This window comes from Aliivibrio friggae, from assembly GCF_057368515.1.
Genome location: NZ_CM170648.1, coordinates 1,556,237 through 1,786,922 on the forward strand (window position 1 = coordinate 1,556,237; position 230,686 = coordinate 1,786,922).

202 protein-coding genes and 1 riboswitch (2 of these 203 cut by a window edge) are annotated in these 230,686 nt (G+C 39.1%); of the genes, 84 read left to right on the plus strand and 118 right to left on the minus strand.

What is annotated here, in order from left to right:
* Nucleotides 1–332, plus strand: the final stretch of a protein-coding gene (locus AC2INI_RS07275) for an ATP-binding protein (protein WP_486304462.1). Its footprint begins 1,033 nt before the window's first position; the window shows 332 of its 1,365 coding nt (coding positions 1,034–1,365); its start codon lies beyond the left edge, outside the window; it ends in the stop codon at nt 330–332.
* Between the two features lie 60 nt (nt 333–392).
* Here AC2INI_RS07275 and AC2INI_RS07280 read toward each other — a convergent pair whose 3' ends face one another.
* Complete coding sequence (locus AC2INI_RS07280; RefSeq protein WP_486304463.1) at nt 393–1,670, minus strand: LssY C-terminal domain-containing protein; 1,278 nt, start codon at nt 1,668–1,670, stop codon at nt 393–395.
* Nucleotides 1,671–1,691: 21 nt separating this feature from the next.
* Nucleotides 1,692–2,423, minus strand: a complete 732-nt coding sequence (locus AC2INI_RS07285; RefSeq protein WP_122034579.1) for a glycosyltransferase family 2 protein — start codon at nt 2,421–2,423, stop codon at nt 1,692–1,694.
* Nucleotides 2,424–2,671: 248 nt separating this feature from the next.
* On the opposite strand from AC2INI_RS07285, the gene AC2INI_RS07290 reads away from it, so the two are divergent.
* Nucleotides 2,672–2,854 carry a hypothetical protein gene (locus AC2INI_RS07290; RefSeq protein ID WP_122034577.1) on the plus strand — a complete coding sequence of 61 codons (183 nt, stop codon included), beginning with the start codon at nt 2,672–2,674 and terminating at the stop codon, nt 2,852–2,854.
* A gap of 258 nt (nt 2,855–3,112) precedes the next feature.
* On the opposite strand, the gene AC2INI_RS07295 is transcribed toward AC2INI_RS07290, so the two are convergent.
* Both AC2INI_RS07295 and AC2INI_RS07300 read right to left on the minus strand, forming a co-directional pair.
* Complete coding sequence (locus AC2INI_RS07295) at nt 3,113–5,155, minus strand: cache domain-containing protein (protein WP_486304464.1); 2,043 nt, start codon at nt 5,153–5,155, stop codon at nt 3,113–3,115.
* Nucleotides 5,152–6,570, minus strand: a complete 1,419-nt coding sequence (locus tag AC2INI_RS07300) for a sigma-54-dependent transcriptional regulator (protein ID WP_486304465.1) — start codon at nt 6,568–6,570, stop codon at nt 5,152–5,154. Before AC2INI_RS07300 ends, AC2INI_RS07295 begins: the two co-directional genes overlap by 4 nt.
* A gap of 281 nt (nt 6,571–6,851) precedes the next feature.
* On the opposite strand from AC2INI_RS07300, the gene AC2INI_RS07305 reads away from it, so the two are divergent.
* The 6 genes from AC2INI_RS07305 (at nt 6,852) to AC2INI_RS07330 (ending at nt 11,854) form a co-directional block, all read left to right on the plus strand.
* Nucleotides 6,852–7,673, plus strand: coding sequence for an ABC transporter substrate-binding protein (locus AC2INI_RS07305; protein ID WP_486304466.1), 822 nt, complete (start codon nt 6,852–6,854; stop codon nt 7,671–7,673).
* 3 nt (nt 7,674–7,676) lie between these two features.
* Nucleotides 7,677–8,375 (plus strand): ABC transporter permease, encoded by a 699-nt coding sequence (locus AC2INI_RS07310; RefSeq protein WP_122034569.1) that lies wholly within the window; start codon nt 7,677–7,679, stop codon nt 8,373–8,375.
* Between the two features lie 12 nt (nt 8,376–8,387).
* Complete coding sequence (locus AC2INI_RS07315; protein WP_122034567.1) at nt 8,388–9,095, plus strand: energy-coupling factor ABC transporter ATP-binding protein; 708 nt, start codon at nt 8,388–8,390, stop codon at nt 9,093–9,095.
* Nucleotides 9,073–9,657, plus strand: a complete 585-nt coding sequence (mobA, locus tag AC2INI_RS07320; RefSeq protein WP_486304467.1) for a molybdenum cofactor guanylyltransferase MobA — start codon at nt 9,073–9,075, stop codon at nt 9,655–9,657. Before AC2INI_RS07315 ends, mobA begins: the two co-directional genes overlap by 23 nt.
* Nucleotides 9,654–11,435, plus strand: a complete 1,782-nt coding sequence (locus tag AC2INI_RS07325) for a bifunctional molybdopterin-guanine dinucleotide biosynthesis adaptor protein MobB/molybdopterin molybdotransferase MoeA (RefSeq protein WP_486304468.1) — start codon at nt 9,654–9,656, stop codon at nt 11,433–11,435. Before mobA ends, AC2INI_RS07325 begins: the two co-directional genes overlap by 4 nt.
* Nucleotides 11,436–11,521: 86 nt before the next feature.
* Complete coding sequence (locus tag AC2INI_RS07330; protein WP_486304469.1) at nt 11,522–11,854, plus strand: PBPRA1643 family SWIM/SEC-C metal-binding motif protein; 333 nt, start codon at nt 11,522–11,524, stop codon at nt 11,852–11,854.
* Nucleotides 11,855–11,952: 98 nt separating this feature from the next.
* On the opposite strand, the gene AC2INI_RS07335 is transcribed toward AC2INI_RS07330, so the two are convergent.
* The gene (locus AC2INI_RS07335; RefSeq protein ID WP_216822081.1) at nt 11,953–12,453 is read right to left on the minus strand and encodes an acyloxyacyl hydrolase; all 501 of its coding nucleotides are present in this window, start codon (nt 12,451–12,453) and stop codon (nt 11,953–11,955) included.
* Between the two features lie 157 nt (nt 12,454–12,610).
* Here AC2INI_RS07335 and AC2INI_RS07340 point away from each other — a divergent pair, with 157 nt between their 5' ends.
* Both AC2INI_RS07340 and AC2INI_RS07345 read left to right on the plus strand, forming a co-directional pair.
* Complete coding sequence (locus tag AC2INI_RS07340; protein ID WP_122034556.1) at nt 12,611–13,231, plus strand: TonB-dependent receptor; 621 nt, start codon at nt 12,611–12,613, stop codon at nt 13,229–13,231.
* 285 nt (nt 13,232–13,516) lie between these two features.
* Complete coding sequence (locus AC2INI_RS07345; RefSeq protein ID WP_486304470.1) at nt 13,517–14,227, plus strand: hypothetical protein; 711 nt, start codon at nt 13,517–13,519, stop codon at nt 14,225–14,227.
* 121 nt (nt 14,228–14,348) lie between these two features.
* Here the strand turns inward: AC2INI_RS07345 and nagK are convergent, their stop codons facing one another.
* Together nagK and AC2INI_RS07355 are read right to left on the minus strand one after the other, a co-directional pair.
* Nucleotides 14,349–15,260, minus strand: a complete 912-nt coding sequence (gene nagK, locus AC2INI_RS07350; protein WP_486304471.1) for an N-acetylglucosamine kinase — start codon at nt 15,258–15,260, stop codon at nt 14,349–14,351.
* Between the two features lie 124 nt (nt 15,261–15,384).
* Nucleotides 15,385–16,128 carry a tRNA-uridine aminocarboxypropyltransferase gene (locus AC2INI_RS07355; protein WP_486304472.1) on the minus strand — a complete coding sequence of 248 codons (744 nt, stop codon included), beginning with the start codon at nt 16,126–16,128 and terminating at the stop codon, nt 15,385–15,387.
* Nucleotides 16,129–16,214: 86 nt separating this feature from the next.
* Here AC2INI_RS07355 and AC2INI_RS07360 point away from each other — a divergent pair, with 86 nt between their 5' ends.
* Nucleotides 16,215–17,018 carry a sterol desaturase family protein gene (locus tag AC2INI_RS07360; RefSeq protein WP_122034549.1) on the plus strand — a complete coding sequence of 268 codons (804 nt, stop codon included), beginning with the start codon at nt 16,215–16,217 and terminating at the stop codon, nt 17,016–17,018.
* Nucleotides 17,019–17,095: 77 nt separating this feature from the next.
* Here the strand turns inward: AC2INI_RS07360 and AC2INI_RS07365 are convergent, their stop codons facing one another.
* Together AC2INI_RS07365 and AC2INI_RS07370 are read right to left on the minus strand one after the other, a co-directional pair.
* Nucleotides 17,096–17,785 (minus strand): pseudouridine synthase, encoded by a 690-nt coding sequence (locus AC2INI_RS07365; protein WP_486305708.1) that lies wholly within the window; start codon nt 17,783–17,785, stop codon nt 17,096–17,098.
* A 167-nt stretch (nt 17,786–17,952) separates the two neighbouring features.
* Nucleotides 17,953–19,545 (minus strand): AbgT family transporter, encoded by a 1,593-nt coding sequence (locus AC2INI_RS07370; protein ID WP_045101960.1) that lies wholly within the window; start codon nt 19,543–19,545, stop codon nt 17,953–17,955.
* 336 nt (nt 19,546–19,881) lie between these two features.
* On the opposite strand from AC2INI_RS07370, the gene AC2INI_RS07375 reads away from it, so the two are divergent.
* Nucleotides 19,882–20,358: a C40 family peptidase gene (locus AC2INI_RS07375; protein WP_486304473.1), complete on the plus strand. Its 477-nt coding sequence runs from the start codon at nt 19,882–19,884 to the stop codon at nt 20,356–20,358.
* A 101-nt stretch (nt 20,359–20,459) separates the two neighbouring features.
* Here the strand turns inward: AC2INI_RS07375 and AC2INI_RS07380 are convergent, their stop codons facing one another.
* Nucleotides 20,460–20,795 (minus strand): DUF3802 family protein, encoded by a 336-nt coding sequence (locus AC2INI_RS07380; RefSeq protein WP_486304474.1) that lies wholly within the window; start codon nt 20,793–20,795, stop codon nt 20,460–20,462.
* Nucleotides 20,796–21,069: 274 nt separating this feature from the next.
* On the opposite strand from AC2INI_RS07380, the gene AC2INI_RS07385 reads away from it, so the two are divergent.
* The gene (locus AC2INI_RS07385) at nt 21,070–21,942 is read left to right on the plus strand and encodes a fructosamine kinase family protein (RefSeq protein WP_486304475.1); all 873 of its coding nucleotides are present in this window, start codon (nt 21,070–21,072) and stop codon (nt 21,940–21,942) included.
* A 176-nt stretch (nt 21,943–22,118) separates the two neighbouring features.
* Nucleotides 22,119–22,322 carry a zinc ribbon domain-containing protein gene (locus tag AC2INI_RS07390; protein ID WP_486311213.1) on the plus strand — a complete coding sequence of 68 codons (204 nt, stop codon included), beginning with the start codon at nt 22,119–22,121 and terminating at the stop codon, nt 22,320–22,322.
* 17 nt (nt 22,323–22,339) lie between these two features.
* Here AC2INI_RS07390 and AC2INI_RS07395 read toward each other — a convergent pair whose 3' ends face one another.
* Entirely contained in the window at nt 22,340–22,945 is a 606-nt protein-coding gene (locus AC2INI_RS07395) for a riboflavin synthase subunit alpha (protein ID WP_486305710.1), read from the minus strand.
* Nucleotides 22,946–23,223: 278 nt separating this feature from the next.
* Between AC2INI_RS07395 and AC2INI_RS07400 the strand changes: the two genes are divergently transcribed.
* Entirely contained in the window at nt 23,224–24,606 is a 1,383-nt protein-coding gene (locus AC2INI_RS07400; RefSeq protein WP_486304476.1) for an MATE family efflux transporter, read from the plus strand.
* A 73-nt stretch (nt 24,607–24,679) separates the two neighbouring features.
* Here the strand turns inward: AC2INI_RS07400 and AC2INI_RS07405 are convergent, their stop codons facing one another.
* Together AC2INI_RS07405 and AC2INI_RS07410 are read right to left on the minus strand one after the other, a co-directional pair.
* Complete coding sequence (locus AC2INI_RS07405) at nt 24,680–25,669, minus strand: hypothetical protein (protein WP_486304477.1); 990 nt, start codon at nt 25,667–25,669, stop codon at nt 24,680–24,682.
* Between the two features lie 14 nt (nt 25,670–25,683).
* On the minus strand, nt 25,684–27,000 hold the full coding sequence (locus AC2INI_RS07410; RefSeq protein ID WP_486304478.1) for an anaerobic sulfatase maturase: 1,317 nt from the start codon (nt 26,998–27,000) through the stop codon (nt 25,684–25,686).
* 215 nt (nt 27,001–27,215) lie between these two features.
* Between AC2INI_RS07410 and AC2INI_RS07415 the strand changes: the two genes are divergently transcribed.
* Both AC2INI_RS07415 and AC2INI_RS07420 read left to right on the plus strand, forming a co-directional pair.
* Nucleotides 27,216–28,001, plus strand: a complete 786-nt coding sequence (locus AC2INI_RS07415; protein WP_486305711.1) for a formylglycine-generating enzyme family protein — start codon at nt 27,216–27,218, stop codon at nt 27,999–28,001.
* Nucleotides 28,002–28,095: 94 nt separating this feature from the next.
* Nucleotides 28,096–29,748: an alkaline phosphatase family protein gene (locus AC2INI_RS07420; RefSeq protein WP_486305712.1), complete on the plus strand. Its 1,653-nt coding sequence runs from the start codon at nt 28,096–28,098 to the stop codon at nt 29,746–29,748.
* Nucleotides 29,749–29,836: 88 nt separating this feature from the next.
* Here the strand turns inward: AC2INI_RS07420 and AC2INI_RS07425 are convergent, their stop codons facing one another.
* From AC2INI_RS07425 to AC2INI_RS07465, 9 genes are all read right to left on the minus strand, one after another.
* Entirely contained in the window at nt 29,837–30,745 is a 909-nt protein-coding gene (locus AC2INI_RS07425) for a LysR family transcriptional regulator (protein WP_162922550.1), read from the minus strand.
* Nucleotides 30,746–30,809: 64 nt separating this feature from the next.
* On the minus strand, nt 30,810–32,159 hold the full coding sequence (locus AC2INI_RS07430) for a BatD family protein (protein WP_486304479.1): 1,350 nt from the start codon (nt 32,157–32,159) through the stop codon (nt 30,810–30,812).
* Nucleotides 32,159–33,874, minus strand: a complete 1,716-nt coding sequence (locus AC2INI_RS07435) for a VWA domain-containing protein (protein WP_486304480.1) — start codon at nt 33,872–33,874, stop codon at nt 32,159–32,161. Before AC2INI_RS07435 ends, AC2INI_RS07430 begins: the two co-directional genes overlap by 1 nt.
* Complete coding sequence (locus tag AC2INI_RS07440) at nt 33,867–34,937, minus strand: vWA domain-containing protein (RefSeq protein WP_486304481.1); 1,071 nt, start codon at nt 34,935–34,937, stop codon at nt 33,867–33,869. Before AC2INI_RS07440 ends, AC2INI_RS07435 begins: the two co-directional genes overlap by 8 nt.
* A complete protein-coding gene (locus AC2INI_RS07445; RefSeq protein WP_486304482.1) occupies nt 34,927–35,451 on the minus strand; it encodes a DUF4381 domain-containing protein in 525 nt (174 codons plus the stop codon). The genes AC2INI_RS07440 and AC2INI_RS07445 overlap by 11 nt, the downstream gene beginning before the upstream one ends.
* Nucleotides 35,448–36,386, minus strand: a complete 939-nt coding sequence (locus tag AC2INI_RS07450; protein ID WP_486304483.1) for a DUF58 domain-containing protein — start codon at nt 36,384–36,386, stop codon at nt 35,448–35,450. Before AC2INI_RS07450 ends, AC2INI_RS07445 begins: the two co-directional genes overlap by 4 nt.
* An 8-nt stretch (nt 36,387–36,394) precedes the next feature.
* Nucleotides 36,395–37,390: an AAA family ATPase gene (locus tag AC2INI_RS07455; protein WP_486304484.1), complete on the minus strand. Its 996-nt coding sequence runs from the start codon at nt 37,388–37,390 to the stop codon at nt 36,395–36,397.
* A gap of 97 nt (nt 37,391–37,487) precedes the next feature.
* The gene (locus AC2INI_RS07460) at nt 37,488–39,734 is read right to left on the minus strand and encodes a tetratricopeptide repeat protein (protein WP_486304485.1); all 2,247 of its coding nucleotides are present in this window, start codon (nt 39,732–39,734) and stop codon (nt 37,488–37,490) included.
* Between the two features lie 162 nt (nt 39,735–39,896).
* Entirely contained in the window at nt 39,897–41,444 is a 1,548-nt protein-coding gene (locus AC2INI_RS07465) for an arylsulfatase (protein WP_122034514.1), read from the minus strand.
* A gap of 415 nt (nt 41,445–41,859) precedes the next feature.
* Here AC2INI_RS07465 and AC2INI_RS07470 point away from each other — a divergent pair, with 415 nt between their 5' ends.
* Nucleotides 41,860–43,431 (plus strand): arylsulfatase, encoded by a 1,572-nt coding sequence (locus AC2INI_RS07470; RefSeq protein WP_122034512.1) that lies wholly within the window; start codon nt 41,860–41,862, stop codon nt 43,429–43,431.
* Between the two features lie 79 nt (nt 43,432–43,510).
* Here AC2INI_RS07470 and AC2INI_RS07475 read toward each other — a convergent pair whose 3' ends face one another.
* Both AC2INI_RS07475 and AC2INI_RS07480 read right to left on the minus strand, forming a co-directional pair.
* Complete coding sequence (locus AC2INI_RS07475) at nt 43,511–43,786, minus strand: nitrogen fixation protein NifW (protein ID WP_122034511.1); 276 nt, start codon at nt 43,784–43,786, stop codon at nt 43,511–43,513.
* A gap of 8 nt (nt 43,787–43,794) precedes the next feature.
* On the minus strand, nt 43,795–44,139 hold the full coding sequence (locus AC2INI_RS07480) for a hypothetical protein (protein ID WP_122034509.1): 345 nt from the start codon (nt 44,137–44,139) through the stop codon (nt 43,795–43,797).
* A 222-nt stretch (nt 44,140–44,361) separates the two neighbouring features.
* Between AC2INI_RS07480 and AC2INI_RS07485 the strand changes: the two genes are divergently transcribed.
* Genes AC2INI_RS07485 through nqrM form a run of 3 tightly spaced genes read left to right on the plus strand, consistent with a single transcriptional unit; the run spans nt 44,362 to nt 45,280 of the window.
* Complete coding sequence (locus AC2INI_RS07485; RefSeq protein WP_122034507.1) at nt 44,362–44,646, plus strand: DUF134 domain-containing protein; 285 nt, start codon at nt 44,362–44,364, stop codon at nt 44,644–44,646.
* Entirely contained in the window at nt 44,646–45,086 is a 441-nt protein-coding gene (locus AC2INI_RS07490; RefSeq protein WP_486304486.1) for a NifB/NifX family molybdenum-iron cluster-binding protein, read from the plus strand. The genes AC2INI_RS07485 and AC2INI_RS07490 overlap by 1 nt, the downstream gene beginning before the upstream one ends.
* Complete coding sequence (gene nqrM / locus AC2INI_RS07495) at nt 45,083–45,280, plus strand: (Na+)-NQR maturation NqrM (RefSeq protein WP_486304487.1); 198 nt, start codon at nt 45,083–45,085, stop codon at nt 45,278–45,280. The genes AC2INI_RS07490 and nqrM overlap by 4 nt, the downstream gene beginning before the upstream one ends.
* Before the next feature lie 47 nt (nt 45,281–45,327).
* Here the strand turns inward: nqrM and AC2INI_RS07500 are convergent, their stop codons facing one another.
* The 7 genes from AC2INI_RS07500 to catB form a co-directional block, all read right to left on the minus strand.
* A complete protein-coding gene (locus AC2INI_RS07500) occupies nt 45,328–45,663 on the minus strand; it encodes a DUF4156 domain-containing protein (protein ID WP_486304488.1) in 336 nt (111 codons plus the stop codon).
* A gap of 149 nt (nt 45,664–45,812) precedes the next feature.
* Complete coding sequence (locus AC2INI_RS07505) at nt 45,813–46,055, minus strand: hypothetical protein (protein WP_486304489.1); 243 nt, start codon at nt 46,053–46,055, stop codon at nt 45,813–45,815.
* A 248-nt stretch (nt 46,056–46,303) separates the two neighbouring features.
* Entirely contained in the window at nt 46,304–46,756 is a 453-nt protein-coding gene (locus AC2INI_RS07510; protein WP_122034498.1) for a YccF domain-containing protein, read from the minus strand.
* Between the two features lie 64 nt (nt 46,757–46,820).
* Nucleotides 46,821–46,982 (minus strand): hypothetical protein, encoded by a 162-nt coding sequence (locus AC2INI_RS07515; RefSeq protein ID WP_486304490.1) that lies wholly within the window; start codon nt 46,980–46,982, stop codon nt 46,821–46,823.
* Nucleotides 46,983–47,114: 132 nt separating this feature from the next.
* Entirely contained in the window at nt 47,115–48,380 is a 1,266-nt protein-coding gene (locus AC2INI_RS07520; RefSeq protein WP_486304491.1) for a DEAD/DEAH box helicase, read from the minus strand.
* Nucleotides 48,381–48,553: 173 nt separating this feature from the next.
* On the minus strand, nt 48,554–49,585 hold the full coding sequence (locus AC2INI_RS07525) for a cytosolic protein (RefSeq protein ID WP_486304492.1): 1,032 nt from the start codon (nt 49,583–49,585) through the stop codon (nt 48,554–48,556).
* A gap of 208 nt (nt 49,586–49,793) precedes the next feature.
* Complete coding sequence (catB, locus tag AC2INI_RS07530; RefSeq protein WP_486304493.1) at nt 49,794–50,426, minus strand: type B chloramphenicol O-acetyltransferase; 633 nt, start codon at nt 50,424–50,426, stop codon at nt 49,794–49,796.
* A gap of 299 nt (nt 50,427–50,725) precedes the next feature.
* Here catB and rbsD point away from each other — a divergent pair, with 299 nt between their 5' ends.
* From rbsD to AC2INI_RS07560, 6 genes are all read left to right on the plus strand, one after another.
* Complete coding sequence (gene rbsD / locus AC2INI_RS07535) at nt 50,726–51,145, plus strand: D-ribose pyranase (RefSeq protein ID WP_045101937.1); 420 nt, start codon at nt 50,726–50,728, stop codon at nt 51,143–51,145.
* Nucleotides 51,146–51,157: 12 nt separating this feature from the next.
* Entirely contained in the window at nt 51,158–52,672 is a 1,515-nt protein-coding gene (rbsA, locus tag AC2INI_RS07540) for a ribose ABC transporter ATP-binding protein RbsA (protein ID WP_486304494.1), read from the plus strand.
* Nucleotides 52,669–53,655 carry a ribose ABC transporter permease gene (rbsC, locus tag AC2INI_RS07545; RefSeq protein WP_122034487.1) on the plus strand — a complete coding sequence of 329 codons (987 nt, stop codon included), beginning with the start codon at nt 52,669–52,671 and terminating at the stop codon, nt 53,653–53,655. Before rbsA ends, rbsC begins: the two co-directional genes overlap by 4 nt.
* A 142-nt stretch (nt 53,656–53,797) precedes the next feature.
* Nucleotides 53,798–54,676 carry a ribose ABC transporter substrate-binding protein RbsB gene (gene rbsB, locus AC2INI_RS07550; protein ID WP_045101934.1) on the plus strand — a complete coding sequence of 293 codons (879 nt, stop codon included), beginning with the start codon at nt 53,798–53,800 and terminating at the stop codon, nt 54,674–54,676.
* A 206-nt stretch (nt 54,677–54,882) separates the two neighbouring features.
* Complete coding sequence (gene rbsK, locus AC2INI_RS07555; protein WP_486304495.1) at nt 54,883–55,800, plus strand: ribokinase; 918 nt, start codon at nt 54,883–54,885, stop codon at nt 55,798–55,800.
* Between the two features lie 75 nt (nt 55,801–55,875).
* Nucleotides 55,876–56,889 carry a substrate-binding domain-containing protein gene (locus AC2INI_RS07560; RefSeq protein ID WP_486304496.1) on the plus strand — a complete coding sequence of 338 codons (1,014 nt, stop codon included), beginning with the start codon at nt 55,876–55,878 and terminating at the stop codon, nt 56,887–56,889.
* 78 nt (nt 56,890–56,967) lie between these two features.
* Here the strand turns inward: AC2INI_RS07560 and AC2INI_RS07565 are convergent, their stop codons facing one another.
* Nucleotides 56,968–57,822 (minus strand): DNA ligase, encoded by an 855-nt coding sequence (locus AC2INI_RS07565; protein WP_486304497.1) that lies wholly within the window; start codon nt 57,820–57,822, stop codon nt 56,968–56,970.
* 356 nt (nt 57,823–58,178) lie between these two features.
* Between AC2INI_RS07565 and AC2INI_RS07570 the strand changes: the two genes are divergently transcribed.
* Nucleotides 58,179–60,839, plus strand: coding sequence for an ExeM/NucH family extracellular endonuclease (locus AC2INI_RS07570; protein WP_486304498.1), 2,661 nt, complete (start codon nt 58,179–58,181; stop codon nt 60,837–60,839).
* 86 nt (nt 60,840–60,925) lie between these two features.
* On the opposite strand, the gene AC2INI_RS07575 is transcribed toward AC2INI_RS07570, so the two are convergent.
* The 3 genes from AC2INI_RS07575 to AC2INI_RS07585 all read right to left on the minus strand — a co-directional run bounded on the left by AC2INI_RS07575 (nt 60,926) and on the right by AC2INI_RS07585 (nt 63,524).
* On the minus strand, nt 60,926–62,395 hold the full coding sequence (locus AC2INI_RS07575) for an MATE family efflux transporter (RefSeq protein WP_486304499.1): 1,470 nt from the start codon (nt 62,393–62,395) through the stop codon (nt 60,926–60,928).
* 143 nt (nt 62,396–62,538) lie between these two features.
* A complete protein-coding gene (locus AC2INI_RS07580) occupies nt 62,539–63,285 on the minus strand; it encodes a hypothetical protein (RefSeq protein ID WP_122034475.1) in 747 nt (248 codons plus the stop codon).
* 80 nt (nt 63,286–63,365) lie between these two features.
* Complete coding sequence (locus tag AC2INI_RS07585; protein WP_122034473.1) at nt 63,366–63,524, minus strand: hypothetical protein; 159 nt, start codon at nt 63,522–63,524, stop codon at nt 63,366–63,368.
* A 301-nt stretch (nt 63,525–63,825) separates the two neighbouring features.
* A riboswitch (glycine riboswitch) is annotated at nt 63,826–63,931 on the plus strand.
* A 96-nt stretch (nt 63,932–64,027) separates the two neighbouring features.
* Between AC2INI_RS07585 and AC2INI_RS07590 the strand changes: the two genes are divergently transcribed.
* Entirely contained in the window at nt 64,028–65,404 is a 1,377-nt protein-coding gene (locus AC2INI_RS07590; protein WP_486304500.1) for an alanine/glycine:cation symporter family protein, read from the plus strand.
* 380 nt (nt 65,405–65,784) lie between these two features.
* Nucleotides 65,785–67,470: a mechanosensitive ion channel family protein gene (locus AC2INI_RS07595; protein WP_486304501.1), complete on the plus strand. Its 1,686-nt coding sequence runs from the start codon at nt 65,785–65,787 to the stop codon at nt 67,468–67,470.
* 85 nt (nt 67,471–67,555) lie between these two features.
* Here AC2INI_RS07595 and AC2INI_RS07600 read toward each other — a convergent pair whose 3' ends face one another.
* On the minus strand, nt 67,556–68,185 hold the full coding sequence (locus AC2INI_RS07600) for a LysE family translocator (protein ID WP_486304502.1): 630 nt from the start codon (nt 68,183–68,185) through the stop codon (nt 67,556–67,558).
* 235 nt (nt 68,186–68,420) lie between these two features.
* On the opposite strand from AC2INI_RS07600, the gene AC2INI_RS07605 reads away from it, so the two are divergent.
* Both AC2INI_RS07605 and AC2INI_RS07610 read left to right on the plus strand, forming a co-directional pair.
* A complete protein-coding gene (locus tag AC2INI_RS07605; RefSeq protein WP_122034466.1) occupies nt 68,421–68,552 on the plus strand; it encodes a hypothetical protein in 132 nt (43 codons plus the stop codon).
* Between the two features lie 154 nt (nt 68,553–68,706).
* Complete coding sequence (locus AC2INI_RS07610) at nt 68,707–70,188, plus strand: carboxypeptidase M32 (RefSeq protein WP_486304503.1); 1,482 nt, start codon at nt 68,707–68,709, stop codon at nt 70,186–70,188.
* A gap of 75 nt (nt 70,189–70,263) precedes the next feature.
* Here the strand turns inward: AC2INI_RS07610 and AC2INI_RS07615 are convergent, their stop codons facing one another.
* Nucleotides 70,264–71,310: a DUF1214 domain-containing protein gene (locus AC2INI_RS07615; protein ID WP_486304504.1), complete on the minus strand. Its 1,047-nt coding sequence runs from the start codon at nt 71,308–71,310 to the stop codon at nt 70,264–70,266.
* A gap of 101 nt (nt 71,311–71,411) precedes the next feature.
* Here AC2INI_RS07615 and AC2INI_RS07620 point away from each other — a divergent pair, with 101 nt between their 5' ends.
* From AC2INI_RS07620 to AC2INI_RS07630, 3 genes are all read left to right on the plus strand, one after another.
* A complete protein-coding gene (locus tag AC2INI_RS07620) occupies nt 71,412–72,290 on the plus strand; it encodes a LysR family transcriptional regulator (RefSeq protein WP_486304505.1) in 879 nt (292 codons plus the stop codon).
* Nucleotides 72,291–72,611: 321 nt separating this feature from the next.
* Nucleotides 72,612–73,727, plus strand: coding sequence for a threonine synthase (locus tag AC2INI_RS07625; RefSeq protein ID WP_486304506.1), 1,116 nt, complete (start codon nt 72,612–72,614; stop codon nt 73,725–73,727).
* 2 nt (nt 73,728–73,729) lie between these two features.
* Nucleotides 73,730–74,107 (plus strand): RidA family protein, encoded by a 378-nt coding sequence (locus AC2INI_RS07630; RefSeq protein ID WP_486304507.1) that lies wholly within the window; start codon nt 73,730–73,732, stop codon nt 74,105–74,107.
* Between the two features lie 4 nt (nt 74,108–74,111).
* Here the strand turns inward: AC2INI_RS07630 and AC2INI_RS07635 are convergent, their stop codons facing one another.
* From AC2INI_RS07635 to AC2INI_RS07645, 3 genes are all read right to left on the minus strand, one after another.
* Nucleotides 74,112–74,957, minus strand: coding sequence for a LysR family transcriptional regulator (locus AC2INI_RS07635; RefSeq protein ID WP_486304508.1), 846 nt, complete (start codon nt 74,955–74,957; stop codon nt 74,112–74,114).
* Between the two features lie 420 nt (nt 74,958–75,377).
* Complete coding sequence (locus AC2INI_RS07640; protein WP_486304509.1) at nt 75,378–77,843, minus strand: three component ABC system middle component; 2,466 nt, start codon at nt 77,841–77,843, stop codon at nt 75,378–75,380.
* Complete coding sequence (locus tag AC2INI_RS07645; protein ID WP_486304510.1) at nt 77,840–78,976, minus strand: hypothetical protein; 1,137 nt, start codon at nt 78,974–78,976, stop codon at nt 77,840–77,842. The genes AC2INI_RS07640 and AC2INI_RS07645 overlap by 4 nt, the downstream gene beginning before the upstream one ends.
* 633 nt (nt 78,977–79,609) lie before the next feature.
* Between AC2INI_RS07645 and AC2INI_RS07650 the strand changes: the two genes are divergently transcribed.
* The gene (locus tag AC2INI_RS07650) at nt 79,610–80,671 is read left to right on the plus strand and encodes a BspA family leucine-rich repeat surface protein (RefSeq protein ID WP_486304511.1); all 1,062 of its coding nucleotides are present in this window, start codon (nt 79,610–79,612) and stop codon (nt 80,669–80,671) included.
* 148 nt (nt 80,672–80,819) lie between these two features.
* Here AC2INI_RS07650 and AC2INI_RS07655 read toward each other — a convergent pair whose 3' ends face one another.
* Nucleotides 80,820–81,047: a hypothetical protein gene (locus AC2INI_RS07655; RefSeq protein ID WP_486304512.1), complete on the minus strand. Its 228-nt coding sequence runs from the start codon at nt 81,045–81,047 to the stop codon at nt 80,820–80,822.
* Nucleotides 81,048–81,183: 136 nt separating this feature from the next.
* Here AC2INI_RS07655 and AC2INI_RS07660 point away from each other — a divergent pair, with 136 nt between their 5' ends.
* Together AC2INI_RS07660 and AC2INI_RS07665 are read left to right on the plus strand one after the other, a co-directional pair.
* Nucleotides 81,184–81,459 carry a DUF3081 domain-containing protein gene (locus AC2INI_RS07660; protein ID WP_486304513.1) on the plus strand — a complete coding sequence of 92 codons (276 nt, stop codon included), beginning with the start codon at nt 81,184–81,186 and terminating at the stop codon, nt 81,457–81,459.
* A gap of 1 nt (nt 81,460) precedes the next feature.
* On the plus strand, nt 81,461–82,000 hold the full coding sequence (locus AC2INI_RS07665) for a CIA30 family protein (RefSeq protein ID WP_486304514.1): 540 nt from the start codon (nt 81,461–81,463) through the stop codon (nt 81,998–82,000).
* Here the strand turns inward: AC2INI_RS07665 and AC2INI_RS07670 are convergent.
* The gene (locus tag AC2INI_RS07670) at nt 81,963–82,850 is read right to left on the minus strand and encodes a LysR family transcriptional regulator (RefSeq protein WP_486304515.1); all 888 of its coding nucleotides are present in this window, start codon (nt 82,848–82,850) and stop codon (nt 81,963–81,965) included. The genes AC2INI_RS07665 and AC2INI_RS07670 overlap by 38 nt on opposite strands.
* Before the next feature lie 133 nt (nt 82,851–82,983).
* Between AC2INI_RS07670 and AC2INI_RS07675 the strand changes: the two genes are divergently transcribed.
* Complete coding sequence (locus AC2INI_RS07675; protein WP_486304516.1) at nt 82,984–84,669, plus strand: amidohydrolase; 1,686 nt, start codon at nt 82,984–82,986, stop codon at nt 84,667–84,669.
* Between the two features lie 53 nt (nt 84,670–84,722).
* Here the strand turns inward: AC2INI_RS07675 and AC2INI_RS07680 are convergent, their stop codons facing one another.
* Nucleotides 84,723–86,342: a GTPase family protein gene (locus tag AC2INI_RS07680; RefSeq protein ID WP_486304517.1), complete on the minus strand. Its 1,620-nt coding sequence runs from the start codon at nt 86,340–86,342 to the stop codon at nt 84,723–84,725.
* Nucleotides 86,329–87,426 carry a YcjF family protein gene (locus AC2INI_RS07685; protein ID WP_486304518.1) on the minus strand — a complete coding sequence of 366 codons (1,098 nt, stop codon included), beginning with the start codon at nt 87,424–87,426 and terminating at the stop codon, nt 86,329–86,331. The genes AC2INI_RS07680 and AC2INI_RS07685 overlap by 14 nt, the downstream gene beginning before the upstream one ends.
* 396 nt (nt 87,427–87,822) lie before the next feature.
* Between AC2INI_RS07685 and AC2INI_RS07690 the strand changes: the two genes are divergently transcribed.
* From AC2INI_RS07690 to AC2INI_RS07705, 4 genes are all read left to right on the plus strand, one after another.
* Nucleotides 87,823–88,242 (plus strand): Hsp20 family protein, encoded by a 420-nt coding sequence (locus tag AC2INI_RS07690; RefSeq protein ID WP_105054892.1) that lies wholly within the window; start codon nt 87,823–87,825, stop codon nt 88,240–88,242.
* Between the two features lie 214 nt (nt 88,243–88,456).
* Nucleotides 88,457–90,355: a molecular chaperone DnaK gene (dnaK, locus tag AC2INI_RS07695; protein WP_486304519.1), complete on the plus strand. Its 1,899-nt coding sequence runs from the start codon at nt 88,457–88,459 to the stop codon at nt 90,353–90,355.
* 142 nt (nt 90,356–90,497) lie between these two features.
* Complete coding sequence (locus AC2INI_RS07700) at nt 90,498–91,520, plus strand: J domain-containing protein (RefSeq protein WP_486304520.1); 1,023 nt, start codon at nt 90,498–90,500, stop codon at nt 91,518–91,520.
* 152 nt (nt 91,521–91,672) lie between these two features.
* A complete protein-coding gene (locus AC2INI_RS07705; RefSeq protein WP_486304521.1) occupies nt 91,673–91,843 on the plus strand; it encodes a hypothetical protein in 171 nt (56 codons plus the stop codon).
* A gap of 86 nt (nt 91,844–91,929) precedes the next feature.
* Here the strand turns inward: AC2INI_RS07705 and aqpZ are convergent, their stop codons facing one another.
* The gene (aqpZ, locus tag AC2INI_RS07710; protein WP_486304522.1) at nt 91,930–92,616 is read right to left on the minus strand and encodes an aquaporin Z; all 687 of its coding nucleotides are present in this window, start codon (nt 92,614–92,616) and stop codon (nt 91,930–91,932) included.
* Between the two features lie 802 nt (nt 92,617–93,418).
* Nucleotides 93,419–94,675, minus strand: coding sequence for a PIN-like domain-containing protein (locus tag AC2INI_RS07715; protein ID WP_486304523.1), 1,257 nt, complete (start codon nt 94,673–94,675; stop codon nt 93,419–93,421).
* A 230-nt stretch (nt 94,676–94,905) separates the two neighbouring features.
* Here AC2INI_RS07715 and AC2INI_RS07720 point away from each other — a divergent pair, with 230 nt between their 5' ends.
* Nucleotides 94,906–95,736 (plus strand): HNH endonuclease, encoded by an 831-nt coding sequence (locus AC2INI_RS07720; RefSeq protein ID WP_486304524.1) that lies wholly within the window; start codon nt 94,906–94,908, stop codon nt 95,734–95,736.
* A complete protein-coding gene (locus AC2INI_RS07725; RefSeq protein WP_486304525.1) occupies nt 95,723–96,076 on the plus strand; it encodes a nucleotide pyrophosphohydrolase in 354 nt (117 codons plus the stop codon). The genes AC2INI_RS07720 and AC2INI_RS07725 overlap by 14 nt, the downstream gene beginning before the upstream one ends.
* 40 nt (nt 96,077–96,116) lie before the next feature.
* Here AC2INI_RS07725 and AC2INI_RS07730 read toward each other — a convergent pair whose 3' ends face one another.
* The 39 genes from AC2INI_RS07730 to AC2INI_RS07920 all read right to left on the minus strand — a co-directional run bounded on the left by AC2INI_RS07730 (nt 96,117) and on the right by AC2INI_RS07920 (nt 127,323).
* Nucleotides 96,117–96,407: a MarR family transcriptional regulator gene (locus tag AC2INI_RS07730; protein WP_486304526.1), complete on the minus strand. Its 291-nt coding sequence runs from the start codon at nt 96,405–96,407 to the stop codon at nt 96,117–96,119.
* 75 nt (nt 96,408–96,482) lie between these two features.
* The gene (locus AC2INI_RS07735; protein ID WP_486304527.1) at nt 96,483–97,712 is read right to left on the minus strand and encodes a tyrosine-type recombinase/integrase; all 1,230 of its coding nucleotides are present in this window, start codon (nt 97,710–97,712) and stop codon (nt 96,483–96,485) included.
* 8 nt (nt 97,713–97,720) lie between these two features.
* Entirely contained in the window at nt 97,721–98,698 is a 978-nt protein-coding gene (locus AC2INI_RS07740; protein WP_486304528.1) for a hypothetical protein, read from the minus strand.
* Nucleotides 98,689–98,892 (minus strand): hypothetical protein, encoded by a 204-nt coding sequence (locus AC2INI_RS07745; RefSeq protein WP_122033612.1) that lies wholly within the window; start codon nt 98,890–98,892, stop codon nt 98,689–98,691. Before AC2INI_RS07745 ends, AC2INI_RS07740 begins: the two co-directional genes overlap by 10 nt.
* Nucleotides 98,889–99,254, minus strand: a complete 366-nt coding sequence (locus AC2INI_RS07750) for a phage tail protein (protein ID WP_061036757.1) — start codon at nt 99,252–99,254, stop codon at nt 98,889–98,891. The genes AC2INI_RS07745 and AC2INI_RS07750 overlap by 4 nt, the downstream gene beginning before the upstream one ends.
* Nucleotides 99,255–99,264: 10 nt before the next feature.
* On the minus strand, nt 99,265–101,970 hold the full coding sequence (locus tag AC2INI_RS07755) for a phage tail tape measure protein (RefSeq protein WP_486304529.1): 2,706 nt from the start codon (nt 101,968–101,970) through the stop codon (nt 99,265–99,267).
* Nucleotides 101,971–102,085: 115 nt separating this feature from the next.
* Nucleotides 102,086–102,658, minus strand: a complete 573-nt coding sequence (locus AC2INI_RS07760) for a phage tail assembly protein (RefSeq protein ID WP_486304530.1) — start codon at nt 102,656–102,658, stop codon at nt 102,086–102,088.
* A gap of 59 nt (nt 102,659–102,717) precedes the next feature.
* Nucleotides 102,718–103,209, minus strand: coding sequence for a phage major tail tube protein (locus AC2INI_RS07765; protein ID WP_065640243.1), 492 nt, complete (start codon nt 103,207–103,209; stop codon nt 102,718–102,720).
* The gene (locus tag AC2INI_RS07770; RefSeq protein ID WP_486304531.1) at nt 103,202–104,377 is read right to left on the minus strand and encodes a phage tail sheath protein; all 1,176 of its coding nucleotides are present in this window, start codon (nt 104,375–104,377) and stop codon (nt 103,202–103,204) included. Before AC2INI_RS07770 ends, AC2INI_RS07765 begins: the two co-directional genes overlap by 8 nt.
* Complete coding sequence (locus AC2INI_RS07775) at nt 104,377–104,565, minus strand: hypothetical protein (RefSeq protein ID WP_486304532.1); 189 nt, start codon at nt 104,563–104,565, stop codon at nt 104,377–104,379. Before AC2INI_RS07775 ends, AC2INI_RS07770 begins: the two co-directional genes overlap by 1 nt.
* Before the next feature lie 72 nt (nt 104,566–104,637).
* A complete protein-coding gene (locus AC2INI_RS07780) occupies nt 104,638–105,579 on the minus strand; it encodes a hypothetical protein (RefSeq protein WP_486304533.1) in 942 nt (313 codons plus the stop codon).
* Nucleotides 105,579–106,718, minus strand: a complete 1,140-nt coding sequence (locus AC2INI_RS07785; protein ID WP_486304534.1) for a phage tail-collar fiber domain-containing protein — start codon at nt 106,716–106,718, stop codon at nt 105,579–105,581. Before AC2INI_RS07785 ends, AC2INI_RS07780 begins: the two co-directional genes overlap by 1 nt.
* On the minus strand, nt 106,715–107,245 hold the full coding sequence (locus tag AC2INI_RS07790; RefSeq protein WP_486304535.1) for a phage tail protein: 531 nt from the start codon (nt 107,243–107,245) through the stop codon (nt 106,715–106,717). Before AC2INI_RS07790 ends, AC2INI_RS07785 begins: the two co-directional genes overlap by 4 nt.
* Complete coding sequence (locus AC2INI_RS07795; RefSeq protein WP_486304536.1) at nt 107,229–108,206, minus strand: baseplate J/gp47 family protein; 978 nt, start codon at nt 108,204–108,206, stop codon at nt 107,229–107,231. The genes AC2INI_RS07790 and AC2INI_RS07795 overlap by 17 nt, the downstream gene beginning before the upstream one ends.
* Nucleotides 108,203–108,535: a GPW/gp25 family protein gene (locus AC2INI_RS07800; protein WP_486304537.1), complete on the minus strand. Its 333-nt coding sequence runs from the start codon at nt 108,533–108,535 to the stop codon at nt 108,203–108,205. Before AC2INI_RS07800 ends, AC2INI_RS07795 begins: the two co-directional genes overlap by 4 nt.
* 83 nt (nt 108,536–108,618) lie before the next feature.
* Complete coding sequence (locus AC2INI_RS07805; RefSeq protein ID WP_486304538.1) at nt 108,619–109,203, minus strand: hypothetical protein; 585 nt, start codon at nt 109,201–109,203, stop codon at nt 108,619–108,621.
* On the minus strand, nt 109,203–109,865 hold the full coding sequence (locus AC2INI_RS07810) for a phage baseplate assembly protein V (protein ID WP_486304539.1): 663 nt from the start codon (nt 109,863–109,865) through the stop codon (nt 109,203–109,205). Before AC2INI_RS07810 ends, AC2INI_RS07805 begins: the two co-directional genes overlap by 1 nt.
* A gap of 6 nt (nt 109,866–109,871) precedes the next feature.
* Nucleotides 109,872–110,327, minus strand: coding sequence for a hypothetical protein (locus AC2INI_RS07815; RefSeq protein WP_486304540.1), 456 nt, complete (start codon nt 110,325–110,327; stop codon nt 109,872–109,874).
* Nucleotides 110,290–110,817, minus strand: a complete 528-nt coding sequence (locus AC2INI_RS07820) for a hypothetical protein (RefSeq protein ID WP_060990862.1) — start codon at nt 110,815–110,817, stop codon at nt 110,290–110,292. The genes AC2INI_RS07815 and AC2INI_RS07820 overlap by 38 nt, the downstream gene beginning before the upstream one ends.
* A 1-nt stretch (nt 110,818) precedes the next feature.
* Nucleotides 110,819–111,121 carry a hypothetical protein gene (locus AC2INI_RS07825; protein WP_486304541.1) on the minus strand — a complete coding sequence of 101 codons (303 nt, stop codon included), beginning with the start codon at nt 111,119–111,121 and terminating at the stop codon, nt 110,819–110,821.
* A 12-nt stretch (nt 111,122–111,133) separates the two neighbouring features.
* Nucleotides 111,134–111,469 carry a hypothetical protein gene (locus AC2INI_RS07830; RefSeq protein ID WP_122033635.1) on the minus strand — a complete coding sequence of 112 codons (336 nt, stop codon included), beginning with the start codon at nt 111,467–111,469 and terminating at the stop codon, nt 111,134–111,136.
* A 56-nt stretch (nt 111,470–111,525) separates the two neighbouring features.
* Nucleotides 111,526–113,514: a ClpP-like prohead protease/major capsid protein fusion protein gene (locus AC2INI_RS07835; protein WP_486304542.1), complete on the minus strand. Its 1,989-nt coding sequence runs from the start codon at nt 113,512–113,514 to the stop codon at nt 111,526–111,528.
* Nucleotides 113,492–114,970, minus strand: coding sequence for a phage portal protein (locus AC2INI_RS07840; RefSeq protein WP_486304543.1), 1,479 nt, complete (start codon nt 114,968–114,970; stop codon nt 113,492–113,494). Before AC2INI_RS07840 ends, AC2INI_RS07835 begins: the two co-directional genes overlap by 23 nt.
* Complete coding sequence (locus AC2INI_RS07845; protein WP_486304544.1) at nt 114,963–115,151, minus strand: hypothetical protein; 189 nt, start codon at nt 115,149–115,151, stop codon at nt 114,963–114,965. Before AC2INI_RS07845 ends, AC2INI_RS07840 begins: the two co-directional genes overlap by 8 nt.
* Before the next feature lie 26 nt (nt 115,152–115,177).
* Nucleotides 115,178–117,265: a terminase gpA endonuclease subunit gene (locus AC2INI_RS07850; protein ID WP_486304545.1), complete on the minus strand. Its 2,088-nt coding sequence runs from the start codon at nt 117,263–117,265 to the stop codon at nt 115,178–115,180.
* Complete coding sequence (locus AC2INI_RS07855) at nt 117,240–117,716, minus strand: hypothetical protein (RefSeq protein WP_486304546.1); 477 nt, start codon at nt 117,714–117,716, stop codon at nt 117,240–117,242. The genes AC2INI_RS07850 and AC2INI_RS07855 overlap by 26 nt, the downstream gene beginning before the upstream one ends.
* Nucleotides 117,717–117,722: 6 nt before the next feature.
* Entirely contained in the window at nt 117,723–117,923 is a 201-nt protein-coding gene (gene lysC / locus AC2INI_RS07860; protein ID WP_486304547.1) for an Rz1-like lysis system protein LysC, read from the minus strand.
* Nucleotides 117,916–118,284, minus strand: coding sequence for a hypothetical protein (locus AC2INI_RS07865; RefSeq protein ID WP_486304548.1), 369 nt, complete (start codon nt 118,282–118,284; stop codon nt 117,916–117,918). The genes lysC and AC2INI_RS07865 overlap by 8 nt, the downstream gene beginning before the upstream one ends.
* Nucleotide 118,285: 1 nt before the next feature.
* Nucleotides 118,286–118,813 (minus strand): lysozyme, encoded by a 528-nt coding sequence (locus AC2INI_RS07870; protein ID WP_486304549.1) that lies wholly within the window; start codon nt 118,811–118,813, stop codon nt 118,286–118,288.
* Complete coding sequence (locus AC2INI_RS07875) at nt 118,794–119,006, minus strand: HP1 family phage holin (RefSeq protein ID WP_486304550.1); 213 nt, start codon at nt 119,004–119,006, stop codon at nt 118,794–118,796. The genes AC2INI_RS07870 and AC2INI_RS07875 overlap by 20 nt, the downstream gene beginning before the upstream one ends.
* 132 nt (nt 119,007–119,138) lie before the next feature.
* Nucleotides 119,139–120,311 (minus strand): response regulator, encoded by a 1,173-nt coding sequence (locus tag AC2INI_RS07880; RefSeq protein WP_486304551.1) that lies wholly within the window; start codon nt 120,309–120,311, stop codon nt 119,139–119,141.
* On the minus strand, nt 120,308–120,757 hold the full coding sequence (locus AC2INI_RS07885) for a response regulator transcription factor (protein ID WP_486304552.1): 450 nt from the start codon (nt 120,755–120,757) through the stop codon (nt 120,308–120,310). Before AC2INI_RS07885 ends, AC2INI_RS07880 begins: the two co-directional genes overlap by 4 nt.
* Nucleotides 120,747–124,070 carry a hypothetical protein gene (locus tag AC2INI_RS07890; protein ID WP_486304553.1) on the minus strand — a complete coding sequence of 1,108 codons (3,324 nt, stop codon included), beginning with the start codon at nt 124,068–124,070 and terminating at the stop codon, nt 120,747–120,749. The genes AC2INI_RS07885 and AC2INI_RS07890 overlap by 11 nt, the downstream gene beginning before the upstream one ends.
* Nucleotides 124,071–124,145: 75 nt before the next feature.
* Nucleotides 124,146–124,706: a hypothetical protein gene (locus AC2INI_RS07895; protein WP_486304554.1), complete on the minus strand. Its 561-nt coding sequence runs from the start codon at nt 124,704–124,706 to the stop codon at nt 124,146–124,148.
* Nucleotides 124,703–124,897: a hypothetical protein gene (locus AC2INI_RS07900; RefSeq protein WP_045102187.1), complete on the minus strand. Its 195-nt coding sequence runs from the start codon at nt 124,895–124,897 to the stop codon at nt 124,703–124,705. Before AC2INI_RS07900 ends, AC2INI_RS07895 begins: the two co-directional genes overlap by 4 nt.
* Complete coding sequence (locus AC2INI_RS07905; protein ID WP_045102188.1) at nt 124,894–125,622, minus strand: ATP-binding protein; 729 nt, start codon at nt 125,620–125,622, stop codon at nt 124,894–124,896. The genes AC2INI_RS07900 and AC2INI_RS07905 overlap by 4 nt, the downstream gene beginning before the upstream one ends.
* Before the next feature lie 2 nt (nt 125,623–125,624).
* Complete coding sequence (locus AC2INI_RS07910) at nt 125,625–126,347, minus strand: helix-turn-helix domain-containing protein (protein WP_486304555.1); 723 nt, start codon at nt 126,345–126,347, stop codon at nt 125,625–125,627.
* 140 nt (nt 126,348–126,487) lie between these two features.
* Nucleotides 126,488–127,033 carry a toxin YdaT family protein gene (locus AC2INI_RS07915; RefSeq protein WP_486304556.1) on the minus strand — a complete coding sequence of 182 codons (546 nt, stop codon included), beginning with the start codon at nt 127,031–127,033 and terminating at the stop codon, nt 126,488–126,490.
* Between the two features lie 65 nt (nt 127,034–127,098).
* Entirely contained in the window at nt 127,099–127,323 is a 225-nt protein-coding gene (locus AC2INI_RS07920; RefSeq protein ID WP_060990848.1) for a helix-turn-helix transcriptional regulator, read from the minus strand.
* Between the two features lie 94 nt (nt 127,324–127,417).
* On the opposite strand from AC2INI_RS07920, the gene AC2INI_RS07925 reads away from it, so the two are divergent.
* From AC2INI_RS07925 to AC2INI_RS07950, 6 genes are all read left to right on the plus strand, one after another.
* Nucleotides 127,418–128,074, plus strand: coding sequence for a S24 family peptidase (locus AC2INI_RS07925; protein ID WP_060990847.1), 657 nt, complete (start codon nt 127,418–127,420; stop codon nt 128,072–128,074).
* Between the two features lie 162 nt (nt 128,075–128,236).
* A complete protein-coding gene (locus tag AC2INI_RS07930) occupies nt 128,237–128,494 on the plus strand; it encodes a hypothetical protein (RefSeq protein WP_486304557.1) in 258 nt (85 codons plus the stop codon).
* A 170-nt stretch (nt 128,495–128,664) separates the two neighbouring features.
* Nucleotides 128,665–128,904 carry a hypothetical protein gene (locus tag AC2INI_RS07935; RefSeq protein WP_023603434.1) on the plus strand — a complete coding sequence of 80 codons (240 nt, stop codon included), beginning with the start codon at nt 128,665–128,667 and terminating at the stop codon, nt 128,902–128,904.
* Nucleotides 128,901–129,572, plus strand: a complete 672-nt coding sequence (locus AC2INI_RS07940) for a DUF2786 domain-containing protein (protein ID WP_023603435.1) — start codon at nt 128,901–128,903, stop codon at nt 129,570–129,572. Before AC2INI_RS07935 ends, AC2INI_RS07940 begins: the two co-directional genes overlap by 4 nt.
* Nucleotides 129,560–129,943, plus strand: a complete 384-nt coding sequence (locus tag AC2INI_RS07945; protein ID WP_486304558.1) for a hypothetical protein — start codon at nt 129,560–129,562, stop codon at nt 129,941–129,943. Before AC2INI_RS07940 ends, AC2INI_RS07945 begins: the two co-directional genes overlap by 13 nt.
* Before the next feature lie 76 nt (nt 129,944–130,019).
* Nucleotides 130,020–130,304 (plus strand): helix-turn-helix transcriptional regulator, encoded by a 285-nt coding sequence (locus tag AC2INI_RS07950; RefSeq protein ID WP_486304559.1) that lies wholly within the window; start codon nt 130,020–130,022, stop codon nt 130,302–130,304.
* Between the two features lie 79 nt (nt 130,305–130,383).
* Here AC2INI_RS07950 and AC2INI_RS07955 read toward each other — a convergent pair whose 3' ends face one another.
* From AC2INI_RS07955 to AC2INI_RS07970, 4 genes are all read right to left on the minus strand, one after another.
* Nucleotides 130,384–130,947 carry a class I SAM-dependent methyltransferase gene (locus AC2INI_RS07955; RefSeq protein ID WP_486304560.1) on the minus strand — a complete coding sequence of 188 codons (564 nt, stop codon included), beginning with the start codon at nt 130,945–130,947 and terminating at the stop codon, nt 130,384–130,386.
* On the minus strand, nt 130,944–132,035 hold the full coding sequence (locus AC2INI_RS07960; protein ID WP_486304561.1) for an HNH endonuclease family protein: 1,092 nt from the start codon (nt 132,033–132,035) through the stop codon (nt 130,944–130,946). The genes AC2INI_RS07955 and AC2INI_RS07960 overlap by 4 nt, the downstream gene beginning before the upstream one ends.
* Before the next feature lie 83 nt (nt 132,036–132,118).
* Nucleotides 132,119–133,279 (minus strand): tyrosine-type recombinase/integrase, encoded by a 1,161-nt coding sequence (locus AC2INI_RS07965; RefSeq protein WP_486304562.1) that lies wholly within the window; start codon nt 133,277–133,279, stop codon nt 132,119–132,121.
* Between the two features lie 9 nt (nt 133,280–133,288).
* The gene (locus AC2INI_RS07970; protein ID WP_122032974.1) at nt 133,289–133,447 is read right to left on the minus strand and encodes an Arc family DNA-binding protein; all 159 of its coding nucleotides are present in this window, start codon (nt 133,445–133,447) and stop codon (nt 133,289–133,291) included.
* Between the two features lie 111 nt (nt 133,448–133,558).
* Here AC2INI_RS07970 and AC2INI_RS07975 point away from each other — a divergent pair, with 111 nt between their 5' ends.
* The 5 genes from AC2INI_RS07975 (at nt 133,559) to cdd (ending at nt 137,654) form a co-directional block, all read left to right on the plus strand.
* A complete protein-coding gene (locus AC2INI_RS07975; protein WP_486304563.1) occupies nt 133,559–133,981 on the plus strand; it encodes an Arc family DNA-binding protein in 423 nt (140 codons plus the stop codon).
* Nucleotides 133,982–134,148: 167 nt separating this feature from the next.
* On the plus strand, nt 134,149–135,573 hold the full coding sequence (gene sbcB / locus AC2INI_RS07980; RefSeq protein ID WP_486304564.1) for an exodeoxyribonuclease I: 1,425 nt from the start codon (nt 134,149–134,151) through the stop codon (nt 135,571–135,573).
* The gene (locus AC2INI_RS07985; RefSeq protein WP_122032976.1) at nt 135,570–135,920 is read left to right on the plus strand and encodes a CidA/LrgA family protein; all 351 of its coding nucleotides are present in this window, start codon (nt 135,570–135,572) and stop codon (nt 135,918–135,920) included. The genes sbcB and AC2INI_RS07985 overlap by 4 nt, the downstream gene beginning before the upstream one ends.
* A complete protein-coding gene (locus AC2INI_RS07990; protein ID WP_122032977.1) occupies nt 135,920–136,597 on the plus strand; it encodes a CidB/LrgB family autolysis modulator in 678 nt (225 codons plus the stop codon). The genes AC2INI_RS07985 and AC2INI_RS07990 overlap by 1 nt, the downstream gene beginning before the upstream one ends.
* Before the next feature lie 148 nt (nt 136,598–136,745).
* Nucleotides 136,746–137,654, plus strand: coding sequence for a cytidine deaminase (cdd, locus tag AC2INI_RS07995; RefSeq protein ID WP_486304565.1), 909 nt, complete (start codon nt 136,746–136,748; stop codon nt 137,652–137,654).
* Nucleotides 137,655–137,769: 115 nt separating this feature from the next.
* Here the strand turns inward: cdd and AC2INI_RS08000 are convergent, their stop codons facing one another.
* The gene (locus AC2INI_RS08000) at nt 137,770–138,933 is read right to left on the minus strand and encodes an amidase family protein (RefSeq protein WP_122032979.1); all 1,164 of its coding nucleotides are present in this window, start codon (nt 138,931–138,933) and stop codon (nt 137,770–137,772) included.
* Between the two features lie 223 nt (nt 138,934–139,156).
* Between AC2INI_RS08000 and purT the strand changes: the two genes are divergently transcribed.
* Both purT and AC2INI_RS08010 read left to right on the plus strand, forming a co-directional pair.
* The gene (gene purT, locus AC2INI_RS08005; RefSeq protein WP_486304566.1) at nt 139,157–140,332 is read left to right on the plus strand and encodes a formate-dependent phosphoribosylglycinamide formyltransferase; all 1,176 of its coding nucleotides are present in this window, start codon (nt 139,157–139,159) and stop codon (nt 140,330–140,332) included.
* Between the two features lie 202 nt (nt 140,333–140,534).
* Nucleotides 140,535–141,725 (plus strand): amino acid aminotransferase, encoded by a 1,191-nt coding sequence (locus AC2INI_RS08010; RefSeq protein ID WP_122032981.1) that lies wholly within the window; start codon nt 140,535–140,537, stop codon nt 141,723–141,725.
* Nucleotides 141,726–141,845: 120 nt separating this feature from the next.
* Here the strand turns inward: AC2INI_RS08010 and AC2INI_RS08015 are convergent, their stop codons facing one another.
* Together AC2INI_RS08015 and cysB are read right to left on the minus strand one after the other, a co-directional pair.
* On the minus strand, nt 141,846–143,042 hold the full coding sequence (locus AC2INI_RS08015) for a methyltransferase (RefSeq protein WP_486304567.1): 1,197 nt from the start codon (nt 143,040–143,042) through the stop codon (nt 141,846–141,848).
* A gap of 33 nt (nt 143,043–143,075) precedes the next feature.
* A complete protein-coding gene (gene cysB / locus AC2INI_RS08020; protein ID WP_122032983.1) occupies nt 143,076–144,050 on the minus strand; it encodes an HTH-type transcriptional regulator CysB in 975 nt (324 codons plus the stop codon).
* Between the two features lie 284 nt (nt 144,051–144,334).
* On the opposite strand from cysB, the gene AC2INI_RS08025 reads away from it, so the two are divergent.
* Nucleotides 144,335–145,099 (plus strand): DNA repair protein, encoded by a 765-nt coding sequence (locus AC2INI_RS08025; protein ID WP_122032984.1) that lies wholly within the window; start codon nt 144,335–144,337, stop codon nt 145,097–145,099.
* A gap of 122 nt (nt 145,100–145,221) precedes the next feature.
* Here AC2INI_RS08025 and miaE read toward each other — a convergent pair whose 3' ends face one another.
* A complete protein-coding gene (gene miaE, locus AC2INI_RS08030; protein WP_486304568.1) occupies nt 145,222–145,986 on the minus strand; it encodes a tRNA isopentenyl-2-thiomethyl-A-37 hydroxylase MiaE in 765 nt (254 codons plus the stop codon).
* A 229-nt stretch (nt 145,987–146,215) separates the two neighbouring features.
* Here miaE and AC2INI_RS08035 point away from each other — a divergent pair, with 229 nt between their 5' ends.
* Nucleotides 146,216–146,599, plus strand: coding sequence for a hypothetical protein (locus tag AC2INI_RS08035; RefSeq protein ID WP_122032985.1), 384 nt, complete (start codon nt 146,216–146,218; stop codon nt 146,597–146,599).
* 86 nt (nt 146,600–146,685) lie between these two features.
* Here AC2INI_RS08035 and AC2INI_RS08040 read toward each other — a convergent pair whose 3' ends face one another.
* From AC2INI_RS08040 to AC2INI_RS08055, 4 genes are all read right to left on the minus strand, one after another.
* Complete coding sequence (locus tag AC2INI_RS08040; RefSeq protein WP_486304569.1) at nt 146,686–147,075, minus strand: transporter; 390 nt, start codon at nt 147,073–147,075, stop codon at nt 146,686–146,688.
* Between the two features lie 245 nt (nt 147,076–147,320).
* Complete coding sequence (locus AC2INI_RS08045) at nt 147,321–149,003, minus strand: DUF342 domain-containing protein (RefSeq protein WP_486304570.1); 1,683 nt, start codon at nt 149,001–149,003, stop codon at nt 147,321–147,323.
* Between the two features lie 67 nt (nt 149,004–149,070).
* Nucleotides 149,071–149,358: a glutaredoxin domain-containing protein gene (locus tag AC2INI_RS08050; RefSeq protein WP_446704093.1), complete on the minus strand. Its 288-nt coding sequence runs from the start codon at nt 149,356–149,358 to the stop codon at nt 149,071–149,073.
* A gap of 23 nt (nt 149,359–149,381) precedes the next feature.
* The gene (locus AC2INI_RS08055; protein ID WP_486304571.1) at nt 149,382–150,128 is read right to left on the minus strand and encodes a DUF2884 family protein; all 747 of its coding nucleotides are present in this window, start codon (nt 150,126–150,128) and stop codon (nt 149,382–149,384) included.
* A gap of 175 nt (nt 150,129–150,303) precedes the next feature.
* On the opposite strand from AC2INI_RS08055, the gene AC2INI_RS08060 reads away from it, so the two are divergent.
* Nucleotides 150,304–151,407: a phosphoribosylaminoimidazolesuccinocarboxamide synthase gene (locus AC2INI_RS08060; protein WP_486304572.1), complete on the plus strand. Its 1,104-nt coding sequence runs from the start codon at nt 150,304–150,306 to the stop codon at nt 151,405–151,407.
* Between the two features lie 84 nt (nt 151,408–151,491).
* Here AC2INI_RS08060 and AC2INI_RS08065 read toward each other — a convergent pair whose 3' ends face one another.
* Both AC2INI_RS08065 and hrpA read right to left on the minus strand, forming a co-directional pair.
* Nucleotides 151,492–151,965, minus strand: a complete 474-nt coding sequence (locus tag AC2INI_RS08065; protein ID WP_122032991.1) for an outer membrane beta-barrel protein — start codon at nt 151,963–151,965, stop codon at nt 151,492–151,494.
* Nucleotides 151,966–152,074: 109 nt separating this feature from the next.
* Nucleotides 152,075–155,911 (minus strand): ATP-dependent RNA helicase HrpA, encoded by a 3,837-nt coding sequence (gene hrpA, locus AC2INI_RS08070; protein ID WP_486305713.1) that lies wholly within the window; start codon nt 155,909–155,911, stop codon nt 152,075–152,077.
* Between the two features lie 296 nt (nt 155,912–156,207).
* Between hrpA and AC2INI_RS08075 the strand changes: the two genes are divergently transcribed.
* Nucleotides 156,208–156,534 (plus strand): TusE/DsrC/DsvC family sulfur relay protein, encoded by a 327-nt coding sequence (locus tag AC2INI_RS08075; RefSeq protein WP_122032993.1) that lies wholly within the window; start codon nt 156,208–156,210, stop codon nt 156,532–156,534.
* 17 nt (nt 156,535–156,551) lie between these two features.
* Here the strand turns inward: AC2INI_RS08075 and yccX are convergent, their stop codons facing one another.
* A complete protein-coding gene (gene yccX / locus AC2INI_RS08080; protein WP_122032994.1) occupies nt 156,552–156,824 on the minus strand; it encodes an acylphosphatase in 273 nt (90 codons plus the stop codon).
* Nucleotides 156,825–156,908: 84 nt separating this feature from the next.
* On the opposite strand from yccX, the gene AC2INI_RS08085 reads away from it, so the two are divergent.
* The 3 genes from AC2INI_RS08085 (at nt 156,909) to AC2INI_RS08095 (ending at nt 161,928) form a co-directional block, all read left to right on the plus strand.
* Nucleotides 156,909–158,312, plus strand: coding sequence for a methyl-accepting chemotaxis protein (locus tag AC2INI_RS08085; protein WP_486304573.1), 1,404 nt, complete (start codon nt 156,909–156,911; stop codon nt 158,310–158,312).
* 301 nt (nt 158,313–158,613) lie between these two features.
* Complete coding sequence (locus AC2INI_RS08090) at nt 158,614–160,575, plus strand: methyl-accepting chemotaxis protein (protein ID WP_486304574.1); 1,962 nt, start codon at nt 158,614–158,616, stop codon at nt 160,573–160,575.
* A gap of 162 nt (nt 160,576–160,737) precedes the next feature.
* A complete protein-coding gene (locus AC2INI_RS08095) occupies nt 160,738–161,928 on the plus strand; it encodes a class I SAM-dependent methyltransferase (RefSeq protein ID WP_122032997.1) in 1,191 nt (396 codons plus the stop codon).
* Nucleotides 161,929–162,009: 81 nt separating this feature from the next.
* Here the strand turns inward: AC2INI_RS08095 and AC2INI_RS08100 are convergent, their stop codons facing one another.
* Nucleotides 162,010–173,898: a retention module-containing protein gene (locus AC2INI_RS08100; RefSeq protein WP_486304575.1), complete on the minus strand. Its 11,889-nt coding sequence runs from the start codon at nt 173,896–173,898 to the stop codon at nt 162,010–162,012.
* A 222-nt stretch (nt 173,899–174,120) separates the two neighbouring features.
* Here AC2INI_RS08100 and AC2INI_RS08105 point away from each other — a divergent pair, with 222 nt between their 5' ends.
* Nucleotides 174,121–174,471: a DUF2750 domain-containing protein gene (locus AC2INI_RS08105; protein ID WP_122032999.1), complete on the plus strand. Its 351-nt coding sequence runs from the start codon at nt 174,121–174,123 to the stop codon at nt 174,469–174,471.
* Nucleotides 174,472–174,532: 61 nt separating this feature from the next.
* On the opposite strand, the gene glpT is transcribed toward AC2INI_RS08105, so the two are convergent.
* A complete protein-coding gene (glpT, locus tag AC2INI_RS08110; protein WP_486304576.1) occupies nt 174,533–175,894 on the minus strand; it encodes a glycerol-3-phosphate transporter in 1,362 nt (453 codons plus the stop codon).
* Nucleotides 175,895–176,236: 342 nt separating this feature from the next.
* Between glpT and AC2INI_RS08115 the strand changes: the two genes are divergently transcribed.
* On the plus strand, nt 176,237–177,331 hold the full coding sequence (locus tag AC2INI_RS08115; protein WP_122033001.1) for a YdcF family protein: 1,095 nt from the start codon (nt 176,237–176,239) through the stop codon (nt 177,329–177,331).
* Nucleotides 177,332–177,407: 76 nt separating this feature from the next.
* On the opposite strand, the gene AC2INI_RS08120 is transcribed toward AC2INI_RS08115, so the two are convergent.
* Together AC2INI_RS08120 and AC2INI_RS08125 are read right to left on the minus strand one after the other, a co-directional pair.
* Entirely contained in the window at nt 177,408–179,312 is a 1,905-nt protein-coding gene (locus AC2INI_RS08120; protein ID WP_486304577.1) for a bifunctional metallophosphatase/5'-nucleotidase, read from the minus strand.
* A gap of 200 nt (nt 179,313–179,512) precedes the next feature.
* Nucleotides 179,513–180,154, minus strand: a complete 642-nt coding sequence (locus AC2INI_RS08125; protein WP_486304578.1) for a thiopurine S-methyltransferase — start codon at nt 180,152–180,154, stop codon at nt 179,513–179,515.
* 254 nt (nt 180,155–180,408) lie between these two features.
* Here AC2INI_RS08125 and AC2INI_RS08130 point away from each other — a divergent pair, with 254 nt between their 5' ends.
* Nucleotides 180,409–181,779, plus strand: coding sequence for an L-cystine transporter (locus AC2INI_RS08130; RefSeq protein WP_486304579.1), 1,371 nt, complete (start codon nt 180,409–180,411; stop codon nt 181,777–181,779).
* Nucleotides 181,780–181,935: 156 nt separating this feature from the next.
* Entirely contained in the window at nt 181,936–183,963 is a 2,028-nt protein-coding gene (locus AC2INI_RS08135; RefSeq protein ID WP_122033004.1) for a methyl-accepting chemotaxis protein, read from the plus strand.
* A gap of 278 nt (nt 183,964–184,241) precedes the next feature.
* On the opposite strand, the gene AC2INI_RS08140 is transcribed toward AC2INI_RS08135, so the two are convergent.
* Together AC2INI_RS08140 and AC2INI_RS08145 are read right to left on the minus strand one after the other, a co-directional pair.
* Entirely contained in the window at nt 184,242–184,772 is a 531-nt protein-coding gene (locus tag AC2INI_RS08140) for a 3'-5' exonuclease (RefSeq protein ID WP_486304580.1), read from the minus strand.
* A 90-nt stretch (nt 184,773–184,862) separates the two neighbouring features.
* The gene (locus tag AC2INI_RS08145; protein ID WP_486304581.1) at nt 184,863–186,380 is read right to left on the minus strand and encodes a sensor domain-containing diguanylate cyclase; all 1,518 of its coding nucleotides are present in this window, start codon (nt 186,378–186,380) and stop codon (nt 184,863–184,865) included.
* Nucleotides 186,381–186,627: 247 nt separating this feature from the next.
* Between AC2INI_RS08145 and AC2INI_RS08150 the strand changes: the two genes are divergently transcribed.
* From AC2INI_RS08150 to AC2INI_RS08165, 4 genes are all read left to right on the plus strand, one after another.
* Nucleotides 186,628–187,260, plus strand: a complete 633-nt coding sequence (locus tag AC2INI_RS08150) for a DUF2760 domain-containing protein (protein WP_486304582.1) — start codon at nt 186,628–186,630, stop codon at nt 187,258–187,260.
* Complete coding sequence (locus tag AC2INI_RS08155; RefSeq protein ID WP_122033007.1) at nt 187,260–189,080, plus strand: Hsp70 family protein; 1,821 nt, start codon at nt 187,260–187,262, stop codon at nt 189,078–189,080. Before AC2INI_RS08150 ends, AC2INI_RS08155 begins: the two co-directional genes overlap by 1 nt.
* Before the next feature lie 134 nt (nt 189,081–189,214).
* Entirely contained in the window at nt 189,215–192,031 is a 2,817-nt protein-coding gene (locus AC2INI_RS08160; protein WP_486304583.1) for an Hsp70 family protein, read from the plus strand.
* A 138-nt stretch (nt 192,032–192,169) separates the two neighbouring features.
* A complete protein-coding gene (locus AC2INI_RS08165; RefSeq protein WP_122033009.1) occupies nt 192,170–192,472 on the plus strand; it encodes a hypothetical protein in 303 nt (100 codons plus the stop codon).
* Nucleotides 192,473–192,554: 82 nt separating this feature from the next.
* Here the strand turns inward: AC2INI_RS08165 and AC2INI_RS08170 are convergent, their stop codons facing one another.
* Entirely contained in the window at nt 192,555–193,028 is a 474-nt protein-coding gene (locus AC2INI_RS08170; protein WP_122033010.1) for a DUF2947 domain-containing protein, read from the minus strand.
* A gap of 232 nt (nt 193,029–193,260) precedes the next feature.
* On the opposite strand from AC2INI_RS08170, the gene AC2INI_RS08175 reads away from it, so the two are divergent.
* On the plus strand, nt 193,261–194,412 hold the full coding sequence (locus tag AC2INI_RS08175) for a DUF1887 family protein (RefSeq protein WP_122033011.1): 1,152 nt from the start codon (nt 193,261–193,263) through the stop codon (nt 194,410–194,412).
* A 137-nt stretch (nt 194,413–194,549) separates the two neighbouring features.
* Here AC2INI_RS08175 and udp read toward each other — a convergent pair whose 3' ends face one another.
* Nucleotides 194,550–195,308: a uridine phosphorylase gene (gene udp / locus AC2INI_RS08180; protein ID WP_105054938.1), complete on the minus strand. Its 759-nt coding sequence runs from the start codon at nt 195,306–195,308 to the stop codon at nt 194,550–194,552.
* A gap of 420 nt (nt 195,309–195,728) precedes the next feature.
* On the opposite strand from udp, the gene AC2INI_RS08185 reads away from it, so the two are divergent.
* Nucleotides 195,729–205,055 carry a VCBS domain-containing protein gene (locus AC2INI_RS08185; RefSeq protein ID WP_486304584.1) on the plus strand — a complete coding sequence of 3,109 codons (9,327 nt, stop codon included), beginning with the start codon at nt 195,729–195,731 and terminating at the stop codon, nt 205,053–205,055.
* 173 nt (nt 205,056–205,228) lie between these two features.
* Here AC2INI_RS08185 and AC2INI_RS08190 read toward each other — a convergent pair whose 3' ends face one another.
* Genes AC2INI_RS08190 through AC2INI_RS08200 form a run of 3 tightly spaced genes read right to left on the minus strand, consistent with a single transcriptional unit; the run spans nt 205,229 to nt 210,203 of the window.
* A complete protein-coding gene (locus AC2INI_RS08190; RefSeq protein ID WP_486304585.1) occupies nt 205,229–206,521 on the minus strand; it encodes an HlyD family type I secretion periplasmic adaptor subunit in 1,293 nt (430 codons plus the stop codon).
* The gene (locus tag AC2INI_RS08195; protein ID WP_486304586.1) at nt 206,518–208,581 is read right to left on the minus strand and encodes an ABC transporter transmembrane domain-containing protein; all 2,064 of its coding nucleotides are present in this window, start codon (nt 208,579–208,581) and stop codon (nt 206,518–206,520) included. Before AC2INI_RS08195 ends, AC2INI_RS08190 begins: the two co-directional genes overlap by 4 nt.
* The gene (locus tag AC2INI_RS08200; protein WP_486304587.1) at nt 208,581–210,203 is read right to left on the minus strand and encodes an ABC transporter transmembrane domain-containing protein; all 1,623 of its coding nucleotides are present in this window, start codon (nt 210,201–210,203) and stop codon (nt 208,581–208,583) included. The genes AC2INI_RS08195 and AC2INI_RS08200 overlap by 1 nt, the downstream gene beginning before the upstream one ends.
* 138 nt (nt 210,204–210,341) lie before the next feature.
* On the opposite strand from AC2INI_RS08200, the gene AC2INI_RS08205 reads away from it, so the two are divergent.
* The gene (locus AC2INI_RS08205; RefSeq protein ID WP_486304588.1) at nt 210,342–212,864 is read left to right on the plus strand and encodes an HD-GYP domain-containing protein; all 2,523 of its coding nucleotides are present in this window, start codon (nt 210,342–210,344) and stop codon (nt 212,862–212,864) included.
* Nucleotides 212,865–212,924: 60 nt separating this feature from the next.
* Here the strand turns inward: AC2INI_RS08205 and AC2INI_RS08210 are convergent, their stop codons facing one another.
* The 4 genes from AC2INI_RS08210 to ydiJ form a co-directional block, all read right to left on the minus strand.
* The gene (locus tag AC2INI_RS08210; protein WP_486304589.1) at nt 212,925–215,240 is read right to left on the minus strand and encodes a zinc/cadmium/mercury/lead-transporting ATPase; all 2,316 of its coding nucleotides are present in this window, start codon (nt 215,238–215,240) and stop codon (nt 212,925–212,927) included.
* Between the two features lie 153 nt (nt 215,241–215,393).
* Entirely contained in the window at nt 215,394–215,810 is a 417-nt protein-coding gene (locus AC2INI_RS08215) for a CBS domain-containing protein (RefSeq protein WP_122033018.1), read from the minus strand.
* 128 nt (nt 215,811–215,938) lie between these two features.
* Nucleotides 215,939–217,531, minus strand: a complete 1,593-nt coding sequence (locus tag AC2INI_RS08220) for a hypothetical protein (RefSeq protein WP_122033019.1) — start codon at nt 217,529–217,531, stop codon at nt 215,939–215,941.
* A gap of 162 nt (nt 217,532–217,693) precedes the next feature.
* Nucleotides 217,694–220,726 carry a D-2-hydroxyglutarate dehydrogenase YdiJ gene (gene ydiJ, locus AC2INI_RS08225; RefSeq protein ID WP_486304590.1) on the minus strand — a complete coding sequence of 1,011 codons (3,033 nt, stop codon included), beginning with the start codon at nt 220,724–220,726 and terminating at the stop codon, nt 217,694–217,696.
* Between the two features lie 237 nt (nt 220,727–220,963).
* On the opposite strand from ydiJ, the gene AC2INI_RS08230 reads away from it, so the two are divergent.
* The 3 genes from AC2INI_RS08230 to AC2INI_RS08240 all read left to right on the plus strand — a co-directional run bounded on the left by AC2INI_RS08230 (nt 220,964) and on the right by AC2INI_RS08240 (nt 222,876).
* Complete coding sequence (locus AC2INI_RS08230) at nt 220,964–221,665, plus strand: DUF3334 family protein (RefSeq protein WP_122033021.1); 702 nt, start codon at nt 220,964–220,966, stop codon at nt 221,663–221,665.
* A 218-nt stretch (nt 221,666–221,883) separates the two neighbouring features.
* Nucleotides 221,884–222,573, plus strand: coding sequence for a DUF2786 domain-containing protein (locus AC2INI_RS08235; RefSeq protein WP_122033022.1), 690 nt, complete (start codon nt 221,884–221,886; stop codon nt 222,571–222,573).
* Nucleotides 222,574–222,687: 114 nt separating this feature from the next.
* Complete coding sequence (locus tag AC2INI_RS08240; RefSeq protein ID WP_486304591.1) at nt 222,688–222,876, plus strand: hypothetical protein; 189 nt, start codon at nt 222,688–222,690, stop codon at nt 222,874–222,876.
* 5 nt (nt 222,877–222,881) lie between these two features.
* Here AC2INI_RS08240 and AC2INI_RS08245 read toward each other — a convergent pair whose 3' ends face one another.
* Both AC2INI_RS08245 and AC2INI_RS08250 read right to left on the minus strand, forming a co-directional pair.
* On the minus strand, nt 222,882–223,571 hold the full coding sequence (locus AC2INI_RS08245; RefSeq protein WP_486304592.1) for a GntR family transcriptional regulator: 690 nt from the start codon (nt 223,569–223,571) through the stop codon (nt 222,882–222,884).
* Nucleotides 223,572–223,580: 9 nt separating this feature from the next.
* The gene (locus AC2INI_RS08250) at nt 223,581–224,522 is read right to left on the minus strand and encodes a precorrin-2 dehydrogenase/sirohydrochlorin ferrochelatase family protein (RefSeq protein ID WP_486304593.1); all 942 of its coding nucleotides are present in this window, start codon (nt 224,520–224,522) and stop codon (nt 223,581–223,583) included.
* 384 nt (nt 224,523–224,906) lie between these two features.
* On the opposite strand from AC2INI_RS08250, the gene AC2INI_RS08255 reads away from it, so the two are divergent.
* The 5 genes from AC2INI_RS08255 to AC2INI_RS08275 all read left to right on the plus strand — a co-directional run bounded on the left by AC2INI_RS08255 (nt 224,907) and on the right by AC2INI_RS08275 (nt 229,948).
* Nucleotides 224,907–225,935: an amino acid ABC transporter substrate-binding protein gene (locus AC2INI_RS08255; RefSeq protein ID WP_486304594.1), complete on the plus strand. Its 1,029-nt coding sequence runs from the start codon at nt 224,907–224,909 to the stop codon at nt 225,933–225,935.
* 84 nt (nt 225,936–226,019) lie between these two features.
* On the plus strand, nt 226,020–227,186 hold the full coding sequence (locus AC2INI_RS08260; RefSeq protein WP_045102309.1) for an amino acid ABC transporter permease: 1,167 nt from the start codon (nt 226,020–226,022) through the stop codon (nt 227,184–227,186).
* A gap of 2 nt (nt 227,187–227,188) precedes the next feature.
* The gene (locus AC2INI_RS08265) at nt 227,189–228,286 is read left to right on the plus strand and encodes an amino acid ABC transporter permease (RefSeq protein WP_045102310.1); all 1,098 of its coding nucleotides are present in this window, start codon (nt 227,189–227,191) and stop codon (nt 228,284–228,286) included.
* Between the two features lie 24 nt (nt 228,287–228,310).
* Entirely contained in the window at nt 228,311–229,060 is a 750-nt protein-coding gene (locus AC2INI_RS08270; protein ID WP_486304595.1) for an amino acid ABC transporter ATP-binding protein, read from the plus strand.
* Nucleotides 229,061–229,285: 225 nt separating this feature from the next.
* Nucleotides 229,286–229,948, plus strand: a complete 663-nt coding sequence (locus AC2INI_RS08275; RefSeq protein ID WP_045102312.1) for a Bax inhibitor-1/YccA family protein — start codon at nt 229,286–229,288, stop codon at nt 229,946–229,948.
* Between the two features lie 109 nt (nt 229,949–230,057).
* On the opposite strand, the gene AC2INI_RS08280 is transcribed toward AC2INI_RS08275, so the two are convergent.
* Nucleotides 230,058–230,686 carry the 3' portion of a tetratricopeptide repeat protein gene (locus AC2INI_RS08280; RefSeq protein WP_254052599.1) on the minus strand. The gene runs 424 nt beyond the window's last position, so 629 of the gene's 1,053 nt are visible here — the last part of the coding sequence; the start codon falls outside the window, past its right edge — the gene reads right to left on this strand; it ends in the stop codon at nt 230,058–230,060.

Sequence of the window (230,686 nt, forward strand, 5' to 3'; positions counted from 1 at the left end):
CCGTCGATAAGACCGATCTCGATGAAATGCTAGGGAATCTACTTGAAAATGGGTATAAATGGGCGCATTCAATGATCCGTGTTCATTCTAAGGAAGTTGAAGCAAATCAAATTCAAATCATGATTGAGGATGATGGTGAAGGCATTCCTGAATCAGAGTTTGAACAAGTCATTAAACGTGGTATCCGTTTGGATGAAACGACTCCAGGAACAGGTCTTGGGCTAAATATTGTGAGTGAAATGGCGCACAGTTATCGCGGCTCGCTTGAGTTATCAAAGAGTGCAATGGGAGGACTAAAAGCCACCCTAACCTTCCCACTAGTAAAAGAGTGATCGTTTTTCTGCTTTATTAAAAATCGTATTCTGACAATCTAAATTAGGGTCAAAACGACCCTAATTATTTGCGATGAGTAAACTCTGTGATGAACCAATGACTAGTATCTTTCCATCAGAATAGTAATCATGTTGTTCATCTTCAGTGATCGGTTCTGCATAAGCTATATTTAAGGTCGTTAAATCGAGAAAAAGAGTATCAATACTCGTTTTTAATCGTTCTCTTTCCTCATCTACATTCGGATCAATGCTATGTAACATAGTCACAATACCTCGATAAGCGGTAATCGTTAACCCATCATCGTAACTTAGTGCTCCTAACCATACTTGTTCATTATTTTCGTTCTTACCTGCACTCCACCACCGAATATGACTTCTCTTTAATAAATCGCCCGGTAATTGAAATGCCATATCTTGTATCCGCCCGTTCCAGAATAGATCAGAAACCGGTGGCGTTTTATTCTTAATGAGTGAAAGATAATCAACAAATTCAATATCATTACGAGAAAATGTTTTATTCTCAATCCAACCTAATTGCACCATTATCGATTGAGGGTGATGTCCAATAAGTGCGATATTAACCGCTTGCGCATCAAAAAACGAAGACACTCCAGGGAAAGCTTTGAAAGATGTTTTTGTTTCATCAAAATGCAATGGTGCAGGAATTAGCTTTTCTATTACATCATCAGCGACCCAAAAAAAATGACTATAATTCAAATAAATAATAGCACTCACAACTACTGCTACTGATTTCTTGCCAATATTTTTCCATTGAAACTTCTTTGCAATCACGAAAAAAATAACTATCAGTAACAAGGTAACTATTGATTGTTTATGCTCGGTGACAAATAGTGTCATATCACTCATCCATGGAAAGGCATCAATCCCATAAGAGAGTAAATATCCCCATAAGACAAATTGACCCACGCCAAGTAATAACCCAATAGATGTAAACAATGAAAATCGTCGCCACTCGATATTATTTACACCAGCGATAAAGGGAACAATCCAAGCCACTGGTCCTAATAAGCGAGCAAATAATAAGACCGAATTACCTTTTCTCTGAAGTAACAAGCGACATCGTGCAATGGGTCGGCGAGTTTTTGGTTGCCAGTTCATTAATCGTGTCTGAGCCTTTCGGCCAAAGCGACGTCCAATCCAATAACTGAGTTGATCACCAATAAGACCACCGAACAATACCGCAATAACGCCAGCCCAAACTCCTTGATGAAGCTGAAAACCGGCTGCAATTAAGAACGGCTCACCCGGCACAAATAAATTTGGCCCTATGAGCGCATCCAATAATGCGCCCGTAAATAATGCCATAGAATCATACATAAGCACGCTTACCTATGCTGGTTACTTTTGCTCAGAATAATGACCGAATTTATATTCCATCTCATTATTGCGCATCTCACCAAAGAAAAAGCGACGAATATTAGCTTTTAAATACGTAGCTCCCATCGTAAATAAACCATCTTGATCTAATCGACGTGGATCAAACTCAAACGTCATTGGTAAAAATCGAAAACGCCAGGTTTGACTTGCTCGTTTCACATAATCACAGTCTTCACATAAGGTGATGTTTTCATCAAAACCTTGCAATTCATTGTGCGCACGCTTTGTTGAGAAAATACACGCACCAACGGCGGTTGGAAAAGTGAATTGAGTAGCAAATAAACCTAAGTTAAATAAGCCGTAGCCTACTCGATGAGCAATAGGAAGCCCTTTAGAGCCCATATACACACCAGCGACTTCTAATTTTTTCTCAGCTAATTGTGTTGCTGCTCTCTCAAGAAAATCCGCTTTTAGGCTTACGTCTGCATCTAAAAATAATAAGCGTTCATGCTTAGCGAGTGATGCGCCAGTATTACGACCTAGGCTAACACCACGTTTATCCATTTTGTGGATCGTTAAATCAGGAATACTCGCGGCAAAGGCCTGAGCAACTTCACATGTGGCATCTTCGCTGTTTGAATCAACAATGATCACTTCAAAGTTTTGATTTGTTTGTTTTGTTAAATCTTCCAATAAACGACCGATTCGTTTTTCTTCATTTAATGTGATGATTACAATGCTTAATGGGCTCATAATTATTCTCCAAGTAGATTCATTCGTTAACTTAGGAGTAAGAATACAGGTTGTATCTTAATGATTAGTGAGTACATTATTCATTTTGGGTTCATATATGTAATTAAAGAGCTAAATCACTTCGATAGAAAAATAACGCCTTCTTTATTTTGTAAAACTAATGTTGCATTTTTAGCTGTAGCACATCATCTTCACTCAAACTATTGTTAACGAGCTCAATAGCTGTTCAATCTAAAAGGAGAATTAAAATGAAAGTGATTATTCAATATACTCAAACGGGCTTATATAGAGATTATGCTTGGGAAGCGTCATGTATCCGTATGAAAGGACAATTTCATGCAGTTACTCCCTCTCACGCTGTTCAACTTATCGAACAAAATAAAGCTCAATTACATACAGATCAGACTGATAATATCGTCATTATTGATTAGATTTTTAATTAAAAAAAGAATGGATACATCTAGAAAAGAATAGATAAAACAAGAAGTAAAGGGGAAGAAAAAGGAAAGCCACACGTCTCAGAATGTGGCTTAATTTAGTACTGTTCGGGGTCATAACCGGACGTGCTAACTATCTTATATCGTCGTCTTAATATCAACGAATTTCGTAAACATTATGGCTATAAAAAGTACAAATTTTAAAGTTGTTCCATATTTTGTGAAGCGGATAACATTTTTCCTGTTTCTTTTTTATCCAACCAAATTATCGAATTGATGGTGCTCTGATTTTATTGGTAAATAAATAATAAACGTAGAACCTTCACCAAGCTGTGAGCGCACTTTTATTTCTCCATCGGTTTGGCTTAATAAACTCTGCGAAACAGAAAGACCAAGACCGGTACCGTCTCGTTTGGTGGTATAAAATGGGTCAAAGATCCGATTTAATTGTTCTGATGACATGCCACAACCAAAATCTTCAACTTCAATAATCGCACCTCGTTCTTTACCTTCTTCGCACCAAGTACGACTACGAATAATCAATTTCCCTTTACTGTTCATCGCATGAATACCGTTCATTTGCAGGTTAACTAAGATCTGCAACAAATGATGTCGATTGACCTCAACTCGCGGTGGTTGCTCAAAATCAAACTCTACCTCAATATCTCGCTTGTGTGCTCCTGTTCTCACGAGCGTCACACTCTCTTCGATAATTGGATTAATATACTGCCAAGTGACTTGATCTTGAATTCCACCTTGTCGACTATATTGCAACAGACTGCGCGTGATATTACGAATTCGATCTATCTGCTCCATTATCGCATCAAGCTCTTCTGAAATAACTTCAGCGCCCTCTCCCAACTCATATTTAATCAACTCCGCGTTACCTAAAATTACCGCGGTTGGATTATTTATTTCATGAGCGATCCCTGCAGTTAACTCACCAAGAGAGGCAAGTTTTTCACTCATAATAAGCTTATCTTGCGCTTGTTTTAATAACTTAATGTATTGCTCTAGTTCAATGGTTTTTTCATGCAAACTGGCGGTACGAGATTCAACTTTAGATTCCAAATTTTTTGATGCTCGTTGGATCTCTATATTTCTCTGTTGCAACTGATCGAGCATATTATCAAATTGTTGTGCCAGGCTCGCAAGTTCGTGACTATTATCTAACCCCAACTCACCAATACGAACATCTTTACCCATTTGCACTGACTTCACCACATAGTGAATTTTTTCAATTGGTTGAAAGAGATCTCTTGCTCCACGATGCACGAAAATAGTCGATAACAATAGAGTAATGAGTATGGTTACCCCAGCTTCCACTAAATTCTGTAAGTATTGCTTAAGTAACGGCCACTCTAAATAACCGGTATATAGCATTCCGATCACATTATTGTTCATGTCTTTTATCGGTTGATAAGCAGAGATATACCAATCGTTATATACATAAGCTCGATTAACCCAACGCTCACCCTTTTCAATCACTCTCTTTTTTACGACAGTTGAGACACTTGTGCCTATTGCTCGTCCCTGATTAAGTGATTTATTCGCAAAGTCATTATGCAGTGGGACATTGGTACTAATACGTAAATCGTCTAGAAATAGAGTTACCGTTCCATAATTATCCGACGCTAAATCTCCCTCTGGATAGATAAGATCTCTGATTCGATCGACTAAAAATGTACTGTTATTTAGAAGAATACCGCTATCAACTATCCACGCTAAGTTACCGTCATCACTAAAAATAGGAATTAACGTTCTACTGACTAATCCACGCTTTTCTATGCTGCCATCATTCTTATTAATAACCTGAACTCGAGAACTCAATTGAGGACTAATGTTATATAAATCAGCATTACTCATTACTTGAAAAAAGGTACGCGATATTCCTAATGATAATGCTTTAACTGATGACTCTGGTAAATGTTCAATATAGTTAGCAGGATGAACAACAATAAAGTCAGAGTTATAATTATCTGCTTGGTTCTCTGCCCAATATTGAAGTTGTGGATCATTATTTTTTAATCTTATTTGGAATTGATAAGATTCAGCAAAACTATGGAGTTCCGCGCCTTGTTCTTGCTGTAAAAAATCAATACTGTTGTTTGCTACGGATAATTTGCTTCCTACATCATTGAGTGCGTTTTGCCACGTATAATGCACCGACCAAAACGCAGTAATAATCACTAAAGCAAGCAATGTGAGAAATAAAGGAACAGAGTTTAACCACAATAAACGGTATCTCACCATGGTTTTGATTCTACGTTTCCATAAAAGAGGAGATAACATCATGCGATCTCTTCACTCCACTCTTTAAATTTTCTCTCTAATGTTTTACGAGCAACACCTAGTTGCCTTGCTGCCGCTGACTTGTTCCCGTCATGCAAATCTACAACCGTAATTATGTGCTTCTTTTCAACTTCTTTTAATGTCCACTGATCTGGGTATTCATCCATTTCTGGCATACAAGGACATTCCGTTGGTTCTTGATTTAAAATCGGCTCTTGATTAGGTGATTGGTGCAGTGGCGTGTCACCTTGTAAACTAGACCAGTGCTCTACTGGCGGTTTACCGAGTAAAATACAACGCTCAATCATATTTTTAAGCTCACGAATATTCCCGGGCCAATCATAGTGAGCCATAGCAACGATGTCTTCATGTGCCCAGTGAATTGGTTTTAACCCCATTTCTTTCGCGATCATGTGGGAAAAATGCTCGGTTAAGCAGGCCAAGTCAGCTTTGCGCTCACGCAAGGCTGGCAGTGAAACGGTAAGGACATTCAAGCGATAGAAGAGATCTTTTCTAAAATTACCCTTTTCAACTTCTTCAAGAAGATTTCGGTTGGTTGCCGCTACGATACGAACATCAACTGGGATCTCTTTTTCAGAACCCACAGGTCGAATGGCTTTCTGCTCTAAGGCACGTAAAAGAGACGATTGCATTCCAATGGGCATTTCACCAATTTCATCTAGAAATAGAGTTCCACCGTTAGCGACTCTAAATAATCCTTCACGTCCTTTTTTAGCCCCAGTAAACGCCCCTGATGTATGACCAAACAGTTCACTTTCAAGAAGATCAGGCGCAATAGCACCACAGTTAAGAGGAACAAACGGGCCGTTACGGTGACTTAATTGGTGTAAACCACGAGCCACAAGCTCTTTACCTGTACCTGATTCACCTTCAATTAATACGGCGGCATTTGATGGCGCAAGTTGGGCAACCATTTGCTTTAATTCTATGGTTTTTTCAGCGTTACCGATCATTTCAATTGGGTTGTTTTTTTCCACTTCTCGCTGTAATGCAAAGTTGGTTCTTTCAACTAAACGACGATCCATACAGCGCTTCACCGCTTGCAGCATATTTTCAAGATTAAACGGTTTTAAAATAAAATCAGCAGCACCTAAACGCAACGCCTGAATTGCAGTATCTAACTCTGCGTATCCAGTCATAAATATAACGTCATAATTTCGCGAGTCACAGGCAATACTTTCCTGCCACTCTAATCCCGTTTGACCGGGTAAATTGATATCAAGAATGATCAAATCAAGATGGTGAGATTGACGAATAGCTTCGGCATCTTCAATAGTTCCAACGGTATGAACTTGTCCAAATTGTTTACTTAATGCTTTTTTTAGTATGGTTTGCATACCAACTTCATCATCAACAACAAGTACTGAAAATGCATTCCAATCTGATTTCGAGACCATAGAGCTTCCTAATTTATGCGCTTTAACGAGAGATGTGGGTCAAAATGTCCTACTTATTCTACCTTTAATTCTACAAAATGTATCCTTTCGTATGAGACATTTTGTCCTAGTCACATTTTTTGTAGGGTTTTTATGTCAAAATGCCTATTAATCGGTTAAATATCATTAAGTTAAAGATAATTTTATCAGTATGATTTCTGGCATAATGATTGCTTTAAAGCCGATGAGTCTATTCATTTATTGCATTTGCAGTAATTTTAATAACACTACATGGATATAACATGAACAATAAAATCAGTACGTTTACAGTGATGGCTACACTGGCTCTTGGTTCTTTTTCGGCAACTAACGTATATGCAGATGACGCAAGCATTGTACGCCTAGCGACAACAACAAGTACTTACCACTCTGGTTTACTTGATTACCTATTGCCTGAATTTAAAAAAGATTCTGGCTATGAAGTTCAAGTATTGGCAGCAGGTACAGGTAAAGCGCTAAAAATGGGCGAAAACGGTGATGTTGATTTAGTAATGACACACGCTCCTAAAGCGGAAGCAAGCTTTGTTGAAAAAGGCTATGGCGTTGATCCAAAAGCATTAATGTATAACGACTTTGTTCTTGTTGGCCCTAAAGCTGATCCTGCACACATCCACGGTATGAAAGACGTGACTGCTGCATTTGAGAAGATGGCAGAATCAGACGTTACTTTCGTTTCTCGCGGTGACGACTCAGGTACAAACAAAAAAGAACTGATCTTATGGTCTCAAGCAAAAATTGAACCAAACTTCGGTGGCTACAAAGCCGTTGGCCAGGGTATGGGACCAACATTGAATATGACCTCTGAGCTACAAGCTTACACATTAACAGACCGTGGCACTTGGTTAGCTTACCAGAACAAACTTGACCTTGAGATCATGGTTGAAGGCGACAAGCGCCTATTTAACCCTTACCAGGTGATTCTTATTAACCCTGAGCGTTACAACAACCTAAATACAAAAGGTGCTCAAGCATTCAGTGATTGGTTAATAAGTGACAAAGGCCAAGCAATGATCGATAGCTTTACTCTTAGTGGTAAAAAATTGTTCACTGCGGACGCTAAATAATCCATGACTATCTTAGCCACCTCTCACGAAGCCATTCAATTACTGTTTAGCGGTGATGCTGCATTGTGGAGCATTGTTGGTGTTTCATTCTCTGTCTCATTGTTTGCAATGGCAGTTGTGTTATTACCTGCCCTCTTGCTGGCGTTTGCGCTTGCATATGGTTCATTTCCTGGGCGGTGGCTACTGCTCTCTATTATTAACACGTTACAATCTGTACCTACTGTTGTGATTGGTTTATTGCTGTATATGGTTCTTTCTCGATCTGGACCTCTTGGCGATTGGCAACTGCTTTTTACTCAAGAAGCAATGATCATCGGTCAAATGTTTATCTGTTTCCCTATTATGGTTGCCATGATGCACGGCGCATTTCAACACAGTGATCGACGAGTATGGGAAACTGCATTTACTCTAGGAGCTTCGTTACCACGAGCATTTGGTAGCTTAATTTGGGAAACACGGTTTCCTATTCTTGCCGCTATCATTGCTGGATTTTCTCGAATTATCACCGAAGTCGGCTGCTCTATGATGGTCGGCGGTAACATCTTTAATGCTACACGAAACATTCCAACCGCAATCGCTATGGAAAGCCAAAAAGGTGCGTTTGCTCAAGGGGTTGCTCTTGGTATGGTGCTATTAATTTTAGCTCTGGTGTTAAACTTTTTACTCTCTATCACTCGTGGTAAAGGGTATTTACGTACTTAGTAGGCATAAAAAATGACAATAAGAATTACTGCCGATAATCTATCGATGCGATTTAATGATCGTGTGCTTTTTCACATCCCACATTTATCATTAGGGCCAAAAGAATCTGTCTATTTACGTGGTGCTAATGGCGTAGGTAAAACAACACTACTTAAGATTTTATCTGGGTTACAAAACCCAACAACCGGTAAGCTTAACCTTAATCAACCACACTGGACTGCACGTTTGTTTGGTCGCTCAGGCAATAATCAAATTGTGTACCTGCATCAAAACCCATTTTTATTTGATGGGACTGTTTTCGATAACGTTATTTATGGCATGAAATACACCACCATGAATAAGCTTGAGAAGCGTCACATGGTAATCAATGCGTTACGCATGGTTGGGTTAGAAACCTTAGCCGATGAACATATCTCTGTTTTATCTGGTGGTGAAAAGCAACGTGTTGCTATGGCACGAGCTTGGGTACTAAAACCGTCTATTTTACTGATGGATGAACCAAGTGCGAGCGTTGACCAAGAATCTATCCTGTTACTGGTTATTATGGCCAAAGATCTACTCGAACGTGGCTCTAGTATTGTAGTAACCAGTCACCAAACCAATGCCTTAACTGAAATTTGTCATCGTCAATGGACCATTTCAGACGCAAAGCTGATAGAATCAACCCCATTAAAAGTGATTGTTAGCAAGGATAAGTATGCTCCAGCCAAAGCAAACTAGTTGGGTAATTTTAGCGGGCGGACAAGCTCGTCGTATGGGTGGTCAAGATAAAGGTTTTGTCGCTTTTAAAAATAAACCACTCATCGAACATGCAATAGACATATTAACGCCTCAAACCGATCAGATTGCCATCAATGCTAATCGCAGTATCGAACAATATACTAGTTACGGCGTCACGTTTCCTGACCAGTTTAGCGATTACCCAGGGCCATTGGCCGGAATGCATTCTGGTTTAATCAATATGAATTCTGATTGGGTTGGTTTTATTCCTTGTGATTCCCCTAACCTACCTGACAACCTTGTTGCTTTATTGTGTGATGCGGTAAAAGAAGATACTGACATTGTAGTCGCTCATGATGGCGAATACATGCAACCGGTTGTAACTTTAATGCACAAACGCATTATTCCTAAAATTGATGCTTTCTTAGCGCGCGGTGATAGAAAAATTATTCTATTATACAAAGAGTGTAATACCGTCTTTGCTGATTTCTCTAATTACCCAAATGCTTTTATCAATTTGAATAGCCCTCAAGAACTCGAACAATTTGGACCTTTATTATGAGCTTAACGACTGCGTCTATCCCTTTATTGGGTTTTGCTGCTTATAGCGGCACAGGTAAAACCACATTATTAGAAAAGCTATTACCAAAACTTAATGAAATGGGACTAAAAGTCGCAGTCATCAAACACGCACATCATAATTTTGATATCGACCAAGAAGGCAAAGACAGCTACCGTTTACGTAAAGCTGGTGCGAGCCAAATGTTGATCAGCTCTCGTTTTCGTAATGCATTAATTACTGAAACGCCTGATAAAGAAACTACCTGTCAGCAACTAATCAATAAGTTAGATCAAACTGAACTTGATTTGATTCTTATTGAAGGTTTTAAGCAACTGCCATACACCAAGATTGAATTACACCGTGATGAAGTCGGTAAGCCGTGGATCTTCCCAGAAGATGATAACATCATTGCGATTGCAGCAGACTCAAAAGCTGAATCAGAACTGCCTCAAATGGACATCAACAATACTGATGCTATCACTGCGTTCATTGTTGACTACGTTAAACAGCATCAACATAAACAACAAAGTGATCTATCCGCTAACTGCGATGAATTATCACCTGCGTTTTTATCTGTTAGTCAAGGTAGAGCTAAGATTTTAGAGGCCATCACACCACTAAATTCACAAAGCAATGTCTCTTTAGTTGAATCCATTAATGCATTAGCGGCTCAAGATATTTTATCGCCGATCAATGTTCCTCAACATAATAATTCAGCGATGGATGGTTATGTGATTTGTGGTGATGATTTAGAGCGTGAAAGCTACACCGTAGTTGCCGAGATCATGGCTGGTCACAGTTACGATCGCCCTCTTCAACACGGTGAAGCGGCGAAAATCATGACGGGCGCACCAGTGCCTGAAAATGGTAATACCGTGATCATGCGTGAACAAGCGACTCAAGAAGGCAATCAAGTTCGTTTTGATACAGGAAAATCTGGCATTCGTAAAGGCCAAAACGTTCGTCTAGCAGGTGAAGATCTTGCTATCGACCAAACCTGTGTGGCTAAAGGCTCACGTATTACGGCTCCTGAAGTGGGTATGCTTGCGTCTTTAGGCATTGCTTCTGTCCCTGTTATCACAAAAACAAAAGTTGCTATATTCTCTACTGGTGATGAAGTTCAAGCACCGGGTGAAGCACAAAAAACCAATTCGATTTATGACTCAAATCGCTTCACGTTGACGGCGTTATTGCAGAAGATCGGCTGTGAAGTGATTGATTTTGGCATCATTGAAGACAGTGAAGTCGCTTTAGAGTCAACGCTTTCTCAAGCATCACAACAAGCGGATATGATTTTATCTTCTGGTGGTGTCTCGGTTGGTGATGCCGATTACATCAAAACGATCTTAGATAAATTGGGCAATATTAACTTTTGGCGTATAAATATGCGTCCTGGCCGCCCTCTTGCCTTTGGTCATATTGGTGATACTCCGTTCTTTGGTTTACCGGGTAACCCTGTAGCGGTAATGGTGGCGTTCTTACAGTTTGTTGAACCTGCATTACGTAAACTTCAAGGTGAAGATAACTGGAAACCTGAGACTTTTACGGCAATCGCTAAAGAGTTTATCCGCTCTCGCACTGGCCGAACTGAATACAGCCGTGGCATTTACTCGATTAACCAAAATGGTCAAATGGAAGTGGTAACCACTGGTAAACAAGGATCTGGTATCTTACGCTCAATGAGCGAAGCAAACTGCTTAATTGAGGTGCAACCTGCAGTTGAGTCGGTAGATATTGGTCAGAAGGTAACAATTATTCCGTTGGGTTCGAGAGTTTAAATAAATTAGTATTCTAGTTTATTGCTAGGCTCTTTGATGATATAAAGTGCCTAAAATACTGTGTTCAAAAATTATAAGGCTCCAAGATGTCTAAAATGTTCTTCAAAGGTCGTATCGAAACTCGTCAAAACCACGTTCTTTCTGGTTTTAACACTAAACGTGACGTTAAGTTAGGTACTGAAGAAGCACCACTAACTTTAGTTGTTCAAACAGAAGAGCGTAAAGTTGAAATTGAAGCGCAGCTTACTGAGCACAGCTTATTCGCCAACATCGAAGTGAATGCTGAAAAAGAAGAAAATATTCTTGAGCTTGGCGGTGTTTTAAATAAACCAAAAACAACTCGCTTTGAAAAAACACCTAATCGCAACGAACCTTGTTCTTGTGGTAGCGGTAAAAAATACAAAAAATGCTGTGCTTAATTAGTAGTTAACTTTAACTACTTAATCTTAGTTAAGCAGCACAACAAAAAAGAGCCTCTGTTTACTTGTTAGTAATAACAAACAACATGAGGCTCTTTTTAATAATAGTAACCGACGGCTAAGCCTACAAAATTTTGTCCTGCATTTTTATTCGTCAATGTTCCATTAGAGTAATGACGGAAGTACGCCTCTATATTCACTCTATTTACGTTAACACCAATAAACACTTTTTGTCCGAATGTTACCTTAGAGCTAATCCTTTCTGTCGATTTACTTTTAATGTAACCACCTAACCCTGCACCAGCATAAAGAAAAGGTGAATTTAATAAATACAGATCTTGTGATAAACCAGCAATAAACTGATTATTTTCATCTAGATTTGATTCATGCTCACCAAAAGCAAAAAATCCAGCTTCAATGTTCCTACGCCCTGGGATTCTAAAAAACTCATTTGGCTGGCTATATTGCAATTTAACTGTATACAATTCTTCTAGACCTGAGCTTCTTGAGCTTTGGCCTGTATATATCATTAATTGATTATTAGATGCTCTAATATTATTGGAGTATATAATTATAAATATTAACAATAGCTTCTTCACATGATAATTCCTTAATAAAAAACGGATGGTATTATTCATAATAAGTAATTTCAACAATGAAAAAATATTTAGTAAAATATAATAAAAATATTAATTGGAAAATTAAATTATGGAAGATTAACCTTATAATACAACCAATAAACATTAAGAACTACATATGAAAAATAAATACGCATATCTTTTATCAATATTAATACCTACATCTTTTAACTCAAACGCTGATGTATCAGACACATTAGTTAGGGATATAGGTACTGTCATTTCAATATTATCCGCAGATGCCCCATTTATTAAAGTCGGTGGGAATTATGGAAGCCCTATTGGAATTGACAATACAAATATAAAATTCAAACATGACTCATCACTTGATTTATCTCTTGGGCTATACATAAATAAGAGCAATAGAATATCGATGAATTACAAGCCAAGTACCGACTATGAAATAAAAGAAGAAGATTTAAGTATAACCTTAGAGACCCTTAATCTTAGCTACGACCATATAATATCTATCTCTACCTCAAACATAGTCTTAGGTGCTCAACTAGGCTACTCCTTCTTAAAGATTGATGATTATGACATCTCTAATGGTAGCTTAATGAAATATAGCTCTAATGGTGATTCATTGAGCTATGGATTAAGCCTTGCTAATGAGTTTAATCTCAATGATAACGTTCTAGTTGGGGCTAGCATCCATTATTATATGTACTCCGAATTCACAGATGATATAACTATCGACCCGAATGTATCACTTGGATTATATTTAGGACTGGTATTTTAAAAAATAAATTTAATTTATTTCTGATTGTAATAATTAATTTCACTCAGCGAATAAAATATGAATAGATACATTGAAATAAATAAGCAAAATCAATACCACAGTCTAAATAAAGACACTAATTTAACAAATCATCAGTAATAATAGAAAACCATAAAGTAAATCAACTTAAAGTATGTATTTATAAAATATACGAATATTGAGTGAATTATAATTATAATTTAATCTATCTATGCCTTAATGTTAATTAAGGCATAACTATAAATAACATTATATATAAGGTTTACAATGAAAAATAATCTACTAATTTCAACTGCTGCTTTAAGTTTTATTTCATCTGCGGCTTTTGCTAATGATTTCCATGTTCAAGACCCTCGTTTTACCGGAAATAACGTTAGTATTTCAACAACCAAATCAATGGAAAGTAATGCACGAGATGGACGAATGGCTATTGATGGACAAATATCTCTTGGCGCTGCTGCGATAACTCTGGGGTATGCTGATAATCCGACTGCTGACTCAGATTTATCTATTGGTGGTAAGTTTAGTGGTAAAAACTTTAACGCTTATGGTTCATATAATATTCAGCCATTAGACGAGCAAGGTCTCACACTGGATAGAAGCACTCTTACCCTTGGTGGTAATTTTGTTATGGATACTGGTTTTGGTAGTAGCAACATTGGCTTAGCTTATAAGAGCTTTAATACCTCTTCAAATGAACCTTTACTTGAGACTGATAACTCTGGTTTGTCATTAAATGCTGGTAGCCTATTCTTATTTGGTGATATGTATTACCGTGGAGACATCATTCTAGATATGGTCTTCGAAGATTCAACAGGGTTAAACATTGAAAATAAACTGGGTTGGACTAACCAAGCACTGGATATTCACCTCTCTGCTGACTACGGTGATTATAGTTACCAATATTTAGGTAATGTTGGTACTGATTTTGGCGATAAAGAAATTTTCTTCGGTTTACACCTAGGCTATAACTTCTAGTTCACTTCTCTTTTTAAGTTTAAACCGCACAAAAAAAGAGCCTTTGTTACCTGTTAATAATAACAAACAACATGAGGCTCTTTTTGTATCTGCATTTTCTATTCTAAATATTGAGTCAAGATTAGTCTTTAATATTTAAGAACGCCGCACCACGTACACCGCCTGAATCGCCGTGTTTCGCTTTAATGATACGAGGCACACGACCTACAGATAATAAATGTTTTGGTAGACGCTTTGGTAACTCTTCATAAATCAATTCAAAGTTAGATAAGCCACCGCCAAGTGCAACCACGTGCGGATCAAAGCAAGTAAACAGGTTAGCAAAGCAAATTGCTAATAATTCCATAAAACGTTCAACATGCTCTACCGCTTTTTCATCACCAGCTTCATTCGCTTTGATGATATCAATCGCTTTCTTTTCTTCACCATAATAGTGAGCATAGAGCAGTTCAAAGCCTCGACCAGAAAGGTAATTATCAATACAACCTTTATTACCGCAACCACACTCTAATAATGGTGCTTTATCACCTAAGTGAAACCATGCATCGATTGGTAAGCGAGAATGTCCTAATTCACCGGCTACATGGCTATAACCCGAAAATACTTTACCATCAAAGATCAAACCACCACCAAAACCTGTACCTAAGATTAGGCCCACTACTGATGGTGAATCTTTTAATTCTTCATCCCACGCTTCTGATAACGCAAAACAGTTAGCATCGTTGTCGATTTTTACTGAACGACCGATCTTTGCTTCTAAGTCTTTACGTAGAAATTGACCTTTAGCAGCAGGAACATTACTTGTTAATAAAGCGCCTGTCTCAGCATCTTCCATTCCTGGAATACCTAAACCGACTTTACCTTCAACACCAAATTCAGCGTCGTATTTTGCAATTAAACCTGCAATATCATCAACCAATAATGTGTAATCTTCCGTTTGTGTTGGAATTCGCTCAGTGACAACGCGCTCTAATTTTTCATTAAACGCACCAAATTCAATCTTTGTGCCACCTACATCAAAACCGTAGTACATAAGGTATCCTTGTCCTAATCTATTTAAATTTTTATGGTGTTATTTTACCTAATTTATATAAATACAGACTGTGACCTAGGCGGAATTACCTTTTATTTTGTGTGAAATGAACCTCAAAACCCCATTAGATTTGGTTGCTTTCTTTCAGTTCTGTACGAAATTCAATCAAATTCTTTAAGCCCATTCCTCGTTCAGCCCCTTTTACTGGTCGCTTACTGTAAAGATAATGCTCACGGAATAATTCAAACCAACATTCAAGATGTCTTGCGTTCTCTTTTTCACCAAATAAATCCAACACCAAACTTGCCACTTCAACCGTTGATAGCTGGTGAGCTTTTGAGGCCTTACGCATAATGTAGCTAGATAAATGCTCACGATTAAAAGACAGGACAGGCAATTTATGTAGGTAAGTACTTTTACGATACATACGGCCTGCTTCACGCCAACTTCCATCAAGTAAAATAAATAAAGGCATTTTGCCTTCTGTAATCACAATATCATTAGTGACTAGCGCTTTATTTTCAATTTGCTCTTCAGGGAAAATAACAAACGGTTGATATGATTCATCTTGCAATAACGCTAACATATCTGGATTTGGCTCTGTACGAGACCATAAATACGCATGGGTTTCAGGTACTAAATCTGCAATAAGTTTTCCAGTATTACTAGGTTTTAGAACTTCAGTATCAAACATAATAAGTAAGAAAGCAGCATTAGAGTTAACTGCAGGTTGATACTCACAAATACAGTAGTCTTGATGAACTTGGCAATACTCACAACGGTTCACATTAGCACCACGCGCATTAAAGGGTTTTGTTGAACGTGCTAATCTTTCTTTATGTAATTGATGGACTTTGTGAATACGCATTTGCAATAACCAAGCTATTTATATGGAAAAAAAAGCGCATTTTACTTACAGTATAAGTAATAACAAGTTCTATAAGAGAATTCCTAATGGAAATTAACTGGATTGAATACAGTAACCCCCTTCGGTTGGGGTGTTTTATCGTTGCATTCATCATTTTTGCCTTGGCTGAATACCGATGGCCGCGCAAAGCTTTGACTCAAAAAAAATCTACTCGCTGGTTTAATAACATTGGCTTAGTCTTTTTTAATAGCTTTATTTTACGCCTAGCTCTGCCTTTATTGGCGATTGATGCTGCTTTAATTGCAAATCAAGAACAGTGGGGACTATTTTATTACCTAAACACGCCACAGTTTCTCACAGGGCTTCTATCCATCTTACTGTTAGATTGGTTAATCTATTGGCAACATCGTGCTTTTCACCGTGTCCCTCTATTATGGCGCTTACACCGTATGCATCATTCTGATCAAGACATTGATGTCACGACTGGTACACGTTTCCACCCTATCGAAATCATTATTTCTATGCTGATTAAGATTGCGGCTATTGGTTTATTAGGGATCCCTGTTGAAGCGGTTATTCTGTTTGAGATCCTGTTAAACATCAGCGCTATGTTTAATCACAGTAATCTATTTATTCCAAAAGGGTTAGATCGCTACATACGCTCAATTATTGTTACGCCTGATTTCCATCGAGTTCACCACTCCATTCATGTTACTGAAATGAATAATAATTATGGCTTCTTTTTATCTATTTGGGATCGCTTTGGAAACACCTATTTAGTCAAGCCAAGAGATGGGCATGAAGAGATGAAAATTGGACTCGGGTTATTTAGAAAAACAAGAGAACAACATTTAGATAAAATGCTGACTCAACCATTTAGAAAGAAATAATCATATCGCAATGAGGTACTCTCAGGGTATCTCATTGCTGTTTTCACGCTAACAGTACCATCTCTTCAAAGAGATATTTACTGTTTAAATGACGTCACTTCTGCATCTGTTAAATAGCGCCACTCTCCTACCTCAACATCCAGCATAACCTCACCAATTTTTTCTCGATGTAATGAAATCACTTTATTGCCAATAGCGGAAAACATGCGCTTTACTTGATGGAATTTACCCTCTGTAATCGTCAATAATACCTCTTTCTCGCTTACTATTTCTAATTTAGCAGGTCGAGTCAGCTGCGATTCTCCTTGTAGCTGAACACCAAAAGTAAAAATATCAACAGCATTTTCTGAGATTGGATTTCGTAAACCCACACGATAAACTTTCTCGCACTTCTTCGCTGGAGTAATAATATTGTAAGACCAACGGCCATCATCGGTTATTAGCACCAAGCCTGTTGTATCTGCATCTAAACGCCCAGCAATATGAAGCTCAGTATTATTGCCCTCATTGATGTAATTAAACAAAGAAGGATAAACTTCATCAATATTCGAACAAATGGTATCAGCTGGCTTATTCATTAACAGATAACGGAAAGGTCGAGCGACTAACTCTTTTCCATCAAGAGTAATGTCATTATTCTCATGAACTTGAGTTGATTCAAGTGTGACGGTGTCACTATTTACTTTTACTCTTCCCTCTAAAATCAACTCAACCGCTTGGGTTTTCGTTAATTCTGTACTTTTACAAATAAACTTATCAAGGCGCATAGAACCACACATTACCACTCATCATCCAGCCATTATCCTTGCTCTACTCAAATAAGCAATCGCATTACAAAAACGAACGATCAAAAAAGGCGACCCGAAGATCGCCTTTAATTTATATATCTAGCTCTAATTATATACTCAGAACTAAGCGCTTATTCTATTACCTACTATGGCGTGTAGAATGTTGCTGCGCCTGGACCTACTGGTAGGCCGAATACGAATACCCATAGGTAGAACAAGATACTCCAACCAAACATGAATACCATTGAATAAGGTAACATTGTTGCAATCAGTGTACCGATACCTAAATTCTTCATGTAACGTGTTGCTACAGCAAGAATAAGACCGAAGTAGCTCATCATTGGTGTGATGATGTTCGTTGTTGAATCACCAATACGGTAAGCCGCTTGAATTGTCTCTGGTGCGTAACCTACTAGCATTAACATTGGAACAAAGATTGGTGCTGTTACTGCCCACTGTGCAGATGCTGAACCGATCATTAAGTTAATGAAGCCACACATTAAGATGAATGCGAAGAATAGCATTGGGCCAGTAAGACCGATATCTTGTAGGAAGCTCGCACCACCAACCGCAATTACTTGACCAAAGTTAGTCCACTTAAAGAAAGCAACGAACTGTGCAGCAAAGAATACAAGAACAATGTACATGCCCATTGAAGACATTGATGTTGCCATTGCATTGATTACGTCACGATCATTCTTCATTGAACCAGTAATTTTACCGTAAACAAAGCCAGGAACCGCAAAGAATACAAAGATGAATGCCACAATACTTTTCAAGAATGGAGAGCCTGCAACCGTACCTGTTGCTGAACGTAATACACCATCTTCAGGAACTATCGTCCATGCAAGTAGTGCACTCACAACAAGAACAGCAACACCTGCAAATTTAAGACCTTTCTTCTCAATAGCAGTTAGCTTACCCATCTTATCATTTGATAAATCTTCTGACGCTTCTTCATCGTTATATTTACCAAGTTTTGGCTCAACAATTTTCTCTGTTACAAACGCACCAGTGATTGCGATAAAGAATGTAGAAACAAACATGAAGTACCAGTTTGCTTCAGGACCAACTGTATAAGTTGGGTCAATCATTTGTGCTGCTGTTTCTGTAATACCAGAAAGCAGTGGATCAACCGTACCGATTAGAAGGTTTGCAGAATAACCACCTGATACACCAGCAAACGCCGCAGCAAGACCTGCTAACGGGTGACGACCTAGTGAGTGGAAAAGCATTGCAGCTAGTGGGATAAGTACTACGTAACCAAGCTCAGATGCCGTATTTGAAATAATACCTGCAAATACAACCGTTACTGTAACCATACGCTTAGACGCACCCATTACCATGCCACGCATAGCAGCAGATAACATGCCTGAGTGCTCTGCGATTGCAACACCAAGCATTGCTACAAGAACAGTACCTAATGGAGCAAAACCAACAAAGTTTTTCACTAAGTTAGTAACGATAAGTTGTAAGCCTTCAGCATTGAATAGGCTAACCACGTGGATCATGCCATCAGCTGCTCGGCCTTTTGCCCCTTCAGGGCGAGGATCAATTACTGATAATTCAAAGTAACCTGCAATACCTGATGAAACTAAAATTGCCACACAAAAGATTGCAAAAAGGGTAATTGGGTGTGGTAATAGGTTTCCTAAATATTCTACTGAATCAAGAAAACGTGTGAACAACGGCCTTTTTGGCTGCTGTTGATTCTGTTGTTGCGATGCAGACGAACTCATCTGTAACTCCTTGTTTTTGTCTTTCTTTATAATTAAAAACACTCCATTCTGAAACAAATGGTTAAATTATGTGTCTTTTAGTTAAAAGTAAGTACTTCCAAAATTCACGCAAAGGTTACACGATTGTAAAAATCATTAAAAGCTCAAAATGTCACAAAATATTTCATTTGTAGTGTTTATAACCATACTTTCACCAAAGCATAAAACTTACAGTTAACATTAGGTGATAATCATTTACAATATCAATGATTATATAAGCTTGCTTTTATTAATATTGATTTTTTCTATAGAGATAAGTCAGAATAGTAAGGTTGGTTTTATTATCTAGGATTGAACATGACTCGGCATTTTATCTCTATTTTTGCTTTACTCACTTTATTTGGTTGTGCCTCCCCTCCTGAGCCACAGCTTACAAAACAAGAAATTAGCACTCAACACCCTCAATTATCGACGTCTGATGGGTATCAAGACTATTTTCAAGAATGGCAAGGTGTCCCATACAAATATGGTGGTACAAGCAAGCAAGGCGTGGATTGTTCGGCTTTCACACAAGATGCACTCGGTAGTTTGCATCAACAATGGCTTCCAAGAACGACACAGTATCAGGTTGAAACAGGAAGAAAAATTTCTTTAGAGAATGCAAAAAAAGGCGATCTTATTTTCTTTAAAACCAGCGTTAAAGTAAGGCATGTAGGCGTGTATATTGGAAATCGAGAATTTATGCATGCATCTACATCGAAAGGTGTGATCATTTCAAGCCTAGATAACCCTTATTGGAAAAAAGCATTCTGGCAAGTTAGACGAGTTCTGTAAGGCGTTATTGAAAAGATAGAAGTAAAAAACCAAATAAAATAATGACTATTTTAGTCGTATTTTATTTGGCTTCATAATCAATGCATTTATGCGATTAAACGTTATTTGAAAGCGCTATCAAATAAATTTTTAATCAGACCGATATAATCATCGAGAAACATCACTTGTTCATTTGTCGCTTTTTGAATCCAAGCACCAGCAAGTACTTCACCTAAATCTGCAACTACCGCATCAGCTTCACGTAACAACGTAAATCGAACATCTGCATCCAATTCTGGGTTTTGTGAAAATACCGTCATTAAATTAGAAGCAATTAAATCGGTTACAATATCTTCTACTGTCTCTTCACCAGTATCACCTTGTTGATTTGCAAAAATCGCTAAGTGTTCTGTTAGATACTCAATAAGAGCATGGTAACCTTCTGTATTGACAATCATAGTCTGTCCGTTAGTAATAGTTCGTTATAATTATAAATGCTCATTTTTCACAAGCTCTTACTGGTAATTTATCAAAATAGAGAATAACTCTCAAATACTTTCCTTTTACATTGACAATTCAAACCACGCCCGCAGATTGTTCTCTTCTTGTAAATCTATTGATTTGTCTTATTACTATAATATTGAAAGTAATTTTTTGCCTTACTTCACAGATATTTATTAAGAATACACTATGCTTAGTTAGGTAATTTTCAGATATTCAAGAGAGGCAATTATGTGGCAAGCTATCGCTCAACAAATCTCTGATGTAACGGGTCGCCCTTTTATCATTTCTGAACGTGAAGCTGTAAATGGTGGGGAGATTAATGATTGTTACATGATCAGTGATGGTGCTCAGCGCTACTTTATTAAAGTCAATGAGCGTGCAGAACTCCCTATTTTTGAAACCGAAGCGGAAAGCCTCAATCAGCTTGACCAATCAGACCATATGTTTGTCCCATCGCCTCTTCATGTTGGAACGACTAAAGAGCACTCATTTTTAGTTCTCAATTTTCTACCAACAAAGCCTATGGACCAACTCACCTCATTTGATCTCGGTGTTAGCCTTGCTAACCATCATTTATGGGGAGATCAGCTTGAATACGGCTTTGATTGCGATAATTACCTAGGTAATGTATTACAGATTAATACCTGGCACCGTCGATGGGATTGTTTCTTCGCCGAGCAGCGCATTGGTTGGCAATTGCAACTTTTGCATGAAAAAGGCATGGAATTTGGTGATATAAATACCTTAGTTAAAAATTCAAAACACATATTACGTAATCATCAGCCTAAACCAGCTCTATTACATGGTGACTTTTGGCACGGAAATATTGCACTGAGTGTTAAAGGCCCAATCAGCTATGATCCTGCTTCTTATTGGGGGGATCCTGAATGTGACCTTGCAATGGCAGAGTTATTTGGTGGATTTCAGGACAGCTTTTTCGAAGGATATCAATCGATCACCCCTATAGCAGAAGGCTTTGAAACTCGTCAGCATTTATATAGTCTTTATCATGTATTAAATCACTGCTCTATGTTCGGTGGAGAGTATATGCTCCATGCTCAGCAGCTAATTGATAAACTTGACCTAAATAAAAATAAATAATGTAATACATGAGATGGTACTCACCATCTCATTTTTTATTAATCTAGATTAAAAAACGTCGATATCATCAATCTTTTCACTTAATTCACTTCAAAAACCAACTCTCTTTTCTACTATGAATGAAGATACGCCAAAGTACAAATTCGTAATTGCAGAACAATAATAAGGAGTTTGTTGTGAATAATTACACAAATCAAAATATACAGTGTCCAAACTGTCAACATGCTATTAATATGCTTATTGACCACAAGCAATCAAATAAAACCATTTATGATGACTGTCCATCTTGTCATCGAGCAATTGAATTCACGATGGAGATAAACCCTCAAAACCAATCTATAAATCTGACGACGAATAATGAGGAAGATGGACTATTTTAAGTCATTTCTTTAACTCATTATTGATTCGCTAACACTCGCTCTACCGTATCTACGATTGCTTGTGTTTGCGGATCAATTTCTAAGTTAATTTTATCGCCAATACCACGACCACTTAAATTGGTTCTTTCTAACGTTTCAGGGATCAAATTAACGTTAAAGCCTTTCTCATCAACATCACCAATGGTTAAGCTAATACCATCAACCCCAATGTAGCCTTTATGCAGTATGTACTTAGTCCATTGCTGCGCAACATCAAACCAAATTTGGCAATTTTCAGTCGTTTGATTAATCTCTCTCACCGTCATCACATCAACAATATGGCCAGACATTGAATGACCGCCAATTTCATCACCAAAGCGAGCTGCACGCTCAATGTTAATAAATTGCCCTACTTCTAATAACCCAAGATTGGTTAAACGCAGTGTCTCTTCAATCAAATCAAAAGAAATAAGATGCCCATTAATATTAGTTACGGTTAAACAACACCCATTATGAGCAACAGACGCGCCAATCTCTAAACCTTGATGATACGGTGCAGGAATTTCTACTACATGGGTTTGAAATTTTTCTTTTTTAGTTATTTCAATTACTTTCGCAGTTGTTGCAACAATCCCAGTAAACATCATTATCTCCTATCAATACCATTAAATACATTGAGTTATTTTATTTGGTTTTGGCTATTTTAAAAATATCTACGATACGTTGAATATTTCATTTTGTGAAGTCTCTCTTAATCTATATACTGTCCACTTTCTGCTTACCTTTAACAGTTCTCTCTGTTCAAAGCACTCAATCAGACCCAATTTTCTTTTGCGATAGCTACTAGCGCAAAATGAACTCGCATTTATGCTCTTTAATACATTAATGCCCTTTTTATACTAAAAATTTGTACGGTGAATCAGTGCACAGATACCAAAAAGAAATCGTTCGATTAATTAAATTATCAACACCAGTCCTAATTGCGAGTGTCGCTCAGACAGGCATGGGGTTTGTTGATACCGTTATGGCTGGTGGCGTAAGCGCAACTGACATGGCAGCCGTGGCAATTGCAGCAAGTGTTTGGCTTCCATCAGTATTATTTGGTGTTGGCTTATTAATGGCACTTGTACCTGTAGTTGCTCAATTGAACGGCTCAGGAAAATCTAAAAAAGTCCCATTTGAGATCCATCAAGGCATTTACTTAGCGTTAATCGTTTCTATACCGATTATGCTTATCCTCTATAACGCTGGCTTTATTATTGCGGCTATGGATGTGGAGCCTGAGTTATTTGAAAAGACTCAAGGATATTTACATGCGGTGCTATGGGCTGCTCCTGCGTTTTTATTATTCCAAGCGCTACGTAGTTTCTGTGAAGGTTTGTCTTTAACCACGCCAGCAATGATCATCGGCTTTATCGGTCTTGCAGCTAACGTACCTTTAAACTGGATGTTTGTGTATGGCGAAATGGGCGCGCCGGCATTAGGTGGTGTGGGTTGTGGTGTAGCAACGGCAATCGTGTATTGGCTAATGTTTATCACCATGGTTATCTATACGTTTATTGCACCTAAATTACGTCGTGTAAATTTATATGAAACATGGAACAAGCCACAAGCAAAAGAGATCTACCGTCTATTTAAGCTTGGCCTTCCTGTTGCTCTTTCTATCTTCTTTGAAGTGACGTTATTTGCAGCGGTTGCCCTACTTGTTTCACCATTAGGTTCAATCGTTGTTGCTGCGCACCAAGTCGCGATTAACTTCTCATCGTTGATCTTTATGGTGCCAATGAGTATCGCGATTGCCGTTAGTATTCGCGTTGGTCACAAGCTAGGTGAAAACGATCTTGAAGGCGCAAAAATTGCGAGCTTCTGTGGTCTCGCTTTTGGTCTGATGATGGCATGTTGTACCGCAGTATTAACCTTCATCTTCCGTGAAAATATTGCTTATTTATACTCAGATAATAAAGAAGTGGTTGAGCTGGCTGTAAGTCTGATGCTTTTAGCTGTGATTTACCAATGTACAGATGCTGTACAAGTTGTCGCCGCTGGTGCACTTCGTGGCTATAAAGACATGACGGCAATCTTTAAGTGTACGTTTGTCTCTTATTGGATTGTTGGTTTGCCTTCCGGTTATATCCTAGGTATGACTGATTGGATTATTGAACCTATGGGCGTATATGGCTTCTGGATTGGATTTATTGGTGGTTTAACTACCTCTGCTATTTTACTTAGCCTACGACTACGTTGGCTGCAGAAAAACCCATCTCGTATTGATATGGAAGTTGATGAATTGCAAATCATGCATTAATTCATAAAAGCATAAAAAAAACAAAGCCCGAGGTACTATATACCTCGGGCTTTTTTATTATTAATATCCCTAATTATTTTTGTTTTTCTTTTAGTTGAGCAATTACATAATCAGGAGCAACTTTAGCAAGCTCTTCTAAACACGCCTCCGCCTTATCATTTCCATAGCGCACGTAAATATCACATACCGCATAAAGTTGTTCCGGTGAACCCGAAATCAAATACGCCTGCTCAAACGATTCTGTCGCGGTTTTCAAGTCAATATCTTCATGCAAAACGCCATTTAAATACCAATAATAGCTATTATTTTCGGCTAAATCAGCAGCAGCCTGTATTGATTGTGCTGCTTGTTTTTTCTGATTTAAACGTACCTGTGTTAACGCTTTTGAGTAATATAGACTCGCCTCTTTTGGTAATTGAACAATCGCTTTATCTAATATTAATAGCGCCTGATCATCTTGGTTCTGTGCTCGATAATTATCCGATAAATTTAACCATATTTGCGAGTTATCGGGGGCTAGCTTCACCAACTCTTGATAAATAATATCGGCATCACTCCACTCACCATGCCAACGATACACATCGGCTAATAGTAATTGAGACCCAGAGTCCTGTTGCTTTGTTAAATATGCCGTTACTTCCTGATATGGCGCTTCAATTTGAGCTTGCTGAGATGCCGACATCTGGTTGTATTCGCGAAGTAAATTTGCGGTTGCTGCCATACGAACGCTCAACTCTGGATCAGTTAATAAAGGCGATACTATCTGCCAGCGATGTTTAAATTGGTATAAATCTGAACCTATTACTGCCGCTTTGCGGATCATAGGGTCAGGATCTTTTAATCCTCTTGCTACGGCAACTAAACTGTTTTGATTAGGATAGCGGGCTAATTGACGCAACGCCTCTGCTCGCTTTTCTGTACTCTCATTTTTATTTTGTGCCGTATAAGCCAATTGTTGCTCTGGTGTCATGCTCTGTAATGAATCTGTCGCATATACTGGTGTTGCAATGGCAAATATACTAGCAAGTCCTATTGCGGCGCATTTTTTCAGTAATGGTTTCATTCTCTCCCCCTCCATTAAAACTTAGTTGGAAACGCAGAAGATTGCGCTTGCTGTCGAGCCGCATCACTAAACTTTCCATGTTGAACTGGATTGCCTAGCATTCTTAAAATATACGCAATTGATTTATCCGCATGAGCAAAAAACTTCTTCCAACCAGCACATAGGTAATTTAACCCCGGCTCACCATCACGTGTTTTAATAAATCGATTTTTAGGGCACTCACCATGACAGGCAAATTTATAATCACATTGCTGGCATTGGGTAGTTAATGTTTTCGCTTTAGCAAAGCCGAACTCTTGCTGTTTACGACTGAACGCCAGCTCATCTAATTCTTGAGTATGGATATTGCCAATCTTGTATTCTGGGTAGACGTAATGGTCACATGCAAATACATCGCCGTTATGCTCCATTGCTAGGCCTTTGCCGCAAATTTCGCCCAAGGTGCACAATGGGTTCTTACGCCCCATCCAGGTTTCGACACTGGCTTCAAAATATTGGACGAATACTTTACCTAGATCATTTTGTGCCCATTCATCAAAAACGGCGATTAAAAAGTTACCCCAGGCTTCATCTGAAACACACCAAGGTTCCATTATTGATTCTTTGTTTCCCGGAATAAGGCGTTTATCACCTTGACGCAATTGCGCTGCCAGTTGCTCTGTTTGTGGCGCTACCGTTCTAAAGGTTTTTTGTTCAACAATCGGAATAAACTGCATTTGTGGCGATTTCACCACATCACGTAAGAATCGATACACTTCTAATGGATTTCGGCTCGTTAAGTTATTTACACACGTTAAGGTCGCAAATTTCACCTGATGCTTATGCAGTAAATCCACCGCCTTCATTACTTGGTTAAAAGTCCCTCTGCCTGCTTTGTTAGTGCGATAGGCATTATGTAATAACTCAGGGCCATCAATACTTAAACCAACTAAAAAGTTATTTTCAACAAGAAACTCACACCATTTATCGGTTAGTAAAGTACCGTTAGTTTGTAAATCATTAGAAATTACGATCCCTTCTGGCTGATATTTCTTCTGAAACTCTACAATTTTCTTAAAGTAATCTAAACCTAGTAATGTTGGCTCTCCACCTTGCCAAGAGAAGATAATTTCAGGCGTGTTTTGTCCTTCTATATATTGACGAATATAGGTTTCTAATGTCTCCTCATCCATTTGTGGGGAGCAATCTTTTTTGTATTCAAGTAAGTCCTCTTTACTCAAATAATAACAATATGTGCAATCAATATTACACACAGCACCAATGGGTTTTGCCATGACGTGTAATCGTTTTGAAGCCTTACCCTGAAACTGAGGACCTTGAGTAATGATCATATTGATTCCTATTAATAATGAGTCTTTGATTTGAGAAAAAGAACTTACCTAATAAACCTATTAGCCACCCTTTATAGCCAGTTGTTAAGCAAGTTCTAACTCCATAATAAGCAAAAAGAACATCGGTATTAGTTATACACGTTATTCCATTTTGGAAAGTGCTTTCACTGTATGATAAATACTCAATCATTACTGTTGAGAATGTCATGTTTAGAATCTCTTTTTTAACCAATTTTAAAACATTATTTACCTCCTTATTTCTTAGTTCAGTGCTAGCAGGATGTGCAACTGCACCTCCACACCCTGTAACTCAAAAAATAGAAGAAACCATGGTCCATGTTGAGGGCGGTAAATATCAAATGGGTTCAGACTCTCCATATGCGAAGAAAGCTGAAAAGCCAGCTCATCTTGTTTCAGTTGATGATTTCTATATTTCAAAATTTGAAGTCACTCAGGAATTATTTGAATCGGTAATGGGATCATCTCTCAGTTATTTCCAATCTCCGAACATTCCGGTAAATAACTTAAGCTGGCAGCAAGCCAATTACTTTATTGAAAAACTCAATGAACTGACAGGTGAAACGTACCGTCTTCCAACAGAAGCAGAGTGGGAATATGCCGCTCGTGGAGGAAAACTAAGCCAAAACTACACTTACAGTGGCTCGAATAACATTGATGACGTCGCATGGTTTGCCGATAACGCCAATAATCAAGCTCACCCCGTTGGAATGAAGCAACCTAATGAACTAGGCTTATATGATATGACAGGCAATGTTGGAGAGTTTGTTAGTGATGCTTATGATGATACTTTTTACCGTTTCTCACCAACCGATAATCCAAACAATGCACGAGACGAAGTAAGTGGCTTAGCGCACAAGTCAGTACGAGGCAGCAGTTTTTCTTATAAGGCAAATGAATCAGAAAACTACCGTCGAGATTTCGCAAGCCAATCCATTATCATGGCTGATATGGGTTTGCGCTTAGTAAGAGATGCAAAGTAATCAATAATTAAGATTACTAATAACTATTACTCTTTTGGCAAGGAATAAAAACATGAAGAACAACGCATTACATTGTCTCGCACTCGCTGGGGTAATGATGGCACCAGGAACCGTTCTGGCAAATGATCATAACCCAAAATTAGTGTTACAAATCACTGTTGATGGCCTTCGTGGTGATTTACTAGAGCGTTACCAAGCGAACTTTGGCGAGGATGGCTTTCGCTACTTAATGGAAGATGGTACTTATTATACCAATGCCCATTACCAACACGGAAATACCGAGACCATTGTTGGACATGTCTCCCTTGCTACAGGAGCTCCACCAAGTGTTCATGGCATGGTTGGTAATGTGTGGTATGACAGAAATGAAGAGCGCTTGGTATATAACGTTGAAGATGGCAATTACAGCATGCTTACCTCAGGTGCTGGTGTAAATAAATCAACCGAGATCGACCCAACTCAAAAGGTCGCAACCCAAGATGGCCGCTCACCTGAGCCTATTTTATCCACCACCTTTAGCGACGAACTCGCGATAGCAAGCAATGGTGAATCAAAAATATTCTCGGTATCAGTAAAAGACCGTGGCGCTATTTCGTTAGGTGGTCATTCAGGGAAAGCGTTTTGGTTCTCTAAAGCACAATCAGAATTTGTGACCAGTAATTACTATTATGATGAGTACCCTGCATGGGTAACCGCATGGAACCAACAAAAAGTACCTAACCAATACTCAGGAAAAAAATGGGCATTATCACTGCCTGAAGATAAATATACTTTAAAAGAAGGCAATCCCGATTACAAAGTTGACCTTGCAGGATTTAAACGTACCTTCCCTCACCCTTATGGTCCTGCAAGCTATAAATACTACAGTACAATGCTAACACTTAGCCCTGCTGGAGATGAAATCACTGGGAACTTTGCTGAAACACTCCTTAAAGAAGAAAATTTAGGCAAAGGAAAATTCACCGATTACCTTGCGGTTAGTTTCTCATCAAATGACTATGTGGTTCATATGTATGGTCCATCAAGTTTAGAAACAGAAGACAACTTAATTCGATTAGATAAAACCATTGCCAACTTACTTAAAAAAGTCGATAAGCAAGTTGGGTTGAAGAATACACTGATTGTGCTTTCTGCCGATCACGGTGTACCAGAAGCCCCTGCTACGATTAATGCGTTAAGGGCAAATCAAGCCGCCTACTTCAATCAAAAAAGTTTAATCTCTCCAGAATTACTCACTCGTTTAAAAACAGAATTTGGCTTAGGTGAAGACGCAATTCGTTTATATGCCCAACCTTATGTATATTTAAATCATGAAGTAATCAAGAAGAAAGGCATAGCGTTAGATAAAGTACAAAAAGCAGTCGCCGAAGAGTTACTAAAAATAAAAGGCATTGCTTACGCGGTAACAAGCTCAGATATTGAGAAAAACCAAGTGCCGACTACTCACACAATGCAATTGGTGAAAAATAACTATCATCCAATGCGTTCTGGTGATGTTTATGTGGTTTACAATCCTAGAAACTACATTAATGACATGGATGGATTAACCATAGCATCCACTCATGGTTCACCTTGGCGTTATGATACTCATGTTCCGGTGATCTTTGCTGGTTATAACATTGATGATGAGAAAATCAGCCGTGAAATTACCCCTTATGACATTGCGCCAACCTTATCGAATGTTTTAGGTATTACACAACCGAGTGGGACGACTGGTGAGGTATTAACTGAAGTAACGCAAGATTAACCGAAGATAATACCAACAACAAAAAGCAGTGCTGAGAAATCAACACTGCTTTTTATATTCTATGTACTTATAAAACAAACTAAATAGATTATGGGATGGCTACTTTATTCGCCACTTTTTGAATTTGTTGTCTTAACCAACGGTGTCCACTTTCTGCCGTTCGGCTTGGATGCCAGATAATACACAAATCATGTTGTTGGCGATCAAAAGGTAAATCTAACGACTTCAAATTGTAATACGCACCTAAATCAGAAATTGCCGATTGTGGAAGCATCCCTATCATTTCTGTTGAACTAATAATTGGCATCATTTCGAATGCGCCAGCTGCTCTTATTACAATATTTCGGGCCTCAAGCTCTACTATATCATCCCCATTCAATAAACTGCTTCGACTGTGCCAGCGCGATGCCGCAACATGTTCTTCACTTAAGAATTCTTCTAGTGATATTTCATCACCGATCCGAGGATGGTTTTGACTACAAACTACCTTTAATTTTTCAGTATAGATAACTTCTGATTTTAATAACGTTCGACCTCTTATCGCCATATCAATGACTAAATCATAACGTTGTAATCGTAGATCAGCTTCCAAATCTTCAGTAAATTGAGGGTGTACTTCTAGTGAAACATTAGGCGCACAAGCTCGAATTTGCTTCACTAATTTAGGAATAAGGGAATAACTAACCGTTGATACCACCGCTATAGAAAATATGCGGTTGGAGGTTTTAGGGTCAAACTCTCTGGATGCTGATAATGTCGATGTAAAATTCTTCAATGCTGCTGACATTGCGGGATAAATATCAGAAGAAAATACCGTCGGTTCTACCCCAGAGGTATTTCTATGAAACAAAGGATCGTCATAAATCTCACGTAATCTTTTCAACGCTTTACTTACTGCAGGTTGACTAATATTCATCCTTGCCGCGGCTTTAGAAAGGTTTTTTTCTTCATAAATTGCGACAAAAATAGGTATTAAATTAAGCTCTGTACTTTTCATTATTACTGACACTACTGATTGATCCCTACTTCCACTGTATATAACTAAAAGCTCGATACAACCTTTAATCTTTTCTTTTGTGTTGATTCTCTTGGTTTTTTACATATTTTCTTCGTAACTGATTGAACTGAGGAAATACCGCTTTTGGCTTCCACATTGAAAAGAGAGAAGATAATCTATTTGTTGGAGAAGATATTCTTTTCCATAAACGAGAGGATATCTTTTTAGTGATCTCTCTTGTTTGAAAGGTAGACGAATCTTGTTGCCAATCACTGGTTGAATGGCAGTGTTTTAACTCCAAGGTTTTGTTTTTCATTCTCAGCGTTCGATAAAGAAGCACTCTTACTGTTCCCCACTCTTGTTTATTTACGGCTTTCGAATAGATAAGCCAAGCAGGTAATGGATGAGTTTGATAATAACGAATGGTTTTAATCACACTAAATAAGATAACAACGGCAGTGCTCATCAATATTACTAACCACTGCCAATATTGGTGCAACCAAGAACTCACTGTATGAGAAACAGAAAATGATTGGCCATCAAGCGCAATGGTTTTTAATTCTTGAGCATCGGTATCCCACCAGGTTAAGTTAATGGCTGGGAACGCTACCTCCCCCCCATTTTGAAGAACATAAACAACCGACTCTTTTCGTTCTGACAAATAATCGCCACGAGTCTGTGAATCATCTAATTGGTTAGGTTGTGAGTACGTTTGATAATTCGCTGTCGAAGTTTGCTTAATCAATTCAGGGATCAACATAGCTAATGTATCTGAGCCATTGATGGTGATGGTACGAGTGATCGCATCACCCGCTTTTAAGTCATCATTTGATTTATCCCACTCTTGTTCAACTGAAAAATCACGACCAGATACCCATTCAGAGTCATCATTCAATAAACCTGATGGCGTAATTGCGGTAAACCGTTGTGGTTCTGTATATAAAACACCAGAAACGTTTCCCGAATTTTCTCGTGAAACTTGTACCTTAACAGCCGTTGGTGGGACAACAAAATTGCCTTCAACTTGTGGGTATAATGTCACCTCCCAACGTTGATGGGTCCAAGTTGCTCCATTGCGCCTTTCTGTAAAATTGGTGGCTAATTGGTTACGCTGTTTTGCTACTACATTCGGAATTTCTATAGGCGCTATTCGAGTACCTCCGGTAAACCACCTTGGCGTAACGACTTCTATATATAAAATGATTTGCTGATTTACGGCATAAGTTGGCGCTTTCTTATCCTTGTTTTCTTTAGTTTTATTCGGATCACTTAACCACGTTTTTATTGTTACCTGATCGGATTTATCGAGTGTTTCAACCGTATTGGCTCTAGAACCAAAACTCATCACCATTAATATAACGGCGACAAAAATGCAAAGGTGTATGACTCGACGTTTATCGTTATTTTGAGACATTATTTACCTTCTCCACTATTCTCTGATCCAGAAATCGATGATTGAGAACCAGACGACTGGGCTCGAAGTTGAAGTTGAAATTTCGCGCGTAAGAAATACTTAGGGTCAGCCTCTACACGACGTAACCATTTATCAGCAAGTTCTTGGCTTCCTAAAATTTCATTTGCATTTAGTTTCTCTTCTTTCATTAATGCAGAATCTACTTTCTCATCCGCGCCATCACCCGTTTTAGGTTTATCATCCCCTAATTCAAAAGACTCTTCAGGTCCATCTGTGCTGCCTTTCTGGCTTTCACTCATGCGATTCACTTCATCAACAATACCTTGCATAATCGATAAGTTATTTTCTACTTTTTCTTTTAATTCGCTTTCAAGTTCTCTTTCTAGCAATAATTGGTAAACATCACGGGCAGCGAGGTATTCTCTTTGTCTTGCCAATGAATTAGCTGCATTAAAAATACCTAAGTTGGTTTTTACTTGTAGAAAGGCACTATGAGCCAATTTGTATTCGCCAGCATAATAATAAGCGGTGCCTTTTTTAAGAGGATCTTGATAACGTTTTGCGGCCGTTAAATATTCGAATTTATCAAAATACCATTGTCCTTGTTGATCTGGCGTTAACCATAAATCCATCCACCATTGCGTCGTTTTATCCCATGCCGTCACTTCTTTTACTGATTCATTCGTTTTGGCTTTTAGACTGACCGTTTCAGCATAAGTTGGAGTCGAATAAAAGCTAGGGGAAACAATCAATGCCACCAAGCACCATTTTACTAACCAGCCTTTTCTAAACCATGACAACATCAAAAGAGAGACAGGGAATAAAAGAAAATACCCCATGTCTTTCCACGGCATTGCCGATTCATTATTTAGCTGCATATGACGTTCTATTTTACTGTTTAGCGTCTTAATATCACTGTCGTCAATCGTCACTTCAACGACGCTGCCATTACTTTTACTGGCTAATGACTTAAGCGATGAAAGGTCCATCGGGTTATCACTGGCTCTGTCACCATTTCCTGCCGCCAATACTAATAATTGATGTCGACTTTTCTCAAAGTAACTCTTAAATGCCTCCGTCGTTGTAGGGTTAACACCGTCAGTAATTAACAGTACTGTTCCCACACTTTCAGCCCCCAATTGAGGGTCAATAAGTGGTAAGGCTGTTTCTGCGCTTTTACCTTCTACAGGCATAATATCGGGTTGAATTGCAGCTAAAAATGGCGCGAATACCGAATCATCTTTGGTTAATGGCATGGCTAAATGTGCTGAGCCAGAAAAGACGACTAACCCTGTTTTACCACCTTGTCGTTGCTTGATTAAATCTCGTATTTTTTGCTTTGAACGCTCTAAACGGTTCGGCGCAAGATCCTTTTGCAACATCGATTCACTGTTATCCAGAACAATAAGTAACGCTGCTTTATCTTCACCAAATGGAGACGCTTCACGCTGCCAAGTTGGACCTGCACACACGATAATAGCGACAAACATAGAAACACCTAGCAACTTTAATGGCAGCTGTTTTTTCCATCCCGCATCATTAATGGTTAATGCATTACGTAAATGTTTTGGTAGTTGTTCTTGCCATTCATTTTTTGCATCTTGTTTCCAACGTAAATAAATCACAATACCAAACGGGATTAGGACCAATAACCATAGCGGTCGAATAAAATGAAATTGTTCAGCAATTTGCTGCCACATCAGGGAATCAAACATGCTTTTCTCCCGATTTAACATGACGCTTAATCGTCGCAAAGCCAAAAGCGAATAAATACATCATGACGATCAACATCATTGGGTATTGATGAATTGACTGCTTTGGTCGATAAGTCGTGCTTTCATATAGTTGAGGCTCTAATTCACCAATGGCTTCATAAGCTTGCTCTAATTCATCGCGATTAATGGCTTGAAACGCTTTCCCGCCAGAGGCTTCGGCGACTCGATTAATCACATCCATATCTAATGCTTGTTCCCCAACAGTTCTTGGATCACCCATTGCAATCATATGAATACGCACATTTTTAGCTGCCGCAACCTTGGCTGCATCAATCGGTTCAACATAACTGCCAGTATCATTACCATCCGTTAAAACGATGGCGACTTTCTCTCGTGGTTTTGTTTTACTGTCTTTGGTATCAGTCTTGCTTCTTGTCTCTTCTTTTGAACTTTGCTCAAAGACTTTAATCGCAAGTCCAATAGCATCACCCAAGTGGGTACTTTGCCCTGCCATTGCCACGTCAGTTTGATTCAATAGCTCTAACCACACTTTTTGATCCGCAGTAAATGGAGTTTGCACAAACGCAGCATCACCAAAAAGAATTAATCCTAAACGATCCCCTTTTCGAGTTTTAACAAAATCGGCCAAGACTTCTTTTGTTGCTTCTAAACGAGAAATCTTTTGAATAGAACCTTTGTCTGAAGAACCTTTAGACACAAAGTCTTGCTCTGCCATCGAACCAGATAAGTCCACCACGACCATCACATCCCGTCCCAAGCTTTCACGAGTTTGAGGTTCACCTAAAATAGTCGGTTTGGTCAGTGCGAAAATTAATAAACACCATGAAATAATCAAAAATGCTTTTTGCCAATAACTTGCTTGTAACTGACTTGCTCCCTCTGATGGAGACTCATCTAACGCTTTTACTAACACATCAAAGAAAGGCACTTTAATAGCAGATTGGCGTGTACGGTAAGCTGGGATTAACCAATAAATAATGATCGGTAATGGCAGCATCCATAACCAATATGGGTTCGCTAATTCCAACTGGTTAAACTGCATCTTCACCTCCATTTTGATTTAATGTCGGCATTACATGGTTAGATAACCATTGTTGACATAACACAGTTAAATCAGTGAGTTGTTTTTCTGATAATGCATATTGCTGTTGCACTAATGAACGCATCCACTGTTGCCCAAGTTCATTATTAAAATTACCTGTACCATCGAGTGAATAACTATCCAATGCGATAAGAAAATCGTCTTTAAAGAGTGTCGCATTCTTTGCACTAATATGCGTAAGTACCGCTTTCATCACTTCAAATATTTCATAACTTAACGATGGGTTATTCACAGAACTCGATATCAAATTTAATAAACTGCTTGCTTCACGACGATAGCGATTTGCCCACCACTTTTTAATCCATGCCACAATGCAGTAAACCGAAAAGACAAAAAGGATGATGGCGACAATTTTCCAACCTATCGTTTGCGGAAACCAGCTCACATGATCGGGAACGGTCACCTCACTCATTTTTCTCAGCATATAACTGCTTGGCGGCTCATGAATGCTCATCGTCTGCCTCCTATTGCGCGTTTCAACTGCTCGATATGATGCCCTGACGTATCCGCTTCAATAAGAGGAAGGCCTTTTGCTGCCATCAGCTGAATTAGTTGCTCTTTCTTTAAATCTTGATGAACACTCAACCCTTTATTAGCTAGATCAAATTTCTTTGCGTCATTAAGGTTAATTTGAAATGCGCCATCACCCACCACCCATGAGCTGCTTTGTGATGGAAAATTGGACTCGAAAGGATCAGAGATTAATACCCCTAATACATCATTGTGTTTTTGAAGGTGTTTTAAGTGAGTTATCTCATCAGAAGTAACGCCATGCCAATCACTTAGAATAATAATGGTTGCTTCTTTAAGCTTTAATCGACCTAATAGCGTCACAAACTGTGAAAAATCAACATCATCAACGTCTTTACTTTCGACGTCTAAAGACTGATTAATGCTAGATAACAATTGCAATCGATGGAGTAAATCACCTTGAGATCGTTTTGGCGTTAACCAATGCATTTTCTCGCTTGAACTGATGACAAAACCAACACGATCACTGTCTTGCAAAATACGCCAAGCAGTGAGTGCTGCCAATTCAGCAGCCACAACCGATTTCATTGTCTCTACTGATGAAAAATACATACTGCTGCGTTGATCAACACAGATAATAAAATTGCGGTCTTTCTCTTCCGTGTACGATCTAACATGAGGTTTGCCAGTTCGCATCGTTACCTTCCAATCAAGATTACGAATATCATCACCGAGTTGATAATGTCTTAGCTCCTCAAAATTTAAACCTCGCCCACGAAAAATAGACGAATGGCGACCAGACAACGCGGTGCCTGATTTTAAATTCGGTAATAAACTGAACGCTCTCGCTTGAGATTGCAGTTTTACTAATTGGCTGTATTCACAATGAATACGTGTGTCAGTGCTTTTTTCATTCATAAAAAGCCCTACCCAATAACAACATGATCCAACAATTCATTGATGACCTGCTCTTGCGTCACGCCATCAGCTAAAGCGTCATAACTCAACGTTATACGGTGTCCCAACACTGAATGTGCCATTGCTCGAATATCATCCGGCTCTACGTAATCTCGACCTTGTAACCATGCATGCGCACGAGCGCACTTATCTAATGAAATGGATGCTCGGGGGCTCGAACCAATTTCTATCCAACGAGACAAGTTTGATTCAGAATAACGCTCAGGTTTACGTGTCGCCATAACCAAAGCTACGATATAACTCTCACTGATCTCAGACACTTCAATCTGAGATAATTCAGAACGCGCTTGCATCACTACAGAAGGATCAAGTTGAATCGCCGTTTCTATTTCAAGATTATCTTCTTGTGTCTGTTTTTGTGGTGACTCTTCTCCACGAACAAGACGAATAATATCTAACTCAGCCTCATCATCAGGATAATCAACCGACACCTTCATGATGAATCGGTCCATTTGCGCTTCAGGTAATGGATATGTCCCTTCTTGCTCTACTGGGTTCTGTGTCGCAAGCACCATGAATAATTCAGGTAAGGTATGAGTTTGATCGCCAACAGTTATCGTGCCCTCCGCCATGGCTTCTAATAGCGCCGCTTGTACTTTGGCTGGCGCTCGGTTGATTTCATCGGCTAAAACAATACTGTTAAAGATAGGGCCCGGTTGAAAATGCAATTGCGGTTTACCATTTTGCTCTTGGTATACTTCTGTACCCGTCACATCAGATGGCAATAGATCTGGCGTAAATTGAATACGCCCAAACGAGGTATGTAAATTATCAGCCAACGATTTAACCGAACGCGTTTTTGCGGTGCCTGGCAATCCCTCTAATAAAACATGCCCTTGAGTTAATAACCCAATAACCAGTGAACGCACGACATGGGATTGACCAATCACCGATTTCTCTACTTGAGAGATAAGCGATGTAATAGCCTTCTGAGTTTGATTCATGTTTTCTCCTTACGTTCACGAGTTAGACCAATAGATACTAAAATTTAGCTTTTACTATTCTAGTTAAGTCCATCATAACTATTGGTTATAGTGCTCATTAATAAAGCCGTTTTTTAAGCTCATTGATCACATTTTTAGGGGCATATTGTTCAAGTTGCGTAATACAGGATTGCGCTTGTGGTGATTTAGCTTTTAACAGTTGATCACACTGTGCAAATAAATACTGAGGATTACCGCTTAAACTAAAAGCTTTTGCCAATGCATTCGCACCTTGATTAAGGTTAATACCTTCAAGTGATAAGCCGTACACATACCAATATTGTGAATTTTGTGCTTCAATTTCAGTTGCTTGTTTAAAGTAATTAGCGGCTTCTTTTTTCTTACCTAAACGCAATAGTGCTAATCCTGCGCTGTAACGTAATGCACCAGATTTAGGTTGTGCTTTGATCCCTTGTTGCATCAGCAGAAGGCCTTTCATTTCATTGCCTTGGGCTCGATATAAATCCGCAAGATTTACATAGCTATTAACAAAATACGGCTCTACATCAATGGCACCTAAATAGGCTTCTTCTGCCTTTTCAAGTTGACCTTGTGAGCGATAAACATTACCCAAATTAGTACGTCCAAAACCTCTATCTGCATTAAAAAGTTGAATATTAATGTATTCATTTAATGCAGGAGATAACTGCTCGCGTTGTAATGGATTCCACTCTGGCCAGTACGCCGCTAATGCACCAGCGGCTTCGGCACGAATACCCAACACACTATCTGTTAATAACGGCGATAATATTTGCCAACGATCATGAGATGCATACCCTGCTGACCCTTGAATTGCGCCTAAGCGAATTAATTCGTCATCATGTTTTACCGCCCGTCCCAATGCCACTAAGGTATTCTTACTTGGAAACGCGCTTAAACGTTGCAATGCAGAACCACGAATAATCCCAGATTGCTTCGCATCTTGCGCGGTATATGAAAGGGCATCCCCAGCACCGCGATAATTAATGTCTGAGGCATAAAATGCCACCGCAAAGTGTTGTTGATTTCGATAAGCTGAATCAGGGAACCATTCACCGACTTTTTTATCTGCCCACACATCGTCTTTCTCTTCATGGCATTGAGTACACACGTTAGGTGTGCCGATGTTTTTACTTAAATCTGGCCTTGGGATCTGCCAACTATGATCACGTCTTGCATCTACACCCATGTAAGTCGTTTCTGGCATGTGACATGTCGTACACTGCGATGCTTCGGTATTGGCTTCATGGAAGGTGTGTTTTTCTGGTGTATATTCTGAGGCAATATGACATTGGCTACACACGGCTTGCTCTGGAATATCTAACTTGGTTGAGTGCGGGTTATGGCAATTGCTACAAGTGACACCCTTTTCCGCCATTTTCGACTGCATGAAAGAACCATATACATAATCTTCATCGTAAATCTGACCATCATTATGGTATAAATCAGAAGTAATTAAACTCGGTAAATAACTGTCTAATAAAGAGCCTTCTACATGTGCTTGGTCTTCATTAATTTGAACTCGACGGCTATGGCATTGTGCACATACCGCGACTTGGTCGGTTTGTGCAATCTCTTTTGGTTGAAGCGTTGTATGGCCTTCTTTAAACACCCACTCTTTAACTGACTTACTCAAATCACGATCAAATCCATAGTGGGGATTTTTATTTTCTGTTTGGTTCTTACTCCAAGCAATATGCTCACTTGCTGGGCCATGACAGGCTTCACAACCAACATTAATTTCAAACCAGCTGGTGTTATAGGTATCAGTCTCCGCGTCGTAATTCTTCTTTACATCCGTTGAGTGACAATCAGCACACATGAAGTTCCAGTTCTGCCCAGTATTAGTCCAATAGAACTCATCCGTTTTTTCCATCTCAGGGTAAAGGTGATACCAACGTTGACCACCCTCTTCCTCACTACGCGAATCCCAAGCGAATGGTATTAATTGAATACGCCCGTCTTCAAATTCCACCATGTATTGCTGTAATGGCTCAAAACCAAAGGTATAACTAATTTGATAATCGTTGAACTTCCCATCAGGCCCTTCGATATTGACCCAATATTCATCACCTTTCTTAAAAAAGCGATTTGGTTTTCCTTTAAACTCAAAAGTCGCGTCATTAAAATCACCAAACACGCTGTCTTTATCTGCGTGTTTCATTGCCATTTCATGATCAGACCCTTTCCAAGCCTCAGTTTCTTCTTTATGACAATCAATACATGCATCACTGCCAACAAAATCAGCAGAAAACACATTTGATGAAAAACCAACAATGCTCACCCATAAAACTAAAAAACCATAAACGATTTTTTTACTGCTCATATACATCCTTGTATTTATACATTTTTTATCTCTAATTCTAAAGATAACAATACAGTAGATATAGAGTATATTTACTGGTTTTTCCATTAGTATTCATGAATATGTGAATACTATCAGAAATAAAAAAGGGCTCCGAAGAGCCCTAGTATTATCTTATTTTCACTATTTATTGTGAGGTTGTTGCAGTTTTTCCATTACCTGGTCAAGGCCGAAACTTGCTGCTTTTTGACGAGGAGGAAATTCTTCAAAGGTCGCTAAATATTTTCCTACATACGCTTGTGCTGGAACGAACATATACGCATGATCTAATAACCAATCGTAATACGTATTTGACGTTACATCAGCCACTTCGTATGGGTCCATACGTAAGTTAAACAACTTAGGCACACGTAATGTTACAAACGGTTCAGCCCAAATTTGAAGCGTACCGTTAACACGTTGCTCCATAAATACCGCTTTCCACTTGTTATAACGAAGTGCTGCTAAATCACCATCATCAGTAAAGTAAAAGATCTCTTCACGACGGCCCTTATCCTCTTTACCCGTTAGGTAAGGTAAAAAGTTGTAGCCATCAAGGTGGTTTTTGAAACTCTTGTTACCAAGTTTTGTTCCTTTTTTCAACTCATCTTTAATCTTGTCATCACCCGCAGCGGCGGCAAACGTTGGTAGCCAATCCATGTGGTGCATGATTTCATTTGATACGACACCCGGTTCAATTTTACCCGGCCAACGAACCATCGCAGGAACACGGTATGCCCCTTCCCAGTTAGTATTCTTCTCACTACGGAATGGTGTGGTACCTGCATCAGGCCACGAGTTCATATGTGGACCATTATCGGTAGAATAGAACACGATGGTATTATCTTTAATGCCTAGATTATCAACGGCTTTTAAAATTTCACCTACGTGATTATCATGCTCAACCATTCCATCAGCATAATTACTGATACCAGTTGAACCTTGAAGTTCTGGTTTTACGTGAGTTCTAAAATGCATTCGTGTTGCGTTCCACCATACAAAAAATGGTTTCTCCGCTTTAACTGCTCGTCCCATGAAATCAATCGCAGCAGCCATGGTTTCATCATCAACGGTTTCCATACGCTTACGCGTTAGAGGGCCCGTATCTTCAATCTTGCCATCAGCATACGATTTAATAACTCCACGAGGTCCAAATTTCTTACGGAATTCAGGATCTTTAGGGTAGTCAATATTCTCAGGTTCTTCCTCAGCGTTGAGATGGTAAAGGTTGCCAAAAAATTCGTCAAAACCATGTGCTGTCGGTAAAAATTCATCTTTATCACCAAGGTGGTTTTTACCAAATTGGCCAGTCATATAACCCATTGGTTTTAGCACTTCAGCAATAGTGGCATCTTCTGCTTGCAAACCAATATCTGCACCAGGCAAACCAACTTTACTCAAGCCTGTGCGTAAGACACTTTGCCCAGTAATGAAAGTAGAACGTCCTGCAGTACATGATTGCTCACCATAGTAATCAGTAAACATCATCCCTTCTTTGGCGATACTATCGATATTCGGTGTTTTATACCCCATTAAACCGAAGGTATAAGCACTGATATTTGATTGGCCGATATCATCCCCCCAAATAACCAAAATATTTGGCTTTTCAGCAGCAAGAGTATACCCAGAAGCACCCATTAATACGGCTCCAAGAATACTCAATCGACGTTGTGTTCCCTTTTTCATTTCCATATAAACTCCTGTTTCCCTTAAAAAAGCAGCATCGAGTAAATATATAGTATAGAAATAAGTCTCTTGCGAATTTATCCAATAAAAAAATTATTTTTGATGTCTAGCTTCAACTTATGAACTAATAACCTTTGTAGGAATCATTTTTCAAGAAAAATAGAGTTTTTTCCAAGGTAACTCTCATTAAAACTCACTTTAAAAATTCATAAATAAAATAATAAAAAAAACAACCGTTTAAAATTATTTGAGAAAGATCTCATTCCTTCTTAAATCAAGACGGGACAGACAATCAAAAAACAACATTACAATCAACACCTTAAATAAAAATATAACCATTGGTTATAACCGCTATAAAGCGACGAAATATTATTTCTCACTTAGAGTACAGCCAATTAATCGCAACTAATTGGAGTTCTTCATGGGACATAATTTAAGTAAAATTGCTGTTGGCGTTGGTCTACTTGCCACTTCTGGTACAGTGATGGCCGCATCTCAACCAAACATACTCGCTATTTTTGGTGATGATGTGGGTTACTGGAACATTAGCGCCTATAACCAAGGCATGATGGGCTATCAAACCCCAAACATTGACCGTATCGCTAATGAAGGTGCCCTTTTTACTGATCACTATGGCCAACAATCGTGTACTGCTGGTCGTGCTGCCTTCATTACAGGTCAAGAACCTTTCCGTACAGGCCTCTTAACCATTGGTATGCCGGGTTCTGACCACGGTATTCCTGATTGGGCTCCTACTATTGCTGATCTTTTAAAAGAACAAGGTTACATGACCGCTCAATTTGGTAAAAACCACCTAGGCGATCAAGATAAACACCTGCCAACCGCTCATGGTTTTGATGAGTTTTTCGGAAATCTTTATCATTTAAATGCTGAAGAAGAGCCAGAAACGTATTACTACCCTAAAGATCCTGAATTCCGTAAAAACTACGGCCCTCGTGGTGTGATTAAGTCGTATGCCGATGGTAAGATCGAAGATACAGGCCCAATGACGCGCAAACGTATGGAGCATGCCGATGAGGAGTTCTTAGATTCTTCATTAGCGTTTATGGAAAAAGCAGTTAAAGCGGATAAGCCTTTCTTTATCTGGCATAACACCACCCGTATGCACGTTTGGACTCGTCTGCAAGAGAAATACCAAGGTGCATCAGGCATCAGTATCTATGCTGATGGCATGCTTGAGCACGATGATCACGTCGGTATTTTACTGGATAAACTAGACGACTTAGGTGTAGCTGATAACACCATCGTTATCTACTCAACTGATAACGGTGCAGAAACAGCAACATGGCCTGATGGCGGTGCAACTCCATTCTATGGTGAAAAGGGCACAACATGGGAAGGCGGTATGCGTGTTCCACAACTTGTACGCTGGCCTGGCACAATCAAACCAGGAACTAAGATCAATGAAATGATGGCACACCAAGATTGGCTTCCAACCTTACTTGATGCGGCTGGTGTTCCTAATGTGAAAGAAAAACTGGCTAAAGGCTATAAAGCCAATGGCAAAGAGTTCAAGGTTCATATTGATGGTTATGACTTCAAACCATTATTTGAAGGCAAAACAGATAAAGGGCCTCGTGAATCCCTGCTTTACTTCACTGCAAATGGTGAATTAAACGCAGTTCGCTGGCAGGATTGGAAATTAAACTTTGCAGTAATGGAAGGTAATATTTCTAACGCGGTTCGCCTAGAGCCAAACTGGCCTCAAATCATTCATCTACGTGCAGACCCATTTGAAAAAGCACCACACGAATCGGGTATGTACCTACGCTGGATGGCAGATAACATGTGGCTATTCGTACCGATGCAAGATGTATTAGGTGAGTTCTTTAACACTCTACCTGACTATCCAATGCAGTCTGGCCAATTAATGAATCCAGCTGCTATAAGCTCTCAGTCTCTTCAAATGAAAGCAAAAATGCAGCAATTGGATAAACTACAACAACAAATGAATAGCTTAAACGTGAAGTAATTTATTTTTAAAGCTAATAAACCAAAAGCCCTCAATGTTGATCATTGAGGGCTTTTTCTATTCATACTGTTTGTTAGAGCTAGCGCCTAATACACGTAGTACAACCACTGCACGCTGAACGAGTATGGGGATCTAATCGCCCTCTTTGGATCTTACAATATGCATTTTTAATAGCGCGACGAGCCGAAAACCAATCATCAGGTTTAGAAAGCAGTAAGTAGCCATTACATCGTTTCATTAATGGCTCTCGATATTCATCAATAAACTTACTGTCAAAGCCAATATCAAAATGCTCAAGAAGCTGCTCTACTGAAGTAAAGCTAGCAATGATTTTTTGAATTTCAGCTTGGCTCATCGTAAATCCTAATGCTTAAACGTATTCATTTCAGTCGCACTGGTTGCAGTAAGATCGCCAGTAGGATTTAATAAATGCGGTAAGATCTTAGGTAGGTTTAATGTAATGTCTTTATCTTCAACAGCATAAATTACTTCGTTGTACCAACCTAATAATCCCATTGATGCATAACCAATTGCATCATTGTCTTCACGATGCTCAATGATGATTTGTAGAAAACGTAAAATTGCTTTGTCGTTTGATCCAGCTTGCTCACGAGTTGAGTGAAAAATCTTTGTTGCTTCAACTACCAACCCTGCATATTCAGTTTCAACAGAAACTTGAAAAGAACCACCATCAACAGAAATTTTCATAAGATTTATTGCCAATTCATTATTCTAATAAAGGCGCATAATATCGAATAAATATCACCTTGTCGTTAGTCGCAATAAAAACCACTTGATCTAAATAAAGAAAATACTCTTCATGATTAGTTTTTAATCTTCCTGGCACTAATTATTAGCATATGCCAAAAATAGTTATTGGCATATGCTAACAATAGGCTTATGCTTTGCTTGTATTTAATGGAGAGCATTATGGCTAGACCTAAAAAGTGTCGTCGTATTTGTAGTAGAGCACCATACAGTTGCTTTAAACCTAATGGCGTACCAACAACAGAACTACCGCAAGTACAACTACTTGCTGAAGAATTAGAGGCATTACGATTGGCTGATTTTGAAGGATTAAGTCAACAAGACGCTGCCGATCAGATGATGGTATCTAGACAAACCTTTGGTAACATCGTTAAACAAGCTAGATTTAAAGTAAGCAGTTGCTTGGTTAATGGTCAGGCTTTAATGCTCCAAACGGAGACTGAATAATGAAATTTGCTATTCCTTATCAAAATGGCCGTATTGCAGGACACTTTTCTAAAGCTGAATCGTTTCTTTTTACAGACCAAACACATTCAGAAACAATGCCAAATCCTGCACTTAATAGCGCTGGTTGTGGTGGCAAAAAATCACTACTCTCGCTATTAAAAAACCAACACATAAATGCTCTTATTGTTCGTAATATTGGACAAAAAATGCTTGCTAACTTACTTGAATCAAATATTCGAGTCTTTCACGCTCAAGGTAATATCTCGTTAAATAACGCTACATTTACTGACCTTCCTGAATTTACTCGTTCATCTCAAGGTCGGCCTTGTAAAAATACAAAACAAGGTTGTTGTAATAAAAAGCACAGTATGACGGCTTCAAAGTTAAGTGCACCATCACAATTAAAACACAAATTGACTGTATTAGGATTTAAAGCATGAATACCGTTTTAATTACCTTTGGTGTTTTTGTATTAGTCATTCTTCTAATGGCTTTAGGGGTAATCTTTGGGCGTAAGGAAATTCAAGGAAGTTGCGGCGGATTAAACAATTTTGGTGTAGATAAAGTCTGTAATTGTGAAACAACTTGCGATGAACATAAACTCTATCAAATATCAGAACCTACAGATAAATAAAAAGTGAAACCAGCTACCTAGTTTCACTCTTCAATTTTGGTAACGTTTTATTTTGTATTACACAAATAAGCGTTACCAAACATAGTTACTGAACTTGAGAAGTTTAAAGACTGATATAAATACAACGTATCCGCCCCTAAAGCCGCTGCTTTAATACGCATTTGGTTTAATGTGCCCCAAACCATATCTTTATCAGCGTGCAACCAGTAATCATAAAAGTGGCCTTCTGACCCAAATACAACACCCAGACGTTGACAGTCTTTAACGACTTCTACTTCATCCCAAATCACGGCTACTTTTTCTGATTCTTGAGTGGGGAAAGTTACACAGCCTGTTAATATCATTGACGATGCTAGCATAGTACTAGCTATTAGCGTTTTCATTAATTAATCACTAACCAAATAAATGTTGCGCGATTTTAGTGAAAATTTAGCCACTGGCAAGCAGAAAGTGAGGTCGATCTGAATTTAATAGGAACTAACCGATAATAGTTGACAGTCGTAACCTTAATATTAACTATTTCAATGTTGTATTATTCATCAGGATTAGCACTATACCAAGCATCCAGCAATTCTTTTCCATAAACAATTTCTATATTCATGTGCATAACCAAAAGAAAAGCAGCTAATAGTAAACAGATTATATTAAACCAAAAAGTCGCTTTCTTTCGAACAGGTTCATAATATACAATATTGATAACAACCAAAGCAAAAGGATAGCTAATTAATAATAAAAAGAACCATCCAAGATAACCGGATATCGCCATTTCTGTCATAACGCACCTCATTACACGAATAATACATAATATGATACTGAATCAATATCATCACACATTATTATTACCAATGGTTGCGTTTTATAAATTAATGTCGTCGTTTTGTATTATCTTTCGCAATTTCAACAATATTAACCTGCCTTTCTTCAATTTAATTATAAAAGACTAAAGTAATATTTAATGATTTATATCAAAATAAATAGCATCGATAATTAGAGTTACATTATCGACACTATTTAATATGCGATTTATCGCCACTTATTCGCTTCAGCTTCGGCATTCGCACGACGAGCCGCCGCCGCTACTTCTTTATCTACAATTGTCTGACCAATAGGCGCAATTGAGATTACGGCCAGTTTTAAGTGTTGAATCGCAAATGGAATACCAATGATTGTCACAAAACAAGCCACAGCCGACATCACATGACCGAGAGCCAACCAAAAACCTGCAAAAATAAACCACAGCACATTACCGATAAAACCAAGACTTCCTGTACCAATGTCTTCATTTAACGTCAATTCATCACGAGCAATGGCTTCTTTACCAAATGGGAAAAAAGAAAACCCAGCGATAACAAAACACGCTCTTCCCCATGGAATACCGATGATACTAATGAAGGCTAATAAGCCAAAAAAGCACCAAGCTAGCCCCATAAATACGCCACCAAAAAGAAACCAAATTAAATTACCAATTGCGCTCATTTTATTTCCTTACCTTACATACGATTGTTGATAGTCGATTACATCTTAAATAAGATCACAATAATTAGTCGTCAGCGCCACACTTTACACAACGATCATAGGTTCTCTCACCTTCACTAATGACTGTGTATTTACCTACACAGTTTTCACACAGTGCAAGTACAGGATAGGCCTCTTTTTGTTTTTTGGAAGACGTATTCCCTTCGGTTGTATAAAATTTTCTCATATTAACTCCTAATTCCAATGTAATTAGATAATTACTGAACGTTGTATAAGCTCAATACATAGAAAAAACACTCAACAAGTTTAATTGTCGAGTGTTTTTAATTATATCAATTCAATAAACTTGCTGTGTTTTTTACCAGTTATCTGGGTATTTTCTTTTATTCTTCTTACCAGTACCTTCTGGTTTTGCTACTGGTTTAATCGCTTCTAATAAAGCTTCGGTGATCTCTTCATCTACTTCAAAACCCTCTACTTGTTCACGTTCAAGTCGGATCTTATTTTTCTTTTCAATAATTTTAAAGTGATGGTAATCTTCAAAATCAATTAATGATAACGCTAGACCCACTTCACCAGCACGGCCACTTCGACCAATACGATGCATGTAATCTGCTGGGCTTCTTGGTAAGTCAAAGTTAATTACTACAGGCAGTTTTTCAATATCTAAACCACGAGCCGCAATATCCGTCGCGATGAGTACATCAATCTCACCCGCTTTGAAGCCTTCAAGCACACGACTACGAGCGCCCTGGCCTTTATCACCATGAAATACTTCAGCAGTAATTCCACGTTTAGATAACTTATCCGCTAAGTGATTACAGCTGTTTTTAGCATTAACGAAAATAAGCGCTTGGCGCCACTGCTGTTGATGGATCAAATGTGCTAATACGGCTGTTTTTTCACCTTTATTAACGGTAAATACGCGCTGTACTAACGTACTTACATCTGCACTTTGTAATTGAAGTTCTACAGGGTTATTAAGTAATGCTTGGGTTAACCCCTCCACTTCTTCAGGAAACGTTGCAGAGAATAATAATGTTTGCTTCTTTTTTGGTGCTAACGCAAGTAATTCATTAAGCTCATCAGTAAACCCAAGGCTTAGCATTCTATCTGCTTCATCAAGCACTAAGGTTTTTACTTTATCAAGCTTAATGGCGTTACTTGAGATCAAATCTAATAATCGACCTGGTGTTGCCACTAAAATGTCTGCACCACCACGTAGAGTCAACATTTGTTTATTGACGGATACACCACCAAATACTGAGACCGTTTTAATCGCACCATTGAAATGCGCAGAATATGATTTAATACTATCAGCAACTTGCTGTGCCAATTCACGAGTAGGAACCAACACTAAGCCCGTAACATAGTTACCTTTATTGCTCTGTGGTTTACCTGATTGTTGCTCAAAAATTTGATGCAACATAGGTAATGCAAAAGTGGCTGTTTTACCAGAACCAGTATTCGCCCCAGCAATTAGATCACGGCCAGCTAATACACTTGGGATAGCTTGTGCTTGAATAGGCGTTGGTTGTTGATATTCCAACTCTGTTAATCGTGCTAACAATGGTGAAATAAGACCAAGTTCTGAAAAATTGGCTGGTGCTGTAGTAGTGGTCATGAATATAAATGGCTCAAAGCTAAAATAATAGCCGACTATTTTATCCTATTTTTGCTTTTTAAAGTGAATTAAATCAGCCCTACGGCACTCTCTATTGATAATAAATAGTGCTCTGAATACAACAACGCCCCATTTAAAACGGGGCGCTTCGATAATAAGACAACAAATCAGATCTAAAGTAACTGTCTAAGCTTATGCTCAACTAAAGGATCATTTGGCACTAATTGCTGAGCCATTTCTAACAATTTGATCGCATCTTTAGGATGATCATCTTGATGTCTAAGTGCGATATCAATAAGCGGCTGCACATCAATTTGCGCTTGATGCTCTTGCACATGCGCCTCTTTCTCATCAATCAAGATATTATGTGCTTTGCTCAACAAGCCTAAACGGTGCTCAGAGCTCGCATTCACTTTACTAAGACGTGTGTAATAATCTTCTTTAAAACGCAATGTTCTCGTTTGTTGACGGAACTGTGCAATATCAATCTGTTGATTACGAATGAAATCTACTGCTACTTGCTTATAAAAGCCAAATTTATTCAAGTACGTTGCATGAGTTCCATGTCCCATACCAAAAACTCGTAAATGGGTTAGTTCTGGATAACGTTTAGCATGCAAACGATCGATACGATTGGTTGGGTCATAAATGATATACCCTTTCGCTTTACCTAAATCGAGATCGTGATAATCACCTTCCCAATCAAACTGCTGTGCAATTTCGGTACTAGACCTATCATCCCAAGGGGCTGTTTGTTGGTTTTTAGTACTAACCGGATGAAACAGTAATACTTGATCAAGTTGCAATAAATTTGCAAAGGCACCGACAGCAAAGCCACCACGACTCAGGCCGTAGCCTAAACGATAAGTGAAAGGTTCTAGCAGCGTAGCTAATTGTTCTAAAAAGAAAATTAAATTACGGCTACGGAACCAATTGCTTTTTCCTAAGTGTTGGAAAGAGATAACATTCACTTGCTGTTTTTGCGCTAAGTGGTAACCCCAAGGTGCAAAGTCTTCATGCAGATCTTGCTCTTGTACGTTAGTCCCAGCAGGAGAAAAAGTGAATAATAGCGGCTTGTTCACATCAACAAAGTTATATTTAACATACACATTGTCTAGTAAGTCTCCACCAGACATTGGCAGTTGCGCTTGTTGCTCTGAACGTGAGTTGGTTAACCACTCATCTAACCAATATAATAATTTCATTTAATCTTCCATCAAAAACAGGCGCGAGATTGTATCAAAGATGGCCGTTAAACGAAAATATTAGTTTGAACACTAATAATTACAGTTGGAATGATTTCGGTACAAAAAATGCCAAGTCATAGTTACAACTTGGCATTCAATTTTATTTATTATTTACACCATAGTGAATTTAGATAGTTTCTAACTATTATATTAGGTTCATTAGTGGCTATAAATTTTTACTGTTTTTCCAATATAAATACAAACCAGAAATATCTGATGAACACATTAAATTCATCGCTCCTTTGATTTGCTCATCGCTCCACTGCCACCACTTCATTTCTAGCAATTGTGATATTTCAGTCTCAGTAAAACGATAACGAATATGTTTTGCAGGGTTTGAACCAACAATAGAGTAAGGAGCTACATCTTTTGTAACTACAGCACGACTTGCAATGACTGCCCCATCACCCACAGTGACGCCACTCATGATCATTGCTTCTGTACCAATCCAAACATCATTACCAATAACGGTATCACCAGCACGCTCAAAGCCATCTTCAGCATCAGTAAAGTTATCATTATCTTGATAGAAAAAAGGAAAGGTACTCACCCACTTATTTTGATGCCCTTGGTTTCCTGCCATCATAAAGACAGCTCCCGAACCAACGGAACAATAGCTACCAATAATAAGCTTATCAATGTCTGTTCTATCTGGCAGTAAATAGCGAGCACAATCATCAAAGCTGTGATTATGATAATAACCAGAATAGTAGCTGTGCTCACCAACGATAATATTCGGGTTAGTTACTTGTTCTTTTAATGATTTACCAACAAATGGGCTTTCAAAGTAATTGTTCACTATGCATTCTCTTTTAAGCTTATAACATTACCATCATAACATTTGATTAATTCCATTAGTTAGTTTGATTTTTCCAACTCCTCTATGCCTTTCTTGATGGTCACCATCAAAATTTGACCAAGATCTCTTATTTAGTCTTTCATCAATTAGATTTCTGCGTTTGATCACACTTAGTTACATTCATGGGTGCAAAGTGTCATTTCTTGCTCTAAATTCACCGTCGAAACGTTTACGCAAACGTTTCGATGAGCATTAAACAAGCAGTATGTGTTCATAACTAATTAACTAAAGGTATTCTCATGAAGAAAAATACACTACTAAACGCAGAATTATCGTATGTAATCGCCACTCTTGGCCATACTGATGAAGTCACCATTTGCGATGCTGGTCTGCCGATTTTTGAAGAATCACAACGCATCGATTTAGCCGTAGTTCAGGGAATACCAACCTTTATTGATACCGTAAAAGCGACACTGTCTGAAATGCAAATTGAAGGCGCTATCGTTGCTGAAGAATTCAAAACCGTTAGCCCACAACTACACGATGAGCTAATGACGCTTATTGCTGCTGAAGAAGCACTATGTGGAAAATCAATTACCGTTTCTTATGTGCCTCACGAAGCATTTAAAGTACACACACAACAAAGTAAAGCGGTCGTTCGTACTGGTGAATGCACTCCTTACGCTAACGTGATTTTCCAATCTGGCGTTGTATTTTAAATAGGACACGTTATGACTCAAGCTATCTTAGAATTAAACGGCATTGAGAAAGCCTTCCCCGGTGTAAAAGCACTGGATGGCGCTTGTCTTAATGTCTATCCCGGCAAAGTTATGGCCTTAATGGGCGAAAATGGCGCGGGTAAATCAACATTAATGAAGTCATTAACTGGCATCTACGCAATGGATGCAGGTGAAATTCGTTACGAAGGCAAAGCGGTTAACTTTAATGGCCCTAAGCACTCTCAAGAATCTGGTATCAGCATTATTCACCAAGAGCTGAACCTTATTCCTGAACTGACCATTGCTGAAAACATCTTCTTAGGCCGTGAGAAAACCAATGCGTTTGGTGGTATCAAATGGGCTGAAATGTATAAAGACGCTGATGCCCTACTTAAACGTTTGAATGTAAAGCACCACTCTCGCCAACTATTAGGTGAACTGAGTTTAGGTGAACAGCAAATGGTTGAGATTGCCAAAGCACTGTCGTTCAAATCTAAAGTTATCATCATGGATGAGCCAACAGATGCCTTAACAGATACCGAAACTGAATCTCTATTTAAAGTGATTAATGAACTTCGCGATGAAGGCTGTGGCATTGTTTATATCTCGCACCGTCTAAAAGAGATCTTCGAGATCTGTGATGACATAACTATCCTTCGTGATGGAAAATTCATTGGCGAACGTGTGGTTGCAGAGATTAATGAAGATATCCTAATTGAAATGATGGTTGGCCGTCGTTTAGATGAGCAATACCCTCGCATTGACGTTCAACACAATGAGAAATCATTAGAGCTATTCGATGTTTCAGGGCCTGGTGTTCATAATGTTAGCTTCTCATTAGATCGCGGCGAGATCCTTGGTGTATCAGGTTTGATGGGCGCAGGTCGTACTGAGTTAATGAAAATTATCTACGGTGCAGCACCAATGACATGTGGCGCGATTAAACTAAACGATAAGATGATTAACCCTATCTCTCCTCGTGATGGTTTGGCAAATGGCATCGCTTATATCTCTGAAGACCGTAAAGGTGATGGCCTAGTACTTGGTTTATCAGTGAAAGAGAACATGTCTTTATGCTCGCTAGATCAGTTATCAAAAGGCGTTCAGATTGATCATTATGCAGAAGTCACCGCAGTAGAAGATTTTATTCGCTTATTCAACATTAAGACCCCGACTCGCGACCAAATTATCGGTAATTTGTCTGGCGGTAATCAACAAAAAGTAGCGATAGCTAAAGGCTTAATGACTCGGCCTAAAGTGTTGATCTTAGATGAGCCGACACGTGGTGTTGATGTTGGTGCGAAAAAAGAGATCTACCAACTAATTAACCAATTTAAAGCCGAAGGCATGAGCATTATTTTAGTCTCATCAGAAATGCCAGAAGTATTAGGAATGAGTGACCGCATCTTGGTTATGCATGAAGGCCGTATCAGTGGCGAATTCATGGCAAAAGATGCCGATCAAGAAAAATTATTGGCTTGTGCAGTAGGTAAAACTGTTGAGCAAAACGTCGAGGTAACAGCATGAGCACTAAATCTATGACTTCATCTGAAACGCAACAAAAGAAAGGCGGCATGTTCTCTAAAGAATGGCTGATTGAACAAAAATCGTTAATCGCGCTTTTACTGTTAATTGTCGTGGTTTCCTTTTTAAACGACAACTTTTTTACTGTCGACAATATTTTAAATATCTTACGTCAAACTTCGGTTAATGCCATTATCGCAGTAGGTATGACACTGGTTATCTTAACTGCCGGTATTGATTTGAGCGTTGGTTCAGTACTCGCACTTTGTGGGGCCTTTGCTGCCACCATGATTGGTCTTGAAATTCCGGTAATGATTGCGGTTCCTACTGCGCTACTTGCAGGTGCTGCACTGGGTGCAATAAGCGGTATTATTATCGCTAAAGGTAAGGTTCAAGCCTTTATCGCAACCCTAGTAACAATGACGTTATTACGTGGTGTGACAATGGTTTACACCGAAGGTCGCCCTATCTCAACAGGCTTTACTGATGTTGCTGATAGCTTCTCATGGCTTGGTACAGGTTACGCACTTGGCATCCCTGTTCCAATCTGGTTAATGGTTATTGTATTTGCATCTGTATGGTACTTACTAAATCACACACGCTTTGGTCGTTATGTTTACGCACTAGGTGGCAATGAATCTGCAACTCGCCTATCTGGTATCAACGTCGATCGCGTTAAAATCGGTGTTTACGCAATCTGTGGTCTACTTGCAGCACTGGCAGGCTTAATCGTAACCTCTCGCCTTTCTTCTGCTCAGCCTACTGCAGGTATGGGTTATGAGCTAGATGCTATTGCAGCGGTAGTGCTTGGCGGTACAAGTCTAGCGGGTGGTAAAGGTCGCATCATGGGTACACTCGTTGGTGCTCTGATTATCGGCTTCTTAAACAACGCACTGAACTTATTAGATGTTTCTTCTTACTACCAAATGATCGCCAAAGCGGTGGTTATCCTACTGGCAGTATTAGTGGACAACAAAAACAAGTAATACCCATTATTTACAACACTTAATAACTTATACGAATAAGAGTCACCCCTATAAATTCGTTTGCTATTTAAAACAAGAAATAGGCACAACCAGACGTACCATGTTTGATTTGTGCCGCCCTACACTCTACAAGGAATATAGAATGAAAAAGTTAGCAACCCTAATCTCTGCAGCCCTACTTTCTGCTTCTTTCACATCGACAGCTGCGGCTCAAGACACAATGGCAATGGTCGTTTCTACGTTGAACAACCCATTTTTTGTGACCATGAAAGAAGGTGCTGAAGCAAAAGCAAAAGACCTAGGCTACAAACTGATTGTTCTGGATTCTCAAAACGATCCAAGTAAAGAGCTTTCAAATATTGAAGATCTTACCGTTCGTGGCGTAAAAGCAATTCTAATCAACCCAACCGATTCTGATGCGGTATCAAATGCAATTCGCATGGCTAACCGCTCTGGCATCCCTGTATTAACTCTTGACCGTGGTGCAAGCCGTGGTGATGTTGTAAGTCACATTGCATCAGATAACGTTGCCGGTGGTGAAATGGCGGGTAAATACATCATGGAAAAAGTGGGCGAAAAAGCACGCGTTATCCAACTTGAAGGTATTGCAGGGACATCAGCTGCGCGTGAGCGTGGTGAAGGTTTCATGAAAACAGTAAACAGCGGTGGTCTTGAACTACTAGGTAGCCAACCAGCTGATTTTGACCGTACTAAAGGTCTTAACGTAATGGAAAACATGATTGCAGCAAACCCTGATGTTCAAGCAGTATTTGCTCAAAATGATGAAATGGCGTTAGGTGCTCTACGTGCTGTTCAAGCATCAGGTAAAGACGTTCTAATCGTAGGTTTTGATGGCACAGAAGATGGTATTGCAGCGGTTAACCGTGGCCTACTTGGTGCAACGATTGCACAACAACCTGACCTAATTGGTGCTCTTGGTGTTGAAACTGCCGTTAAAGTACTAAAAGGTGAAACAGTAGAAAAATACATTCCTGTTGACCTAAAAGTTATCGCTAAGTAATTGAATAAATAGCTTAGTAAGTAAAAATAGAGCATTGGTGCGCTCACAACTAAATTGCACTGATGCTCTACTCTTCTCTAAACATAGAAATACGAAAATATATCGTTAAATGAATGAAACTATACATAAGTTAGTCACCCATTTACCCATATGTTTTAAGACCAATAACTTCAAGGTCATTTCCAGATAAGAAACAAAGGCGCATTATGAATAAATTAGTTGTTTTAGGTAGCGTAAACGCAGATCACGTTCTTCAAGTTGCTTCTTTCCCACGTCCAGGCGAGACGTTACACGGTCACAGTTATTCAGTTATCCCTGGCGGAAAAGGCGCAAACCAAGCTGTTGCTGCGGCGCGTTTAGGCGCTGATATTGCTTTTATTGCAAGCGTAGGAGACGACAGCTTTGGTCACCAAATGATTGAAGCATTTAAGTTCGATGGTATTAATACTGACGGTGTGATGATTGAAGAAAACACACCAACCGGCATTGCGATGATCCAAGTTGCAGCAACCGGTGAAAACAGCATCTGTATTTCTGCTGAAGCAAACGCATGCTTAACCGCAGAACGCATTGCGCCTCATCACGGATTAATTGAAGCGGCTGATACCTTGTTAATGCAGCTTGAAACACCGATTGAAACCATCGAAGAAGCAGCTCAAATTGCAAAAGCAGCAGGTACTAAAGTCGTTCTAAACCCAGCTCCTGCTCACCAATTAAGTGATGACTTATTACAACTTGTTGATATGATTACGCCTAATGAAACAGAAGCTGAATTGCTAACGGGCATTGAAGTGACTGACATGGCAAGCGCTCAACAGGCTGCTGACGCACTTCATGCGAAAGGCATTGAAACCGTGATGATCACTCTGGGTAGCAAAGGCGTGTGGATTAGCCAAGGTGGCAAAGGCCGTCAAGTTGAAGGCTTTAGAGTTCAAGCAACCGACACAACAGGCGCTGGTGATACCTTTAACGGTGCGTTCTTAACAGGCTTACAATCTGGCCGTAAATTGGATGATGCGATTAAATTTGCTCATGCTGCAGCGGCAATATCAGTAACTCGAATGGGTGCTCAAACCTCTATCCCTTCTATTACAGAAGTCGAGCGTTTTTTACTAGAGCACTAATACCGACTTTCGTGTCTTTATGAGCTAAACACCTTAGTGATTTACTCATAAAGACATAAACAAAGGATTGAATTTATGGCAACAATCAAAGATGTAGCCAAACACGCGTGTGTCTCTACCTCTACGGTGAGTCATGTTCTAAATAAAACACGCTTTGTCAGTGATGATATTTCTGAACGTGTCATGACCGCGGTATCTGAGCTGAATTATGCGCCCTCTGCGCTCGCTCGCAGTTTAAAAGTCAACCACACAAAAACCTTTGGTATGCTAGTTACTACCTCTACCAATCCATTTTTTGGCGAAGTAGTAAAAGGCGTTGAACGACGTTGTTATGAAATGGGTTACAACCTAATTTTATGCAATACCGAAGGCGATGCAAAACGTGTCCATTCAAGTTTAGATACCCTACTGCAAAAGCGTGTTGATGGCTTATTGCTGATGTGTACCGAAATTGAAAACCAAGTGCTTGAACTATTTTCTCGCTACCAAGCCGTCCCAACGGTTGTAATGGACTGGGGCTTGATTGATTTTCCAAGCGATAAAATCCAAGATAATTCCCACCACGGCGGTTACTTAGCAACAAAACACCTGATTGAACAAGGTCATACTGAAATTGGTTGTTTAACTGGCCCTTTGAACAAACTGCAAGCGCAGCAACGTTTAAGTGGTTTTGTGCAAGCGATGGAAGAGTCTGGATTAGAGATTAATAAACAATGGATCGCCTCTGGTGACTTTGAATGCGAAGGTGGCGAAACTGCATTTAATGAGCTTCATGGCAGAGGTAAATTGCCTACCGCTCTGTTTGTATCAAATGACATGATGGCAATGGGTGTGATCAATTGCGCGAGTAAGAAAGGAATTTCAGTACCAAATGATCTGTCGATTGTTGGTTATGATGATATCAAGATGGCAAAATACATTACGCCATCGTTAACCACTATTCACCAACCAAAACATCGATTAGGACAGCAAGCTGTTGATTCATTGTTGGAGAAAATCCAAACTAAATCACAAACAAATCATGTGATACAGCTAGAACCGACATTAATGGTTCGAGACAGCGTTAAAACGCTAAGCACTTGTGAATAATCAAACTATTTAATCAAACTATATAATATGGAGTTTATGCTAAATATAAGCTCCATTGCTCTCTTCAAATAATCTCTATTAATAACCTTCACGAACCGCAAGATAACGAGCAAACTTTGGAATACCACTATCAGTGTAACCATTGTAACGATACGTCACTTTTTGGCCCAACTTAGGCGGGTCTTCTCTTTCAGCAACACTCAAACCACTGCCCACTTTAAACTCTTTCCCATTTGGCATTTGTAAGATTAACGCCCCAACCATTCCTGTGTATTTTCCCTTTCCATCGGTATAACCCACCACTATCGCTTCGTTATCTTGATGCTTCTTCAATTTAATCAAATCATCACTTCGACCTGGTCGATAAATGCTATCGAGCTTTCTTAGCATGAGTCCTTCACCATTTCTGGTTGAGATATCTTCTAATGTTTCAAACAGCATTTCATCAGTACTGATTGGATATTGCTCGACTAATTTGACATGGCGTTTATCCAACTTTTTAACCAATACTTCCAATTCGTAATAACGCTTAGGAAACATGCCTGTAGAGAAAGGTAAATCAAACGCCATGAACGTAATCTCTCGCCATTGCTCTTCATCTGGCTGGCCATCTAAAACGGTTCTTGCTACTTGTTGAAATCCCCCTCTTCCCGCCCATAACTCACCATCCATTGCGTATTTAGGCAGAGGATCAGTAAACCAATCTGGGGCAGCGATTTTGTGGCCCGTTCGCGTTAATAACTCAGAGCCAGTCCAATATGCTCTAATCCCATCCAGCTTTTCACTTAGCCAGTACCCATCAATATCGAGATCGTTGTGATATTCTTTGGCTAATAATACGTCTATTGATGCCGTATTAGGCTCATCGTGAGAGTGCACATTCGTGGACATCAGGCCTAAGGTTATTAGCGCCGACAAAGATAACGTTTTCATTCATGCCACCTATTCATTCTCTGTATTTAACTCATCATGACGTTTACAAATTGGCATTACGATCGCTTTATATTTTAAATTCATTCAATTACGATTCATATCGATTATCTATGTAATAATCAGTTTTAATATTTTCAACTCACAATCTATTTCTAATAACACTGTGTAAATACCCACTATTACTATTTTTGTTATTAAATTGATTTCTGCCAAATTTATAGCGTTACAGCACTGCTCAATCTCACATTATTCATGCAAATATAATGTTTATGACATATCAATATGAGAGCTTTAATTTATAGACTCATCGAATGAGTCATCTCAATTCATATAACATGACTACGGAAAGCAGTGAAATGAAAAAAACTCAATTGAAAACCTCTCTAGCAATGGCGGTAGGATTAGCCCTCTCTGGTAATGCATACGCTGATATTATTATTTCTCAGTATGTAGAAGGCGGAAGTTACAATAAATCATTAGAAATCAGTAACACAGGTGACAGCTCGGTATCACTTTCTGGCTACGTTCTTAAATATAAATACAATGGATTAAACGAGTGGAAAAATGATCTCGACCTATCTGCCATTACCTTAGATGCAAAAAGTGTCTACGTTATTTCAAACAGCCGTGCCTCTGATGCAATTAAAGGCGTGACAGATAGCATTGAAAGTATTGTTAACCATAATGGTGATGAGACTTACATGTTATTCAAAGATGGAGCAGAGCATGATCGTATTGGCGTTGACGGCGATGTTGATTGGGGTAAAGACAAAAGCTTTGTTCGAGCTGATTTAACTCCTAGCACAACATTTGATTCTGCTATGTGGCTTGAAAAATCAAAGGATAATATTGAAGGGCTTGGTGAATATCAAGAAGGAGTAACGCCACCCCCTGCGTTTGCTTGTGAAACCGATTCAGGTACGCCTCCAACCTTTACCGAAATTAACCAAATTCAAGGCACAGGTGATAAATCGCCTCTGATCACGAGTGGATTTACATCAACAGAAGAGTACTTTGTTCAAGGTATTGTCACTGCGCGTGGCGAAAGCTTATTAAAAGGTTTTTACCTACAAGGCCTTAATGATGACTTTGATCCAAATAGCTCAGAAGGTATTTTTGTAAGTACAGGCAACGCGCCATCTCAACAGATCCAACCTGGTGCAGTTGTGTGTGTAAAAGCCAAAGTTCAAGAGTACTACAACCAAACACAATTAAAGCCTGATACTAATAACTATATAGTTCAAAGGACTGAATCCCCTGCACAAGTTAATGAATTAGTCATTAATGAAGGTGAAACACTAGCAGATGCATTAGAGCGCCACGAAGGGATGAAGGTACAGCTAACATCGCATTCAGATCTACGTATTACTCGTAATTTCAGCTTTGATTACGGTAGTAAACGTAACAACATGGTGCTGTCTCATGGAGAGCCACTATTTAAACCAACTCAACTTTTTGCGGCAGAAAGTCCAGAAGCGATTGCCTTAGCTGAAGATAATGCAAAACGCCAAATTACGATTGAATCAGACAACAAAGCCGCGAACGGAAAAGTCCCTTATTTCCCTGATTTTGCAGCGGATATTAATCAAGATGGCAGTGCTGATTCCTACCTACGGTTAGGGGCGCGTATTGAAGGTCTAGAAGGTGTTGTTGCTTATTCTTACGGTCAATACCGTTTAGTTGTCTCAAACACCATCACTCAAGACAATATTATTACTCAAGTACTTAATGATGATGGTTCAACCCTATTTAATGTTGAGCGAACAGATGAGCCAAGCATTGATGATGAAGACTTAACCATCACAAGCTTTAACGTATTAAACTACTTTACATCAGTAGCAACTGGCGGTGATGCTAATCCAACAGGTCAAAATCGTGGTGCCGAAAATGCGGATGATTTTGCTGTTCAGCAAGCAAAAATTTTATCTGCATTAGTTGCTATTGATGCGGATATTATTGGTTTAATGGAAGTTGAGAACAACGGCTTTGGTGAAAACAGCGCCATTAGTGATTTAACAACGGCTTTAAATGCTAAATTTGAAGATGAAGAGGATCACTACAAATACGTAGAGATTAAAAACAAAGACAAATATCAAGGTGAATATCTAGGTTCAGATGCCATCATGGTTGCCCTACTGTATCGCCCAAGTGAAGTGAAACTCAAAGGCAAAGCGCGTGTTATCAAAACACCAGAACAACACGTGGCTGAAAATACCGTCACTCGTGATAATAATGGCACCATTGAATTCAATCCAGCTTATGACAAATATCAACGTCACAGTCTAGTTCAAGAATTTATGGTTAAAGAAGCTAATGAGCCATTAACTGTTGTGGTTAACCATCTAAAATCAAAAGGCTCTGAGTGTATTGAGCAATGGCAAAACTTTGAAGAAAACAGTGATCCTGCCGATCTACAAGGAAACTGTAACCGCTTCAGAGTTTCTGCAGCCAAAGCTCTCGGTGATGATCTAGAAACGGTTAAAGGCGATATTCTAATCTTAGGTGACATGAACGCCTATGGAATGGAAGATCCCCTACTAACACTAACTGACTATAGCCCAGAAAAATACGACCGTGATATTTTCACCGCGGCTTATACAACGCTAGGTACAGATAAAAATGGTAATCCACTTCCTTATGAAGAAACTGGCAGCCAAATTACACAAGGTTATGGTTATATTAACCTAAACACTCACCTACATGGCACAGAAACCTTCTCTTATACCTACTCAGGTGAACTAGGTAATCTTGACCATGCATTAGCCAATGAGTCACTGGCTGAGCGTGTGACTGAAATTGAAGATTGGCACATCAATGCCGCAGAAAGTAACTTATTTGAATACAGCTCAAAATACACGGGTGATATGGTGAAATACAACGACATGTATTCCGCATCCGATCATGATCCTATCGTGATTTCACTTGATTATGAGAAAGCCGCATCATTTAACTTTTTTGCGCTGGCTTCATTATTTGGATTTGGTTTTTTACGTAGAAAATTAACTAAACAAAAATAATACGAAAATCTAAAACAAAAAATGGTGGCCTTGTATTTATACAGTGCCACCATTTTTTATTAGTTCAATAAGATCAATGTCAACGCTTATCCAGACAAAGATGGGTTCTCTAATTTATCTTCTTTTTTAGCTCCACTTTGCATAATTACTGCATCGTTATTACAAAATGGTGTCATGGTTACAGAAATATCCGCCAATGTGTCATCAGATGAAAGCGTTTGGCAATGCTCTTTCACCATACTCACAACATGAACTCTTAATACTATAATACTGATAATACCAAACACAATATTACCTAGGGCTTGCCCATAAAGCACCCCAATCCCGCCGTACCATTGTGCGCCAAAATACACAAAAGGCAGTGTACCAATAGTCGCTTTACTTAAGTTCAACGCTGTCGAATAGAGTGGTTTGCCTAAATTATTAAACGACGTATTTGCTACAAACATTGCTCCATTAAAAATGAAAGTAATAGCAACCACGGTACAGAATGTACTCATGATCAGCGCCGCATCACCAACAAGACTGAAGCTTTGTATAATAAGGTCTTGAAGAACATATAAAATTAGCGAAACAAAGACACAATAAATAGCGGTAAAAAATAGGGAGTTTCGCAACGTCTCACGCACCCTATCTACCCGTTTAGCCCCATAGTTTTGCCCGATAATAGGACCAACCGCCCCTGACATAGCAAAGATCACAGCAAACGTCACAGGGATCAATCGCCCAACTACCGCAAAACCTGCAACAAAATCTTCTCCAAATGGCGCTAAGGTGGATGTCACAATCGCATTGCCAATCGGTGTCGCTGTATTGGTCACAATGGCAGGAACCGCGATGGTAAAAATAGCCGGAGAATGACGTTTCACCTCACCCCATTTTGGAAACTCAATAAGTTTATGCGTCACAATGAGAGGATAAAGTGAGAATACAAGGACGGTAATTCTTGAAATAACCGAGGCAATCGCTGCACCTTCGACATTCATATTAAAACCAAAGATGAAGATAGGATCTAAAATAGCGTTAACGATACCACCGTACAAAGTAGCTAACATCGAGCGCTTTGCATCACCTACCGCTCTTAGCCCAGCACCTGCTGCCATAGCAAGAGCAATAATTGGCGTACTTGGTAAAAGAATAGAAAGATACGCTTGCGCGCGCTCTGCCACCACTCCTTTCGCGCCTATCATGGCAAGTAATTCAGGAATAAAGTAAAACATTGTGATGGTGATAATGCTGTTTACAATAAAAGCGATAACCAATGTACTGGACGCTAACTGTTTGGCGGTATCATTCTCTTTCGCCCCTAATGCTTTAGACACTAAGGCGCCCATAGCAATCGATGAGCCGATAGATACCGACGTAGAAAAGAAGATAATTGTTCCAGCAAAACCAATTGCTGCGGCCAGTTCAACTTGTCCCAACATACTAATGAAAAACATATCGAGAAGATCAACGACAAACAGTGCCATTAACCCAATAGAGGCTGTTCCAGACATCACTAAAATATGACGCATAGTCGAACCTTGAACAAATTTAGCTGATTGATTACTCACTCATTTTCTCCAAATACATTTTGTTACAGGATGATATATCTTTTATTAATCACAAACAACTCAAATGTAAATAATTCTCAATACAAACCACACGTATAAAAAAACCACAACAATGTGTGGCTTCTTTTATTGAATATGGAAATTTACATTCCTAAATCTTCGCTAATACGATCAATTTCTTTAATATCCATTTGCAGAAGTTGCAGTTCATCGTTGTATTGAGTTATGAGGTTCTTCGCTTCTTCTTGACGCTTACATACGTCTGACTTCACATCCCAACTTTTACCCTCAAGATATACTTTACACTCTTTTGCTAATTGCTTTTCATTTGCCGTTGTCACTTCAACTTTTACTTCAAGAGCGCTTGCTTCTTCTTTTAACTGTAGTTGACGTTGAAATAATTGCTTAGCACGAGATAACATAGTTAGCTGTAGATCAACTTGATTAGTCAATTGAGTGATTTGTTTATCTTGCTCTTCTACTTGCATACCCAATGAAGCGTTATGAGATTTTAATGCCCCTACTTCTTTGGTTATTGATGTGCGTTTTTTAGCTTCAGCGGCAACCGCTTGTGCCTTATCTTCAGCATTTACTTTCTTTTGCTCTTCTAACGCTTGTTCTTTTTCTGTCGCAATCAAAACATCAAGCTCTGCACTTTTTACGTCAGCTTGTTTCAACTCCGCTTGGTATTGCTTAGTTTTTACTTCAAGTTGAGCATAAGCCTCAGACCATTTATTGTCAGACACACTCGAACCAATTAGCCCACCAGCAATGGCGCCAATAATTAACGTAACTCCGGCAACCCAGTGATTCGTTTTTGATTTTTCTTCAATAATGATGACATCTTCATCATGATCGTCTGTCGTTCTGGTTTGATTTTCTACACTCACGCATTAACCTCAAGCATTCATATATAAGCAATAAACAGTATAGAACTATTATCTACACGTTTTGTTCGTAAAAAGATAATTTATCGTATCAGTTCTGAAATCATGATGTATGACACATAAATAACAACACCAATGACTGATGTATAAATCACCGACTTTTGGATTTTTTCATTTGCTCTGTATTTAAACAATAAGGCAGATAGAGCAAACAATAAAATAATGACTGCAATTCGTAACATAGTACACCTCGCTTTTCTTATACTTTAGCACACTTTCAGTCTCTAAATACTTGAGTTGTCGTTGTTATTTTGAACAAAGAAACCGTTTTCGATCAATTTTTATCTATTTTGTAAATAAAAGGCATGACAAAAAAATGTGACTTGTCTAACATATGCCCCATAGCTATTTCATAGCTTAAAATTTGTTGATCCGATGAAGACTGCAGGAGAGTGGCAACAACCAGTAATTGGTTACGCCCGCCGAAGAAGTAAATCTTTCAGGCGCCTAATTCAAACCATGAATAAGGTGAGGACTGTAGTTGGAGGAATCTCTGGAGAGAGCCGTTAAATCGGCCGCCGAAGGAGCAAGCCCTTATCTGAAAAATGATAAAGGTGAAACTCTCAGGCAAAAGGACAGAGGAGAAAGTGATCCGATTAATCTCGGCTCTATACTATTGCCTATTTTTTGGTTTTGGTACACCACTCTCTCTTCTCCTTACTATATGCTTTATTAAGGGGAAACCATGAACACCTTTCACAACACGCTTGTTACTATCGATAACTTCATCTGGGGTCCACCTCTATTGATCTTATTAGTGGGTACAGGTATCTACTTTACGTTCCGACTTCGTATTTTCCAATTACGTCATTTACCAACCGCGCTGAAAATGGTCTTCTCAAAAGAAGAAAATGAAAGCAAAGGCAAAGGTGATGTCTCTAGTTTTGCTGCTTTATGTACAGCTCTATCAGCCACCATTGGTACTGGTAATATCGTCGGTGTTGCTACCGCGATTAAAATGGGTGGCCCTGGTGCCCTATTTTGGATGTGGCTTGCAGCCGTATTTGGAATGGCAACAAAATACGCAGAATGTTTATTGGCGGTAAAATACAGAAAAACCGATAGCAATGGCCAAATGATTGGTGGCCCAATGTATTACATTGAGTATGGCATGGGTAATAAATGGCTTGCTAAGCTGTTTGCTCTATTTGCCTTGGGCGTTGCTTGTTTTGGTATTGGTACGTTTCCACAAATCAACGCCATTGTTGATTCAGCTCACCTAACAATGAATGCCCCTGCTTGGTTAACTGGTGGAATTTTAACGGTTCTTGTTGCTGTTGTTACCTTAGGTGGTATTAAATCCATTGCTAAAGTAGCAGAAAAAGTGGTTCCAACCATGGCTGTCGTTTATGTGGTTTCATGCCTTTCGGTATTAATCATGCAAGCTGAAGCTCTTCCTGCTGCTATCCAACTGGTTATTACATCAGCCTTTACAGGAAGCGCAGCAACGGGAGGCTTTGTTGGTGCCTCTATCATGCTAGCTATTCAATCGGGTGTTGCGCGTGGTGTGTTCTCAAACGAATCAGGTCTTGGTAGCGCCCCTATTGCTGCCGCTGCCGCAAAAACAGATTCTTGTGTAAAACAAGGCTTAGTCTCTATGACGGGGACATTTTTTGATACCGTGATTATCTGTACTATGACAGGCTTAACCTTAGTCGTTACCGGTGTTTGGCAAGGTGATGCCGCAGGTGCATTAATGACAACCCAAGCGTTTGCGATTGGTTTAGGCTCAGACCAATTTGGCCCTTATTTAGTTTCTATAGGCTTGATGTTCTTTGCTTTCACTACCATTCTAGGCTGGAACTATTATGGTGAGCGTTGTGTAACCTATCTATTTGGTACTAAAGGCGTACTGCCATACAAAATCATCTTTATTGCATTAGTCGCATCGGGCGCTTATATGCACTTGGATACTATTTGGGTAATCGCTGATATTGTTAATGGCTTAATGGCAATTCCAAACTTAATTGGTTTAATTGCTTTACGTCATATCATCATAGAAGAAACTCATCTTTTCTTTAGTAAACAAGAGAATAGAAACAAAGAATCCGTTTACAGTTAAATGAAATATTGAGGTGTATGCTCGTTTAGATACACCTTATTTCATTTTTATTTATGAATTCAAATAAATAAACTTATAAATCTACTATACTCACTTTGTACTCTTTTACGAGGTGATATATGGAAATATTAACTCTGATATTTGGTTCAGTATTATTAGTGATTGTAGCTGGATTTTTAATCTCTTTTTTTAAAGCTCTGTTTGATGAGTTCAAAAAACTTAACTAATCAACATTACACACCAAATAAAAAAGCGGCTTTCACAGCTGCTTTTTCATTTTTGTGACATCTCCTAAAAAATTTCTTGTGCCACTTTCCTTTATATTTCACTACAATACATAAAAGGCATCACCTAACTTCCTTCACCGCAATAGAGGCATTATGCGCAATTTTATTTGGCTCCTTCTCTTTTTTAGCTCTATCTCCTTTGCTAATGAAGCTCAAGATCTAGAAGCCTTAGACAAAATAAATAATGAAGTCGCACGATTAAAAAAAGAAGCAGCTTCGTTTACAGGAAGCGATCTTGCCGTTATCCGAGTTCAGCAGCTTGGTAAAAATAACGAGCTTAGGATAGTCTTAGCTGATTTAATCAAACGTCATGATAAGACAACCACGCCACTGTTAATCCAAGAAGTAGAAAGCCAAGTCGCTTATGCTGATCGCTCTATTGACTATCTAGACAAAGACATTAAACAAAAACAAGCGAAATTAGACAAAGCAGATATAGAACAAAAACTTGCACTGCAAAATACGCTTAAAGAATCTAGAGATTACTACTACCTCTCTCTAAATGACCAACTTGAAAACTACCAATGGCTTGCGAAACTAGGAAAACCAGAGGAATCAAAATTAACCGCCTTTAAGTTATTTATTGATCAAAAAATTAAGTTTCTCTCTGCATCATTAAGTTTTGATACTAGCCGTGAACAGCTGCTGTCCGATCAACTGGCTCATTCATCCGATTCAGAGAAATCGTCCCTCACCCTCGATCATCTATTTTTTGAACGCAAAGTCACTAACTCAACCAAAGGGTTAGAAAAACTGATTAGTATTGCTGACCAACTAAATATCAATACCACCGATTACAAACGACAGCTTTTTTCTACCACAGGTAATTTAACCGAAGATATTCTTAACTTCCCTGTTATTACCGCTATTTTAAGTAACTGGATTTCATCTGGCAGTAATTGGCTGTTAAAGCACGCTCCAGATCAATTACTCAAATTCTTAGTTTTCGTATTGATACTGTTTGCGACTCGCATGGTTGCAAAACTCACCAGCCGTGTTGTTTTAAAAGCCGTAGTACAGCCGCATTTGCGCATGAGTAAGTTGATGCAAGATTTCTTTGTATCGATGTCGAGTAAGCTCATTTACTTTATTGGTATCTTAATCGCTTTCTCTAAAATAGGCTTAGATCTCGCGCCTGTTCTCACAGGTTTTGGTGTCGCCGGTATTATTATTGGTTTCGCATTACAAGATACCCTATCTAACTTTGCATCGGGCATGATGTTACTTATTTACCGTCCATTTGATGTTGGTGATCTTGTTGAGGCCGGTGGCGTATCTGGCAAGGTAAGCTCCATGAGCCTTGTTAACACCACGATCAAAACCTTTGATAACCAAATCATCATTTTGCCCAATAGTAAGATTTGGGGAGACGTAATAAAGAACGTAACCCATGAACGATTACGCCGTGTCGATATGGTGTTTGGCATTGGATATGAAGACAGTATCGAAAAAGCTGAGAAGATTTTAGCAGAAATTGTTGATGCTCACCCTGCAGCATTGAAAAAGCCAGAACCAAATATTCGTGTTCACGTGCTAGGTGCATCTTCTGTTGATTTTATTGTTCGTCCTTGGGTTAAAACAGACGATTATTGGGATGTGTATTGGGATGTTACTCGTGAAGTGAAATTACGTTTTGATAAAGAAGGGATTTCGATTCCCTTTGCTCAGCAAGATGTACATGTTCACTTTGCAAAAAAAGACAAAAAACCAAAAAAGCCAAACCCAATAACCGAAAAGATTGGTAATGTGATTGACTCAGTTCGCTCTAAAGACAGTTAATAACACTTATCGACTAACAATAAGAATGCTATACCTATGATTGAAAAATTTATGTATAGCATTCTTAATTTAATAGATAGAACACTCACTTAGAAACTAGCAAATTACCACCTAATACAATCAGTACCATGCCTGTTATTCTCTCTATTCTCTTCGTCACTTTTTCGCTAGCCATCATCTCTTGAGCTTTCTCAACCAATAATGCAATTCCACCCTGCCAAAGCATCGCAATAATAAAATGAATACTCGCCATCAATAGTGATTGAATAAACGCACTATATTCAGGGTTAATAAATTGGGGTAATAACGCCAGATAAAACACCGCGGTTTTAGGATTTAAGATATTAGATAAAAAACCTTCTTTAAATGAAACAGCTAAAGGCTTACTATCTTTACCTTTCTCGCTTGTCGTATTCATCGCTTGATGCTTATTAAACGTACTTCTAATTGATTGTATTCCTAAATAAATCAGATAAATAGCACCCACAGTTTTTACTACAGTAAACAGCTCAGCAGAGCCAACAAGCAACACGGACAAACCCACCGCAGACAAGGTTGCATGCACAAACAGACCACAGCAAATACCAAGACTGCAAGTAATGCCATCTTTCCAACCACCACGCGTGGTATTACGAATTACTAAGGCAGTGTCTAGCCCTGGGGTCATCGTTAAAAGTAGTATCGCAATAAAGAATGCCCAAAAATCCATTATCATGCTATATCCATATTTTACTGAAGGTTATATTAATATATCGATTAAATAAATAATTACTATCTTTTCCTTTCAGTCTATAAATTTGAATAAATACTCTACATATATTTATACATTTCATTTATTTTGCACGTTTATATAAAATAAGCCATATATCGATCTATTTGACCCTGATATGAAAGTTATCTCTAGTGAAGAGCGATAAAGTACACGCATTCATATCTGGGGGGGAATAATTATGAATCATGTAACATTAGAATATCAAGTAATGGGTTTTGGCAAATGGGTTTCAGCAACTGTATCTACTGAGATCGCGAACAAGCTAGCTGAAGAGTACAAATCTTACGGCTGGCCTGTAAAAATTAGCTAAACCACTTTCACTATTTGTGAAAATGTATGCCTCGCTTAATGCGGGGTATTTTTTTGTCTGTTTAATGTCATTGATTACTGTAAATATTTTACCTAGCGATAAACATAGAGTTACAATCATTAAAAGTTAGAATAATTAAAATGAAGGAATATCTATGAGCCATTACCAAAAACTCGTTCAACACCATTTAAAAATCTCTCGCTTTGAACATCTATCTGCCATTTGTGGGTGGGACCAAGCTGCTGTAATGCCATCGGGTGGTAATGAAGCGAGATCAGAAGCCATGGCTGAGCTGTCTGTTCATCTACATCAACTTGGTAATGCCCCGCACCTAGCAGAATGGTTTGATAAAGCAGAATCAGAATCTTTATCGACTAATGAGCAAGCAAGCCTTCGTGAAATGAAATCTCAATGGCAACAAACCACTGCCCTACCAGAAGCTTTAGTCGAAGCACAATCTCTTGCAGGTTCTAAATGTGAACATGCATGGCGTACTCAGCGTGGTGAGAATGATTGGGCGGGATTCAGTAAGAACTTTGCAGAAATTGTCGCGCTATCAAAAGAAGAAGCTCAGATCCGCGCAGACATAACAGGATTAACGCCTTACGATGCCATGCTTGATTTATACGAACCAGGAACCACCACAGCCAAACTTGATGTGGTTTTTGATAACGTAAAAACATGGCTGCCAACACTTATCCAGCAGCTCCAAGAGAAACAAGCGACAGAATCTATTCATTTACCAGAAGGCCACTACCCGACAGAGCAACAGCGCCAGCTGAGCTTAGATGTAATGAAGTTTCTAAATTTTGACTTTGACCATGGCCGTCTTGATGTCAGCATGCACCCTTTCTGTGGCGGCGTTCCTACCGATGTTCGTATTACCACGCGTTACGATGACAGTGATTTTGTGCAATCATTAATGGGCACGGTACATGAAACGGGTCATGCACGCTATGAGCAAGGGTTACCAAAAGCGTTTGCAGGGCTACCAGTAGGACAAGCTCGTTCGATGGGCATTCATGAATCACAAAGCCTGTTTTTTGAAATGCAATTAGGCCGCAGCCAAGAGTTTATTGCTCAACTGTCTCCTTTAGTTGCTAAACACTTTACTCAGGCTGATCCAAAAATCATTGAATCAAGTAACCTGCAAAAAATCTACACACGAGTAAACCCAGATTTTATCCGTGTAGATGCTGATGAAGCCACTTACCCTGCTCACGTTATCCTTCGTTATGAAATTGAACGTGACTTAATGAATGGTAAAATCGAATACACAGATATCCCTGAATTATGGGATACAAAAATGCAGCAGTACTTAGGTTTATCAACTAAAGACAATTACAAAAATGGTTGCATGCAAGACATTCACTGGACAGATGGCAGCTTTGGTTACTTCCCAAGTTACACATTAGGTGCAATGTACGCAGCACAGTTTATGGCAGCAATGAAAAAAGAAGTAAACGTTGCAGAGCAGATCTCGCAAGGTAATCTAGAACCAATCTTTGCCTGGCTAGATAAGAACATTTGGAAGAAAGCATCCCTACTCTCAACAGATGAGTTGGTTAAACAGTCGACAGGTGATGTGTTGAATCCTGAATTCTTTAAAGCGCATTTAGAGAATCGCTATCTTTAACGAATTAAGGAGCAGTCTATAGCTGCTCCTTTTTTATTGATACTCCAAGTTATCTCGTAAAAGCTCTACCGCTATCTATTTAACTGCTTTTACTGTCGGTAAGATACGAATTTCACCGCTACGTACTTTATCAGAAGCTTGATAATGACGGACGCCTATATTGAATTCCGCGGTTTCATTCGCAGTTACCAAGTTATTTATCGCACCATCACCACAGCCGAAGCTTACTGTAAAAGTACCATCATTATTCATATCAGCATTGTAAGAGTTGATGTTTGCTTTCTCATTAAACATAAAACCTTTGCCGTTATAAACAGTGACTGACCAGAACGCTTTATTTTCTGGATTTTTAAAGGTTGCTTGATAGCACGTACTGCTTGGGTAGTTATCTGATACTTCATACACATTATCAATTTTTTGAGCACCAGCCCAACCGATAGCCGCCCCAACGGTGTACTTCTCAAGGGTATAATCTTTAGCTGAAGCATCAAGTGGATCTGTGAACATACCCGTAATTGCTTCAGCACCATCACGGTTACTAATAACCCCCATTTGTGCCTTCAGTTTATTCTCGACTTCTATGAATTTCTCCATATCAAAATTGATAGGTGTAACGAGTTCAGCACTGTTAGCATCAATGCGCATTTTATCTTGGATCTCTTTCGCTTCTGCTTCCGTAAAACGAGAGTCTAAGCGTGCAAATACAATCGCGTGTGTTTGTGAATCATCATGAGTAGAAATCTCATACGTACCAGCTCCGTACTTCATTGCTTGTATACGGTGATCTTCAGTAATTACTTGAGCTGAAATGTACTTATCGCCCACATCAGGCAATGTATATGTAGCACCTTTAGAAATATCTACAATGCCCCATGAGTAATAGGTATCACGGTTAAGACGTACCACTTTTTGTTCATCTAATTGCGTTAATTGACGACGGTGCGCAAACTTATTCATACCACCTGCTTCAATCGTCTTGTTAACCATTTGGCGATTCGTCTCAAGTGTAGGGTAATTATCAGCAGTTACTGTCACCTTAGTTGTTTGCTCAGCAAAGGATTCAGTTGCAAATAAGATTGTGCTAGCAGAAATGGTCAAAACAAGTAGTGATTTTTTAAACATAAGTTCGCCTTAAATTATTCAGTTCAGAAGATATGTTGGCGATTATAAGATATCCTAAATGAACTTCATCTATAATCATATTTTCCAAAATGGAAACCATTATGAATCTTAACTTTCTCCGCACCTTCATAAGCATGATGGAATTTAAAAGCCTTAATGCTACTTCTCAGGTTCGTGGCATAAATAAAAGCGCCGTAAGTAAGCAGTTAACAAAACTATCTGAAGAGATGGGATACAGTTTATTCGAGAGAGGAGAAAATGGCTTAGAAGCAACACCAGAGGCCATTAAACTCTATCCTTTAGCTCGCCAGCTTATTACTCAGTTTGATCAAATGATGGTCTTAGATGAATTCGATAGTGCAAACTATGATAAGCCAATTAAGGTATCAATCGCTTCTTCTCTTATAGAAAAATATGGCTGCAATCTGTTTGAAAAATTACAAGTTGCATTTCCAAATGCCTCAATAGATATCAACACATGGCGTCAAACTACCGCGCAAGACTTGCTAAACAATGAGACTCATTTAGGTATCCATTATTCAAACCCGACGGTATCTGCATCTCTATATCAAAAAAGGATGTTTGATGATGAATACGCATTTATAGTCAGTAAAAATCAGCCTATCCCTACTTTTGAAGAGGTCCTTTCATGGCCATTTTTAGCGATAACAAGTACTGGTTGGAATGACAACCGTTACCGTTACCGTTTTATTGAGAACTTGAGCAGCAAAGGGATTGATCTTTCATTTATAGGAAGCATTGCAAGTGTTGGTGTGGCATTAGAGTACTGTCGAAAACCTGGATTTGCTTGTGTTATTCAAGCTTCAAATCAATCATCAGAACATACTAAAATCAAAATACCAGATACATATAATATGCCATTAAATGTCGTTTCGTATGTAAAAACATCAGACCGACACAGTCCATTTACTAAGCTGTTATTAAATATCGTTCATTCATCTTTATCGGCAAGTAAATAATCTATGCGAACTACACACTGAGTGCAATGAGACAAACCGTAGATGTAGAGAAGCAAGTTTCTTTAAAGCGCACTTAGAGAAACTCTATTTAGGGTAAAAACTAGAAGTTAATTCGCCGCTTTACTTTAAGTAATTAAAAAATAGATGCAGATATTGGCTGCATCCATTTTTTTTTCATAACCAATTAATAATTGCGTCTACCTATTCCATTCAGGAATAGAACAAATACCGATCTTTCCTTTATAAAATAAAAAAATCGCCCGTAGAATATTTCTTCTAATTCATCAAACTTAGAAGTGATCATCCATGAAATACATCTGCATGGCGTGTAATAAAGAATACGCACCTAAACCTGAACTCATAAAATGTGAATGTGGCTTTGCCTTATGGGTTAAACCTCAAACGTCATTTAGTAAAAAAGATCTCATAGAAAATGAATTCACACCTAGACGCTATTCTAGTGCTTTCCCAATAAAAAAAGACGATATCAACATCACTTTCAATGAAACCATCACACCTCTTTGCCAAGCTGAAATATCAGGAACTCCAGTACTGGTTAAACTTGATTCGCTACAACCAACAGGCTCATTTAAAGATCGAGGAGCCTCTCTTGTAATCAACTACCTTAACAACCATGGAATAACGAGCATTGCTGAAGACTCAAGCGGTAATGGAGGAAGTGCTTATGCCGGTTATGCCGCTAAAGGAAACATGCAATGCAACATATTTGTGCCTGCTGGAACATCCAAAGGAAAGACGACACAAACGCGATTATACGGCGCTAACTGCATTGAAATAGAAGGAACAAGAGAAGATGTTGCTCTAGCCGCAATAGAGAGCAGCGCCACTCATGGAAGTCATTATGTTGGGCATAACTGGCACCCCCTATTTATCGAGGGAGTCAAATCTATCGCTTATGAAATATGGGAACAATGTGGGTATAAAGCCCCTGATAATTTTGTTGTTCCCGCAGGAAATGGAAGCCTATTAGCCGGAGCATATATCGGTTTCTCTGAATTATTAAAAGGCGGAGAAATAAGCAAACTCCCTCGCCTTTTTGGTATTCAAAGTGAAAGCATTCAGCCGTTCGTTCAAACCTTTAACAATAAAGAAATCAACATTACTTCAGAAGATACCATTGCTGAAGGTATTAAGATTAAGCGTTCATCACGTATGAATGAAATCCTTCAATTTGTCAAAGAAACGAATGGGAATTTTATTAGTGTTAGTGAACAACAAATCCAATCAGCATTAAAAGAAATGGGATCACAAGGATTCTTTATCGAACCAACATCAGCGACGGCATTTGCAGGAATCGCTCAGCTTATAAAAACGCAAGAAATCAAACCTGACGAACTCACCGTTGGTGTCGTAACCGGAAATGGACTCAAGGCAACAAAATCAATTGAACATTTAATCAATGATATGAGAGGTTAATAATGAAATATATTCAAACTAAAAATTCATTAAAAGCAGCAGGACATTACTCTCAAGCGATAGCACATAATGGATTAATTTACGTATCAGGCCAATTACCAATTAACCCAAACACAGGGGAAAAAATAAACGGTGATATAAGCCAACAGACCCGTCGTGTATTAGATAATTTGAACACAATTATTGAAGAAGCAGGAAGCGATCTTCAACAAGTATTAAAACTGGTTATCTACATTTCAGACATTGATATGTGGGACACGGTTAATGATATTTGCAAAGAATACTTTATGGATCATAAACCGGTGCGAACCATAGTACCAACCAGAGAACTGCACTTTGGATTAAAGATTGAAGTCGATTGCATCGCTATATGTGAATAACGCCTCATAACTTAATATTGACGTGCTCAGAAAGTGCGGTAATGACTTTCTGAACTCGCTCTAATCGATAATTATTTTGTCTGGTGCATATGTAGATGGGTCTAAAAAGCGGTTTGAGTTCGCTATATTGATATAAATAACGCGCTTCTATATTTATTGCTTTTATTACCGAAAAAGGAATCAGTGCCGGAGCAGTTCCTTGTAATGCTAAATGGGCTGCTGCGGTATATGAATCTAGCTCCATTATAGGGTTCACTTTTAAAGCTTCTAAAATAACCGACTGATGAGTATTCGCACTGTTTGTCAGATCCGTTGTTATCAATTCATTAGGTAGCTTATCCAAATGTTTGTTACTAACAACATAAAATGGTTCATCGAAAAGATGGAAGCTTAATAATCCATGCCCAGATGGTAAATATCCTGCACAAAGGCCTAGCGTCGCTTTTCCTGATTTTACATTTTCGACAATTCGTGGCGTGTGATTCGTTGTGACGGTCAAATTTGGATCATCATGAAAACATGTTGATAGCGCTTGGCTAAAATACCCCGCCACAAGCGTTTCAGAGCAATCAATTCTAAGTAAAGAATCATTCGCTAAGGCTTGTTGTTCATATATGCGTCCACAAAGTTCGCTAAACGTTGGAGAGATATTATCAATTAACGATTTAGCATCAGCCGTGAGTGTGACATAACGACCATTAGGCTCTATTAATTTTTTCCCTAAACGCTTTTCTAGTTTTGTAATACGCTTACTCACCGCAGATTGACTAAGGTACAGTACGCTGCCTGTACGACTCATTGTCTTCTCTTTACTTAAAACTAAAAGTGTTTCAATACCTTCAAGTAACATCGCATTATCTTATGAAAATTAGGAATAGTTAACTCAGTTTATCTATGTTTTATGATGCTTGCAAAAAAGTTGGTTAGGAATGATTTGTTTATCAAACCTTGAAAACAACCCTGAAACAATCTTAAACGGCATTCATTTTGTAATTGGTTTTTGAGTACCATTTTATCCCCGATAAGGGATAATAACTACTTTATCCTCGATCGGGGATATTGCAAATATGACGGGGTATGTTGATTATGGAAGAATATCTCGTATCAAAAAATGGATGTAATTATTTAAAATTACATCCATTTTTATATTAATTAGCTTATTTTTGGGAAAAACATTTGATTATAAATAATGTTCGGGCAATAGTTGCTAACCTCAACAAAAATAAATCAGTATAAATCTCGTTGACTCAACTCACATTACTACCCAGGATCATTCTTCAACAGGGTGAATCAAACCACGTGTTCGCCATCTGTTATTATTAACTAACGAATCAAATGGTATATCATTAGATAATTCCAAATTATCTGCATGATCTGTCACGATAATTTGTGGGCTAAAGCCGTAATTTCTTTTTAATTCATTACAGTAGATTGAAAGTTGACTAAATAAGTTTTCAACAGCTTTTATATCTTCATCAATAGGTCTATCTTTATTTGTTCTTTGAATTTCTTCCTTACTTTTTTGCTCTTCGAAACTATTAGAGTTATCGCGAGAAAAATCTGGAAAATATACTTGCGTTGGCTGATCCAAGAACAGTATTGAAGGAATGGCACATTTATCACCCAGCTCAACGAAATGCTTATGCAATGCTAAAAATAGAGTTACGTGGCAGTACAACCAATTTGCCCCACTGCCCATTGACCGTAGATAGATTTTTTCGTTTTCTGGCGTTAAATGATAGAGATCAAACGTTTCAAATGAAAAATGAAGATTGATGGGCATATAGCTGGCTTCAAACGAAAAATACTGACCAATTTCACGCATATATTCGTTTACCTTAGCGGATGCTCTTTCTAAACCTTTTTGTACATCGAATTGTTTAAGCTCATCATTAATCTTCTTAAGTTGTTTTCTTACCTCTTTGATTTCCTTTTCAAGCTCTGCATCGTCAGCCATGTTGAGGTTATCAAGAACTGCAAATAACTTTGCCTTCTGCATCACAACACTTTCATACAAACTCATTTGTTCTGCTAATTGCTTATCTGTTTTCTCGATTTCCGTTATTTGTTGGTTTAGTTCAGTCAAAGCCTTGCTGACAACTTCAATATTGCGCTGTACGTCAACCAATGAAGACTCAAACTTTGCTTTCATCGGGCGCGCTTGAGCAAGGTTACCCGATACCTTGGTGATGGCCTTTTGTAGTTTTTCTGCACTTTGTCTCAAGCTATCTTTTTCAGTATGACAAAACGGGCAGACCGATGCTGATATATGAACATGCTTAGGTGAACTAAACTGCTTTACGTTATCAACAAACCGTTTTTCTTCTTGAATATGTTTAGTAATTGACGATGCTTGACGCTGTAACTTCCTTAATTCGGCATTTTTTTGATTACGTGCCAGTTTCAACTGATTGTATCTTTGTGTGGATGCATCGGAATTATAGTTAATTTTATCCGAAACTATGATGCCATCGAGTTGGTCTTTAGCATCTTGTGAATGGCGAAGCATCTTATCTAATGATAAGGGTTCATCTTTAAACCCCATCAAGGCATACAGCTGACTCAAAACTGGGCCGACTTTTTGTTTATAGCTTTCTGAGGTACGCTTGTTGGTTTCTTTTTGGCGCTCTAATCGTCTAATTATTGCGCTAATTCGTTCTTTTTCTTGTGATAAGTGAAAGAAATTTTGGTCGACAAGTCCTAAAAAGATCTTAGTATGCTCAATAGCCTGATCTCGCTTTTCTTTCTCATCGAATCGATAAAACAACGCATGTTTATTAGCAACAAGGTTTTGATGTTGAAGCATAAATGATGAAAAGCTACGCACCGATGGTGTAGGCGCTTTTTGATTAAACCGCCGATTGGCTCTGGCAGCCAAAGATTCATCGACATCGTCTATATCTAAGAAAAACTCCCTTAAGTGCTTCTTGAACTCATCTAATGGGCGAAAATAGCTGGCATTGAAATAATCATGACCAATATCTTCAGTATTGAATACACCAACGCGACGAAAGAAGGCTTTCGATGCAATAGCAGGATCTCGCGCAATCACTATATCTTGTTCGTTAACAGCAAGCGCTACATAATAAATAGCTGTACTAGTTGTAATAACGCCTTTGGGTATAGTATTTTCACCACTGCCAAAACAATAGTCAAAAATTTCAATTAAAGCACTTTTTCCTGTCGATGACTTACCAGTAACAACGTTAAGCCCAGCCTTAAAATTAACCGGATGCTTGTTGCCTTGCTTATCAATAACGCCAATTTCATGAATAAGTGTATTCATCGTGGTTTCACTCCTAAAAATGCATAAATATCGACCACTGAATAATCGCCCTAGCTTTTCTGCACTTTTTTGACAGGTAAAGACTGAGTCATAACCATCACCCTTGTGAAGGAATAAGCCTTGTTCGTTTACCGATAACCAATCATTGATTAAACAGTATTGAATGCATAGTTCGGTTAAGGCTTGAAATCCGTCAATTCGCTCTTGAAGGTCATAGAGCTGGGTGCGGTCGTTGAAAATAGACCAAATAGAGCTCTTTTTCTTTTCTCCAAACACAGCACCAGAAATCTTTTTATTATAAACAGGATGACTACAGAGTGGGATGACCAAAGGGGCTAGCAATAGGTTATTTTCAGACTCATCAATCGCCGTATAAAACGACGCTAGGTAAGGACCATATTCAAACGGGTTGTATTTTAACTCATACAGAGCATCGACAATACTGCTCATAGCTCAACCCTCCATTTCAAATTGCGTTCTTCATCATCCATAGCGTCGTGAATAAGCCCATTTCTAAAAGCAAAGCCAGGGTTTGGATAGCCTTCGATGCCAAATGGCATTTCGCTAGTTACTTGATCGTATAAGTCCTGAGATATCGCCGTTGAGCTACCTTGTTTGCGGCTCGCCATACGATATTTCGCAGAAAACGTACGAATCCATTGCTCACGATATCGGCTCACAGTATCCCTGAATTGTGGATAGCCATTTAACTCCTCGATCAATGAGTTCCTTAGCTCCAGCCAGCTACCTATTGCTTCGGGCAGTATAGCTTCATGCTTAATTTCAAGAATTTTCTGAGCAAACAATTCCATAATATACACTTCAACTTCTTCTTCTGTTGCATCTCTGTAGGTGAAGTCTGGAATAGTAAATAAAGTAGGCCCCCATTTTGCTGTTAAGGCTTCTCGCTTTTGGTCAAACGTTATCTTATTTATTACCCATTCTGCGCCATTCGCCTGTTCATATATAAAACCAATCAGCCCTTCAGCAAAGGCTTGCCTATTAGAAAGCGGAATGTAACCACTAAGTTTATTGCAATAACTCTTTTTTAGTGTTTCTGAATCTTCAGATTCCACATGCAATACAACTTTGGCGAGGACGGCCATCAAGTCTTCACTAGCAGTATCTAACATTACATATTTCTGTAATTTTATGATTCCTAATATTTTATTTGCATTAAGCTGCTCTTTGGTGCGCTCTGAAAAAATATCTTTAAGCGTAGTAGAACGTTGCTCGACAGTTTGTGTATTCCAATCTTTTAGACGAGTTTTTGCGCCAAAGGCTTGAGTCGTGTGCAGCACTAAAAGGCCATATTGCGAATGGTCAAACTCTGGAGCCAACCAGTTCTTAAGGGTTTTCCAGAAGTTTTCGTGGTGATCAGTTAGTGCTGCTGCGTAGTCTTTTACTTCTGTTTGAATAGATGCTAAAGCATCCGGCGAAAGCAGGCTCACGTCACCATCTTTTTCAAACCAAACGGACTGGCCTTCTTCAAGCGAAAAACACTTATCCAAGCCAATCAATACTTGGTAATGAAAGGCTAGTGCAGTTGTTAAGGCTGCATTCTTAGTTTGTCCTTCGCTCATGCCTTTCTAGTCCTCATACTCACTTATAAAAGTGTATTAAATTTTTAATTACAGACAAACAGCATTGTGCAACTACAAATTGTTTCACATAAGCTATTATTCGAGAAAACATATGCTCTTAAGTCATTCAAACACTTATGTCTAATCTTCTATTTTAAATAGACCATAAACACCCACACACTACGGTCTAAAAAACTGAGCCATCTTACCGCACGACGGTATATATCACCTACAAATAACAGAGCAAATCCACCACTATTTTTGAAAACTGCTTACAAATTCACAAAAGTTAACTTAGCTCAAATACAGTCCGTTATTTATTACGCAAGACTACAGCTAATTCTCGAGGTATTTCACACTTTAGTGCTAACTACACATCATGCCTTCAACTAACCCTACGCTCACCTCGAAAGAAAAAACCTATCCTTAATCGAATATAAAGACACTTACCCTACTTTTACTTAAAAAATCGATACTTTACCTCAGAGATCATAGGTAAAAGTAGATAGAAAAATCGTATCAAAAATAAATGTTAAATAACCAAACGTTATAAAAAAGTCTGATTTGTAATACTTTTCAGTTAGCCATGCCTATACTATGTAAAGTTATTGTTAGACAAGGAGGTTTACCAACATGCTATTTATTCACTACTTAAAAAATACCTTTTCTGCTCAATTAGCTGCAATGTTATTTGTTTCAGTATTACTTACAGCCTGTAATGAAAGTGGAAGTGATATAGAAGACACTCAGGCACCATTAATCCAATTAAATGGAGAGAGCCAAGTCATTATCGGTCAAGGGCGTCCATATAATGAATTAGGGGCTACAGCAATTGATCTTATTGATGGGGCCATACAAGTAAAACTCCCAACAACATCTGTAAATACCGATACGCTAGGTGATTATGAACTAGTTTATACGGCCAGTGACTCTCAAGGAAATCAATCAACAGCAATACGGATAATAAGTGTTGTTGAGCCTCGCTCTTTCATTACGACTTGGAAAACAGATACCCCAGGAGGTAAAAGTCTTGATAACCAAGTAACTATCTCAACGAAGTTTAATGACCACAGTTACGATTATAATATCGACTGGGGAGACGGACACATTGACTATAATCAAAGCGGAGATATAACCCATACCTATGCGGTAGCGGGTACTTATACTATTAGTATTAATGGTACTTTTCCGCAATTAGCTAGCTATTTATTGGATGAGAAAAAGCTGCAAACTCTTGAGCAATGGGGCGATATAAAATGGAAATCGTTAGCTGACACTTTTTATGGTGCGCAAAACCTAATAAACAATGCCTCTGATACCCCAGACCTAAGACTAGTTACCGAACTCGATTATATGTTTGCTGAGACTAATTTATTTAATGCAGATCTAAGCCGTTGGGACGTTAGCAATGTGACGAGTTTCTATTATATGTTCGAGAATGCGGACAGTTTTACTGGTGATATTAGTTCGTGGGATATTAGTAGTGTGACAAATATGGTTGGCATGTTTAACAACCTCACACTGACAACTGAGCGTTACGATGCTTTACTGATAAACTGGAGTAAACAACAAGTACAAAGTAACGTGACATTTGATGCTGGTAACAGTCAGTTTTCAATTGAAGCACAAGCCGCAAGAGACATTTTAGTCGTAGATAAAAACTGGATTATTGATGATGCAGGCCTTGCGCCTTAACAAAGCCTTCTATTAATTGTTGGCATACATCAGATAAGGTATGCCAACAATAATCGCTTCAATATCAGGTTTTCCGTAAAAATAAATCATATTGAGGTCAAATAAGAGATTATTTCCTAACTCTTTTAATCTCAATTTTTGAAAAAGCCTACAACTCCTCAATATTCAACAACAACTGCTCCGCTCTATCTAATATAGCTTGCTGCTGTTCTTCTGATTTTTTATGCCAATTTGCATAGACCATTCTGGTGCGGGGATTATTATTAAACGCCTCAATATGTGTATGCATAAAGTGCCAATACAGCGCATTTAATGGGCATGCTTTGGGTTCAGTTATTTGCTTGACGTTATCAGTGACAACCAAAGCAATAACCACTTATTTAATTCACGTAGTTACCACTAACAGCGTAATCAAATCAGTTTATATTCAGAGTGATCTAGATACGAAACTAAGTCGTAGTTAACTAAGGAACAAGAATTACTCTCTCCCGTAGACAAATCAGGAGTTTCACATGGAAAGCAGACTTACGACAAAAGAGTTTCTAAGAGTATTCGATTGTATTCGCTCGAATGGCGACCGATTTGATAATAAATATTTATTCGGTGAAATATCCGCATGGCATGATTACGATGGATATACCTGTTGGCTGGACTATAAAGATGTAACCGTCACGCTGATGTTTCATGGTTCTCTCAAAATCGAATTCGACAAATCATCAAACTACTCTGATTTCACCAACCAATGTTTAGCAATGATCACGGAAAATCATAGTGTTAAGGAAAGTTAAGATGAATGAACAAGAACTTGAAATTATTGATTTTACAAACCCCAACGAATATCAAAAATGGTCAGCGATAAATGACAACGTAATGGGTGGAATTTCAATTGGTCAGCTTAACTGGGATGGAAAAAGGTGCCGATTTCAAGGTGAATTATCACTAGAAAATAATGGTGGCTTCAGTTCTATCAAGCGATATATTGAGCCTCTAGCTAAAGAAGTAAACACAATAGAATTCATGTTTATAGGTGATGGGCATACCTATCAATTAAGACTTACTACATGGAAAAATAGTAAGCGCATTCAATACAAACACGATTTTACCACCACTAAAGGTAAACAGCAGACAAAGACATTTCACTTACACAATTTTCAAGCTGTTTTTAGAGGGCGATTACTTAATCACGCTCCCGATCTTGTGGCGGAAGACATCAAGCAAGTTGGCTTTCTCATTACGAATAAACAAACATCACCCTTTAATCTAAACTTGGCTCAAATTCTGTTTAAAACACTCAAAAACTATCCCACTCCTCAATCCATTCCAGAATAAGCCCAAACACTTCTACCTCTGCTTTGCCGTAACAATAAAAGGCATTGAGGCCAAACGACACATTACTTCCCAACTCTTTTAGCTTCAATTCAACCAACTCTCCTCGATCTACGTATGACGTCATGTAATGCCTTGGCATAATTGTCCAACCGCTCTGTTTTACTAACTCACACAGTAAATCATTATTACTGACGGTGTGCATTTTCGGTGAAACTTGAATCGAGGTGAAATTCAATTTTAAAGTCGCGAAGTTCTCTGTTATGTATTGAGTATCTAGCATTAAGTTTTCGAGCTTTAAATCATCAATTAATGCCAGAGGTGAGTCGACGCCTGCAAAACAGCCAACTTGGATCGGCTTTATCGCTTTCCATGTAACTTCTTTCTCTGCAAACAACTGCCCACGATATGGCATGATAGCTATATCGCATTCGCCTTCTTGCAATTTATCCATAGCTTCCTGCCGAGTGCGATGCTTCCAATTTATAACGATATCTGAGTTGTAACCCGTCACTCGTTTCTCTATATATGTAATCAAACTGAGCGGCGTGATCACATCATAATAGATCGTAATGTTATGAACGTTAGATTCGTACAAGGCTTGGCTTTGCACAAACAGAGAGCGATTTTGCTTTTCAACTAACTTAGCACGGTGATACAAATGCTCGGCCTTCTCTGTTGGAATGGCTTTTCTGCCTTCTATCACAAACAGCGAATAACCTAACAAATCCTCATAGGCCACCACATGTTCACGTACTGTGGTTCGGGATTTTTTAAGCTTTCTTGCTGCGCTGCTGTATGAGCCTTGTTCATATACGGCAACAAAAGTGCTCACTTGCTCTAATGTATGCATTCAATCACTCCTTTGATTTTATATTTCCACCCAACTTGTTAGGTATACCCTATCATAAGTGACTTCTTTGTTTTGGTATTACATGAAAAGATATTACTTAATTTATAGTTATGGCAAAAACAGAGAGGACATTATGAAGACGTTCCCATTAAGTTTACTTGCAGGCTTTCTTGTTTCACCTTTTGTATTGGCTTCACCTGATCTGATTTTTACCAATGGTGACGTAATCACGGTGACGGGTGAATCTGATCGCGCAGAGGCTATCGCCATTAAAGATGGCATTATTGTGGCGGTAGGCAATAACCAAGAGATCCTTAAACAAAAAGGCACCACTACCCAAGTAAGAGATTTAAAAGGCAAAACCCTTGCGCCGGGATTTATCGACAGTCACGGACACTTTGCTCAATATCTGCCTTTAATTGAAAGCCCGTTTCTTTATCCTTCACCAATGGGAAAGGTGAACTCGTTTGGTGATATTGAACAGATAATGACAGCCTATTTTAATCAACCAAATCTTGATAAAAACAGTCTTCATGTGGCTTTTGGTTATGACGATGCCGAGCTAAAAGAGAAGCAACACCCAACGAAGCAGTTCTTTGATACGTTCAGTAAAGAGTACCCTTTCTGTGCCATACATATATCAGGACACCTTGCGACCTGTAACAGCAAAGGCCTAGACTTAATTGGATTTAACCAACAAAGCACGAACCCAGATGGCGGTGTGTTACGTCGTAACGATAATGGTGAGCTCACTGGCGTATTAGAAGAATCTGCCATTTATCCTATTTTAGGAAACCTACCTGAAATGACGCAAGAAGATGCGGTTCGTCGCTTTGGTAAGGTTCAGGATTTATACGCAGGTTATGGCATTACGACCACACAAGAAGGCTTAGCGACGCTTCCTGCACTTAATGCAATGAAAACCATGGCAGAGAATGATTTGCTAAAAATAGATCTGCTTGCTTATGCCAAATGGGTCGATTTAAAAGAAGCGGTAAAAATAATGCCAATGAAGTCATCAATTAATGGCTTAACGTTAGCAGGGGTGAAAATGGTGGGTGACGGCTCTCCACAAGGTAAAACTGCTTATCTCTCAACGCCATATTTTGAGCCGCCACACAGCCACGCTTATGATTATCATGGTTACCCAGTGTTAACTCAAGATGAGATGAATCAATGGGTAGATATCGCGTATCAAATGAATGCTCAGATCCTAAGCCACAGTAACGGCGATGCATCGGCAGATATCCTATTAAATGCGGTTGAGCTGGCTGATGCCAAATATGGCAAAGAAGATCGTCGAACAGTGGTGATCCACGCTCAAACCACACGTTTAGACCAAATAAAACGCATGAAGAAAAATGAGATGATCCCTTCTTTCTTCCCGGCTCACACCTTCTTTTGGGGAGATTGGCATCGTGATTCAGTGTTAGGCCCTTGGCGTGCATCTAACATCTCGCCTATGGGGTGGGCAAATTCAAATGAGTTGATGTTTACGATTCACATGGACGCCCCTGTGTTATTTCCTGACATGATGACCAATATGTGGAGTGCGATAAACCGTGTAACTCGAAGCAACCAGACACTCGGCGAGCATCATAAAATCACACCATATCAAGCGTTAGAGGCTATAACGATTAATGCGGCATATCAAAACTTTGAAGAGAAAAGTAAAGGCTCAATTGAGATTGGTAAGCGTGCCGACTTGGTGATTTTAAATGAGAACCTACTTGAGATTGACCCAATGAAGATAAAAGACATCGCTGTTTTAGAAACGATTAAAGATGGGAAAACGGTCTATCTAAATAGTGACGACTAGTCCGAGGTAAATCATCGCCACCTCTATTATTAAAGGTGGCGAATTAAAAAAAACTATTTAATTGTTTTCTTTATTGCCATTTCAGCCAGTTTTGGTGCGGCGGCTTTTAGGGCACTTGGCGCGACCTTCTTACCGACGTTAACTGCGCGTCCCAGTTGTTTTTTCAATGATGCCCCTCTCTCCATCGCTTCTTTACGCTGACGATTTCGCTGTACGTTATAAGCTTCGGTGATTTTGTCTACTAACGTCTGTTTTAACTCTTCAACACCAAAATGCGTCTTATCTATTGAGATTGATAGCGGTAAAACAAGATCGGAACACAACAGCTTTTTGTTGTATTCCATCGCTTGTTTAATCACTTTTGCTTTTGCTGCTGTTGGATGTTCTAGATCGTAAGGTGGCTCCCACTCCCAAGCCGGATTTAATCTATCGACTTGGTTTATCACTGAAATAACGGTTGGTTTTTTGCGAGAAATATTTTTTGGATCAGCATAATAGCACTCAAATTTTTCATTCAATTGCTTATCAAGATCACGAGCCGACTGATTGGCTTTTAATACCCACAGCACTAAATCCGCTTGGGTCATCTCTTTTAGCATCTGCTTTTCAGTTTTTTCGTTACCGTCGAGTCCTTGTAAATCAACCACATTCACTTCGGCTTCATTGACGAGTGCACTATAAACCGTCACGTTATCGGTAGATGGCAGTACATCCACCTCTGCGACAAATTCCTCTTTTAATGCATTAATAATCGATGACTTACCAGAGCTTGTTTGCCCGACCATCACAATCCGGATCGGCTCTAACTCTGTCGCTACTCTCTTTTCATCTTGCTTTGAAATCGTCGATGCTTGTAAATCGCCCTCTTCCAAACTAAAACGACCACTGTATAAATCAATGGCAACCGCAGCGACTTCATCTAATAACGCTTCTTTGGCTGTTTGCTGCATATCAGACACAACCCCTCTGGTCATTGATGAGGTAGCTTGCTCTCGACTGAGATCAGAAACAACTTTTAGCGGATTATAATAAAGATTTTTTGCATGATTCGCCCAGATCGCGGCTTTTACTATCTTTTGACCCACATCGCCATATTTATCATAAGCGTCATATCCAGCTTTAATGTACGAGAGCTTTAAATACTCAATACCAGGAATGTGTTCTTGCACTACGACTTTATATCGCTGGCTGATCTCTTCAAACAGTTTTAAGCCTTCAGGAATTGAGAAATCTAACGCTTTTTTATCAAACTTCGTTGCCACAAATTCAAGAACATCTAACCCTATTTCATCAAGGTTTCTCCACTCGACATTATCTTTGAGTAACTCTCTCGAATAGTGCTGTGATTGCTTCCATATGGCTACTTCATTATCAGACCACTCTTCAGAGGCTTTAACCAGACCCTCTTTAATCTCAATTTTGGCTTCTGTTTCTGCTGCCGCTTGAACGGGCTTGTTTTCTGTACGGCTTAGAATAAATAAAGGAATACTAACCGCTAACGTACTGATAGCAATGGTAATAGACAGCTCTAATAGGTAGCCATATTTAATTGCAAGAAACAGAGCGAAACCCATCATAATAATGACAGGAAGCACTGAGGAGATAATGACGATCCCCCAGCGTCCACCAGAGAGATCTGACAATAAACGATATAGGCGTTTAATCTTGTGCATAACCTGACACTTCCTTACCTTTTTTCAACGAATTCTTATAGAGATCTTGCATGTCCTGCTCTGATACGTCTTCACCTTTACTCTTATGGTAGAAATAAAAACAAGCGGCTCTGCCTAATCCATAAGTGGTTCCGAAACTCATTGCAGCGGCGGCAACAGCCCCTACGGTTTGACCATAAACTGGGATCAATTTAACCAATTGCCTTGCACCTAGTTTTACTCCATATTGCAAAGCAAAACTGCTGCCTAGAGTACCTATCAGTTCACTAAAGGCTTTCTTGTTCCACTCAACGCCGTATTGATTGGCTAAGCTATGTAACATTTTGGCTTGAATGGCAGGAACAGAAACCAATCCCACTCCTGGAATTAAATCACTTGCTGACGCACTGCCGGAATACCAAAGTACTTCCTTCTCAACTTTATCAAAGTTTGCTTCTTCAACAGTGGCGTGATCTTTATTCTCAACCATCATCCCAATGACAGGTAATAGCTTGGTGAGTTTCTCGATCAGCGCATCATAGTTATATATTGAGCCGTCATTAGTTTCGAAATCAACCGAGATTGCCTCAACATTTTTACCCCATACCTCTTTAACCTGCTGTTCGTTAAAGGTCGTTTGACGATCACGATTTGCCTTTTCACTAAGAAGTACCGCGGTATGAATCAACAACAAATGCTTAATTTTCTTTTTCTTCTTGATCTGTTTTAGTGCCGCTATGACTGAAGATTGTTCTGGTTCATCTGCTTTCATTACAACAACGAGGGCATGACCTGATTGACCAATTACTTCAAGATCGTCTTTTGGATCGTAATCTGCCTCACCTAGCCCTCTAGTATCTAAAAAGCGCATAATTGGCTTATCTTGCGGAAACTCATACGCCTCGGCGGTCATGGTGCAAGGAGCAAAGCCATTACCTATTTCAACCGATGATAATCCAGTTAAGGCTTGAATGAATGAAGATTTACCCGCACCTGTTTTACCGAGTAGCCATAAGGTAGGTAAATGCTTGCGCTGAAACTCGTGAGCTTGAGTTAAGTCTGGGTTTTTACTTGGGTTTATGAATGCTTTGATTTGATCGAACATATCATTCCAACTAATGGAAGAGAATAAAGTATCTCTCGATTATAACACCTAAAAGATCAATCATCATTGAAAGCGAATATCTGCATTAAAAATACAAACAAAAAATAATCATTAAATTTTCTAATCAAAGTATTGACACCAAAGTTTCGGAAGCATATATTGATTACATGAATTGCCATTTGGAGTTCATTGATAACTGGTTCGCCTTATTATAGGGAACAGAACGTTATCAAAATGAAGCGGCTCTACTGATTACTTATTTAAGAATAGTAGCGTTGTTTCTAACATTTAATCCTGAACCATATGTCATTAATGAGTCTATGTTGGCTCTGAATATGTGTTCTTTCTCCTCGCTTAGTGCGTCGAGAACTATTGCTTATTTTAAAGGATAGTATTATGCGTAATATCGATTTCTCTCCCCTATACCGTCATGCCATTGGTTTTGATCGCCTGTTTAATCTTGTAGAAAACAGCGCTAACAAACCATCTCAAAATGGTTACCCACCATATAACATCGAACAGAAAGACGAGAACAACTACCGTATAACCATGGCTGTTGCTGGTTTCTCTGAAGATTCGTTAACAATTTCTCAAGACGAACATATGCTGATTGTGTCAGGTGACATTACTTCATCTGAAATAAAACCAACTTACGTCTATCAAGGCATTGCAGAGCGCAACTTTGAACGAAAATTTCAACTTGCTGATTATGTAACCGTATCTGCAGCAAGCATGGAAAATGGATTGCTTCATATCGATCTTGTTCGAGAAGTACCAGAAGCCGTGCAAGCACGTAAGATTTTAATCAATCAATAACACATATTGTCGTTACTCATCGGTGATAACAAGACATTGTATTTAGTATAAAAATACAGCCCTCACCTATTGATTAACGCGAATATAGATCATCATATTTCATTGAGAATAGCGTAGACCCGTAAATAAATATTAGGTTTACGCTTATTAAACAACATCAAATTTAAATTATTTGCATTAAAATAACTAATGTGAATTCAAAGGAAAAATTATTATGGGTAAAATCATTGGTATCGACCTAGGTACAACAAATTCTTGTGTTGCTGTTTTAGATGGCGACACACCACGTATCTTAGAAAATGCGGAAGGCGAACGTACAACTGCATCGGTAATTGCTTACACAGATGGCGAAACACTTGTTGGTCAGCCAGCGAAACGTCAAGCGATTACTAATCCACAAAATACATTGTTTGCGATTAAACGCCTGATCGGTCGTCGTTTTGAAGACGAAGAAGTTCAACGTGATATCGAAATCATGCCGTACAAAATCGTTAAAGCTGATAACGGTGATGCTTGGGTTGAAGCGCGAGGCCAAAAAATGGCTGCTCCTCAAGTATCTGCTGAAATTCTTAAGAAAATGAAGAAAACAGCGGAAGATTTCCTAGGCGAAGAAGTAACTGGTGCAGTAATTACGGTTCCTGCTTACTTTAATGATGCTCAACGTCAAGCAACGAAAGATGCAGGTCGTATCGCAGGTCTTGATGTTAAACGTATCATCAACGAACCAACAGCAGCAGCACTGGCTTACGGTCTAGACAAAAAAGGCGGCGAGCGCACTATCGCAGTATACGATCTTGGTGGTGGTACCTTCGATATTTCTATCATTGAAATCGACAACGTTGATGGCGAGCAGACGTTCGAAGTGCTTGCAACAAACGGCGACACTCACCTAGGTGGTGAAGATTTCGATAACCGTATGATCAATTTCTTAGTTGACGAGTTCAAAAAAGAACAAGGTATCAACCTTAAAACTGATCCACTGGCTATGCAACGTGTTAAAGAAGCAGCAGAAAAAGCGAAGATTGAACTGTCTTCAGCTCAACAAACTGACGTAAACCTTCCTTACGTTACTGCTGATGCGACTGGTCCTAAGCACATGAACGTTAAAGTGACGCGTGCAAAACTAGAATCTCTAGTTGAAGACTTAGTCATTCGTACGCTTGAACCGCTAAAAGTGGCTCTGGCAGATGCTGATCTAACTATTGATGCCATCACTGATGTTATCCTAGTTGGTGGCCAAACACGTATGCCTATGGTTCAAGCTAAAGTGGCTGATTTCTTTGGTAAAGAAGCGCGCCGTGATGTAAACCCTGATGAAGCAGTAGCAATGGGTGCAGCAGTTCAAGGTGGCGTACTAGCGGGTGATGTTAAAGATGTCCTTCTTTTAGATGTGACTCCTCTCTCTTTCGGTATCGAAACGATGGGTGGCGTAATGACTAAACTAATCGAGAAGAACACAACGATCCCAACAAAAGCGAACCAAACGTTCTCAACGGCTGAAGATAACCAAAGTGCGGTAACAATCCACGTACTTCAAGGTGAGCGTAAGCAAGCGACATACAACAAATCTCTAGGTCAATTTAACCTAGAAGGTATCCAAGCAGCGCCACGTGGCATGCCACAAATCGAAGTAACATTCGACCTAGATGCTGATGGTATCCTAAACGTATCTGCAAAAGATAAGACAACAGGTAAAGAGCAGAAGATCACGATTAAAGCATCTGGTGGCTTAACTCCTGAAGAAATCGAAGCAATGGTACAAGAAGCTGAAGCAAACAAAGACGCGGACAAAAAGTTCGAAGAGTTAGTAACAGCACGTAACCAAGCGGATCAAATGATCCACGGTACGAAGAAACAAATCGAAGACGCTGGCGATGCACTTCCCGCTGACGAGAAAGAAAAAATCGAAGCTGCAATCAAAGCTCTAGAAGACGTTAAGTCAGGCGATGATAAAGAAGCAATCGATGCGAAAACTCAAGAGCTAGGCCAAGCAGCACAAAAGCTGATGGAAATAGCTCAACAGAAAGCGCAAGCGCAACAAGGTGCTGAAGCTGGAGCGCAACCTAAGCAAGAAGATGATGTGGTAGATGCAGAGTTTGAAGAGGTAAAATAATACCTCATTCAACAATAAGACAATCTAGATACTAAATTCAGGGCGTATTGAGGAAACTCGTACGCCCTTTTTCTTTCCTTCGTATTATCAAATCGCTACACTAACGACCACCCTTTTATTCCAACTGAATATATTAAAGTTTATGATCCGTTCTATTTTACTTACTGTTGTTCTACTTTTTAGTTTCACTACTTACGCTAACTCTTTAGAAGAGAAAGCGGAATTAGGAGATTCTCGCGCACAAGTAAAATTAGCAATGGAATATGAATCAGGTACTAATCGCCCTACCAACATTGACCACGCAATTCAGTGGTATAAACAAGCCGCAATGCAAGACAACACGACCGCACAATTTAACCTTGGTCAGATCTATAAAAATGGCTATGGCATTGCTCAAGATTCAAAACAAGCCATTTATTGGTTTACTCGCGCTGCAACGCAAAACCATCCACCTTCTCAGTTTTATTTAGGTGAGATTTACGAGTACGGATTATCAGGAAAAGTAGACTTATACAATGCATCACTGTGGTACCAAATTGCATCACACAATGGACATGGTGAAGCTATGCTTGGCTATAAACGAGTATTACACTCCTTAGCCGAACAGCAGCAAAATCCGGTCGTTGAACAACAAGAAACCACAGAAGTTAAGCCTAAAGAAGTGACACCAGAACAAACGGTTGTACCTGCGTCTGAACCCGAACCAAAAACCATCTTCATAACACAGATGGAGAAGCCGACTGCGCTTATCACTCTTGGGAGCTATTTGCTTATTGTCATAATGGTGGTTGTGCTTATTTTCTTACTATTACGATTAAAGCAGACCTTTGCACGAACTAAAGGTAATAACGCACAACAAAGCAGTTTTTCAAAATCATTACAAAATGAGAAGTTAAAGCAACTGCAAGACAGCAATGATAAATTGAAGATCAGAGCCGACGCTCAAGAGATCACGATCAAGCGTTTACAAATTGAGTTAGAGGCGGCAAAGAAATCATCTTCTTCATCATTTACTCAGTATCAATTACTCGGCATTAATATAAACAGCAGCAGTGCTGATATTAAGAAGCAGTATCGTAAGCTTGCTCAACTCCACCACCCTGATCATGGCACTGATGGTGTGATGTTAGCCGAAATAAATAAGGCCTATAGCCAAATAAAATAGTGCCACTCGTCAAAGCTACTCGACAAAAAACTCAGAAGGCCTTTACAAATTATTGCATCTCTATATAATCTGCATCACTTTTATATGTTATCAAAATGTAACAATATTCATATAGCGTATAAATTCAAAGAATAAATAATAGAGAAAGTCATATGTTTAATTTAGAAGGTTACTGCGACTGGTGTAGAAAACCAGCGATGGTATTACAGCATCAATACTGTGATGGCGCAAAGTACTACGCCTGCTCAAGCTGTAATGATTACGCTAAAATCGATATCAGAGAATACGATTTAGCTGAGATGGAAAACGTAAACCAAAAGTAATCATTTAACTCATCAGAAAAGAAGTTAAATAAAAAATGCCGATGACGTCAATCATCGGCATTTTTTTGTATTCAATATCTAGAAGATTATGACTCTTTTGCCATTACTTTATAGATAAGCGCACCAATTACGGCACCTACAATCGGAGCAACCCAGAATAACCAAAGTTGAGATGTTGCCCAATCACCAACATAAACGGCAACCGCTGTACTACGAGCTGGGTTAACAGAAGTATTAGTAACAGGGATACTGATTAAGTGGATTAGTGTTAAACATAGACCAATTGCAATTGGAGCAAAACCTGCAGGAGCACGGCTATCTGTAGCACCCATAATTACAATTAGGAACATTGCTGTCATTACTACTTCTGTAATTAATGCAGCTGTCATTGTGTAGCCACCTGGAGAGTGCTCACCAAAACCATTTGATGCAAAACCACCAGCAAGATCAAAACCAGCTTGGCCGCTTGCGATTAGGTATAAGATACCACCTGCTGCAATACCACCAAGAACTTGAGAGATGATGTATGGCACTAAATCTTTAGCATCAAAACGACCACCAACCCATAGACCAATTGATACTGCTGGGTTTAGGTGACAACCTGAGATATGACCAATAGCAAACGCCATTGTTAGTACTGTTAGACCAAACGCAAGTGCTACACCTACAAAGCCTATACCTAACTCTGGGAAACCTGCTGCTAATACTGCACTACCACAACCGCCCAGCACTAGCCAAAACGTACCTATAAACTCTGCCATGTATTTATTCATAATGATTCCTATATAATTATTATCACTTGATTTCGCTTTAATTTTTTATCCCGAACCAAGTTCTTGTTCAAAAAGAATATAGGTGATGATTAACAAAATAGACACTTTTAGATTTCAATTTGTTTCCAATTTTCATTTTTAAGACACGATTCCAAAAGCTGTAACACTGATTTATATTGAATTTACAGACATTTGACCAAATATTTCCCCTATCACTAAGATAAGGAAAATACTGTTCTAATTTTTCTTCCTCTTCTGTTTCTAATGCCTTGCGATTATGTGATAGATCTCTGATAATTAATGTATTGCTCTTAATTGGACACTCTTATGCCGCAGGATAACGCACCAAGTTTCTTCTTCTTTGATTATGGGCCTGAGTTTTTAACTTATTGTTTTTATTTTAAATAGCCGATATGTATTAAAACTGTAGACGCAGTTAGGACACACAAACAAACTTACTACAATTCTATTGTGCCAACCTTAACTTATTTTAAACAAACAAAATTTCATTACTAAACTCAAGATTCTCTAGATATGATGTACGTTGAAGAATGGGCTAAGAAAGCACTTATTTCTAACGACAAAAAATCACGTGACATCAACTGATGTTGAGCTTAAAAAAATGACGCCCCTCACCTAGTTTCAGGAAAAACGAGCAGCGGTCAATCTATGTAATCGCTGAGTTCAGTCGTAAAAAGTAATTCGTGACTAAAAATCGACAGATAAAAAAGATAATTATTAACTTCCCTTCTTTGAAATAGAATTTAAGTACTTAGCTATTTATTCGTCCTTGCTTTTCTACTCATAGAGTATGAAGGTCAGCTTGCTTAGCTATTCGTTCTTGCTCTTCTAACCATAGAGTATGAAGGTCAGCTTGCTTAGCTATTCGTTCTTGCTCTTCTAACCATAGAGTATGAAAGTCAGTTTGCTTAGCTATTCGTTCTTGCTCTTCTAACCATAGAGTATGAAGGTCAGCTTGCTTAGCTATTCGTTCTTGATCTTCTAACCATAGAGTATGAAGGTCAGTTTGCTTAGCTATTCGTTCTTGCTCTTCTAACCATTTAATATGTAAATCAAAATTTTTATCTACATCATGTTCTGACATTAAAGCTACTATTTTACTTTCTTCTAAACCTTTTTGAATATCAGATGTTAATTTTATTTCTTCAATAACCTCTTGCGAAATATCTTCATCAAGATATTTATTTGCATTCGTTAAAAAGGATTCTGACTTATATGCATAAAAGCCTTCTAAGTTAGTATCTCTAAAAATTTCGTCAATTAATTCAGTTCTCAAGCTAATTGTTTTGCCTTGGTTTTTTTGCCACCAATCTTCCTTGTTATCATCAGTAATAAAGATCAAATGCTTTATATCAATTAATTTAACATACTCAAGCATTTGTTTCCAAACGATCAAGTCTCCATATTGTCTATGATATTCAACACCACCAAAGATATAACTATCATCACCGTTTTTAGCTTTATTAGAATCTTGATATCCTGGTGGGATTTGTTTATTAAAGCGTTCTTTACCTTCTTTTTCTATGCTTAATATACATTCTTGACTTGGAGCTTCTCCTACTTTTTCTGCAAATAGATTATCTAACCTATCTCGTAAAAGATCTGTAGTACCAACTTTTATACTATCTGCTTCGAAAACATCTAGCTCTTTAAAGAACTGTTGACTTAACTCATTAATACCATTGATCAACGAGTCTGGATTAATATGACTATGTCTTTTTTTTAGTTGTAAATTTTCTAGCTTTTTTTGTAAATCACTAACCGCACTTTCTACAATTTTTTTTGTATCATTAAATTTTTTATGTTGCTCACCCACGACCGTTAGACGATTTCTTTGATATTCAAGTGCTACATGATGAGGAATCCAGACTCTATCATTAAGCTGTTCCATAACTTTTAGCAAAGATTCACGAGTACTAGATTGATATCGATACAGATTTGTTAATACATTTGTATCAAATACAAAGATAGCTTTATTCCAAAGTTCTTCTAATTCAATATCTGCTGGTTGATAAAAGCTTTTAAATATGTTTTTCATTTTTATACCAATTAGTAGCTAGTGTTATGCATCACGGCTTTTAGTTTAGAGTAAAGAATTCTGTTCTATAAAGCAATGCTGGTGGTGACCATAGAGCCCGAAAAATTTTCATTCCTCGGGATGTCCCCCCGTAGGTTGAGATTTAGGCTCCAGAAGTACCTATCTAACTTGATATGAAATTTATTTATCAAGTACAATCAAAATAATAATTATAATTAAAGAGTTACAATATGATTTGGGCTATTTACGTATCAGATAAACCTCACTCCCGTATCAATTTTCCAATAGGAATGAACAATGGAATATGGGGTGTTCATGAAGCAAAAAAGAATACAATCGTCGATGTTCAAGAAGGAGACCTTGTAGTATTTGTTTATTCAATTTCTTGGCTTAAAGCTGAGGGAACTCCACCACCTGGCTTTTCTAGAGTGGGTAAAGACAAACTAGATCTATTCCGAGGTGTCGTACAAAGCATTACTTTTGGGAAAGTAACCAAGTCCCACTACGAATCACACAGTACCGTTTGGCCTGATGATGTTTATCCAAATCGTTTTGAATTTGAAATAACAGAAAAACGTGAAGGAAATATATTTTTTGGTACTGAGTTTTTCAACTCAGAGTTTGTTGAAGCGGTTCGTTACTCTGCATGTACTCAAGGCGCAATAACAAGAGCAGAGTCAATAACACAACTCGAAGAAATAATTGCTGATGATAAGGAGTTTAATGAACATTCTGCTTACGAAGGCCGTCCAATTTATCGTTTACATAAATCCAGAGAAAGAGACAACGGCTTAGCTCTTATAAAAAAAGAACAAGTATTAAAAGAGACAGGACAACTTGCATGTGAAGTCTGTAATACTGATTTCCAAAAAACTTATGGCGATCATGGTTTTGGTTTTGCCGAATGTCACCATAAAAATCCCTTAAGCCTTAGAGATAAAAATAAAGAAACTAAACTTGATGAGTTAGCTATTCTTTGTGCGAATTGCCACCGAATGATTCATCGGAAGAAACCATGGCTAAATATTGATGAATTGAAGGCCATTTATGAAAAACAATAATATTAAAGAAATTCAAGAATCACTAAAAGTTTTTGCCCAAGAACGCGATTGGGATAAATTTCATTCACCAAAAAATCTAGCTATGGCTCTTAGTGGAGAAGCTGGTGAACTAACTGAAATTTTTCAATGGTTAACTCCAAATGAGAGTACAAACTTAACAACAGCACAGAAGGCTAAAGTTGAGGAAGAACTCGCTGACGTATTCTTATATTTATTAAGGTTAGCTGATAAAACTGATATTGATATTATCGAAGCCTCGCATAAAAAAATCATTAAAAATGCAGAGAAATACCCTATTGAAAAAAGTTTCGGAAATGCCACTAAATATACAGAACTATAAATAAACATTAAAAACACATCGTAAACTAAAGAGGGATGATTTATCCCTCTTTTATATACCTATACTCAACTCCACCCGTTAACTGCTGCATACAACTTCGAGTTAAGTAATACTTCTCTGCCAACCTCTTCAACAACGAACTTGCCCAGCTTGATGATAAACCGCACCTACCCGCAATCTGTGACGGTGTCACCTCTTCACCCTCTTTAATCGACTGCAGAACAATTAACTGCGTCTTGCTCAATTTAAGCAGCCCAACTTGGTGTGGTACCGAACGTGCGCATTTCAATAAATCTTCTGAAATATGCTCATTTTTGGCTAAATTTGGCATGATTTTACTACCCTCTGTAATTAACAATGAGAATTGAACTTTCGATTTGATTTTAATGATCTTTTAAACGATCTCTTAAGCAACTAGATCAGCACTAAGACAGTGGTGACAGCAATTATTTAGCCATTGATGGTAGGTATTTAGGGCTTCTTTCTTCTTCATTTCCAAATGAGTGTGAATATACGCTTGATCGAGCTTATCTTTCGCATGGTTCAATAATGTCTCAGCAACCATGTAATCAACACCTAAATCAGCCCATACCGTTCTGGCCACCTTTCGTAAGTCATGAGCTGACCATTCTTTATTGCTCACCGCTCTCACTAATTCAGACGCTCTCACTGAATGGATTGGGTGCAAATCTCGCTTGTTTAAAGGAAATACGTTATTGATGGCGTAGTTATGCTTTATTTGCCACTGTTTAAACTCACTCAGTAAAGCCACCATGTCATTAGATAATGGATAAACGATCTCTTTTTTCGATTTCGTATTCTCTTTAGGGATAACCCATCTCTTTTGTTTAAGGTTGATATGCCTCCATTTCGCAAGACGTGTTTCACCTAATCGCGTGCCATGGCAAAGCATCATTGAACAGAGAACGCGCTCAATAGGATTGGCTCTAGTGATTTTAGAAAGCAACTCTGGCATATCATCAGGCTTTAGACGTGATCCTTTTACATCAATTCGCTTAGTAACAAAGTCCGTGAACTTCATTTCATCCATTGGGTTAAACGTTAAATAATTAAGCTTTTTAGCTCGCGTAAAACACACTTTGAGTAATTGAAAGATGGTTCTGATATAGCTATTTGCAAAACAGGATTTCAATAATGGTTTGATTAAAAGCTCATCTACACTTTTATGCGTTAACTCTCGAATAGGTAAGCAATGCAAATTAGACATAAGATGATTGTCTGCCATCGACTTAATGCCCGTGATACGATTTTTAGACACGTCTCTTGTTTGGTACTCACGCTCTACATACCAACACACCACTTCATCAACCGTTGAGAACAAATTACCTGATACTGGTTTTCCTGTTGTCAGCTCAACAATAAACGCATTAAGCACTTCAAATGCACCTTTGGCGTTTAAATCTGGATATTTACCAATACGATAACTCTTTTGTTTGCCGTCTTTATATTCATAATAAATCCAACTTCCCTGCTCTCGATTCTGCTTAAATCGCAAATACAACGAATAACGCTCATCTTTAAGTTGTCTCACTTGGCTGTCACGACTGTATTTCTTGATTTGAGCTTCTGATATTTTGCATCGCACCGTAGTCTGAAACAGTGCATTTTGATTCATTGTGATCATCATTCCCCCAATAATGTGGCTTGCAAGCTCATGCGTGTGGCTTGTTTTCCTGCTCCGCTGAGACTGACTGAATCAATGGAATACGTCCCTTGTGCCACGCTTGGAAATGAACCATCTAAAATTACATGACCTTCCGCAAAAGCCGTGGCAATGGCTGGTGCTTGAATGGTGACTTTGCGGCCTTGTCTTTGTATTTTTCTAAGCTCAGCATGACACGCTTGATCGGCTTCTTGTTGATTGTTCTTATCCTGACCTAGACGTTTAAACGGTGAGGACCCAATACTGACTTCTTTTCTTGAACTGTCCGTTGGATCTAAATAGAACGCTTTAACCCCTGAAAAATCATTGCGGCCATCCAAGTCACCCGAGACATTCACAAAGTTTGAGTTAAGGGCTTTGTTTTCATCAGGAAGTGACAGCGTAATGGATTGAATATCTTTACCGCTTGAAGTTGAACGTTGGCCAATAGGCACAAAAACAAAACGACCTTCCACCGGCTTTGCAATCGCATCATAACGTTTTGCTAATTTACGAAGAAAAGGCAACGTGCTTTCATCGAGCCTATGTAAACTCTCGATTTCAATTTTTTGTAATTCAGGAGCGACAAAAGGAACGAACCCATGTGGAGAAACGCAATCAGAGACCACTTGGCCTAGCGTTGCTTTGTTCCAGCTCATGCTCTTTCTTTCTCTAAAGCCTGAGTTATCTTTGATTGAGAATGGGGACACCGTCATGGTGATCGTGATGGTTCTTGGCTCTACTGAGAATTGACGGCCTGAGATTTGGAACACGCCACGATTTACCTCATCAAGATAAACTGTGTACTTCTCGCCCTTTGGCGGTAAACCATCAATGTCTGACGAGTGAATGACTAACTTTAGATCATCGCCATCGATGCCGTTTTCATCACGCAGCGTCCAGCTTTGCAGTAAAGAGAGCATCATTTCACTGTGTTTGCCTTTGAGTTCTAGTCCCATGAGCGGTTTACCTCTTTGATATTTTGTTTAAAACTGACTTCAGGAATGGTGACCATGGTTTCTTCCATAAAAAAATCCCCACGAACGTGAGGATTTAATTGATAGAAGTCGGCTTCTAATTGGTCATCATCTTGACCTGTATGTTTAAAAAGGACATCCGTAATGAGATCCCCTTTATGTGCAGTGACTTTCATCGATACTCCAATAACTCAAGAGTGACGTCGGTAACTTGCGCCGAGCCGTTATGCACCAATTCTGATTTTCCTTCATTGATGCTTTTAATGGTCCATTGACCTAGGTTTACCCCTCCGCCATTGCTGACTTGTTGTGGCTCATCGACCATTTGGCGTAAACGCTCCACATTATCTTCTGCGGTTTGGCGTAACCACTTGGCCGTAATAGAAAGCGTTTCAAGGGGTTTTCCTGTGGGTGATGACATCGCACCATCAACCAGACTTATTTCAGTAAAGCGGCCTGTTGTGACACGGTTCATTTTCATAATGGGGGTTTTATCCCCCACCGAAAATACAAACTCACCAATAACAAGGTGATGCATGTATGGCTCCTTATCCTCTGTCTATTCCGGCATAATTAAAGCGTGATTCAATTGAATGACCGCCCATGAGATAACTGAATTGTTGCTGCATTTGCTCTGTCACTTGTTTGGCTATGGCTATTTCATCTTGGCCTTTGGATGGGGTTATGTTGATTTGTGGTGCAAAGTGAACGGCTGAACTCTTTTCCTGCAGTACATCTTTATTGGCTTTCTCTTCGACCTTTTGGCTAACTTCATCGGATGAGGTTAGTTTGCTGCCAAACCATCCACCTAACATTTCACCGCCCATATCCCCAATCATTGAACCAGCAAGACCACCAAGCATGGTGCCAATGCCTGGCAAAATCATGGTTCCAATCGCAGCACCTAACGATGCGCCTCCCATGCCACCGGCTAAACTGCCAAGTGAGCTGCCTGCACCTTCCATATCTCCTTCTGATAATGATTGCACTGCATCAACACCACTGATGGCCATGTTTAATGGTCGCAATACTTTGGCAAGACCAAGTCGTCCTGCAGACTGCGCTGCATCAGCACCCATATCAATGGCATCTTGCGCCATCGCCATGCCTGGTAAACTAGCAATTGCTCCACCAGCCAAGGCTAATGGAATGCCTCTTTTGGAATGAGAAAATGAACCAGCAATACGAGACAATGGATTTCTAGATTTTGAACGACGTCGAGAGCGCTTACCTGAACCAGAACGTGATCCTCTTGAGCCGCCAGAGCGTTTAAGCTCTTGGTTTAATCCTTTAAATGCCTTAGTTGCATAAGACGCCGCCTTGCCACTTTCTTGGGTTTCTCGGTTTAATCCTTTTTTAAACAGACGAGTTTTATCAACGGTATTACCAAAGAGTAATGACGCGGCTTTTCCTGCAATTAACGCAGTTTTGAACGCAAGTATTGCCCCAATACCGCCCATGATAACCGGCACAAGCACATCACTTTCTTGTGCAAACGCGGTGACACCCTCAACCACGGCACCTAATGGGGTTAATACCCAGTTCAGTCCTGGTAATAACTTCTCACCCAGCACCACCGCCAACGCATTGAGTTTATTTACAAACTGTTTAATGCCATTTTCAGTGGTGTTCACACGCGCATCGTATTCATCTTGCAGCGATTGAACGTGTACTTCTTGGCTTTCATTGGCGAGTTTTAAAATATCAGTGAAGTTTTTGGTGTTACCGGCTAACGCTGCCACCGCGCCTTTGGCCTCTTCCCCAAAGATTTGAGAAATGAGCGCACTTTGCTCTTCAAGTGGCGCGTTCTTTAAGGCATCAAGCACTTCTAATAAGGTTCCTGATGCATCGGTTTGCATATCTGCCGCTAACGAGCCTGAATCAAACCCCAATGAGCTTAGTGCTTTTTGTTGATTACCACTGGCCGCATCACCTAACGTCAAACGTCCTGAAATGTTTTTTAGTGCCGTTCCTGCTCGCTCTTCATTCATACCAGTGGAAAGCAGTGAAGCCGCTAATGCTGCGGATTCATTAACTTTAAAACCACCCGTTTTGGCGGTTGCTCCTTCTCGCGCCATGACTCCGGCAATGTCTTTGGCTTTTGCGTTGGAATTATTCGAGAGATAATTTGAAAGACCAGCTAAGCCAACCGCCCCTTTTTGATCCAATCCCATTGAGGCTTTAAAAGTAGCGAGCGTTTCACCGGCTTCACCTGCCTCCATATCAAACGCCACGCCCATCTTGGCAGAATCAAGAACAAACGCTTTGAGCTTTTCATGATCCTTAATGCCACTTTGACCACCAGCCGCCAACATGGCGTTGATTTCAGTGGCCGACATCGGCATATTGCCCGACTCTTTTAATGACCACTCTCTCAATGCTTGCATTTTTGCGGCATCTTGAGGATCATTTTTATCAGAGAGCACCTTCTTCACATCCGCAAAGGAGGATTCATTCTTTATCGCGGCATACATGGTGCCGGCAATTGGAGCGGCTGCCATGGCAAGACCTGATGCTTGGCTTTGTAACTCTCCAAGTTTGGCATTTCGTTTATCTATTCGGCTTTGAATAGAATTGAGCTCTTTAAGTTGTCGTCCTTGTTTTTCTAACGCGCCGGTGGCTCGCTCACTGGCGGTTTTTAATCGTTGCTGCTCATCTGATAACTTATCGGTATTAAGGCCAGCGCCTTTCAATTCACTCTGCAGTTTTCTAAGCTTGGCCGATTGGGTATCACTGCTTGAGGAATAACGGTCTATCTGTTTCTTGGCTTGGTATTGGGATGAGCGCAGTTTGTTGGTGTGAATGGCGTTGCTGGCCATTTCATCAGAGAGCTTTTCAAGCCGTAACTCGGTTTTTGCAATCTCAACACCTAACGATTTAGTTTCAGATTGGGAGAGGTTAAACGCCGTGGGATCGGCTAATTTCTTATGAAGTAAACCCAGTGATTGTTCAGTGCTTTTATAGCTTTCAGCCAGAGTTCGGTTTTTCTTCTGGCTGTCGCTAAGCTCTGCGCCTAGTCCTGATAACTTCACCTTTGAGGCATCAAGTTTGGCATTTACTTTTTGCAGTGATTGCTCCGTGGCTTGATAGCCTTCGACCTTTTTTAAGTCTCGGTTTAAGGCGGCCACATCATTGCGTTGTTGCTCAAGGGCATTACTTAACTTTTCAGTGGCTTTGGTGGTTGATACTACGTCCCCCAAGCCTTTGGTTGTTACATCAAGCAATAAAGATACTTTGCTTTTTTGATTGCTCATCGCTTCTTAATCCCCAGCTTAGTTAAAATCAGCTCGTATCGATGCACCGCTAAATCCTGCCGCCATTCCTTTAACTCGGTTTCAGAGGTATTGCGGTACATCGGGATCACATCAATTAAGTTTTCGACGTCGTCACTTGAAAGTAAGCCGCCGACTGTAGAAAAAAATCACCGACCTTCGGTTTAATCGTTAAGTAATCATTTACCGACATCTTCTGCAGATCTTCTTTATCCAAATCACACACCACCTGAAACATGAAATCTTCACGTAATTGCTTTTCACTGATGTCCGTTAGCGCTTGTGAATGCTTCACTTTTGGTACCGTAAATTTGATGTGTTCAATCTTCTCACCCACTTCATTTTCAAACGGGAAAAGTAAATCAAATTCATAGCAGTCGTTCGCCAGTTTCTTATCTTGGAGTTCATCGCTGCCCGTTAAGATATAAGTCGTACAATCATTGGCTAAGGTATTAAAATCGGGGGCGGTTAACGCTTCAAACTGCTCTTCTGTTAATACTGTCGTTTCAAGAATGACCGCTTTTTGTTGGTCAAACAGCTCTTTATCAGTGAGTTTGCCTTCTTTGTTGATGAATGGGAGTTTTCGAAACACTTCAAGTGTCATAGAAGAAATCGTTAAGGTGTCGCTGTCATTTAAACGAAAAAATGGCAATGCAGAGGTCTTTTTCATAATTATCTCGATCAAAAAAAGGAGCCGAAGCCCCTATTAAAAGTAATGTCACAATGTGGTTAAGCAGTCGCGCCGTATTGGCCCATAAGATCGACACCGCCAATGGTGGTTTTTCCGGTTCGGGTATCAATGTCATACACCGTTTTACCGTTATCAATCAGCTTGTAAGATTTACAGGTTCCTTCAATCGTGCACACCGGCTTTTCTCCCATCTTCACTGTCTCTTGCTTAATAGAGCTAATGGTAGAATAGAGAGAGTATTGCGCTTTATATCCACCATCGTTGCTGTCTTTGCCTTTTTCCGTCACGTTAACTTGCGCTTCAGATAAAGCATAACGACCCAACGACATCACCAAATCAGCATGTTTACCACGAACCTTCATGGACCATTTAAGTAAATCCATACCCACAACGTCTTCACTTTGAACAAAGCTGCCTTCGTTCGCGGCGGTTTTAAACGTCACTTCTGGTGCACTAAATTCCACAATCTCATTCACCAATGGCACATCCTGCACCACTGCTGATAATCGTAATCGAACACGATCAACCATTTACGACCTCCTCAAGCCATTGTTCAATCAATCCGTTATCCACGGACATTTCATACACCATGTGTTCATTCGGGCTATAACGACCATAATCCACACACAAGAACCAACGGCCTGAATTGTAGTTTTCAAGGTTGTTTTTGCTTGGATGCAAGTAGGCACGAAAGACAGGAATAACCCCATCAGCCACTAAGGATTGACCCCAGTTGCTCAAGCGCTCAACCACACTGTCCATAAACTCTTCAGTGAGCAATTTGCCCATGTAGGGCTGAGAGGTCTCTTCTAGTTTACGTACCATCAGATCTTCTAAACCCACATGAGCCATAAAGCGCCCTGTGTTGGTTCGATTTCCAATGATAGACACGCCACCCATGCGCGTTTTTGCCATGGTGGCCACACCGTGTTTATTCAAGAAGTTGGCTTGGGTGGTCTTATCGCCAATCTTGTAAGTAACTAAACGACAAGGCTCATCACACAACACGCCTTGGTTTTGTGGTGATTCATACCCTTCAACCGCCGCCATGGCAGAGATAAGAGCGATTGAGGCTGGTAATACCGTTGGTAAGCCGTCGTAGGTTTTAATAAACCATGGGTCGATAATGCTGAGTTTATCTTGCCCTGTTCCTTCAGCGCCAAATTCACTGGCAAACTCTGCGGCTTCGGTATCGTTGGTATTTGGACCATCAACAATGGGACGACAATGAATATCACGCGCCACGGTGCAAAGCTTTTGAACAAACGGAATGGAATTAAAGCCTGGTGCCCCAATCAAGGTTGGAGTTTCAGGGCAACCTTTAATTGAAAACAAGCCAGAGGTCGCGCCGGTGTTTGCATCCACACCACCAATCACATTGGTTTCTGTGGCTGGTTTATCGACACCTTCTTCAACCACAATCACATAGAACACTGCACGAACATACCCCAGTAAATAACGCGCTAATAATGGCAACGTTCCTTCACTGGTGTTTGTGGTATCTAACATCATTTTGGCTTGTGGGTAATCAAACAAACGCACCAGTTCATTGTAAGCAATACCTGCATGTTTATTTGGTGCAGTACCCACCAAGCACACCACATGCTGAGCTAATGGCCCCATACTTGGTAATGGCTCAATCGCAATGACTTCAGCGCCGTTTAATTCAAAATCCTGAATTGGGATCATTTCTGCCATTATTTCACCTCGGCTTTAGTCGGTTGAGTAACAGGCTTAGCAATCTTTCCATTGAGAAGAAGAAAGCTGGCTTGTCTTGGATGAAGACGAATGGTCTTTTCATTGAGCAGAACCCAACGCTTGGCCAATCGAAAGGGCTTTAGAATTTGATATTCAATTCGCCCATCGCTTTTACTGTTTTTGTCCATAGGGTTTTCCTGTGGCTAGATAAAAGAAAACCCAGCGCAATGGCTGGGTTCTGAAGTGATTGGTTGATGTGATTAGTCTGGCACTAAGCCTGATAGTTTAGGTCGGCCACATTCTGGAAAGTCTTGTTGTTCAAGGTATTCATTTAAGAGAATGCGATCACCAAGTAGCGAGTAATAATCATCTTCGGTGTAATTGGTTTTACGAAGCTCTGAATAGATTTCAGGGATTTGTTTATCTTGAGCATAAAACAATAATTCAGCTTCAACGTTGGTGAGCACATTCAGTTGCCACTGTTTTTCTGTTTCTATCCAATGAGTACGATAACGCGCTTCATCGTACTGCCAAACACCAAGTTCTACATTCCATGAATCAAATGGCTCAGGCTCTAACAATGTATGAGTACTTGGAATTACTCCGAGTTCTTCAACTTGATAATCCCCTTTCTCATCGTTATCACGATCTTTAGCAAACGCAATTTTCCCACGATGGTCATCGAGCTGTTTCCATTGATTATAAATTAAACGAACTGCAAAGCCTTCCTTTGGCTCTGGCGGTTTAGTAAATGAATGCTTATCTGGCAACGTGAAATTATAATCAGAGATAACAAACTCATTCGTCTCACTATCCCAGTATTTTTCACCCAGTAAAATTCCAAACACTTTCCATTCACCATTCTCATAAAGAACGGTTTGAATTTCTTTGTCGAATTTTGGCGGCGCTTCTTTCACTGCCCATTCAGGGTAATCCCCATCGGGTGTGCCAATAACAAAAGCATCACCGGTTGGAGACCAAAACTCATACGCTGATTTATCTTCAATTTCTAACCAGGTATTTAGTTGGTGATCATATTTACCAATTACACCATTGGTACTTAGCTCATAAATATTTTCAGTACAGTCGTCACCTAATGCCGTACCTCCTGCAACATGCTCTTCACCATTACCTAGCCACCAACCATCACCATGAATTCGTGAAACTTGTAAAGTAACTGATTTCTTTTGAATGTTATTCATTATGCAAGTCTCACTATCCAGTTACATTTACGATGATTGATGGTGTTTTTAAGTGTGCCAAATAGAGCAATCATTATGGTGTGAGCGTGAGAACCTATCGCTACTGTATGTGAGTGATTACCTGCAGCATCAGTTTGTCGTGTTGCTGCGTGTGCTCCATTATATTGTTGCGGCAGTGCTGATGAGCCCGAAACTGTTGTTTTCATTTTTATATTGTGAGCATGATTACCTGTTGTATTAGTTGTTTTGTTACCTAAATCTGTAGAGCTAACACTAGAACCGTCATGTCCATGGCTTTTAACCTCACCTTCTTCAAATACACCAACTGTTTCACTCTCCTCTTTACCAATAAAACCATTCCCTCTCATATCTGGAATAATTCCATCAGGCCAAATTTCAGCAAGTTTAGGACATGCTATTAAATCAAAAGCTTGTCCCTTTCGAATAGCCCATCCTTCAGGAGCAATGTCACTCTCCCAAGGTAATGAAACACCAACAGGACAAATCTTTGCTGCAAGACCTAACCACAATTTATCAATTAATCGCTGTGGTGTTAATGCTCGCCATAACTGAGGTAGCTGAATATGCTTTTTTTCTTGGGATTCGGAATCTATTTCGGCATCGGTTGCCGCATTGTCTTTTCGCTCATACTGTTCATGCGCTTTATCATTCTCAACATGCGCTTCAAAATCCGTGATTGGCGTATAGAGCACTGAATCATCTTGAGTGATGGTAATTAACTCTGAGTTATCCGTTCTAAAGTTCAGTCTAATTCGTGTGAGTTTCCCATCTGAATCTGCTTTTCCGGCAACATAATCGCCGCGTGAGCGTGCGTATGAATAAAGAACGCTAGTATCGGTTAAGGTACCAATTTCAAAATAGTTATAACCCGAATCAGGAATGGGTATATCTGCTTCAACACGATAGAAGCCATGTTCAGTATCTATCGCTTTTACCAAACAGACCGCTTCCGCTTTAGATTGTAATAACGCTGTTTGATTTTGTGGTTGTTCATCATTTGGCAATAATCCAAGGCCAATCACCACTTTTGCAATCGTAACCTTACGACCTTCTTCTTTCGCCAATGCTTCTTCGTTAAGCCCTGCCAACGTAATGTAATTCAAATATTCTGTACTCATGCAGCACCTATTTCTATAACAACACCGGTTTGAATGGTTGAGCCTATAAAGGCATGTGAATCTGCAGAGCGGATAAGGGCAATATCAACCGTATCACGCTCTGATTTGTAGTTATCAATTCGTGAACCAATTCGAGTGGTCGTCTCTTTATCAATAGGTAGATCTGATAAGAAACCATCAATCTCTAGCGAGTACGCCAACTCTCCCTTTTTGATTTCCGTGGTGATGTTCAACACACTCAAGGCTTGAGATAAACCAAACCGTGTTCCTGCTTTTCGATGAATAGCAAAGGCTTGCTCTGTGGTTTCTCGCCGTTGTTTCATCGTATCATTGGGTTGCCAATCCAAGACGCCACGCTCAGAGGCAAGCAAAGACACAAACTCATCAGAGGTTAAAAGGGGTTGTTTCAATTCTGGATAAGGGTTTTCTGATGCACTTAATAAGCGATGCCAGGCAAACTCTAATCCCTCTTCAATCAAGGTTCGATTCTCAGGTTGAACCGACACAAACTCATTGGGCTTTGACATTGATGATCACCTCTGTGCAGTGCGGCGCTTCATCCCACAAACATAAAATATCTGCTGTGGGTTTGGTTATTTCAACACGCTTCGCCCCTAATGAATAAAACACATGGCCAAGTTCAAGCCGCTCAACTCGCCCTTCAAGTATCTGGCTTTTATCCGCAAAATGTAATGCAGCGTTTTGGGCTTCTTCTTTTGAAATGTCATTCACTGGATCACCTCCTGTGAATAACGTCGCTTCAATCACATACGGTTTTGGAACACTGCTTTTCACTGTGACCTCATCCGTTTCTTGAGCAATGTCATCACGATTTAGATAATCACTGGCGCGTTTAATCAGCTCGGGGCTTGCCGTACCATCTGGGTTTTCACGACTGACCAACGCTACTTGAACTTGACCACTGTTTGGGACCAGCATTTTGGCTCTGGCATCTTTAACCTGTGCCGGTTGACTCTCTTTTGGAAACTCAAAGCGCATCACTACCGCATCAGACTCTGAGCTCACCGTCATGGTTGGTCGTTCATCCAAAGTCAGCGCATGAAAACGATAACCGGCGCGAGTGCCTGTGGTGTGAAACATGTACGGCGCTAAATCAAAGCGCTGCAATAAACTGTCATTGCTCTCCATCACCGCCGCTTTAGGTGGGAAAACATTAATGTCTTCAGGGATGAGCACTTGGCGTTTAAGCTGATATTGCGCTGCTAACAAATCCACCATGTCGCTTTCAGTCACAAACTTTCTGAACATCTGCAGAGCCCAATAGTTCTGCTCTCGAATTTCAGCCAATCGCTTTAGCATGAAAGCTTGTGTCACTTGCGCTAAGGTTTCCGCTTCATTACGAAACGCTTCTTCAAGTTGAACCGCCATTTCTGGGTTCGACTCTTGAACGTAATTAACCGCAAAAGCCACATAATCATCAAATAAGGCTTCAAACGACGGCTCTTTAAATGCATTAGGGATGGTCATAATTCACCTTCAAGTTTGAGTTGATTGCCTTTCCACTTACCAATCACTTTAATGGAATACCCCGTCGCGGTTGGCTGAGCGACACATTGAGTGGCTTTAAACTCAGATAGACCATTTTGATGCTCAGTAAAGGCCGACAACGTAAGGTTTTGAATGATTAACGTGGTTTGTGGGGTTTGCAGCTTACCGAGACAACGTAACGCCGGATTACCTACCTTTCGTCGTTTCACTCGGCTTGAAATTTCCGTAGTTAAAATACGAATGAAGCGCCGTTTAAGCGCTTCAAATCCTGTCACTGTTTTGCCTGTCTTTGGGTCAATCCCTATCATGGTAAAAGCCCTTTTATCTCATCGGGTAACACATCATTCATTACCGCTTTTGAACAAGGATTATCCCAAAGCATGGCAATATTTTAAGCAATGGCCGACGAAGTGATTTTGTTCTTTATCTCTGAGGCTTTCGTCGTTTCCTTACTGAGCAAGGACGAGATCTCACCATCAGCCGCCGACATATAATCACTCAGCGTTGTTAATAAGGTTTCAAACTCATCGAGTTCAATAACCCCACTCATAAAATCAGTAATGGCTTGAAATAAAGCACTGGCTGACTCATCGACAACCGCAAAGGCCGCATCATTTTCACCTTGGATTGATCTAAACAATTCTGTGGTATTTGAACAACTACTAGGAACAGCATCACTCATCGCATCCAATCGGTTGACTTGCTGTGCCATCGAACTCATTTGAATAGCACTATCCGCCGTGGTCGCCATGGCATTCACGCTGCCTGTAATATTAGTATTGGTACTGGCAATGCTGTCTCTGGCTGAGGTTAGCACCGCCAAATCAATGCCGAGTAAATCTAATGCTGGGTTATTTAATGCGGTTTCTAATGCCATTAATTGACTACTGGTTTCACGCCCTGCATCAACCGCTGGATTTGAAATAGTTAATCCATTGTTCATGATGTGCTGATAGATATTAAGATTAAGCGCCATTATTGATTTACTCCTGGAGGCATGGATGGGTCACCGGGTTTAGAACAGATATGATCATGTGCATTAAAGAGGTTTCTATCTTCGGACATACTGCGAACGCCATCAGAGATCTCTTTAGTCGCTTCAATATTGCCTTTTTGTTTGGTGTCGCCTTCGATTTGTTGATTGCCTTTTTGAATCGAATCACCTTCAAGCTCATTTTTACCAATCTGTTTACTATCCGCATGAATTTCATAACCACCAGGGTACTTGGCCACAAGCTTTCCGCTCTCGATGTCATAAAGCTCAGTCATGCCGTTGCCATAATCCACCATTACTTCATTTTCCTTGGTGGTTGGCGCTGGATATTTGCTAGAAGGTAATCCCATTAAAGCCACTGCATTATTCAAATTGGTACCAGAGCCTAGATTGGCCAATAAACACAACTCACCGACTGAAGGTCGGCGATAATGGCTCACCTTACCGCTACAAAAGACAAAGAACGGAACACCTTTTACTTCGTTGTCACCCGTTTTTATATCAACGGTGGTTTTACTGGCCTTTTCAACCACAGCAAGACGAATGAGATTAGCCACATTCCCTCGCAGCTCTTCAAGTTCCTCCCCTTGCTCAAGCACTTTGTTTTCTAGTGAAATGATCCTTTGCATGATTTGAATAAACATAGTTTTTTACTCCAACCAAGATCCATCCACTTCACCAATCGACACTGACTGTCTCACCGTGACCGCTCGAATAAGATACCCATGCTCATCATCAATAATTTGAGGCTCATTAACGATGTAGTCTGGTAATTCAACCGAGTCACCCAATCCAAAATAACTGTTCTGAAATTCACGCTCGATACGTGATGAGGCATCCAAGGCTTCTAAATCAAAACCCTCATTGGACGTATTCACCGTAATGGAAAAAATCAGCTCAATACTGTGCTTTTCTCTCCCATCGTTGGTGTCTTCTTTCATTATTTTGGATTGACCACATCGATAGGTGATCTCAACCGTTTCAGGACTGCTTGCTATTCGTTTGTATGAACTCGAAATTTCAAGAGCTAACGTCGTTTCTAAATGCTCAATCACCGCCTTGACATAATCAGACGGATTTCGCAGTAATTGATATGATCTCTTCATCAAAGAACTTCCTAAATTGGGCATCCACTTGAGGCGTTAATGTGGCAATGATGTCTGCTGTTTCTTTGTCGATGGGTTCGGTAACAGCGCGTATTTGGCGTCTTGCTTTCGCACTGCCAGAATGAGGCGCGTACCGCTCGAAAACCACAGGCGTTCGACCATTACCAATGTAACGAACAAAGGCATTGTCATATTCTTTATTCCCAACACGAACCACTGAACCACCTAATTGGATAGGCTCACCAAAACGATGAGCCGCCAAATCATTGGTACCAATCCAAAGCTTGCCGGTGTAATTTCGGTTCTTCACCCGATTAAACGGTTTTAAACGATCATTAAACGTTTTCAGTTTTAATTCCGTTTTCATCTCCGCTTTGCTTTTCACCTTTAGCCATTGGTTGGTTCGTCGTGCTGCCTTCATGGCCGCTTGCTCTATATGCTCAGGAAGATAGGCCAACTCCTTGAGCCAAGCCGTATCAACACTCAGCATATTATTCCGCCCAATCTCGGCGTTTTGATGCACTTTCCATCATCAACGCGTATTCAAACATCCCATTACAGCCACTTTGAAAACTCACTCGATAGGTTTTGCCTTTATGCTCTACAGTGGATTGCTCCGCTATTTTGCTATCAGTGATCATCGCTAAACGCTGCAATCCATCCTTTTGGCGAGCCTTAACATAAGCGGTAATGACTGAGCTTTCTTCACTCGGAGAGATCACCGTTTTCTCATCACCCATCACATCTAAAATGGCTTCATAAGCATCCGCTCTGTTTTCATCAAAATCAGACATTACCGTCCCTTATTACGCCGTTTTAATCTCAGTGATTAAGCCACCTGTTAACAGCACGCCGCCATCGACGAACACACCAATTGGCTGAATGACTGCGTCCACTTCCGTTGGCAGCGTTTTTGTAAACTCAACACCATCAAAATACGCAGGAGAGCAATCAAACATCGGGTTATCACCGGCTTTAATCGGGCCATCGAATAAACCGCGCGTTACGCAGCTCACCACGACACCTTCTTCAGCGCTAAAACTTGGAACAACAAGCAAAGCGCCCACTAAACACGGTTCATCTTTTACAAAACCACCTGCAGGTGCCGCAATACTGAGTTTGTTTCCATCACATAAATGCATAATCATTACCTATAAAAAAAGGAGCCCGAAAGCTCCTATAAATGAACACAGCAACCTTACTTAGCTGCTGCAAATGTGCCTTTACATAAACCACGGCGATCAGTCACTTTCGCCACAATGTCATAAGTGATACGCATCTTGGCACCATCAGAGGTAAAGCCATCACCCGTTTCTAACCATGGTTCTTCCTGGCCATCCAAGAAGCCCATTACCACCGCTTCAAAATCTTTGGTGGTTAAGCCAATCGCGCCATTCACATCTTTCATGCGACCGGTGCTGATCACTTCTTTGAACTTATTAAATGCAGGATTAAACGCATCCGGCTTGCTGGCCGTTGCCAATACCGCTTCAATCATTGGCGCATGATCATGACTTGCCAGAATGAATTGGCTTTCTAAATCTAAAACATCACCTTCGCTTGTTTCTGCTGTTGCCAGGGCTTTATGCATCGCAAGAATAAGCGCTTGATAATCCCCTGCTGTAATTCCCGTTTGATTATTAGCACCAGAGAAAACCGACTTACCATCACTCATCTTTCCTGCAAGAATGGCATTGAAGATCAACTTGTCGGATAAACGACGGCCTGATTGAAAGAACTTACGTGGAATTTTACTCAGTAAGGCAATTTCATCATTGATGATGGCTTGGCGAGTAATACGGAACTCACGACCAAAGGTAGCCAGTTGAATTTTTTCGCCGGTTCCTTTGATTAGGGCTTGTTTGTATTCGCCATCTTCCTGAATACCCATTAAATCTGGTGCATCATTGATAGTGATAAGTTCGGTTTCTTTAAAGTTCGGTAAACGCTCAGTGCTTGCAAACTGACGCCACAACGGCGCTTTTACCTTCACTTCATCACGAATAACCGTTCTTACCCCTTCGGTTAAAATCTCAGAGAAATCACTGGTATTAAACGCTCGTGCCACCAAGTCTTGCTTACTTAGCCCTTTACCTTCATTACCTAATGACGCTTTGGCCATGTTAAGCAGTGAATCACTTGAGAATGAGTTGTCCTTCTCAACCGTTTCAGTACCTAAACGAGCATTTAACGCGTTTTGTAATTCCGCTTTGATGTGATTGCCATTACCAGCATGAATGTGGGTTGGTGTTAGGTTTGAAGGCGTTGGGGTTTCTTTGCCGGTCGCACTTTGAACACCAATTGCAGCAAGGATTTGAGCCGCAGCATTGGCTTCATTACAATCCATATCATCAAGCATTGAATTGAGTAATTCGTCTTTCACTTTATGTTGAGCGCACAGTCCACGAATGGTCGCTTGGCGTTGGTTTTCTTTTTTTACTGCGTTTTGCAGCTCTTCATTTGGTTTTGGCATAGTAATTACCTGTTTTGGCTCTTGGGTAGAGGGTGGAATTGAATTGGATAACGGCTCAGCTTTTGGTTTTGGCTCCACTGAAATGGCGTTTAACAGTGCATCAGGCGTATGTTTAAACGCGCTTAATGCCTCTTTTTTAATGCCATCAAAGCAGTTGGTTAAATTAACGGGGTCAATGACTTCGTCCACCAAGCCAAACGCGAGCGCTTCGTCTGCGGTAAACCACGTTTCTTTTGCCATTGCCGCCAATACGTCTTCATTTGATTGGCCTGTCTTTTCAACATACGCATCCGCAATGGTTTGTTTGGCGTTCTTAATTTGAGTGAGTGCGCTTTCAAGTTCTTTCTCTCCTCCCCATGCCCCAATCGATGGGTCGTGGATCATAAAGCTCGCGTTCTCTGGCATCTGAATATGATCACACGCCATCAAGAAATACGTCGCAATGGACGCCGCGAGTCCATCCACAACCCCTGTGGTTTTTCCTTTGTGTGCCTTAATGGCGTTAAACATGGCTAAGCCTTCATATACTGAGCCCCCAAAGCTTTTCACATGAAAAACGGCGTCTTGAGTGCCAACCGATTGAAGCGCTCGAATTAAATCAATCGCCTCAATGTCATAGCTCCCAATGTCGCCGTGTATCCAGACTTTCACTGGCTCTGCGTCATCTTGGTTCTTTAACGTAAACCACGATTTAGCTTTGCTTGCTTTTGGCATTGTTAACCTCTTTGTTTGAGTTAAATGAAACCAAGCTATGAGCAGGATCGGATGTGCTGACGATGTTCATATCATTGAGCTGCTTACGCTCCGATTGCACTTCAAGGCGCGTTGCCAGTGGGCTGATGTTTCGCTCACGTTGTGCCTGACTTAATGAGAACAGCGATAAACGAGTGCCTTTTTCAACTCCTGTCATCTCCCTTGCTGGATCAATCCACGGCATCACTGGTGCTTGATAAATCGCATTAAAAATCGAATCCTTATCCACGCCTTTTGGCACTTTTACTTCACCTGAAAGGATTGCCATATTGAGCGCATGACGGTATTGAGGACGGGTCCAATTAAGAATGAACTTGCGCTGAAGCACTCGATAACGTGAATAGCTATCGACCAGCTCTTGTCGTTGTGATGCGTAACTGCCGTTGCTGTAATCTCGGGTTACGCTTGAGTTATTCACTCCGGCACCAGAGCTTGCCAAGCGAAGTTGAGCATCACGAAATGGCGAGCTCATCGCTTCTTTGCGGTTACTCTCCACCATGCCGGCGTCTTCACCCGGAGAAAGCTCAAAGCTGTTACCCATACCAAGGAACATATCGCCATCACGCTCTAGTGATTCTTCACTGCCCACCTCACGTTTAATGAAGTAGGTAAAGCGGCTGGCAATTTGTGCGCTGACTCGTTCGGATTGGTCGTAATCGTCAATGTCATCAATCAGATCCACAATTGAATGAAGCAATGAAATACCACGGTTTTGATGAAACCGCCGTGAGAACTTCAAATGCACCATAAAGAACGCATCAATTTCGACAAACTCAAACCCATGCGCGTCTTGTTGAATGAGATAGCTGATGGCTTGGCCTAACTTGTTGCGCTTAATCCCCTCTAACACACCATTTTCAGGCTCATTAATTCGATGAGGAATAAAATCAGGCTCAAACGGCTGAATAGCAAAAGGCGTATTGGTTGGATATAACAGATCTTCATGCTTGCCCATGTATAAGCGACCAAACACTTCACCATCACGCAGCCAAGTTCGACACGCTAACCACTCGGTTTCACTTCGAGAATGATCAGCATCGATGTTTTGATTAAGAGAAAACAGCTCTAACCATTTACTGATGGCTTGAGCAAACTCGGTGTGTACTTCTCCTTTCATATCGAGTGGTTGTGGTTCAATCATGATCCCATTGGGACCAATCACGTTTGAACAGAGCTCATCCAAAATACCCGTAACTAACGGATTGTTTTCATCCATGTGGCGAACACGCTCACGCACCGCTTTAGCGCCACGATTAACGCTATTAGCAGAGCCGGATGATTTCTTATTAGGTCGTTTGGTATGAGGATTACTTGGGAGTGAGGCGTTGTATTTATTGAGAAGCTTTCTGTCGTATTGCCGTTGAAGTCCTGATTTGGGGTGAAAATACCCCACCATTTTATCGATAAAATTACTCAAGATAATTTCTCCGTATCATGGAACGACGACCACCTTGCCGAGAACGATTCAATTGCCCTTCAAGACGTAAGATTTCAGCACGAACGTGGGCTAAATTGGCTCGGGTTAACTTCTCCCCATCCGCCGTTTCAACCGCTTGGCCTTTTAATATCTTGCGCTCAGCCTCGTAATACCACGACAAACGCTCCTGGGTTGTTGGTGCTGTTATCATCCGTAAATTCCTTTTGAGTGTTTGTAACGACGTTTAGGTTTACGAACAAACTCATGCTGTTCGATTGAATCACACACATTGCTGTTAAATTGCCATTCGGCTGCCCACGCCGGTGGATTATCCCAATTGATACTGTCTCCGCCTTTGTAATGCATACCGGCTTCGGCGTAGTTACATAAATCAAAGGACTCGTTTCTAACTTTTGGTGGACACTCCCACAGCCCTTTTTCATTAATAAATTCGGCGGTTAACTCATCAAACCATGAGCGCTCAGCCCAGGCAGGAAGATGAAAGAAACGCGCACCGAACTCTTCACGCTCATAGCTAGACGAGACACGGTTTTTTAATCGGTTGGTATTGAGCAGCAATAACGGAATTTCACCGTGAGCGTGTTGACTGCGCTCATCAGGGAAACTTTCTTTGACCAAGTCTTTCTGGTTGTGGCTTGAGCCTTTAACTAATCGAAATAAGTGCTCAAGACGTTTGTGTTTTAAACGCTTAAAGAACTGATAAGACAATTCCGTCACACTGGTGGCTTTACCATCTTTCTCAGCACCAGAGCCGCCAGAATCACACAAGGTTAAAACAGGCTTCATGCTGCGCCCTGACTCATCCGCCAAGGGATAGGTTTTTGCAATGACTTGGTCAATCAATAAATCCCAATCTTCAGCATAGATAGCGGGGTTAATGCGATCATCATTTCGGTGTGGGTTCATCACTATTTCAAAGCGATCAATGATCCAACGTTGCAACCCTTCGCCAAACACTTGCGCCTGAACAATGAAACGAGGGTTTGATTTACCGCCTTGAACATCGATAGACATTATTAAGAAGCGCCCACCATGAGGAATAACCCCTCTTGGATAACTGCTGGCACGTTCCATCAACTCATGAGCGCCAATCTCAGAGCCACGACCTTGCATGATGTAAGGTCGGCCAATATTGACGTTCATGAAACTTTTCAGTGATTCTTCATCACCGGCGTTGTCATATAATTGCTCGGCATTCAAAAAACGATACACCAACTTATTCCAGCTCGCGTAGGCTGCAATCACCCCTTCAAACCAAAACGTTGCCCATTTTGATTTTCGTATCTGATTTTCATCTTCAATCGGATAACCAAACTCATCCATTCCGCCTTCACGAAACCAACGACCTGATGCATTTAACGACTTTTTCTGTCTTTCCGTGATATGAGAACAACAGCGAGGACACTCAACATAAGCGGTTTCTGATGTTTCTAAAATCGAGTCTTTATCTTCCCATCGAAGCGTTTCAAAGTTTGGTTGAAAAAATGCATTACAATCAGGACATTCCCAATAAAAGCGGCGTCTGTCCCCTTGGTTATATAACTCAGCAATGCCGCCACAAGGTTGCGCTTCATGAGGGAGTAAATCCTCTACACGTTTTGGCATACGAACCACACGACCTGGGGAGCTTTCCGCCATCGCCATACCTGAGCTTTTGGCATTTTGAACACGCATTAGCATGAGCTGAAACTTCGAGCCCTCTTCACCAACAGAATCATCCGCACGATCATAATCGGTACAACCGGCATAACGATAAGTTGAAGCCGATAAACTGGTTTCAGTTGCGGAATCCAACTTCAAGTTCATGCCATTTTTAAAGCGTTTATTGGTAATGTTATCGTCGGCCTTTCGCCCTGTTCGTAACTTAGCAATCTCTTGAGTCGCCGCAAAGCAACGCGCCAAATCAATCTTACTCATGTCATTGGCTTTGGTTTTTGTACTGTAGATAAGCAGCATGTCACCAGGGGCTTGAGTTACGGCGTAATTTATCCACCCTTCAATCATGGCTTTGGTTTTGCCAGAACGCGCCGGACCAACCACAATCACCGCTTCATAAATACGACGAGATAAACAATTCATCGGCTCGCGCATGTAAGGAGTTTGAGAAGACATGAACTTGGTTACGTCCGTCCCATCGGAGATCCACAAGCCATCGTCCGCCGCTTCAACGGGTGTTTTATCTGCTGGTAAACAAAGATACGCAAGGGACTTTCTTATTTCTTCGGCATCTGCGAACACGACACCCAATTTAGGATGGAACGGAGGAAACTTCATCACACACCTGCTTTAAGTCTTTATTAAACAAATCTTCCAACAGCTCTAACTCTTCGGGCTCTACTGATGGGATGGCGGTTTCAATCCGTGTAATGGCATTAACCGCGAAGGTTTTCATCGAAGCAATCACCAATCCCAACTGACTTTCCATTTCAGGGGTTGCCACTAATAACGAAGCGTCTTGTTGTAAGCCTAACTTTTCACGCTCCGCTTGAACAAACGCACGAAGCTCAGCGGCGGTTTTAAACCCCATTAGATCTGGTGCATCAGTTTCTTTCATTGGGGCTTTGCATAAATACGGAGCCACTTGAATGATGTCATACAGTGGCGTATTGCCTTTGTTGGCGATGGGCTCAATACCGGCTTGTTTTAGTTTCTTGCGAATGGTTGAACGGTGATAATTAAACCCTTCAAGCTCAGAGAGATTCCACAGACGTTTTTCATTATTCATAAAGCCTCACTGAGTCGAATCCTCACCGTATCCATAGAAGGTGCGTAAATGCTGAATTTGATTCGCACACAAGCGCCACGCTTCTAACCAGACAGGATCACGTAATACCGCTTCACCGTAAGTTTTTGGTGGTGAGGTAAATGGAATTTGGCATTGAACAAGATAAGCGGATGGCGGAACAATCAAACGATCTTGATACTCAGTCACTACCTGTTTGGTAGTACAGCCACTTATCAGCGTTAGGGATAGGCACATCACGACAAGTTTCATGCTTAATCACCTCTTTAATCACGGTTACGGTTTGAATGGTTTGTTGTTTCTGTTTGGATTGCTCAAGCGCCAACGTATCAGCTGCCGCTTGAGCTTGTTTGATTTCTTGGTTTAGGTTGCTAATGGTTAAGGCCAAAGACAGGTTCTTGGTAGCCGTATCTAGTAACTTGGTTTCAAGTTTGCCGTTTTGAATCGCTTGGCTCTCGACGACATCAAACAGGTAAGCAATAGAAAGCCCACAAGCGAGTAATAATCCAAGAGACAAATACAACGCCACGTTCTTGATTGAAAATGCCATCTCACCACCCGTTTAAACACGCTTGTTGTTCAATGTGACGACGCTTGACGATGCCAGCGCAATTGCTTTCTTTTACTCGACAATCTTTGCCATCGACATACACCCAACGAAGCAACTCATTGCACGCGCCGGTGATGTCGTTTTGGTTGAATTTTTTCAGCAGTGTTGAGCGTTGGAAGTTGCCAGCGCCAAGGTTAAACACAAAGCTCACCATCACATCGTATTGAGCTTGGGTAACTTCGGTTTTAAGGGCGTTGTTTACAATGGTTTCTGCAGAGGAAATGTCGTTTACAAAATGGGTCGCAATATCTTGGTTTGAAAGTTCAGTATTGGGTTTGACTGATTTGGTGTGGCCTACCCCGACAGTCCATACATTGGCACTGCATTGGTAGGCCTGTGTTCGGCACCCCTCCAAATTTGCGATATGCGATAAACCTTGTTCGCTGGTAGTCAAATTTGAATCAATGCCAAAGACAACGCCCAGTATGACTCCCACTGAACAAATGGCTTTAGTCGCTAATCTTTTCATATAGTTTCTCGCTGATGGGACGTTTGCGAATTTCTTCGAGCGTTTTCTTTTTGTAATGGCGGTTAATGAACACGGTAGACACCACGCACACCCCACCAACGATGCTCATCCAATCTTGTAATGAGAACGCACCAAACAAAGCAAAAGCCCAACCAGAGACATACGCGGATAAAGAACTTATCTTTTCTTGCATATTTCACCCATAAAAAAAGCACCCCGAAAGGTGCCAGTAAACGTCATAAATTGCAGGTATAAAAAAACCCCGCCGGATGGGCGAGGTTTTTCAATGTGGTAATTCTACGGAGTTTTAAGATGTTTGTCAAAATTAAGTTAAGCTATATATTAAATATATAGCAAATAATATATATCCAATTTCTTTGAATTTTCCAATAAAAGATGCAACATTTCCGATTAATGAGTTAATCACGAAAGATTTACTATTCTTATCTCTTTCATCTACAATTTTGATCTCACCAATATTTGTAAATAATGGCAACCAAAACTTATTCATGAACTCTTCATTCTCAAAGTAATGACTATGACCACCAGTAAAATACCTATTAATAAATCTGCTATTATTTAAACCATAAAACCCTACCCTACCAGCCATTCCTGTTAATGGCACTAACATTTCACTTAATAACAATATAGAATCAGTATCTCCACAATCATTAATTATCTGAGTTTTAGTATTATTAAGAATTAAATTAAAATCATGATTTGATTTTAAAACACTGCCAGATAATATTAACTTATTAATATTGACAACTATTCCTTTTGATATTAATTTTTCAATGCCTTTCACTGCTATATATGTACCAAAACTATGACTAAATAAATAAATTTCTTTATCCGGGTTAATAGACAAGAACTTTTCCATATCTTTACTAAATTTATCTACAACAAGCCACCTAAATAATGGAATAAAAAATAAGATCGCATTAAAATATCCATACTTAAATATTTCAGATTTAATACTTCCAATCTTATTATCCAACAATTGATCTAATCGTTGCTGCCAATCTCCATTAGTTCTAATACCATGAACACTAACACAGATAATATCCTTATTATATTTTTCTTTTGAAATAGAAGAATCAATATCATACTTTATTGCATCAGTTATATTTTTCTTCCATAGTAAATTAGCATTAGATGCTTCAATTATGGAAAAACAACATCTCTGGAATTTATCTCTAAATCCTGAAATATCTTCAATATGAGCAGTAATTCCTATTATCTTCCTAGGCTTTGATATTTTATTACTTGTAGTAACAGTTTCTAATAGTTCCAAACCATTCTTAGAGTTTGGTATTTCATCCAATTTTGGTAAAACTACATCCAATATTAAAAAATCATAATCAGAACGCCTCATCGCTGCACGTGCTGATGATGTATTATCATAAACTTCACAGCATAATACATTGAACTCATTCTCAATAAGTTCTTTTATTTGACGAGCCCTTGTATGGTTATCATCAACTACAATAAATTTCAAATTTCAAATACCTTTTCAAGTTGGTCTCTCCATTCACTTCCACCACTACTGAAGAAAATAAAATCTAAGCATTGCTCTGGATAATCAGATAATAACTCATCTCTTAAACTAGAAAATGAATATGTATTAATATCATCACTAAAATTACTATAATGAGTAATAAAAACAAACGGCGTATATATTTTTCTACGTTTCATTTTGTTCGCAATTTCTTTTCCACCAAGAGCTCTAAAATCACCACCATTATCAGAGCCCTGAACATCAAAAGTCGGCAAACTCATATCTAATATAATTAGATCATACTTTTCATTTAATATCATTTGCCATGCAGCTGTAAATGAATATGTTTCATTTATAATAACATCCTGACAAACCTCTTTTATATGGTCTATGATTTTTTGTTTTTTAAAACTATTATCTTCAACAATTAATATTTTATTTATCATAACAAATCTCTATATGGAAGTTACGGTTATAAACATAAGGAGTCAGGGTGAAATTAGGAGATGATATTTTTAATTCGTGTAATGAACGATATAACCCTGTACCTCCTGTTGTAGTCAATAATTCACTACTTTTTAATTCTTCTAATCTAATTTTTATCTCATCTAAACGTCCAGCATCGAGCACTTTTTCTATATATACCGGAATCTCATTTTTTACTATTATTTTATATCCAAAATCATTAAGTAAAACAGTATTAATATATATATTCAGCCCAATTCCGTATTTACATGAATTACTAAGTACATTAATCAATGTTAAAACAATGGATGATATATGTTTTCCATCCACTTCAATTTGAAGCTCATCGGAAATAATAATTTCCTTATTCTGACTTGTAAATTTATTAAAGCAGCGCTCTGCAATTCTAATAACTTTAGATAAGGGTAATGAAGGAAGATCTTTGTCATTACTCAAGCTAAACCATTCACTTGCAACATTTATATCTTCTTTTACATTATTTTGGACATTATTAATAATTGATACAAGGTCTGATAAAGCAGCATCCCCCTTATTTCTATTAATATTTTCAATCAAATCAAAAAATAATTTATCTAATTTTGAAGAAAAATCACCATTTAATTTTTCTTTCATTATTTCAAGTTTTTCTTCTAATAAAAATAAAGCTTCTTCATATATACTTTCACCGATAACTTCTGGTTGATGATTAGCATCAACTAACTCTTTAACTTCAACAAACTTCTCATAAGAAACACTAACTATACTAAAAACTCTCTCAGGATGTGATGAGTCCCAAGAGACTTTCATCCATGATTCTGCTTCTTTAATTAATATATGTAATTCTTTTGTGAAATTATTTAACGATTTATCAATTCCTTGCATTACTTTTTTAGATACAAAAGGATAATATTCAAACCAATAATCATTAGTTTTATATTCTCCTTCAACATTTAGTTCTGTTATAAGATTATTATCTTGAAATTTTGATGTTATCAGATCACTAAAGAAACCATGCTTAATTTCTGAGCTTAAGTTTTTATCCAAACCGACATCATTATTTGCTAGAAATTCTATTAAAAGATCATTTATTAACTTATGAATAACTTTATCTTTATTTGCCATAGGTAACCCACCTGAAAATGAATATTCATCAATGGTGCTACCTTCTTCATGGTACATCTTCGTTAACGAAATAATATCATTTCTTTTTTTATTAATTAAATATTTAATATCTACATTAATCTTAGCATTAGATAGTTGAGTTGCCCCGCTCTCTACAATAATATCATCAATTATATTTTTAACTTCACTTTCTAAATTAGGATCGCTGACATTAAATCTTGATTTTAATATCGTAATTACTTTGACTCTCTCCATATATAAGTCATAAGAATCAGAATAGCAGCCAATATAGGCCATTAGCTGAGGTTGACATATATTTACAAAAAAGAACTTCTCTTCCTCACTTAATTCAAGCTTATTACTTAGTATTTCACTCGGACGTAAATCACCTTCATTTATTATATACTCTTCAAAAATCTCGTTTAATAATGTCTCATTCTGTTTTTTTGTATTATGATTATAAAAGTAAGCAACAATTACGCTATCTATTAAATTGCACTTTCCACCTTCAATTATTTTAGATACATGCTCAAGTGGAATGCAAATAATACTTTGATGATTATTTATAAGGCTTTTCGATGCTAAGGAAATAAGTTCAGAATCCATAGATTTCTTTAAATAAAAATCAAACTCTATTTCTAAATAATCTTTTTCTATTACTATTTCTTGTTTTAATTCATCAAGAATTTTTTTTGCTGTTAGTATATCTTCACTACCTGAATCATAAAAATCTATAAGTTTATTCTTTAACTCTTGCTCTTTATGAGGTTTTACTCCCAACAGATTTACAAACCCTTTCTTAAGAGGAGATAATGTAATTTTTCTTGCTAATGGTGTTACTTCACTAGTCAAAGCACAAGTTCCAAGCTCTATCAAAGAAACTTTTTTATTATCAAAATAGTATGGTGCTGATTTTATAATACTGACTAATAAATGATCTGATATTTCTAAACAGTTAAACTTAGATGCAATTGATATAATATTTGAAATTGATTCACTACTATTTTTTAACTGATAAATTCTAATTAGATCATCAATAATCCCACCTAGTAATGTCGGGATTTCATTACTAGGAATTTTGTTCGATTTCAAATATGACTTTGCAAAAATATTAAGTTTACTAATAGGGTTTTTAATATTTGATAGATTATTTTCCAAACTATCAATTACTTTATTATAGTCACCACAGGCATAAGACTTCATTTCTTCATCATTATCAACATCAATAATACCAAAGGAAGATTCATTAATACCGTTCGAAGATAATAATTTAACTTTCGATATCTTTTTTAAATTAGTTTCTTTTGGAACATCGATTAATAATGGAGAAAATGACTGAAGTATTTCTGAATATTCATTATCGCAACTTACACAATCAAGCTTTACCATTTGAATCAATAGGTTACATATATGAAAATATAAATCTACAAGTGGTAATGTTTGAAACTCATACAGACCATAATAAAACCCAACCCCATCATATAAAGGGAACTTAGTTAAGGATAAGGCATACATTGCTGCATAATTACTAGCTTTTCCATCAATAAGTTCTTTGATTGTTCTTGTCGTTATATTTTCTACATATGTAGTAGTATCGTGAAGTTGGTAAAGCCAAGACTTTCTTTCCACAATATCTTTTAAATAAAATGATTCATTATTTTTATATAAATTAGGAATTAATTCTAAACCATCTCTATCATTTTTCAGATATGAAAGAGCAAGTTTTAGATCCATCAGCCATAATGAATCACCATACTTTTCATCAATATCCTTTATTTCGTTTTCAATCGAACTAATATCAGAAATAATGATCCAATGTTCAATTTTACTTTTAGCTAACTCAAAATAATTTAATTGTTCTTTATTGTGAATCAAAATCCATTTAAAAATAATAATTAATTTATCAAAAGATACCTTATCATTATCAAAAGACGGTTTTGTCATCATGTTTTCAGGATCTGTATTAAAAGCATTCAATTGCGTTTTAATATCGTCATCTTTTAAAACAACTTTAATTACATCTTGAAAGTTATCTTCATTATAACCAACTACAAATCTATAAAATTCCTCTATTTTTGCAGATTTTATACTTCCAGCACTTAAATCCTTTGGATTCAATATCTTAGTTATCAATTTATGTGTTGACTGTTTTTTTTGTTTTAACCTAGCCATTTTAACCAAAAAGTAATTAATTTATAAGCTATTGTATATAGATAACTACTTAGATACATAGTAATTTATCTGATTTTAAGTTAATTCTCCTTGCACCGACAACGCCGCCGCATTCCTCTTATCTGAAAGCCAGTCAACCAAGGCTTTGATAACTGGCATGTAGCGGCGAAAGCGTGAATACGTGATCCTCAACGTTAAACAAAAATATGCAAAACGGGTTTCTTGAGTCCATTGAATACGCCCATCATCACAGCATGGGCATTTCACTGAATGATTACACTTACTTCTCACCTTTCCTGAACCATTACACTCAGGGCAGATTTGGCCTAATGGTTGTGTTGCCTCTGCAATCGCTGTTATGCACATTGCATTGAGTGCTTTGTCTGGATAGGTTCCACGCCATGTTTTCATGATCTCATTGGCTTCAATCATCGTGGCTTTGAATAGCTGCTTTGCTGATTGGGCATCATTCAAACATTCTACAAACAACACCAAGAACCCTACTGGTGATTGCTTCCATGCTATCCCTACTGTGCCGAGATACTCTTCTAATGTCATTAACGCTTTGCCACCTTTTGATAGCTCGTAGTTAATCCCTTTTAAATCAAACTTTGCGATTACACGTTCAATATTCATTTGTTACTCTCATCCACAATAAGCACTCTTGTTTTACCAGTACCAACAAGAGCAAAACGGTTTGCGATGGTGATCACCTCACCTTTGATATGTTTAGCGGCTTCTGCAATCGCTTGGTCCCAATCAGCGCTTAATGCTAATGGTTCCATGTTGACAGCTTGACCACCTGCGTCGTAAAAAATCCCTTTCATGACACCGCCTGTAATTTCTTGTTCTTTCTGAAGCTCGGCCATGAGAACGTTACCCACTCGCCGTTATTTTCTAGCAAACGTTCAATTACTCGCGGCCCAAGAACTTGAGTTAAGTTCTCAGTGGTAAGATTGGTTAAAATTCCGGTAGGTTTTTCATTGGTGTATCGAGAGTTTATGATCATATTAATCATAAGAGTTTCATGATCACTCATGCGCTGAATCCCAACTTCATCGAGAATTAGCACATCTAAATTGCTGAGGTATTTTATGAATTGTTCTTCAGTAGTTCGTGAGTTTGAATTGTATTTATCACGGATATTGAGCATGAGGTCGGCGATAGTAATCACCAGTACTGAAGTTTTGCGTGCCATCAAACGGTTTGCAATGGCGCATGCCAAATGGTTTTTACCTGTGCCTGGCGTGCCAGAGAAAACAAAACTACCTGTTGCGCCCTTGCGGTAATTCACTAGCCAGTTTTTGGCTTGGTTGTACGCTTGGCGTTGGCCTTGATTCTCAGTAATGTAATTTTCAAAACTACACTTCAAATGACGTTTCTTGATACCACTGCGACCAAGGACTGATTGCAATTGGCTTGCTTGATGATTATCACGAGCTCTGTTTGATGCAGCTTGCTCGCACTCCTTCGCAATTTGTGCCATACGCTCTGGTGTGTGAGGAATAATATGCGATGGTATTTTACTTTGCAATCGATTTAGTAAATTCATGATTAAAATCCTTTTGGCGCTTCAAATTGTGAGCTGTCTAGCCCTTCAGAGTATTCCACGATATCGTTGATGCGGTTTGAGTTACGGACTCCGCCTTTGAGTTCAAACAACCCTTGCCATTCGTTGTCGATGGATTGATCGATAATTCGTTGCTGTAATTTTTTATCGTTGCGAGATAATTCAAGCAGCTTGGTGATGCAAGTTAACTCACCACGTTGAGTTTTGTATTTTTTCTTGATGGTTGCTCGATACTCAAGCCATTGCTGCCAAGCAACCAGATTTAGTTCTTCAGGAAGCTCAATGTTTTCATTTTTTTGAACCAATTTTTTTTGTTTATTTTTTATAGGTTCTAATTGACTGGTTCTATGACTGGTTCTGGGTGACACAGTGTCACTAGGGGGGTGACTCTGTGTCACCACCCCTGGTGATCGTGTGTCACTAGGTAGTGACAATTTGTCACCATCTAAATGAAGGTAATACATGTTGCTAGAATTACCCTTTTCACCCTTACGATAAGTAAAAGTAAGCAATCCAGATTCAGTTAATGCTTTGATGTGACGCATGGCTGAACGACGTGATATTTCACACATTTCAGCAATGTGATCATACGATGGCCAGCACTTACCGTTATCGTTCGCGTTATCGGCCAATTTAAGTAAAACAAGCTTACGAGTAGGATTACCCACTTTTATGCTCATGGCCTTTGCCATTAAGATCATACTCATTGATTAGCCCTTTGCTTCATTTGATTAAAAATGCCTTGCGACACTTGTCTTGTAACAATGCAGCGCATGAAACGGTTACTTGCTACCCACTGCATTTGGCCGTGGATGTTTTGATATGAAAGACTCATTGCACAAAGTCCTTATTTCTTATTAGAAATTAAAGTTTCTAGATAATTTAAAATTGGCTCGTGAGCGCCCTCGCTTTCTTGAACTTCTTTGAAAGCGGCGCGTAGCTGGTCAATGCTTGCGTTTTCACTTAACAGAAGTACAGAACGAAGTGCCTCACCCGATTCTTTACTAAATTGCGCCAAGAGTTGATCTCGGCTGACTTGAGTTTGATTTGCTCCAATAACGGCAACAGAGAACCCAAGTGGATTTAAAAATTGGTTTAATGCAGTACACGCCCTATCCACTGGCATGACGCTGATAATGGCTGGCAATAAATCCATAATGGTTGCTTTGGCTTCAACACTGCTTCGTTCGTTGTAGCGAAAGAAGTTTTGAGTGTTGTTCTTATCATCCGCACCAGGAACTTTCAGCAGCTCTTTACGTTGTGCATCAACTTCTTGCGGTAAGCCCATTTTGAAATATGCGCTTGCGACTTTCTGAGCAATAAACTCTTTGCTTACTTCGCATCGCCACCCTTCTATAGCGTTACGCATAACGCCTTTTAAACTGGTTATCATGGTTTGTCCTTAGTACTGGTTATTTATCCAGAGTGTTCTTACTCACCAAATATTCAAATTCACTGCTATTCTTTAAGTTCATCAGTTGATGAATTTGGAAAAATATCTTCAAAAGAACATTCAACACCGATACATCTAAATGCGTTGATAATTTTCCAGCACGTAACTAATGGCGGCGTACGAATTTCTTGTTCGTAATTTCCGATGGTTGATGTGGTTACACCGATCAACCTTGAGAAAGCAGCTTGGCTATAATTGGCCTTATTCCTATGTTCAGAAATTTTGTTCATGTATACCTCCTGAAAGCAATATACACAATTTGTGTCTAACCGTAAACACAAAAAGTGTGCTTACTCTCTACACGGAACGTGTTAATTTAATAATATGAATAAAAAACAAGAAGTCGGAAAACGCTTAAAGCATTTCCGTGAAATTAAAGGCATTAGCCAAAAAACCTTAGCCGAGTTATGCGGTTGGGGAGCTTCGCGTGTGGGTAACTATGAGGCAGGAGTAAGAAGCATAAACTTAGATGACGCTGAAGCTTTAGCAGAACATTTAGGGATTGCTCCTTATCAAATACTGTTTGATTCAGCTGAATTAGCAAATACATCTGCAATTAAAGTGACCCCACCATCTTCAAAAGCAAGCTATCCTGTAATTAGTTCTGTTCAGGCTGGTATGTGGAAAGAAGCGTGCGAGCCTTATACCATTGATGAAATAGATACTTTTATTGAGACGACTGAGCGTGTAAGTGATTGTAGTTTCTGGCTAAAAGTTGAAGGTGAATCAATGATGTCAGCTAATGGTGTGAGCTTTCCACCAGATACAATGATTCTAATTGATCCTAGTGTAGAAGCTGAGAACGGAAAGCTTGTAGTTGCTAAGTTAGATGATGTTAACGAGGCTACATTTAAAAAGTTAGTTATCGACAGTGGCCGACGCTTTCTAAAACCATTAAATAATGACTTCCCTATTCTTCCTGTTAATGGGAACTGTAAAATAGTTGGTGTTGTAGTAGATGCTAAACTTAAATTATTTTAAATAATAAAAACTCTGTTTCTTTATCAAACCGCCCTCATGGCGGTTTTTTTATGTCTAAATTTCCTGTTCATTCCTGCAACTGAAAATAAATACACATTTCGTGTTTGACATTAAATACACGTTATGTGTATTATTAATTCAACTTCAAACACGGGACTAAATATGAAAACACTTTCGTTAATCCATTTATCAAAACTTGCCTCTACGGCTGAGCAAGTTCGCCAGAGTATTACTTTAGGCAATATCGCTGTAAGCCAAACAGCACAAAACCACCCTATCCGCGATGAGTTTAAGTCTTTTGAAGTTGAGGCAAAATCGCTGTTGGAGACATTCACAGCAGAAGTAAGCGATGAGCTAATCTCGAAAATTGAGAAACTACAAATCACCGCTGAGAATATTAATAGCAGATTGAGTTATTGATGTGGGGTTTACTAAGTACCAGATAGAAGAAAACCCCTATTAGTGACCAAACCAATAAGGGCTAACTTTGTGCAATGAGTCTTTCAACTCGCAATCAGTATATAACTGGCTGACCACCAATTACAAGTACTTATGCTGATTGCTGGGTTTCACCCAAAAGGAAATGTGTAATGAGTCTATTAACTTATCAAAACAGCCAAGAAGCGTTTATTGGCAAGCATATACATGCAGCTTTACAAACTGACGGCTATGAAACCTCTGATATTAACCGAGGCATTCAAGAAGCTCTTCGTTTCTATCGCACCACTTGTACTTTCACCAAAGGCCGAGTGTTTGATTCATGCTTAGCAAAAGCTCGCAATCTTCTTAAACCAATTAAGAAGCCAACAAAGAAAGGTAAAGCAGCATGAATCCGCGTCATTTAGAAAAAATCAAAAAGTGTTTTGAGCTTGGTAAATCAGGTAACCCAAACGAAGCTGCAACCGCTTTGGCAATGGCTCATAAATTAATGCGTAAATATGGTCTTTCTGAAGATGATATTAACTTTATTGAAATGGGAGCAACCACCACTGCTTCTAAGATCCAGAAAAAGCCAGTTGCTTACGCTGTAAATCTTGGGACAAGTATCGCCAGCTCGTTTAAGTGTGAGGTACTTCTTCAGTATTCGTATCATGGAAATAATTTTAAATTCATAGGTAGAAAAGACACGGCCATGATGTCTGCTTATGCGTTTGATGTGCTTTTTCGTCAATTGAAACTGGCTCGTAAGGCGTTCTTGGCTACTATCCACCCTCGCACCTCTAAGCAGAATAAAACAAAGCGAGCAGATTGTTATTGTGACGGCTGGGTAAATTCTGTTGTAAGTAATTTAGATGTTGAAGAGTTACCACCAGAAGAGAAAGAACGCATAACCAACTATCGTAAACACATTGGTTCATACACAGAGAAAAAGGCTAAATCAAGACAGCGTAAAGGCGGTTCTATCACTGATTACCTTACTGGTTCTCATGATGGTAAGAACGTTCGCGTAAACACGCCAATACATGGTTCAGAAGGTGAAAGACTATGCCTTCAATAGACAAAATCAAAGAACAAAACCGTAAACGCGCTCAAAAGTTACGTAATAACAAAAAGAAACACGGTGTGATTGATCTTCGCGTTCCTTTGCACTCTGTTGAGCAAAACAAGTTAAGCAAAATTTGTGAGTTCTTCGCCTTTCCTGATAAAGCGTATAGCAGTGAAGAAGCTCTCCAATCGTTAATTCATCGGGTTTATTCCGAGATACCAAAGATTGAAGATGATCTTGGTACGTGTGAAATGTGTGGTGAGCCATTGCCGCAAGGTTGCGCCAAGCTGAAAGAAGGCGGCCTTTTTAAAGGTGATAGCAACTGTTTCCATACAATTAATCGTGTACGAATATTTGAACCAAGCAAGGAGGCTTCACAATGAGCTTAGCGATTTATGGTATTGGCTGTTTAATTTTTTATGTGTGTTATTCATTCTCAACAAAGAATAAGGGTTAATTATGGAAAATAACTATCCTACAAGTATGGCTTTTTCGTATTCAGTAAAGCCTTTACCTTCGGCAGCTCCAAGCAAAGAGATTGAAGAAGAACTTGGTGCTGATTACCCAAAATCATCAAAGCAGTTAATTTGCCATGATGAGGTTTTAGATATGTTTTGCCTTACCAGTAAAGCAACTGTGTATATGTGGCGCAAGAACCGAGGCTTTCCAGCGCCAGTGACAAGAATGCCACTTAGATGGTTACGCTCTGCTGTTGAAGAGTGGAAATTGAAGATTGGGAGTTAGTAGGAAGGCTGATACTAAAAAGGACAAGAAGCATTGGCTTTTTGTCCTTTTACGATTTAGAACTTCAATTAATTTAGAACTATATTCTACTTATAAGAACGTTTAACCATTCATCATTACGTTCCACTCGTTGATCACCCGTAATCCAATGATCCATAATGCTCAAAGTGCTAGGAAGTACTTTCTTTAAACTATCAAGCGTACGAAAATTAAAGAATCGTCCATTACGTTCCCCTTCAAAATCCCCATGCTTAAAACTACAATAAATAAACCCACCACACTTAGTAACTTGAGCAATTTTATTAAATGCTTGTTCTAACTCATTAGATGGAACATGAAGCAAGGATGCACAAGCCCAAACAGCATCAAACTGTCTATCTATAATGAGATTTTGGATCGAACTTTCAATAACCTCAGCACTAGAATAATTCTTCGCAAACTTAGCAAGAACAGGTGATGGTTCTAACCCTGTTATGTCATAGCCTAAAGACCCAAAATATTTTAAATCTCTACCTGGACCACAACCAATATCTAAAATAGATTTTCCAGAAAAAACCTTAAGAAATGGCTTATAAACAGGAGTCATATCAACGTGAAGAGTATCTGCGATAAATATATCTGCATGCTTATCATAATAACTCATTGGCTATCTTCAATATGGAAAATATAGCTTGGACTCCAGTCAGAGAGAGGTTCAAACATATGATATATACTATGCATACGTGAGGTAATCTCCACCTTATTTTTAGCATTAAGGCTTAAGCTTATTGCATTTTTTAAAGAGTGTTTATGTTCTTCAAAAAACAGTATATTACGAGTTAAAAGGCTCTGATAAAACTGATTCGCAGCAGGGAGATCAAACTTACCACCCTCACCTCTGTTACATTTTTTGCAAGCAATAACAAGATTCCAAATGCCATTTGCATTCGGGGTCTTATCTCCCAATCTTGATAGAATTGAAAAAGGGAAAAAGTGGTCTACGTCTGCAAAATCATCATCTTGACTCATTACAAACTGGCTAACTTTTCTATTACAGTAAAAGCAACAACCATTTTGATAAGGAAGTAATGTATCTACAGCAGAACGCAAGCCAATACGTTTGTTATCAAATTCAGAATAGAAAAGTCCATCATCTTGATTAAATGAAAGCATATTAGGAGTTACCCCTGCTCTCCAAGCCTCTTCTACGATACTCCACCTTGCTTGGTTTTCAGTATTAATAATGAGTTTAGCTTTATCATCTTCTAGAATGCTAACTAGCCTGTCTGTCATTGTAATTTTTTTATTAGTTCGCTGATCTTCAAATAACATGTGTGTACTAGCTAACGTACCAGAACCAACATTTTGATAAGCTCTGAATACATCATTAAAAATATTCTTACTCGCTGCTTTATTTAATAAGTTCCAATCAGAAGCACTACGGTCTGACCCTAAGTATTCATCAATTTTACCAGTAAGCGCATTTTTGGTTCGTGCAAACTGATGGGGATTATTTTCATAATGAAATACTAATTCTAGTAAGAAGTCTTCTTGTAAATCTTCATAACGAACTTCACTCGTCTTTCCTGTTTGCTTCATAAGGGCATGACACAATGCAAACTTATATGTTGCTGCATTTTTCCCAAAAAGAGTAAGGGTTCGAAAGGTATTCAATGTAGAGCTTTCTTTGTCTAGAAAACTTTGAATTTCTTGTTTCTTTATTGAGTGATTGTGCAAAAGGCACCCCATCATAAATAGTACTTAGAAAAATAATCGGAGATATCATAAATTTTTCGGCTTATTTATACCACTGTATTTTATCGACAAAAATTTACTTATAACATCCTCTCAATTAATTTATCTGCATAACACTCATAAGCCTTTAACTGCTCATCTAACCAATCATGCTTATTGTATACAGATAAAACTCCACCTAATTCATGGCCTAGCATCTTCTCCACCACATGAGGCATAACACCAAGCTCTGAAGCGCCTGTTGATAACGAGCGTCTGAAGTCATGCGTTCGCCAATACTCAAGCTTTAACGTCGCACGTAAACGACGAATGTATTTGTTCGCGGCGGATATGGTTATCGGTGTATTCAAATCAAAGCCAGGGAACAACACATCATCATACGTTGCCATTACTCGTTCTAGTATTGATCTCACTTTAGTTGGGATTGGGCGACGGATCGGCTTACCTGTTTTACTTAGCTCTTTAGGGACGGTCCAAATCCCTCTTTCCATATCAAAATGGCTTCTTCTTGCTAATCGCAGTTCTGAAAGTCGATTCCCCCACAACATAGTCAGCTGGTGCAGCGTCTTATTGGCGGTACTTGCTTGCGTTCGTTCAATGGCTACCCAAATTTCTCTGAGTTCGTCCCATGTTGGCACTCTTGTTCCTACTTCTGATGGCGTTCCTACATGGCACTGCTTTAGTCGATCAAAGTTTGTATTGTTGATTAAGAATTTATGTTTACAGTAATTTAGACAAGCTCGCATCTTAGCAAAGGTTGAATTGGCCATTTTAGGGTTCTTCTCTGCGATTTTATCTAACCACACCATCCACTCTCGCGCTGTTATGGTTTCTACGCTCTTATCTGGAAAGGCATCATAGAAGTAGTTTTTGGCTACAGACACATATAGATCAACCGTTCCTTTCTTTAAATGCTTTACGTGATTATCAAACCAATAATCTAAACACTGATTTAAAGTTACAAATTCTGTCTCACCTGTTAGCGCTATTTCTGGGTTTCTGCCCTGCTCTCTTAACTCGATCATCTCATGGTGAATGCGTCGCGCTTCTTTAATGCTGATATTTGGGTAACGCCCTATTCTAATTCTTAGGTTTTTCTTATTGAATCGGCATCGATACTGAAAGGTTATCTTCCCTTTTGGGGTAATACGCGCCACTAAACCTTCACCATCACTGAGTTCTGGCGTTCCTGTGTAGTCTTGCTTATGAATGGCTTTCAATTGCTTATCTAAAATCGCCATGTTCTTGCCCTAAATTGATTGCTTAGTGAGTGACTGCGTTAGTCGATAGATGATTTCAGCATTCAATGAGCGTTGTGATTCTGCTGCTTTTCCTTTCAGCTCTGCTTTTAAGTCATCCGATAATCTTAATCCATATGGATTCGGTCTTTTTGCTGTCTTTTGATTCATTGCTCCGCCCCAATCTTTAATTTGATTTCAAATGGTATCCATTTGGCTACCATTGAATTATGGTAGCAATTGGCTACCATTGTCAAATTGTTCTATAAATTGGGTTAAATCATGACGTCAAGACCACCACAGATTAATGTTCGTGTCCCTACTGAACTTAAAGATCAAATTCATAAAGCTGCAGAACTTAATGGCCGCTCGGTTAACTCTGAGATTGTGAACCGCTTAGAGCAGAGTTTGATCCTGCATAGCGAGCCTGAAAGGTTAATTACTGCACAGCAAGCAAAGTTAATGGCTTTGCAGGCACAACAGCATTTATTTGAAAATTTAAAAATTCGTTCGTTTACCGCTATTAATGATGCAATAAAGCTTGGTAAACTAAACACTGTGATTGATATCTCATATCTTGAAATAGAAGATGAAACAGACCAAGCAGTCTATGCTTTAGTACAACCACTACGCCAATTGCTGATTGAGCTGGGCTATGTGGTTAGTGAATTAAATTCGGACAGTATTTTCGTTGAATTTAAGTGATTTTTTGGACGCACTAAAAGTAAAAATTGGACACCGATTTGGACGAAAGTGCGAATATTAAGCGCTATTTATCTATATATGGCACGTTGAATAGATAGACTTTGAATACTTTAACTCCTTGTTTAATTAGGCATATTATATGAATACGATACTTTTGGAATATAGCCATGAATAGTAGTAATGACCCGTCCTTCTTCTTCTTTGATTATGAAACATGGGGAACTAGCCCATCTCTCGATCGCCCATGCCAATTTGCTGGGGTTCGTACCGATGAAGATTTTAATATCATTGGTGAGCCATTAGTTATTTACTGCCGCCCTCCAATTGATTATTTACCTTCTCCTGAAGCCTGTTTAATTACTGGCATCACGCCACAAACTGCGGTAAATAAAGGCTTGTCTGAGCCTGAGTTCATTACTCAAATCCATAACGAATTATCAAAACCAAATACGTGTTCATTAGGCTACAACAACATTCGTTTTGATGATGAAGTTTCTCGCTATACCTTATATCGTAACTTCTTCGAACCGTATGGTTGGAGCTGGCAGAACGGTAACTCACGTTGGGATCTACTTGATGTGATGCGCGCTGTTTATGCCCTACGTCCTGAAGGCATCGAATGGCCAAAAGACGAAGAAGGCAAGCCAAGCTTTAGATTAGAAAAACTCTCTCAAGCAAACGGCATTGAACATGAAAATGCCCACGATGCGATGGCCGATGTTATTGCCACCATCGAGTTAGCCAAAGTGGTTAAAAAAGCACAACCAAAAATGTTTAACTACCTGCTTTCTATGCGTCATAAAAAGAAAGCGGCAACCTTAATCGATATTGTTGAAATGACACCGTTAATGCACGTATCTGGTATGTTTGGCGTAGATCGAGGCAATATCAGTTGGATTGTGCCTGTTGCTTGGCACCCAACGAATAACAACGCTGTCATTACGATTGATTTAGCATTAGACCCAAGAGTGTTCCTAGAATTAGATGCAGAGCAATTACATCAACGCATGTATACCAAACGTGCTGATCTTGCGCCTGATGAATTACCAGTTCCTGTAAAATTAGTACATTTAAACAAGTGCCCTATTCTTGCGCCTGCTAAAACATTGACGGCTGAGAATGCTGAAAATCTAAATGTAGACAGAGCGGCGTGTTTAAAGAATCTTAAAGTGATCCGTGATAATCCTGAGATCAGACAAAAGCTAATTGCGCTTTACAGCATTGAGCCTAATTATGAGAAATCAACCAATGTAGATACCCTTCTATATGATGGTTTCTTCTCTCATGCTGATAAAACAACGATTGATATTATCCGTCAATCAACCCCTGAGCAGCTTATCGATTTTGAACCTAATGTTAGTGATCCTCGCATTAAGCCTTTATTGTTCCGCTACCGTGCGCGTAATTTCCCGCATACGCTAAACGAGACTGAGCAATTAAAGTGGCAAGCTCACTTACAAGATTATTTCCAAACTCATTTGCCAGAATATGAATCAAGTTTTGAAAACCTATACCTTGAATCGGAAGGCAATGAAAAAAAGACTGCGATTCTTCGCGCCGTTTATAATTACGTACAACAGTTAGTATCATGATTAAATACCTTTACTCTTTCGCATGGATTTTCGCCTCACTGTTTGCTGGAAACGGCATTCAATCTTGGCTAAATATTTCAGTACCCGGCAGTATTCTTGGAATGCTTATTTTATTCTCCGCTATGGTTATTGGTGTATGCAGGCCGGACTGGGCCGCAACAGGTTGCCAATTTTTCATGCGTAATATGTTAATTTTATTTATTCCGATCTCCGTTGGGTTAATGACGCATTTCGATTTGTTAATCAACAATGCGATTCCAATCATTGTGAGTACCGCTGGTGGCTCATTATTGGTTTTAGTCTGCCTATCGTTATTTATTGATCGCCTTGATAGAGGAAATAAATAATGTGGGTTATCTTAACCGTTATTGTTTTTTATTCGGCTCGTTGGTTTGCGAAGCGTTTCCCTCACCCAATCAATAACCCATTATTGTTGAGTGTTTGTATCGTAATTCCAATCTTGATGGTCTTACAGGTGCCTTATGAAACCTATTACGCTGACAATGCGTTTTTAAGTTACTTGTTGCAACCTGCCGTCGTTGCTTTGGCTTACCCTTTATATGAGCAATTACCTCATATTCGTGAAAACTGGAAAATCATTCTGCTGGCGTGCTCTGTAGGCTCACTGTTTTCAATGCTGTCTGGTGCGTTCTTAGCAGTATGGATGGGCGCAGATATGCAACTGGTTGCAAGTATATTACCAAAATCAGTTACCACACCGATTGCGATGGCTATCTCAAGTCAACTTGAAGGTGAAGCAGCGATTGCGGCTATCTTGGTTTTATTAGCCGGTTTGATGGGCGCTATCTGTGCTTACCCTATCTATAATATGTTAGGAATTAAAAGCTCATTGGCAAGAGGGTTAACCATGGGGAATGTTTCTCATGCCCTTGGTACTGCTCAAGCGGCTGAGGTTGATTCTCAAGATGCGGCGTTTAGTTCTCTCGCTTTAGTTATCTGTGGGATAATTACTTCATTGGTTGCCCCTCTTATTTACTCATTATTGGTATTTATAAAAGGGTAATCGGTTAAAATCCCACCAAACCAGTGTGACCTCTCTCTCATTGATGTAAATAATGTATCTTTACATCAATGAGTGTGATATTGATCTATGTTTCTATGGCTATAGTCCCTAATAATGAGCCCAGAAGAAATTAAAAAGGATCACACCGATGACCACTCTACACTCTACCGCAGTACAACAACGCTTAGAAAATGCCCTTTCTGATCTGCCTGCAGATTTACAATCAGCACTAGCTTCTTTAATCAATACCCAATTTAAAGGCGTCATTACTAAAGCGCAGTTTCAAGCTTTACTCGCTGAGAGCAAACTCGATGATAAAGAATTACGTTTAGCCTTGCTTCCTCTTGCTGCGGCATTCTCTGTTGCTCCAATCTCTAACTTTTATGTTGGCGCTATCGTACGTGGTAACTCTGGCAACCTTTATTTCGGTGCCAATATGGAGTTTAGTGGGGTTCAGTTAGGCCAAACAATTCATGCTGAGCAATCTGCTATTAGCCATGCGTGGATCAAAGGTGAAACGGGTATTTCTGATATCACTATCAACTTCAGCCCTTGTGGTCATTGTCGTCAATTCATGAACGAGCTAACAACGGCTGATAGCTTGATGATTCAATTGCCTGAGCGCGATGAGAAGTCTCTACAAGAATATTTACCTGAATCTTTTGGTCCAAAAGATCTAGGCATTGAAGGCGGTTTATTGGCGTCGGTTTCACATGATCTTGCGTTAGATGCTGGCTCTGATCTATTAATTAACGCATTGAAAGCAGCAAATCAAAGTCATGCTCCGTATTCACATAATATCAGTGGTATTGCACTTGAAATGAAGAGCGGTCATGTTTATCACGGTATGTACGCTGAGAATGCGGCATTCAACCCAAGCTTACCACCACTTCAAGTTGCCCTAATTCATGCCAATATGTCTCGTGAATGTTTATCAGAGATAACAGCGGCAGCCTTGGTTGAAAACCATAAAGGCGCAATTAGTCACTTAGCAATAACTAAAAGTACATTAGAGGCTCTTAGCCCTGAAGTGACTTTAGAGTATGCTGCGATATAAGTGGATTAAGAGTCAATCAAAAAAAGAGGAGCTAATTTGCTCCTCTTTTTTTAACTTCAAATCTCAACGGCTCTGTCTATTTTCTATTTCTAAAAAACGCATCAAGCAAATAAGTCTATTGATTTTGTTTCCAACGAATTGCTGCATCAATAAGTTGTCTATCCATACCCTTTTTACCCAGTAACGAGATCCCCCATGGTGAATCGTTTACGGAAAACCAAGGTAAATGCAGCTGAGGTAGATCAGCTAAGCTTGCTAATGAGGTGTATTTCAAAATGACTGAATTGAGCTTATATAATTGCTCATCTGACGCGGTTACTGGTGGTGCAATGTTTGTTGTGGTTGGCATTAACAACAAGGTTTTCTCATCCAACAATGATTCTAAAACGGATTGAACAAGATCTCGCTGCTCTAATGCAATTCTCTCATCTTTGTATTTTAATGTTGAGAGCCACTTCATTTGCATTTTAATTTCATTACTTAACACTGGGTGATTACTTTCAATCCAAGGTTCAATATTACGTAAACCTCGAACTGTTGAGATCACCTTAAAGCTTTCTGCCGCTTTGTTAGTAATGATTTTACTGATCGCTTTACTACGAACAATTTTATAAGGCGATGAGGCGATTAATTTCTCTAATTTTACTTTTGCTTCATCTGGAATATCTTGAAATAAGCTATCTAATACCACAATGCGATCTACTGTCATAAGCGGCGACATCGGCGTTAGTATAGTTGCAACTTTTCTAATATCGGATAAATTCTTAGCGACCCAACCAAGAGAAGTTTCTTCTTTCGCAATACAAGAAATACCATTCATATTGACGGCACTCGATGATGATTTAAACCCATATAACCCAGCATACAACGCAGGTACACGGATCCCACCATTGAGGTCAGTGCCTAAACCTATATCGGCCTCTCCATTGATAACAGCGGCAACGGCACCGCAAGATGCGCCACCAATTAATCGACCTTCACAATTTGAGTTTTTAATCGTTGGATAATGTGGGTTACGGCCATGCAGACCAAAACCAAATTCATCCATTTGAGTTTTACCAACAAATATCGCGCCTTTCTTTAATAAAAGATCTACCGCTGGTGCGTTTGCTTTGGCAACGTTCTGTTGTGCTAACCATGTAGGATTTCCCAAGCCATTTGGGGTATCTTTTATGTCGATACAATCACTTACCACAAATTTTTTATTTTCTAATGCGCCGTAAAATGCCCATTGCTGTGTCGGTCCTGAATGAGGGACATACATGGTTTTGTCATCCATAAACTAAATGCAACTACTTGTTTAAAAAAAAACAGCATACCAATCACATGACTGAATACAATTCCATACATTCACACTGCCAATAAATTACTCAATAGTGTGACTTGCCTTCAAATTTATAAAAATCAAGATAATAAAAAAACAAAAGGCAAACGTTTGCGTATTTGGTGATTTTTAGTATGATGTCGATATATTCACACTCACTATCACATGAGAATTTACTATGTTTGGTACCGCTCTATCTTCTTCTGCAACAAAAGTATTATTACTTGGCTCTGGTGAACTTGGTAAAGAAGTTGCTATTGAATGTCAGCGTCTTGGTTTAGAAGTCATCGCTGTTGATCGCTACTTAAACGCACCAGCAATGCAAGTTGCTCACCGTAGCTATGCCATTGATATGTTAGATGCGGACGCACTGGAAGCGATCATCAAAAAAGAACAGCCTGATTACGTTGTTCCTGAGATCGAAGCCATTGCTACAGATAAGTTAGTCGAGTTAGAGAAACAAGGCCTTAATGTTGTCCCTACAGCAAATGCAACAAAACTAACAATGAACCGTGAAGGCATTCGTCGTTTAGCCGCTGAGGAATTAGAACTTCCTACTTCTCCTTATCGTTTTGTAGATACTTATGAAGAGTTGGTTGAAGCGGTTAAGTTTGTTGGTATGCCTTGTGTTATCAAGCCAGTAATGAGTTCATCAGGTAAAGGCCAAAGCGTAATTAAAACCGAAGCGGACATTAAAACCTCTTGGGATTATGCTCAAGATGGTGGCCGCTCTGGTGCTGGACGAGTCATTATTGAAGGGTTTGTGGATTTCGATTATGAGATTTCACTGCTGACTATTCGAGCGGTTGATGGCGTTCATTTCTGTGCGCCAATTGGTCACAGACAAGAAGATGGTGATTACCGAGAATCATGGCAGCCACAGGTTATGACAGAAGCCGCACTTAAACTGGCCCAAGACGCTGCTGAAAAAGTAGTAAATGCACTAGGTGGTTACGGCTTGTTTGGTGTTGAGCTGTTCATTAAGGGTGACAACATTTACTTTAATGAAGTTTCACCTCGTCCACACGATACTGGTTTAGTTACGCTTATTTCTCAAGAAATGTCTGAGTTTGCTTTGCATGTTCGCGCCTTTACTGGAATGCCAATTAACAGCATTACTCAATATGGCCCTTCTGCTTCTTCTGTTATTTTAGGCCAAGGAACATCAACTAATATCCGCTTTGATGGATTAGCTAACGCACTTAGCCAGCCTCAAACTCAAGTTAAGTTATTCGGTAAACCAGAGATTGATGGCCGTCGTCGTTTAGGTGTAGCGATTACTCGTCGTGATAGCCTAGAACTCGCAATTGAAGATGCAATTTCGGCTTCTAATAAAGTTAAAATCACTTATTAGTAAATACAGGTAACCTCACAACAGAGCGGTATTTATGTGCTGCTTTGTTGTCTTTTATCCCATCTCAATTCGATTTTTATCTTTAATTAAAAAAATTTGATCATTTCGTTATCTAACCGTTGCAAACTTACAAGGTTAACAGGTATAAATAACGGATATTGATTCTTTATTTATATTTAACCTCTCACCATGGATGATGACTATGTTTGAAAAAATCTCTGCCGCTCCAGCTGACCCAATACTTGGGCTTACTGACGAATTTAAAAATGACCCTCGTGCTGAAAAAATCAACCTTGGTGTTGGTATTTATAAGAACGAAGCAGGTCAAACTCCTGTACTAAAAACAGTAAAAAAAGCAGAAGCGGTATTGCTTGATACTGAAAAAACAAAGTCATACCTAACAATTCAAGGGACTGCTGAATACGGCCTTGCAGTTCAAAAACTATTATTTGGTGCTGATGCTCAAGTTATCACTGAAAAACGCGCTCAAACAGCTCAAGCACCCGGTGGCACAGGCGCACTACGTGTTGCTGGTGAGTTTATTAAACGTCAATTAGGCGACGTGAAAATTTGGATCAGTAATCCAACGTGGGCAAACCACATTGGTGTATTTACTGCAGCAGGAATTGAAACTGCGCAATACAGCTACTATAACGCTGAAACTAAATCAAAAGACTTCGCTGCGATGCTTTCTGATCTTCAGCAAGCAAGTGAAGGCGATGTAGTTTTACTTCACGGTTGCTGCCATAACCCAACGGGTATCGATCCAACGGCTGCTGAGTGGGAAGAATTAGCAAAACTGTGTTCAGAAAAAGGGCTACTACCTTTATTTGATTTTGCATACCAAGGTTTTGCAAAAGGTGTTGAAGAAGATGCTTCTGGTTTACGTGTTTTTGCTCAGTACTGCCCTGAATTATTAGTAGCAAGTTCATTCTCGAAAAACTTCGGTCTATACAACGAACGTGTTGGTGCATTTACGCTGGTAGCAAAAGATGCAGCTGTTGCTTCTGATGCCTTCTCTCAAGTAAAAGCAATCATTCGTTCTATCTACTCTAACCCACCTGCTCACGGTGCTGCTGTTGTTACGCATATCTTAAATGATGATGCACTACGTACAGAGTGGGAACAAGAAGTAGCTGAAATGCGTGATCGTATTCAAGAGATGCGTACCCTATTTGTAGCGACATTAAAAGAGCAAGGCGTTGCTGCTGACTTTAGCTTTATTGAAGGTCAAAACGGCATGTTCTCTTTCTCTGGTCTTTCTAAAGAGCAAGTTAACCGCTTAAAAGATGAGTTTGCTATTTATATCGTAGGCTCTGGCCGTATCAGTGTTGCTGGCATGACAAAAGACAATATGCTTCCTTTATGTAAAGGAATTGCGGCGGTTCTTTAATCCTCCGAGCATGCATGAAATAATTAAAGGCGCTTAATTTAGCGCCTTTTTTTATTTCATCAATTCAACGACGACTTTTACTTTCTGTTTTACGCAACGAAAATTCGTGGGTGAATAGCCTTACTTAAATAGTCTTGCTTGAATAACAATGTTACGGGGCGTGTCTTCTTTTAAACAAAACTGCCCTATTCGTACTTCATAGCCTGACTCTTCCATTAATAATGCGCGATCTAAACAGAGCCACACTTCTAACGGTCTTTTAAATAAGTGTTGGATCAAGTCGCATTTCTCCATCATAACAAAAGCTGTCTTTCCTTTTTCTAGCCAGAATTCATAATCTGTGTTGTCTGGTAATATCAGTTCTTTTTTCTCAGCCGCCCAATCACAAAAGGCTTCAAAACCATCACTTAATAATGATTTTTTAATGCTTGGGATAGACAGATATGTATTACCCTCACTCAATGATTGTTGTAATGCCTTAAAGCCTAAACGAAAGCACATTTCTAGCTCACGATGCTGCAACGTTCGTTGTCCTGCAACCACCGTTTCTTGTAATGGTAAGCGTAAATCTTCTTTTGATAATACCAATGCAGATTGATTGGCTAATGCTGAGAGACTGACATAACTTTCATCTTTTGTGAGATGGAAACAACATGGTGAAATGGTAACTGCATCAATATGATTAGAGATCCCCTCTCTCAATAAATTGATGTGTAAGTCACCACAAGCATGTAGCGCTACAGCATGTTGTTTTTCTTTGATTAACTCACCACAGCGTTCAGAGAGTGCATCCCCTTGCACGAAAGTCATCGCTAATTGATGTGTATCGGCATAGGTTTGTCCGCTATCACACAAGGCTTGTTGCCACTCTAAGGTTGTAACGGGTTTCGCTGTTGTCGCGTTTAATACACGCCCTAAATACCCTTTACCACCACACCACTCTAGCCACTCATTCTCTGGTTGATAGTAATCAACCCCTAGTGCACTAAGTTTCGTAATTTGCTGCCATTTACGACCATTTATCCCACTATCTAGACCTTTTGGTGTGTGTTTTATCGGCGCGTGAAACTCTGGCAGTTGTCCAAGTTTATACAGTGCTTGTAATTCAGGGATGAAGGTTGAAAGGATGTGCGCTAACTCTTCTGGTTCAGACTTTAATCGCAGCACTTCACAAGGTGCTAACGAATCTAACCACTGACTGAGCTCATTATGTGTTGAGCGCCAAGGATAATCTGAACTGTGAAACGCAGAAAATTGCCAAAAAAAGACCGTCTGGGTTAACAAACGGTCTATGTCTAAAAACTGCTGAGAATGCATGAGAGCGGCCCTGAAAATAGTATCAGGGGGATCTTAACGGACAGGGAGATTAATGTCTTTAAACATCTCTTCAATTTCATGATTATTTTTAAGCATTGTTGCTTGCTCTACAATTGGGCGCGTTAGGTGCGGTGCAAAACGTTCCATAAAATCAAACATGTAGCTTTTTAAGAATGATCCACGTTTGAAACCAATCGTTGTTGTGCTTGCATCAAATATGTGGCTTGCATCTAAAGCTACCAAGTCTGAGTCACGATCAGGATCCATAGCCATGCTTGCAATAACGCCGACGCCGATACCTAAACGAACATACGTTTTAATTACGTCAGCATCTGTTGCTGTAAAGACTATTTTTGGTTTTAGTCCTGCTTTATTAAATGCACTATCTAGTGCTGAGCGACCAGTAAAACCAAAGACATAAGTCACCAAATCATAAGCGGCTAAATCTTCAATGGTTACGTTTGATTTAAGAGCTAATGGATGATCTTTTGTCACCACAATAGAACGGTTCCAGTGATAACAAGGAAGCATGATCGCATCTTGGTACAAATGCAGCGCTTCGGTGGCAATAGCAAAATCTGCCGTGCCTTTGGCTATCGCATCAGACATTTGTGTTGGCGTGCCTTGGTGCATATGCAAAGAAACATCAGAGTAGCGTGTTTTAAATCCTTTAATCACATCAGGCAATGCGTAACGAGCTTGAGTATGCGTCGTGGTAATATTCAACACACCACGTTCTGGATGAGTGTGTTCACCAGCGACTGACTTTATGCTCTCCACACGAGAAAGGATCTCACGAGATATTTTAACAATCTCTTCACCTGATGGCGTAACACGAGTTAGATGTTTACCACTTCGTTCAAAGATTTGAACACCTAATTCATCTTCCAATAAACGTACTTGTTTACTGATACCAGGTTGCGAGGTATAAAGAGCTTCTGCGGTTGAAGATACATTTAAGCGATGGTTAACCACTTCTACAATATATCTGAGTTGTTGTAATTTCATGTTATTTACCTGTAATCCTTTACATTAAATTAAATTTTACTTATACGATATAGTTATATACTCATTCCCATCTATTTTCAAAGGCTTCAACCTAATTTTCAACAACTGTTTGTTTTTTAGCCAGAAAAATTAAAGAAATGTGAACAGCTGTCGATAAGTTTAAGGAATAACTAGAATGATAAATTACTTTCGAGTAATTTAGTCTTAAGAATGAAGCCCTTGCTATTCATTTAGATTACAAGCTGTTACACTGGAAAAATTACTATTGGACGTATGATAAAAATATGAATATTGCTCTTATTATTGGACTTTTTGCGATTCTACTTACCTTGATTATTGGCTATAACATCATTGTTCAATACAGAACAAAGATTGAATCTGCTAAAAAACAAGAGTCTGCAAAACATATGGTTATCATTGACTCAACTGAAGAATTAATCGGTAATGCTCATCACCTACCTTACAGCAAAGAGTTATTAGTTTGTCTTAATCAACGAATTCTGGACGCATTACGCGCTATTGCAGAATTAGAGCCGAACGATCGCTCTTATCCTTCACGTATTGAAAATATGGAGCAACAGCTTCAGCAGCTAAAAACTAACTATACTGGTGGCGATAGCACAAACTTCAAAGTGCCGAGTAATGATAAACAAGCACTTATCATGCTTAAGTTAGTAAAACGTCTGCGTGATACATTACGAGCGGAACATAAAAAAGGCCGAGTGAACACTCAAGTCTTTGTTGCCGAAAATGCACGTCTTGAATCAATTCAAGTTCGCATTAATATTGAAAATGTAGTGAAGCGTGCTAAAGAAGCAACACAACGTGGGCAAGCAGGTACTGCTCGTCAATTACTGAAAAAAGGCATCGATGCCCTATCAAGTAAAAACGATGGCTACTCAAATAAAGCACGTACTCAACTGCAAGATATGCTTGATGAACTAAACAATAAGACGAAAAAGAAACAAGACCAAGAGCTACAAGATAAATTAGATAAAAACAAAGATGATGACATCGATGTATTATTCCAACCAAAGAAAAAATGGTAATCTAGTTTTTAACAGCTATTAAGTGACTTAATCAGTAAGAATAAACCGATGATTGCTGAGATATTCAAAAAAAGATCGCACTAAGCGATCTTTTTTTATATCTCCACAAACAGTTCCAATATTTATACTTTTGTTGGAACACCACTATGAAATTTAAAATCTGTATCTGGTAATTGAATAAGCTCCGCCTCTATCTTCGCAAAATGGGCGACACGCTCACTCACATCCCCACCTGCCACTTGTTCTGCTAAAGTAAGGTAATCTTGATAGTGACGAGATTCTGAGCGTAATAGAGAGATATAGAACTTCGCTAAATCATCATCTAGGTACGGTGCTAATTTGGCAAAGCGCTCACAAGAACGCGCTTCAATAAATGCACCAATAATTAGTTTATCAATTAACGTGCACGGCTCGTGCGTAATAATATTGGTGAAAAGGCCTTTTGCATAACGACCAGCTCTGATGTTTTGATATGGGACATTACGCTGATCCATTATTTCTAATACTTGATAGAAATGATGCAACTCTTCTTTAATCAATAGAACCATCTTATCAATCAAATCTTGGCTGTACGGTGAGTCTTTACGTGCCGTGATCTTTTTAGAGATATTACTCTTCCCTTTAAGAGTCTCTAAAGTACCTGTTTTTTTATAAGCAAAATCTTCGTAAGGCTTAAACCAATCAAGCAGTACATTCGTACTCTCTGCATCCACTGCGTATTTACGAATTAAGTATAGTGCACTCTGCGCAGCTTTAAGCTCGCACATTAAATGATCACGTAAAATAACAGATAAGTTCTCAGGCTTTTTTGCTTCTTCAATCCACTCATCCGGTGTTTCACACAGTAAAAATGAGTTAATTGGCTCTAGTAATGATTTATCGTACATATCGCTTTTTAATCTGAAAGTTCTGTTAAGCATTATATCAAATCAATTCAGCTAGCGTTTACTCTTGATCATATTTATCTCATAACCAATAAATATCAATACGTTATAGCAGAACAATTAAATTTAATTAACATGTCGCACCGTATAAATCCTAAAAAATAGCTTGATCAATAACCAAATTAAAAGTACTGTATAAATACACACTGTATGGATGAACAGGTATTTTATTATGAACAGAGCAATGACATTAAATACGTACTCAAACTCATTTAATCACTCTATCTCACAACACGTAACTAGTGCTGCAAACTTAGTAAACGCACAGTGTGAATCGCACTTTATACAAACATTAAAAAGCTTATCAAAACAAAATAAGTGGATATTCATTACTGCAAATACATCAATGCCAAGCTGTGAAACTCTACTTATGCATGGGGTTGAATTAAATCGATTGGTTAGATTAAAGCCATCACACCATTTATCAGAAATAGAAACCATAGAGAAGGCAAAACAGTGTGGTACCGCAAGCGCTATTATCTGTAACTCTAATTGCTACTATTTTTCAGACTCTCAATGGGTAACATTGAACCGAAAAATGACAGTGCTTCATTAGTTTCAATAAGATAACAGTTTCAACAAGATAATAGTTTTAATAAATTAATAATTTCCGTAAAACTATTATTTACGAAAACCATAAATTTATTTAAGTGATGGCTCATTTAAATGCACTAGAAGAAGATCAAACTCATCATTTTTTTGAGATATCTCTGTATGAGTATTGTCTAAAATATAAAGGATTTGTTCATCGTCTAATGTATACGGTAACTTTATTTTTAAGTCACTAATCCCTTCAATTCGAGCTAAACGAATTAAACGAATAATATTGGATTCATCATTAATATGCGAAGAGAGGACTTGTAAAGCTTCTAGACGTAGTCTTTCTTGTGTAGGCGTTGAGTCATGTACTGACGCATTCCAAATGGTACCAAAAGTTGGGATCAAACTTTTTAGCGCTTGTGAAAACGTCCATTTTTGATTACTTGAATTAATAAGAAATGAACTGTAATCAAACTCGATGATATTAGCCATAATTTGCCTCGATATATTCCCACATCTACTTTCAACATCCTATTGAAAAGCACAAATGTTTTTCTTCATGGCTATAAGTATCCCGAATATTAGAACCACCGCAAGTTTTAAACTGGATAGAGATCACACTTAATAATTCTTAGCTCTTAACCTTATCATTGCTCTAACACGTTGTTTACACACCTACATTTTAATAACAAAAAACCGCTACTAAGAGCGGTTTTTATCATTGGAACAACAGGTAACTAACCATCAATAAGGTTAGTATTTTTAGAGATGATGGGATCGATTTTAATCTCATATTCATTAAAATAAATCTTACATGGGCTATGTTCACGTTTTGTTGTTACCTGCTCATCTGAATATTGAATTGTCACTTTTGGATAAACACGTTCGGTTACTTTGACAACGTTTTCGCCTAATTGTTTTCTCAACTCTTCTTCTGCAGACTGAAAGCGGTTCATTGAAAGAGTGATCTCTTTATTTGAATCTTCTTTCATCGCCTTTACACGTTCAACTTGCTCTGGGGTACGATCTGCTTTTGGTATTTTAGCTAAATCCATTTCTGCACGTACTACTTTCATTGTATTTTCTTGAGCAGCTTTGTATTTAGTGTTTAGATCTGCAATATTTTCTTTGTACTTATCAAAACGAGTAAATGCTTTTACTAACGTTTCTGTACCTGCCGTTGCACCTAAGTTCACCGTTGTAATATTAGCACCGGCATAAATTTCACCACCAACTATTGACCCATTACGACCCGATTTATCCATTACGGTGACCGAGTTTTTACTTTTCACAAAACTTTGAATGGCGTGTAATCCTAATTCGATATCACCAGAAGCTTGCAGATTGGCAGATTGCACGAATTTTGCGGTAATCTTTCCACCCGCTTTGACAAAACAAGTATGCTCCTCGCCCTCTTCAACATGATGGCCAATGATCCCTTTCATGGCAATTACATCACCATGAGCCTGAACATCTGCAGATTCAATAAAGCCACCAACCGTCACACTGCCCGTTGCTTTTACGATCATATCTGCCGCAATATCACCACTAACAATAACACTGCCTTTAAATTTCACGTGGCCTGTTGAGATATCAACGTTATTTAAGCACAGCGCATTATCTACATCAGCGCCATCTTGATTGATCCAAGGCATTCCTGACGTCGCAGCAATAACTAACTCTGGATCATTTGGAGAAATAGTTGCGCCTTTACCGGCCCTAAGCTTGATATTCTTGCCCGGTGTCGCTGAAATTATTTCACCCGTTACCGTAAAACCATCAATGCCTTTTGTTGGAGGTATGCGACGGATGAGTTCATCTCCTTCGACCACAGTGATTGTCTCACCGAGATCTCGCATATCTACTTTATCTTCTTCGCCCTCTTTCTCTTGAGGCTGTAATGCTTGCTCACGAAAGTCTTCAACTAAAGGAGTAAAGCTTGCGTTCTCACCATCAATTGGCTCTTTACCTTTAGCGACAAGAAGAGATATTTTCTCTCCCGCCTCTAAATTACGGCTTAATACCATAATTTTCTTTAATGCATTTTTACTAATACCACGAGTGATTTCCATGCTCGTCAAAGCCGATATAATATCGCTACTTTGAATATCTCGCCCACCATAAGCACCAACGACCGCCATCGTTGCTTTCATGTCTCGCTCTTCTAAAGCAATAATCACTTCAGCATCACGACGCTCTGCAACCGTACGGTCTTGATGATGTACAAGCATTCCATTTTTTACATCTTGTATAACTGATGCTATGGTTTTTTCATCAAAATGAAAATTATGCGCATTAATCTCTTCTAAACGGTCTTTAAACCCTTTTAAAGTTGGTTCTTCATCCGGCTGAAATTTATCAGGAAAACGCAATATTACTACTGAGTCGTCTTCTATTAATGTTAGAAGAGATTTCCACATATCCATCACTCTTAGTATTTATTACAGTTATTAATTAAACTGCAAATATTAATTAGTTAGCTGTATTCTACAGTTCAAAGTCATCTAAATCTATGTCGGTCTCTTGACGCTCAAAAAACGCCACTAAATCGTCATGTCCACCGATGTATTTACCATCTAGGTAGATTTGAGGAACTGTATTTACTGCAATGCCTTCTTTTTCTTGAATTAATGACACCATTTCATCTTTACTTAAATCAACATCCAAAGTTAATACCTTGTACGCTATATTCTTATCGTCAAAAATTGCTTTTGCTTTAACACAAAATGGACATACTGTTTTTGAAAATATAATGGTTTGAGTTGTGTCGAACATTTTCTTTATCTCTTTATTTATAATTAAATGGTAAAAACGGGATACGATTGTAATTCTGGCACCAATTCGTGAAGTGTTTTCTCTTGCTCTGCAATCTCTTTTGCTGAATCACATAGCTCTTGAGCGTCGGCTTTAATTTCTTTGCTATTTTCGTTCATCTTTGTTTTGATAGACGCCTGAACGTCAGCAAATTGTTGCTGCAATTCTGAAAAGTTTAACTCACCATTTTGCATTTTATCTGACAATGAATTAAATACGCTAGCGAAAAGCTCTTTATCCAAGCTTTTGATCATCACTTCAAAATCATTCTTCCATGTTGTGTCCACTTCTTTGAAGAAATCATGTTCAAGTATTAAGTCTTTTCCTTGATAGAATTTTTGCTTCGCCGTTACGCCGTATTCATCTATCTTGTTTTTTACTGAATCAAATGAGCCTTGAGCATCAAACGAGATTTCGATTTCATTAACAAAATCATTAGCCGCTGCAATTCCTTTATCGGTAAAATCTACAACGGTAGGAATGTAGCTTGCAACTTGTTGCTGATACTTTTCGATGGCCAGTTTTTGCTCTTTAGTCAAATCCATCTCTTTGCCATTAACAAAGACACGCCCTTCCTGATCAATTCTTAATTTATCTTGAGGGTTTTCAACTTTCATATCACCTGTTGGGCTTAATAGTACATCATTTTTAACTACGACAGGACACATGCTTGCCCAACTGTTGAATGACATAACTAGAATACCTAGTGCGATGGTCTTTTTACCTAGCATAACTGCCCTTGTTTACTATTTATTTGGGTTGTTTAGTTTAACTTATCGCCACTCCTCATCTCAACATAGATTTTTAAGACAAAAGAATAGCAAACGTTTGCTTTTGTTCTGGAAGTACAAAATAGTTCTGGTATGATGCGTCCTGTATTTAAATAGTTTATATAGGAATTCAATAATGAATTTTGCCGAACAAGTACTTGCTGTTAATGATGATCTTCCGATCCGCACTGATAAACCAGTACACAGCGGAAAAGTACGCTCTGTATATTGGTTAACAGAAGAAGACAGTCGCCGCCTTATTAAAGAAAAAGGCTACAATGTTGCAGCGGATGCCCCTCTGGCTATCATGATTATCAGCGATCGTATCTCAGCATTCGATTGTATTTGGCACGGTGAAGGCGGCCTTAAAGGTATTCCTGGTAAAGGAGCTGCATTAAACGCAATTTCTAATCACTGGTTTCAGTTATTTAAAGATAACAACTTAGCGGATAGTCACATTCTTGACATCCCTCACCCATTTGTGTGGATTGTGCAAAAAGCAAAACCGGTAATGATCGAGGCTATTTGTCGTCAGTATATTACGGGGTCGATGTGGCGTGCTTACACCAATGGTGAACGTGAATTCTGTGGTATTCAAATTCCAGAACGCTTAGAAAAAGATGAGCAATTACCTGATTTACTATTAACTCCATCAACCAAAGGCATTTTAAAAGGTATTGATGGCGTACCAGAAGTTGATGATGTGAACATCACTCGTAAAAATATTGAAGATAGCTATGAGAAATTCAACTTCTCATGTACTGAAGATATTGATTTATACGAGAAACTTCTTAAAGAAGGCTTTGCGGTTATCTCTAAAGCATTAAACAAAATCGATCAAATCTTTGTTGATACAAAATTTGAATTTGGTTACGTTAATGATGCAGATGGCAATGAAAAACTGATTTATATGGATGAAGTAGGTACTCCTGATTCTTCACGTATTTGGGATAAAAATGCGTATCGCTCTGGCCATATTATCGAAAACTCTAAAGAAGGTTTCCGTCAGTTCTTACTTAACCATTTCCCTGATCCTGATATCTTATTAAATAAGAATCGTATGGAAGAACGTTCTGTATTAGCTCAAGACAATGCACTTCCGTTAGAAGCGATGATGGAACTATCGAAAACGTATTTGGATATAGCGGCTAAAATTACTGGCGCACCAATCACACTAAGTGAAAACCCAAAAGCAGAAATCATTAAAGTATTAAAAGAAGAATATCAATTAGTTGATTAATCTTTCACTTTTAGCTTAAAAAAATGGCGACCAATACGGTCGCCATTTTTGTATTCTTTCAAATAACTACGACTAATATCGTGATTATAAGAAGTGTACTGTCAGGTTAACAGAAGCAAAATCAATGTTTTCACTACCAACAGTAAAGTTGTTGTAACCAGCACCTACTGTGAACATTGGTAGGATGTTGTATTCAACACCTAGGCCAAAGAATGGGTCAACGCCGTCGTCTTTACGGTAACCATCTGCTTCCCAGCTGTGCATGCCCGCTTTACCATAAACGTGTAATGGACCAAAGTCGATGCTTGGTTTAACAGCAAAGTTAACAGAAGTTACATCTGTTGTTTGGTTACCAAAATCATAAGAACCTAGGTTCCAAGCACCCATTTCTAAACCAATGAAAGGAAGAATACCAGTACCAATATGTGCACCGTATACCGTTGAGCTTTCGCCTCTGTAATCAGCAGAACCTGCTTGTAGGCCACCATAAATTAGTGAATCAGCAGCCGCTGTTACTGATACGCTTGCTAGAGCTAACGCTAAAAGTGTCTTTTTCATTTTCAATCCTATTTTCAAAAAAGGGAGCGGCAATCTTTGCCACTCTTTTTAATCTTATTTATAGTAAAGCAATTAATATGCCGACATTACCTATAGTCTAGGGGATACCTTAACAATCGGCAATGGCATTTTTAACTCGTTTATCAGAAACTGGATACGGTGTCCCAAGTTGCTGGGCAAAATAGCTCACTCGCAGTTCTTCTATCATCCAACGGATCTCTTTTACCTTATCTGGGGTTGGCTGCCCTTTCGGGATTTTATTCAACAACTCTTTATAATCGTTATTGATACCTTCCACTTTAAGTAAATGCATACGGTCTCGATTAGGATCAATTGGCAATTTTTCCATTCGACGTTCAATCGCTTTCATATAACGATGAATGTCTGCCAATCGCTTCCAACCACACTCTGTCGCAAAGCCTTTGAAAATTAAGTTCTCGATTTGTGCTTTAATATCAGAAAGCGCAAATGCCATACTTAAATCAACACGGCCTTTTAGTTTTTTCTGTATTTGAAATGCCGTTGTCAAAATCGTTTCAACTTGTTTGGCTATCTCAACGACCGTATCTCCAAGCTCAGCTCTAACGTGCTCTTTCATTTTCTCAAAAGCTTCAGGCTCCCATACTAGGCCGCCCTTCTCTTCAATCAACTTATCAATACCACAAGCGATACAGTCATCAATTAAATCTAACACTCGACCGTATTGATTAAAGTACAAACCTAATTTCGACTTGTTTGGTAAATTGCTATGTAAGTACTTAATTGGCGATGGGACATTAAGAAGGATCAAGCGACGTTGACCAGCTTTCATTGCATTGTGCTGCTCTTCTTCTGTCTCAAACAGTTTGATTTCAACACTGTCTTTACCATCCACAATTGCAGGGTAAGCTTTAACTTCAAAGCCACCACGTTTCTGGGTGTAAAGTGCAGGTAGCTCACCAAAGCTCCACGTTTTAAGCCCTTTTTGCTCAATATCATCATCTGCGACTTGAGATAACGTCTCTTGAACTTTATCTTTTAAGCCATCTTTTAGATCATATAAATCACGGCTTTCTTTTAGCTTACGATTGCGATGATCAACAACGCGATAGGTTACTTTTAAATGATCTGGAATTTGCTCTAACTTCCAATCTTCACGTAACACTTCTACCCCGGTCATGCGTCGCAGCTCTTTTTCAAGGCTATCTAATAACGGCGCATCAAATGGCGTTGAACGAGATAAAAACGCATCGGCATAGTTCGGAGCAGGCACAAAGTTACGACGAATCGTTTTTGGCAGTGACTTAATATAAGCAACAACCATTTCGTGACGTAAACCTGGGATCTGCCAATCAAAGCCATCCATCGTTGCTTGGTTTAAAATTGGCAATGGTACATGAACAGTAACACCATCGCTGTCTTGGCCTGGCTCAAACTGATAACTCAGTTTCAGTTTTAAGTTACCTTGGTGCCAGAAGTTAGGATAATCAAGATCCGTTACATGACTTGCATCATTACGGAATAACATCTCTTTTTCAAAGCTCAGTAAATCCGGCGTTTCTTTCTGTGCTTTCTTCCACCAAGAATCAAAATGACGACCTGATACAACATCGGTATTTACGCGTTGATCATAAAATTCAGCAAGCTGATCATCATCAACCAAGATGTCGCGACGACGTGATTTATGCTCTAACTCTTCAACTTCTTGCAATAACTTACGGTTTTCTTTGAAGAATTTATGATTAGTATTCCAATCCCCTTCAACGAGTGCTGAACGAATAAATATTTCACGACATACCGGCGCATCAATCGAACCATAGTTAATTTGGCGTTTAGGTACAATTGGAATGCCATAAATAGTGACTTTTTCGTATGCCATTACTGCAGCAGATTTTTTAGACCAATGCGGTTCACTGTAGCTGCGTTTAATTAAATGACCTGCTAGTGGTTCAATCCATTCAGGCTGAATTTTCGCAACAATACGCCCCCATAATTTCGAGGTTTCAACAAGCTCTGCAACCATTATCCATTTTGGCTGCTTCTTAAATAAGCCAGATGCAGGGAAAATATGGTAGCGCGCATTTCGAGCACCTTGGTATTCATTTTTCTCTTGGTCTTTTTGACCGATGTGAGAAAGCATACCGGCTAAAATTGCAGTATGTACGCTTTGATAACCTGCCGCTTCTTGATTCACTTTATAATTAAGCTCTTTCATTACTTGGCTTAATTGGTAGTGAACGTCTTGCCACTCACGAACACGTAAGTAGTTTAAGAAATCTTTACGACATTGCTTTCTAAATTGGTTACTTGAAAGGGCTTTTTGTTGCTCTTTCACGTGTTGCCATACATTAACAAAAGTCAAAAAGTCTGAATCTTCATGATTAAAGCGCTTATGCTTATCATCAGACTGCTGTTTTTTGTCACTTGGGCGTTCTCGAGGATCTTGAATCGACAGTGCTGCCGCAATAATCATCACTTCTTGCAATGCATTGTAATTTGGCGCTTCTAGAACCATACGAGCTAAGCGTGGATCGATTGGCAAACGAGCCAATTCACGCCCCACTTTCGTTAAGCTTTTCTTTGAGTCTTTAGCGTTAGGGTTAATTGCCCCTAACTCTTCAAGCAGCTTTACACCATCTTGAATATTACGATTATCTGGCGCTTCTACAAATGGGAAGGCTTGAATATCACCTAAACCTAACGCGGTCATTTGTAAAATAACAGACGCCAAGTTAGTACGTAAAATTTCAGGATCGGTAAACTCAGGGCGCGCAACAAAGTCTTCTTCTGAATACAGACGAATACACACACCTTCAGATACACGACCACAACGGCCCATACGCTGATTGGCACTTGCTTGTGAAATCGCTTCAATTGGCAGACGTTGCACTTTAGTTCGGTAACTATAGCGACTAATACGCGCAGTACCCGGATCAATAACGTACTTAATACCAGGAACGGTTAACGACGTTTCTGCCACGTTGGTTGCCAATACAATTCGACGACCAGCATGAGGTTGGAACACGCGGTTTTGCTCTTGAGATGACAAACGTGCATACAAAGGTACAATTTCAGTGTCTCGTAGGTTACGTTTTTCTAGTGCTTCTGCGGTATCACGAATTTCTCGCTCACCTGTCATAAACAACAGAATGTCCCCTAACCCTTCTTCACACAACTCATCGACGGCATCAAAAATGGCTTCTAGTTGATCTCTATCGGTATCATCGCCATCTTCAACAATTGGACGATAACGCGTATCTACTGGGAAAGTTCGACCTGATACTTCAATGATCGGTGCATTATTAAAGTGCTTTGAAAAACGCTCAGGATCGATGGTTGCCGAAGTTATGATGATTTTTAAATCAGGACGTTTTGGCAATAATTCACGCAAGTAACCCATGATAAAATCGATATTTAAGCTACGTTCGTGTGCTTCATCGATAATAATGGTGTCGTACTGATTTAAGTATCTGTCGTTTTGGATTTCAGCAAGTAAGATACCATCCGTCATCAATTTAACTTGTGTGCGCTCTGACACTTGATCGTTAAATCGAACTTTATAACCAACATGGCTACCAAGCTGTGTTTCCATCTCTTCTGCAATACGATCCGCAACCGAACGTGCCGCAAGACGACGTGGTTGTGTATGACCGATATTACCGAACTTACCACGGCCTAATTCCAAACAAATTTTTGGTAGCTGTGTGGTTTTACCTGAACCCGTTTCACCAGCAACGATAACCACTTGGTTATTCGCAATGGCTTCTGCAATGTCATCTTTCTTTTGGCTAACAGGCAGATCTGGGTATTTGATCGTCGGACGATCCATTTCACGGTTATTAGCAATCTGCATAGATTGTGCAATGTCTAATGCAATTTCATCAAACACGGCATTTCTTGATTCTTCTTTTTTAATACGTGATGCGCCATGAATGCGTTTACTTAGGCGAAAACGGTCACGCAGCATACATTCACTTAGGGCTTTTCTAAGTGTTGCTGCTGAATTTTGATTTGATTGACTCAAAATATATCCTACTGAATTTTTTATTATTCATTAACTGCAAGGATTCTATCACATTCTTGGCTCTATCTACCCTCGTGAGACAAAAATCTGTTTTACTCTATTGTAATAATCCACGACTAGAAAACGCAAAACACGCTTGATAAATAGTCAAACTATGCCGTTATTTATGGATTCGATTGCCCGAATGGAGATCCCTTTGCTAAACTTAACGCATCAATCCTAATCATTAAGATGGCTGTATGGAATTTAACGGTAAGCACATTGAACGCGACGCTCAAGGGTATTTAATGAATCATACCGATTGGTGTGAAGAGTTAGTTCCACTTTTAGCACAAGAAGAGAACATCGAGCTGACGGAAGCCCATTGGGAAGTCGTTCGTTTTGTTCGCTCTTTTTATGAAGAGTTCAAAACATCGCCTGCGGTTCGTATGCTAGTAAAAGCGATGGAAAAAGCGCATGGTCCAGAAAAAGGCAACAGTAAATACCTATTTACACTATTTAAATTAGGCCCTGCAAAACAAGCAACAAAACTGGCTGGTTTACCAAAGCCAGCAAAATGTCTTTAAGCTTTAGTTCTCCACCCTTAATACATTTTAAAATCAGATAATTCTGGCCACTGGGTTTCAACGCGCTCGACAGAATCTACACGAGCTAATTGAGGCCCAGTATTCAACCACTCTTCTAACGCCTTCACTTTATCTTCTTCACCACAAGCCAACACTTCAACAGAACCATCTGCTTGATTTCGAGCATAGCCTGTTAAATCAAGTTTCAATGCCGTATGTGCTGTATGAAAACGAAAACCCACACGCTGTACTTTTCCCTTTACAGTGAACTTAACTGATTTTTGTGACATAACTCACCTATAACTGTAATTTATAATAAAAATTTCTTAATCATGAGATATTATCAATTTCCACATCATATATACGGATCTCATATGAAAGAGTCAGCATTTCGCTGGATTGATAAATACCTTATCCATCTAAAAATTCAAGAAAAGTTTTATCTACTATTCTTACTTCCAATTATCGCCCTTTTAAGTCTAACAGCAATTATGGATTCTGCTGCTGATAGCATGATGGCTGAAACATTAGATCACGAAGTTCAATTCGTTGCCTCTATGTTGGATCAGCAAAATATTTCTCGACAAGATGCTGTGAATCTTCTCTCTCAATCCGCTGAGTTTGCAGTTGGTTCAGGCGAACATACTGCATTTGTTAATTCTGGTAATTACAGTATCAGTGCAGACTCAAATGTCACGCTTTGGTCTACTTTATCTAGCTTACAAATCTCTTTAATTGTTGCTGTTCTATTATTAATGGCTGTCGGCGTTTATTACATAATGACTTTCATTGGTGGCGCGATGTTCACTATGAATAAAGCCTTAGAAACGCTTGAGTCTGGTGACTTAACACAACGTATGAATTTCTTCCCTGTGAGAGATGAATTCAGTGTTATTGCGATTACTATTGATAAATTGGCAGAACGCGAACAACAATTGGTTTTAGCTATGCAAGAATCTGTCGCCTTAATTCAACAGATGAGCTCTGAGTTAAGTCAAAACAGCCATAAAAGTTCAGATGCTTCTGATAAGCAACTTGCACAACTCGATTTACTATCAAGTGCAACAGAAGAGATGGCGACATCAATTCAAGAAGTAGCTAATTACACTCACGAAGCCTCTTCTCAATCTACAGATGCAATGGATTCGGCTCGTCTTGGTCAATCCCAAGTGGATTCTGCCGTAAAAGCGATTCAAGCCTTATCAGAAGAGATAAATCAAGCTGCCCATGCTGTTCAAGAATTAGATGACAATGCAGCAAAAATTGATGATGCTGTCGCGACTATCAATGGTATTTCTCAACAAACTAACTTATTAGCATTAAATGCAGCGATTGAAGCCGCACGAGCTGGTGAGCAAGGCCGTGGATTTGCTGTAGTTGCGGATGAAGTTCGTACATTGGCAAGCCGAACTCAACAAGCCACCGTCGAAATTCAATCAATGATTGAAGCGCTACAAAATAACAGTAAATCACTCTTAACTCTGACATCGAATACAGTAAGTAACGCTGAAACAGGTCAAGAGTTAATGCAGCAGGTACATAACGATATTTCACACATTGCCGATCGTAACAATACTATTGCACAAAGTAACAATGAAATTGCAACAGCGGCTAGCCAGCAAGGCGAAGTGGCGGTGAGTATTGCTTCAACGGTTGAAGATGTTCGAACTCAATCAAATCAAGTTCATAAGATGATCAAAGATTCTGAATCTAATATCGAGCAACTTAGATTAAAGGGCCAAGATTTAGAATTACTGCTTAATGGATTAAAAGCATAATAATAACCTCTAGTCACTTATATGTATTCTATATGAGTGACTTTAGATATTTCCACTAAAATATATACGTCAATGTTATTTTGACGCTTTATTACACTTAGTAACAATTTTATTATTAATAGTATGCACACCCTCGATTTAATGATAACCACATCACGATTTTTTACTTTTTTTTACTATAAATTCCGCTCTCAAGCGCTTTGTCAATTAAGCGCCAAATACTTTTTATAATTATATACATATTATTTTTGGATATATGACGATTATTAATACTGACTCGCATATATTCAGGAGAGCAAACATGAACCACTCCTTTATATTTAAACTTTCATTAAATAAACCGTTACTTGCGTTACTTCTTGCCCCTGTTTTCACTTCATTATTCTTATTTGCAACTGTTGCTTTTTTAATCGACGGTCGAAATAACGAGGTAGAAAGTAACATTATGCAAACAGCTGAACGAACGGCTTTAGGCCATGAAATTATGCAGCTACGCTATTTTTGGCAAGAAGTTCGAGTACAAAATAGAGATACTATGTCTGAAACTGGACAAGCAATGTTAGATGCTCAACAAAACTTACAAAAAGCATTTATCACCACAAGTACTCATATTAAAGATCGTATTCTTATATCAGAGGTCTTAAGTGATACTGGTAAGTCAGATTTAGTACAATTACAAAAAAATTTAGATAGTTATGAAACGAGCATTAATACTTCAGTTCAAATCTTTACTAATTTATATGAAGCTCAGATTGCAACTCCAATATTTTGGCAACCAATGGTTGAAATGCTAACTTTTATTGGTTCTGTATATAACGGTTCAGAATCAGATTGGGAAAAAGAGCGAATTATGTTCACTACTGATATTGAGCGATTTTATGATAGTTTAAATCGAATGGTAAGTAGCAGAGATTTAGATGAACAAAAAATTGCAGATAAATACCTTGTTTCCATTCAATCATTTATAGAAAAATATAATCAACATCAAGAAGTTAAATCTTTTAATAAAAACATATTCGGTGCTTATTTAGCGCTATACCATGAAAGTATCGAAGCTTTAGAATCAAATACAGAACAATCAAAATTTCGTTCAACACTTGTTAATGAAATTACAAGTATCATTTCAACAGTCAATGCACGTCAAATTGAATATACTCAGATATTAAATGAGCGTTCTCTTGCAGCAAGTAAAAATGTACAAAATACACAAATTTGGTCATGGTTTGGGGCTGCATTACTTTCAACCTTTATTGCCCTACTTCTAGCTCGTAATATTAATAATGTTTTAGCTTCTATTGCGAGAACGATATCAGCAATGGCTAAGCAAAATTTAACTACATTAACTAATTTATCAGGTACGAATGAACTTGCTGTGCTTGCAATTAATCTAGATGCTTCGATCAAAAACATGGCCAATATGGTTAGTTCTGTTAGAGAACAAAGCAACGATGTAGCCTCTTCTTCAACCGAACTTGCCTGTGTGATGACCCAAAGTTCAAGTAACGCAGAAGAACAAAGTGCACAAATAGAACAAATAGCTGCAGCAGTAACCGAACTATCTGCCTCTTCAAACTTAGTTGCTGAGTCAGCTAGAAATACCGAGCTACAAGCAACAGAAGCAGCAACGTTATGTGAGTTAGGCCAAGACATTGCTGAGCAAAATAAAATTCGCGCTGATGATTTAACAACTCAATTAAGTGAAACCGCCTCTGTAGTCGAAAATCTACGGACTCACTGCGTAAGTATCGAAGAAGTCGCGACCGTTATTAATAACATATCAGAGCAGACAAATTTACTTGCTTTAAATGCTGCAATTGAAGCAGCCCGAGCTGGTGAAATGGGCCGTGGGTTTGCAGTTGTTGCTGATGAAGTTCGAAATTTAGCAGGGAAAACCCAGCAATCGACAGTTCACATTAAAAAAATCATTTCTGAACTGCAATCTTACTCTTTAGATGCAACAGAGAAAGTGGATGGGTGTTTAGAAACCATAACATTAACTCGTGAAACCTCTATTCAATCTTACGATCACCTAGCTAATATCAACAGTGCGATTCAGTCAATCTATGGCAGTTCAACTGAAATGGCTTCTGCTGCACTGCAACAATCGAATGCCGTTGAAGAAATTACAGGTACGGTTATTGGTATTAAAGAAATTATTAACCAAAACGTAACTGGAATTGAAGAATCAAGTAAGGCATCAAATTTCTTATCTGAATTAGCTGAACAGCAACGCTCACAACTTGAATTATTCACTATTAAATAAGATTATTTAATACTTTATTATCATGGGGAGTACTAATCTCTCCATGATTACCCCCTTTTTACTTCGATTCCCCCCCATCAAATATATAAGTCATTTTATTCATTGCTTTTATGATACGCATCACAGAGAATATCGACTCAATTTTATCATCAGAGCATCAATATGACTGTTTCAATCTATTTAGTAAAAGGACGTGATAAAGCATTACGTCGCCGTCACCCTTGGATCTTTTCTCGTGGTATTGACCGCATTGATGGGAAAGCAGAGCTAGGTGAAACAGTTGAGATCTATTCAAACAGCGGCGAGTGGCTTGCTCGTGGTGCGTTTTCTCCACAATCTCAAATTCGTGCTCGTGTTTGGACATTTGATAAAAATGAAGCAATTGATAAAGATTTCTTTGTTCGTCGTTTAAATCAAGCGCAAGGCTTACGTGATGTTCTTGCTGAGCGTGAAGGCTTAACTGGCTATCGCTTAATCGCTGCTGAATCTGATGGTTTACCAGGTATCACGATTGACCGTTACCAAAACTATTTTGTATGTCAGCTTTTAAGTGCTGGAGCAGAAGCAACTAAAGATATGTTGGTAGAAGCATTAATCGAATGCTACCCAGAATGTAATATTTACGAGCGTTCTGACGTTTCTGTTCGTAAAAAAGAAGGTCTAAAACAACGCACTGGCGTTCTACACGGTGAAGAGCCACCTGAGTCTGTAATCATTGAAGAGAATGGCGTGAAAATTAGCGTTGATATCGTCAATGGTCATAAAACAGGTTTCTACCTTGACCAACGCGATAGCCGTGAGCGCTCATGTAAATACGTAAAAGGTAAAACGGTACTTAACTGTTTCTCTTACACAGGTGGTTTTGGTTTGTACTCACTTAAAGGTGGTGCAAAACACGTTATCAATGCTGATGTTTCCCAACTGGCACTGGATAACGCAAAAAATAACACAGAGATTAACGGATTCGATTTATCTAAAGCTGAATTCTTAAACGCTGATGTATTTAAACTATTGCGTGAATACCGTGATAACGGCACAAAATTTGATGTTGTGATCATGGACCCACCAAAATTTGCTGAATCTAAAAACCAGCTTACTGGTGCATGCCGTGGCTATAAAGACATCAATATGCTTGCTATGCAAATCTTAAATCCAGGCGGTACGCTATTAACGTATTCTTGTTCTGGTCTGATGGATACGGGCTTATTCCAAAAAATCGTTGCTGATGCTGCTCTTGATGCTAAGCGTACGGTTCAGTTTATCGAGCGTTTTGAGCAAGCAGCGGATCACCCTCTGGATTCTGCTTACCCTGAAGGTTTCTACCTAAAAGGCTTTGCTTGTCGCGTTGTATAATATTTATTTAATACAAACATAAATAAAAGGCGAGAAGGTTAACCCCTCTCGCCTTTTTAGTTTCATAAAGCAGTAGCTCTGTTAGTCGACTTTAAATGCATTGAACTCATTATAAAGTTTATCGAGAACATCATGATCGCTAATACTGCCTAAATCACTAATCCCTAACGCACCACTATCTACGCCTTTTAAGGTGATATTAGTTTGACTGCCTTGATCATCAGTAATAGATAAAACCGTCTGAGCATTACCGTCATCAATGTTAACTTCTATGTGCTGTAACATATCGTCAATGGTTGATGCTGATGTCACGCTATCTGGTAGTAAATCGGCTAAATCCAAAATGTCTGCTTCATTATTTGCAGCAACTCCATCAAGGGCAAAATCTTCAACTTGAGTTTCAGCTGGATTGATAAGATCTCCTGCAATTTCTTCAGCAAAATAAAAGACATCATTACCGCCACCACCGGTTAAAATATCATTTTGACCAGATGCATATAGGATATTGTCATCTTCATTACCAAAGCTATCTGAAACCACTAAATGTCCAGAGTTCGTTAATGAATTCAACTTTTCAGCATCCGTCATACCTGCGGTGGACTCTCCTGCTAGCTCATCAAGAGTAATACCATCAATAACAATGGTTTGTACTGTACCACCAGCTTCATTAATGTAAATTTCAGTGCTGCCATCTACCTCTGACACTTGAATTTGAGAAGCTAGCGTTGCTGAATCCCAAACAGAGGTAACATTAGCAATGTCACTTAAATCAACCTTATCGCTGTTAAGATCAAAGTCTTTTATTACATCTCTCGCAAAATCACCACCAATAGAGGCATTTGTCCAAGTAAACGTATCAGCAGTACCAACATCAGATAAGTCTAATGGATTACCAAATAACAATTCATCATTGGTCGTTCCGGTTAAAATATCTGAGCCACTAAATCCTTGAACGATAGTTGGCGCGGCAACAACTACGGTGATAACTTGTTGAGTGACTCCGCCTTTGCCATCAGATGCTTCTACGATAAACTCATCTGTTGTATCAGCTGCCAGCCCTAATGTACTGTCTTCAAGCAACATATATGTCCACAATCCAGCAGCATTAATACTTAGTGTTCCATAAGCTCCTGTTGCTGAAGATGTAGAAGCAAGCTGCCAGTTTATTGAATCATTTTCAGCATCGGTTGCTGTTAATTGACCACTGGCCGTTTCAACCACGCCCTCTTTCACGTCTGCAGTACTTGTTCCTGCTATCACTGGGGAGTCATTTTCTCCAGAAATATCAATCGTTATAATTTGTTGAGTCACTTGCCCTGTTACATCAGTTACGTCTATAACAAGAGACTCTTGGGCACCATCAGCACCAATCGCTTGTGCAAGTGTATTATCTAGATCATATTCCCACTTACCTGTTGTTGCATTAACGATAAATGTTCCATACAAGGGGGTGGATGACGTTGAAACGGTATAGCCTATATCTGTTCCTTCTGGATCTAGATAAGTAACTGTACCTTCAGCATGCAGTTCACCATCTTCAACAACGGCTCCTGTTGTTTCTTGAGCAACCCCTGCATTGACGATTGGTTGATCATCATTACCAGAAAGACTCACTGTAATCTCTTGAGTTACCGTACCACCATTTCCATCAGCGATTTCTACCGTGAATTTTTCTGTCGCACCGGTAATTCCTAGAACTTGAGCTTTGTCGTTATCAAGTAAATAGGTCCACTCACCGTTACCATCAACGGTTAAAGCACCATATAAACCAGCAATATCACCTGGTGTTGTCGCTGTATTTGGGCCAGATATAACGGTGTAAGAAAAACTGGTATCCGTTAAATCAATATCTGACACATCTAATTGACCAATAGCCGTTGCTGTGCCGTCTTCACTAACACTGCCAATGATGACACTTGATGCATCAATCGTTGGTGCATCATTTTCACCCGTAATATTAATAGTAATAACTTGTTGTATTGTTCCGCCAGTTTGATCTTTTACTTCGATGGTATACGTTTCTTGAGTACCTGTAGCGCCAACCTCTTGAGCCAAGGTATTATTTAATTCATACGTCCATACACCATTCGCATCTACAGTAAGAGTGCCATAAGGTGAAGTCGGTGGATTAATCACATTGTAATCAATAAGGTCACCTTCTGGATCCACAAAAGCAACCTGCCCAGTCGCTGTCAAGGTTCCATCTTCTACAACAGTGCCTTCCGTTACTTGAGTTATGTCTGTATTAATAATCGGATCATCATCTGTACCAGTAATCTCTACGGTAACATCCTGTTCGATTACTCCACCGTTACCATCATCGATTTGAATAGTGAACGTTTCAGTTATAACTTCATTACCGATGTTTTGAGCTTTATCGTTATCTAATACGTAAGTCCATTTACCATTGTCATCTACAGTAACGACACCATAGGCATTTGCTGGAGAAGTAATGACATCAAACTCAAATGTCGTATCAGTAATATCAATATCTGTAATATCTAATTGGCCTGATTTACTTAATGTTCCGTCTTCTGCGACATCCACCAAAATAATACTGGTATTAACGACTTCTGGATCATCATTTGTGCCATTTACAGTGAACGTAATATCTTGTGTACTGCTTAAACCATGTTCGTCTGTAACTTTAACGGTATAAGTTAAATCTAGCGATTCATCAACGCCAAGCTGTTGGATCTCTACCGCGGTATTATCAACAACTAATTTATAGTCACCATTTGGTTCAAAGGTAAGCGTGCCCAAAGCATCACCACTCAATACTTGCCATGAGTGTGTGTCCGATGTATCTGGATCGCCATTATCCCAGTTTCCTGTTGCTTCTATAGTGTTCGCACCTGTAACGCCACTGTCTTCTGTTAACTCTGGTGGTACGGTAACAACTAAATCAGGTGCGTCATTTTCACCATTAATAATGATGGTTATAGTCATATCAGTAGTAGCACCAAATTCATCCGTTGCTGTGATAGTAACGGTATCTGTCAGTGTTTCACCTTTTGATAAACTATTTACAGTAGGATCATTGCCATCTACGGTATACGTCCATTTCCCAGTTGCATCATTGACCGATACAACACCATAATTACCTTGAACTCCCGCAGTAACCGTAACATTATCTCCAACATCAACATCTGAAGTAACAAAATTACCTGTTGTTGTGCTGCCATCAGCTTCTTGAACAACGCCAGTATCCATACCTGATATTTTAGGATCGTCATTTGTTCCTGTGATATTTACCGTTACTTTTTGTTCTGTTTTTGCTCCATGGGAATCAACAGCAAATACAGTGAATACCTCTGAAACCACTTCACCTTCTTTTAATCCTTGAATATGAGCGGCATCGTTATCTAAGGTATAAGTCCAAACGCCATTAGTATCAACGGTAAAAGTACCGTAAGTACCTGTTAATGTTTTAGCGTCAAAAGTGACCGTATCGCCGTTTGGATCAGTTGCTATTAGTGAATTAGAATCAGTAATTGTTTCATCTTCTTTTAGCTCCATAATGATTTGATCATCTTGAGCTATTTCTGGTGGTAAGTTTGAACCATCAATAGTTACTGTCACAGTTTTTGTAGACGTTTCGCCTGCCGCATCTTCAACTGTCACTTCAAAAGTGTCAGTTAATGTTTCTCCGATACCTAACACTTTGACTGCATCAATACTTGTATCTAGTGTATATGTCCACTTGCCATTGATTAAAATAAGACGACCATAATCGCCTTGATTATCTGCTACAGACCAAGTGTGAGTATCTCCCGTATCCACATCACCATCATTAAGGTTTCCTGATATTTTACTATCTGAATCTATATTGGAGATAGTTCCATTCAACTGACCTGATATATCTGGCGCATCATTTGTGCCTGTAACCTCCACTTTGAAAATCATTTCTACCGGGTCGCCATTTTCATCAACAACCGTTTTACCAAACTTATCGACAACCGTAACACTAAAGGTATCCGTAACAAGCTCACCTTCATTTAGTTGCTGGACAGCTAACGAATCATTATCAAGAACGTAAGTCCAATTACCATTATTATCTAACGTTAAATGTCCATATGAACCATCGCCAGTAACAAGATTCCAAGTTAAATCTGGTGTTAAACCAGCAACATTATCTAATACCCCAGTTTGAGTTAGTGGACTACCATCTTCTTTAAATTCAATTTCTTTAATGATCTCAACAGCAGGCACATCATCCGCAACACCAATTACATTGATATTTATAGTCGAATCGGCACTAACCGCGCCTTTATCATCTTCAACAACAACGCGTACATACTCTTTCTCAATTTGATCTGGCGTTAAGGCTTGCACTATCGCACTGTCATTATCCAGTTTATAAGTCCAATCTCCAGTCGCTTGATCCAGTGTTAGCTCTCCATAAGTACCTTGGATTACTATATTTTCACCACTTGAGTCTAAAGCGCCAATCTTATTTCCGTCGACATCAACTAAATACCATGTATGACTATCGCATGTATCTGGATCAACCACTTCTAATTGGCCTGATACATCAAGAATGCTATCTTCAACGACTTCACCTAACTCACCTGTTGGCGTATCTGCAACAATTGTTGGCAGATCATTTGAACCAGTAAGAGTAACATTGACCTGAATAACTTTGTCTCCACAGCTTGTTGCCACAGTGACATACCACTTTTCAGTTACTACTTCACCTTCACATAAAGCATCAACATAGCTAGCATCATCATTAACCTCATAACTCCACGTTCCGTCATCATTAACTGTTAACGAACCAAAAACACCATCACTTGTTGAACTAACATCACTTATCGTACAGCCATCTGGCAAGGCTATAGTTCCAGAGTCACCACTACCAGCCCCATCAACACCTTCTTCAATTGCATCAACGTCAATAACTTGGTCGACATTGCCACCGCCACCACCATCATTATCGGTATTTCCAACGACAGTAATAGTAATTTGAAATGGGTCTGACACTCCATTATCATCATCTTTTGCCGTAACCCAAAAAGTATCAATTCCTTCATCACCAAAATTTAATGCATTAGTATCTTTATCACCATTAGCTAACAAATAGGTCCACTGGCCATTCGCATCGATACTTAACGTTCCATAAATCCCATCGCCATCAACTACTTGCCAACTGACTACATCTCCTTTTAAATCAATATCATCAGCTATTACATTACCTGTCACTTTCGTAAATTGATTATTAAATATTTGTCCATCAGGAATGAAATCTTGAGCATCTTCAATCACGGTTGCTGAATTATCACCTGATACCACAGGTAAATCATTAGTACCTGTAATGGTGAAATCTATCTGTTCACTCGTAAATCCACCGTTAGAATCATGGACAACAGCAGTGAACGTCTCAGAAATCTTTTCACCTTCATTTAATGATTGAATAGCTGCTGAATCTTTATTTATCTCATAACGCCATGAGCCATCAGCTGCTAAATAAAACGTACCATAGTTACCTACATAAGTTCGGTCTTCAAATGAAGTAGTATCACCTGCATCCACATCGCTAGCTACAAGCTGGCCAGTAACTGTATCAGGTGATAAATCTTCTATATATTCACCTGTTGTCCCACCAGTAATTTCAGGAAGATCATTAGTACCTTGAATAGTAATAACTACATCATCAGTTGATGCGATACCTTGTGAATCTGTTACTGTTACTGTAAATGTTTCGGTAAGAGTATCGTTAGGTCCAAGAGCTTGAATAGCCAATAATGAATTAGTTAAAGAGTAAGTCCATTTACCACTTGAATTCATGGTTAGCGAGCCATACTGACCAACACCATTATCAAGATTCCAACCATGAACATCGCCGATATCAGGATCAGATGTTTGCAATTGTCCTTCAATAACTGTTGTTTGGTCCTCAACTACCGTACCTGTCAGTGCACCACTTAATACTGGCGCATCATTCGTACCCTCTATAGTAATTTTCACTTCAACTTCTGATACTTCACCAAATGAATCCGTAACTTTTACCATGATTGAATCGACAAGTTCTGCACCTTCTTTTAGGCCATTAACAGAACCATTACTGTTATTCAGTGCATAAGTCCAATTACCGTCTTGATCAATGCTAAATTGACCATATTGGCCTGCTGCACCAATAATTTCCCACTCGAGAACATCCGTTGAATCTAGATCGCCAGACTTCAGCTCTCCTGTGATTTCATTGTTTGCAGCGTCTTCTTTAATTTCGCCAGTAGTATCACCAATAATGCCAGGAGAACTGTTGGTTCCTGCAATATCAATAATCACTTCAATCTGATTGGTGCCGCCATTTCCATCGTCCACTTGAACGACAAACTTATCTTGTACTATTTGACCAGATGCGATCCCAATCGTGGCTGGTTTTGAATTATCAAGTTCATATGTCCATTGACCAGTAGTTGAATCAATACTTAAGGCTCCATATACGCCTTCAGGAGTCATAATTGACCATGAATGAGTATCTAGATGATCAATATCAACGGCAGTTAAATCACCGGTTGCTATATCTTTACCGGTAGTCCCCTCAATGGTGCTGCCTGTTGTTGCGCCCGTAATTGATGGTTCATCATTGTCACCCACAATTGTGACAATGATGTCTTTTTGCGTACTTGCTCCGCTGCCATCCTTTACGGTAACCGTAAAGGTATCAGTAACTTCTTCACCTTCCGATAATTGTTGCACCGAATCTTTATTATTACTTAAGGTGTAAACCCATTTACCTGATGAATCGATTGAGAGAGTACCGTATGAACCAGTTTCAGAGCTCAATGCCCAAGTATGTGAATCTCCAATATCTGCATCATCAGGATCTAACTGCCCTTCAATTTCAGTAATTGCTGAATCTTCTTCAATTTTCCCTGTTAACTCACCAGATAATTCAGGGATATCATTGGTACCCTTAACTGTGACAGTAACTGTAACTGTATCAATGGCACCATATTGATCTTCAACTTGGATAATGTATTGCTCGGTCTCTTTTTGACCCGCAAGTAACCCTTGAGTTGACGCTAACGTGTTATCAATTGTATAGGTCCATTTCCCGTTCGCATTTAGTGATAATGAGCCATAATCGCCTTGTGCGTCGGTAAGTAATGTCCAAGTATGTGAATCTGTTAAATCGACATCACCATCTTTTAATTTACCCGAAACCGAAGCAGCATCATCCTCGGTAATGGTTCTAGTTGTACGTCCACCTATGATAGGAGCATCATTTGTACCTAAGACTTCAACCGTTATCATGATGGCATTCGTTCCACCATTCCCATCATTGACATTGATAGTAAATGTTTCAAATTCTTGTTGGTTTTCCGCTAAAGCTTGAGTGTCTAAATTCAATGGGTCTAATGCGTAAATCCAGTTCCCATCACTATCTACAGACATTGTTCCGTACTTACCAACACCGCCACCATCGACAAGCCAAGTGTGATCATCAGTAAAATCAACATCGACTGCAGTTAATGCACCTGTTGCTGTCGGTATAATATCTTCTACGGCTGTACCTGTTGTTCTACCTGTAATTTCAGGTTTATCATTAGTACCAATAATTGATACTTCAACGGTATGTTGGGCATAACCATTATTTCCATCACCAACGACAACGACAAAACTTTCAACAACTGTTTCATCTTTTGCTAATAGCTGAGCTTCGTCATTTTTAAGAACATAAGTCCACTCACCCGTCGCGGCATCAATAGAAAAGCTGCCTAATTTCGATTCCGACGCACCAATAACAAACCAATTATGAGTATCAGAAACATCAACATCTTCCACGATTAAAGTATCTGAAATCGTTTGAACTCCATCCTCAATAACCGTTCCTGTGTCATGACTATCTACAACAGTAGGTAAATCGTTAGTTCCTTCTAGTGAAATAACAATTTCTTTTTGCGCGGTTCCACCTTGCCCATCATTAACGGTAACGATGAATTTATCTTCACCAGGTTCTCCCTCGGCAAGTTGTTGAGTTGCGTCTAACCCGTTATTGATGGTGTAAACCCATTTGCCATTTCCATCAACAGTAATCGAACCATAGGTACCACTCGCTGGCTGAACATCCCATGTATGAGTGTCGCTTAAATCAACGTCATCAACAATTAATTGGCCTTCAGTGGTTTCAATAGAATCTTCTTTCACCGAACCTGTTGATTGCCCTGATAATTCAGGTAAGTCATTGGTTCCGTTAATTGTGATCTCTATTGTTTCCGTAATTACGCCACCTTCGCCATCACTCAACTCTACGGTGTAGTATTCTTTTATTGGGTCATCGCCAGCACCAAGAGATTGCGCCGCATCATTATCTAAGGTGTATAACCAAACACCAGTAGCAGCATCAAGTGTAAACTTACCGTATGTACCCGTATCTGAACCAACAATATCCCAACCGAATGCACTTGTTGCATCTTCATCTGTTGCCGTTAATGTTCCTGTTGTGGTTAGTGCTATATCTTCAGTTACATCACCGACAGTATCGCCACCAATAACAGGTACTCCATTTGTACCTACGACAGTAATGACGATTTCAATCGTATCTGTTCCACCTTGATTATCATCAACCGTTACCGTGAACTTATCTTCTACACTTTGACCTTCAGTTAAGGCTTGAGTGGCAGGTAATGTGTTATCTATGGTGTAAACCCATTTACCGGTTACAGGATCAATCGCAATCGATCCATAAGTACCGCTATTACTGTCTACACTCCAAGCGTGAACATCAATTAAATCAACATCATCGACGGTCAATTGACCTTCAGCTTCAGTTTGGGTAACCGTATCTTCTTTTACTAAGCCTATAGCTTGACCAGAAACCACAGGTTCATCATTAGTACCTGTTATTTCAATAGAAACAGTCTCTGTGGTTAAGCCACCTTGACCATCATCGACTTGAATTTGATATTCAACAGTATGAGTCTCACCATTCGCTAATGCTTGAACTTGTGCCGCAGTATTATTAAGAGTGTATTCCCATTTACCTGATCCATCGGGATTCGTTGTTACCGTAATTGAACCGTATGGATCAGTATTAGATGTAAGTAATGTCCATGTATGTGAGTCTAAAGTATCAACATCATCAGCAAACAGATCGCCACTTGCACTCAGAGTAGTCTCTTCGGTTACATCTCCAGAGATCACTGATGATCCTGCAACACTCGGAAGATCATTAGTGCCGGTGACATCAATAGTCACAACTTGTGTTGCTTGTGCACCACTACTATCGGTAACAATAACGGTAAATGTTTCAGTCTCTGTTTGGCCTTGTGATAATGATTGAGTTGCAGAAAGCGTATTATCTATGGTGTAGGTCCACTTACCGTTCGAATCAACGGTGATTTCACCATAAATACCTGAGCTTGGGTCTTGTACTGACCATGTCGCTGTATCGGTTGTATCTAAATCAGCAGAAACTAATTCACCAGATGCCGTTGCTATAGTGTCTTCCACGACTGAACCCGTACTGGTACCACCAATAACAGGACCATTATTAGAACCAGTTACAGTAATCGTCACTTCTTTAGTATCAAGACCACCATTTTGGTCATCAACTTGAACCACGTAAATCACATCTAAGGTTTCGCCAGCACCTAACGCTAGGAAAACAGCTGCATTGGTATTTAAATCAAAATTCCATCGGCCATTTGAGTCAACCGTAAACGTACCTAACCCTGCATTGTCATTCGGCTCTACCGTCCATAGGTGACTATCTAATGCATCAATATCTTCTAAAACTAAATCACCAATTGCAGAAGCACTCACTTCTGCAACATCACCAGTGACAACTGACGAGTCTGTAATTTCTGGGATATCATTGGTACCTGTAACTTCAACTGTTACCGTGTGTTTAATTATCCCGCCGTTACCATCATCAGCCACAACCTCAAATGTCTCAGTTTTAATTTCATCTTTAGAAATAGCTTGAGTAACATCTAACGTATTGTTTAAGGTGTATATCCACTTACCTGCGCTGTCTACCGCTAAAGAACCAAGCGCTCCTGCACCATCAGTAACTGACCATGATACTGAATCATTTTCATCTGCATCTGTTGCAATAAGTTCCCCTGACACACTTGCCAATACGTCTTCAACAACAGAACCAGTGTCTGACCCACTAATTACAGGCCCGTCATTTGAGCCAGTAATCGTAATCGTAACGTCTTGAAAATCTGTAGCGCCATTATTATCCGTGACTTCAACTCGATATACGATATCAAGCGTTTCCCCTATGCCGAGTCCAATAACCGCTGTTGACATTGAATTAAGAGCAAACGTCCATTTACCAAAAGTATCAACAGAAAAGCTACCTAATTCACTGTTTGGGTTTGGTTGAACCGCCCATGTATGAGTATCCAGAGTATCTACGTCTTCAAAAACCAGATCGCCCGTCGCACTTTCTGTTCCTCGATGCTCTACAGCTCCTGAAATAACAGAGGTATCAGTAATTTCAGGGTTATCATTGGTACCAGTTACATCAATAGTAATAGTGTGCGTGACTTGTCCTCCATTACCATCATCAGCGACAACTTCAAATGTTTCAATTTGAGTTTCACCAAATGATAATGATTGAGTAGAAGATAAATTATTATCAATGCTATAAGTCCACTTACCAGTACTATCAATAGCAAGCGTACCGTACGCACCTAGATTGGGGGCTGTGACCGACCATGATACAGAGTCGCCTTCATCAGCATCAATAGCTGTTAATTGCCCGTCAGCAGAATCAATTAGATCTTCAACAACGCGACCTGTACTTGTACCACTAATCACAGGCTCATCATTAGTACCATTAATCGTAATAACCACTTCTTGTTGAGCGATACCACCATTACCGTCATCAACTTGAATGGTAAATGTTTCAGTAACCTTATCGCCGACACCAAGCGCTTGAGTCTCATCACGAGAATTATCTAGCGCATATTCCCACACACCATTATTGACAGTTAAGACGCCATACTCACCATTCCCACCGTCATCAACTGTCCAAGAATGAGTATCTAATGTATCTACATCAGCAACGGTTAATGTTTCGCTAACTGTTGGATCTGCATCATCAACATCCCCTTCCGTTAACTCACCTACAGAAATTCCAGAGATAATAGGATCATCATTAGTACCAACAATTGTTACTGTGACTTGTTGAGTTGATGTTAGGTTTCCACCAGCAGATACCGACACTTCAAATACATCAGTAATTATCTGACCATTAGCTAAAGACTGAACAGACAATGCACTATTATTTAGCGTGTATTCCCATTGACCTGTTGTTGGATTTAGAGAAAGCGTACCAAATTCACTTGTCGGGCTACCTGTGATTGACCAAGTATAAGAAAGGTTACTTTGAGGGTTCGTGACTGCAAGTTGACCAGAAGATTCTAAAACTTCATCTTCTTTTGTTATCCCTTCATTATTAGGAGTAATAATAGGGGTTGCGGGAGGATTACTCGCATCTCCGCCACTTAAATTATCAATGTACTCTTGATTATCATAAGAAAAGGCATTTGAAGTGGTAAAATTGGTTGTTGCGATATCTGAATAATAGCCATATTCAATAACAACAAAGCCATTGTTTGCAGAACCACCACCTTCGCCAGCAGCAGCTGCTTCTAAAATTTCAGTCGGATCTTCCCCTGCTAAAATTGCAGCCTGAATTGCGGCAATATCTAAACCATCTGTAGATTGTGTAGGATCGAATTCAACCTTCCCATCAATGGGTTGTATTTGAAGAGGATCTTCAGGTTTCGTTTCATCGAGACAGCTGATACAGTTTTTGTCAATCGTGACCAATTTACCGTGAATTTGCACAATAACTTTCGCCTCATAATCAGTAAACAAGACCGAATCTTGCTCAAGGTTTTGCCCAACATTAACTTTTGTTGGGACCCCTGATTTATTTAACGAATAAGCATTGCCTTCAATCGTTTTGATTTCTACTTGGGAAGGAATGATCGTCTCTTTCATGTAACCACCTAAAATCCATTTAACTGCATCAACAAATTAATATTCACTTTAGTTCCTTAATCATAGGATACTAATTCTTAAAAGCGCAAAGCCATTATGGTTAATTTGTTGTTATAAATTTATTAATTGATAGTTTTATAACATAGTTTTTGCCAAATTTAAGTATCAAAAATCTCATAATCCTTTATTATTTGTGATGTTTATTTTAATCGAGACATCATCATGAGCAAATTAACGTCAGATACTCAAGCAAACCTAGATCTTTTCATTGCAGAAACGAAAGAAACTCAGCTAGTTTGGAGTCTTTATAACGAAGAAGGTTGGATTTCTGTTGAGTCTACTGAATTCGAAAACTCTGAAGTAATGCCGTTCTGGTCTAATAAAGAAGATGCAGCATTTCACAACGTTGAAGAGTGGGCTGATTTCGAAGTAACAGAAATTCCACTAGATATCTTCGCTGAAGATTGGTTAGTTACTTTATCTGAAGATGGTGTTTTAGTTGGTACAAACTGGAACCAGCAACTTGAAGGTAAAGAAGTAGAAGCAAGCGATCTTGCAAAACTTTATCTATAAGATTTCATTTTAAATAATATTAAGGGCTGTAATTATTACAGCCCTTTTTTGTATTTGCTAGTTACATTGCCGCTTGTTCTTTCTCTTTTGCTTTATGGTGTGCCTTTTCACCGATGAAAGCATAAAGCAAACATATAATAGACAGAACACAAGAAGCTACTAAAATCATGAAGCCACCATCCCAACCAAAATGGTCAACGGTGTACCCTAAGATAATGTTTGCCGTTACCGCCCCACCAAGGTAACCAAATAACCCGGTTAAGCCTGCTGCAGTACCTGCTGCTTTTTTAGGAACAAGCTCAAGTGCATAAAGACCAATAAGCATAACAGGGCCATAAATCAAGAAACCAATAGCCACCAAAGCAATCATATCAATTGTTGGATTACCCGCTGGGTTAAACCAATAAACCAACACCGCAATAGTCACAAGAGCCATGAATAAAATACCAGCAGGAGCACGACGTCCTTTAAATACTTTATCTGAGATCCAGCCACACAATAACGTTCCAGGGATACCGGCCCATTCATATAAGAAATACGCCCACGATGACTTATCCACCGTGAAGTCTTTTGCTTCTTTTAAATACACTGGAGCCCAATCAAGAACACCGTAACGAATTAGGTATACAAAAGCATTAGCAATCGCAATCGACCAAAGTAACTTATTATTAAATACGTACTTAAAGAAGATTTCTTTTGCCGTCATCTCTGTTTCATGAGACTTATCATAATCATCTGGGTAATCATTTTTGTACTCTTCAATCGCAGGAAGACCACAAGATTGAGGAGTATCGCGCAGAGTCATCCACACAAATACAGCAACTAACGTGGCAAAAATTGCAGGAACATAAAATGCTGAGCGCCAATCATCGTTAAAAGCCCAAAGACCTAATAAGAAAAGAGGACCAATCAAGCCGCCCCCTACATTATGTGCAACGTTCCATACCGAAACCAGTTCACCACGCTCTTTACGTGACCACCAATGCACCATTGTTCGACCACAAGCTGGCCAACCCATACCTTGGAACCAACCGTTTAAGAACAATAATATAAACATTGCTGTAATACTGTTTGTTGCCCATGGCATAAAGCCAAAGCAAAACATAACGCCCGCAGACATTAACAAACCAGCACTTAAAAAATAGCGCGGATTCGAACGGTCAGACACACTGCCCATTAAGAACTTTGAAAGACCATAAGCAATAGATACCGCAGCTAATGCAACGCCTAAATCACCACGACTGAAACCTTGATCGATTAAATATGGCATTGCCAAGCTAAAGTTCTTTCGAACAAGATAGTAACCAGCATAACCAACAAAAATACTGATAAACAATTGCCAACGTAAACGCGTATAAGTGCCATCTATCTGATTAGATGCGAGGCGTGTTATATGCGCTTGGGGTTTAAATATACCAAACATAGTTAACTCCATTATTATTTTGCGATGGTATCAATAAAGCTCGAACGAGAAGCAAAAAAGCTTCGTTCGAAAGCGAGTGCATTGTGCTTTTCTAAGAGAGATAATTCTGTGATCAGTTTGGCAAGTTAATAAATTGTAGTTATTTATATAAAATACGAACCCTTGATAACGTAATTAAATGATATTGCTGTAATACATAAATAAAGCTTTAGAAAGTAGTTGCGATGTTCGTTCATACTTTATAAATATTAAGAAGTATACAAAAGAAACACGATATTATTCACAACACCTTCATTTTATAGGGCATAGAATAAGTTTTTTTGTATTACAGTTGGAATCATCATGAAGCGCACATTCTTAACTCTTTCTTTAGCTGTTATCCTTTCTGGATCTCTCTATTCAACACCAACCATTGCAGCACTGGATGCTATTCAACCACAAGTAAACTACACAGAAATGACTTCTCAGCGTCAGGTAGTTGACCAATTACTTAATGATGCTTATCAGGTATTCAAAAATCCATCACGCATCTCTCATGCAGGCTTTACGGCGAAAATGCCAAGTAACATGGAGATGATCACTAACAACTTACTTGATGCTTATAAACTTGAACCTTATCGCGTTGATTTACTGTTTTCAGCAGCCAATGCTCAGATCTATAACAGCAATGTAGACCGAGCAATTGAGTTATTCACTCAAATTTTAGACGTTGCTCCTGATGATGTAGATGCACACTCATACCTTGTTATTTGGCAAAACTTTAAAGACAACAAAAGCGAAGTAACCAAACATTTAAACGCTCTAGAGCAATTAAACAAAGGTCGTGTGGCTGATTTGAAAAAGATCATGTCGACTATTGATAGAATTATTGAAACACCATTAAGCAATACAATCAAAAAACCAGTCAAAGGCAACAATGCAATTATCACTTTAGGTTATGCCCTAAACCCAGATGGCAGCATGAATCAAATCTTAATTGATCGACTTAATGCAACATTGACGATGGCGAAACAGAATCCTAACACTTACATCGTAGTGACTGGCGGCGTACCTAAAAATCACAAAACCGAAGGTAAGTTAATGGCCGATTGGTTAGTGAAAAATGGGATTGAAAAATCTCGTATTATTGAAGATAACTACGCCAGAAGTACGGTAGAAAATGCCTTATACAGCAGCTATGCATTAGCTCGACATGATATTGACCACGCTACCATTATTAGTTCAGCAAGCCATGTTCGCCGTGGACAAACATTATTTGAAGTGGCTAGCTGGCAGACTGGCCCTAAAGGGATCACGTTTGATACGTATGCCGCTAACGATCGTCCATTAGAAGAATTGAAAGTCCCAACAGGCGGTGAATTATTAGGTATTTACCGTGATGCATTACGTGTTTATGGTATGTGGAGTTACCGCTCGTATCCTTTAGAGCAACGTTAATTTCATTTACTTTCTATATTATAAATAAACAAAAGGTGACCAATCAATACGGTCACCTTTTTAGTTTATAGTGAAATTAGTTCAGTGCTTTAGCTATTACCATATCACGGTGAATTCGTGCTTTTTCTGCTTCTGTCGTTGCCGTTTTTAGCTCTTGTTCAAGCTTAGCGAGATAAGTAGTTAATTCTTCTTCCGTTGAAAAGATCTTATCTTTCACATTAATAGACTCAACATTGGTATAACGGCCATCATCACTGGTTGGGACATTAATTTTCCCGCTGTTCACTAAGTCTTTTATAATTTCACGTTCTTTTTCATAACCATCAAGACCACTTAGTGCCCAGCGACTCATTGGTTTACCTTCGTATTTCCCATTTTTAACTTCATTTAAGTATCGAATGGTTAAATTACGAATCGTCCCTTCATCCTCACCAAATTCTTCTTCTGTATCAAACAATACAGGGAAAGTTCGTCCTTCAAGTACCCCACCGGTTTTGGTTAAATGTCCCATGCGGTAGCTATTCATCCCAATGCGAATTGGAGTCGTGTTTGTTATTGCTTTGCCATCAGAAAATTTAAGATCGGCAATACGCTCTCCCGCAGGCTTGGTTAAATCAATGGTATAAGTTACCCCGGCAAAGAAGTCATTGGTTGAATATTTTGATGAGCGACGATCAAGATTGAAACTGTAAGTCACATCCCCTTCTTTTACACTATTGAAATAACCTGCCGACCATTCCATGTAAGTTTTAAGCTCTTTGCCCGTCATATCATAAACAGTAATTTCACCGCCTGCGTACTGATAATTATAGGCAATGTCTTTAGCTTTAATTTTACCTACATCGAGTTCTGCCATGTCGTTATCAATTTGCAGAGCAATCACGTTTGCCAATGGTGCGTAATGCATACTCGCTTCTTGGAAAAGAGCACTGATCCCCGTATCTTGGATATGAACTTGTGGTATACCTATGATTTCATTCTCTGGTACTAAATCAACACCAAGTAGTTCAGCCACCACACGGTTTGCATTCTCACGCAAACGCTTATGATAAGGTGCATATAATTCTTCCATTTTCTCGTCTGACTCAACACCTTTTATCTTGTAGGTGAAGCTATCTTTATTAACGAGAGTAAACTGTCCATTCTTCTCTTCAAATTGTAAGTCGATACGAGAAAGTGCACGTCCATATTTATCTGGCTCGGTAATAATCACACCATTTACTGTCGCTTTATCAATGCGAGTATGCATATGACCTGCAACAATCGCGTCAATTTCTGGGTTATCATTCGCGATGTCAGTAACACCTGTGGCTTCAATGTTATTCTCATTATCAAGCCCCATATGAGCAACTAATACAATCGCATCTACTTTATCGTCTATCTGTTTGATGACTTTTTTCACTTCAAGGGATGGATTAGTAAACGTCATTCCCTCTAAGCGATTTGTACCTGCAGCAAATACTTGAGTCATTGGTGTATCCATACCAATCATACCGATTTTAATGCCGTTTTTTTCAATGATTTTATAGGCTGGTAAAAATGGGTTGCCGTCTTCTCGCTTGATATTTCCTGCTAATGATGTGCCTTTAAATTGAGTTAATGAGCGATTAAGTACATCTAATCCAAAATCAAATTCATGGTTTCCTAAAACCCAAATATCATACTTCATTTCATTAAAACCAAGCATCATTGGATCAGTCGGTTCATCTTTAAAGGTTTCAACAAAGTTACCTTGAATAGTATCTCCAGCATCAACTAAAATGACATTTTCTTGCTGATCTCGAATTGTTTTTACTTTTGTCGCTATCTGACTCAAGCTGCCTTTCATATTGAGTTTATCGCTCGCATAATCCCAAGGCATGAAATGTCCATGAATGTCAGATGTACCAAGAATAGTAACATCAACGATATCGCCATCTGCCGCAATGGCATAACCACTTAATGAAAGTAAAATTGCAGACGCCAGTATGTGTTTTTTCATAATTATCATTATCTTATTTGTAAGGTGGTAAAGAAGCATAAAGGCATCTCCTACTTTATAAATAATGCATGATCACATTTTTATGTAACGATGACTTTAGATTACAAGATTTATGATGAATGGCACATCATCAACAAAAAAACCGCCAAATTAAAAATCTGACGGCTTTTTTGTTGATGATTTTAGATTTAGACTACTTTCTAATTCTCAATCAGCCACACTTCTTCTGCAAAGCGTGATAATCCTTTTTTAATCTTAGGATGTTCAGCATCTGCTTCATCACGCTGCAAGCGAGTAACTGTCATACCAGAAAATAGTGAACGAACTTCCTCTTCTGGCACAGAGAATGGAGGCCCTGCCATTTCAGGTTGGTCATAATCTAACGTTACCAATAAGATGCGTCCGCCCTCTTTTAAGCGAGAACGTAATACTTGTACATATTCTTCACGCATCTCTTTCGGTAGAGCGACTAATGCTGCACGATCATAAATCAAGTCAGTGGCTTCAATTGGTGCGGTAAAATAATCACCAGAATAAATAGTCAACTCATCAAACTCGTATAACTCAAGAGTGCTAGTTAGTGCAGTAACCGTTGGTGTATATAAGCGCTCAGCAAAAAAAGCACGTACGGCTATTTTACTTAGCTCAACACCTGTGACTGAATTATGTTTTTCAGCAAGCCAGTCTAAATCCATCGACTTACCACATAAAGGAACAAATACCGTATCATTACGTTGCGGCTTTAAAGCTGACCAATATTGAGTCAAAATTGGATTTGTATCAGGTAGGTGAAAACCAATAACATTGCTTGCCCACTTACTTTCCCAGAATTCATGTTCCATTTACTTTTCCTTCCACTCACTTTTTATTATTTAGAAATGGTACCTCATCCCCCTATTCTGTTCTACAAATACTCAATTTATCCCCTTATTGCTTTAACCATAACCAAAAAATCAATATATATTCCATTTGGTTATATATGATAACTTTTATCACTTATCTTACCGACAGGCTTACCGTTATTATGCCTTTAAATACAAAGAGCTTGTTTCAAATCGACACATAACGAGCGCACTAAATAAACAGGAAAAGCAGTATGTCATTAGCCGTTATCATCAATTTGATCGTCTTTATCGGTCTTATCTTCTTTCTTAATACCCAACAGCGCAAAGAATATACGCTGTCTCGCCTTGTTCTTATCGGCTTAATTGCTGGTAGTCTTTATGGTTTAGGTCTTCATGTAATTCATGGCGAAGGCAGTACTGTAATCAAGACAACACTTGATTGGATCAATATTGTGGGTAGCGGTTATGTTGGATTACTAAAAATGGTTATCATGCCATTAGTATTAGTTTCTATGTTTTCTGCGGTTGTTAAACTCGATAAATCAGGTTCACTAGGTAAAATCAGTGGCGTAACTATCAGTGTTTTATTAATAACGACGATGATCTCTGCACTTATTGGTATCGGTGTAACACAGATGTTTGGACTTTCTGCTGAAGGTTTAACTGAAGGTGCTCGTGAAACAGCTCGTGTTGCCGTATTAGAGTCTCGCATTGGCAGTGTTAGTGATTTAACTATCCCTCAAATGTTAGTCAGCTTTATTCCTACTAACCCATTTGCTGATTTAACCGGAACTCGCTCAACCTCTATTATTGCGGTTGTAATCTTCGCTATCCTTGCTGGTATCGCAGCTCGTAAAGTCAGCCAAGAGAAAGAAGAGTTAGCAGGCCCAATTAATACTTTTGTTGATGTAGCCCAATCAATTGTAATGCGTTTGGTTAAGATGATCATGGCTTTAACCCCTTACGGTATCTTAGCGCTATTAACTAAAGTTGTTGCTACATCCAATGCTGCCGATATTTTAAATCTCCTTGGATTTATTGTTGCTTCTTATGTCGCAATTCTTCTGATGTTTGTAGTTCACGGTTTATTGGTTTCATTTGTTGGTGTAAACCCTGTTGATTACTTCAAGAAAATTTGGCCTGTATTGACGTTTGCATTCAGCTCTCGTAGCTCAGCAGCAACAATCCCACTAAACGTTGAAGCTCAAATTACTAAGCTACGTGTTCCACCGGCGATTGCGAATTTATCAGCTACATTTGGTGCCACTATTGGTCAAAATGGATGTGCGGGTATCTACCCTGCAATGCTAGCAGTAATGGTTGCTCCAACAATGGGGATCCCAATTGATGCTCACTTTATTCTGTCTTTAGTTGCCATTATCACAGTAAGTTCATTTGGTATTGCAGGTGTCGGCGGCGGCGCAACATTTGCGGCATTAATCGTTCTTCCTGCAATGGGATTGCCTGTCACAATTGCAGCTCTACTTATTTCTATCGAACCTCTTATTGATATGGCTCGTACTGCTCTTAACGTAAGTGGTGCAATGACAGCGGGTACAATTACAAGCCGAGTTCTTGGTGAAAAAAGTACTGATGAACAAGTAGAAAGTGCACAAGCGTAATCTTCTATCAGTAATTAACTACTTATAAAACAAAAAGGAAGTCATTTGGCTTCCTTTTTTTGATTCATAAAACTGACATATCTCTGTAACCCTAACGTCATTCGTCTTATTTACTATCTAACACATAATTTCTTGTTCTATTTGTGTAGGTTATAGATGAAACCCTTTCAGAAATCCCCCATTTCATTGCTTCACGTCTTCACCCTATTATTAACCAGCATTGTTATCTGTTTTATCCTTCTCTCTTTAATTAGCAGCCGAGGAATTGATCGAGTTGGCCAGCAATTCTCTCAACTCAGCCAAACGATGTTGCCCTCTGCTTTATCCAATGCGGAACTAACAAAAAATGTACTTCAACAAGTAAAATTCATGAATGACGGCTTGCATGCTAAAAACTCAAATGATTTAACTAACATCCAAAATGTTATTACCGAGCTTCATCAACAATCAATAGCAGAAATTCGTCAATTACAACAACGTTCATTAAATCAAAATGGGGAGTTAACGATAAATCAAATTCATCAATTAAAAGCGCATATACAAGCATTAAACATGCAATCATCACGTATCTTATCCATTCAAAAAAACACGCTTTTACTCTCTTCAAAAATCAAAGAAAAGACCCCTTCCCTGCGTTATGGATTAAGTTCTATTGGACCTGAAATGAATCGTATCAGTGCATTCCTTATTAGTGATAATGCTAACGCTGATGATGCATCAAACCGCTTTGTATCTAGTGCTATGGCATTAGAGACTACCTTCTTAACCTTAATAGCAGAAGATAACATAATGACTGCTCAAAAATGGTATCGTGAAATTTACAATCGAATAGCGGCATTAGAGTTAGCTTATGATGATTTATCAATCGAGTATCCAGATCTTAATACCTACATGAGTCTAAGTGCCCCATTAGAGATCGTGATGGATGAGATGCGTCAAGATGATTCAATTCCTAATCAACGACTTACTTTTTTGTCATTAGTAAAAGAACAAAAAGAGTTAATCTCTGCGGCTTCAGAGACTTCCTTTCTTGCAACGACCCTACTTAGTAAAATCGCTCTTTCAATGGAGAAATCGTTAGCCCAACGAACTGAGCTCGTCGACAATTCTATTGATGTTTTTAAGAAGATAATTTTAATCAGCAGTTGCTTTTTAATCATTACTCTTTGGATAGCAGCTACTTGGATCCGCTCATGGATGTCAGTTGGATTAAAAAATATTACCCATCATTTAAAACAGCTTTCAGACCATAATTATAAACACAAGGTTCCCGAGGTAGGTCCTGCAGAAATGCAAATAATCGCTAAAAATTTGAACAAAGTGATTACCTCTACCACACACTCTATCGTTAATATCTCAAACAATTGTGATGTCCTGTATCAAACCTCTGAAATCACGAGTAGTGTTTCCAATGATATTGAAGCAGGGCTAACACAACAAAATGAAGCATTACTCTCAATGGCTTCTATTGTCGGTCAATTAGATTTATCTATTAGTGAAATTGCCCAGTTAACCCAAGAATCTCATCAGGAAACTTATAATGCGACTCAAGCGGCTACTAATGGCGTAACCGTGATTGGCAGTAATAACAGCCGATTAACTCAATTAAATGAGGCGTTAAGTAAAAACGTAATAGCGATGGAAACACTAGATCGTGAAGTCGATAAAATACAATCAATGGTTGGTGTAATTGCAAGCTTGGCAGATAACACTAATCTACTGGCATTAAATGCGGCAATAGAAGCGGCTCGTGCAGGAGAGCAAGGCCGAGGATTTGCAGTCGTTGCTGACGAAGTAAGACAGTTAGCTGGCAGTACTTCAGCCCAAACCCGTAATATTAGAGAAACAATGACTGCATTATTGGATGCTGCAAACGAGGCAAAGTCGTCCATCGCTGTTAGCCAGACTGAAATGTCACTTGCTCTAGCGTCAAGTATGGACGTCAGCAAAACCTTTGAGCATATATCAGACGCTGTCACCCTAGTCAGTGACCGGATTTCCCAAGTCTCTGTCGCGGCTGAAGAGCAAGCTCAAGCGGCTACAGAGGTAAGCAACAATATTGGTCACATAAACAGACAAGGTGAGGAGATGGAATTACAGCTTAGTGCATTTGTCGAGTCAACCGAAGAGGTTGCAGGAATCGCGTCACAACAGAAAGAATTAATACAAAACTATCGTTTTTAACACTAATCATTACATTAGAAAAACTAATCTTATAAAACAATTTTACTTGCTAGAAATAATATAATTTAACTCTATAATGCGCGCCATACGGAGACGAATAACTCGCCCAATTAATATAAAAGATAACGTTATGGCTAGAAACATACTAACTAAAATTGCAACCGCTTATCAACGTTCATTTGTTGAACTATATAAGCGCGATAATAAATAATCTCTTATAAAGAGATACGAAAAAGGAGCTAACTTAGCTCCTTTTTTATTATCTGGAATAAATATTTCTACAATATTTTCAATGCTAACTGCGCAAGGTTGTAAGCATCAACATAGCCTGAATGCTGTCTACCTTCCCATTCGATATCTAGCTCTTCCATCGCTTTTCGTTGACCCATTCGTTCATTTTTCTTACGTGATTTAATGCGATAAATCGTCGCTAAATTCAAAAACTCACTAAATGGAATATCAATACCTTTCGCTCTACACTCTGCGTCAAGTATCTGCTCGTCATGTCCCCATGCTGCATATATTTTATTGGTTCCGCCGAAATTCTTAATCATAGACTTCAATACATCAGCTAATGGGCGGCCTTGTTTTTCTATTTTTCGAGGAGAGATCCCTGTCAGCTCAACACAAAACTTTGAAATTTCATCGTGTTCAGGCCTAACATAATATTGTGCTCGCTTAACGACTTCACCTTTAGTCAAGTCGATCTCAGCTAACCCCACTTCAATAATCTCCCCTGTTGTTCCTTTGCCATCAACATTCCAACAGCACATTTCTAAATCAAAACAGACGATACGATTAAAGTTCATGGAGATCCTTGGTACTCAAACAAAACAGGAGCGCTATTCTACCTAAACAAAAGACTAAGCGCGATACTATGCTAACTAACTGTTGAAAATTCAATCGCAGATTGTGACTTGGTTTCTTCCTTTCATCTTACTTTGATATAACGCTTGGTCAGCCGCTTTAATTAATGCTTCTTTCGGTTCACCTTTCCATAAGGTAGCACCCAGACTGATAGTTTGTTTAATATCAAACCCATCAAACTGAGTTGGCGATTTAGCAACCACATGATGAATGTCATTAGCTATTTTAGTTAACGCTTCTATGGTATCAAGCTTAATTACTATCGAAAACTCATCACCACCAAGTCGAGAAAAAGAAGCCGATTCATCTAAATATTCAGACACTAATTGACTAATATGACACAGCACCTTATCCCCTTCAGGATGACCATAAGTATCATTAATCTGCTTAAAGTTATCAATATCAAAGCACAGTAATGCAAAAGAGGTTTTCTCTTCTATATTCCCTCGGATTATGTCTCTGATCGCTCTGCGATTTAATAACCCAGAAAGATCATCATGCATGGCTAAATAATGTAACTCTTTAGTTCTTATTGCTAGTAACTTTTCTATCCTATATTTATCTCGTGTGACCATAAAAATAAGAATCGCAATTAGAAAAGAGATCGCCAAAGAACCAATAAACATCCAAAACAGAGTTAGGCGCTGATAATCAGTCAATTTTTCATTGGTTTTATATTCAATCTTCCACACACGGTTTTCTATTTTTATACTACTTGTATAGATTAACTCGCTAAAATCATCCCATTGGGTACTCTGAAACATGATTGGATCATCTTCAGCATCAAAACCCGTATCGATAATACGTACCACTAAAGATTCACCTAATGAGGTTGATGAAATCAATTGCTCAAAATAGCTAGTAATACGAAGTACCCCAATCATCACTCCTTTTATATTTTGTTTATCCGTAGTAAATACGGGGTGGTACACAAGCATCCCTGTTTTTGGTGCATTCTGCTCTAAACTGTCTTGCAATAAGCGAATTTTATCCGACACACTTGGACGTCCTGTTTTCATAAACTCATCAAGAACCAATTGGAAACGCTCACGGGACGAATAGAAACCTAATAGCGGTATATTTGCTTCATCTCTTGGATAAATATCGGTTGCAACATAAATGGGCTCATGATTTTTCATCACATAACCAAACGTTTTGGGTTGATCTTTAGGGACGGTATAAATGTTAAATGAAGGGAAAACTTGTTGAACATTTTTAGTATGTTGCTCAATTTCATTTTCTTGAATTCTTTGCATCCATTGCAATGAAATCAAACTTTCTGAGCTAGAGAGTAATGAGCTAGCAAAGAGTGGGAATTGCAGCCAATCTTGCTTGGAGCCGGATTGATAAAAATTAGCTCCGGCACCAATAAAATCAATATCTTTTTCAATAAGAAGAGAGAGTAATACCGACTGACGATCAGCCTCTTTAAAGAAATTTTCCTTGTTGTTGTCTAAGTCTGATTTATAGACAACCCTCATTGAAAGTAAGCTAAAAAAAAGCGCTAAGATAAAGCTGGTTATTACATAGAAATAACTATTTTTAAGCACGCTCTTCCCTCAAGCAATTGATATGTTTCTAATTCTAGTCCTTATTAAGAGCGAACGAAACTAAATACCCAACAAAACTAAAATTTTATTACATTAACTGCAATCTGTTCAAAATAGCGCCAAACGGTGTCTGTTATCCATTTTTAAAGCGCTTCTTTTATCTCTTATCCCTTGAATATGCTACAATTCACCACAATTTAGTTAAAAACGTTTAGTGCATAGCACCCAAAAATATAGAGAATGAATTATGAATTTTGACGTAAATGCTATTCCTTCTACTTTCGACTTAGGACACATTGTTCTATTCGGTACTTCTGCTTTGTTCGTATTACTTTACGCGATGAAAAAAGGCAAAACGGTAGAAATCGAAAAGATTGTTGAAATTGAAAAAGAAAAGATCGTTGAAAAACCAGTTGAGAAGATCGTAGAAATCGAAAAAGTGGTTGAAGTAGAAAAGATCATTGAAAAAATCATTGAAGTAGAGCCTAAAGTAAAAGCAACGACTCCAGAATCAGCTCTACAACTATTATCGCTTCTACAAAAAGAAGCACGCTTCATCGACTTTATGCAAGAAGACCTTAAAGGCTTCGCTGATGCTGAAGTTGGCGCTGCCGCTCGTGTTATTCATGAAGGTGGTCAAAAAGTATTATCAGAATACTTCACACTTGCACCTGTTCGTACTGAAGAAGAAGAGTCTCGTCTATCAATCCCTGCTGGTTTTAACCCATCAGAAATTCGTTTAACCGGTAATGTAGTTGGTGAAGCTCCGTTTAACGGCACGCTTATCCACCGTGGTTGGAAAGTAGCCGAAGTGAAACTTCCTAAACTGGCCGACGGTTATGATGCAACAATCGTTGCTCCTGCAGAGGTAGAGCTATAATGGAACAAACAAAATTTAGTATCGGCATCGATTTAGGTACTACTCACTGTGTGCTTTCTTATGTTGATTTACATAACGAAGACGCGAGTGTTCAAGTGATGCCAATTCCTCAACTAACGGCACCTGGTCAAGTTGAAGAAAAATCACAACTGCCATCATTTATGTACCAAGCACATGAAGCAGAATTGTTAGAAGGCGATACTACCCTTCCTTGGACAACTAAACCAAACGCGATTGTAGGTAATATTGCTCGTAACCTTGGTAGCAAAACTCCTATTCGTTTAATCGCAAGTGCAAAAAGCTGGTTGTGTCATGGTGGCGTAAACCGTCGTGAAGCTTTTTTACCACTAAATAGTCCTGAAGAAGTGATCAAAGCATCACCACTAGAAGTGACTAAACGTTATTTAGAGCACCTTCAAAATGCGTGGGATTTTCAAAACCCTGAGCATCCTCTAAATGAACAAGACATTACAATTACGGTACCAGCATCATTTGACCCAGCTGCACGTGATTTAACGGCAGAAGCTGCAAATAATCTTGGTTTCCGTAATTTAACACTATTAGAAGAACCACAAGCAGCGGTTTATAGCTGGATCAAAAACAACGGCGACTCTTGGCGTGACCAAGTTTCTGTTGGTGATGTAATTTTAGTGGTTGATATCGGTGGCGGTACTACCGATTTATCTTTAGTTGCAGTGACTGAAGAAGAAGGTAATTTAAGCCTAAACCGTGTTGCGGTGGGTGATCATATTCTTCTTGGTGGCGACAATATGGATTTAGCTCTGGCTTATCGTTTAAAAATGAAGCTAGCGCAAGAAGGTAAACAACTGCAACCTTGGCAAATTCAAGTGATGACTCACGCTTGTCGTGATGCTAAAGAAGCGCTATTAAACGATGCTGAATTACGTGCAGTTCCAATTGTGGTTCCTAGCCGTGGGTCTAAATTGTTAGGTGGCACACTGCAAACAGAACTGACTCAAGAAGAAGTACAACAAACATTGGTAGAAGGTTTCTTCCCTGTTGTTCCTGTTACTGAGCACCCTGTTCAATCTGCTCGTGGCGCACTGACTCAAATGGGTCTACCTTACGCACAAGATGCGGCGGTAACTCGTCATCTAGCTAGCTTTTTAACTCGTCAACAAGCAGCAACTGATGAAGTCTTTGGTCAACAAAATGAAGCTGATTTTATTAAACCTACTGCAATCCTTTTAAACGGTGGTGTTCTAAAATCAAACCTTCTTGCTGAGCGTTTACTTGGCATTATTAATGACTGGTTAATCGACGCAGAAGCAGAAGACGCAAAACTACTTGAAGGTCTAGACCTTGATTTAGCCGTTGCTTCTGGTGCTTCTTACTACGGTTCTGTTCGTACTGGTAAAGGCGTTCGTATCCGTGGTGGTATCGCATCAAGTTATTACGTAGGTATCGAAAGCTCTATGCCAGCGATCCCTGGAATGGAACCACCAATGGAAGCACTGTGTGTTGCTCCATTTGGTATGGAAGAAGGCTCTCATGCTGATGTTCCTAGCCAACAATTTGGTTTGGTAATTGGTCAGCCGGTACAGTTTAAATTCTATGGTTCAACGACTCGTCGTGACGATCAAGCGGGTACTCATCTTGATTTCTGGATGCCAGAAGAGCTAGAAGAACTTCCAGCTATTCAAGTAACGCTTCCAGTTACTGAAGGTCGCTCTGCAGGTGAAGTTGTTCCTGTTCGTTTAGCGTCTAAAGTGACAGAACTTGGTACTCTTTATCTTGAAGCCATTGCAGCAGACAGCGGTGAGAAATGGCACGTTGAGTTTGATGTTCGTGAAGCATAATTTGGTTATTAATCTTCACTAATATGCTTCTTTAAGAGTTCAGTCACCGTTATAGGGTCTGAACTCTTTTATTATATGCCCCTATATTTTATCGCTGCCGCCTTCTCGTTTATTGCAGCTTCATTGGAGTTTTTATGAGTTCTTCTAATCGTTATTTAATTGGTATCGATCTTGGTACTACTCACACTGTTGTGGCTTATACTGACATCTCTCTTGGTATCGAAACCAGTCCTATTGAAATCTTCAATATTGACCAATTAATTGGACCAGGAGAAGTTGCTCGAAAACCTCTACTCCCTTCGTTTCGCTACCATGCGTCACAAAGCCAGATTAGCGATAACGATTTAACGCTACCTTGGAATGTAAAAGCGATTGATGGCGAAATAAAGAACGCAATCATTGGTGAATGGGCACGTGAATTAGGCTCAAAGGTAGAAGGTCGCCAAGTAGTCAGTGCTAAAAGTTGGTTATCTCACACTAAAGTCGATCGCACCTCAGATATTCTGCCTTGGGCAGGCGCAGAAGATGTTGAAAAAGTCTCTCCTATTGTTGCCAGTGCGAGTTATTTAAATCACGTTCGTCAATCTTGGAATTACCACCACCCTGATGCCCCTATGGAGCTTCAAGAAGTCGTTGTTACGGTACCCGCTTCGTTTGATGAAAGTGCTCGTTCATTTACTATACAAGCCGCAAAACTGGCAGGTCTTGATAAGATCATTCTATTGGAAGAACCACAAGCCGTTTGTTATGACTGGTATCACCATCATCAAGACACTGCAAAAGACATTCTAAAGAACATACCATTAATGGTGGTGTGCGATGTAGGCGGCGGCACTACCGATTTAAGTTTAATCCAAGCGCGTTTTAATAAAGACGAATTGGCACTTGACCGTATTGGCGTTGGTGATCACCTAATGTTAGGCGGTGACAACATCGATTTAGCCTTAGCGCATTTGGCTGAACAACGCTTAGACAGCGGTAAGAAAATGACGGCAGCCGCGTTAACTAAACTTATTCAACAAACGCGTAAAACCAAAGAACGTTTACTGTCAGCTAATGCACCAGAATCTGGCCATATCACTCTATTAGGGTCTGGCTCTAAATTATTAGGTGGCAGTCGTAAAGTTGAGTTAACTAAAGAAGAAGTTCATCAAATTGCGCTTGATGGGTTCTTACCACTGACTGACTTTAATGAGCGCCCAAATCAACGTCAAGCCGCTGTTGTTGAGTTTGGCTTACCTTACGCTTCTGATCCTGCGATCAGTAAACATCTTGCGCAATTTTTAGATAATCATAAAGAAGTCTCAGCAAAAGCATTAGGTTGGGATGATAGTGATTTAGCTGCTCATCAAGATCGTGCTATTCCTGTTGGCCTATTATTAAACGGTGGCGTATTTAACAGCCCTCTCCTTGCTGAACGTTCACTTGAATTAATGAATAACTGGAAAGGTGACACTGTCACTCAATTATCTAACCCTCATCCAGATTTAGCTGTTGCTTATGGTGCCGTAGCTTATGGTAAAGCACGCCATGGTGCACAATTAAAAATTGGCGGTGGCTCTGCGCGTTCATTCTATTTACAGTTAGAAGAGAAAAATAAACAACCACAAGGTTTATGTTTATTGGCAAAAGGCAGCGACGAAGGTGAAGAAATTCGTATGACGAGCCGCCGTTTTTCGTTAACTTTAGGTGAGCCAGTTCGATTCAACCTACTCTCAACGACAAAAGACCAACTTGCTACCTCGGGCATGATCACTGAGTTAGCCGATCCAAGTTTTGTTAGCTTACCGCCTTATGTCGTAACACTTGAATCAAGTAAATCAAAAGAAGAATTACACGCCAACCAAAAAGATCGCGTTGAAGTAACCTTAGCTTGTCAATTTACTGAAGTCGGCACCATTAAGATTGAATGTGTTTCTGTTGAGGATGATTCGCAACGTTGGTTAGTAGAATTTGAAGTACGTAACCAAGCTTCGAATAAAGGAGCTAACCTTGCAGACCAGATTAGCCTTCCCCCTCGCCTTCCAAATGCAATTGCAAACATAAAAGAAGCCTATGGCGGTAGTAAGCTAAATCCTAATGCGATTAAAGCCTTTTCTAAAAACATAGAGAAGCTGATAGGTAAACGTGAATCATGGGATTTAATTACCTCTCGGGAACTAGCAACCGCATTACTAGACAGTAAAAAACGTCGTCGTCGCTCTGATAAACATGAACAAAACTGGTTAAAAATGACCGGTTTTGCACTACGCCCTGGTTTTGGATACCCTGCTGACGAATGGAAAATTAGCCAAGCATGGGAAACCTATCAACAAGGTATTCAGTTTGAATCAAAGCAATCTTGGAATGATTGGTGGACATTCTGGCGTCGTATCTCTGGTGGTTTAAGCCAAGAGCAACAAGAAACCATTTTGGCAGATATTGCTAAATATTTGCATCCAGGTTCTTTACGTAACCCTAAAACACTAGAAGATGCGACAAACAAAAGCTATGAGGCGATGGTTCGCTTAGCTGCAGCTCTAGAACATCTAGATGTTGAAGATAAAACATTAATTTCAACGTGGGTGTTAGGTCATGCTAAAAATGGCAATCAAGCGCAGGTACATTGGTGGGCATTGGGTCGTATTTGTTCTCGTTCTCCATTTTATGGAAGTCAGCATAACCTTATTCCGGCAAGCCAAATTGCTCAGTGGCTACCTACACTGCTAGAACAAGATTGGAAAGCACAACCAATGGCAGGTTTTGCCGCTGTTATGATGGCACGATTAACCGGTGATAGAACTTTAGATGTCTCTGATAAGCTACGTCAAAGTATCATTGATAAACTGAAGAAGAGTCGCTCTCCACAAAGCTGGATAGAATTAGTATCTAGTCAACAAGCGCTAACAGAAGCCGATTCTAAACGTTTATTTGGTGATGCCTTACCTGCAGGATTACGTCTAATTAATTAGCTTTAACCAATGACAAAAATAAGACAAAGAGTCTTTTTTGCGTCATTTTTGTCAAAGCTACGCAAACAAACTAAAATTTCCTTCAAAATTGTGATGAATTAAGTATACTAAATTCATCACAATTTGAAGGTAACCTGAATGATCCATATCGTTATTTTAGCGACTATGGTGTTACTTTATTTTGTTGGTTGGTCTCGCTTCGGTACTCGAGAATTACGCAATGCGGCTAAGAGGTTCAGTGGAATTATCCCCGCCCCTCAAGAGTTGGTTATTGAATGGATTATGTATAATAAACAGATATTGGATATCAATGAGTTTCAACGTTTCATCATCCATTTAAATAGAGCAAGCACTGAAGATTTAAAAACTGAACTAGATAGTTTTTCACATTATCTTGAAATACACGCTCCTGAGTATGTTCTTTCAAGAACTCATTCTTAAACTATTTCATTAATCAAACAAAAAGGCTCATAGTCAATGACTGTGAGCCTTTCTTCATTTGAATGTTTTATAACGACCTAAGTTAACTTCTTGAGCCTAGTTTCACTTTGCCTTTTGAATTAAACCATAAAGCTTGTGATTTCTTTTTACCGATAAGAATTGGTAAATCATCATAAAATAAGAAGTTTTTCCATGTTTGCTTAAACGTTCCCCAAGAAGTTTCAATCAGGTTATATTTTTCATAACAAAAATATACCGTCACATCATCAGCCCAATCAATGAACTCTAATACTTCTTCTGGTAATGCTTCGTTGTCACTATCCCAACGGTGCTGCCAATCAATTTCATTACTCCATGAGCTTTTTTTCATTGGCCATTCTTTTGAACCAAAATGATCTGCGGTTGGACTATTCGCACTGATAAAGTCATTCCAAACCTGAGCAGATTTTGCTTGAGTGAATGGCTTAATTAATGGTAGTAATGCATCATCAACTGGCATTGATTGATGAGTGAAAATCCATTTGCGGTTGTATTCATCTAAAGGTAAATAGCTCATAGTTCATTCTGTATTTAAGACATGTACACCTATTCTATCGTCTTTTTTTATTAAGCCCAAATAAGAATATTTAACAGTGGGTTGATTTTTATCATTAAGCCCCTCATTACAATAGTATTGAATAACAAAGCTATACTGATTCTATAAATTAGTATTCATTAAAATTATAATTATTCGGTTACACATGCCTTCTGCTTCGTTTATGTGTAATCACCATTACAAGGATTATTTCATGATCACGCATGTTGGCATATTAGATCAAGACCCCGTCCGTCTTGTAACTCCCCTTCTTGATCTCTCCGTAAAAGGCGAGCATATGATTTTCATTGGCGACGAAACACAAAAAGACATGTTTCATCGTTTAGAAAGCATACTTCAATATAAAGGGATCACCTCTGACTTCTATGAAATTCCAAATATCGTAGATACCCATTTAATCAAAGAGTCTTTACAAGCGCTAGCTGCTGAAATGAAGCTACACTTTAGTGATATAAAGCTAAATGCAAGTTGTGGGCTTCGACACCGTCTTCTTTCTGCCTATGAAGTGTTTCGTTCATATCATTGGCCAATTTTTGTTGTCGAACCATTCAGCGATAAATTATGTTGGCTTTATCCTGACGGCAGAAAACAAAAGCATGTAGCAGATAATATCCGTTTAAGTGATTACCTCGCTATCTTTGGTGCGCGTTGTGAGTTCTCTGAATCTGAGCTTCCAGAAAGCATTGATAAACGTCTGCGTGAACTTTGCCAGCGTTGGGCAAGTAATGCACTAGAATTAGGCCCAGGCCTTGCTACATTAAACTACTTAGCGACGACTTGTCGTAAAGAACAACGTTTAGATGTAGAAGTAACTGAAAAACAACAAAGCTACAAAGAACTAAATATGTTGCTAACTGATCTTGTTGAAACAGGATTAGCTACCTACGAAAACGGCACATTAACTTTCGACTGTGAAGAAGCACGACGCTTAGCTAACGGTGAGTGGTTAGAAATTTTGGTTCATAATACGGTCGTTGATATTCAACAATATTTACCTACACTTCAAGACCATTCATTGAATGTTCAAGTTCATCGTGAAATTGGAACGAAAGACGTTCGTAATGAACTTGATGTGGTTAGCATAGTAAATAACAAGCTGCATATCATTGAATGTAAGACTAAAGGTATGCGAGATGATGGCGATGACACTCTCTATAAATTAGAATCGTTACGTGACCTTCTAGGTGGCTTACAAGCACGAGCCATGTTGGTAAGCTTCCGCCCTCTACGTAATAACGACATTATGCGAGCACAAGATTTAGGCTTAGCTATTATTGGCCCTGATGAATTGGGCGATCTTAAAAAGCATCTTCTAAATTGGTTCTTAGCCGCTGGTGGTCATTAATCATTGAGCTAAACTAATTTAACAATAAAAAGACCGATGATTTGGTCTTTTTTATTTTCTGCCGTGTACTCTCGATACAAAAATGCCGCTGATTCATTTGAACCAACGGCATCTTAATATCTTTTTATGTTCTTCTACTATAGAAGATTACGAGCAGCTTCAATAACAACCTTGATTGAACGTGCTTCAGTTTCTTTTAATGTCGCGTGATCAGGTGTCTCTTTTTGAGTACGGTTGATAATTACGCCCGCAACACAACCCGCACGTAAACCAGAGCTTGCACACATTGTTAATAATGTTGCTGATTCCATTTCAAAGTTCAGTACGCCCATGTCTTGCCACTCTTGCATAGAACCTTGGAAACGCTTAACAACACGACCTGAGAACGTATCGTAACGTTCTTGACCTGGATAGAAAGTATCACTTGATGCTGTAACACCTGTGTGAACGGTTGCACCTTGGTCAACAACCGCTTTACGCATTGCTGTTGCAACATCAAAGTCAGCAACTGCAGGGAATTCCATTGGAGCAAAGTGAAGACTTGCACCATCTAAACGAACAGAACCAGTAGTCACAATCATGTCACCTACATTTACATGCGGTTGAATTGCGCCTGTTGTACCTACACGTAGGAAAGTACGAACACCCAATTGCGCTAGCTCTTCAACAGCAATAGAAGTCGATGGACCACCAATACCCGTTGAACATACTACAATTTTCTTGCCATCTAGCTCAGCTAGGTACACTGTGTATTCACGGTGGCTTGCTAGAAATTTAGGGTTTTCCATTTGCTCTGCGATTTTTTGAACACGTGCTGGATCACCAGGAATGATCGCCATTTCTGCACCTTGAAGATCTGCCTGTGTTACGCCTAAATGGAATACTGCTGCTGTCATGGTTAACTCCTTGCGATTGTAGGGTCGCGTTAATTTAATTAGTTATATTTGATTCGATGAAGTTACTTTACCCAAACGACCTTTGCATTAGTGTGATTAAGATCCCGAAAGGAATGTTGATAAGCTACACTCTTGCAAAGAAAACCGATTGGCATCACAAAAAATAAAGATTATCGATTAACTTATACTCAAGATTAACTCTACTGACAGAGCCTTACAATAATTTCAAACTCAATAAGTATAATTACATGCTCAATATTTGAACTCACAGATGTTCTAGAAAAAACGAAATACGAACAACAAAATTAATTTACCTCTCTCAATATCACTTTTTTAATAATTAAAAACCTTAGGATTGGCTTTTTTCCCTCTCATATCCTTAACTTATAATAAGTTATATATTGTATATTGAGGTCACGGATGAATAAGCAGTCAGAGAAAAATAACTCAAATAATAAAGCTGAATCACTTTTAAATTCGAAAAAAGAAAAGTCACCGCTTAAACATAAAAAAAATAAAAACCAAACCTATTTAGCAAAGAGACTCTCTCTATATCCTCAATTAATGTTAATTTTACCCAGTTTTTCTTTGTCTCAAACTCTTACATCAGAAGACAATATTGAAGAAAAAGACTCAAATATAGAAAGCGGTACATTAGATGTGTCGAATTCTCATCATAATGAGTCACTCATTTCACCTCTAGCTCCTATTGTTGAAAACAAAATGAGTAATATTCAACCTAACCAAGATGATGCGAATGAACACACTCCAATGGCAACGCCCAGTGCACGAAGTAGTTCCCATTTAGCCTCACACGCAATAACTCCTATTGGGATTCTTCCTACGCCAGTGCAAAACCATACAATCAACCAAGCTCCTGCTATGTTGGTTACCCCCCCTACGACCTTAAGCACACCTCCTCTACAGCACTCACAGCAGCAAGCTATTATTTCAGGAAAAGACTCTGCGACAACAACCGAAGATGTGACAACTCATGTTGCCGGAAAACTGACAGTAATAGACCCTGATCTTGGTGAGGCTCATTTTTCAAACACTGATATTACTGGCTCACTAGGCACTCTGCACCTCACTAACTCTGGAGCATGGACGTACGATCTAGACAATACTAACCCGAGGGTTCAAGCGTTAGGTAAAGGCGCGACAGCTACGGACACCATCACCGTTCATTCGGCCGATGGCACACCTCATCAAGTAACTATCACAGTAAATGGCACTAACGATAAAGCCGTGATTGCAGGCACAGATTCAGGTGCGGTGACAGAAGAATCTCAACTTCAAACTTCAGGAACACTGACTGTTACGGATGTCGATACCGGCGAAGCGCATTTCTCCAATACAAACATTATTGGGACTTTCGGTACGTTACACTTAACTGATAACGGTTCGTGGACGTACGATTTAGATAACACAAACCCGACCGTTCAAGCATTAGCTAAAGGCTCGACGGCAACGGATACGATCACCATTCATTCGGCCGATGGCACACCTCATCAAGTAACTATCACGGTTAATGGCACTAATGATAATGCTGTGATTGGGGGCACAGATTCAGGTGCAGTGACGGAAGAATCTCAACTTCAAACCTCAGGTACACTGACTGTTACGGATGTGGATACCGGTGAAGCGCACTTCGCTACTTCATCCACAGGAAGTACCGATATTGCAGGCACTTTGGGCACGCTACACCTTACCGACAACGGCCAGTGGACTTACGATTTAAATAATACTAACCCAACAGTTCAAGCATTAGGTAAAGGCGCGACAGCAACCGATACTATTACCGTTCATTCTGCCGATGGCACACCTCATCAAGTGACTATCACAGTAAATGGCACTAATGACAAAGCAGTGATTGGGGGCACAGATTCTGGCGCGGTAACAGAAGAATCTCAACTTCAGACCTCAGGCACACTGACTGTCACCGATGTCGATACAGGCGAAGCACACTTCTCCAATACCAACATTGTTGGGACTTTAGGTACGTTACATTTAACAGATAATGGTAGTTGGACATACGATCTAGATAATACTAACCCGACCGTTCAAGCACTTGGGCAAGGTCAGCAAGTAAAAGATATTATTAGTGTTCAATCAGCCGATGGTACACCCCACCAAATTACAATAGTTGTAAACGGTAAAAACGATGCAGCTGTCATTACGGGGACAACCACAGGCGCGGTAACAGAAGATCGTATCAATGGTATGCAATGGTTGTTAACAGGTGGGAAAATGCATGTCTCCGATAGCGATTCTGGAGAGGCTAAGTTTGATCCTGTAATACACGCGCACAATTATGCGGGCATTGGTTATACCTCCGCACTTGGTGCAGAGGTCATCGTAACTCCGGACGGTGATTGGCACTATCAACTTGATAATAATATTACCCAAGTCCAGTCTCTGGGTCAGGGGCAATCCTATATCGATAAAGTCACAGTGCATACTGTTGATGGAACCATGCAAGAGCTACAAGTCACCATAACTGGTACCAATGATGCGCCTACCGTTACTGGAAGTCGCGTGTTGCCTACGGGTACCGAAGATCAAACACTACATATCACTCAAACTCAGCTCATAGCTGGTGCGAGTGATATTGATAAGAACGATGCTGGCACTTTGCATGTAGATGCTGTAACGGCTGATCACGGTACAGTAACGAATAACCCCGATGGCTCATTTACTTTCCATCCAGACAAAGATTATAACGGCCAAGTTCACTTCACTTATGATGTAAAAGACGCTCATGGAGGCTCAGCACAAGCAACGGCGTCGACAACGCTTGCTGCAACATCTGATTCAGCCATTATTAGTGAAGTATCGACTGACCACGTCACTGAAGATGGTTCACACAGCAGACACAATGCTGGCGTCACAACTGAACTTGCAAATGGACAGCTACAAGTTGTGGATCCAGATAGCGGGGAGAATAAATTCCAGTACAGCCAGTTTGGTGAAACAGCAGTTCACGATCCGTTTGGTGGCATGTTACGTATTGATAGCATGGGCAATTGGGGGTACAGCGTTAATAATGCCAATTTGCAACACCTTGCTCAAGGACAAACTGAAACCGTTGTCTACCGTGTTCATAGTTATGATGGAACGGCATACGAGTTGCACATAGACGTTGTTGGCACCAATGACGCACCAACCGTTACCCAAGTTGCGCTAAGTAACGGCACTGAAGACACGCATTATCAAATGCAAGCGAGTCAGTTTGGATTTACGGATGTTGATAGTGGCGATACGCTACATTCAGTTGCAATCACAGATCTACCACCAGCAACACAAGGTAAGTTTGTACTTGATAGTCACGATATTACTGCGGGGCAACACATCCCTACAGCTGACATCAGTAAACTTCAGTTCGTTCCTGCGCAAGATTTTAATGGTGATGTTCAGTTTAAATATACTGTTAACGATGGGCATACCGACTCTACAGAAGCTACAAATACACTTCATTTTGATGCCGTTGGGGACGCAGCAGTAATCACAGGAACTACAACTAGCGATGTCGATGAAGGGCATGGCACCTATCATGACCGGTCACCAAACTACGCACAGCCTGGGATGGCTAAATTAACCAATGACCCTTTATACACTGATGGCAAGTTAGAGATTATTGATCCAGACACTGGCGAAGCACAATTTGACACAAAAGGCGTAGGCTACTCGTACCATGGCACTTATGGTCAATTAATACTAAATGCAGATGGCAATTGGCATTATAAAGTTACCGTCGGTAGTAACCAACAAAACGTGGCCACACAGATCGATCAATTAGGCGATGGGCAGCAATTAACGGATACGATTACCGTTTATTCTAAAGATGGTACGGCTCAAGACATTGTGATTACCATTCACGGCGATAATGATAGACCTTATATCAGTTCTGAAGTAACACTTGTCACAGGTACAGAAGATACAGCGCTAACTTTCACCAAGGCTGATTTACTTGCCAATACTGTTGATGTGGATGCCAATGATGCAGGTAAACTTTCCATTGCTAATCTGTTAGTCGATCACGGTTCTGTTGTTGATAACAAAGATGGCACCTACACTTTTACTCCAACCAAAGACTATAACGGACAAGTTCATTTTAGCTATGACGTGACAGATGCGCATGGTGGTATCACTGCAACAGGCGCGAATTTACACTTACAAGCAACTGGCGATGCTGCGACTATTACTGGAATTGATCAAGGGAATGTGACAGAAGATCGTGGTTATATTGATACACAATATAATCTTCATTTTGATGGAAAATTAGATATTGTTGACCCCGACCAAGGTGAAGCTCAGTTTGATATTCAAAGAGGCCACACCTATCACGGAATTGGCTATGATACAAAAATGGGTGGGTGGGTACTTTTACAACAAGATGGTACTTATACTTATACAATTGATAATCGTAAACCAGAAATTCAAAATCTTGGGTCAACAGAGACTCTTGTCGATAAGGTGACAATCCACAGTGTCGATGGAACAAGTCATGAAATTCAGATCACAATCCACGGTACAAATGATGACCCTAAGGTTTCTTCGGTAACAACTCTTCCTGCAGGAACTGAAGATACAGATGTCGTTCTACACGCTTCTGATTTACTCGCCAACGCTACAGACATCGACCACAATGATGCAGGGCAACTCTCAGTGGCCAACCTCACCGCCGACCATGGCAAAATCACCGATAATCATGACGGTACTTTTACCTTTCATCCTGCCCTAGATTACAATGGGAAAGTCTCTTTTAGCTATGATGTAAAAGATGCACATGCTGGCAGTACAGCGACTTCAGCGAGTATGACGTTAGCACCAACCAGTGATGCGGCGGTTATTACAGGCTCCGGTTCTGGGGTTAAAGAGGATATCAATGTGGATATCTCCAGTGGGCATCTCCTTGGAGCTTCTGGTGTGTTCCATGTTGTTGACCCTGATGGTCCCGCACAGTCACAGTTTCCAGATGTCCTTTATGGTGGTATTTATCAAGGGTCTCATGGTGGAGATCTTCAAGTTAATAGTAATGGTAACTATTACTACCATATGAGTAATTATTTAGTACAACATCTCTCAGAGGGTGAAATACTCAAAGAGGAGTACACCATTCACAGCGTCGATGGAACTCAGCACAAAGTGGAGTTTACCGTTGAAGGTACTAATGATAAACCAGTACTCAGCGCTCAGACGCAATCAATAACAGAAGGGGGGACCCTTTTATCTGGCCAGATGCATGCCACGGATGTGGATACAAAAGACACGCATACCTTCACTATTGACAAAGCTGTAGATGGCTTAACCTTTAACAATGATGGTAGTTACACTTTTGACCCCTCCCATGCAAGTTATCAAAACTTGGGAGCAAACAATGACCAAGTTATACATGTTCAGGTAAAAGTGGATGATCATAATGGTGGTACGGATACGAAGACTCTTACGTTAGTTGTACACGGAACGAATGACAGTGCAACAATTGGCGGACAAGACACCTTTACTGTTCAAGAAGATCATAACCTTACTCTAAACTCAGGTAATACGATTATATACAACGGCAAATTGACCATTACTGACGCCGATGCTGGAGAAGATCATTTTGATGGCAATCTTCATCAAAACCAACAAACAGGCACATGGGATACCGGATATACAACACAGGAAGGTGGAAAACTCATTCTTCAATCCAATGGTTCATATCGTTATGAAATTGATAATAACCTCGCAAAGATTCAATCTCTCGGTAGTAGTGAAACCTTAATTGATACTGTTACTGTACGTTCTGCTGATGGTACGCCTCATCAAATTCAAGTCACTATTCAAGGTGACAACGATGCGCCAGTTGTAAGCTCCGCAGTTGCACTTACAGCGGGTACTGAAGATACAGATGTCGTTCTGCACGCTTCTGATTTACTCGCCAACACTACAGATATCGACCACAATGATGCGGGGCAACTCTCTGTAGCAAATCTTATCGCTGATCATGGCAATATCACCGATAATCATGACGGAACCTTCACCTTTCATCCTACACAAGATTACAACGGCAAAGCCTCCTTTACCTATGATGTACAGGATGCACATGGTGGAATTGTGGCTACATCAGCCTCGATAACTCTCGCTCCCACTCGAGATGCAGCTGTGATTTCTGGCGATGATACTGGGACGATTATAGAAGATCATAATGTTGGTCATAGTTCATTACACCCTGCTGCCGCATCGGGTTTGCTGGGTGTCACTGATCCTGATGCAGGGCAAGACCATTTTCAGGTCAATCAGTTAGGAGAACAGGCGATTCACGATCCCTTCGGTGGTTTCTTACGCATTACACCTAGTGGCGCTTGGGGATATGAAGTAGCTAACAGTCGCTTGCAATCGTTAGCTGAAGGTGAAGTAGAAAAGGTTGTATATCGAGTTTATTCTGCAGACCACACTGCCCACGATATAACAATAACGGTGACAGGCACCAATGATCAGCCGACCATCACAGCGACGACACTTGCACATGGCACTGAAGACACGCACTACCAAATGCAAGCCAGTCAGTTTGGGTTCAGTGATATCGACACTGGCGATACGCTACATTCCATAGCAATCACAGATCTACCATCAGCAACACAAGGTAAGTTTGTGCTTGATGGACACGATGTTACAGCGGGGCAACACATCCCTACAGCTGACATCAGTAAACTTCAGTTCGTTCCTGCGCAAGATTTTAATGGCGATGTTCAGTTTAAATATACAGTTAACGATGGGCATGTTTACTCACAAGAGGCTACTAACACTCTTCATATTGATCCTGTAGCCGATGCCGCCACATTTACCGGCGACTCCGGCAGCATAGGTGAAGATACAAACATTCACCACAACGTGCATACCACGGGGTCAGCAACCATTCCAGATGCCCTTGTTTGTAATGGACACCTGGTTATTTCTGATGTTGACGGACAAGGTGAAGCAGCATTAGACCTCAAAGGTCAGCAGTTTGTATCACAAGATGGAACCTATGGTCACTTTGTCATTAAGGCTAATGGCTCTTGGCTCTATACCGCAAACAACAAAAACACGCCGATTCAAGACTTAGATAATGGACAAACGCTCACTGACAGCATTGAAGTCACATCAAAAGATGGTACCAAGCATTCAATTACCGTCACGATTAATGGAACCACCGATGATCCTGTTCTTCACAGCCTCAGTGATTCCGGTGTTCAACATAGTGGTCCAGTTGAAGGGAATCTACTTACTGGCTCTGGGACGGATCAAGGATTGAGTGGTGCAGCAACAGACACCGATTCCAACGCACATCTGGTGTTGCAAGATATTCAAATAAAAGACCCGGTGTCAGGTTATGTCGCGGTAAGGCCGGGGCAACCACATACTATGGCCGGTATCGGTACACTCGCGATCGAAGCGAATGGTCATTATACCTTCACCCCGGAAGCTGGCTTTACAGGTAAAGTGCCAAGTATGGTTTATCGTGTCGGCGATGATGGTGGTAACCCAATAGGAGATTCTTCTCAAAACTCTCTCACGATTGAAGTCACCCCTCCCCAACAACATGCGCCAACGGTCACAGCGCAAACCGTTTCTACAAATGAAGACATCACCAGAACCTTTACAACCAATGAATTTAGTTACAGTGACCAAGATGGCGACACGTTACAGTTCGTGACTATTAGCAGCATACCGAGTCATGGATTATTACTCTTAAACGGTAATGCCGTAACCGCCAACCAGCAAATCAGTAAGGCAGACTTAGACGCAGGTCATTTAACCTTTACGCCAATCAGTAATGAAAACGGTGCAAACTATGCGCAATTTACATTTACTGCAAATGATGGCCATCAAGATTCAGCAAGTGCAACAATGATAGTGGATGTTAATGCAGTAAATGATGCACCTATCGTTGGATCGAGTTTTATTAGTTCTTTAGAAGATAAACCTCATGCGTTCACCACTGCTGACTTTAAATACTCTGATATTGATGGCGATGCGTTAAACCATCTCACGATTACCAATGTCGCCCATGGCGTGTTATCGCTGAACGGCACCACAGTAAATGTTGGTGATGACGTCAGCGCCTCCGACGTTTCATCACTCATCTTCACCCCAACTCACAACTACTATAGTTCCGGTGTCAGCGGATTAGGGGCGGTGCAATTTACCGCAAACGATGGTCATCTTGATTCAAAAGAAGGGTCAATACTCATTAATATAGCGAGTGTCGCTGACCCTGCAACATTCAGTGGAGACTCCACAGGGGTTGCCCAAGAAGACACGACACTTCAAGCATCAGGCACCTTGACGGTAAGCGACCCTGATGGAACAACAGGGTTTATCCCGGTACAAGGTGGATCTGGTATAGCAGGAAGCAAAGGCTATGGGCATGCTCATATCGATGCAAATGGTCATTGGACTTATAACTTATACAATAATCACTCAATCGTTCAACAACTAGGTCAAGGGCAAACGGATACTGAAACCATTACGGTTCAATCTGCAGATGGTACGCACCATGACATCGTGGTCACTATTACCGGAACCAATGATCTACCGACTGTATCAGAGAAGCCACAAGCAGGTCATGTTGTCGGCCAACATTCGGTCGATGAAGATTCAGGTCTTAACCCCGCGGGCCAACTGATCATCAATGATGTGGATGGTGATACGACCACGGTAGCTCTAGACCCAGCACATAGCGCCGCCTATGGTCATGTTGTGTTTGATTCGCATAGTGGCAATTGGACTTATCACCTAGATAACAACAACCCAGCTGTGAATACCCTTAACGATAACGACACGCTGCAAGACAAGTTTACTTTGCTTGTTGATGACGGGCACGGCCAAAAAGTACCACAAGAAATTACGATGACCATCAATGGCCATACCGATGCGATACCTCACGCAACATTACTTAACCCACCAAAAATATCAGGAGGTGCCGGACATCAAGATCTCCATGCAACCCTTGGTATACCACCCATTATTCATCAAGGCACACCAAGCTTGCTCACTGGTTGGGGGATTTCTGATGGGCATGGCCATTCCCTGTCTCACCTACAAGGCCAATTTGGAACGCTGAATGTGAATCCTGCAACTGGTGAACTCCATTATGACTATACTCCGAGTTCTGGTGTCATCAAAACACATAGCGGGGGAAACTATGGTGGTACTGATGAAACTGACACATTTGTGCTAACACTCGGTGGCTCTCAAAACTCCCATGTTGAAGTTCATCTACATTTACACTCTCAATCGGTACACGGTCACAGTGGTCATCATATCGATCAAACAACCCTGACAGGAATGGATTTATCACCAATTTCGACTGCTCACCCTGCTCCCCCACCACCGCCTCCTGTTCAACATGACGAGCCAGATATGGCTTCGCAAGCCGACTTTACGGTCACACTAAGCGATGACAGTTATCTAGATTTAGCCCAACACGCTCACCATGAAGCAGATCAGAAAACCAGCCACCATGGTGCTGCCGCATACCTAGATGCCTTAGGTATACAAGCAGATGCAACATCTCCGGTTGAGCACGATCAACCTGCGGATATGGACATCGTGCTTGCACAAGTAGACCAACAAGATTCATTTAACCATGACAGTACACACTTGGATATGTCAGATGCGCTTGAACACCATGATGCAAACATTAACCACAACCAAGATGATGAGCACCACCATCAGAATGATATCGACGGGTTACCAGATATAGACCCTAACTCATAACACTTAACTTAAAGTAAACAGGTTCGGGAGCATTACTTGCTCCCGACGTTTATTTCTAAAACAAGCAGAAATAAAAAGGGATCACATAACGTGATCCCTTTCTATATATTGTTACTTTCTATTCGCTGATAAATCATAAGAATTAGGGCACTATATATGCACCTACTCTGTCACTACCTTTCACCAAACGCCGCGCTCACGTTGGTGTAAATCGGTTTCCATAGGTATTGGAATACTGACTTCTCACCAGTGGTAATGTTTACTTCACCTGTCATACCAGGCAGGATAGAAAAACTTTCAGGGTTATCTCTAAAGTATGGCTTATCAACCGAAACTGTAACCTCATAATAAATATCACCCCGTTCACTTTTACTGGTTGTCGGTGATATTTTTTCTACTTCCCCTTTTAACGCACCAAAGCGACTGTAATCAAACGCATCCACTTTAATTCGAGCCGGTTGCCCTGTGGAGACAAAGCCAATATCTCTAGGAGATAAACGAGCTTTAAAACTTGCCTTTCCATCGACAGGAACAATCTCTGCAATCGTCCCGCCGGGAGTAATTACCCCTCCATTTTGAGTAGAAGGGATACTTTGAACCAACCCTTTAACTGGCGATTTAACGACAGTATCTAATACTTTTTCTTTACCTGAGCGAATACGAGCCTTTAAACCACTTAAATCTGCTTCGGCTTTAGAACGCTCAATATTCGCCTGAACTCTGGCCTCTGCCCCCAACTGTTTTAACTGAGCGACCACGGTTTCCGCTTTACGCTTTAACACATTCTCTTGGCTCTTTGCTTGTTGGATTTCTTTTTCAATCGATGCCAGTTTCTGCTTCATTTCTAGCACTCTTAGCTTAGAAATATTGCCTGCTTTCTGCCCTTTAACTAAGATATCCAACTCTTGTTTTGTTGCATTCAATTGACGCTGATAAACAGGCAACTCAGTTTGTAATCCTTCTAATTCCGCAGCGACCTGAGCTTGCTCTTTAATCACAGCACTTCGCTTTTGAAAAAATAACTCTTTCTCAGCAGCAAGTTGTTTTAACTGCTGTGATACTTGCCTAGGATAAAAATCGGCGTATTTTGAAAAATCAGGGTCTCGTGTTTCGACTAATGAATTCAAACGTTCAATAGTAAGCTCTAAAGCCGCTCTTTGGGCATTCAACTCATCCAAAGCTGTATTTTGAAATTTAGAGTCAAACTCAATCAGTGTTTGTCCTTTTACAACTAAATCACCTTCAGATACCAGAATTGATTTAAGCCGACCACCCGTCTCACTTTGAATGATTTGACGCTCTCCTTCAGGAATAACTGACCCCTTTGCTTTGGCAATCTCATCAACATTAGTAAATACCGACCACCCTATAAATAAAATCAAACAAACAGCAATAAAGTAAGTACTCAATGTCAATAAACGAGCCGTGACTTTTGATTCAATAATATCTACATTTTGTTTATTCATAGAGATGCCTCCGATGCTGGCTCTAAATTCGACGTTTCTGGTAATGGCCCAGCGTATACAAGTGTCCCACCATCAAGCACTATCACTTGATCTGCTAGCTTTATTAATTCAGGATCATGAGATGAAAAAACAATGGTCGATCGTCCTCTGCGTTGCGATAGCCATTGCTGAAAAAGATCTCGAGATGGGATATCCATTACCGGATTATCTAATAAATACAGTGGATATTCATGAAGGTACAGCTTCGCCTGTGATAACACCTTTGCTTCATATCCAGATAAAGCGTGAGAGATCTTCACTACAACAGATTCATTTAGCTGAGTATCTAAACCGCTAGGTAATGTTCTAAACCATGCTTCGCCACCCACCAGCTTAATTGCATTAATAATAAGAGCATCATCAATGCTTTTGTTATCACTCACAAACTCACGAACAGTTAATAATAATAATTCAGGCTTTGCTGAGTAGTACCCTAACCATTGTCTGTATATTTGGGGGTCATATTGTGACAAATTATGGTTATTAACCTTAATTACCCCATTCTGTGGTTGATTTAACCCTGCCAATAATTCAAGTAACGCCGTTTTCCCACTTGCCATTGGTCCTGTAATAGCAACAACTTGGCCTGATTCTATTTTCAAAGACAGTCCTGAAAGTGCAGGTTTCATTTGCTGTGGAAAACGCAAAGTAATTTGCTCTAACTCTATTGTTGGATTATCTGACGGTAATGAATGGTGTTGAAATGAAAAGTCACCTTCCACTTTTTGATTCATTGATTGATTGATTTGTAATTTTGCTTGCTTAATTTGAGTAAAACGAGCACTACTATTAGCGAGCATTTGAGCTGGCCCCGTGACCCTTGATATAAGCATCATGGTGGCAATTAATCCCCCAGCGGTCATCACTTGATTAAAAATAAGATCAATACCAAGAGCCACTACTGCCAATGTACTGAGTAGGCCTAATGCATAATAAATTGACGTATATTTGGCTTGATGCGCATTATGAAAGAAGCCGTTCTTTGCCGCTAAAACATTAGCTTTTTCAAAACGTTTTATCCAAAATTTACTCATGTTCGCACTACGTATAAAAGCTAATTTACTATTCAATTCAAATAATAATGAATAACGTGTTGTGCCTGAAACTGTTGTTTGATGGGAAGACCTAGCTAATTTTTTTTGACTGTGATGGGCTAACCCATAATAACAAAGTAAAGAAATGACAGGAACGATAACGAGCCAACCACCTAAAAAGCCAATTGCAATAAGAAAAAGCAAAACAAAAGGTAAATCAAATAATGCTCCGCCTAGTGGGCCTTGAAGTAGGCCTTTAAAGCTTTCAGCTGTAGTGAGTCGAGACATTAATGCAGATGATGGTAATGAGCGATTAGCTAATAATGAAGATCGAAAAACTCGATATAATACAGTTTCTGATATTTCTCGACTGATCCGATTTGAAATCGTTGTAAGTAATTGGCTTCGAATTACCTTTAACAAAAGCATCATTAAAAATAATAAAGCGGCTCCAATAGCTATCCCAAGCAATTCATGCTCTGCGTCCCCACCAATAACATGATCATAAATTGACATCGTAATAAAGGGGATAACTAACGCAAATAGATTAGCAAAAAAGCTAACCAATAAAAGCTTAGGTAGTAATGGTTTAAATTTACCAATCCGCTCACCTACCCAATCTGGTGCATTTTTCTCTTTAGGTTGTTCATGAATAAGAACGACAAGAGAAGAAAGCTGATTTTCAGGCCAGGTTTCGCTTTCAAACTCACCTTGTTGATAAGCTTGAAACTCATTCAATAAAAATCGACATACTTTAATTTCATCATCATTTATATACAGTGCCGCTAAATGTGACGTTGATGCTAATGCCCTTGAATAAGGGTGAACAGTATAAGCAATTCCTAACCGCTCCAATAAAGTAAAAATATCATTAACACCTTCAAGCTTATTTGATGAAATCCACTCTCGACTAAAGGCATGAACATTCGTATTTACGTCCATCGCCATCAATAAATCAATGACTTGAGATTGATAGTTCTTATCCATTAACTTTCTCCTTGTAATGGCATAAGCTCAGCTCGTTTTTGAGCTAATTCAACTAAGCTAGGATGGTCTGTATTTAAAATAATTGTTTTGCCCTCTTTTGATAACAATGACAGCACTTTTGCTAACCTTGTTACAGACTCAATATCTAGGGCTATCTCTGGTTTATCCAAAAACAGTAACGGTGTCGGTTTTGCTAATTGACACACTAACGACACCAACTTGATAGCACCTTGGCTTAGTTGCTCTCCTAATTGAGCACCGACCTTTGTTTCCAAACCATTAGGAAGATCCGCTATGATGCTATTTAAGCCAAGCGCCTCTATTAGAGGTTGAATATCTCCTACTCTATCAACGTTGAAGCCTGTCAAATTATCTAATAAAGATCCTGAAATAAGAATTGGGCGGCTGGTTACAAATGCAGTTTGATGGCGATAATCATAATAATCACCGACAGATACACTGCTATTCCAACGTAATTGTCCACCGGCCTTTGCGTCTAATCCTGAGAGGTTAGCCATCACCTGACTAAGTAAGTCGGTATCCTTACCTTTTAAAGCAATAATTTCTCCTTGCTGCACACAAAAATCTAATTGGTAACAAGAACCAAAGCGTTCAATCGTATAGCCTTCAGCTGTTAAGGATTCAAACATCGGTAATTTTTCTGATTTAATTGTTTCATGTGATGCGATGTTCTCAAATAAATCTTTGACTGAATGATTTGCAACTTGAAACGAACTGTATTTCAATCTCAATCCGACCAAAGCACTCATAGGAGCAACCGCTCTTCCCGACAAAATAGAACAAGCGGCTAATCCACCAGTGGTTAAATCGCCAGATAGCACAGACAAACTCCCAATAATTACCATAACCACTGAGGTTCCCAACGCGGCTATTTGAATACACTCCTGAGCAATAGCGGTATTTCGTTCAGATTCAGCGACGGACAACCATCGATTCTGATTTAATTGTTTAAAGTATTGAAATGTTCTCGACTCTGCTGCCTGTTTTTTCACACCTTCAAGCATAGTAAATACCACGACTAAAAAGTTCATACGGCTAATTTCATTCTCCGCAGCTATTTTTGCGTGTTGATATGATTTACTTGAAAACAACCAAACAAACAGGGCTGCAGCTATCCAAACAATTATTGGAATAAAAACAAGCCCCCCACCAACATAAGCAACCAATGAGAGAAAAATCAAAACAAAAGGTACATCAATTAGCCCACTTAATAGACCACCAGAATAAAATTCTTTGATTGAAGAAACCCCTTTTAATCCCTCTTGCAAATTACCGGGTTTTAAACTTAACAGTTCTTTTGCTGGTAACTCAGTGAGCTGATGTAATATATAGGAGTACATATTTTTTTCTGTGTTGATTGAGGCGGCAGCTAGAATCCAAGAACGAACAAATCGTAGAAATGCATCAAGTAAAATAGCAACACTGGCACCGCAAACTAGCAATACAGCAGTGCCATAACTTTGATTTGGTAGGATTCGATCATAAATTTGTAGCACCACTAACGGAATCGCTAATGATAAAATATTGATAAGCAATGAAGATGGTAAGACCTTCAGCATCACTTTCTTTTGAGTAGAGTAGTAAGAAGACAACAAATCCATTTTGAGTCACCTATGTTTATTACGTATCTAATCAGTTTTGGATAAAACTTTTAGGTTTTCAAGTAAACATTTGGTTTTATTTGTTTTTATACTCTACATTAATATAAAAATATAAAGTTCAACGAGAAGAGAGTTCTTATGAAACGAGTTTCATTAAAAACGTACTTATTTATTATTTTTGCGACTATTTTCGCCCTATTTTCAGCACATCTATATATCAATATAAAAAGCGCTGTCACAAAACTATCAAGTGAACATATCGCTGATGTTGCCGAGCTTCACCAGAAAATTATCAGTAATAATGTAAACTTCACCATATACCAAATAGACGCATTAGCAGAAGAAATCTCTGATATAAGCTCATTGGATATTAATAATATCCCACCATCACTAATCAACTTTATATCTTCTGCTTTTTCTCACTCTCCTGCATTAACTAATGTATATATCTATGACATTGAAGATAATGGTATTAATTTAAAAAATATTAACGGCACCATCGAAGCAGAATATGCAACTCGTTTATCATTGGAGGAGATGTGGAAAACAAACAAAACATATACCTTCAATAATGAGTATCTTTATTTAAGCCGCTCTAAAAATACGAATCTAAAAATCATCTTACAAATATCGACTTCAATTTTCTTTAAAACAACAGACCACGAACTTGTAAATAAAAAAAATGTCGGATTTTATCTTTATGATTACCAGTTAAAAGAGATAATTTACTCAGACCATGTCCCTACTCCTTTATCGTATTCACAACTACAAGGCGTACTACATGATGAGCATGAGACCGTGTCTCTAGATGGCTCTACCTACACCGCTTTTGTCCACAAATTAAATCGTAGCTCTCTGTATTTTGTATCTCTCATCCCTGGAAGTGTTATTAATCATAACTTTAATACTATATCTAATGATTTATTTTTGAATGTCATCGCCTACATATTTTTCGCGATATTGATTATATTTCTATCCTCTTCTTACATATCAAATCGATTAGTTACACTGCTTAAAAACGCGCAAAAAATAAATCACTTTCAATTTAATCAACAGAAAAAGCAAGATTCGATTGTTAAAGAAATTCATAACCTCAGCAGCACGCTTGAAACGATGGATCAAACTATTGATGATATTTTAAAAATGGTTTTCATCATTGCAAAAAGCGGTAATTTATTTCAATTAGGCGCGATTGTTGATAAAAAAATCCATAAGATTACGACAGGACACAGTTATCTTTATATTACGGATAACGAAAATACATTAAGCAGTATCGAAGGTAAGAAAAAGATCCCTATCAAGAATCAAGAACAATCTTATTACTATGAAGCCTCTGTCCATTACTTCAATTTACATAATGATAAGAAAAAACTCATTGGCTGCCTAGTCATTGAAGTTCCACTTAATCATACTGTCCCTAAATACCGACTATTATTTATTGAACGTTTAGTGCAAATAATCGCAGTATCCATTGATAAACAGAAACTTCTAGAGCAACAAAAAGCCCTTTTGCTTTCTTTTACTAAATCGATTGCCTCTGCCATTGATGCAAAATCTCCTCATACTGCAGGCCATTGTCAACGGGTACCAGAATTAACATTGATGCTAGCAAAAGCAGCTCAAGAAAATCAAAATCAATGGAATAAATTTTCATTGAATGATGAGGAGTGGGAAGAATTATACCTTGCTTCTTGGCTTCACGATTGTGGCAAGCTTACCACTGCTGATCACGTAATAGATAAAGCAACAAAACTGGATATGTTTACAAATCGTATTCATGAAATCCGAACTCGCTATGAAATTCTAAAACGAGATGCTGAACTGTCTTACTTACATGAACTGCTTAAAAGTAGACAAAACACACCAGAATTAGAAAGTAATTACCATAATATAATTAAAGAACTGGATGAAGAGTTTGCGTTTATTGCCCAATCTAACCTCGGTGCTGAATTTTTTAGTGAAGACAATATTGAACGTCTAAATAAAATAGCGAAAAGAACCTTTATTCGCACCTTGGATAAACAACTTGGATTATCATGGGAAGAAAAACAGCGCTTGCCTGATGCAGACAAAATCACTCCGACTATTGAATCCATTTTGCAAGATAGCAGTAGTCATCTCATTCCTTGGGAGCAAAACCGAAAAGCGGATGAACAGTTTAATCTTAAACCTTACCAGAATAAGTTTAATCACGGCGAGATATATAACCTCTCTGCTCAGCGAGGAACCCTAACCAATGAAGAACGTTTTTTAATTAATGACCATATTATTCAAACTATTAATATGCTTAAAGAATTGCCTTATCCTGATCACCTTAAAAACATCCCTCAAATTGCAGGTGGGCACCATGAACAAATGTCAGGTAAAGGGTACCCTTATGCTATTCCTGCATCTCAATTACCGGTAACCGCAAGGATGATGGCTATTGCTGATATTTTTGAAGCACTGACTGCCAGTGATCGCCCTTATAAAACACCAAAGACACTGTCTGAATCATTAAAAATATTGGCTTTCATGGCAAAAAATCAGCATATAGATAAAGAGATATTCCAACTGTTTTTAGAAGATAAAGTTTACCTTGAGTACGCCAACAAATTTTTAAAACCAGAGCAAATTGATGAGATTGATGTGTCGGCTTATCTTACTCTTGCACATTCATAAACAAAAAACCGCCATTCTAAACAAATAAAATGGCGGTTTTATTTTTACTGTATCGTACGTTTATTTTTCTTTAAAGCGCAATAGACGCAGTGCATTCAAAGTTACTAAGGCTGTCGCACCACTATCAGCTAAAACTGCCACCCATAAGCCAGTAATACCAAACAAGCTGGTGACTAAGAATACCGCTTTTAAACCAAGCGCTAAGGTAATGTTCTGACGAATATTACTTAATGTTGCTTTTGATAGCGCAACCATTGGTGCGAGTTCTTCTAAACGGTTATGAGTTAATGCCGCATCTGCGGTTTCAAGAGCAACATCGGTTCCTCCACCCATCGCAATACCAATAGAAGCGGTCTTCATTGCTGGCGCATCATTAATACCATCACCGACCATTGCCGTTTTTGCCTGCGCAGTTAACTGCTCAACGTATTTCACTTTATCTGATGGCAATAAACCCGCTTTATAGTCAATATTCAACTCTTCAGCAATAGCTTTTGCTGCGCGTTCGTTATCGCCAGTAAGCATGATTGGTTTTATACCTAATTTAACTAACTTCTCAACGGCTATTTTTGCATCTGGACGCAGTTCATCACGCCACGTAAGTAACCCTGAGATCTGCTCATTAATAAGGACTAATACAACCGTTTTACCCTGCTGCTCTAGAAATGCAATTTGGCTCTCAATTTCAGGGATAACCTCACCATCAAACTGCTGCGGTGCATACAATTCAATACGTTGCTTATTGACGGTACCCTTAATACCTTTGCCAACCACTGTTTCACGGTCATCGGCTTCAATAACAGTTAATCCTTGTTCTTGCGCTTTTATTACTACGGCTCTTGCTAATGGATGAGATGAGCCCATTTCAACCGCGGCTGATTGCAATAAAATACTTTCTTCGGTTTCAGCTTCAACTAAAACACGAATATCAGTCAGTATTGGCTTACCTTGGGTTAGTGTTCCCGTCTTATCAAATGCGATGTTTTGAATATGACCAAGCTCTTCTAATGCAGCGCCCCCTTTAATCAAAGCTCCGCGTTTTGCCGCTGTAGCTAAACCAGAAGTAATCGCTGCTGGTGTTGATATCACTAACGCACAAGGACAAGCGATCAGTAGCATAGCTAAACCACGGTAAATCCACGTGTCCCATGATTGACCAAACATCAATGGTGGAATAATAATAACCAGTAATGACATCAGCATCATTGCTGGCGTGTACCAACGACTGAACTTATCAAGAAAACGCTCTAAAGGTGCTTTGCGAGATTCTGCTTCCTCAATCAGATGTAAAATACGATCTATCGCATTCTCACCTTGTGCCGAAGTGATCTGAATTTCAATCACACGATCATTAACAATAGAACCAGCCATTAATGGATCGTTAGCCTTTTTATCTACAGGAACTGACTCACCGGTTAGTGCACTTTCATCAAAAGAAGCGAATTCAGAAAGTAAAATTGCATCTGCGGCTAAACGATCGCCTGGAGAAACTTGAACTTTATCTCCTACGTTTAATTCTGATGCTGGAACTTCTTCTTTAGTGCCATCCGATTTAATACGAACTGCAGTATCAGGCACTAAATCCATTAATGCTTTTACACCACTTCTCGCTTTTGCCGACGCATAGCCTTCTAATTGTTCACCTAACATAAACAATAAGATAACCATGGCCGCTTCTACCGTTTCACCTAAATAAACAGCACCGATTGCAGCTACCGTCATTAAAGTTTCGATTGAGAATGGCGATCCATTTATCGCTAAACGAATCGCTTTACGTCCAATAGGAATTAATCCAAATAGACCCGCGACAGTAAAAGCGATGGTGCCTAGTTCTTTATTTACTAAGTTAATACCTGTTGCGATAACTAAGAAAGCAACCAAGGTTAACAATAATATATTCTTTTTCCAGAACGGCTGAGATTCACTCTCTGATGTGTTTTTTGCACCTATATCAGATAGCGGGAAACCTGTGGTCTTAGCCACACTAATAATTTGTTCAAATACCGCTTCGTTCTTCGCTCTTACCGTCAGTTTTTCGGTTGCAAAAATAACGTTAGCATCAATGACATCTGGAATCGCTAGTATAGCTTTTTTCAATTTTGCAGCACAGCTTGGGCAATCCATTTCAGCAATAAGCCAACTGCGAGATAATGAAGCGCTATTTGGTGTTACAGGGGAAACAACTAAGGGGTCTGATTCTCCAGGATCACTTCCGCAACATGAGTCCGCATCTGTTGATTTATCAACGCTGCTACAGCAATCAGCAACCGCGCTTTCTGCCTTTATTGCCGTGATATTTGGTGCAGCAGCACAACACGAACTTGATGGGTTATGTTTATGATCATGGCTCTGTGTGGTTTTATGAGTAGTACACATGAGAAAATCCTTTCTGTTAGGTAATTTGTTTATCTACACTAACTATAGACCTTAGAGTTAACTCCAAGGTCAAGGATAAGTTTGCTCAAATATAAAAAAAGACACCGAAGTGTCTTAATTTTTAATTATATCAAAATGTTATAGAGATAATATCTACACTGGGTGTTTGAAACAATGTCCAATTGACTCACTCAATGCCTGAAGTACATTTCGACGAGTGATTATCCCAACTAACTTACCTTCTTCTACTACAGGGTAAATTTTAGGTTTGTTATCTGTCATGTTCTGAGCTAAATCAATAATGGTATCTTCAGGTGTGACGGTAAGTACTTCTGTTCTCATCACATCAGAGACTAAATGAGTGTCTTGGCAGTGATAGCTCACCCCAATTAACGATTTAATAAGATCTTGCTCTGAGATGAAGCCAATGACCTCTCGCTGCTCATTCACAACTGGACCACCAATATGTTGCGAAGTAATAAATTGATCTAAAGCCGCTGATAATGACATATCCGCTGTCAAATAAAGAGGTCGTGCGCTCATGTATTGTTTTACTTTTTTATTTTCCATTATAGCCCCCTAACGTGCTATCAATCAGTTTTGATAACTTAAGTGTGGACTATTTTTGGAAAAAAGCTAAATCACTCTTTCCTATCTCTGTGATGGATGAAACCTATTGAGCAAAAATTTAGCTAAATCTATGAACTACCCAACAAAACATCAATTAAGATTTTCTTATTTTGTTCAACTGATGACATTACGTTTTCATAACCTGCGGTGTTATTAGTTCTTTCCATTCTGTGTATAACGGCTAAACATTGCTTAATGTTTTCTGGTGCTTTCATTAAATTCTTCCCTTTTAGCGTTAAAGTCAGAAGCATATAATTCAAGTCTGATGAGTACGGGTAAGTTTGGCCAATTTTAGTCAATTGTGCACTATTATCATCTGCTGACTTTTGAGCTCTTAACCATTGATAAACTTTATTCAATTTTTGAAAGTGAGCCATTGATTGTTGTAACAATAACGGCGCACTTTTTTTCAAACCCGCTTGATCAAATACTTTATACAAAGCAACACATAACTTAACTTCACCAGCCATGGCTAGAACACCAAAGGTGGCTACTCTAAATTCATCCGATGCGACTTTACGCTCAGATAAAAAACGATGATAACAAGTGGCTGCGATGGCTTTCGCTTTATAACGCTTTCCTTGCTTAAATAGTTGACGAGCAATGAAAATATTTATGTAACCTTGTAATTCATCGCGCTTATCCATCGCTATACGTTTTTTTAACGTTATAATAAGTTGACCAAAATAACGACGATATTGTTCCTTATTCAAGGTCATACTTGACTTATAAACAACGTCTGCGATATCCATAATCATCTTATTTAGAGTCGTAGGATTAATGCCTATATGATAAAAACGTTTCATTACCATATTATGCACTAATGCGGGTTCATTATTTTCAATAATAAATGTTAAATAAGAATAGAAAGCTTTATCATTTTTCGGATTATTTTCAAAAGCCTTTGCTAAAGATGTCTGGACTTTAGATAACTGTTTTGCTTCTGTATAAATATCAGCAAGCATTAAATTTGCTTGGAATAAGTACTTTTTAGAGCGCAGTAAAAGCTCAAGAACAGGGATTGCTTTTGGTTTTTCTACCACATGACAATACGCCATTAAATTCTGTGGCATTATTTCGCTTTTATCGTGGCGCTGATACACCTTTTTAAAAGTCGAAAAATCTTTTGCTTTATACAACTCTTCTAGGGTCATATTGAGCAGCATACGATTTTTATACGTTCCAGAATAAGTCTGTGCTCGTTGGATAAAAGCAGATTGAGACCCTTTTACTTCACCCACTAACTTTTCTATAAGTAGTGTTAAGTTAAAAGATTTTTTAATTAGATCATCTATATAACCAAAATTAATTGGGCTATTAACAATAAAATCCGGGAAGAGCTCTCTCGCGTTAATATCATCAACTAATGAATCATCATTATCAATGTCGATAATAAAAATAGGACGTTTTCCAAACTTAGCTTTTTCACGTGCGTGATTAACTATCTCACAAATCACTTCATGATCAGCATAGTGATATTCAATAAAATAATAGTCATAAACAGGCAATTCTGAAGCTCTCATACTGATATTAAAAGAATCAGCACTCTTAAAGCCCGCTTTTTGGAAAAACTGACGGATCTGAGTACTACGTTCTCTTTTTTCAGTAAAAACCAACACATTCATTTGTGGAATACGTCTAATTAACTCAGCACTGCTCATCTATCATATAACTCGAATAAAAGTAACAAAACAACACACCAACCCGTAAAGGGTAAAATAACCTTAAAATAGATACAAAATCAACATTTTTGCAAAATAATGAGGGTTACTTCACGGAAATTTTGCGCTATTTTATCACACAATAGCGCAAAATTAAGCTATTTAAATGTTCGTCAATATTGCTTGTAAAGGATGCTGCAACTGCTCTCCTTCAAAGCGTTTTACTTGACTTCGACATGAATACCCTGTGATCAAACAACGCTCTTTATCTAAATTAGCTAAGTTACCTCTCCAGCTTAAATCATAAATTGCTTTTGAAGTTTCTAATTTATCTGCTTCGTGACCATAAGTCCCTGCCATGCCACAGCACCCAACAGGAACGGTATTAAGCGTTAACCCAAAGTGAGTAAATATCTCACCCCACTCTTTCTCTGCATTAGGCATTTTTGTCTTTTCAGTACAGTGAGCAAATAGTTTCCAAGGTCTTGTATCAAATACTGTCGCTTTATCAAAAGAGGATAATTTAGGATACAGCCACTCATGCACTGTCAGTACAGTAAAATCACCACGATTATCCGTCAAAATTTCATTGTATTCGTCTCGATAACAAAGAACTAAAGCAGGATCTACGCCAACCATTGGAATTTTTAATTCAGCAACTTGATTTAAGAACTCACTCGTTGTTGTCGCTGTCGTTGTAAATTGCTTTAAAAAGCCTTTCACATGTTGTGCTTTACCGTTTGGTTTAAATGGCAACAATATTGGCTTCAATCCAAGTCGTTGAATTAACTCAACGAAATCACTCACTACACCGGCATCATAATAACTAGTGAATGGGTCTTGAACAATCAGGACATGCTTCTGACGCTCCTTTTCAGAAAAACCTTTCAATTGTTCTAGATTAAATTGAGAAACATCTTTCTTTTGACAACGCTCAGTTAACGTAGGAACCGATAGTAAAGGCATATCAACATAGCCTAATGTTTTTTTCGTCAACGCTTTGGTTACCGGTTGCTTCAATACACCATTAACGACTTTGGGGATTTTAGCCATGATAGGTAGCATGGTTTCAATATTTGCAACCATGTAGTCCTTCATTGGCCTCTGGTAACGGCTGTGATAGATATTTAAAAAACGCGAACGAAAGCTTGGAACATCCACTTTAATTGGACACTGACTTGCACACGCTTTACAGGCTAAGCACCCCATCATTGCATCATGCACTTCATGCGAGTAATCATACTCTTTGCCTTTATTTATTCGATTACGAATGCGATCAATGATTTGCTTAATTGATGGACGTTTTGTTAAAAGATCATGTTCTAACTCAACAGGATCAATGCCTTGCTCTGATAATTGACGTAACCATTCACGAACAAGCCCTGCACGGCCTTTTGGAGAGTGACGACGATCTGCAGTTACCTTCATCGATGGACACATTGGAGAGCTCGTTTCATAATTAAAACACAATCCATTACCATTACATTCCATCGCTTGATTAAAGCTATCTCTTACTTCAATTGGAATTTGGCGATCATAATAACCGCGCTTTGTATCACTCACTTTGACTAATTCAGCATCACTCTCAAGCGGGGTACAAATTTTACCTGGATTCATTTTGTTGTCAGGGTCAAATGCGCCTTTAACGCGTCTTAACTCAATAAATAGCTCTTCACCAAAAAACTCAGGTCCGTATTCTGAACGGAAGCCTTTACCGTGCTCTCCCCACATTAAGCCGCCATACTTAGAAACTAAAGCAACCACTTGATCTGAAATAACGTGCATTAACGCTTCTTGCTCTGGATCACACATATCTAACGCAGGGCGTACATGTAATACGCCGGCATCAACATGGCCAAACATCCCGTAGTTCAGCTTATGTGAATCTAATAACGTTCTAAATTCTTGAATAAAATCGGCTAAATTCTCTGGTGGTACGCAAGTATCTTCAGCAAAGGCAACAGGCTTAGCGGCACCTTTTGTTGCGCCTAATAAACCCACCGCTTTTTTTCGCATCGTATAAATACGACCAATACTGGCAACATCCTGCGTTATTTGATAACCGATAATACCGGCAGATTCTGATTCAATAAGTTGCTCTAACTTTGCGATAAGAACCGAAACTTGCTGTTCAACCACTTCCGGCTCTGTTCCTGCAAATTCCACCATATTTAAGCCAAGCATTTTTTTGTTTGGAACATCAGTAATTAAATCACTAACGCTATGCCAAACAATATCTTGCTTTGCAAAATTCAATACTCTTGAGTCGATGGTTTCAACAGAAAGCGCATTAGCCTCAACCATAAATGGCGCATTTCGTAATGCAGCATCAAACGTATCGTATTTTACATTGATTAAGGTTCTGGCTTTTGGAATGGGTGTAATATTTACTTTCGCTTCGGTTAAAAAGGCTAATGAACCTTCTGCACCACATAGTACGCGTGTAATATCAAATTGGTCCGTTTCTGTATCTAACGCATTTTTTAAATCGTATCCAGTTAAGAAACGATTTAATGGCGGAAATTTATCTTCAATCTGTTTACGCTTATCGCGACACACTGCTGCAGTAATATCTAAAACAGAACGAACAGCTTCTGATTGTTCATCATAAGAAAGTGATGTATCCAAACACTGTCCATTGGCCAGAACTGCGGTTACTGCTAATACGTGATCTGATGTTTTACCGTATTTTAGTGAGCCTTGTCCGGATGCATCAGTATTGATCATCCCACCAATAGTCGCTCGATTACTGGTCGATAAATCAGGAGAAAAGAAAAAGCCATGCGGGCGCAAAGCATCATTAAGTTGATCCTTAATTAGCCCTGTTTGAACTCTCGCCCAACCCTGTTCGACATTAATTTCCAACACATTATTCATGTAACGAGAGAGATCGACCACAATGCCTTTCGTTAGTGACTGACCATTGGTACCAGTACCACCACCACGAGGAGAAAAAGTCACCGCTTTATAATGTTCTCTGTTTGCTAGAGAAGCTAAACATTCAACGTCTTTTGTTGTTTTTGGAAGTAAAACGGCTTGAGGTAATTGTTGATAAACACTGTTATCGGTCGCAACTGCCAAACGACTTGAATACGTCGTTTCGACATCACCACTAAAATCGGTTTTTGCTAATTGATCTAAATATTCAAGTACCGTTGAGTCGATAGACGACTGAAATGGTAATACTGGTAACATTGCTCCATGCTCCTAAAATCGCTGATCCCTCAGCACTATTAATGTTGTTCTTTAGACACTTTACAACATCTCGCATGGATAAAACATCAAAGCTATGCTATATCCGTTAAATATTTATAATATGACTCGTCTCATAAGAGTCAGTAAAACGAAAGATCAACACGAACCATTACACAGAATAAAAACGAGATGTTATTCTGCTAGGGATTCGATGGCACATTTTTTATAGAGAACGTTATGAAACCTGCAACCAGAAAAAATAAGACAAAAACCATTACGACTGACGATATTCTTCTTACTTTATGTCGTTCAATGTCAGGGGTGTTAACTAAGGCTACGCAAAGTCCTGTTAACTATTCATCAATGGTTCAAAAAATAACAAAGACAAGCTTAAAGCCTGACTTTGGTTGTTTTGTTCTTTTTGATGGTGGCTTCTCTGGTTTGGTTGTAACTAACTTTACTAAAGATGCTGCACTAGAATTGTATACAAGATATATGCGCAATATGGGTATGCCTGATGAAGAGTTGGCCATTTTACACACTTCAGATGAAGTTGGAGATGTTCTTGGTGAATTGATGAACCAAATCGTTGGTGATTTTACCGGGCAGATCCGAAAAACATTGCAAACCACAATTTCTCAAAACCAACCAAAGATGCTGACGTTAAACAAACAAGTCATCCTTTCTGTTGATACTAATTTAGATCGACCTCAGGCACGTCGAGTGACTTTTACTACTGCAAATAATCATATTTTCTATCTTGAACTTGCAATGGATAAGACTGAGTTTATTGAGCTTGAAGGCTTTGAACAAGAAGAAGAGTTTGATGCTGATGACCTATTTGAGCAACACAAATCAGGAAATAATAAAACCTCAGAGATAAAAGATACAACATCTCAAGATTTTGATGACTCTTTGTTTGATGAATTAGGGATTTAACTCTCCCCCTTAATGCTTAATAGTTAATAGTTAAGACAATGGTGTTTCTTTGTGATTGTTGACAGACATAAAGAGCACCATCCACAACCCTAAGTATATAAGTAAGTTCTTCTTTTCTCATTATTAAATCCTCTTCTGCATCTTTTGAATACCAAATACCTTCCAAATCAAATAAGAGACAGGTAAAATAACGACCCGCTAAAAAGTAAGGTAAATCTATGTCGTCTACAAAGCAAAAGGCTCTAAAAAAGATCGCTAAATGTCTTGAACTCGGTAATTCAGCTAATGTGAATGAAGCCGCTCAAGCCATTAAGATGGCGCATCGCCTTATGCTTAAGTATGGTCTTGAAAAAGATGACATTGAGTTTATCAAGATGGGAAAAACCCAAAGTACTCATCTACTCCCAAGTAACGTTGGCAGCAATATTTTAAAGATCATTCGTGGTATCAACACTCGATTTGGTGTTGAAGCCGTATTGCTAAATCATAAAGGACTCAAAAAAGTCGAATTTATTGGATCTGCTGATCGTGCTATTTTTGCGGCTTTCGCCTTCGATATTGTTTATCGCGAAATGAATGAACAAACAGGTCAGTTTAAAAATAGTTTTGCAGGCTCTGGCAAAGGACAACTCGAAGTCACTAAACGAGTGAATTCATTTTTAGCTGGTTGGATTGAAGGCGCTCTTGAAAAATTACCCGTCATTGCACCCGATGATGAATCAGCCAACAAAATTAATGATTACATCGATAAAGAATTTAAAAATATCGACCGCGAAACATTTAAGCAACAGCTACGTGAAGCCATGGCTAATATGACAGCGGATTACGAAAAAGGGCTTAAAAAAGGTCGAACTATTTCAGTTAATCGACCTGTTGCTGGAGCTCAAGCGCCAAAGCGACTAAATTAACAGTTTAGCAACAAATACACATCAAATAAGGTTTCAATTGATTTAGATCAAAAGTTATGTCTCTATTCCACGACACTTTAAATTTGTTAATAAAATGTATCAGGGAGGGATTTTATGACGTTATTAAGAAACCCTAAGTGCTATACCGATGTATGTATTGATGGCAAATGGTTCCATTATGATCACTGCGGTACTACTGTCTATATGTTAAAAGGTGGTGCTTCTACTGAATTTAACCTTGATTCAGAACCTGTCACCGAAGGTGAGTTGATTAATCAAATAAAACAACTCAATGCCTTCTAAATACTTTAATCAATCTTAATCTCAATCGCATCATGACAACAGCGGGTCACCTGTAATAAATAGCCTTTTTTATCGTTATTTATTGCAGATTGCTGAATATCCAACAACATACTTCCTGAGCTAATATTCAATATACCGGACTCAAATTCTGTCGCGGGAATAACACCAAGTTTTAACGATAAGTTATTATTTTCTAAGCCATAATGCTCTTTCATAAGATCTATAACGTTATTGTCATTATCCATTTTTTTTAATGATGGGAATAATAACTCTGGCAGATACAGATATTGAACGGCTATCTTTCGGTTTTCTAGTATGATCAATCGACTATACATTAAAACATAGGAAAAAGGGGCTAACTTTAATGTGTCAGCCACAATTTTAGGTGCTAATAGACGCTTTGAATCAAGCGTTTTAATGCTATAAGATCTATTTTTTTGCTTACATACCAATGGAAGATCAATTTCGGCAAGTGGATTAAACGCCAGGGCTTCCTTAGATACAAACCACCCCCTTCTCTCTTCTTTGTATACTTTTCCTGATAAAGCTAAATAATTAAGCGCTTCACGTAACGTAATTCGAGTCGTTGAAAATGCTTCTGCTAATACTCTTTCCGAAGGCAGCTTATGCCCTGGTTCAAGCATGCCACTTTCTATTTGCTCTTCTATGGCATCCTTTATTGTTAAATATTGCATCCACTTTCCTTAAAGTGTTGGCACATAGATATCACTTGATAAGTAACTCTGTAATTTCTCATTGCGTACGAGATGACCTTTTTTCATTAAGATCGTAACTCGAATTTTTTCTCGTTCTGCTTGAGCCAAATATTCGACGATTTCTTGCTCTGAACTAACAAATAAGCGCTCTGCATCACGACGGCATAATTCAACAAACTCAGATGGACAATCTTCAAAGCAGATCACCCATTCGGCTTGCTGCATCAAACGTAACGATTTTAACGTCAACATTTCCGTCTCTTGATGGTATTCAATCCAATTACGCTCAGCCGTTGTTTCAATATTTTTTGAAAGGTGCTGACTAAAAAGATGTTCAAGTTCATTACGAGTTGTCAGTGTCTCTATTTCTGGCGCACGTAAAAAGGTTTCCCAAAACTTTCTTCTTTCGTCTACGGTTAAAAAGTGTTGTTTAATTACATTTCTTTTATCTGCTCCAAAATCAGCCAACATCGCTACTTTTGTCGATAATTGCGTTTCTATTTGCTCTCGTATAATACGAATCAATACTGGTGATGAGCCACCACTTGATATAGCAACTTGTACTCGCCCACGATTCACCATTGATGGGGTAATAAAATCGCAGTGTGGGGTATCATCCACAACATTCACTAAAATACGAGCGTCATGTGCATCACGATAAACTTGATGATTTAGATCTGAATTATCCGTCGTTGCCCAAACTTGCACATATTCTTTTGTTAATAATTCACTATGGTAAAACCCTTTTATATAGTGAATTTTTCCTTCTTCTACATAATTCATCAAGTAGGGTTTGATCGAAGGAGCGACCACAGTAATATCTGCATCTGCTTGCAATAGCATATCAATCTTTCGACACGCAACTTCCCCACCACCAATGACTAAGACTGGTCGCTTTTGAATATCCATAAAAATGGGAAAATATCTCATTACTGCTTTTATCCTTACGTTTTATGTTCTTGACTCACTATACCTTGCTTTAACAAAAGAAGGTATTTATTCACTATTTTGTTCATTTCCACTTAACAGATTCAAAAAATAAATAAATTAACAATATTGTTACATTTATAGATGTAAGACCAGATAAATTACACTAGATAAAGTTAATATTGCAGTTCAATCCACTATATTTTTTGGAAAACACAGATCTCTTTGCCTATAATTTAGACAGTACATGATTTCACAAATTAATAACTATTCTATATGTTTTAAATACAGTTGCTTACAAACTGAGCGACCCGTTACCAAATGGCCAACACAACACAATAGATTGTGATACGCCAATTCAATAATGGATTACAAGGAAGAACACAGATGAAATTTAAAACGACCCCACTCTATGCTGCACTTACCGCTTCTGCATTGCTGCTATCAACACAAGCTGTTGCTGCAAACGGTACATTAGAAAAAGTGAAAAAAAATGGATATTTACAATGTGGTGTTAGTACCGGCCTTCCTGGCTTTTCAAACCCAAACTCAAAAGGTGAATGGGAAGGTATTGATGTAGAATTCTGTCAAGCGGTTGCCGCAGCTGTTTTAGGCGATAAATCAAAAGTTAAATATGTTCCGCTAACTGCAAAAGAGCGTTTTACTGCTCTACAATCGGGTGAAATCGACGTTCTTTCTCGTAATACAACATGGACACTACACCGCGACACTTCTTTAGGTTTAAATTTTGTTGGTGTTAACTACTATGATGGTCAGGGTTTCATGGTGAAAAAAGACCTTGGCTTAACCAGTGCAAAAGAACTTGATGGCGCATCTGTTTGTGTTCAATCAGGAACAACAACAGAGCTTAATCTTGCCGATTACTTCCGTAACAATGACATGGAATACAAACCTGTTGTATTTGATACCGCGGCGCAAACCTCTAAAGGCTTTGATGCAGGTCGATGTGATGTCCTAACTACTGACCAATCTGGCTTATATGCCCTTCGTTTGAATCTAAAAGATCCAAAAACAGCACAAGTATTACCTGAAATCATTTCAAAAGAACCACTAGGCCCCGTTGTTCGTCAAGGTGATGACCAATGGTTCAACATCAATAAATGGGTGTTGAGTGCAATGATTAATGCTGAAGAATACGGCATTAACTCTAAGAATGCAGACCAAATGCTAAAATCAAAAGATCCAAACATCAAACGTATTCTTGGCGTTGACGGACCTAAAGGTAAAGGCTTAGGGATCCGTGATGATTGGGGCTACCAAGTCGTGAAACAAGTGGGTAACTACGGCGAAAGTTTTGAGCGCACGGTTGGTAAAGGTTCTCCTCTACAAATCTCACGTGGCGTAAATGCCCTTTGGAATGCAGGCGGTTTCATGTACGCCGCTCCAATTCGTTAATCAACTAATAATAAAGATAAGTAACACAATTTTATGGGGTGAATTTTCACCCCTTTTGATAAATGGATTTAAGGTTGTAGTTGTATGTCATCTAAAAATAAAAACCTCTTTTATAATCCAACATTTCGTGCGATTTTATTCCAAGTGATAGCAGTTGCTGCTCTTGTATTTTTCTTTTATTCCATAGTTAACAATGCATTATCCAATTTAGAATCTCGTGGTATCGCGACTGGTCTTGGGTTTTTAAATCAAGAGGCTGGCTTTGGTATTGGTTTATCTTTAGTGGAGTATGATGAAACACACACCTATGGACGCACTTTTATTGTTGGGCTTTTAAACACAGCATTAGTCTCTATTTTAGGGATTTTATTTGCGACTGTACTTGGGTTTACTGTTGGTATTGCTCGATTATCTAACAACTGGCTCGTCAGTCGATGCGCTGCCGTCTATATAGAAACGTTCCGAAATATCCCCCTTTTATTGCAAATTTTCTTTTGGTATTTCGCTGTATTACAAGCACTCCCATCTCCACGCCAAAGTTTGAGTTTAGGCGAAAGCGTATTCTTAAATGTTCGTGGATTATTCTTTCCAGGACCTATATTTGAAGAAGGTTCTAACCTTATCGGCATGGCAGTAATTATTGCGATTGTCTTTATTATCTTTTTATCTAAATGGGCAAAGAACAAACAAACACTTACTGGTCAACAGACCCCTTTGCTTCGATATTCACTATTAGCCCTTATTGGTTTACCAACGATGGCTTACTTTATTTCAGGAATGCCGATCACCATTGAGTACCCAGAACTTAAGGGATTTAACTTTAAAGGTGGTATTAGTATTATTCCTGAATTAGCCGCATTAGTTGTAGCATTAAGTGTTTATACTGCTTCTTTTATTGCAGAGATTGTTCGTTCAGGTATTAACGCGGTTAGCCATGGACAAACAGAAGCAGCAATGGCTTTAGGTTTACCTAGAAATAAAACACTAAAACTTGTCGTTATCCCACAAGCGATGCGCATCATTATTCCCCCTCTAACAAGCCAATACTTAAACTTAACGAAAAACTCCTCATTAGCAATGGCGATTGGTTATCCTGATTTAGTGTCTGTATTTGCAGGTACTACGTTAAACCAAACCGGACAAGCTATTGAGATCATCACAATGACAATGGCGGTTTATTTAACCTTAAGTCTATTGACCTCATTCTTGATGAATATTTATAACAGTAAAGTCGCACTGGTTGAGAGGTAATCATGAGCATACATCAATTTCAGCCAGATCTTCCGCCACCAGCAAATACGGTTGGCGCAGTAACTTGGCTTAAGAAACATCTATTTAACGGCCCTATTAATTCAATTCTGACGATTATTATTGCGTATTTAGCATTTAGTGGCCTATGGAATGCGGTCAATTGGGCTTTAATCAATGCCGATTGGATAGGAACAACACGTGATGCCTGCTCAAGTGAAGGCGCTTGTTGGGTAATGATCAACGTTCGTTGGGACCAGTTCATGTATGGCTTCTACCCTACTGATGAACTCTGGCGCCCTCAGCTATTTTATGGTCTGTTAGCTATCTTTGTAGCTCTACTAGCCTATGAACATACACCTAAAAAAGTGGCTATTTGGTTAGTATTTGTAAACATCTTCCCATTCTTTGCAGCCTTCTTATTGTATGGCGGCGTATTTGGTTTACCGGTTGTTGATACACACCTTTGGGGTGGGTTATTAATTACCTTAGTTATTGCCATCGTGGGGATCGTTGTTTCGCTTCCTATTGGTGTCGCTCTTGCACTAGGTCGCCGTTCTGAAATGCCAATAATTCGCAGCATGTGTACCGTGTATATTGAGATTTGGCGTGGTGTTCCATTAATCACGGTTCTCTTTATGGCTTCGGTTATGCTTCCACTGTTTTTATCTGAAGGTATGGAGCTAGATAAACTCTTTAGAGCACTCATTGGTGTGGTTTTATTTAGTGCTGCATATATGGCTGAAGTGGTTCGTGGTGGCTTACAAGCAATACCAAAAGGTCAATATGAAGCGGCTGATGCACTTGGATTGGGCTATTGGAAAAAGATGCGCTTAATCATCTTGCCACAAGCATTAAAAATCACTATTCCATCAATCGTAAATACCTTCATTGGCTTATTTAAAGATACAAGTCTGGTACTTATTATAGGTATGTTTGATGTGCTCGGTATTGGCCAAGCCGCAAATACCGATCCTGAGTGGTTAGGGTTTTCAACAGAAAGTTATGTCTTTGTCGCTTTGGTTTTCTGGGTGTTCTGTTTCTCTATGTCGAGATACTCCATCTATTTAGAAAACAAACTTCATACAGGCCACAAGCGATAATTAACAGAATTCAAGGATGTAGTTATGACAACTCAACAAGATTATATGATTAAGTTAGATGACATGAACAAATGGTATGGCGAATTTCATGTGCTTAAGAACATCAACTTACAAGTAAAAAAAGGCGAAAAGATTGTTATTTGTGGCCCTTCTGGCTCGGGTAAATCAACCATGATCCGATGTATTAACCGTCTAGAAGAGCACCAAAAGGGACATATTTACGTTTCAGGTACAGAACTTACCGAAGACTTAAAGAATATAGAAGCAGTACGTAGAGAAGTTGGCATGTGTTTCCAGCACTTCAACCTCTTCCCTCACCTAACCGTACTTGAAAATTGTACCTTAGCGCCTATTTGGGTAAAGAAAATGCCAAAAGCAGAAGCGGAAGCATTAGCAATGCAATTTCTTGAGCGTGTAAAAATCCCAGATCAAGCCGATAAATACCCAGGCCAACTGTCTGGTGGGCAACAACAGCGTGTAGCGATTGCTCGCTCGCTATGCATGAATCCGCAAGTGATGCTATTTGATGAGCCAACATCTGCGCTCGATCCTGAAATGGTTCGTGAGGTTCTTGATGTAATGGTTGAACTTGCAGATGAAGGGATGACAATGCTATGCGTAACTCATGAGATGGGGTTTGCTAAAGAAGTCGCCGATCGGGTAATTTTCATGGATGCTGGCGAAATTATTGAAGAAAATAATCCCGTCGATTTCTTTGAAAATCCACAATCTGATAGAACTCTGCTATTCTTAAGTCAGATCTTGCATCACTAAAATCACGAGGTTATCTCGAAAAGTAAGACTAAAAAGCAGTGATCGTTTGATCACTGCTTTTTGTTACAGATGCTTACAAAGTACACAAGCTAAGTTAATGCACTGATGTAAAATGGTTTCTAGCTCAATTAATTCAGTTCAAAAATTAGAACTTACTTGATTTTTTGAACTATAGGCACCATAACTGTCTATATATTTATGTCTGTCCATTCCAAGGGGAATACGATGAATAATCAAATGTTCGGCCAAACTCATACACAAGAGTCGGCTCTACAAACAAATAAAGTATTACGTAATACTTATTTCTTACTGTCTATGACACTGTTATGGTCGGCGCTTGTTGCTGGTGTATCAATGGCTCTGAATTTACCTCGTCCAGGTATTATCATTATGCTTGTTGGTTTCTACGGCCTATTGTTCCTAACAGAGAAAAACCGTAACAACAGCATGGGTCTTGTATTTACCTTCTTATTTACTGGTTTCTTAGGTTACACCATTGGTCCAATCCTGAACATGTACATTGGTGCAGGTATGGGCGATGTTATCTTAACTGCTCTTGGCGGTACTGCATTATCATTCATGGCAGCATCGGCTTACGCATTAACAACTAAGCGTGATTTATCATTCCTTAACGGTGTGCTAATGGCTGGTTTCGTTGTGCTTCTAATTGGTATGGTAGCGAATATCTTCCTACAAATGCCTTTATTACACCTTGCGATGAGTGGCATGTTCATTCTGTTCTCTACAGGTGCGATTCTGCTTACAACACAATCAATCATCCGTGGCGGTGAAACAAGCTACATCTCAGCAACGATTACGCTGTATGTTTCTATCTACAACATCTTCATCAGCCTACTAAGTATTCTTGGTATTATGCGTGATGATTAATCGATAAATAATTCGATAAGTATAAAAAATGCCAGCCCTCACAGGCTGGCATTTTTGTATCTATTAATTGGTATATCTACTGATTTAGTTACAACACCAAGAAAGAAATCTAGTTGGTATACATTGCACACTCATCATTAATGTCTTCTGGCGGAAAGTAATTTTCTCTTACATAGAACTTATTAAGTAAACGAATTACCGAATGTTTCTTTACCGGCTTTTCATCCATCAATCCATGTAACTTACGAGCCACATTTTGAATCGTTAACAAATTTTCTAAAGGCAAACTGGCTTCTAAGTCATTCTTTAAACTATGAGCTTCCTCATAACCACTCGCAACCGCGAGATAAGCCCAAATATAAGCAACCGCATTATGAGAAGAAGATATCTTTTGATTATATTGAGCTGAGCGAAGTTGTGACTCAGGAATTTTAAGTTCACCTCCACGCTCTGTCCAATAAATCGCTTTATAAATATTTTTCTCTACCCCTATCCCGTGGTAGTAACAGGAACTGACAGTCACCATTGCTTTGGGATCACCTTGATACGCAGCTCTTAACATCCAATAGAAACCTTCAGGATGACCATCTTGAAGCTTTTGATACCATTGAGCGAGAAAAAGCTGCGCCTCTAAATGTTCTTTTAATGCTAATGCTGTAATAGTTTGGGTTCCAAGTTCAATATCTTTTTCGCAACCAACTCCTTCAAGGTACAGCTTGCCTAACCTAAATGTTGAAC

Excerpts from the sequence above, each read along its gene's own strand:
- AC2INI_RS07280 (WP_486304463.1), bottom strand. The coding sequence starts at position 1,670 with ATGTATGATTCTATGGCATTATTTACGGGCGCATTATTGGATGCGCTC.
- AC2INI_RS07285 (WP_122034579.1), bottom strand. The coding sequence starts at position 2,423 with ATGAGCCCATTAAGCATTGTAATCATCACATTAAATGAAGAAAAACGA.
- AC2INI_RS07290 (WP_122034577.1), top strand. The coding sequence starts at position 2,672 with ATGAAAGTGATTATTCAATATACTCAAACGGGCTTATATAGAGATTAT.
- AC2INI_RS07295 (WP_486304464.1), bottom strand. The coding sequence starts at position 5,155 with ATGATGTTATCTCCTCTTTTATGGAAACGTAGAATCAAAACCATGGTG.
- AC2INI_RS07300 (WP_486304465.1), bottom strand. The coding sequence starts at position 6,570 with ATGGTCTCGAAATCAGATTGGAATGCATTTTCAGTACTTGTTGTTGAT.
- AC2INI_RS07305 (WP_486304466.1), top strand. The coding sequence starts at position 6,852 with ATGAACAATAAAATCAGTACGTTTACAGTGATGGCTACACTGGCTCTT.
- AC2INI_RS07310 (WP_122034569.1), top strand. The coding sequence starts at position 7,677 with ATGACTATCTTAGCCACCTCTCACGAAGCCATTCAATTACTGTTTAGC.
- AC2INI_RS07315 (WP_122034567.1), top strand. The coding sequence starts at position 8,388 with ATGACAATAAGAATTACTGCCGATAATCTATCGATGCGATTTAATGAT.
- mobA (WP_486304467.1), top strand. The coding sequence starts at position 9,073 with ATGCTCCAGCCAAAGCAAACTAGTTGGGTAATTTTAGCGGGCGGACAA.
- AC2INI_RS07325 (WP_486304468.1), top strand. The coding sequence starts at position 9,654 with ATGAGCTTAACGACTGCGTCTATCCCTTTATTGGGTTTTGCTGCTTAT.
- AC2INI_RS07330 (WP_486304469.1), top strand. The coding sequence starts at position 11,522 with ATGTCTAAAATGTTCTTCAAAGGTCGTATCGAAACTCGTCAAAACCAC.
- AC2INI_RS07340 (WP_122034556.1), top strand. The coding sequence starts at position 12,611 with ATGAAAAATAAATACGCATATCTTTTATCAATATTAATACCTACATCT.
- AC2INI_RS07345 (WP_486304470.1), top strand. The coding sequence starts at position 13,517 with ATGAAAAATAATCTACTAATTTCAACTGCTGCTTTAAGTTTTATTTCA.
- nagK (WP_486304471.1), bottom strand. The coding sequence starts at position 15,260 with ATGTACTACGGTTTTGATGTAGGTGGCACAAAGATTGAATTTGGTGCG.
- AC2INI_RS07355 (WP_486304472.1), bottom strand. The coding sequence starts at position 16,128 with ATGCGTATTCACAAAGTCCATCAATTACATAAAGAAAGATTAGCACGT.
- AC2INI_RS07360 (WP_122034549.1), top strand. The coding sequence starts at position 16,215 with ATGGAAATTAACTGGATTGAATACAGTAACCCCCTTCGGTTGGGGTGT.
- AC2INI_RS07365 (WP_486305708.1), bottom strand. The coding sequence starts at position 17,785 with ATGCGCCTTGATAAGTTTATTTGTAAAAGTACAGAATTAACGAAAACC.
- AC2INI_RS07370 (WP_045101960.1), bottom strand. The coding sequence starts at position 19,545 with ATGAGTTCGTCTGCATCGCAACAACAGAATCAACAGCAGCCAAAAAGG.
- AC2INI_RS07375 (WP_486304473.1), top strand. The coding sequence starts at position 19,882 with ATGACTCGGCATTTTATCTCTATTTTTGCTTTACTCACTTTATTTGGT.
- AC2INI_RS07380 (WP_486304474.1), bottom strand. The coding sequence starts at position 20,795 with ATGATTGTCAATACAGAAGGTTACCATGCTCTTATTGAGTATCTAACA.
- AC2INI_RS07385 (WP_486304475.1), top strand. The coding sequence starts at position 21,070 with ATGTGGCAAGCTATCGCTCAACAAATCTCTGATGTAACGGGTCGCCCT.
- AC2INI_RS07395 (WP_486305710.1), bottom strand. The coding sequence starts at position 22,945 with ATGTTTACTGGGATTGTTGCAACAACTGCGAAAGTAATTGAAATAACT.
- AC2INI_RS07405 (WP_486304477.1), bottom strand. The coding sequence starts at position 25,669 with ATGAAACCATTACTGAAAAAATGCGCCGCAATAGGACTTGCTAGTATA.
- AC2INI_RS07410 (WP_486304478.1), bottom strand. The coding sequence starts at position 27,000 with ATGATCATTACTCAAGGTCCTCAGTTTCAGGGTAAGGCTTCAAAACGA.
- AC2INI_RS07420 (WP_486305712.1), top strand. The coding sequence starts at position 28,096 with ATGATGGCACCAGGAACCGTTCTGGCAAATGATCATAACCCAAAATTA.
- AC2INI_RS07425 (WP_162922550.1), bottom strand. The coding sequence starts at position 30,745 with ATGAAAAGTACAGAGCTTAATTTAATACCTATTTTTGTCGCAATTTAT.
- AC2INI_RS07430 (WP_486304479.1), bottom strand. The coding sequence starts at position 32,159 with ATGTCTCAAAATAACGATAAACGTCGAGTCATACACCTTTGCATTTTT.
- AC2INI_RS07435 (WP_486304480.1), bottom strand. The coding sequence starts at position 33,874 with ATGTTTGATTCCCTGATGTGGCAGCAAATTGCTGAACAATTTCATTTT.
- AC2INI_RS07440 (WP_486304481.1), bottom strand. The coding sequence starts at position 34,937 with ATGCAGTTTAACCAGTTGGAATTAGCGAACCCATATTGGTTATGGATG.
- AC2INI_RS07445 (WP_486304482.1), bottom strand. The coding sequence starts at position 35,451 with ATGAGCATTCATGAGCCGCCAAGCAGTTATATGCTGAGAAAAATGAGT.
- AC2INI_RS07450 (WP_486304483.1), bottom strand. The coding sequence starts at position 36,386 with ATGAATGAAAAAAGCACTGACACACGTATTCATTGTGAATACAGCCAA.
- AC2INI_RS07455 (WP_486304484.1), bottom strand. The coding sequence starts at position 37,390 with ATGAATCAAACTCAGAAGGCTATTACATCGCTTATCTCTCAAGTAGAG.
- AC2INI_RS07460 (WP_486304485.1), bottom strand. The coding sequence starts at position 39,734 with ATGAGCAGTAAAAAAATCGTTTATGGTTTTTTAGTTTTATGGGTGAGC.
- AC2INI_RS07465 (WP_122034514.1), bottom strand. The coding sequence starts at position 41,444 with ATGGAAATGAAAAAGGGAACACAACGTCGATTGAGTATTCTTGGAGCC.
- AC2INI_RS07470 (WP_122034512.1), top strand. The coding sequence starts at position 41,860 with ATGGGACATAATTTAAGTAAAATTGCTGTTGGCGTTGGTCTACTTGCC.
- AC2INI_RS07475 (WP_122034511.1), bottom strand. The coding sequence starts at position 43,786 with ATGAGCCAAGCTGAAATTCAAAAAATCATTGCTAGCTTTACTTCAGTA.
- AC2INI_RS07480 (WP_122034509.1), bottom strand. The coding sequence starts at position 44,139 with ATGAAAATTTCTGTTGATGGTGGTTCTTTTCAAGTTTCTGTTGAAACT.
- AC2INI_RS07485 (WP_122034507.1), top strand. The coding sequence starts at position 44,362 with ATGGCTAGACCTAAAAAGTGTCGTCGTATTTGTAGTAGAGCACCATAC.
- AC2INI_RS07490 (WP_486304486.1), top strand. The coding sequence starts at position 44,646 with ATGAAATTTGCTATTCCTTATCAAAATGGCCGTATTGCAGGACACTTT.
- nqrM (WP_486304487.1), top strand. The coding sequence starts at position 45,083 with ATGAATACCGTTTTAATTACCTTTGGTGTTTTTGTATTAGTCATTCTT.
- AC2INI_RS07500 (WP_486304488.1), bottom strand. The coding sequence starts at position 45,663 with ATGAAAACGCTAATAGCTAGTACTATGCTAGCATCGTCAATGATATTA.
- AC2INI_RS07505 (WP_486304489.1), bottom strand. The coding sequence starts at position 46,055 with ATGACAGAAATGGCGATATCCGGTTATCTTGGATGGTTCTTTTTATTA.
- AC2INI_RS07510 (WP_122034498.1), bottom strand. The coding sequence starts at position 46,756 with ATGAGCGCAATTGGTAATTTAATTTGGTTTCTTTTTGGTGGCGTATTT.
- AC2INI_RS07515 (WP_486304490.1), bottom strand. The coding sequence starts at position 46,982 with ATGAGAAAATTTTATACAACCGAAGGGAATACGTCTTCCAAAAAACAA.
- AC2INI_RS07520 (WP_486304491.1), bottom strand. The coding sequence starts at position 48,380 with ATGACCACTACTACAGCACCAGCCAATTTTTCAGAACTTGGTCTTATT.
- AC2INI_RS07525 (WP_486304492.1), bottom strand. The coding sequence starts at position 49,585 with ATGAAATTATTATATTGGTTAGATGAGTGGTTAACCAACTCACGTTCA.
- rbsD (WP_045101937.1), top strand. The coding sequence starts at position 50,726 with ATGAAGAAAAATACACTACTAAACGCAGAATTATCGTATGTAATCGCC.
- rbsA (WP_486304494.1), top strand. The coding sequence starts at position 51,158 with ATGACTCAAGCTATCTTAGAATTAAACGGCATTGAGAAAGCCTTCCCC.
- rbsC (WP_122034487.1), top strand. The coding sequence starts at position 52,669 with ATGAGCACTAAATCTATGACTTCATCTGAAACGCAACAAAAGAAAGGC.
- rbsB (WP_045101934.1), top strand. The coding sequence starts at position 53,798 with ATGAAAAAGTTAGCAACCCTAATCTCTGCAGCCCTACTTTCTGCTTCT.
- rbsK (WP_486304495.1), top strand. The coding sequence starts at position 54,883 with ATGAATAAATTAGTTGTTTTAGGTAGCGTAAACGCAGATCACGTTCTT.
- AC2INI_RS07560 (WP_486304496.1), top strand. The coding sequence starts at position 55,876 with ATGGCAACAATCAAAGATGTAGCCAAACACGCGTGTGTCTCTACCTCT.
- AC2INI_RS07565 (WP_486304497.1), bottom strand. The coding sequence starts at position 57,822 with ATGAAAACGTTATCTTTGTCGGCGCTAATAACCTTAGGCCTGATGTCC.
- AC2INI_RS07570 (WP_486304498.1), top strand. The coding sequence starts at position 58,179 with ATGAAAAAAACTCAATTGAAAACCTCTCTAGCAATGGCGGTAGGATTA.
- AC2INI_RS07585 (WP_122034473.1), bottom strand. The coding sequence starts at position 63,524 with ATGTTACGAATTGCAGTCATTATTTTATTGTTTGCTCTATCTGCCTTA.
- AC2INI_RS07590 (WP_486304500.1), top strand. The coding sequence starts at position 64,028 with ATGAACACCTTTCACAACACGCTTGTTACTATCGATAACTTCATCTGG.
- AC2INI_RS07595 (WP_486304501.1), top strand. The coding sequence starts at position 65,785 with ATGCGCAATTTTATTTGGCTCCTTCTCTTTTTTAGCTCTATCTCCTTT.
- AC2INI_RS07600 (WP_486304502.1), bottom strand. The coding sequence starts at position 68,185 with ATGATAATGGATTTTTGGGCATTCTTTATTGCGATACTACTTTTAACG.
- AC2INI_RS07605 (WP_122034466.1), top strand. The coding sequence starts at position 68,421 with ATGAATCATGTAACATTAGAATATCAAGTAATGGGTTTTGGCAAATGG.
- AC2INI_RS07610 (WP_486304503.1), top strand. The coding sequence starts at position 68,707 with ATGAGCCATTACCAAAAACTCGTTCAACACCATTTAAAAATCTCTCGC.
- AC2INI_RS07615 (WP_486304504.1), bottom strand. The coding sequence starts at position 71,310 with ATGTTTAAAAAATCACTACTTGTTTTGACCATTTCTGCTAGCACAATC.
- AC2INI_RS07620 (WP_486304505.1), top strand. The coding sequence starts at position 71,412 with ATGAATCTTAACTTTCTCCGCACCTTCATAAGCATGATGGAATTTAAA.
- AC2INI_RS07625 (WP_486304506.1), top strand. The coding sequence starts at position 72,612 with ATGGCGTGTAATAAAGAATACGCACCTAAACCTGAACTCATAAAATGT.
- AC2INI_RS07630 (WP_486304507.1), top strand. The coding sequence starts at position 73,730 with ATGAAATATATTCAAACTAAAAATTCATTAAAAGCAGCAGGACATTAC.
- AC2INI_RS07635 (WP_486304508.1), bottom strand. The coding sequence starts at position 74,957 with ATGTTACTTGAAGGTATTGAAACACTTTTAGTTTTAAGTAAAGAGAAG.
- AC2INI_RS07640 (WP_486304509.1), bottom strand. The coding sequence starts at position 77,843 with ATGAGCAGTATTGTCGATGCTCTGTATGAGTTAAAATACAACCCGTTT.
- AC2INI_RS07645 (WP_486304510.1), bottom strand. The coding sequence starts at position 78,976 with ATGAGCGAAGGACAAACTAAGAATGCAGCCTTAACAACTGCACTAGCC.
- AC2INI_RS07650 (WP_486304511.1), top strand. The coding sequence starts at position 79,610 with ATGCTATTTATTCACTACTTAAAAAATACCTTTTCTGCTCAATTAGCT.
- AC2INI_RS07660 (WP_486304513.1), top strand. The coding sequence starts at position 81,184 with ATGGAAAGCAGACTTACGACAAAAGAGTTTCTAAGAGTATTCGATTGT.
- AC2INI_RS07665 (WP_486304514.1), top strand. The coding sequence starts at position 81,461 with ATGAATGAACAAGAACTTGAAATTATTGATTTTACAAACCCCAACGAA.
- AC2INI_RS07670 (WP_486304515.1), bottom strand. The coding sequence starts at position 82,850 with ATGCATACATTAGAGCAAGTGAGCACTTTTGTTGCCGTATATGAACAA.
- AC2INI_RS07675 (WP_486304516.1), top strand. The coding sequence starts at position 82,984 with ATGAAGACGTTCCCATTAAGTTTACTTGCAGGCTTTCTTGTTTCACCT.
- AC2INI_RS07680 (WP_486304517.1), bottom strand. The coding sequence starts at position 86,342 with ATGCACAAGATTAAACGCCTATATCGTTTATTGTCAGATCTCTCTGGT.
- AC2INI_RS07685 (WP_486304518.1), bottom strand. The coding sequence starts at position 87,426 with ATGTTCGATCAAATCAAAGCATTCATAAACCCAAGTAAAAACCCAGAC.
- AC2INI_RS07690 (WP_105054892.1), top strand. The coding sequence starts at position 87,823 with ATGCGTAATATCGATTTCTCTCCCCTATACCGTCATGCCATTGGTTTT.
- dnaK (WP_486304519.1), top strand. The coding sequence starts at position 88,457 with ATGGGTAAAATCATTGGTATCGACCTAGGTACAACAAATTCTTGTGTT.
- AC2INI_RS07700 (WP_486304520.1), top strand. The coding sequence starts at position 90,498 with ATGATCCGTTCTATTTTACTTACTGTTGTTCTACTTTTTAGTTTCACT.
- AC2INI_RS07705 (WP_486304521.1), top strand. The coding sequence starts at position 91,673 with ATGTTTAATTTAGAAGGTTACTGCGACTGGTGTAGAAAACCAGCGATG.
- aqpZ (WP_486304522.1), bottom strand. The coding sequence starts at position 92,616 with ATGAATAAATACATGGCAGAGTTTATAGGTACGTTTTGGCTAGTGCTG.
- AC2INI_RS07715 (WP_486304523.1), bottom strand. The coding sequence starts at position 94,675 with ATGAAAAACATATTTAAAAGCTTTTATCAACCAGCAGATATTGAATTA.
- AC2INI_RS07720 (WP_486304524.1), top strand. The coding sequence starts at position 94,906 with ATGATTTGGGCTATTTACGTATCAGATAAACCTCACTCCCGTATCAAT.
- AC2INI_RS07725 (WP_486304525.1), top strand. The coding sequence starts at position 95,723 with ATGAAAAACAATAATATTAAAGAAATTCAAGAATCACTAAAAGTTTTT.
- AC2INI_RS07730 (WP_486304526.1), bottom strand. The coding sequence starts at position 96,407 with ATGCCAAATTTAGCCAAAAATGAGCATATTTCAGAAGATTTATTGAAA.
- AC2INI_RS07735 (WP_486304527.1), bottom strand. The coding sequence starts at position 97,712 with ATGAATCAAAATGCACTGTTTCAGACTACGGTGCGATGCAAAATATCA.
- AC2INI_RS07740 (WP_486304528.1), bottom strand. The coding sequence starts at position 98,698 with ATGGGACTAGAACTCAAAGGCAAACACAGTGAAATGATGCTCTCTTTA.
- AC2INI_RS07745 (WP_122033612.1), bottom strand. The coding sequence starts at position 98,892 with ATGAAAGTCACTGCACATAAAGGGGATCTCATTACGGATGTCCTTTTT.
- AC2INI_RS07750 (WP_061036757.1), bottom strand. The coding sequence starts at position 99,254 with ATGCATCACCTTGTTATTGGTGAGTTTGTATTTTCGGTGGGGGATAAA.
- AC2INI_RS07755 (WP_486304529.1), bottom strand. The coding sequence starts at position 101,970 with ATGAGCAATCAAAAAAGCAAAGTATCTTTATTGCTTGATGTAACAACC.
- AC2INI_RS07760 (WP_486304530.1), bottom strand. The coding sequence starts at position 102,658 with ATGAAAAAGACCTCTGCATTGCCATTTTTTCGTTTAAATGACAGCGAC.
- AC2INI_RS07765 (WP_065640243.1), bottom strand. The coding sequence starts at position 103,209 with ATGGTTGATCGTGTTCGATTACGATTATCAGCAGTGGTGCAGGATGTG.
- AC2INI_RS07770 (WP_486304531.1), bottom strand. The coding sequence starts at position 104,377 with ATGGCAGAAATGATCCCAATTCAGGATTTTGAATTAAACGGCGCTGAA.
- AC2INI_RS07775 (WP_486304532.1), bottom strand. The coding sequence starts at position 104,565 with ATGGACAAAAACAGTAAAAGCGATGGGCGAATTGAATATCAAATTCTA.
- AC2INI_RS07780 (WP_486304533.1), bottom strand. The coding sequence starts at position 105,579 with ATGAATAACATTCAAAAGAAATCAGTTACTTTACAAGTTTCACGAATT.
- AC2INI_RS07785 (WP_486304534.1), bottom strand. The coding sequence starts at position 106,718 with ATGAGTACAGAATATTTGAATTACATTACGTTGGCAGGGCTTAACGAA.
- AC2INI_RS07790 (WP_486304535.1), bottom strand. The coding sequence starts at position 107,245 with ATGTCAAAGCCCAATGAGTTTGTGTCGGTTCAACCTGAGAATCGAACC.
- AC2INI_RS07795 (WP_486304536.1), bottom strand. The coding sequence starts at position 108,206 with ATGACCATCCCTAATGCATTTAAAGAGCCGTCGTTTGAAGCCTTATTT.
- AC2INI_RS07800 (WP_486304537.1), bottom strand. The coding sequence starts at position 108,535 with ATGATAGGGATTGACCCAAAGACAGGCAAAACAGTGACAGGATTTGAA.
- AC2INI_RS07805 (WP_486304538.1), bottom strand. The coding sequence starts at position 109,203 with ATGGCGCTTAATCTTAATATCTATCAGCACATCATGAACAATGGATTA.
- AC2INI_RS07810 (WP_486304539.1), bottom strand. The coding sequence starts at position 109,865 with ATGTTTATTCAAATCATGCAAAGGATCATTTCACTAGAAAACAAAGTG.
- AC2INI_RS07815 (WP_486304540.1), bottom strand. The coding sequence starts at position 110,327 with ATGAAGAGATCATATCAATTACTGCGAAATCCGTCTGATTATGTCAAG.
- AC2INI_RS07820 (WP_060990862.1), bottom strand. The coding sequence starts at position 110,817 with ATGCTGAGTGTTGATACGGCTTGGCTCAAGGAGTTGGCCTATCTTCCT.
- AC2INI_RS07825 (WP_486304541.1), bottom strand. The coding sequence starts at position 111,121 with ATGTCTGATTTTGATGAAAACAGAGCGGATGCTTATGAAGCCATTTTA.
- AC2INI_RS07830 (WP_122033635.1), bottom strand. The coding sequence starts at position 111,469 with ATGCATTTATGTGATGGAAACAAACTCAGTATTGCGGCACCTGCAGGT.
- AC2INI_RS07835 (WP_486304542.1), bottom strand. The coding sequence starts at position 113,514 with ATGCCAAAAGCAAGCAAAGCTAAATCGTGGTTTACGTTAAAGAACCAA.
- AC2INI_RS07850 (WP_486304545.1), bottom strand. The coding sequence starts at position 117,265 with ATGAAGTTTCCTCCGTTCCATCCTAAATTGGGTGTCGTGTTCGCAGAT.
- AC2INI_RS07855 (WP_486304546.1), bottom strand. The coding sequence starts at position 117,716 with ATGAATAATGAAAAACGTCTGTGGAATCTCTCTGAGCTTGAAGGGTTT.
- AC2INI_RS07865 (WP_486304548.1), bottom strand. The coding sequence starts at position 118,284 with ATGGCATTTTCAATCAAGAACGTGGCGTTGTATTTGTCTCTTGGATTA.
- AC2INI_RS07870 (WP_486304549.1), bottom strand. The coding sequence starts at position 118,813 with ATGAAAAGATTAGCGACTAAAGCCATTTGTTCAGTGGGAGTCATACTG.
- AC2INI_RS07875 (WP_486304550.1), bottom strand. The coding sequence starts at position 119,006 with ATGCAAGAAAAGATAAGTTCTTTATCCGCGTATGTCTCTGGTTGGGCT.
- AC2INI_RS07885 (WP_486304552.1), bottom strand. The coding sequence starts at position 120,757 with ATGATAAATAAAATATTAATTGTTGAAGATAATAGTTTTAAAAAACAA.
- AC2INI_RS07890 (WP_486304553.1), bottom strand. The coding sequence starts at position 124,070 with ATGGCTAGGTTAAAACAAAAAAAACAGTCAACACATAAATTGATAACT.
- AC2INI_RS07895 (WP_486304554.1), bottom strand. The coding sequence starts at position 124,706 with ATGAATATTGAACGTGTAATCGCAAAGTTTGATTTAAAAGGGATTAAC.
- AC2INI_RS07900 (WP_045102187.1), bottom strand. The coding sequence starts at position 124,897 with ATGAAAGGGATTTTTTACGACGCAGGTGGTCAAGCTGTCAACATGGAA.
- AC2INI_RS07905 (WP_045102188.1), bottom strand. The coding sequence starts at position 125,622 with ATGAATTTACTAAATCGATTGCAAAGTAAAATACCATCGCATATTATT.
- AC2INI_RS07910 (WP_486304555.1), bottom strand. The coding sequence starts at position 126,347 with ATGAGTATGATCTTAATGGCAAAGGCCATGAGCATAAAAGTGGGTAAT.
- AC2INI_RS07915 (WP_486304556.1), bottom strand. The coding sequence starts at position 127,033 with ATGATAACCAGTTTAAAAGGCGTTATGCGTAACGCTATAGAAGGGTGG.
- AC2INI_RS07920 (WP_060990848.1), bottom strand. The coding sequence starts at position 127,323 with ATGAACAAAATTTCTGAACATAGGAATAAGGCCAATTATAGCCAAGCT.
- AC2INI_RS07925 (WP_060990847.1), top strand. The coding sequence starts at position 127,418 with ATGAATAAAAAACAAGAAGTCGGAAAACGCTTAAAGCATTTCCGTGAA.
- AC2INI_RS07930 (WP_486304557.1), top strand. The coding sequence starts at position 128,237 with ATGAAAACACTTTCGTTAATCCATTTATCAAAACTTGCCTCTACGGCT.
- AC2INI_RS07935 (WP_023603434.1), top strand. The coding sequence starts at position 128,665 with ATGAGTCTATTAACTTATCAAAACAGCCAAGAAGCGTTTATTGGCAAG.
- AC2INI_RS07940 (WP_023603435.1), top strand. The coding sequence starts at position 128,901 with ATGAATCCGCGTCATTTAGAAAAAATCAAAAAGTGTTTTGAGCTTGGT.
- AC2INI_RS07945 (WP_486304558.1), top strand. The coding sequence starts at position 129,560 with ATGCCTTCAATAGACAAAATCAAAGAACAAAACCGTAAACGCGCTCAA.
- AC2INI_RS07950 (WP_486304559.1), top strand. The coding sequence starts at position 130,020 with ATGGAAAATAACTATCCTACAAGTATGGCTTTTTCGTATTCAGTAAAG.
- AC2INI_RS07955 (WP_486304560.1), bottom strand. The coding sequence starts at position 130,947 with ATGAGTTATTATGATAAGCATGCAGATATATTTATCGCAGATACTCTT.
- AC2INI_RS07960 (WP_486304561.1), bottom strand. The coding sequence starts at position 132,035 with ATGATGGGGTGCCTTTTGCACAATCACTCAATAAAGAAACAAGAAATT.
- AC2INI_RS07965 (WP_486304562.1), bottom strand. The coding sequence starts at position 133,279 with ATGGCGATTTTAGATAAGCAATTGAAAGCCATTCATAAGCAAGACTAC.
- AC2INI_RS07970 (WP_122032974.1), bottom strand. The coding sequence starts at position 133,447 with ATGAATCAAAAGACAGCAAAAAGACCGAATCCATATGGATTAAGATTA.
- AC2INI_RS07975 (WP_486304563.1), top strand. The coding sequence starts at position 133,559 with ATGACGTCAAGACCACCACAGATTAATGTTCGTGTCCCTACTGAACTT.
- sbcB (WP_486304564.1), top strand. The coding sequence starts at position 134,149 with ATGAATAGTAGTAATGACCCGTCCTTCTTCTTCTTTGATTATGAAACA.
- AC2INI_RS07985 (WP_122032976.1), top strand. The coding sequence starts at position 135,570 with ATGATTAAATACCTTTACTCTTTCGCATGGATTTTCGCCTCACTGTTT.
- AC2INI_RS07990 (WP_122032977.1), top strand. The coding sequence starts at position 135,920 with ATGTGGGTTATCTTAACCGTTATTGTTTTTTATTCGGCTCGTTGGTTT.
- cdd (WP_486304565.1), top strand. The coding sequence starts at position 136,746 with ATGACCACTCTACACTCTACCGCAGTACAACAACGCTTAGAAAATGCC.
- AC2INI_RS08000 (WP_122032979.1), bottom strand. The coding sequence starts at position 138,933 with ATGGATGACAAAACCATGTATGTCCCTCATTCAGGACCGACACAGCAA.
- purT (WP_486304566.1), top strand. The coding sequence starts at position 139,157 with ATGTTTGGTACCGCTCTATCTTCTTCTGCAACAAAAGTATTATTACTT.
- AC2INI_RS08010 (WP_122032981.1), top strand. The coding sequence starts at position 140,535 with ATGTTTGAAAAAATCTCTGCCGCTCCAGCTGACCCAATACTTGGGCTT.
- AC2INI_RS08015 (WP_486304567.1), bottom strand. The coding sequence starts at position 143,042 with ATGCATTCTCAGCAGTTTTTAGACATAGACCGTTTGTTAACCCAGACG.
- cysB (WP_122032983.1), bottom strand. The coding sequence starts at position 144,050 with ATGAAATTACAACAACTCAGATATATTGTAGAAGTGGTTAACCATCGC.
- AC2INI_RS08025 (WP_122032984.1), top strand. The coding sequence starts at position 144,335 with ATGAATATTGCTCTTATTATTGGACTTTTTGCGATTCTACTTACCTTG.
- miaE (WP_486304568.1), bottom strand. The coding sequence starts at position 145,986 with ATGTACGATAAATCATTACTAGAGCCAATTAACTCATTTTTACTGTGT.
- AC2INI_RS08035 (WP_122032985.1), top strand. The coding sequence starts at position 146,216 with ATGAACAGAGCAATGACATTAAATACGTACTCAAACTCATTTAATCAC.
- AC2INI_RS08040 (WP_486304569.1), bottom strand. The coding sequence starts at position 147,075 with ATGGCTAATATCATCGAGTTTGATTACAGTTCATTTCTTATTAATTCA.
- AC2INI_RS08045 (WP_486304570.1), bottom strand. The coding sequence starts at position 149,003 with ATGTGGAAATCTCTTCTAACATTAATAGAAGACGACTCAGTAGTAATA.
- AC2INI_RS08050 (WP_446704093.1), bottom strand. The coding sequence starts at position 149,358 with ATGTTCGACACAACTCAAACCATTATATTTTCAAAAACAGTATGTCCA.
- AC2INI_RS08055 (WP_486304571.1), bottom strand. The coding sequence starts at position 150,128 with ATGCTAGGTAAAAAGACCATCGCACTAGGTATTCTAGTTATGTCATTC.
- AC2INI_RS08060 (WP_486304572.1), top strand. The coding sequence starts at position 150,304 with ATGAATTTTGCCGAACAAGTACTTGCTGTTAATGATGATCTTCCGATC.
- AC2INI_RS08065 (WP_122032991.1), bottom strand. The coding sequence starts at position 151,965 with ATGAAAAAGACACTTTTAGCGTTAGCTCTAGCAAGCGTATCAGTAACA.
- hrpA (WP_486305713.1), bottom strand. The coding sequence starts at position 155,911 with ATGCTGCGTGACCGTTTTCGCCTAAGTAAACGCATTCATGGCGCATCA.
- AC2INI_RS08075 (WP_122032993.1), top strand. The coding sequence starts at position 156,208 with ATGGAATTTAACGGTAAGCACATTGAACGCGACGCTCAAGGGTATTTA.
- yccX (WP_122032994.1), bottom strand. The coding sequence starts at position 156,824 with ATGTCACAAAAATCAGTTAAGTTCACTGTAAAGGGAAAAGTACAGCGT.
- AC2INI_RS08085 (WP_486304573.1), top strand. The coding sequence starts at position 156,909 with ATGAAAGAGTCAGCATTTCGCTGGATTGATAAATACCTTATCCATCTA.
- AC2INI_RS08090 (WP_486304574.1), top strand. The coding sequence starts at position 158,614 with ATGAACCACTCCTTTATATTTAAACTTTCATTAAATAAACCGTTACTT.
- AC2INI_RS08095 (WP_122032997.1), top strand. The coding sequence starts at position 160,738 with ATGACTGTTTCAATCTATTTAGTAAAAGGACGTGATAAAGCATTACGT.
- AC2INI_RS08100 (WP_486304575.1), bottom strand. The coding sequence starts at position 173,898 with ATGAAAGAGACGATCATTCCTTCCCAAGTAGAAATCAAAACGATTGAA.
- AC2INI_RS08105 (WP_122032999.1), top strand. The coding sequence starts at position 174,121 with ATGAGCAAATTAACGTCAGATACTCAAGCAAACCTAGATCTTTTCATT.
- glpT (WP_486304576.1), bottom strand. The coding sequence starts at position 175,894 with ATGTTTGGTATATTTAAACCCCAAGCGCATATAACACGCCTCGCATCT.
- AC2INI_RS08115 (WP_122033001.1), top strand. The coding sequence starts at position 176,237 with ATGAAGCGCACATTCTTAACTCTTTCTTTAGCTGTTATCCTTTCTGGA.
- AC2INI_RS08120 (WP_486304577.1), bottom strand. The coding sequence starts at position 179,312 with ATGAAAAAACACATACTGGCGTCTGCAATTTTACTTTCATTAAGTGGT.
- AC2INI_RS08125 (WP_486304578.1), bottom strand. The coding sequence starts at position 180,154 with ATGGAACATGAATTCTGGGAAAGTAAGTGGGCAAGCAATGTTATTGGT.
- AC2INI_RS08130 (WP_486304579.1), top strand. The coding sequence starts at position 180,409 with ATGTCATTAGCCGTTATCATCAATTTGATCGTCTTTATCGGTCTTATC.
- AC2INI_RS08135 (WP_122033004.1), top strand. The coding sequence starts at position 181,936 with ATGAAACCCTTTCAGAAATCCCCCATTTCATTGCTTCACGTCTTCACC.
- AC2INI_RS08140 (WP_486304580.1), bottom strand. The coding sequence starts at position 184,772 with ATGAACTTTAATCGTATCGTCTGTTTTGATTTAGAAATGTGCTGTTGG.
- AC2INI_RS08150 (WP_486304582.1), top strand. The coding sequence starts at position 186,628 with ATGAATTTTGACGTAAATGCTATTCCTTCTACTTTCGACTTAGGACAC.
- AC2INI_RS08155 (WP_122033007.1), top strand. The coding sequence starts at position 187,260 with ATGGAACAAACAAAATTTAGTATCGGCATCGATTTAGGTACTACTCAC.
- AC2INI_RS08160 (WP_486304583.1), top strand. The coding sequence starts at position 189,215 with ATGAGTTCTTCTAATCGTTATTTAATTGGTATCGATCTTGGTACTACT.
- AC2INI_RS08165 (WP_122033009.1), top strand. The coding sequence starts at position 192,170 with ATGATCCATATCGTTATTTTAGCGACTATGGTGTTACTTTATTTTGTT.
- AC2INI_RS08170 (WP_122033010.1), bottom strand. The coding sequence starts at position 193,028 with ATGAGCTATTTACCTTTAGATGAATACAACCGCAAATGGATTTTCACT.
- AC2INI_RS08175 (WP_122033011.1), top strand. The coding sequence starts at position 193,261 with ATGATCACGCATGTTGGCATATTAGATCAAGACCCCGTCCGTCTTGTA.
- udp (WP_105054938.1), bottom strand. The coding sequence starts at position 195,308 with ATGACAGCAGCAGTATTCCATTTAGGCGTAACACAGGCAGATCTTCAA.
- AC2INI_RS08185 (WP_486304584.1), top strand. The coding sequence starts at position 195,729 with ATGAATAAGCAGTCAGAGAAAAATAACTCAAATAATAAAGCTGAATCA.
- AC2INI_RS08190 (WP_486304585.1), bottom strand. The coding sequence starts at position 206,521 with ATGAATAAACAAAATGTAGATATTATTGAATCAAAAGTCACGGCTCGT.
- AC2INI_RS08195 (WP_486304586.1), bottom strand. The coding sequence starts at position 208,581 with ATGGATAAGAACTATCAATCTCAAGTCATTGATTTATTGATGGCGATG.
- AC2INI_RS08200 (WP_486304587.1), bottom strand. The coding sequence starts at position 210,203 with ATGGATTTGTTGTCTTCTTACTACTCTACTCAAAAGAAAGTGATGCTG.
- AC2INI_RS08205 (WP_486304588.1), top strand. The coding sequence starts at position 210,342 with ATGAAACGAGTTTCATTAAAAACGTACTTATTTATTATTTTTGCGACT.
- AC2INI_RS08210 (WP_486304589.1), bottom strand. The coding sequence starts at position 215,240 with ATGTGTACTACTCATAAAACCACACAGAGCCATGATCATAAACATAAC.
- AC2INI_RS08215 (WP_122033018.1), bottom strand. The coding sequence starts at position 215,810 with ATGGAAAATAAAAAAGTAAAACAATACATGAGCGCACGACCTCTTTAT.
- AC2INI_RS08220 (WP_122033019.1), bottom strand. The coding sequence starts at position 217,531 with ATGAGCAGTGCTGAGTTAATTAGACGTATTCCACAAATGAATGTGTTG.
- ydiJ (WP_486304590.1), bottom strand. The coding sequence starts at position 220,726 with ATGTTACCAGTATTACCATTTCAGTCGTCTATCGACTCAACGGTACTT.
- AC2INI_RS08230 (WP_122033021.1), top strand. The coding sequence starts at position 220,964 with ATGAAACCTGCAACCAGAAAAAATAAGACAAAAACCATTACGACTGAC.
- AC2INI_RS08235 (WP_122033022.1), top strand. The coding sequence starts at position 221,884 with ATGTCGTCTACAAAGCAAAAGGCTCTAAAAAAGATCGCTAAATGTCTT.
- AC2INI_RS08240 (WP_486304591.1), top strand. The coding sequence starts at position 222,688 with ATGACGTTATTAAGAAACCCTAAGTGCTATACCGATGTATGTATTGAT.
- AC2INI_RS08245 (WP_486304592.1), bottom strand. The coding sequence starts at position 223,571 with ATGCAATATTTAACAATAAAGGATGCCATAGAAGAGCAAATAGAAAGT.
- AC2INI_RS08250 (WP_486304593.1), bottom strand. The coding sequence starts at position 224,522 with ATGAGATATTTTCCCATTTTTATGGATATTCAAAAGCGACCAGTCTTA.
- AC2INI_RS08255 (WP_486304594.1), top strand. The coding sequence starts at position 224,907 with ATGAAATTTAAAACGACCCCACTCTATGCTGCACTTACCGCTTCTGCA.
- AC2INI_RS08260 (WP_045102309.1), top strand. The coding sequence starts at position 226,020 with ATGTCATCTAAAAATAAAAACCTCTTTTATAATCCAACATTTCGTGCG.
- AC2INI_RS08265 (WP_045102310.1), top strand. The coding sequence starts at position 227,189 with ATGAGCATACATCAATTTCAGCCAGATCTTCCGCCACCAGCAAATACG.
- AC2INI_RS08270 (WP_486304595.1), top strand. The coding sequence starts at position 228,311 with ATGACAACTCAACAAGATTATATGATTAAGTTAGATGACATGAACAAA.
- AC2INI_RS08275 (WP_045102312.1), top strand. The coding sequence starts at position 229,286 with ATGAATAATCAAATGTTCGGCCAAACTCATACACAAGAGTCGGCTCTA.